Source organism: Streptomyces pyxinae (assembly GCF_024756275.1).
Lineage (GTDB): Bacteria > Actinomycetota > Actinomycetes > Streptomycetales > Streptomycetaceae > Streptomyces > Streptomyces pyxinae.
Genome location: NZ_JANUGQ010000016.1, coordinates 1 through 175,678, shown reverse-complemented (window position 1 = coordinate 175,678; position 175,678 = coordinate 1). Strand labels below are relative to the sequence as shown.

Below are 175,678 nucleotides of genomic sequence, written 5' to 3'. Positions count from 1 at the left end.
AATCGGCAACGGCATCAGCTCCGGCGTCTCGTCCGAGGCATACCCGAACATCAGACCCTGGTCGCCGGCGCCCTGCCGGTCCAGCTCGTCGCCGCCGTCCTCCGGGGAGGCACCCCCGACCCGGCTCTCGTACGCCGTGTCCACACCCTGGGCGATGTCCGGGGACTGCGAGCCGATGGACACCGACACCCCGCAGGAGGCGCCGTCGAAGCCCTTGGCGGAGGAGTCGTAGCCGATCTCCAGGATCTTCTGCCGGACCAGGGCGGCGATGGGCGCGTACGCCTTGGTGGTCACCTCACCGGCCACATGGACCAGGCCGGTGGTGATCAGCGTCTCCACGGCGACCCGGGACGTGGGGTCCGCCCGCAGCAGCGCGTCGAGAATGGTGTCGCTGATCTGGTCGGCGATCTTGTCGGGGTGGCCCTCGGTCACGGACTCCGAGGTGAACAGACGACGGGGCATGTCAGCTCCTGACGGGTGGGTCGGACGGCGGCGGGGTGGCGCGCAGGGCGCGGTCGACCAGGGGGCCGGCGGCGCCGGTGTAGGCGGCCGGGTCCAGCAGGGCGGCGAGCCGGCCGCCGGGGAGGTGCGCGGCGATCTCCGGTACGGCGGCGAGGACTTCGGCGAGCGGGGTCCCGGTACGGTCGGCCGCCCCGGACGCCTCCGTGAGCAGCGCCCGGGCCCGGACCCGGCCCAGCGGCGGGGTGAGCACGGCGGCCAGCCGCTCGGTCACCACCTGGCTGCCGGTCAGGTCCAGATTGGCGCGCATCCGGTCGGGGCGGACGGTCAGCCCGCCGGTCAGTTCGGCGGCGGTGTGCGCGGCGCCGCCGGTGAGCCGGAGGCACTCGCGCAGCAGCGCCCACTCGGCGTGCCAGGCACCGGCCGACCGCTCGTCCTCGCCGGTCAGGCACTGGGTGAGCGCCCCGGCCAGGGCGGGCACCTGGAGGGCGGCGCTGCGGATCAGGGTGGCCAGCACCGGGTTGCGCTTGTGCGGCATGGCGGACGAGGAACCGCGCCCGGCCGCCGCGGGCTCGGCCACCTCACCGACCTCGGTACGGGCGAGCGACTGGACGTCCACGGCCAGTTTGCCGAGCGCTCCGGCGGTGAGGGACAGGGCGGCGGCCAGTCCGGCGAGCGGGGTGCGCAGGGCGTGCCAGGGCAGCAGCGGGCGGGCCAGCCCGGTCTCGGCGGCGAAGGCGGCCACCAGCCGTTCGGCGCAGTCGCCCGGGTCCCCGGTGGCGCCGTCCAGCCGGGCGTACTCCAGATAACCGGCGAGGGTACCGGCCGCGCCACCCAGCGACACCGGTAACCGGGCCTCGACGTAGGCAAGTTGGCCGTCGGCCTCGCGGACCAGCTCGCGCCAGCCGGCCGCCTTGAGCCCGAAGGTGGTGGGCACCGCGTGCAGCCCGAGGGTGCGCCCCGGCATGGGTGTGTCCCGGTGCGTCCCGGCCAGTGCGGCGAGCGCCCGGGCGATGCGGTCCAGATCGGCGCGGATCAGAGCGAGGGCGCGCCGGGCGACCAGCATGGCGCCGGTGTCGAAGATGTCCTGGCTGGTGGAGCCCCGGTGGACGTACTCGGCGGCCCCCGGGTCGGCCGCGGCCACCGCCCGGCCCAGCTCGCGGACCAGGCCCACCACGGGGTTGGCGGTCTCCCGGGCGGCCAGCGCCAGGGCGCGGAGGTCGAACCGGCCGGCCCGGGCGGTCGCGGTGATCGTCGCGGCGGCGCCGGCGGGCAGCGTGCCGAGCCCCGCCTGCGCCCGGGCGAGCGCGGCCTCGGCGTCCAGCATGGCCTGGAGCCACGCCTCGTCGGCGACGGCCGCCTCCACCGGGACGCCCGCCCGCACCGGGGAGAGCAGCCCGCTGTCCAGGGCGGTGGCCGGCTCCGGGCTCACCGGGCCGCCTCCGTCCACCCGTCCCCCGGCCGGGCCGTACCGCCGGCCACGGTCGCGCCGGCCGTATGGTCCGCGCCGGTCGTGCCGGTCCCGCCGGCCGTGCCGCCCGTGACGGTCACACCGGTCACACCGGTCACACCGCCCGTGACAGTCGCGCCGGTCGTGCCCGCCGTGCCGGCCGTGCCGGCCGTGCCGGTCGTATCGTCTTCGTACCGTACCGGCGGGAGGTCGAGCACCGCGCGGGCGATGGCGTCGGAGTCGCCCAGGGTCACGGAGTTGACGCCGGGCCGGATGCCGGCGGCGGTGACCCAGTGGACCGCCTCGGTCGGCACCCCGTAGGCGAACCGCCGGGGATGGGCGCGGCCCTGGGCGTCCACCACCCGGTAGGGCCGCTGGGTCACGGAGACCCCGCCGGTCTCGTAGAAGGTGCCGAAGGAGCCGGCGATGCGGTACGGGGTGATCTGGCCGGTCGCCAGGAGGTGGACGAGCAGGGGGTCGTCGGTGCGGCGGACGTCGGGCTCGGGGAGCCGGGCCTCGACCAGCGCGGTGACCCGGACCGGCTCGCCGCCCACCCGGTCGGAGCCCGCCTCGAAGACCGGTTCGCCGTCCGGTCCGGTGCCGGCGCGGACCTCGATGCCGGGTCCGACCAGGACGACCGTGCCCGCCTCGATCAGCGCCATCAGCTCCTCGATCCGGGAGACCGGCGGCCCGATCGACAGGTAGGCGTTGAGCGGGGTGTACCAGGCCTGGAGGTCGTCCCGGTAGGAGTCGCCGTCCAGCCGGCCGTGGTCCACCACCAGCCGTATCTCGTTGCGCAGATCGCGCAGCACGTCCAGGGCGGCCTTCAGCGGTCCGCTGACGTTCCCGGCGCGGGCCTCGCGCACGTCCTGGGCCAGATGGCCGAGCAGCCAGCGGTTGAAGGCGTCCCGGTCCTCGAACACCCGGGAGCCGTACGGCAGCGAGACCCGCTGCCAGCTCCACCACTCGGTCTCGGGTATCCGGTACTCGTCGAGCAGCCGCCGCTCGCCCTCCGGGCCGGCCGCCAGATAGCGCCGGACCAGCGCGGGGCGCTCGGCGTCGCGGCCGGCGGCGGTGAGCAGGGCGCCGTAGTAGACGCTCTCCACCTCCTTGGCGATCAGCGGCCAGAGATCGGTGCCGAAGTTGACCGGCTCGCCCGCCGCCGCCCGGGCGGTCAGCTCCGCGATCCGCGCGGGCGTGAGCAGGTGGGGCAGGTGCCGGCCGTGCGCGCCCTTCTCGTTCTCGCCGCGCGCGTGGTACGGCACCCCCCGCCGGGACCCGGCGAAGATCCGGGGCTCCCGGCCGGACGGCAGATAGCGCAGCCGGTCGCCGGTCCGCTCGAACCGGCCGCCACGACCGGTGGTGAGCAGCGCCATGTGGTCGAAGAAGTTCAGGCCCAGGCCGCGCAGCAGCACCGGCCGGCCGGGGGTCAGCACGCTCAGGTCCACGTCCGCCGGGTTGGCCGGCGGGATGTGGACCAGCCCGGCCGCCTGGGCCTCCTCGGCGGCCCGCGCCTCGAACGGCGCGGGCCGGGACGGCACATGGCCCAGGGCCAGGACCACCGCGTCCAGCCCGGTCAGCAGGGTGCCGTCGGCCAGCCGCAGGGTCTGGGCGGTGCCGGGGCCGGTGTCGTCCAGCGCGACCGCGCGGGAGGTGTGGACGCGTACGGTGATGTGCTCGGCGGCGCCCGCCACGATCCGGTCGAAGCACTCCTCCAGATAGCGGCCGTAGAGGGCGCGGCTGGGGTAGGTGTCGGGGCCCAGCCGCCGCGCCTCCGCGAGCGGCCCGGCGTCGGCGGCGGGGTGTCCACCGGTGTGCTCGCCGCCGGGGCTCGGGGGTTCCCCGCCGTTCCCGCCGTCCTCGCCGTCAGGGCCGGCGGGCCCGGTGGAGGCGAGCGCGGCGGAGGCGAGCGCGGCGGAGGCGAGCGCGGCGGCCCACTCGTACAGGCTGGGGCCCTCCTCGACCGGTCCCTCCATCTCCACGCTGTGGTCGGTGAAGACGGTCACCTGCGAGGCCACCGTGTTCATCAGCAGATGGCGCGACTGGGCGGTGCGCCACACCTTCCCGGGGCCGGGCCGGTAGGGGTCCACGACATGGATGGTGAGGGCCGAACGGGACGCGGACTTCCGCTCGTTGGCACAGATCCGCTCCAGGACCGAGAGCCCTCGGGGCCCGGCACCGACGACACAGATGGTGAAAGGGCGAGGGCCGCTGTTCATCTGGGGACTCCGATACGGGTGTCGGGGAGGGAGGCGCGCATGGTCACTCCGGGGCGGCGATCAACAGGCTCGTCTCCAGTGCGAGTTCGCGTACGGCTTCCAGCCGCAGCCCGGCCTTGGCGAGCAGCGTCCGGTAGCCGTCCAGGTCGCGTTCGCGGCCGCCCGCCGCCATCAGCAGGTGCAGATCGTAGAGGAGCGGCAGCATCCGTTCCCCGTGATCCGGGACAACCCGTTCGACGATCAGCAGCCGGCCGTCCGGCGGCAGTGCGGCCCGGATCCGGGCGAGCAGTACGGCACAGCGCTCGTCGTCCCAGTCCTGGAGGACCCGGGAGAGGAGGTGGACATCACCGTCGCCGGGCACTTCCTCGAACACATCGGCGGCCCGCACCTCGTGGCGCCCGGGACCGAGAACGGCGTCGAGATGAGCGGCGGCCAGCGGCACCACATGCGGCCGCTCGACCAGGATGCCCCGCAGATGGGGGTGGGCGGCGAGCACGGTGCCGAGCAGGGCGCCGCTGCCGCCCGCGACATCGACCACGGTGTGGCGGTCGGTGAAGTCGAAGGCGTCCGGCACGTCCTGGAAGAAGACATTGCCCGCGCTCATCGCCCGCTGGAACCGGACGCTCTGCTCCGGGTCGCGCAGATGGTCGTGGAGGGTGGTGCCGTGGGCGTGGTGGAAGCCGGTGGTGCCGGTGTCGCGCAGCGCGGGCACGACGGCCCCCCAGGCCCGGTGGAACTCGTCGCCGTAGACCCGTACCAGGTCGGCCATGGGCGGGTCGGCGTCGGCGCGGAGCGACTCGCCCGCCGGGGCGAGCCGGTGGCCGTCCGGCGTCCGCTCCAGTACGCCCATGGCGGTCAGCAGCCGGAGGAGCCGCGCCAGCCCGTCCGGGTCGGCGCCGGTCGCGGCGGCGAGCGCCGCCGTGCCGGTGCGGCCGGCGGCGAGGTGGTCGGCGAGGCCGAACTCGACCGCCGCGTACAGCGCCTGGGCCTGCCAGGTGCCGGTGGCGATGTCGATGATCCGGCGCACCGCCGCGAGATCCGGCCGGCCGGACTGACGTGTCCGGTCGGGCCGTTCGGGCTGACCTGACCGGTCGGGCCGGTCGGGCTGACCTGGCCGGTCGGGCCGGTCGGGCTGACCTGGCCGGTCGGGCCGGTCGCTCGGGCCGGGGTGGTCGGGCATGTTCCGTCCTCTTCCGTGCTCGTTCCGTCCGTGCTGGTCCGTGCCGGTTCCGTGCCGGCCCGTACCGGTTCCGGGCCGGTTCCGGGCCGTTCGCGTCCGGGCCCCGGCCCCGGGCTCGGGGCCCCGGTCCCGGGCGGGCTCCGGACTACTCGCGCGCCTGTTCCGGCCGTGCGGCGCGGGGCGCGGCCGTGGGGCCGGGCGTACCCGAGGCGGCGGGCGCGGCGGGCGTACCGGGAGCCGTGGTCCGCCCGGTGCCCCCGGTGGCCGTCCCGGTGCCCCCGGTGGCCGTCCCGGTGCTCCCGGCGGGCGTCCCGGTGCTCCCGGCGGGCGTCCCGGTGCTCCCGGCGGGCGTCCCGGTGCTCCCGGCGGGCGTCGTGGTGTTCCCGGTCCCGGTGGCGGACGCGCGGGCGGCGGTCGTCGCGGTGGCGGCGTCCGCCGGGCGGCCGAGGAGGTCGCGGTGGCGCTCGCGCAGCACCCGCTTGAGCACCTTGCCGGTGACGCCGACCGGCAGCCCGTCCCGGCCGTCCGCGAGGACCAGCGCGCTCAGCCGGGGCAGTCCGGCCCGGTCGAGCGCGGTGTTGCAGACGGCCAGCAGATCGGCGGGGCTGCGCCGTACCTCGTCGCGGTGGAGCACCACCGCCGCCGGCAGGGACCGGTCCGGCTGCGCCGGGTCGTCCACCGCCACCACGGCCGCGTCCAGCGCCTGGGTGGTGGAGAGCACCACCTCCTCCAGGGGCAGGCTGTAGACGTCCCCGGTGGCGGTGTGGATCACGTCCGGGGTGCGGTCGAGGTGGTACCAGCGCCCCTCCCCGTCCCGGCGCACGACATCACCGGTGAGGAAGTAGCCGCTGAGGATCGAGCTCTTGGTGAGCCCCGGGTCGTCCCAGTAGCCGGGGGTCACACTCGGCCCCCTTACCCCGAGCAGACCGGCCTGCCCGTACGGCAGTTCGCGGCCGGAGGGGTCGAGCACGGCGGCCTGGCGCACCACCCCGACGGGGGTGCCGATGAAGCGGCTGCCGTGGCCGGAGTCGGCGCTGTGCGCGGCCTTGAAGAGGACCATGCCCATCTCGGAGGAACCGAGGCCGTCCAGATAGACCGAGCCCCGGCCGGGGGCGCCGACGGCGGTCAGCGGCGCGATGTGCCGCTCGTGGGAGGCGTCCCCCATGCCGTTCCAGGTGTGGATGCGCCGGGCGGCGGCGGGCTCGATGGCCGTCGGGTCGATCTCCGCGAGGGTCAGCGGGAAGCCGAGCACGAGCGTGGGCCGGAAGGCGTTGATCGCCCGGACCACCCGGTCGCCGTCGGCACCGTCCAGCAGCAGGGTGGGGATGCCGAGCAGCAGGGCGATGGAGAGGTAGCTGATGCCGGCCGAGTGGCTGTGCGGCAGGGCGGTGAGCAGCCGGTCGCTCCGGCGCGAGGGGAAGTTCCAGAGCCGTTCCCGCTTGCCCACGAAGAACGAACGGTGGTGGAAGACCGGGGCCTTGGGGCGGCCGGTGGTCCCCGAGGAGTGGGAGATCATCACCAGGTCGTCGTCGGCGTGGCGGTGCGGGAAGTCCGGCAGCGGCGCCGGCGGGCGCACCGCCTCGTCGTCCACCACCCGGATGTCGTGCGTGGCGGGCGCCGGGCCGCCGGTGGTCTCCCAGGCGGCCCGCAGGTCCTTCAGCAGGGCGGCGTCGCCCACGACCAGGGTGGTGGCGGTCCGGGTGAAGTACTCGGCGGCGGTGGCCGACGCCATCCCGGGGTTGCAGTGGACGGCCGCCGCGCCGAGGCCGGTCACCGCGATGTGGTGGAGCAGCCCGAGCAGCCCGTCCCCGGTGTGCAGACCGACGTGGGAGCCGGCCCGTACCCCCTGCTCGCGGTACCAGTGGGCGTACCGCACCACCGCGATCCGCATGTCGTCGAGCGACATGGCCGGCCACTCGCGCCGCTCCCAGCCGGGCCGGCCGGCGTCCGGGTGGAAGAGCAGCGGCCGGTCCCGGTCCCGGGCGACCCGCCAGGCGTGCCAGAAGAAGTTCCCCGAGCCGAGACCGCGATCGGCGTACAGCCGGGAGCGCTGGGCGACCGACCGGTGCGTGCCGAGAATGTACATGGATTACCTCGCACTCGGATGGAATCGGGCAGCCCCTGAAGGGCTCCGGCGGGCTCTTACCGGTGCTTCCGGCGCTTTCCGGGCTCTTCCGGAGCCTTCCGGGCTCTTCCGGGACGGTGACGGACTCTGACAGGCCCTTACGGGCTCCCGCGGGCTCGGAGCGAGAAACGCCGGGAAGCCCGGTAAGCCCGGGAACCCCGGCTGCGGCGCACCGGACCGCCGTAATGCGAAAGGACCGCGAACGAGTCTCCGTCAGCCGCCTAAAGATCCCCTGGAGAGGAACTCCGCAAGATCTACGGCGGCCGGAAATACCGCATCGGCCAGCGGGTTTTCGCATTTCTCCGCACCGGCCCCGGCCGTGCCCTTGCTCCATCCTTGAGTCGCGCTAGCGAGAATGCCGCGCGTCCGCCGGCCGGGCCGGGGCTTCAGTGGCAGAGAAGGAGGCCGGGATGCCGATGAGCGATCCGTCGAGCCACCCGAAGGGTCCGGACGAACCGGACGAACCGGTCCGGCCGGGCGAGCCGGCCGGGCCCCGGCCGACCGGACGGACCGGGCCTGGGGTGAACGGGCCGGCCGGGCCGACCGGGCCGATAGCGCCCCGGGGGGCCGAACCGGGTGAACGGACCGGGCCCCGGGTGACCGAACCGGCCGAACCGGCCGGGTCCCGGGCGGCGGCCGTTCCGGCCCGGCGGGGTGGTCCGCGGCCGCCGGAGGGTCCCGCCCGGGCGTCGGTGGCCGTGGTGGGCGGCGGCCCGGTGGGACTGCTGCTCGCGCTCTTCCTCGACCGGTACGGGGTCGACTCGGTGGTCTTCGACACCGCCGGCGGCGTCCTGGCCGAGCCGCGCGGCAGCACCCATGGCGCCCGGACGATGGAGCACTACCGGCGGCTCGGGCTCGCCTCGCGGATACGGGCCCTGGGGCTGCCCGGCGGGCACAGCGCGGGCATCTCGTTCTTCACCCGCTACAGCGGCCGGCTGCTCACCCATCTGCCCTGGCCGGGCGCGGACGAGACCCGCGCCCGGGTGGCGGCCGCGGACCGGACCGACCAGGTGCCCGAGCCGATGCACCGGGCCAACCAGATGTTCGTGGAACGGCTGTTGTGGGAGCACGCCCGCACCCGGCCGGGCATCACCCTGCGCTACGGCCACCGGGTGACGGAGCTGCGCGAGACGGACGGCGCGGTACGGCTCACCGCCGAGGGACCGGACGGGCCCGAGCACTGGACGGCCGGGTACGCGGCCGGCTGCGACGGCGGGCAGAGCACGGTCCGCCGCTCGCTGGGCGTCCGGTACGCCGGGGAGGGCGGCATCGACCAGGACGTGCTGGGCCGCCGGGCGACCGCCGCGCATCTGCGGGTGCCCGGCCTGTACGAGCGCTTCCTCGGCCGGTACGCGGCGTGGAGCAACTGGGTCTTCAACGGCGAACTGGCGCTCAACCTCATCGCGCTCGACGGGGCCGACGAGTTCTTCCTGCTCACCAGCTCGGCCGACCCCGACGACCCCTCGGACCGGGCGCTGGTGGAGCTGGTGCGGCGGGCGGCCGGGGCGGACATCGGCGTGCGGGTGGTGAGCCGCCGGGCGTGGACCCCGGGGGCGGCGCTGGTGGCCGAGCGGTTCGGGGCCGGGCGGATCTGGCTGGCCGGGGACGCGGCCCATCTCTTCACGCCCAACGGCGGGTTCGGCATGAACACCGGCGTGGACGACGCGGCCAACCTGGCCTGGAAGCTGGCCGGCGCGGTGCGCGGCTGGGCCGGCCCCGGGCTGCTGGCGTCGTACGAGGCCGAGCGCCGCCCGGTCGCGCTGCGCAACACGGCGGCGGCCCGGGAGCTCAACCTCGCGCTCGGTGCGGTGGAGCGGCCGGCCGGCCTGGAGGAGGAGTCACCGGCCGGCGAGGCGGTCCGGGCCCGGGTGGCGGCCGAACTGGCCCGGTACGGAACGCTCACCATGGACACCCTGGGCGTCCAGCTCGGGGCCCGGTACGACGGTTCGCCCGTCGTGGTGGGGGACGGCACCCCGCCGCCGCCGGACGACTTCTTCTCGTACACGCCGTCCGCGGTACCGGGCGGCCGGGCGCCGCATCTGTGGCTCACCGCCGGCCGGGGCCCGGGCGACTCGCTGCACGACCGGTTCTCCACCGGCTTCACGCTGCTGAGCCTGTGCGGGGTCCCGCAGGACACCGCCGGGTTCGAGAAGGCGGCGGCGGAACGGGGCATCCCGCTGTCCGTGCTGCGGATCGACGACCCGGCCGGACGCGCGCTGTACGGCGCCGATCTCGCCCTGATCCGGCCCGACCACCATGTGGCCTGGCGGGGCAACCGGCCGCCCCGGGACCCGGCCGGGGTGCTGGGCCGGGCCGCCGGGCACTGATCCGGCCGCTGACCGCCCCCGGGCCCGCGCCCGGCCCCGTCACCGCGACCGCCACGGCGGCCGGCCCCGGCCGCTCCGGCGCGCGCCGCCCCGCGCTCCGGAGCGCGCGCCGGTTACCGGCGGGGCCCCGCCCGTTCCGGCGGTGGCCCGCCCGTCCGCGTACCCGCGCTGTTCCTCCCCCGGTCATCCGCCGGCCACCCCCGGCCGGCCCGCGGCGTGCCAAATTCCCGGAATTTATCGCCGGAACGGGAACCATCGGGCGAGTTGCCAAAGTCGGGGCCGGGTTTTTCCGGTGGCCATAACGGTCGTTTACGGTTGCAGCATTACTACCGGACACACCTTGGTGGAGGAGTAATGCGTTTCTCGATCCTGGGCCCCATGTCCGTCACCGAGAACACCGAGAAGGGGGACGACCGCACCCCCAGCGCTCCCAAGCACCGCCAAATGCTCGCCCTGCTCCTGCTGAACGCGAACCGGGTCGTCTCCATGGCGCAGTTCGTGGAGGAGTTGTGGGAGTACAGCCCACCGCCCCGCGCGGTGGCGGCCGTCCACACCTACGTCATGCAGCTGCGCCGCATCCTCCAGGACGGCGGCCCGGCGGCCGGGGCCCCGGTCCGGCTGCTCACCCGCGACCAGGGGTATCTGCTCCGGGTGCGCGACGGCGAACTGGACCTGCACACCTACGAGCACCTGATACGCGCCGGCCGCGCCGCCATCGACGAGGGCTCCCCCGCGTCGGGCGCCCGACAGTTGCGGGCCGCCCACGCCATGTGGAGCGGGTCCAGCGGGGTGGACGCGCCCGCCGGGCCGCTGCTCTCGGCCGCCTTCGCCGCGCTGGAACGGGACCGCGCCGACTCGCTGGTGCAGCGGGTGGGCGCCGAACTCCGGCTGGGCCGGCACCACGAGCTGCTCGCCGAGCTGAGCGCGCTGGTCCATCTGGACCCGACCGACGAGCGGCTCACCGGACAGCTGATGCTGGCGCTGTACCGGTCGGGCAGGCAGGCCGACGCGCTCGACGTCTTCCACCGGCTCCGCCGGGCCCTGCGCGAGGAGCTCGGCACCTCGCCCCACCCCGAGATCCACCGCCTGATCACCGACATCCTGGCCGGCCGGCCCCATCTGGAACCGCCCGCCACCGGCGCGTACCGGCTCTCGCTGGACGCGGCCGGCCTGCCCCCGGCCCGCCCGGCCGCCGCCCCGGCCCGTCCCGGGCGCCCCCGGCACCCGGCCCCGGGCCCCGTGCTGCTGGGCGCCTGATCCGGCCGGGCCCGCGCCGACGGGCGCCCGGCCGCAGCACCCCGGCCCCGGCCCCGTACGCCCGTCCGGCGGCCCGGACCGGCCGCCCCGGGACCCGGACGGCGTACCGCCGTGCAACCCGTCCGCGGAGGCCGGTGTTCTACCCCACGAGAGCGCACACGAGAGCCCGACCGGGGCAGGCCCCACGGCACGGCCGACCGGGGCGAGTCCCCAGCGGGACAGCACCACAGCACCACCCCGAAGAGCACAACGGCACCCCACCCGCCGCGGCGCGGGTGAGGACCTCGACCAGAGAAGGACTCCCATGGATCTGAAGCTCACCGACCGCGTGGCCGTGGTCACCGGCGCCTCCAAGGGCATCGGCCTGGCCGTCACCCGCTCCCTGCTCGACGAGGGCGCCAAGGTCGTGGCGGTCTCCCGGCAGAGCACCGCGGAGCTGGAGAAGCTGGCCGGTCCCAACCTCCTCCACGTGTCGGCCGACCTCACGGACGCCGAGGCCCCGGCACAGGTCGTCGAGCGGGCCGTCGAGCACTTCGGCGGACTCGACATCCTGGTGAACAACGCGGGCGGTCCGCCGCCCGGGATCTCCATGCCGCGCACCGGCTTCTTCGACAGCAGCGACGAGCAGTGGCGCGCGATCTTCGACTTCAACCTGTTCTCGGCCGTCCGCGCCATCCGCGCCGCCATCCCCAAGATGCTGGAGCGCGGCGGCGGCTCGATCATCAACATCTCCACCGGCATGGCCCGCCAGCCCGCACCGGTGAACATCGAGTACGGCGCCGCCAAGGCGGGCCTGTCGAACCTCACCAAGGCGCTCTCCGAGGAGTTCGGCCCGCAGGGCATCCGCGTCAACACCGTCTCCCCGGGCGCCGTGCTGACCGCGTGGTGGACCGAGGAGGGCGGCGCCGCCGACATCATCGCCGGGATGGCGGGGGCCGACCGGGACAGCATCATGCAGTCGGTCGCCCCGCAGATGATGGGCCAGGTCACCGGCCGGCTCATCGACCCGCAGGAGGTGGCGGACGCGGTCCTGCTGCTCGCCTCCCCCCGGTCCGCCTCCACCACGGGCTCGGACTACCCGGTGGACGCCGGCTTCCACAAGAGCTTCTGAGCCGCCGGGGCAGCCGCCCCCGCATCTCGGAGCCACTGAAACCACTGAAACCACTGAAACCACTGAACGCCGTCCGTCCGGGACGGGCTCCCGGGTCGCGCCTTCCCGGTGGGCCCGGCTCCGGACGGCGGTGGCCGGAGTACGGTCCGGGGCGCACGGGCGGGCAGGCCCGCGCCCCGGACCGCCGGCCGGCGGCGGCCCCGGACGCCGGGCCAGGCACCTGGGCGTCCGGGGGCCCCGGACCCGCTCACGCACGGAGCGGGACCGGACCGCCGCAGCAACAGGGCGGGGCCCGCGGTGAACACACCGCGGGCCCCGCCCTCGTCGTACCGGTCCCTTGACGTCAGCGCCCCGGCGCCCCGTCGACACGCAGACCCGTCGGCGCGCCGGGCCGTCAGCGCACTGGCCTGTCAGCGCACCGGGCCGTCCACCGGGCGGAGCTTGGCCGCCACCACGTCGGGCAGCTCCTCCGGCTCGGCCCGCTCCTGCGGCGCCCGGTCCAGGTACTCCTGGTAGCACGCCCGGTAGCCGAGCAGCCGGGCGACCGGAGTGAGGGCCGCGTTGACGATCCGCTGGACCGGCCAGGGACGGTCGGTGAAGCGCAGCACATCGGAGAACTCCCGCATGGTGAGCGCGTGTTGCAGCAGATGGGGACGGCCCTCCGCGTCGGTCTTGCCGTCCTGGGCCAGACCGAACAGCTGCCGCAGGATCAACTGCTCGAAGCGCTCGGCCCGGTTGACCAGCTCCACCACCGCGAAGGAGGTCTCCTTCTCGGTGTTGCCGAACCAGCGGTGCACCGTGCCGGCCGGCACCGTCACGGTCTGGCCGGCCTCGTCCAGGACGATGTCCCGCCCGGCCACGTGCACCCGCAGGCTGCCGCGCACCAGCGTGAAGATCTCCTCGCTGTACGGGTGGATGTGGTACCCGGCGGCGAATCCGCCGGGCTCCACATAGAGGTCCATCACCGCGCGCTCGCCGCCGGTGTGCGCGGCGGGCGTCCTGATGACGATCTTCTCCCGGCACCGGGGGTTGTAGTAGACCTCGCCCGGGTGGACGGCCATGTCTCCTCCAGGGGGCAGCGCCCGGCCGGCTCTCCGGCGAGCTGTTCCGGCCAGCGTCGCCCGTGCCCCGGGGCCGTCACACCCCCGTTTGTTGCTCTTGTTGCCCCCTGGTCGCCCGGCCCCCGCGCCGGCCGGCGGCGTACGCCGTCACCGCCACCGAGAGGCCGGAAAGCACCGCTCCCACCACCAGACAGGCGAGGACACCCCGCCGGTCGGCCACCAGCCCGCCGAGCAGCGAGCCGCTCGCCAGCGACAGCTGCACGGTGGTGACGAAGACGGCCGCCCCGCTCTCGGGCGCCGTCGGCACCGCCCGCGTCAGGGTGGTCTGGAGGCTCAGCGGCACCGCGCCGAACGCGGCGCCCCAGAGGAGTGTCAGCGCCGTCACCGCCACCGGGGAGCCCGCGCAGAGCGGCAGCAGGGCGGTGGACGCCGCCAGCGCCCCGGCGGCCCCCGCGACCGTGGCCGGCACCGAGCGGCCCAGGGTGTGCCCGGCCAGGAAGGTGCCGCCGACCCCGGCGATCCCGTACGCCAGCAGGGTCCAGGCCACGGCGTCGGAGCCGTACTCCGCGTGCCGCTCCAGATACGGGGCGACATAGGTGTACGCGGCGAAGTGGCCCAGGAACACCAGGGCGGTGGCCGCCAGCCCGGTCCTGGCGGCCCGGCCGGTCAGCGCCGCCGCCAGCGCCCGGCCCGCGGGCACCGGTCCGGCGGGCAGCGGCGGCAGGAGGCGGAGCTGGGCGGCGAGCGCGACCAGCGCCATCGCCCCGGCCGCCCAGAACGCGGTACGCCAGCCGGTGCTGCCGCCGGCCAGCGCGGCCAGCGGCAGGCTCGCCACGGTGCCCACCGAGATGCCGCCCATCACCAGGGCGGTGGCGCGGTGGGCCGAGCCGGGCGCCACCAGCCGGGGCGCCACCGCGGCGCCCACCGCCCAGAAGCCGCCCAGCGCCACGCCCAGCAGCACCCGTCCGGCCAGCATCACGGGCAGATTCGGCGCCACCGCGCAGAGCAGATCGGCGAGGGCGGTCAGCCCGGCCAGCGCCCACAGCACCCAGCGCCGGTCGAGCCGGCCGGAGGCGACGGTGAGCACCGGGGCCGCCACCGCCGCCGCCAGGCCGGGGGCGACCACCAGCAGTCCGGTGGAGCCGGTCGAGACGGACAGGTCCCTGCCGATGGCGGTGAGCGCGCCGACCGGCAGCAGCTCGGAGAGGACCAGGACGAAGGAGCCGAGCGCCACCGGGACCACGGCGGCCCAGCCGCCCCGCCGGGAGGCGGGGACGGGCCGGGCGCCGTGGGCCTTGCCGGGTTCCGGACCCGCCGTCATGCGTTCGGCAGCCGGACGGACTGGCTGTGCCGGAAGACGTTCTTCGGGTCGTAGGCGGCCTTCACCCGCTGGAGCCGGGGGTAGTTGTTCTTGTAGTAGAGCGTGTACCAGGGCACGTTCGACTTGTTGTACGCCGGGTCGTGGAGGTCGATGTCCGGGTAGTTGACGTAGCAGCCGTCGGTGACGGCGTCCGGCACCGGCACCCCGCCGGTCCCGGCGTACACCCCGTGGAAGAACTGCCGCAGCCAGGAGAGACAACCGGCCTCGTCCGCCGGGTCGGTCCACCAGATCATCCAGGCCGCCTTGAAGGCCGCGCCCCGGTGCGCCGAGGCGGTGGCGTCCGGGGCCACCGCGTTGACCTTGCCGCCGAAGGAGCTGAGCATCACCGAGGCGGTGGGGTTGTTCAGGTCGGTCCGGGTGAGGTGGCGGTAGAACTCGTCGACATGGGTCTCGGGCATCGCGGTGCGGTAGTACGAGGACTTGAAGTCACCCTTGAGACTGGGGTCGTTGAGGGTCGGGTTGGTGGTGCCGAGGAAGCGCGCGGACTGGAGCCAGGGCATCCGGCGCGGCTCGGCGAACTCCGCCATCGCGGGCAGCTCGCCCATGGGCGCGGTCAGCGGCTCGTGCTTGACGCCCAGCCCGGCCGTCATCGCCGCGAGGAAGTCGGCGAGCAGCTTGTCGGCGCCGGGCACGGTGGCGTCCACCTGGGTCACCAGGCCGATCTGGCCGTTGGAGCGGTGGTTGAGCGACAGCATGCTGACCAGGTTGTCGTTGGGGGTGCCCGGCCTGAGGTTGCGGGCGTGCCACTCGCCGTAGTTGCGGACCAGCCGGCCGAAGCGCTCCCGGGTCATCTCGGCCCACGGCCAGGCGACCGCGCTGACCAGCACCTCGGCGGGCGGCTGCGGCAGCAGGGCGGCGGGGTCGGTGCCGGTCGCGCCGGGCGAGCGGAACCAGAAGCGGGTGATGACACCGAAGTTGCCGCCACCGCCACCGGTGTGGGCCCACCACAGCTCGCGGTGCGGGTCGTTGGCCTCCCGGGTGGCCACGACGGTCCGCACCGTCCCGTCGGCCGCCACGGTCACCACCTCGACGCCGTACAGATGGTCGACCACCAGCCCCAGCTGGCGGCAGAGCAACCCCCAGCCGCCACCGCTGACATGACCGCCCGCGCCGACCTGGAAGCACATCCCGCCCGGGACGACCACGCCCCAGGTGCGGTACATCCGCTCGTACACATTGAGCAGCTGGCTGCCCGCCTCGACCGCGATGGCGTTCATCCGGGGGTCGTAGTAGACCTCGTTCATCTTGGTCATGTCGAGGATGACCCGGACCTCGGGGTTGAAGACCCAGTCCTCCCAGCAGTGGCCGCCGCCGCGCACGGTGAGGCGCTTGCCGGTGCTGACCGCCTTCTGCACCACCTGGGCCACCTGGGCGGTGGTCTCGGCCAGACAGACCATCTCGGGCCTGGCGACCCAGCGCTGGTTCCAGCCGCGCACCAGGTCCGGGTAGCGCTTGTCGGCCGGGGTGACCACGGTGACGGGTTCCGCCCCGGTGGTCTCGTCGGCGGCCCCGGCGACCGCTGCCGCCGCCGGTACGGCCCCGCCCGCCACCAGCGCGGCACCGCCGGCCGCGGCGCTCCCGGCGAGGAAGTTCCGTCGCCGCATACCGTCGCCGTCCTGTCGCATCGTCCCGAACTCCTCGCCTCGGCCCTGCGGGTGACACCGGCGGGTGGCCGGCGCCGTCATCGATCACGCTAGGGACCCGGGCGGCACCGGGGCACTCGGAGAGTTGCGCTCGAAACCGGGAACCGTACGCGCGCGGGCCGGACCGCGCCTCCGCCCGGGAACGGGAACGGGAACGGCGCGCGCCCCGGACCGGGTCGGTCCGGGGCGCGGGACAACGGGATGTGCGGGATGTGCGGGGTATGTGGGACGGACGTACGGGCTCAGGAGCCGGGTTCAGGAACTGGGCTCAGGAGCCGGGCAGTTCCACGGACTGGCGGTGCCGGAAGAAGTTCTTCGGGTCGTACGCCGCCTTCACCTTCTGGAGCCGCGGGTAGCCGCCCTTGAAGTAGAGCGTGGACCAGGGCACCGACGACTTGTTGTACGCCGGGTCGTTGAGGTCGGCGTCCGGGTAGTTGATGTAGCAGCCGTCGGTGACGTTGTTGGGGACCGGGACGCCGCCGGTGTCGGCGTAGGTCTCCGCGTAGCTCTGCCGGGTCCAGGCGATGTACTTGGCGTCGTCCGCCGCGTCGTCCCAGAGGACGGACCAGAGCATCTTGAAGATCGCGCTCCGGTGCGGGGCCGCGGTGTCCGACTCGCCCACCGCCGCCGTCCTGCCACCGTAGGGCGTGAGCTGGATGTTGATCTTCGGGTTGTCGATGTCGGTGCGGGTGAGGTGCTTGTAGAGCGCGGCGGCCTGCGCCACCGGGAAGTTGGCCCGCATGTACGCCGACTTGTACTCGGCCCGCAGCGTCGGGTCGTTGAGCAGCGGGTTGGTGGTGCCCGCGTACCGGGTGGCCTGGAGCCAGGGCAGCCGGCGCGGCGCGGCGAACTGCGGCATCGGGCTGAGGTCGCCCATCCGGTTGGTCAGCGCCGCCTGCGGGGTGGTGATGCCCGAGTTCATGTGGGCCAGGTAGAGGTCCAGCATCTTCTGGGCGTTGGGCGCCCCCGCGTCCACCTGGGTGACCAGGCCGATCTGGCCGTTGGAGCGGTGGTTGAGCAGCAGGAAGCTGGCGAGGTACCGCTCGGGGTCGTCCGGCTTGCTGTTGGCGGCGTGCCAGCTCGCGTAGTTCTGCACCAGGCGGATGAACTCCTCCTTGGTGAGATCGGCCCACGCCCAGGAGACGGCGCTCATCAGCACCTCGCCGGGCGGCTTGGGCAGCAGCTTGCGCGGGTCGGTGCCGGTGGCGCCGGGCGAGCGGAAGAAGTAGCGGGTGACGACGCCGAAGCTGCCCCCGCCGCCGCCGGTGTGGGCCCACCACAGCTCGCGGTGCGGGTCGTTGGCCTCCCGGGTGGCCACAACGGTCTTCACCGACCCGTCGGCCGCCACGGTCACCACCTCCACCGCGTGCAGGTGGTCCACCACCAGCCCCTCGCGGCGGACCAGCATGCCCCAGCCGCCGCCGCAGACGTGACCGCCGATGCCCACCGAGTAGCAGATGCCGCCGGGTATGGTCACGCCCCAGGTGGCGTAGAGCTTCTCGTAGACGTCCAGCAGGTTGGCGCCCGCCTCGATGGCGATGGCGTTGAGCTTGGCGTCGTAGGAGATCGCGTTCATCTGCGAGAGGTCGAGGACGATCTGCGTGGTGGGGTTGTAGACGAAGTCCTCCAGGCAGTGTCCGCCGCTGCGGACGGTGAGCCGCTTGTTGTTCTTCACCGCCTCCGCGACGACCCCGGCCACCTGGCTGGGGTGGTCCACCACCCGGACCGACTCGGGCTTGGCGACGTACCGCGCGTTGAGGGCCCGTACGAGGTCGGGGTACTGCTGGTCGGCCGGGGTGACGATGCTCTGCGAGCCCGTGGTGCGGGTCGCTGCCTCGGTGGCGTCGTCCGCCGGCGCCGCGCCGGCGGAGCCGGGCAGCCCGAGCGCCGCGGCGCCACCGGCACCGGCGGCTCCCACGGCGCGGACGAGGAGGTGGCGGCGGCCCATGCCCGCCGGTTTCTGTGCCATGGTCGTACCTTCTTGTGCCGGCACCTGACCTGAACAGGTGCGTTGAATGGGGCAGTTGCTGATGGACCGCCGGAACCGGCGGCCCCGGGCGGCCGGAGCGGACACGGCCGGAGGCGAGAGGCGGCCGGGGCGGGAACCGGCCGGAGGCGGGAAACGCCGGGGTGAACGGCGTCGGGGCGGACGGCACCGGGGAAGAATCGCGCCGGGGCGGGGCTCCGCCGGGGTGCGTACCGGCGGAGTGCGTGCCGTGGAGCGCGTACCGCCGGGCGGCCGGACAGGACGGGTGCCGGGGTGGACGCGGTCGGTGGCGGCCACCGGAGCGGACGGGGTACACGGGACGTACGGGCGGTGGTAACACGTGTAGACACGGCGCCCGCGCCGCCCGCCGGCGCCCGGTCCCCCGGGCCGGTGCGCGCGAGGGGCGGCGGAGGCGGGACCGTCAGCGCTTGAGCGCGAAGGTCAGCCCGTCCGCGTACGGCACCACGCTGAGGTCCACCCGCTTGTCGTCGCGCACCTTGGCGTTGAAGGCGCGCAGCGCGGTGGTCTCCGAGTCCTGCTGGCTCTCGTCCAGCACCGCGCCGTGCCAGAGCACGTTGTCGACGACGATCAGGCCCCCGGGGCGGAGCAGCTTCAGGCCCGCCTCGTAGTACGCCGCGTAGTTCTCCTTGTCGGCGTCGATGAAGAAGAAGTCGTACGAGCCGGCTTCGCCGTCCTCCGCGAGCAGCGCGTCCAGGGACTGCCGGGCGTCCCCGACCCGCAGGTCGATCCGGTCGGCGACCCCCGCCCGCCCGGCGAACTCACGGGCGATGTCCGTCCACTCCTCGCTGACGTCCAGGGCCACCACCCGGCCGTCCGCGGGCAGGGCCAGCGCGGTGGACAGCAGGCTGTAACCGGTGAAGACGCCGACCTCCACCGCCTTCCGGACCCCGAGCGCCTTCACCAGCAGCGAGAGGAACTGACCCTGCTCGGGAGATATCTGCATGAGCGCCAGCGGGAGCTCCGACGTGCGGTGCCGGAGCTCCTTGAGCACATCCGGCTCACGCAGCGAAATGTCGGCCACATAATCCTGCATGGCCTCGTTCACATCGACCTGAATACGCATGTGCAACCCCCCTGGGCCAGTACGTGGGCCAGTACCCGCGATGTGGGACGGCGGGGAATACCGGACGGCCGGCGCGACGGCCCGCACCTCCGAGACTCCCCCTGTGACCAGCGCGGAACGCCGACCGAACCGCCGAACCCCACGAGAAACCCGTTGGCCGGATAGCGCCCTCGCTGCGAAAAGCTAGGACCCGGAGCCAATATTCGTCAAGCACCCACAGAACCAGTGATTTTCCCCTGTACCAGTCCTTCAGCGGCGACTGGGACAATCACCGTGCGATGCCGTCCGGACGAGCATATGTTCCTTTCCGGAGACTTCCGCGCGCCAATGCGATTTCCTGCCCGATTTTCGCCTGCCTTCTGTCGTCCGTCCGCCGCCCGCCGCCTTTCCCGCACGCGTCCCGCGCGGGTCCGACCGGGCTGCACTCCCGCCGTTCTCCGCCGTTCTCCACTGTTCTCCGCCGTTCTCCGCCGAGGAGGGACTCTCCGTTGACTTCCCCGAGCCGTGAGCAGCGCGCCCTGCGCACCTGTCTGGGCCAGTTCGCCTCCGGAGTGACCGTGGTGACCACCAGCGACGGGGTCTCGGTGCACGGCGCCACGGTCAGCTCGTTCGCCTCGGTCTCGCTGGACCCTCCGCTGGTGCTGGTCTCCCTGGACCGCCGCAGCAGGGTCTGCCAACGGCTCGGCGCCGGAGGCCCGTTCGGGGTGAATGTGCTGGCGGCCGGCCAGCGGGAACTGGCGCTGCACTTCGCGGGCGTCCCGGACGCCCGGCTCGCGGAGGTGCGCTGGGAGGGCGACCCGGAGGCGGCGCGCCTGGCGGGCGCGGTCGCGTACTTCTCCTGCCGGCCCTGGGCCGCGTACCCGGGCGGGGACCATGTGCTGCACCTGGGCGAGGTGGTGCGGTTCGACGCCCCCGGCGGCGATCCGCTGGTCTTCCACTCCGGGGTGCTCAGTCCCCACCGCCGGCCCGCCGACGGCATCGCCTGGACCGGGTCGCTGGACGGCCCGGCGCACGGCTGGGCCCATCACTTCGGCGTCCCGCCCGCCGCGGGCAGCCACGCCTGAACCCCCGTACGGCCGCGCGGCCCCGCATCCGGATCCGGGGCGGGCCCGGCGGGGCCATCGACCGTGGAAGGACGGACGAGGACATGACGACGCGAGAGCACGGCGACCCGGCGGCCGGCGACTCCGGGACGGCGGCGACCCGGCCGCTGACCGGCGACGAGTATCTGGAGAGCCTCCGCGACGACCGGGCGATCTATCTCTACGGCGAGCGGGTCAAGGACGTCACCGCCCACCCCGCTTTCCGCAACTCGGCGCTGATGACGGCGCGGCTCTACAACGCGCTGCACGACCCGGCCAAGCGGGAGGTGCTGACCACGGCCACCGACAGCGGCGGCGGCTTCACCCACTCCTTCTTCCGCACCCCGCACAGCGTCGCCGACCTGGTGGCGGACCGGGAGGCGATCGCGGAGTGGGCGAGGATGACGTACGGCTGGATGGGCCGCAGCCCCGACTACAAGGCCGCGTTCCTCGGCACCCTGGGCGCCAACAGCGACTACTACGCGCCGTTCGAGGACAACGCCCGGCGCTGGTACCGGGAGTCCCAGGAGAAGGTGCTCTTCTGGAACCACGCGATCATCCACCCGCCGGTCGACCGGCATCTGCCGACCGAGCAGGTGCAGGACGTCTTCGTGCACGTGGAGAAGGAGACCGACGCCGGGCTGGTCGTCTCCGGCGCCAAGGTGGTGGCCACCGGCTCGGCCATCACCCACTACAACTTCATCTCGCACTACGGACTCCCGCTCAAGGACAAGAAGTTCGCCCTGGTCGCCACCCTGCCGATGGGGTCGCCGGGGCTGAAGCTCATCTGCCGGCCCTCGTACGCCGCCAACGCGGCCGTGATGGGCAGCCCGTTCGACTATCCGCTCTCCAGCCGGCTGGACGAGAACGACACCATCTTCGTGCTGGACAAGGTGCTCATCCCCTGGGAGAACGTCTTCCTCTACGGGGACGCCGACCGGGTCAACAACTTCGCGCCGCAGTCCGGTTTCATGGAGCGGCTCACCTTCCACGGCGCCATCCGGCTGGCCGTGAAGATCGACTTCATCGCGGGGCTGATGCTCAAGGCGGTGGAGATGACCGGGAGCAAGGACTTCCGGGGCATCCAGTCCCGGATCGGGGAGATCCTGGCCTGGCGGAACATGTTCTGGGCGCTGACCGACGCCGCCGCCCGCAATCCGCAGGAGTGGAAGAACGGCGCCCTGCTGCCGCGGCTCGAATACGGCATGGCCTACCGCTGGTTCATGACTCTCGGCTATCCGCGCATCAAGGAGATCATCATGCAGGACGTGGCCAGCGGCCTGATCTATGTGAACTCCAGTGCCGAGGACTTCGCCAACCCCGAGATCCGCCCCTATCTGGACACCTATGTCCGGGGCTCCAACGGCTACGACTCGGTCAGCCGGGTCAAGCTGATGAAACTGCTGTGGGACGCGGTGGGTTCGGAGTTCGGCGGCCGGCACGAGCTGTACGAGCGCAACTACTCCGGCAACCACGAGCAGGTGCGCACCGACATCTTCCAGGTCCAGCAGGCCACCGGCCAGTTGGACACCTACCGGGGCTTCGCCGAGAAGTGCCTGGAGGAGTACGACCTCGACGGCTGGACCGTGCCGGACCTGGACTCCTTCCCGGCCCTCCGGGAGCGCCGCAAGACCTTCTGGAGCTGAGCCCCCACTGGGCGGGTCCGGCCGGCGCCCCGCGCCCGGGCCCGCTCAGGCGGGGCGCGCGGCCGGGGGGTGGAGGGCCTCGCGGAGCCGGCGGCCGGGGAGTTCCTGGCGGATCAGCTCCTCGTGGCAGACCAGCGGCACCGGGCCCGGCAGCAGCCGTCTGCCGGGTTCCGGGACCTCGGCCCGGGCCACCGCGCGGGCCACCAGCTCCGCGAACCGGGCGTCGCCGGGGCGGAGCGCGGCGCGCGGGAACAGCTCGGCCAGCCGGGCGTACGGGGCGTCGTCCGGCCCGGCCGGCAGCACCGCGCAGACCCCCTTGCCGGCCGCGGCCACCAGGACCGGGCCGAGCCGGCCGGTCGCGGTGGCGGTGCGGATCACCTCGCCCGCGCCACCGGCCCGGAAGGACTGCGGGGTCATCCCGAGAATGGCCGGAGTGGCCGCGTAGAACTGGCCGTTGGAGTTGAAGCCGGCCGCGTACAGCGCGTCCGAGACGGTCCGGGCGCCGGTCAGCCGGGCCCGCACCCGGCGGGCCCGTACGGCGGTCCAGTAGGTGTGCGGGGTGACCCCGGTCAGCGACTTGAAGAGCCGGTGGAAGTGGAAGCGGCTGTAACCGGCGGTGCGGGCCAGGGCGTCCAGGTTGGGCGGCTCCACCGCCGTGTCCATCAGCGCGCAGGCCCGCGCCACGATCTCGGCGTACGTCCGGTCCGGGTCCGGCTCGTCCGGGTGGCAGCGGCGGCACGGCCGGTAGTGCCGGGCGCGCAACTCCTCCAGCGAGGAGTGGAACTCGACGTTCTCCCGCCGGGCCAGCCGCGCCCCGCAGGACGGCCGGCTGTAGATGCCGGTGGTGCGCACCACGTAGTAGAAGGCCCCGTCCGCCGCCTCGTCCCGCCGCTGTACCGCCCGCCACCGCTCGGCGTCCGTGGTGTACCGGCCGGGGGTCACCGGCCCGGGGCCCGGCGCGGGCCCGGCACCCGGGACCGCCGCCACCGGCGCGGCACCCGGGACGCGTACCGCCGCCGTGTCCGGGGCCGGAGTCGTGTCCGGGGCCGCCGCCCCGAAGGTCACCGCCGCCTTCTCCGGGGCCCCCGCCCCGGGGGTCACCGGCACCGGCCCGGGCGGCCGGCCGGGGGCGGCGGCGCCCAGCCGCGCTCGCGCAGCCGGGCCCGGTCCCGGAGCACCTTGCCGCTGGCCGACCGGACGAGTTCGGGCACCACGTGGAAGCGGCGCGGCACCTCCTGGTCGGCCAGGAACCGGCGGCACCAGGCGGAGAGTTCGGCGCCGGTCAGCTCGGCGGGCCCGGTCACATGGGCCTCCACCGGGTCGGGGCCCAGCACCACCGCCTCGGTGACGTGCCGGTGCGCCCGCAGCACCTCCTCGATCTCGCGGAGGTACGCCCCCGAGGCGGTCCGCCCGTCCCGGCCGCGCAGCCAGAGCGCCCCGGTGGCCGGGTCGCGGGCGGCCAGGTCGTGGGTGGTGAGCCAGCCGCCGGGCGGGGCGTCCTGCGGGTCGTACGGATATGGGGACTCCGGCACCCACACCTGGAGCACCCCGCCCCGGATCCGGGTGCGCACCCCGGGCACCGGCGCCCCGACGCAGCCGGGGCCGTACGCCCCGGTGAGGTCGGCGGCGACGAGCCCGGTCTCCGTGGTCCCGTACGCCTGGCCGACCAGCACCCCGTGGCGGCGGGCGAAGGCCCCGGCGGTCGCCTCGGGCAGCGCGTCGCCGCCGGAGACGGCCAGCCGCAGCAGTGGCAGCCGTACCTCCGGGGCGGCCCCGGCGAGCGCGGCGAAGTGGTGCGGGCGGCCCAGCACCACCTGGGCGCGGCCCGCCGCCGCCACCAGCGCCTCCGGGGCCCCGGAGACCGGGAACTCCACCGAGGCGCCGGCCGTGAGGGCGTGCAGCACCCCGCCGATGAGCGCGAAGGAGTGGGCGACCGGCTCCAGCACGGCGACCCGCTCCCCGGCACGGGGCAGCGGCAGCGGGGCGAGCCGGGCCACCTCGGCGAGCAGCGAGGCGCGGGTGCGGCCCACCGCCTTGGGACGGCCGGTGGTACCGGAGGAGAACTGGACCAGGCAGTGCCCGGTACGGGCGGGCCGGCCGCCGGGCCTGCGGCGTACCAGCACCTCGCACTCGCCCACGAAGACCCCGGCGTCCTCGTACCGCTCGCCCAGGGTGATCACGAACTGCGGGGTGCTCAGCGCGAGCAGCGCCGACCGCTCGGCCGCGGAGAGCGACTGCTCCAGCCACACCACCTGGGCGCCGATCGACCAGAGCGCGAGGACGCACCAGAGCTGGGTGAAGCTCGGGACGCCGTGCACGGCCACCGAGGAGCCGGGGCGGATGCCGTACGACCGCAGATCACGGGCGAGCCGGCCGGTCTCCGCGCGGAGCGTGGCGAAGGACACCACGTCCTCGCCGGCCCGCGCCCAGGTGGCACGGGGATCGACGGCCCCCGGCCGCCCCCCGGCCGGCCACCAGTCCCCGCCGCCCCACCGGTTCGGGTCGTCCCGTCGGTTCGGGTCGTCCCACCGGTTCGGGTCGTCCCGTCGGTCCCGGTCGTCCTGTCGCTCCCGGTCGGACATCTCTCCTCCCGTCACGTCGCCCATCGCCCCTCCCGTCACACCTCCGGAGTCCGCGCGCCCCGGGCCGGACGTCCCGGCCCGGGGCGGGCGCCGGGCCGGGGCCGCGCGCGGAGGGACGCGGCACCGGCCCGGCGGCGGCTCACTTCTCCACGCAGAACTCGCCCACCGGCCAGCCGACGTGGCGCTTGTCCGTGGCGACATGGCCGAGGACCTGGTCGCCCTTCTTCAGCTCGGTCACGTTGAGCACGGCGGCGCCCGGCCCGAGGACCCGGACGTGCCAGTCGTCCTGGACGATCAGATTGACCTCGACGCCCTCCGGGGAGACCGCCTTGATGCTCAGCAGCGGCCGGGACTCCAGCTTGATCCGCCCCACCACGATCCGGCGGGTGCGGCCGTCGGCGCCGACGGCGAGGACGGCGGACCCGGCCTTCAGCTCGCTGAGGTAGTTGGTCCGGTTGTCCTGGCCGAAGACATAGCTGTGCAGCGCGCCCGCGTTGATCCGGAACGGGCGGGTCGGCATGTACGGCAGCGGGTGCGTCTCGCTCACGCAGAGGACGAACCCGTGGGCGTACGAGCCGATGAGCATCCCCTCGTCCTTCTCGAAGTGGGTGCAGGTGTCGATGCACACCCGGTCGCCCAGACCGATGTGCTCGGTCGACTCGACGGTGAGGGTGGTCAGTTGAAGGTCGGGGGTCTTCACCCGCAACATCTCGACCAGGGCGAAGACATCGTTGGCGTCACGCGGCGCGAACAGCACGCCCTCCGAGCCCTTCTCCAGCACGTCGACGATGACCTGCGCCTCCTCCAGGTCGTCCGCCTTGCAGATGAGCTGGCCGGGCGAGCGGTCGGCGGCCGCGATCACGATCTCCAGCGGGATCTTGGTCGGGTCCTTGAACCGCACCACCGTGTACGGCAGGGCGATCGCGGTGTCGCAGGCGAGGGTGAGGGTCGGGTCGTCCACCACGTCGACCAGCGCGGCGATCTCCTTGTCCCCAGCGAGATGGCGGGAGCGGAGGAGGTTGAGGTCGTCCTGGCCGGCGACCGTGCGCAGCACGATCAGCCCGTCCTGACCGCCCGGCCCGCCCGGGGCGTCCTGGCCGCCCCCCGGATTCTCCCGGCCCTCCTGCGCGCCCGGGCCGTCCGGGCCGCCCTGAGCCTCCTGGGAGACCGGACTTCCGGGGCCTTCGGGGCTCTCGGGTCCCTCGGGGCCGACGAGGATGCGCTTGACGGTGGCGGGGAGGGTGGCGAGCGTGGCGGGATCGCTGTCCACGATGCCGTCCACCCGGGCGTGGACGGCCGCGTCGATCACGCCCTCGCGGTGCTCGGCGGAGACGGTACGGAGGTCGATCCAGGCGAATTTCACAGGGCACCTGCCAGTTCGGGTGAGGACGACGAGGAGGACGCGTCCGGCGAGGACGCGGAGGAGGCCGACGAGGAGCCGGGGACGCGGCCGGGGCCGTGGACGATCGCGGCCAGCTTCCGCACGGCCTGCCGGGGTTCGGGGTGGGTGAAGACCCGGCGCCCGACGGCGAGTCCCGCGCAGCCGGCCGCCAGCGCCGCCCGGGCGAACGCCTCGACACCGGTGGTGTCCCCGGCGTCCCCGTCCTTCGTGGCGGCACCGACCCCGGCGCCGCCCGCGACGATCACGGGCAGCGGGGAACTCGCCACCACCTCCGCCATCCGCTCGGCGGGCGTGGCGAGCACGGTCTTGACGATGTCGACACCGAGGTCGGCGGCGATGGTGACGGCGTGCGCCACCAGTTCGGGCCGGGTGGGGTCGGCCACCCGTGGTCCGCGCGGGTAGACCATGGCGAGCAGCGGCATGCCCCAGCGCTCGCACTCCGCCGCCACCGTGCCCAGGTCCCCGAGCTGCGCGGCCTCGGTGTCGGAGCCGATGTTCACATGGACGCTCACCGCGTCGGCGCCCAGCCGCACACACTCCTCGACATCGCCGACGAGCACCTTGGCGTCGACGTCCGGCGCGGCGGCGGTACTGGCGCTCAGATGCACCACGAGCCGGGTGCCCCGCAGCAGTTCCGGCGGGATCAGCCGGGCCCGGCCCTTGTGCACCACCACCGCGTCGGCGCCGCCCGCCCCGATGTCGGCCACCAGACCCGGGAATCCGGCCGCGCTGACGATCGGGCCGTCGGAGACGGAGTGGTCGAGCGGGATGAACAGATACCGGCCGTCCCCGGCGCGGGACAGCCGCTCCAGACGCAGCGCTTTCCCGGTCAGCGGCATCGTCGTCATGACTCGCCCCTTCGTTCGCGACGGCTTTGTCTCATGGCTGCACTGTCGCAAGGGCCACTGAAGAATCGGGCCAAATCCTTCCCGCAGGTGGGACGGGGTGAGGCCGGCGGCCGGCCGGTGACCGGCAACCCTCCGGGCCGCTTCGGTGTTACCCGAGTGGCGGCCGTGCGGTGGTCCGCCGCCGGCACCGCGCCGGCCGCCGCACCGGAAGCACGCACACACGGGAACACACCGGAACACACCGAGGGGACGCGGGATGCGGGCGGAAGCCGGGGAGACACCAGGCGCGGGGCACACCGCGGAACACACCGCGAACGCCGAGGACGCCATGGATGCCAGGGATGCCAGAGGCGCCACGGGTGCCGAAGACACCGTGGACACCGAGGTCGCCGTGGTCGGCGGCGGGCCGGTCGGCTCGCTGCTCGCCCGGGAACTGGCGCTCCAGGGCGTCGGGGTGACGGTGCTGGAGAAGCTGCCGGAGCCGACCGGGATCTCCAAGGCCGGCACCCTGCACGCCCGCACGGCCCAGGCACTGGACCGCCGGGGGCTGCTGGAGGCCGTCCAGCCCGGCCGGTACGCCGCGCCCCGGGACCCCGGAGGGCCGGTACGGTTCCACTTCGCCTCCCTCTTCGAGCTGGACCTCTCCCGGGTGGTGGAGGAGGGCCCGGTCATCGTGGGCAGCCCGCAGGCGTACGCGGAGCAGGTCTTCGCGGCGGACGCCGAGCGGCTGGGCGCCCGGGTGCGCCGGGACGCCGAACTGGTCGGTCTGGCCGAGGAGCCGGACCGGGTGCGGCTGACCCTGCGCGCCGCCGACGGCACCGAGAGCGGGCTCACCGCGCGCTGGGTGGTGGGCGCGGACGGGGCGCGTTCGGCGGTGCGCAAGCTGAGCGGCATCCGGTTCGCGGGCCATGAGCCGACCGTCGCCGCGCTGATGGGCGAGGTCCGGCTGCTGGACCCGGCCGGTGCGCCGGCCGGCTGGCAGCGGACCCCGCGCGGCTGGACGCTGCTCTGGATCAACCCGTACGGGCTGAGCCGGGTGTGCACCTACGACTACCGGGGCCCGCACCGGGACCGGCGCTCGCCCGCCGGTGTCGAGGAGCTGCGGGACGAGGTGGCCCGGATCGCCGGGCGGCCGGTGCCGATGGACCGACCCGCCTGGATCTCCCGGTTCAGCGACGCCTCCTTCCTGGCCGAGCGCTTCCGCCGGGGCCGGGTGCTGCTGGCCGGGGACGCCGCCCATGTGCACTTCCCGGCCGGTGGCCAGGGCGTCAACCTGGGGCTCCAGGACGCCCTGAACCTGGGCTGGAAGCTGGCGGCGGAGCTCCGGGGCTGGGCGCCGCCCGGGCTGCTGGACACCTACCACGACGAGCGGCACCCGGTGGCGGCGGCGGTGCTGCACAACGTCCGGGCGCAGGTGGCGCTGATGGACCCGGACCCGCGCACCGACGCGCTGCGCGAGCTGTTCACCGAGCTGATGGGCTTCGACCAGGTGAACGCCTACCTCAGCACCATGATCACCGGCGCCGGGGTGGCGTATCCGGTGGGCGGCCGGGCCGCCGATCCGCTGGCCGGCCGGATGGTGCCCAGCCGTCCGGTGAAGACCGCCGAGGGCCTGACCGGGCTGGCCGAGCTGCTCCACCCGGGCCGTCCGCTGCTGCTGGACCTCACCGGGGACGGCGCCTTCGCGGACGCCGGGCGCCCCTGGGCCGGCCGGGTCCGGGTCGTCCGGGCCACCGCCGCCGACGAGGGCTGGGGCACCGGCGCCCTGCTGGTCCGCCCGGACGGCTACGCCCTCTGGTCGGCCCACGACGACGCCACCGACACCGGAGCCCTGCGCACCGCCCTCACCCGCTGGCTCGGCCGCCCGGCGGAGGGCTGACCGCACCAACAGCCGTGCTTCTCACCGCTGTTCAGCGGTGGGTGACCCAGCCGCCCCGGACTTCCCACGGTGCGCCGTCCGGGGCGGCGCCGCGCAGCCCGTGCAGCACCCCGGGCCCGGCGAGCGCGGGCAGCCGGGAGTCGCTCAGCGCTCCGAAGGCCCAGGTGCGGGCGGGGTCCCAGTCGGTGCTGTGCCGCAGCCGCCGGGCCAGCTGGACGAAGCCGTACGGGGCGGCGGCGATCACCCAGGCGTCCGGCGCCCCGGCGGTGAGCCGGCGGGCCGGGCGCAGCCAGGAGGCGGCGGTCTCGGGCCAGTCGACCACCGCCAGGACCGTGCCGCCGCGCGCCTCCCAGGCGGCGGTGAACGCACCGGCCGCCGCCACCGAGGCGGCGGCCCGGCCGTGTCCGACCGCCACCGCCTCCACCCGGGGCCGGTGGGCCACCAACTGGCGCACGATGGAGTCGAGTTCGGCCCGGGTGTGCGGGACGGGCGCGGGCAGCTCCCCGTACGCCGCCCGCTCCCCCGGATGCACCAGCGGGGACTCCCCGGCCTCCCCGGGCGGACCCCCGTCCGGCCCCCCGCCCGGGTCCTGCGCGGCCGGCCCGGCGGCGGCCTTCCAGCGGGCGTACGCCGCCGGCAGACACACCGCGCAGGGGCGGTAGCCGGCGGCCCGCGCGGTGGCCTCGTCGGCGAAGAAGACCCGCTCGCGGGCGTACCCGCCCCGGCTCAGCGCGCGCAGGGCGGACGGGCAGTCCAGCCTCCCGTACAGCCGCCCGCGCCGGTGTCCGCCGAGGGTACCCGGCACCGGGCTCCGGTACGGCCTCCCGGCGGCGTCCAGCAGGACGTACTCCCGCGCGGCCGGCCCGGGCGGGACCGGTGACCCGGGCCGTTCCGGTGGCGGTCCGGGCGGGACCGTCGCCCCGGGGCCCTCCGGCGGCCCGGGTATCGGGGCTCCCCGGTTCACGAGGCGTCGTGGAAGACCAGGCCCAGCGCGTGCCGGCGCCCGGAGCGGACGGTGCTGACGCCGTGCCGCATCGGTCCGGCCGACCAGCCGCGCTTGCTCTTCACCGGCCGGTCCCGCGTGGTGAAGACGAGGCCGCAGCCCTGCTGGAGCACGACCGAGGTGCCGCGCGACTGGGCCCGGGGCCGCTGCTCGACCAGCAGGAACTCGCCGCCGGTGTAGTCGGCGCCGTACTCGTCGAGCCCGATGACGACCTGGAGCGGGAAGACCAGGTCCCCGAAGAGGTCCCGGTGGAGCGCGTTCCAGTCGCCCGCGCCGTAGCGCAGCAGGATCTGCGCCGACCGGTCCTGGCCGCCCCGGTGGCACATGTCCAGCCACTCGTCCAGCTCGTCCGGCCAGGGCGCGGGCCGGCCGAGCCGCTCCGCCCAGTCGCGGGCGACGGCGAGCAGATGCGGGTAGAACGCCCGGCGCAGGTCCGCGATCGGTTCGGGCAGCTCATGGGTGAAGTACCGGTAGGTGCCGGAGCCGAACCGGTGGCGGTTCATGTCGATGGTGGAGCGGAACAGCTCGTCCCGCTCGAACAGCCCGGCGATCTGCCGGCACTGCGCCGGGCTGAGCAGCCGGGACGTGGTGGCGCAGCCGTACGCGTCCAACTGCTCGGCCAGCTCCGTCCAGTCGGCCGTGTCGATGGCACGGCGGGCGGCGGAGGGCTTGATCTCGGTGGTCGTCATGTGCCTCACCTGGTGGGACGTGCCGGCGGACCGCCGGTGGCGGACGCGCCGGGAGGTGTGGGTCGGACGGGGCCGGATCCGTCGGGGCCGGCCCGTCGGGAAAGCGGGGGACGCCTCCCGCGCGGCAGGAGGGCGGCGCCCGCTACAGGGGCAGGGTGGCGCCCTCCAGCGCCAGCAGCCGCTGCTTGCGCTCGGGCCCGGCCGCGTATCCGGTCAGCGAGCCGTCGGCGCCGATCACCCGGTGGCAGGGGCGGACGACGAGCAGCGGGTTGGCCCCGATCGCCGCGCCCACCCGGCGGGCGGCCCCGGGCGGCTCGCCGATCCGGCCGGTGACGGCGCCGTAGGTGGTGGTGGTGCCGTACGGGATGGTGTCCAGCACCTCCCAGACCCGCCGCTCGAAGGGCGAGCCGGACTCCGCGCAGGCGAGGTCGAAGCGGGTCAGGGTGCCAGCGAAGTAGGCGTCGAGCTGCTCGGCCACGGCGGCGAAGGCGGCGTCGTCCCGGTCCCCGGCGGGCCGGTCCGTGCCGCCCCGGCCGCCCCGCACGGCCAGGGTGGCGAGCACGAGGCCGCCGGGGGCGGAGGCGTCCCGCCGCCCGGTGAGCACCAGCTCCCCGAGCGGGCTGTCGAGAGTGGTGTGGACGGTCGTCATGGTGTGCCCCTTCCGGGGACGGTGTGCGTCATGGGGGCGGAGTGCCCCATGGCTCCACTCTGCCGTCCGGCGGCTCCGGTTTCCGGCGGGTTTCGGACGTCGCTTTCCCGCGACCCGGCGAGCCGCGCCGACCGCCCGGGACCGGCGGCCCCGACCCCGCCGGTGGCCGTCCCGGAAGCCGTTCCGGGGGCCGTTCCAAGGGTCCCGGGGGCCTGGGCCGACCCGCCGGACGCGGTGGCCCCTGCGGTTCCCGGGCCTCCGGTGGCCCCGGTGGGCGCGGGCACGGAGCCGGTCCGCACCGGGACCGGCACGGCGCGCGGCACCCGCGCCCGGACCGGCCGGCGCGCACCGGCCGGGAGGCCCGTACCGTCCGTACCGCCGGCGCCGTCCGGGCCCGCCGTGCCGTCGGCCGCCGGGGCGGCGGTCGTGCTCGTGGTCGCCGTCGCGCGCCAGAAGTACTCCATGGCGTACGACCGCCAGGGCCGCCAGGACTCGTGGCCGGCGGGTGCCACCCCGCAGGCCCGCATCCCGGCCAGCGCGGCCACGTCGGACGGCAGGAACACGTCCGGGTCGGAGAGGCCGCGCATCCGGATGTAGCCGGCCGTCCAGGGCCCGACACCCCGCAGCCGCAGCAGCGCCTCCTCGGCGGCGTCCCGGTCGGCGCCCGCCTCCAGCACCACCGCTCCGTCCACGAGGGCCTCGCAGAGGGTCCGTACGGTGGCCCGGCGGGCGGCCGGCATGCCGATCTCCTCCAGCGCCGCGCCCGCCAGCTCGGCCGCCCGGGGGAAGAGATGGGTCAGCCCGCCGCTCGGCCACTCCAGCGGCTCCCCGTACGCCGCCACCAGCGCCCCGCCGAGCCGCCGGCCGGCCGCCACCGAGACCTGCTGGCCCAGCACGGCCCGGACGGCCAGCTCATGGGCGTCCACCGTGCCCGGTGAGCGCATCCCGGGGCGGCGCAGCACCAGCCGGGCGAGCGGCGAGTCCGGGTCGCCCCGGCCCAGCCGTTCCAGCACCGCCTCCGGGTCGGCGTCCAGGTCGAAGAGGCGGCGCACCCGCTGGCTGGCGGTGGTCAGGTCGCGCAGGTCGCTGAGGTGCAGCCGGCACTCCAGCCAGCCGTCGCCCTTGGCCTCCTGCACCTCGGCGATGCCGCTCCCGTACGGCAGCCGCAGGGTGCGCCGGTAGAGCCGGGTGCCGCGCTCCCCGGTGACCTCCTCGACCCCGGCCAGCGCCCGCCGCTCCAGATGGTCGAAGACCTCGGCCGCCGCGTACGGCCCCCGGTAGGCGAGCCGCCGGGCCACCCCGGCGGAGCCGTCCGGCGGGGCCACCGGTCCGAACCTGGTCGACCCGGCCGGCCGGGCCCGGCGCAGCTCGCCGGGGGTGACGGCGTAGGTGGCGCGGATGGTGTCGTTGAACTGGCGGACGCTGGCGAACCCGGCCGCGAAGGCGATCTCGGCCGCCTGCATGTCGGTGGTCTGGAGCAGGATGCGGGCGGTGTGCGAGCGCTGCGCCCGGGCCAGCGCGATCGGGCCCGCGCCCAGCTCGGCGTTGAGCTGGCGCTGCACCTGCCGGGCGCTGTAGCCGAGCCGGGCGGCGAGACCGCCGACGCCCTCCCGGTCCACGATCCCGTCCCCGATGAGCTGCATGGCCCGGCCCACCATGTCGGCCCGGGCGTTCCACCCGGCCGACCCCGGCACCGCGTCCGGCCGGCAGCGGCGGCAGGCCCGGAACCCGGCCCCCTGGGCCGCCGCCGCGGTCGGGAAGAACCGCACGTTCGCCCGCTTCGGGGTGGTGGCCGGGCAACTGGGGCGGCAGTAGATGCCGGTCGTGGTGACGGCGAAGAAGAACTCGCCGTCGAACCGGGCGTCCCGGCTGCGCACGGCGGCGTAGCGGCTGTCGTCGTTCATCGTCTCAACGGACATGATTCACCCCGGCTCACCCCGGTCACTCCGGCTCTCCCCGCTTCCCGTCGTCCCGGCCGTCCCGGTCCGGCCGGGACGCCCGGGACCCTCCCGGACACTCCGGGGCGTCCCGGACACTCCGGGGCGTCCCGCTCAGCGCGCATTGTGGAAGATCACCCCCAGCACGGCCCGCCGGCCGCTCAGCACCTCACCGGTGCCGTGCCGCACGGTGTGCCGGCGGATTCCGTGCGGGCCGCGCACCGGCCGGTGGCGCACCGGGAAGATCACGCCCTGGCCGAGCCCGGGGCGCACCACCACGGCGCGCGACTGGGCCTGCGGGCGCTGCTCCACGAAGACGCTCTCGCCGCCGGTGAAGTCGGTGTCCGGCGCGGAGAGCAGCACCGCCACCTGGAGCGGGAAGACCAGCTCGCCGTAGACGTCCTGGTGCAGCCCGGCCCAGTCGCCCGGCCCGTACCGCAGCAGCAGCGGGGTCGGCCGGTGCTGGCCGCGCTCGGCGCACTCGGCGAGCAGCGCGTCCAGGGTGGCGGGGTACCGGCGCTCGCCCAGCAGGGCGGCCCACCGGTTGGCCATCCAGGCCATGCCCGGGTAGAGGCCCATTCGCAGGGCCCGGACCGGCTCCGGCGTCGTCGCGTCGGCGTAGTAGGCGTAGCCGCCGCTGCCGAAGCCGTGCCGGGCCATCGTCACCCGGGAGCGGAACAGCTCCGGCCGGTCGCCCGTGGCGGCGAGCGCGGCGCACTCGCCGGGGGTGAGCAGCGGCGGGGTCAGGGCGACGCCCCGGGTGTTCAGCTCCCGGTACAGGGCCTCCCAGTCGAGACCGGCGAGCAGCCCGCCGTGGGCGCGCGGGGCGGGCCCGCCGTCGTCCGGGAGGTCGAAGAGGGCTGGCTCGTCGGGCAGCAGTGCTCGGTCCACCCTTCCATCCTGACCCCGGAACGGGCCGGACGCTGGCGGATTTCGGTCATGGCGCTGACGGCGACCGGCCGCCGCACCGCCGGAGGCGGCCCGAGCCGCCTGCCCGGGAGGTCAGCAGAGGATCCAGCCGGTGGACACGCCCCGGCCGCCGCCGGAGGCCCCGGCGGCGCGGACGCAGCGGTTGAGGGCGTGCACGGTGACCGGGCCGGCCTGGCGGGTGAAGCGGCCGGCGTCCACCGCCGCCCGGCCGCCGCGCGCCTGGATCGAGACGAGCATCGCCCGCGGCTTGCCGGGGGCCTTGGCGACGGTGATCGCGCAGGCGTACTGGCGGTTCCGGTAGAGCCGCAGCTCACCGGTGGCGAAGGGGATCTTCTTGACCAGCCGGCCGGGGCAGGAGGTGGCGGCCTCGGCCCGCTGGACACCGGGTGCGGCGAGCGCCAGCGCGGCCACGGCCAGCAGCACCGCCAGCAGTCTGGCGGTCGTCGGCCGGGGCGGCAGCAGGCGGGCCCGCGAACGGGCGGTATCCCGGGCGGTGGCCCCGGTGGCCCCGTCGAACACGGCGTCCCCCTCTTTCGGCGGCTTGGCGCTGCTTATCGGTTTCTTGCCGGCCTTGTCGGCTGTGTCGGTCTTGACGGCCGTTTCGGTCTTGCCGACGTTTGTGGCGACCGCGGGGCCCGTCCCGGCGTGCGGGCGGCTCCGGTCACCTGTCGGCTTTCCGCCACGGGCGCGCGGATGCGCCCCCTGACGTACAGGCGTACATGCGTACGACGCAGAGCGGCGCCGAACGGTTGCCCCCGTTCCGCACGGGCCCCGCCACCCCGCCCGCTCCGCCGCCCGCTCACGCCCGGGCCGGGGCCTCCTCGCCCAGGAAGGTCCGCCACAGCTCGGCGTACCGGCCGCCCCGGGCCAGCAGCTCGTCGTGGCTGCCGTCCTCGGCGATCCGGCCGTGCTCCATCACCACCACCCGGTCGGCCCGGGCGGCCGTGGTCAGCCGGTGCGCCACCACCAGGGTGGTACGCCGTCCGGCCAGCCGCCGGGCGGCCTCGGTGACCTGCGCCTCGGTGGCCAGGTCCAGGGCGGCCGTCGCCTCGTCCAGCAGCAGCACGTCCGGGTCGACCAGCTCGGCCCGGGCCAGGGCGATCAGCTGGCGCTGGCCCGCCGAGAGGTTGCGGCCCCGCTCGGCCACCGCGTGCAGATAGCCGCCGTCCAGGGTGGCGATCATCTCGTGCGCGCCCACCGCCCGGGCCGCCGCCTCCACCTCGGCGTCGGTGGCGCCGGGGCGGCCGTAGGCGATGGCGTCCCGGACGGTGCCCTCGAAGAGGTACGCCTCCTGGGGCACCACCCCGAGCCGGTGCCGGTACGCCGTGAGGTCCAGCGTCCGCAGATCGGCGCCGTCCACGGTGACCCGGCCCGAGGTCGGGTCGTAGAACCGGGCCACCAGCTTGACCAGCGTCGACTTGCCCGCGCCCGTCTCCCCGACGAAGGCCACCGTCTGTCCGGCCGGGATGCGCAGCTCGATCCCGCTCAGCGCGGTCGGCCCGGCCCCGGTGCCGCCCGGGGCGGGGGCCTCCGGGGCGGCCGGGTCGGCCGGGCCCGGGCCCTGGTCATGCGCGGTGACCGGCGCGGAGTCGTACAGCTTACCCTCGGAGGACGCGACGGCGCGGTAGCCGAAGGAGACGTTCTCGAAGGCGATCTCGCCGCGCAGTGAGAGCACGTCCAGCGGTTCGCGCGGGGCGGCGGTGGAGGTGGGTTCGCGCAGCAGCTCCTGGATGCGGCCGAGCGAGACGGTGGCCTGCTGGTAGCCGTCGAAGACCTGGGAGAGCTGCTGCACCGGTGCGAAGAACAGATCGATGTACAGCAGGTACGCCACCAGCGCGCCGGTCGTCAGGGTGCCCGCCTCCACCCGTCCCGCGCCCACGATCAGCACGGCCGCCGCCGCCACCGAGGACAGCAGCTGGACGAACGGGAAGTACAGCGAGATCAGCCACTGGCCGCGCACCCGGGCCGCCCGGTAGGCGAGGCTGCGCGCGGTGAACCGCTCGGCGCCCGCCGCCTCCCGCCGGAACGCCTGCACGATCCGCAGTCCGGCCACCGACTCCTGGAGGTCGGCGTTGACGGCGCTGATCCGCTCCCGCGCCAGCTCGTACGCCCGGACGCTCGACCGGCGGAAGAAGACCGTGCCGACCACCAGCACCGGCAGGGTCGCGAAGACCACCAGGGCGAGCTGGAGGTCGAGGACCAGCAGCGCCACCATGATCCCGAGGAAGGTGACCAGCGAGACGAAGGCGGTGACCAGACCGGTCTGGAGAAACGTCGACAGGGCGTCCACGTCGGTGGTCATCCGGGTCATGATCCGGCCGGTCAGCTCGCGCTCGTAGTAGTCGAGCCCGAGCCGCTGGAGCTGGGCGAAGATCTTCAGCCGCAGCGCGTAGAGCACCCGTTCACCGGTCCGGCCGGTCTTGCGGATCTCCCCGGTCTGCGCGGCCCACTGGACCAGCACGGTGAGCAGGGCCAGCGCCGAGGCGGCCCAGACCGCGCCGATCGCGGTCCGCTCCACGCCCTGGTCGATGCCGTGCCGGATCAGGATCGGCAGCAGCAGTCCGGCGCCCGCGTCCACCGCGACCAGGCCCAGGCTGATCAGCAGCGCCGCGCCGAAGCCGCGCAGCAGCCTGCGCAGCCCGTACGACGCCTCCGGCGTCACGGCCAGGGCCTCGTCCACCCCGGGCACGTCGTCGGCCGGGGGCAGCGCCGCCACCCGGGCCAGCAGCTCGGGGGTGGCGCCGGGCGCGGTGTCCGGGTCGGTGTCCGGGGCGCCGTCCGGAACCGGGCGTTCGGGGGCGCGCTGCCAGAGCGCCGGGGTGATCCCGCGCTCGGCGTCGAACTCCGCGTCCAGCTCGGCCCGGAGGCCCTGGTCCCCGGCGCGGAGGCCCTGGTCCTCGGTGCGGGTGCCGGCTCCGGTGCCGGTGGCGCCGCCGAGTGTGCCGGGGTCGTGGCCGGGCGAGGCGGCGCCCAGCTCGTCGGGGTCGGTGAGCAGCCGCCGGTAGAGCGCCGAGCGCCGCTGGAGCTCCTCGTGGGTGCCGGTGTCCGCGACCCGGCCCCGGTCCAGCACGGCGATCCGGTCGGCCAGGTTGAGGGTGGAGCGGCGGTGCGCGATCAGCAGCGTGGTGCGGCCCGCCATCACCGAGCGCAGCGCCTCGTGGATCTCGTGCTCCACCCGGGCGTCCACGGCCGAGGTGGCGTCGTCCAGCACCAGCAGCCGGGGATCGGCCAGGATCGCCCGGGCCAGCGCCACCCGCTGGCGCTGGCCGCCGGAGAGGGTGAGCCCCTGCTCGCCGACGGTGGTGTCGTAGCCGTCCGGCAGCTCGCCGATGAAGCCGTCGGCCCGGGCGGCGTGGGCGGCGGCGGTGATCTCCTCGTCGGTGGCGCCGGGGCGGCCGTAGGCGAGGTTGGCGCGGATGGTGTCGGAGAAGAGAAAGCTGTCCTCCGGTACGAGACCGGTGGCGGCCCGCAGCGAGGCGAGCGTCAGCTCCCGGACGTCGTGCCCGCCGACCAGGACGGCGCCCCGGCTCACGTCGTAGAACCGGGGCAGCAGCAGCGAGACCGTGGACTTGCCGCTGCCCGAGGCGCCGACCAGGGCGACGGTCTCGCCCGCCGCGATCTCCAGGGAGAAGCCGTCCAGCACCGGCCGGCCCTCCTCGTAGCCGAAGGTCACGTCGTCGAACTCGACGCTCGCCGGGGCGTCGGCGGGCAGCTCCCGGGTGCCGTCGGTGAGCACCGGCTCGGTGTCGATCAGCTCCACCACCCGCTCCACGCCCGCCCGGGCCTGCTGGCCGACGGTGAGCACCATGGCGAGCATCCGGACCGGCCCGACGAGCTGGGCCAGATAGGTGGAGAAGGCGACGAAGGTGCCGAGGGTGATCCGGTCGTGGGTGGCCAGCCAGCCGCCGAGCGCCAGCATGGCGACCTGTCCCAGCGCGGGCACGGCCTGGAGCGCGGGGGTGTAGCGGGCGTTCAGCCGGATGGTGCGCAACCGCCCGGCGAACAGCTTGCGGCTCGCCGCGCGCAGCTTGCCGGCCTCCTGCTCCTCCTGCCCGAAGCCCTTCACCACCCGTACGCCGCTGACCGCACCGTCCACCACACCCGCGACCTGTCCGGCCTGGGCCTGGGCGTACCAGGTGGCGGGGTGCAGCCGCGCCCGGCTGCGGCGGGCGATCCACCACAGGGCGGGCGCGACGGCGAGCGCGACCAGGGTGAGCGGGAGGCTCAGCCAGGCCATGATCACCAGCGAGATGGCGAAGAGCAGCACGTTCCCGACCGTCATCGGGAGCATGAACAGCAGGCTCTGGATGAGCTGGAGGTCACTGGTGGCCCGCCCGACCACCTGCCCGGTGGACAGCTCGTCCTGCCGCCGCCCGTCGAGCCGGGTGATGGTCGCGTACATCTCGGTGCGCAGATCGTGCTGCACGTCGAGCGCGAGCCGACCGCCGTAGTAGCGGCGCAGATAGGTGAGCCCGTAGACCACGAGCGCGGCGGCGACCAGCAGCCCGGTCCAGGTGGACAGCGACCGGGTGCCGGCGCCGATCACGTCGTCGATGACGACCTTGGTGATGAGCGGGACCACCGCCATGACGGCCATCCCCGCCAGGGACGAGCCGAGCGCGAGCAGCACGTCCGCCCGGTGGCGCCAGGCATACCCCCAGAGCCTTCGTGCCCATCCTTGCTCCGCCGCCGCCACCGCTGCCTCCCGTCGTCCGCCCCGCCCACCGCTCCGGTCGCCGGGTCCGCCGGAAGGCACCAACACGGGCACCTGCGCTTTTCATCCCGCCGACCCCCCGGCCCGCCGAACCCCGTCCCATGGTCGGCCCCACCCCGGGACCTCCGACGGGGCGGGCCGGGACCGGGGTCCCAGGACCCCGGGACCGGGGGTGGGGTCCTTGGACCGGGGGCCGGGGGCCTTGGGCCGAGGGGGGGCGGGGGCCTTGGGCCGGGGAGCCGGGACGGGGGTGAGGGCGGGGCCCCGGGCCGGGTCAGCGGTCAGCGGTCAGCGGTCAGCGGTCAGCGGTCAGCGCAGAACGAGCAGCAGCACATCGTGCGGGTCCGCCCCGGCCCACGGCCGCGCCTCGCCCACCTTCCGATACCCCCATGACCGGTACGCGGCCGACGCCGCCGTGCTGTCCGGATGGACGTTCAGCAGCACCCGCTCGGCCTCGATCCCGTCGAGCAGCGTCTCGTGGAGCCGACGGGCGACGCCCTGCCCCCGCCACCGCTCACGCACGGCGAGTTCCAGGAGGCCGAGGGTGCGCCGGCCGTCCTCGCGCCGTATGTCGTCCGGCACCGGCTCCGTGAGCCGGCCCCACCACCTGGTGTCCGCACTGAGCGGGTGGCCGTAGGCGATGCCGACCGGTTCGTCCCCGGTGTCACGCGCCAGTGCGGCACGGAAGCCGGCTTTGCGGGTCCCTGAGCGGAAGCGCCGGAAGGCAGCCGCGACGTCCTCCTCGTCCTCGTTGTACGGGGACTCGGCGAACACCTCGGCATAGACGAGCCGGAACGCCTCTTCGGCCTGCTCGGCGGCCCGCCCGTCCAGTCCCCCGACCGTGACGGTGTCCCCCCGCGTCATGTGACAGCTCCTCGCAGGGTCTCGCGGATGTGCTCGCCACACGCCCGGGCTGCCGGGCTGTCCACTCTGGCAGCGGCACGCCGAAAGGCTCGGACCTTGTTCAGCAGCCGTGGCGAGGAGATCCTCCCGCAGATGTCCAGCACGGCGCTGATCTCCGCGCACGCCTCGTCGACCTCGCCGGCGTCGAGCAGTACACCCGCGAGCCTCGCCCGGTACGAGGCGCTGTTACGAGCCAGGTTGCCACCGATGCCCCGCACGGCCGCGCGCAGGAACGGCACGGCGCGCTTGGGCTGCTGGGCCCGTACATACATGTCGGCAGTCGCGTAGTCGACCTCGAACGGTCCGACGAATCGCGCCCAGCCGGGGACTTCGGTGTCGGTGTCCGCGCGTCCCTGGTGGCTGACGGCCCGGCTCAGCGCACGGCGTGCCCCTGCCAGGTCCCCCGTGCAGGTCGCCACGTTGGCTGCGCGCAGTGCGATGACGAGGTGCACGGTGTGCCCGGCCGCTGATCGGCCGGCGAGCCGGTAGGCGCTCTCCACCGCGCTCGCTGCCTCCCAGGACCGCTCCGCCTTGATCGCGAGCAGCACAAGGGTCTCCAGCACGGAGACTTGCAGCAGGGGGTTGCCGACGAGCTGCGCCGCGGCAAGCGCCTCCATGCACGCGGCACGGCCCCGACCGATGTGCCCGCTGTCGTAGCCGTACCAGGCACGGTGGCCCTGCAGCTCCGCGAGCATCGTCTGCAACTCCCGCCCGATGCGGCCGGTGTACGACGCGGCGCCGAGACCGACATCCGGTGCCGGGGCAGGTCGAAACCCATCTCGCCGAGCAGCACCCCGAACATCGCTTCCAGCACGATCTGCTGGCTCGGGTGCGGCAGCGGCGGGGGTGCCCCGCGCTCCCATCGACGTAACTGCCGCACCCCCATGGACGCGTCGACGCCTAGGCGTGCGGCTTCCCGGGCAAAGGCTCCGACGAAGGATTCCTGTGTGTACCCGGCTGCTCGCCTCAGCTGCGCCAGTCTGCTCACGGCCCTGCCCGCCATCCTCGCGACTGCGGTTTCCCCCACCGTAGTGCCCGGCCGCCCCGGCCATGCGAAAAGTCCGCCCAGACGTCCGGTTTCCCCGGGCCCGTCGCGCCGAGGAAGACGGTGCACTGGTACAGCACTGCCGCGACACCTGTGCCCGACCGCGGCAGGGGTACGAGTGACGGGCGCCGTATTCCGAGTACTCCGCGTCTCCACGGCACCCGGCTCCCGGCTCCCGGCTCCCGGCACCCGGCGTCCGGGAACCACAGCCGTGTCGCGACCCGGTCGACGGCGTTGGACAGTCCCCGAGCCGCCCGCCGGCACGCCCCGGCCGCTCCTGGGGCTCGGCACCCGAGAAGAGAGACGACATGAAGCGACTGATCGCCTGGATGTGGCGCATCATCCGTGGACCCGCGCAGTGGCGGGTGCTGTGGCTCGCGCACGCGAAGTTCATGGTCGGCGTGACGGGCGTCGTGCGCGACGACGGGGGGCGCGTCCTGCTGTTGCGCCACCGTATGTGGCCCGAGGGGCGGCAATGGGGGCTGCCCACCGGATATGCGCGCAAGGGCGAGGAGTTCGGCGCCACAGTGGTGCGAGAGGTCCGCGAGGAAACGGGGCTGGAGGCCAAGGTCGGTCGGCTGGTCCACCTCAAGAGCGGCTACAAACTGCGGATCGAAGTGGCATACGAGGCGGCCCTGGCCGGCGGTGAACTCAAGATCGACTCATTTGAGATCCTGGAGGCACAGTGGTTCTCCCCGACCGAGCTGCCGGAGGGCGTTCAGGAATCCCACCGGTCCCTGATCCTGGGGCAGACACCCCCCGCCTGACTCTCGCCCCCCGGCTGATCGGCATTCCCCGGTTGCTGGCTCCCCATGAACATTTGTCCGGCGGGGCGGACGCGGTCCCCCTCGCCGCCAGACTGGCCGAGTTGCGCGACAGCACGGCCGGTCTCACCGGCCAGCACCCACAGGTGACGTTCCGTTCTCTCCCCCAGGTGCTGACGGTCTGGCGCACGGCCGGGCTGGAAACCGGCCCGTTCCACGACGGACTCGTGTCGCTCAGGGCCCGGTACGCCTTTCTCGGGCTGGCCCGATTACTGCCGCTCGACCGCGTGATGGTCGGCATCCGCTCCGAGCGGGAAGGCGCGTACGGCGGATTCCACCATCCGAACCAGGGCTACCGGCACCTCCAGATGCGTGCCCTGATCACCGTCTCCGGGCCGCTCACTTCCGGTCTGCCGGAGGACCCGGAGCTGGCCGCGCTCGACCTGCTGCGGGCGTACGCGCACGACTGCCTCCACTACGGCTCGTTCCGCAGCTACCGGCTCAGAGGCGAGGAGATCGTACGGACGCAGTACGGCGTGAACTTCCGGCGCCACGACGGGCGCACCTATTCGGCACCCGACCTCGCCGGCTCACCGACGACCCGCAACCTCGGTGTGATCATGGAGGGTGTGTGTGATCGCGAGGCACGCGCCGTCACCCGGCGGATCGCCCGCCAGTGGGGCATCACGCGCCCGGAGGGCATGGCGGGCTATGTCCACCGGGACGCGACCGGCACTCTCACCGCCGCTGACACCGCTGCTCTCTCCCAACCCGCGCACCGCGCCGCACACGGGCCCACGGAGGCCGCGCGGAGGTTCCTGGAGTCCATGCGGACGTATCAGCGATCCGTGGACGTCCGCTACAGCCGGTTCCTGGCCGACGTGGGCCGGGACGAGGCGGCCGACCTGCACGCCGTCCTGTTGCGGGCGATGCTGTCCGGCTCGCTCGCCGGGCTCTCGGCCTGGCTCGACCGCCGCCACGGTCCCCGCTCGTTCGCCACGCTTTTTCTCGATCCGGGCTATCCGGCCGACCGCCCCGCCCCGCCGGCCGGATCGGCACCCCTGGCGTGAGGGGAACGTGGGGAGAAGGGGGGCGACAGCGACCGGCCGGAACCCGCCCCGGGCCGGGGTCCCAGGGCCCCGGGACCGGGGTGGGGCCGGGGGCCTTGGGCCGGGGGCCGTGGCCGGGCCGGAGCTCGGCCACGGCCGGGGGCCGGGGCTGCCGCAGGGGCCACCGCTACGGCTGGACCTGCGGGGTGGCGGTGATCAGGGTGCGGGCGGGGGCCTCGGGGACGGCCGGGAGGGCCTCCTGCGGGGCGACCGGCGGCTTGACCGTCCGGGAGAGCTTCGCCTTGGGGTTCAGGTCCTTGTGGACGGCGCGGGCGACGGCCTGGATGGTGTTGATGCCGTCGTCCATCGTCTTGTTGCCGTGGGTGAGAACCGTGAGCTGGTAGTCGTGGCCCTTGCCGGTGAACGCGCCGATGGAGTGCACCCGCCAGCCGTAGCTGGCCCGGGAGAGCCAGCCGTTCTTCAGGTGGACGGTGGCGGTGGCGGGGGCGCCCGCCGGGGTGCCCCAGCGCTGGGACGGGACGACCTGGTTCATCAGCTGGAGCGCGTAGGACCGGGAGGCGTCGGTGAGGACGTTGTTCCTGACGGTGAGCAGCGCCAGCAGCTTCTGCTGGTCGCGGGCGGTGATCTGGGTCAGGCCCCAGTAGCCGTCGGCGCCGGGCACGGTCCTGGTCATCCCGGCCGCGGTCAGGAAGCCCTTCACCTTGGCGACGCCGAGCTGCTTCCACAGCGCGCTGGTGGCGTTGTTGTCGGACTGGGTGATCATGGCCGTGGCGCGCGACCTCTCGGTCGCGGTCAGCTGGCGCCCGGTCTTCGCGGCGTCCCAGAGGAGGGTGCCGAGCACGGTGGCCTTGACCACGCTGGCCGAGTCGAACTGCTGGTCCGCACGGAGCGAACAACTGGTCTTGCTGATCCGGTCGTTGACGACCACGGCAACGGTGCCGGAGCGGCCCTTGAGCGCCGCGGTGATGTCCTTGGTCAGCTGGGCGGCGAGGCCGGCCCGCTGGGAGCTGCACGAGACCGCGGGCGCGACGGGGGCGGCGGTCGCCGTGGCAGCGGTCGGCGCCAGGACGCCGATCGTGGCCGCCGAGCAGAGCGCGACGCGCCCGCGGCGGGATATGGAAAGTCGCTTCACGTGGTCAATGACACGACACGGCCCGAAAGGTTGTGCGGGCGGGGCGGGCTGGTGTCGCGTCGCTCCCGGTTGGGGCGAGTTGAGACCGGTTACGTCCGCTTCCCCGCCGGTTGCGGGGGAAGCGTACGTCCGGCGGCCAGGGAGGTCACGGCGGCCTCAGAGGTGGGTCGGGGCGAACATCCGGAGCAGGGCGGGCAGGACGACCACCGAGGGGCCGGGGGCGGAGAGCGCCGCCGCCAGGTCGGCGCGCAGGTTCTCCGGGTCGGTCCGCACCGCCGGGACCCCGAACGACTCCGCCAGCGCCACGAAGTCGGGCCGGGTCAGCTCGGTGCCGGTCGCGGTGCCGAAGGCGTCCGTCATGTACTCGCGCAGGATGCCGTAGCCGCCGTCGTCCACGATGAGCCAGGTGACCGACAGGTCGTACTGGCGGGCCGTGGCCAGTTCGGCGATCGAGTACATGGCGCCGCCGTCGCCGGAGACCGCCAGCACCGGAGTGGTCGGGTCGGCCACCGCCGCGCCGAGCGCCGCCGGGAAGCCGTAGCCGAGGCCGCCCGCGCCCTGGGCCGAGTGCATGGCGTTGGGGCGGCGGGCGTCGAAGGCGGACCAGGCCCAGTAGGCCAGGATCGTCATGTCCCAGAAGCTCGGCGCCCGGTCCGGCAGCGCGGCCCGGACATCCGCCAGCACCCGCCGCTCCAGGCTCAGTTCCTGGGCGTCGAGCCGCTCCCGTACGGCTCCGAGCACCGCCCGTACCCGCTCGGGCGCGCCCGGGTCGGGCCGCTCCCCCACCGTCTCCAGGAGCGCCATCAGGGCGAGCCGGGCGTCCGCGTGGATGCCGATGCCCGGGTGGTTGGACTCCAGCTTCCCGGCGTCCGCCTCGATCTGGATCACCCGCCCGCGCGGGGCGAAGGTGTGGTAGTTCGAGGAGAGTTCACCGAGTCCGGAGCCGACCACCAGGAGCACATCGGCGTCCGCCAGGAAGTCGGTGGTGTGCCGGTCCTCCAGCCAGGACTGGAGCGAGAGCGGATGCCCCCAGGGGAACGCGCCCTTGCCGCCGAAGGTGGTGACCACCGGGGCGTTGAGCCGCTCGGCCAGCGCCCGCAGCTTGGCCGGGGCGTCGGCGCGCACGACTCCGCCGCCCGCGATGATCGCCGGGCGTTCGGCCGTTTCCAGCAAGTGGGCGGCGAGCGCGGTGAGTTCGGGCCGGGGCGGCAGCTCCTCCGGGGTGGCGTCCGGCGCGGTGACGACCGGCAGCACGGTCTCGGCGAGCAGCACGTCCTGCGGGATCTCCACCCAGACCGGGCCGTGCGGGGCGGTCAGCGCGGACCGCCAGGCCGCCGCGACGGCCGACGGGATCTGCGAGGCCGTACGGACCGGGTGCACGGACTTCACGACGTCGCGGAACGACGCCTGCTGGTCGCGGAGTTCATGGAGGTGGCCGTGGCGCCCGCCACCCAGCCCGGCGGCCGGCACCTGGCTGCCGATGGCCAGCACCGGGGCGGACGCGGCGGCGGCCTCCTGGAGCGCGGCGAGCGACAGCAGCGCGCCGGGCCCGGTGGAGAGCAGCAGGGGCGCCGCCTCCCCGGTGATCCGGCCGTAGGCGTCGGCGGCGAACCCGGCGTTGTTCTCCATCCGCAGCCCGACGTACCGCAGCCGGGAGCGGCGCAGCGCGTCGAACATGCCGAGCGCGTGCTGTCCGGGCAGCCCGAAGACGGTGGTGGCCCCCAGCCCGGCCAGCGTCTCCACCACGAGGTCCCCGCCGGTGCGGCCGGGCGGGGGATTCAGCGCCGCCTCGATCTGTGCGGGCGTGGGGCGCAGGACGAGGTCGTGGTCGTGGGACACGTGCCGTCAGCCTCCTGGGTGGGGTGCGGGTGGCCGGTTGTGGTGGTGGGTGGCCGCCGTGGCGGGTGTACCCGGGGGCGCCGTGCTGCCGGGGCGCGGCCGGGGGCCTCCGAGCTGCCGGGGGCCTCCGTGGCGCCGGGTGCGGCCGGGGGCCTCCGTGCTGCCGGGCGGGCCTCCGTGGCACCGGGTGCGGCCGGGGTGCCGGGGCGCGGCCGGACGGGTCCGGGGCCGCCCGGCCGTGGGCGCCCCCGAGTCACCCGGTCGTCAGCGGTGCCGGACCACCCGGTCGCGGCGTCCCGGTCCGGGGCCGGCCACCGGCAGGCCCCGGACCGGCTCAGGCGCCGGACGCCGCCGAGGCGTCGCGGGCGGCGGCGATCTGCCGGGACATGATGGTGGTCAGCTCGTACGCGGTGTGCGAGGCGGCCACCGAGGTGATCTCGGCGTGGTCGTAGGCCGGGGCGACCTCCACCACGTCGGCCGAGACCAGGTTGCAGGAGGACAGCCCGCGCAGGATCTCCAGCAGCTCGCGGGAGGTCATGCCGCCCGCCTCGGGGGTGCCGGTGCCGGGGGCGTGGGCCGGGTCCAGGCAGTCGATGTCGATGGAGATGTAGAGCGGGCGGTCACCGATCCGCTGGCGCAGCTGGTCGGCCACCTCGTCGGCGCCGCGCCGGTAGACGTCGGCGGAGGTGACGATGCCGAAGCCCATCTTCTCGTCGTCGGTGAGGTCCTGCTTGCCGTAGAGCGGGCCGCGGGTACCGACGTGGGAGAGGGCCGAGGTGTCGAGGATGCCCTCCTCGACGGCCCGGCGGAACGGGGTGCCGTGGGTGTACTCGGCGCCGAAGTAGGTGTCCCAGGTGTCCAGGTGCGCGTCGAAGTGCAGCAGGGCGACCGGGCCGTGCTTCTTGGCGACCGAGCGGAGCAGCGGCAGGGCGATGGTGTGGTCGCCGCCGAGGGTCATCAGCCGGGCGCCGGTGGACAGCAGGTCGTCGGCGGCGGCCTCGACGGTCTCCACCGCCTCGTTGATGTTGAACGGGTTGACGGCGATGTCACCGCCGTCCGCGACCTGCGCGAGCGCGAACGGCGAGGCGTCCTGGGCCGGGTTGTACGGGCGCAGCAGCCGGGAGGCCTCACGGATGGCGTTGCCGCCGAAGCGGGCGCCGGGGCGGTAGGAGACCCCGGAGTCGAAGGGCACCCCGACCACGGCGACGTCGGCCCGGCCGACCTCGTCGAGGCGCGGCAGCCGCGCGAACGTCGCCGGGCCCGCGTACCGCGGGACGCGGGACGAGTCGACGGGGCCGCGCGGCGTCTCGTTGCTGCTGCTGGTGGTCATGGTCAACTGCCTTCTTTCCTGCGCTCTTTCCTGAGCTTCTTCGCGTATTCGTACGCTTGGCTACGCTCCGTACGCGTATACGGCATTCGCCCGTACGACTCTATCGCCCGGGGGCCCCGGGCCCGGCGGCCCCGGGCGATCTCCGGGGCGCCCCCGTCGGGGCGTCCGCCCGGACCCCGCGGCCATCGGACGGCACGACATTAAGTGGCCGGGAGCCGGCGCAGAAGTGTACGTTTCCTCCATTCGCCGCCCCCTCAGTGGCGGAACCGCACACTCCCGGGCCCGGAGATCCGGCGCCCCACGGGACCGGAGGGGCCACAGGACCGGAAGGTCCGCACATCCGGGAGGTCGTCCGCCCATGTCCGCACCCGCAGAACCGCCGGTCGCGCCGCCCGCGCCGCCCGTCGCGCTCACCGCCCTGCTGGCCCGCCCCGAGCTGGGACTGCGGCTGCTGGCCGGGCCGGGTGAGGCCGAGGTCCAGTGGGTGCACGCCTCCGAGATGGCCGACCCCTTCCCCTACCTGCTCGGCGGCGAGCTGCTGCTCACGGCGGGCGTCCAGCTCCCGGACCCCGGCCGGTACGTCCGCCGGGTGGCCGAGGCGGGCGCCGCGGCGCTGGGCTTCGGGGTGACGCCGGTGTACGACACGGTGCCGGAGGCGCTGGTGGCCGCCTGCGAGCGGTACGGGCTGCCGCTGGTGGAGGTTCCGCCCGGGACCCCGTTCACGGCGGTGGCCCGCGCGGTCTGGCGGCTGATGGCCCGGGCCCGGACGCGGGAGCTGCGCCGGGTGACCGAGGCCCAGCAGGCCCTGGCCGCGGCCGCCGCCCGCCCGGACCCGGTGCCCGCCGTGCTGGCCGCGCTCGCCTCCCGGCTGGGCGGCCGGGCCGCGCTGCTGGACCCGGACGGCACCGAGCGCGCCGCCGCCGGCCGCCCCGTCCCCCCGGAGGCCGCCGCCGCGCTCGCCCGGCTGGTCCGGGTACTGCGCGGGGAGCGGGGCGGGGGCCCGGCCGCCGCGCCCCCGGGCGGGGCCTCCGGGCCGGTCTCCCCCGCTCCCGCCTCGGCCACCGACACCGTGGCCGGCGTCCACCTCGCCGCGTACCCCCTCGGCGGCCCCGGCCGGACCGGGCAGACCGGCGGCGGCGCCGGGCCGCTCGGCCGGGGCGCACCGCCCGACCCGGCCGGTCCGCCCCGGGAGGCCCCGTACTCCCTCCCCGGCGTCCTCGGCCTGGCCACGCCCGGCCGGGAGCCCGGCGACCACACCGTGGCCGGGGTCGCCGCGGTGCTGCTCTCCCTGCTCACCGCCCCGCACCAGGGCGCCGACGAGGCCACCCGGTCGGCCGCGCTGGTCCGGCTGCTGCTGGGCACCGCCCCGGCCGACGCGGCGCCGCTGCTGGGCGAGGGTCCCTGGACCGTGGTGCACGCGTCGGGCCAGGGCGCATCGGGCCAGGGCGCGCCACCCCCGCCCGGCACCCCGCCACCCGGCGCGCCCCCGCTCGGTACGCCCCTGCTGGACGCCGGTCCCGAGGGTGTACGGGCGCTGCTCCCGGCCGGCACCCCGGTGGCCCCGCACCCCGGCTGGACGCTCGGGGTCAGCGCCCCGGCCGGCCCCGGGGAGCTGCTCGCCGCCGACCGCCAGGCCGCCCGGGCCCTGCGGCGCGCCCTCGCCACCCGCGTCCCGCTGGTCCGCCACACCACCGGCGGCCTGGCCGCGCTGCTGGACCAGGAGGAGGCGGGGGCCTACGCCCGGGCCCTGCTCGCCCCGCTCCCGGAGCCGCTCCGCCACACGCTCCGGACCTGGCTCTCCCTGCACGGCAACTGGGACCGCACGGCCGCCGCCCTGGAGCTCCACCGCAACACCGTCCGCCAGCGCATCACCCGCTGCGCCACCCTCCTCGACCGCGACCTGGACGACCCCGAGACCCGCATGGAACTCTGGTTCGCCCTCCGCCAGGAGCCGTGACCCGCCCGGCCCCCGCGAGCGACCTCCCGCTCCGCGGAGAGCGCTCTCAGCGGCATTGACAGGGCATGCCGCCCCGGCTTCACTTCCCGGAGGAAGAGGTACGGACCAGCCCTCCCCCCACCCCACGGGGCCCCACCCCACCAGGGCCGTCCGGCATCCTCCTCCGCCCCCCCCTTCCCACCTTTCCCCCCCACCGCACCGGAATGAGGCGTCCATGCCGTCACGCATCCGCCAACTGGCCGTCCGGGCAGCCCTGGTGACCACCACTCTGGTGGCCACCGCTCTCGGCACCGCCCCGTCCGCACCGGCCGGTCCGCCGGGGCCGGATGCCGCGGACCGGGCCGCCGCACCCGCCATCTCCCCACGGGCCGTCACCTTCGAGGACACCTTCGACGGGCCCGCCGGCTCCCCGGTCAACGGTGCCAAGTGGCAGATCGAGACGGGCGACAACGTCTCCAACCACGAGCGTCAGTACTACACCGCCGGCAACGCCAACGCCGCTCTCAACGGCCAGGGCCAGCTGGTCATCACCGCCCGCCGGGAGAACCCGGGCAACTACCAGTGCTGGTACGGCCGGTGCGAGTACACCTCCGCCCGGCTCAACACGGCCGGCCGCTTCACCACCACCTACGGCCATGTCGAGGCCCGGATGAAGGTGCCGCGCGGCCAGGGCATGTGGCCGGCGTTCTGGATGCTGGGCAACGACATCGGCCAGGTGGGCTGGCCGGCCAGCGGCGAGATCGACATCATGGAGAACGTCGGCTTCGAGCCGCGTAGCGTCCACGGCACCCTGCACGGCCCCGGCTACTCCGGCGGCGAGGGCATCGGCGCCGGCTACACCCTCCCGAACGGCCAGAACGTCGCGGACGCCTTCCACACCTTCGCCGTCGACTGGTCCCCCGAGGCGATCACCTGGTCCGTCGACGGCGCCGTCTACCAGCGCCGCACCCCCGCTGATCTGGGCGGCCGGCAGTGGGTGTTCAACAAGCCGTTCTTCGTCATCCTGAACCTCGCCGTGGGCGGCTACTGGCCGGGCGACCCCGACGGCTCCACCGTCCTCCCGCAGCAGCTCCTGGTGGACCATGTGCGGGTCACCACCTCCGACGGCCCGGCCCCCGCCGCCGGCACCCTCCGGGGCCTGGCCGGCAAGTGCCTGGACGTGGCGGGCTCCGCGACCGCCAACGGCACCCCGGTCCAGCTCTACGGCTGTAACGGCACGGCCGCGCAACGCTGGACGGTCGGCGCCGACGGCACCGTACGGGCCCTCGGCAAGTGCCTGGACGCCGCCTCCGCCGGCACCGCCGACGGCACCCGGGTCCAGCTCTGGGACTGCAACGGCACCGGCGCCCAGCGCTGGTCCCTCAACACCGCCACCCGCGACCTGGTCAACCTCCCGGCCGACAAGTGCCTGGACGTCCGCGACAACAACCCCGCCGACGCCACCCCCACCCAACTCTGGACCTGCGCCGGCACCCCCAACCAGAAATGGACCCTCACGCCCTGAACCCCATCGCCCCGCCAGGTCCGACCCGGCGCACCGGAGGCCCCCTCCTCCGGCGCACCGGATGCCAGTGACTCAGCGAGGCGCCCCGGCCTTCCGGCAAGGCTTCCCCGGGCCTACAAGGCCGGCTGACCCGACCCGGGGCAGGTCTCCGTGCCCGTACCGTTCCGCTGATGCATGGTCGTGGGCTGCCCCTTCTCCGAGCCGACCCCCGCACCGCAGACGGGACAGCTGCCCTCGCATAACCCCGGTTCGAAACGGCCCCCGGGACGCCTGCTCACGTCGTCCATCAGAGATCTCCTCACGTGTGATACGGACAGGTGGTGCGCCCTCCGGCTCGTTGCCGCCGGAAGGAGTCAGAAGGTGTCGGGCAGCTGGTACGCAGGGCCGCTGATGCCTTGCCCGGCCCGAGCCACGTGGTAGATGACGTTGAATGCTCTGGCTCCATTGTGGAACCGCACCCCGAAGCCCGGGTTGTAGTTTTCCGGCCCGTATGCCGCCACGGAGAGGATCTCCGTGTTGCGACTGTTCGTGAAGGCAGCAGCCAGGTACTCGGCAGCGCGCGCCGGCGACACCTTCCCGTTGTCGAACAAGTCGGGGAGCGGCACTTCGGCGGGGGCTTCGCCGTGAACGACCACGTCATCATCCGGCTTCATGCCGTCAGGATGCGCCCAGGCAGTCCCGAACCAGACTTGCGAGCCGGTCGTGAACGTCACATGCAAGCCACGCGTGTGGTCACCTCGATCCCAGGGCTCTGCCGACTGAACGTCGGGAGCTGCACCAAGCGCGGCAATGGCGACCTCTTGGTATCTATTTGCGTGCATTTCCGACCAATTCCTCTCGAAGGGCCCGGTCAGTCTAGAGGCGCCCCAGGGCAAGCGTGGAGCCTGCGAGCCGACATGGGCATACGCGCCGAAGCCGGCGGCGACTTCGGGGGTGGCCCGGTGGGTGTGCCGCCGGGCCGCCCTCACCGTCCGGGTTTAAGTCCGCCGCCGGGAGCCGGTCGCCCGACGCGCCACCACACTTCTCGCCGACGCCGGGCTGCACGGCCACAAGGACGCCATCGACGCCATGCTCTGCGCCACCGCGCTCGACGCACCGGGGCCCGTCACGGTGCTGACCTCCGACCCGGACGACCTGATCGCGCTGTGCGGCGGGCAGGTCACCGTCGTCGAGCTCTGACCCCGCTCACCGCCGCGAGGACTTCCCGGACCCGGGTCACCGGCGCACGGATTTTCTGACACTCGGACCAATCCGGTCACCGGCACACCCCGAATCACCCGCGTACGCGCAGTTGCGGAACGCGAGAGGCGGGGTGCATGGGACGGCGAGCCGTGGCGGTGGTGGGCGGCGGGGTCGCGGGGCTGACGGCCGCGTATGTGCTGGGCCGGGCCTGCGACGTCACGCTGTACGAGGCCGACGCGCGGCTCGGGGGCCATGCGCACACCCATGAGGTGACCGGGGCGGACGGCCGGACGCTGGCGGTGGACAGCGGGTTCATCGTGCACAACGAGCGGACGTACCCGCACCTGTTGCGGCTCTTCGGGGAACTCGGGATCGCCACCCAGGACTCCGAGATGAGCATGTCGGTGCGGTGCGAGGGCTGCGGGCTGGAGTACGCGGGGGCCCGGGGCACGGCGGGGCTGTTCGGCGGGCCGGGGACGCGGCGGGGTGCGTATCTGCGGATGCTGCTGGAGGTGCCCCGGTTCCACCGGGCGGCCCGGCGGTTGCTGGCGCGTGGCGGGGAAACCCCGTACACGCTCGGGCAGTTCCTCAGCGACGGCGGCTACTCGGCGTACTTCGTCTCGCACTTCATGACGCCGCTGGTGTCGGCGGTCTGGTCCTGTTCGCCGGGTACGGCGCTGCGGTATCCGGCGCGCTATCTGTTCCGGTTCCTCGCCCACCACGGGCTGCTGTCCCTCACCGGGTCGCCCCGGTGGAAGACGGTGACCGGCGGCTCTCGGGAGTACGTGGACCGGGTCGCCAAGCAGATCGCCACGGTGCGTACGGCGTGCCCGGTGCGGACCGTGGCACGGGGGGCCGACCGGGCCCGGGTGGTGACCGGGGACGGCGAGGAGCGGGAGTACGCCGCCGTGGTGCTGGCCGTCCACCCGGACCAGGCGCTGCGGCTCCTGGGGGACGCCACGGAGGAGGAGCGCCGGGTGCTGGGGGCGTTCCGCTACTCCCGCAATCCGACCGTGCTGCACTCCGACGCCTCGGTGCTGCCCCGCACCCCGGGGGCCCGGGCCTCTTGGAACTATCTGCTGCCCTCGTGCGCGGCCGGCGCCGACACGGTGTGCGTCAGCTACGACATGAACCGGCTCCAGCGGCTGGACGCGCCCGCCGACCATGTGGTCACCCTCAACGCCGGGGAGCGGGTGGCCCCGGACCGGGTACTGGCCCGGATGGTGTACGAGCACCCGGTGTACACGCCCGCCTCGGTCGCCGCCCAGCGCCGGCTGCCGGAGCTCAACACGCCGGTGACCGCCTTCGCGGGGGCGTACCACGGCTGGGGGTTCCACGAGGACGGCTGCCGCTCGGGGGTCGAGGCGGCGGTGGCGCTGGGGGTGGTGTGGTGAGCGCGGCTCCCCCACCCGCGCCGGACGGCACCGGGGAGGAACCGGACGGCACCCGGGGGGAGGTCGCGGTGCCCGCGCTGTACGAGTGCGTGGTGGGGCACGCGCGGACCGCGCCGCTGCGCCACGGCTTCCGGACCCGTACCCATCTCTGGCTGGTCGACCTGGACCGGCTGCCCGTGCCGCCCCGGGCGCTGCGTCCGCTGGCGCGGTTCGACCCGCGCGACCACTTCGGTGGCACGGCGCCCTCGATACGCGCCGGTCTGGACGGCTGGCTGGCCGCGCGCGGGATCGACCTGGGCGGCGGCCGGGTGCTGATGCTGGCGCACGCCCGGGTGTTCGGGCACGTCTTCAACCCGCTCTCGCTGTACTGGTGCCATGACACCGCCGGGGCCCTGGTCTGCGTGGTGGCCGAGGTCCACAACACCTACGGCGAGCGCCACTGCTATCTGCTCCGGACCGACGGCGACGGCCGGGCCGAGGTGGCCAAGGACTTCTATGTGTCGCCGTTCTTCCCGGTGGACGGCGCCTACCGGATGCGGCTGCCCGAGCCGGGCCGACGACTGGACCTCACCGTCCAGTTGCGGCGCGGCGAGGAACGGCCGTTCACCGCCACCGTCCGGGGCGTCCACCGGCCGGCCACCCCCGGGCGGCTGCTGGCCATGGCGCTGCGCCGGCCCTGGCCCACGGCGAAGGTCTCGGCCGGCATCCGCCACCACGGCATCCGGCTGTTACTGCGCGGGCTGCCCGTGTGTCCCCGTCCCCCGCACCCGACGCAAGAAGGCATGACGTGACCCTTTCGACGACGACCTCCCCAGTCACCGGCCGCCCGGCGGACCCGGCAGCCGCGTCCGTGGATCCGGCCGTCTGGCCAGGAGTGGCCCGGGTGCCGCGTGTCTCGGGCCTCCGGACGGCCGTGGCCCGGACCCTGCTGCGGCGGGCCCTGGGGCGGCTGCCGCTCCGGGTCCGGTGGGGCGGTGAACCAGCGGTCGGGAAAGGTCCGTTGCTGTGGGTGCGGAAGCCCGACGCGTTCCACCGGCGGATCGGCGCCGGCGGGCTGATCGGGTTCGGTGAGTCGTACATGGCCGGCGAGTGGGAGGCGGACGACCTGGTGGGCGTGCTGACCGTGCTCGCCGCCGGGGTGGACGAACTGGTGCCCGCCCCGCTGCGGCGGCTTCGCGGGCTCTGGGTACGCCGCCGCCCGGAGGACCAGCGGAACACGGTGGCCGGCTCCCGGGAGAACATCCGCCGCCACTACGACCTCTCCAACGAGCTGTTCGCGCTCTTCCTGGACCCGAGCCTGTCCTACTCCTCGGCGGTCTTCGGCCGACTGCCGGGCACCGCCGAGGACTTCGAGGCGGCCCAGCACCGGAAGATCGACCGGCTGCTGGACCTGGCCGGGGTCGGTCCGGGCACCCGGCTGCTGGAGATCGGCACCGGCTGGGGCGAGCTGGCGATACGGGCCGCCCGGCGCGGTGCCGTGGTCCGCTCGGTCACCCTCTCCGCCGAGCAGCGCGAACTGGCCCTGCGCCGGGTGCGGGAGGCCGGGCAGGCGGACCGGGTCACGGTCGAGCTGTGCGACTACCGCCAGGTGACGGGCGCGTACGACGCCGTGGTCAGCGTGGAGATGATCGAGGCGGTCGGCGCCGACTACTGGCCGGTCTACTTCCGTACCCTCCGGGAGCGGCTGGCGCCCGGCGGGCGGGTGGCGCTCCAGGCGATCACCATGCCGCACGACCGGATGCTGGCCACCGCCCGTACCCACACCTGGATCAGCGAGTACATCTTCCCCGGCGGGCTCATCCCCTCCCCCGAGGCCGTCCGCCGGGAGGCCGGGCGGGCCGGGCTGCGGATCACGGCCGACGACGGCTACGGCGCCCACTACGCCGAGACCCTGCGGCTCTGGCGGGAGCGGTTCACCGGCCGGGCGGCCGAGGTGGCAGCGCTCGGCTTCGACGCCGTCTTCCGGCGGATGTGGGAGCTGTATCTCGCCTACTCGGAGGCCGGGTTCCGCGCCCGTTATCTGGACGTACGCCAACTGGCGCTGTCGGCCGCCGACCTCGGTGCCGCGACTGTCCCCCGTGCCCGTGCCGCCGGGGCTGTCCCCGCTGTCCGTGCCGCCGGGGGCAGCGGAAAGGAGAACGCGCGATGACCCACTCACCGATCGCACCGACCACACCGACCGGTGCGCCGGGCTTCTCGCGACCCGTGTCCGTGGCCGAACGGCTGGCCGGGTCGCTGGCCCGGTATCTGCGGGCGCCGCTGCCGGTACGGCTCCGGGCCTGGGACGGCAGTGAGGCGGGACCCGAGGGGGCGCCCGTGGTGGTGCTGCGCTCCCGGCGGGCGCTGCGCCGACTGCTCTGGCAGCCCGGTGAACTCGGGCTGGCGGAGGCGTACATCGCCGGAGAGCTGGACATCGACGGCGACTTGGCCGACGGGCTCCGGGCCGTCTGGGGATGGGCCCGGGAACGGGGACCCGGCGGGCTGCCCCGGCCGCGTCCGGGGGACCTGGCGGAGGCGGCGGCCACCGCGCTGCGGCTCGGGGTGCTCGGGCCCAGGCCGCCCGCCCCGCGCGCCGCCCGCGCCGAGCTGTCGGGGGTCCGGCACAGTTCGGCGCGCGACCGGGCGGCGATCAGCCACCACTACGACCTCTCCAACGACTTCTACGCCCTGCTGCTCGACGACTCGATGGCCTACTCCTGCGGCTACTGGACCCGACCGGACGATCCGGCGTACGGCCTGGCCGGCGCCCAGCGGGACAAGCTGGACCTGATCTGCCGGAAGCTCGGGCTCACCGAGGGCGCCCGGCTGCTGGACGTCGGCTGCGGCTGGGGTTCGCTGAGCCTTTACGCGGCCCGGGAGTTCAGGGCCCGGGTCACCGCCGTCACCCTCTCCGCCCGGCAACGGGACTTCGTGGCCGACCGGATCGCCCGGGAGGGACTGGCCGACCGGGTGGAGGTGGAGCTACGCCACTACCGGGACATCGAGGGCGGCGGCTATGACGCGGTGAGCACCATCGAGATGGGTGAGCACGTGGGCGACGCCGAATACCCGGCGTTCGCGGCCCAGTTGTACGGGCTGCTGCGGCCGAAGGGGAGGCTGCTGGTGCAGCAGATGTCCCGGGGCGCCGACGCGCCCGGCGGTGGCGCGTTCATCGAGACCTACATCGCCCCGGACATGCACATGCGCCCGGTGGGGAACACGGTGGACCTGCTGGAGGGCGCGGGCCTGGAGGTGCGGTCGGTGGAGGCGCTGCGCGAGCACTACCCCCGGACCATCGCCGCCTGGCACCGGCGGCTGGAGGAACGCTGGGACGCCGTCACGGAGTTGGTCGGTGAGCCGACCGCCCGGGTCTGGCGGCTCTACCTGGTGGGCAGCGGGCTGGCGTTCGAGGAGCGGCGGATGGGCGTGGACCAGATCCTGGCCGTGCGGCCCACCCGGTCCGGCGGGACGGGGCTGCCCCCGGTGCCGGTCGACCCGGTACCGGACCGGCCGGTACCGGTACCGGTGCCGTTCCCGGCGCCGGCCCGCCCGGGAGCGGAGGAGCGGCCATGACCGGCGGCTTCCCCTGGGGCGCCTTCGCGGTCGATCTGGCGCCCGCCGCCGGGGCCGCGCTGCTGGTGATGCTGGCCGTCTTCGCGGTGGCGGCCCGGAAGGGCGTCCACCGGCTGGCGGACGTGGCATGGGGGCTCGCCTTCACCGCCGTCGCCGTGGTCGCGTACGCGCTCTCCGCAGGGTACGGGCAGGGCGACGGGCTCCGGCGGCTGCTGGTGGCGGGCGCCACGGCGGTCTGGGGCGTCCGGCTGGCGGTGCACATCGCCCGGCGCGGCCGGGGGCACGGCGAGGACCCGCGCTACGAACGGATGCTCGCCAAGGCGCCCGGGAGCCGGAATCTCTACGCGCTGCGCAAGGTCTATCTGCTCCAGGGGGCGCTGGTCTGGCTGGTCTCGCTGCCCGTCCAGGCGGCCATGTACGTCCCCGCCGGGCCGGACCCACTGCTCGTCGCGGGCCTGCTGCTCTGGGCGCTGGGCCTGGCCTTCGAGGCCGTCGGGGACGCCCAACTGGCGCGGTTCAAGGCCGATCCCGCGCACCGGGGGCAGCTCATGGACCGGGGGCTGTGGAGCTGGACCAGGCACCCGAACTACTTCGGTGACTTCTGCGTCTGGTGGGGGTTGTGGCTGATGGCCTGCGGCGCCTGGGAACCGGCCGTGGTGTCGCTGGTGTCCCCGGTGGTGATGAGCCTGCTGCTGGTCTTCGGCAGCGGGAAGCGGATGCTGGAGGAGCACATGGCCGGGCGGCCGGGCTGGGCCGCGTACACCGCCCGGACCAGCGGCTTCTTCCCACTCCCGCCCCGCCGGAGGGCGAAGCACCGGCCGGAGCGGTAGGAGAGGACGAACGGGAGGAGACCGGGTGACGGAGGTGCTGGACGGCCATCGGGCGCTGCGGCTGCGGGTGATGCCCGAGGCGCCGCGCGGGGCCGTACTGCTGCTGCACGGCGGCCGGGCGGACGGGCTCGGACCGCCGCCGCTGGTCAATCTGCCGGGGTTCCGGATGCGGCCGTTCGGCTCCGCGATCCGGCGCGCCCCGGGCGGGGACGGGGTGCTGCTCGGCTCGGTGCGCTATCGGCTGCGCGGCTGGAACGGCGACCGGGCCGATCCGGTGCGGGACGCGCGGGAGGCGCTGGCGGAGCTGGAGTTCGACGGTCCGGTGGTACTGGTGGGCCACTCCATGGGCGGCCGGACGGCGCTGCGGGCGGCCGCCGACCCTCGTGTCCGGGGTGTGGTGGGACTGGCGCCCTGGTGTCCGCCGCGCGAGCCGGTGGCCCACCTGGCGGGCAAGCGGGTGCTGCTCCTGCACGACGAGGCGGACCGGGTGACCGCCGCCCGGGGCTCCTGGGCCTTTCTGGACCGGGCCGGGCGGGCGGGTGCCCTGGCCCGGGGCGTCGTCATGCCGGCCGGCGGTCACACCATGCTGCGGGGTGCCGCCGACTGGCACCGGCTGGCCGCCGCCCTGACCCTCGCCGCCCTCGGCACGGCCCCGCTCCCGGCCGCCCTGGCCGACGGGGCCGAGCCGGGCGTCCCGGTCCCGGCCGCCCGGGTGCTCACCGGGCCGGGCGGCGGCGGGGGCTGACACCCGGCCCGGCCGGCCGTGTCCGCCTCGGACCGGAGGCGGTTGGGCGGCCGGTGAGGGCTGGCTCGTCCCTTCCGACCTGGCGGAACATCTCGGGCTCCGGGCGCGCCACGAGGTGCCGGAACTGATCGCGGCGGCCGGCCGGCGGGTGGTGGACCGGCTCGACACCCGTCCCCGGCACCGGCGGGCGGCCGATCCCGGGCCCCGCTGCACGCCGCCCGGAGCGCGGAGGTCGCCTCACTGTGGCGGCCGGTCCCGGGCCGTCCGCCCCTGGACACCTCCAGAACCACCGGGTAACTTCGATCCCGTAACCTGAGCAAGCGCTTAGACAGTCCACCGGGACCAGCCCCGGAACACGGACCCGAAGGAGGCGGCTCGTGCGCCGTACGGTATTCAACGAGGACCACGAGGCGTTCCGGGAGACCATCCGCGCCTTCATCGAGGCCGAGGTCGTACCGGTCTACGACGAGTGGTACGCCGCCGGCCAGGTGCCCCGGGACTTCTACTACAAGCTCGGTGAGCTGGGAATCTTCGGCATCGAGGTGCCGGAGGAGTACGGCGGCGCGGGCGAGGAGTCGTTCAAGTACCAGGCCGTCCTCTACGAGGAGACCGCCCGGGCGGGCGTGTCCTTCGGCGGCTCCGGGGTGCATGTGGCGCTCTGCCTGCCGTACCTCCTCGCCTACGGCACCGAGGAGCAGAAGAAGCGCTGGCTGCCGGACTTCGTCTCCGGCGCGGCCATGTACGCCATCGCCATGACCGAGCCGGGCACCGGCTCCGACCTGGCCGGGATGAAGACCACCGCCAAGCGGTCCGAGGACGGCACCCACTACGTCCTCAACGGCGCCAAGACCTTCATCACCGGCGGCGTCCACGCGGACCGGGTCATCGTCTGCGCCCGCACCGCCGCGCCCACCCCCGAGGACCGCCGGCACGGCATCTCCCTCTTCGTGGTGGACACCGCCTCGCCCGGCTACTCGGTCGGCCGCAAGCTCGACAAGCTCGGCCTGAAGACCTCCGACACCGCCGAACTCGCCTTCGTGGACGTCAAGGTGCCGGCCGAGGACCTGCTCGGCGAGGAGCACAAGGGCTTCTCCTACCTGGGCCAGAACCTCCCGCAGGAGCGGCTCGGCATCGCCTTCGGCGCGTACGCCCAGGCCGCGTCGGCCGTCCGGTTCGCCAAGGCCTACGTCCAGGAGCGCACCGTCTTCGGCAAGACGGTCGCCTCGTTCCAGAACACCAAGTTCGAACTGGCCGCCTGCCAGGCCGAGGTGGATGCCGCGCAGGCGGTGGCCGACCGGGCGCTGGAGGCGCACGACCTGGGCGAGCTGACCGCCGCCGAGGCCGCGTCCGCCAAGCTGTTCTGCACCGAGGTGGCCCACCGGGTCATCGACCGCTGCCTCCAACTCCACGGCGGCTACGGGTACATGAACGAGTACCCGATCGCCCGCCTCTACGCCGACAACCGGGTCAACCGGATCTACGGCGGCACCAGCGAGGTCATGAAGTCCATCATCGCCAAGTCGATGGGGCTGTAGGGCCGGTGTCGGACGCGCTCGACGACCTGCTCGATCTGCTCGACCTGGAGCGGATCGAGCGGGACTGCTTCCGGGGCCGCTCCCGGTCGGCCGTCATCCCCCGGGTCTTCGGCGGCCAGGTCGCGGCCCAGGCCCTGGTGGCGGCGGGCCGCACGGTCCCCGACGACCGGTTCGCCCACTCCCTGCACGCCTACTTCCTGCGCCCCGGCGACCCGGCCGCGCCCATCGTCTACACGGTGGACCGCATCCGGGACGGGCGGTCGTTCGCCGCCCGGCGGGTGGTGGCGATCCAGCACGGGCAGCCGATCTTCCATCTGTCGGCGTCCTTCCAGACGTACGAGGAAGGCTTCGAGCACCAGTCGGAGATGCCGCCCGCGCCCGACCCGGAGACCCTGCCGACCACCGCCGAACTGCTCCCCCGGTACGCCGACCGGTTCCTCGGCCCGGGCACCGCCGACCGGCTGATCGAGGCCCGGTCGGCGGTCGACCTCCGGTACGCCGCCGAACCCCCGTACGGCACCGCGGGCACCCCCCGGGAGCCGCGCTCCCAGGTCTGGTTCCGCGCCGACGGCAAGCTGGCCGACGACCCGCTGCTCCATGTCTGCCTGGCCACCTATGTCTCCGACATGACCCTGCTCGACTCGGTGCTGCTCGCGCACGGCCGGGGCGGCTGGGCGGTCGGTGACGTGGTGGGCGCCTCGCTGGACCACGCCATGTGGTTCCACCGCCCGTTCCGGGCCGACGAATGGCTGCTGTACGACCAGGAGTCCCCGTCCTCCTCCAACGGCCGGGGCCTCGGCCAGGCCCGCATCTGGACCCGGGACGGCCGGCTGGCGATCTCGGTCGTCCAGGAGGGCGTCATCCGCGCCCCGCGCGGCCGCGCCTGACGGCGACCGCCCGCTCCCGGGCCGGTCGTACCGGCGAGAACGGTCGTGGCGGCGGTGCGCCCGGTGCGCCGCCGGTACGGCCGGGCGGGCTATGGCGCGGGTACGTGATCCTCCGCCTGCCACCAGGGGTCCCCGGGGTCCCGGCACCATACGTACTGCCGGCCGGGCTCCACGGTCATGCCGAAGTCGTAGAGGTCGGGCTCGCCCGCCGCCGACCACCGGTCCCAGGCCCGTTCGAGCTCATCGGCCAGCCGGCGCGGGCCGCCCTGGTCCGCGACGGTCCGGCCGCCGCCCACGGCCGAGAGGGTCGCCCACGAGGAGTCGCCGTCGTGGAGCCAGGCGTTCATGCCGTCCTCGTCGGCGGCCGTGGTGATCCGCACCTCGGGCAGCGCGACCCGCAGCGCGAACCCGAGGTGGACGGCGGCGTCGCTGTCGGCGCCATCGGCGCTGGTGCCACTGTTGCCGCTGTCGGCGGCCAGCCGCCGCACGTCCCGGGTGAAGGGGCGCTCGTCCTCCGAGGGACCGTCGCCGCGAACCCGCCGCCAGCTCCGGTCGCCGCCGGTGCCCCGGGCCGGCATGAACGCGGCGAGGCCCTGCACCCAGCCCGAGGCGGACCGGCCGTCCCCGGCGACCGTGAGCGCCACATGCCCCAGCCGGCCCCACGGGGTGACGATCCGGCCCCCGGGACGCGTCTGGGCGACCCAGGCCCACGGCACCCGGTCGACCGCGTAGGTCGAGATCACCCGGTCGTACGGCGCGCCGCCCGGCCGGCCGGCCGCGCCGTCACCGACGACGACCGCCACCTCGGCGCCCACCGCCTTCAGGTTCTGCGCCGCCGTCGCCGCCAGGCCCTCGTCCACCTCGACCGTGGTCACCCGGCCGGGCCCCGCGCGGCGGGCCGCGAGTGCGGCGTTGCGCCCGCTGCCCGAGCCCAGCTCCAGCACGGTGTGCCCCGGCTCCAGCAGCAGGGAGTCGAGCATGTCCGCCACGATCGCCTCGCAGCTCAGGCTGGAGCCCGGCACACCGCGCGTGACATACGTGATCGTGGCGTCGTCCGGTCCGGGATACACCAGCTCGGCCCACCGGTCGGGGTCCTCGCCGCGATCGACCGGGGTGTAGGCGCGGCCGTCCCAGCACCAGAGCCGGTCCGGGGCGAACGCCTGCCGGGGCAGTTCAGCGGCGGCCCGCCGGATCCACGGGGCCCGGTCCGGCCAGGCGCCACGCCGCTCCATCTCGGCCGCGAGTCGAGCGCGCCGGTCAGCGAGGTGGGACACGGGCCGGCCCTTCAGTCCTTCTTGTGCTTGCCGTCGGACGGAGGCGGCGGCGGGACCTGGCCGTCGGCATTGCCGGGCGGCGGCTTGCCCTGGCCCGGGTTCGGCTGCGGTTTCTCGTGCTTGCCCATGATGTCCCCTTCGGCCGGTCGGTCCGGGAGGACCATCCTGGCCAACGGCGACAAGGGGCCGGTAGGGGACGACGTTTCCCGCCGGGGGCGCGTGGAAGCATGATGCGGTGGCAGGCGCGCGGGGTGGTGGCGGGAGCCGCACCCGGCGCCGTCGGATACGAGACCGTCGGATACGAGACCGTCAGGTGCGAAGGGTCGGGTACGAGGCCGTCAGGTGCGCGGCCGTCAGGTGCCGGGCCGTCACCTGCGAGGAGGAGCGATGAGCGGCGGATTCCGGACGAACTGGGCACGTGCGGCGCTGGTGGGCGCGGCGAGCGGGCTGCGGAGCCAGGCGGGGCTCGCGGCGGTGGCGCTGACCGCCCGGCCCGGGGACCCGGGGAGCGGGCTGCTGGCCCGGCGATGGGGCCGGGGCGGGGCGCTGCTGGGGGCGGTCGGTGAGGCGGTGGCGGACAAGCTGCCGGCCACGCCCAGCCGGCTGGCCCCGGCGGGCCTGCTGCCCCGGCTGGTGCTGGGTGGACTCACCGGCGGGCTGCTGGCGGCGCGGGACACCGGTCGCGGGGTCGCGGGCGGCCCCCCGGTGCGGGGTGCGCTGGTGGGCGTGGCGACGGCCGCCGGGGCGGCGGTGGCCGGGGCGCGGTGGCGGCGGGCCGCGTGGGAGTGGGGATGGCCGGACTGGCCGGCCGCGCTGGTCGAGGACGCCGTGACGGCCGCCCTGGCGTACGCGGCCGTGCGCGGGCGGAACGACCCGGAGGCGGAGGCCCGGGAGGCGTACGGCCCGGGGGCGTACGACGAGAGCGTCGAGGCGGCCGGCACCTATCGGGCGACGGGGTACGCCGAGGGGCGGCCGGGCGCCGCGCCGGACGGCTCGTAGCGGCCGTGAGTGGTTCGGGGGAGCCGCCGCCGGGGCACCTGGGGTGGCATGGCGGAGGCTGAGGACACCAGGACCAGTAGGGACAGCGGGACCAGCGGGGCCCCCGGGGGCAACAGCGGGAGCAGCGAAGACCCCGGGGGCGGCGGGAACACCGGGCACAGCGGGGGCCCCGGGGACAGCAAGGGCAGCGAGGGCAGCGAGAGCGGCAAGAGCGGCAAGAGCGGCAAGAGCGGCAAGGACACGAACGGCGAGAGCACCTTCACGGTGATCGTCGCGGCCCTGGCCAATCTGGGGATCGCGATCGCCAAGGCGGTGGCCGGGGTGATCAGCGGGTCGAGCGCCATGCTGTCGGAGGCGGCGCACTCGCTGGCCGACACCGTGACCGAGGTCCTGCTGCTCACCGCGCTGAAGCGCAGCGGGAAACCGGCCGACGAGGACCATCCGCTCGGGTACGGCCCCGAGCGGTACGTCTGGGCGCTGCTCGCCTCGGTGGCGACCTTCGTCGGCGGCGCGGTGTTCTCGGTGTACGACGGGGTGCACGCGCTGCTCACCGGCGAGAAGGCGGGCAGCCCGCTCGCCTCGTACCTCGTGCTCGGGATCGCCGTACTGCTGGAGGGCTGGTCGCTGCGGACCGCGATCCGGCAGGCGCGCGGCGAGGCGCGGCGGTGGCGGGCGCCGGTCGGGCGGTATCTGCGCCGGACGCCCGACACCACGGTGAAGGCCGTGGTGATGGAGGACTCGGCCGCGCTGGCCGGTCTGGCGCTGGCGGCGGCCGGGCTGCTGGGCGAGCAGCTGACCGGTTCGGCCGTCTGGGACGGGGTGGCGTCGATCCTGATCGGCGCGGTGCTGGTGTACGTCGCCTGGGTGCTGGGGCGGGCCAACATCGAGCACCTGGTGGGCCGGCCGCTGCCCCGGCAGACCCGGGAGGCGCTGCGGGCGGAGCTGCTCGCGGTGCCGGACCTGATCGCCGTGATGGAGCTGACCACGCTGATCCAGGGGCCGCACGAGGTGCTGGTGGCCGCCAAGGTCGACTTCCGGGACCGGGTGAGCGCCGGCCGGGTGGAGCGGGCCTGCGAGGAGGCCGAGGCGAGGCTGCGGGAGCGGTTCCCGGCGGTACGGCGGGTCTACCTGGACCCGACGCCGCCCCGGAGCCCGGCCGCGTCCAGCAGGTAGTCGGTCATCGGTTCGTAGAAGCGCGGGTCCAGCACATGGTCGTCCAGCGGGACGGCGACCTGGACGGTGCCCTCCGCCTCCCCGATGAACAGGGCCGGGTCGTTGCAGTCGGCGAACCCGATGGCGTCGATGCCCCGCTGCCCGGCGCGCCCGGCCATCCCGTGGTCGGCCATCACCAGGCCGGGCGGGACCTCCAGCCGGTCCAGGATCGCGTTCATCGGCTCGGGCGAGTGGGTGTGCCAGAGGCTGGCGCCCCGTTCGAAGACCGCCACGTCCGCGAACTGGACCACATAGCCCTCGTCCGCGACCAGGCCGCCCGGGATGCGCACGATGTCGCAGCCGGCCGCCCGCAGCGCGGCGGCGGTGCGGCTGTGCACGTCGAGCAGGGCACCGGGGTGGCCGGTGGCGAAGAGCACCCGTTCCCGCCCGGCGGCGGCCTTGCGCAGCCGGGCCGCCATCCGTTCGAGGCCGTCGGCGGTGAGCTGCGGGTCGATGGTGTCCTGGCCGGCCCGGTGCGCCGGGTCGTCGATCACCCCGCACCGCTCGGCCATCACGGCGAGCACGTCCTGCTCGTCCGTCCAGCGGTCGCCCAGCTCCAGGCCGAACCAGTAGTGGCGGTCGCCGTTGGCGAGCCGGCGGTAGTGGAGCAGGTTGTTGTCGCGGGGGGTGGCGACATCACCGGCGATCCGGGTCCGGAGGAGATGCTCGACGAGGGCGGCACGGCTGGGTATCGGCATGGCCCCATTGTGCCGCCGCCCGCCGCCCCCCGTGCGGCCCTCGCCGCCACCCCGCGCATCCCCGTACGGGCGGCGCACCCCGCGCACCCCGTACGGACGGGCGCACCCCGCGCACTCCGTACGGACGGGCGCACCCCGGGCGGCCGCCCCCGCCGTCGGGAGCCCGCTCAGCCCCCCGCGACCTCCCGGGCCGGCCGGGGCTCCCCGTCTTCCGACCGGGGCTCCCCCTCCCCTGACCCGGCCGCCCCGTCCGCCGGGAGCGCGGCGAAGGCGCCGTGGGCGAGGGCGCGGAGGAGGGCTTCGGTGGCGGCGCGGGTGGGAAGGCCGGGGCCGAGGTGCGGGGTGGAGTTGAGCAGGCCGAAGACGGCGTGCACGGCCGCGCGGGCCTCGGCCTCGGCGGGGGCCGGGTGGAGGCGGCGGACGGCGGAGACCCACAGCTCGACGTACTCCCGCTGGAGCCGGCGGACCCGCTTGCGGTCGTCGTCCCGGAGGCGGTCCAGCTCCCGGTCGTGCAGGATGATCAGCGAGCGGTCGTCGAGCGCGAAGTCGATGTGCCCGTCGATGAGCGCCGCGAGCAGCGCCCGGTCGTCCCCGGCCGCCGCTTCCACGCGCAGCCGCCCGCCGTCGAGGAGCCGTTCGCTGATGCCGACCAGCAGTTCGGCCAGCATGGCGTCCTTGCCGGGGAAGTGCCGGTAGAGCCCGGGGCCGCTGATGCCGACGGCCGCTCCTATCTCGTCCACGCCGACGCCGTGGAAGCCGCGCTCGGCGAAGAGGCGGGCGGCCTCCCGGAGGATCTGCTCGCGGCGGGTGGGGGCGTCGGTCCTGGTGCTCATGGGGGAATTCTAGACAAGGCCGTTAGCGGTCGTTAACCTGGACAGCGCGAGTTAACGTTCACTAACAGCCGGCGGCGGTCACCGGACGCCGCCGGAGCGGGTCGTACGGGCAAGGGGGCTCGACACGATGCAGCAGGCACCCGTGCTGGCGAGCGCGGCGGATCCCGCCTCGCCGGCCTGGCGCGCCAATGAGGCGGCACACCAGGAGCTGGCCGACGAGCTGCGGGCGCGGCTCGCCGCCGTCCGGCTCGGCGGCGGCGAGAAGGCCCGGGCGCGGCACACCGCGCGGGGCAAGCTGCTGCCGCGCGACCGGGTGGACACGCTCCTCGACCCGGGCTCGCCGTTCCTGGAGCTGGCCCCGCTGGCGGCGGGCGGGATGTACGGCGACCAGGCCCCGGCGGCCGGAGTGATCGCCGGCATCGGGCGGGTGAGCGGCCGGGAGGTGGTGGTCGTCGCCAACGACGCCACCGTCAAGGGCGGTACGTACTACCCGATGACCGTCAAGAAGCACCTCCGCGCCCAGGAGGTGGCGCTGGAGAACCGGCTGCCGTGCGTCTACCTGGTGGACTCGGGCGGCGCCTTCCTGCCGATGCAGGACGAGGTCTTCCCGGACCGGGAGCACTTCGGGCGGATCTTCTACAACCAGGCCCGGATGTCCGGCGCCGGCATCCCGCAGATCGCGGCGGTGCTCGGCTCCTGCACCGCCGGCGGGGCGTACGTCCCCGCGATGAGCGACGAGGCCGTGATCGTCCGGAACCAGGGCACCATCTTCCTGGGCGGCCCGCCGCTGGTGAAGGCGGCCACCGGGGAGGTGGTCACCGCCGAGGAGCTGGGCGGCGGCGAGGTGCACTCCCGGGTCTCCGGGGTGACCGACCATCTCGCCGAGGACGACGCCCACGCGCTGCGGATCGTGCGGAACATCGTCGCCACCCTGCCCGGACGCGGCCCGCTGCCCTGGTCGGTGGAGCCCGCCGAGGAGCCCAAGGTGGACCCAGCCGGGCTGTACGGGGCGGTGCCGGCCGACCCGCGCACGCCGTACGACGTCCGGGAGGTCGTCGCCCGGATCACCGACGCCTCGCGATTCCAGGAGTTCAAGGCGGAGTTCGGGCAGACCCTGGTCACCGGCTTCGCGCGGATCCACGGCCACCCGGTCGGGATCGTCGCCAACAACGGCATCCTGTTCGCGGAATCCGCCCAGAAGGGCGCCCACTTCATCGAGCTGTGCGACCAGCGCGGCATTCCGCTGGTCTTCCTCCAGAACATCTCCGGCTTCATGGTCGGCAAGGACTACGAGGCCGGCGGCATCGCCAAGCACGGGGCCAAGATGGTCACCGCCGTGGCGTGCGCCCGGGTGCCCAAACTGACCGTGGTGGTGGGCGGTTCGTACGGCGCGGGCAACTACTCCATGTGCGGCCGGGCCTACTCCCCCCGCTTCCTGTGGATGTGGCCCAACGCCAAGATCTCCGTGATGGGCGGCGAACAGGCCGCCTCGGTGCTGGCCACGGTCAAGCGCGACCAGCTCGGGGACGCCTGGAGCGCCGAGGAGGAGGCCGCGTTCAAGGAGCCGATCCGCGCCCAGTACGAGCAGCAGGGCAACGCGTACTACGCCTCCGCCCGGCTCTGGGACGACGGGGTGATCGACCCGCTGGAGACCCGCCAGGTGCTGGGTCTGGCCCTGACCGCCTGCGCCAACGCGCCGCTGGGCGAACCCGGCTACGGCGTCTTCCGGATGTGAGGGGCCGTGACCTGCGACGCGACCTGTGACGGAGCCACGGCCCGTGACCTGCGACCCGTGACCTGCGAGGGGACACCCTGACGATGCTTGCGACGAGTACGGCGTCCGCGACGCCCGCCATGTTCGACACGGTGCTGGTCGCCAACCGGGGCGAGATCGCGGTGCGGGTGATCCGTACGCTCCGCGCCCTCGGGGTGCGTTCGGTCGCCGTCTTCAGCGACGCGGACGCCGACGCCCGGCATGTGCGGGAGGCGGACACCGCCGTCCGGATCGGGCCGCCCGCCGCCACCGAGAGCTATCTGCGCACCGACCGGCTGCTGGCGGCGGCCGGGCGGACCGGCGCCCGAGCGGTGCACCCCGGCTACGGCTTCCTCGCGGAGAACGCCGCCTTCGCGGAGGCGTGCGAGGCCGCCGGGCTGGTCTTCGTCGGGCCGCCCGCCTCCGCCATCGCCCTGATGGGCGACAAGATCCGGGCCAAGGAGACGGTCCGGGCGGCCGGCGTCCCGGTGGTGCCCGGCTCCTCGGGCAGCGGGCTGAGCGACGCCGAACTGGCCGCCGCCGCCCGGGAGATCGGCATGCCGGTGCTGCTGAAGCCCTCGGCGGGCGGCGGCGGCAAGGGCATGCGGCTGGTCCGGTCGGAAGCGGCGCTGGCGGACGAGATCGCCGCCGCCCGGCGGGAGGCCCGTGCCTCCTTCGGGGACGACACACTGCTGGTGGAGCGGTGGATCGACCGCCCCCGGCACATCGAGATCCAGGTGCTGGCCGACGGCCACGGCAATGTCGTGCACCTGGGCGAGCGGGAGTGCTCGCTCCAGCGCCGCCACCAGAAGATCATCGAGGAGGCCCCGTCCGTCCTGCTGGACGAGGCGACCCGGGCGGCGATGGGCGAGGCGGCCGTCCAGGCGGCCCGCTCCTGCGGCTACCGGGGCGCGGGCACGGTCGAGTTCATCGTGCCGGGCGGCGATCCTGCCGCGTACTACTTCATGGAGATGAACACCCGTCTCCAGGTGGAGCACCCGGTCACCGAGCTGATCACCGGGCTCGACCTGGTGGAGTGGCAGCTGCGGGTGGCCGCCGGGGAGCCGCTGCCGTTCGGCCAGGACGACATCACCCTCACCGGACACGCGGTGGAGGCCCGGATCTGCGCCGAGGAACCCGCGCGCGGCTTCCTGCCCTCCGGTGGCGCGGTGCTGGCGCTCCGCGAGCCGGCCGGCGACGGGGTGCGCACCGACTCCGGACTGAGCACCGGCACCGAGGTCTCCAGCCTGTACGACCCGATGCTCGCCAAGGTGATCGCGTACGGCCCCGACCGCCCGGCCGCGCTGCGCCGGCTGCGGGCCGCGCTCGCCGGGACGGTCACCCTCGGCGTACCGACCAACGCGGGTTTCCTGCGGCGGCTGCTGGCCCACCCGGAGGTGGTGTCGGGCGACCTCGACACCGGTCTGGTGGAGCGGGAGGCCGACGCGCTGGTGCCGGACGGGGTGCCGGAGGAGGTGTACGCCGCCGCCGCGGCCGTCCGGGAGGCCGCGCTGGCCCCGGTGCCGGACGCCGGCGGCTGGACCGACCCGTTCTCGGTGCCCGGCGGCTGGCGGCTGGGCGGCCCCGCCGTGCCCCCGGTCCACTGGCTGCGGGTGCCCGGCCGGGAGCCGGTCGCCCGCACGGCCCCGGCCGGCGCCCGGGTGGCCGGGGGCTCGGTGACCGTCACCGTCGATGGGGTGACCCACACCTTCCACCGGGCGGGCGACTGGCTGGGCCGGGACGGCGACAGCTGGCACGTCCGGGACCACGACCCGGTGGCCGCCTCGCTCTCCGGCGCCGCCCGGTCCGGCGCCGACACCCTGGCCGCGCCCATGCCGGGCACGGTGACGGTGGTGAAGGTCGCGGTGGGCGACGAGGTGGCGGCCGGGCAGAGCCTGCTGGTGGTGGAGGCGATGAAGATGGAGCACGTCATCTCCGCCCCGCACGCCGGCACGGTCACCGAGCTGGAGGTCACCCCCGGCACCACCGTCGCCATGGACCAGGTGCTGGCCGTGGTCGTCCCGGCGGAGGAAGCCGCCCAGGGGGCCGGTGAGTCCACCGGCCCCGCGAAGGACCAGGACTCCGGCGGTCCCACGGAAGCCAGTTCCACGGAAGCCGGTTCCGCGGACGCGGGCCCCGTACGGCTGGAGGACGCGCGATGACCATCGACACCGGCGCCGGACTGCCGATGACCGTGCGCGACCCGGCCCTGCCCGCCCGGGTGCGCATCCATGAGGTGGGGCCGCGTGACGGCCTCCAGAACGAGCAGGGCACCGTACCGACCGAGGTGAAGGCCGAGTTCATCGAGCGCCTCGCCGCCGCCGGTCTCTCCACCATCGAGGCGACCAGCTTCGTCCACCCCAAGTGGGTCCCCCAACTGGCCGACGCGGAAGCACTGTTCCCGCTGGTCCGGGGGCTGGCGGGGGTACGGCTGCCGGTGCTGGTGCCCAATGAGCGCGGGCTCGACCGGGCGCTGGCGCTGGGGGCCCGGGAGACGGCCGTCTTCGCCAGCGCCACCGAGTCCTTCGCCAAGGCCAACCTCAACCGCACGGTGGACGAGGCGCTCGCCATGTTCGCCCCGGTCGTCACCCGGGCCGTGGAGCACGGGCTGCGGGTGCGCGGCTACCTCTCCATGTGCTTCGGCGACCCCTGGGAGGGCCCCGTACCGGTCGAACAGGTGGTCCGGGTGGGCCGCCGGCTGATGGACCTCGGCTGCGACGAACTCAGCCTGGGCGACACCATCGGCGTGGCCACCCCCGGCCATGTCCGGCGGCTGCTGACCGCCTGCAACGAGGCGGGCATACCCACCGGCGCCCTCGCCGTCCACTTCCACGACACCTACGGCCAGGCGCTCTCCAACACGCTCGCCGCGCTCCAGCACGGAGTGACCGTGGTGGACGCCTCGGCGGGCGGTCTGGGCGGCTGCCCGTACGCCAAGTCCGCCACCGGCAATCTCGCCACCGAGGACCTGGTGTGGATGCTGCACGGACTCGGCATCGAGACCGGGGTGGACCTCGGCCGGCTCACCGCCACCAGCCTCTGGCTCGCCGGCCGGCTCGGCCGGCCCAGCCCCTCCCGCACCGTCCGCGCCCTGGCCCCGGCCGCCCCCGGCGCGGAACAGGCCCCGGGCCTGCCCGGCGCCTCCGGCTCCCCCGATCCTCTTGATTCCCCTGATTCCGCCGGCTCCGCCGCGACCTCCGAGGAGTGACCGACCATGTCCCTGGACCACCGGCTTTCGCCGGAGCACGAGGAACTCCGCCGCACGGTCGAGGAGTTCGCCCACGATGTCGTCGCGCCCAAGATCGGCGACTTCTACGAGAGCCATGAGTTCCCGTACGAGATCGTCCGCGAGATGGGCCGGATGGGCCTGTTCGGGCTGCCGTTCCCGGAGGAGTACGGCGGCATGGGCGGCGACTACCTGGCCCTGGGCATCGCCCTGGAGGAACTGGCCCGGGTGGACTCCTCGGTGGCCATCACCCTGGAGGCGGGTGTCTCGCTCGGCGCCATGCCGGTGTACCGGTTCGGCACCGAGGAGCAGAAGCGCGAGTGGCTGCCCCGGCTCTGCGCGGGCGAACTGCTGGGCGCCTTCGGACTGACCGAGCCCGAGTGCGGCTCGGACGCGGGCGGCACCCGCACCACCGCCGTCCGGGACGGCGACTCCTGGGTGATCAACGGCTCCAAGTGCTTCATCACCAACTCCGGTACGGACATCACCGGTCTGGTCACGGTCACCGCCGTCACCGGCCGCAAGGAGGACGGCCGGCCGCTGATCTCCTCGATCATCGTGCCCTCCGGGACCCCCGGCTTCACGGTCGCGGCGCCCTACTCCAAGGTCGGCTGGAACGCCTCGGACACCCGGGAGCTGTCCTTCGACGGCGTCCGGGTGCCGCTCGCCAATCTGCTGGGCGAGGAGGGCCGGGGGTACGCCCAGTTCCTCCGGATCCTGGACGAGGGCCGGGTGGCCATCTCGGCGCTCGCCACCGGGCTGGCCCAGGGGTGCGTGGACGAGTCGGTCAGGTATGCCAAGGAGCGGCGGGCCTTCGGGCGGCCGATCGGGGACAACCAGGCCATCCAGTTCAAGATCGCGGACATGGAGATGCGCGCCCACATGGCCCGGATCGGCTGGCGGGACGCGGCCTCCCGGCTGGTGCGGGGCGAGCCGTTCAAGAAGGAGGCGGCGCTCGCCAAGCTGTACTCCTCCACGGTCGCCGTGGACAACGCCCGCGAGGCCACCCAGATCCACGGCGGCTACGGCTTCATGAACGAGTACCCGGTGGCCCGGATGTGGCGGGACTCCAAGATCCTGGAGATCGGCGAGGGCACCAGCGAGGTCCAGCGCATGCTGATCGCCCGCGAACTGGGCCTCTCCGCCTGAGGTCTCGGCCGGGGGTCTCGGCCGGGGGAGCCGAGGCCGGGGGGGGCCGGGGCCGGCCGCGTGGGCTCCCCCGTGGCGGCGGCCCGGCCCCCCGCGCAGTCGTCAGCCGCCCGGGCCCCGGGTAGGTTGCCGGAGATCGACGACGGTGCGGCTCTGGCAGGGGAAGCTCGTGCACGGATCACAGGAGAGGCCGCCCCCACGGGTGGGCCGGCCGCAGCGGCCGATCGACCCCGCCTCCGGGCCGGTCGCGGAACTCGCCTCGGAGCTGCGGGAATTACGGACCCGCGCGGGCTCGCCCGGCTACCGGGCGCTGGCGAAGAAGGCGCACTACTCGGCGAGCACCCTGGCCGACGCGGCCAAGGGCGACCGGCTGCCGACGCTGGAGGTGACGCTCGCCTACGTACAGGCGTGCGGCGGTGACACCGACGCCTGGGAGGCGCGGTGGCGGGCGGCCGCGGAGGTGCTCCGCCAGGACCTGCCCGGCGTGCCCCGGGAGGGGAGCCCCGCCGCTCGACCGCCCTGCCCCTACCCGGGCCTTGCCGCCTACACCGAACGGGACGCGGCGTTCTTCTTCGGGCGCGGGGACCTGGTCAAGCAGATCGTCCGGGCGATCGAGGAGCCCGGCGCCACCTCGCTGACCGCCGTCTTCGGGGCCTCCGGCAGCGGCAAGTCCTCCCTGGTCCACGCCGGGGTACTGCCGGCCCTGCGCCCGCGCCGCCGGCTCTGCCGGCTCACCCCGGGGGCCCGGCCGCTGAGCGAACTGGCCCGGACCGTGATCCGGTTGGCCCGCGAGACCTCCACCGGACCGGCGGGGAGCGTGCCGGGCGGCCACGACGAGCGCGCGTTCCCGGGGAACAGGCCCGGCGACCACGACGAGCGCGGGTCTGCGGCGAACGGGCCGTCCGGCCACGGCGGGCACGCGTCCACGGAACACGGGCCGGGCGTCCACGGCGACCGGGGAACAGTCGGGGGCGGGCCGGGCGACCACGGCGATCGGGGAACGGCCGGGGGCGCTCCGGGCGACCACGGCGAGCACGCGTCCACGGAACACGGGCCCTCCGGCCACAGTGAGCACGCGTCCACGGAACACGGGCCCTCCGGCCACGGCGAACGGGGGCTACCGGCACCACCCGTGCCGTTCTCGCCATCCGCGCCGACCTCACCACCCGTGCCGTTCACACCACCCGGGCCGGCCTCGCCGGACATCGCCGGCGACGAGGCGGCGGCCCGGGCGCTGGCCTCCCGGCTGCGCGCCGATCCGGACGCCCTCCGGGCCGCGCTGGCCGGGGGGCGGGCCGGCCGGCGGACCGGCGACGGCGCACCCGACAGCGGCCTGCTGCTGGCCGTCGACCAGTTCGAGGAGGTGTTCACGCTCTGCCCGGACGAGGCCGAGCGGAACGCCTTCATCGCCGCGGTGGCCGCACTGGGCGAGGCCCGGGACGAGGGGACGCACGTCCTGCTGGCCGTGCGCGCCGACTTCTACGCCCACTGCTGCGCGCACCCCCGGCTCGCGGCCGTCCTGCGGGCCAGCCGGCAGCTGCCGATCGGCCCGCCGTCCGACGCCGAGCTGCGCGAGATCGTCGCCGGTCCCGCCGTACGGCTGGGCACGGCGGTCGATCCGGAGCTGACCGCGACTCTGCTCGCGGCGGCCGACGGCCGGCCCGGCGCGCTGCCGCTGCTCTCCCACGTCCTGCGCGGGACCTGGCTGCGCGGTGGCGGGACGGCGCTGCGGATGGCCGACTACCGGGCCAGCGGGGGGCTGTTCGGCGCGGTGGCACAGACGGCCGAGGCGGTGTACGCCTCGGTGGGCGAGCCCGAACGGGAGATGACACGCGCCCTCTTCCTGCGGCTGACCGCGCTCGGCGAGGGCACCGCCGACACCCGGCGCCGGGTCTCCCGGGCCGAGCTGACCGGCCTCGCGGACGCCGGAACCGTGGACCGGCTGCTCGACACGCTGTCCGCCGCCCGGCTGGTCACCCTGGGCGAGCAGGGCGCGGACAGTGTGGAGGTGTCCCACGAGGCGGTGATCGAGGCGTGGCCCCGGCTGCGCGGCTGGCTCACCGACGACCGCGAGGCCCTGCTCACGCACCGCCGGCTGACCGAAGCGGCCGTCACCTGGGACGAGTTCGGCCGCGACCGGGAGCTGGTCTACCGGGGTGCCCGGCTCGCCGCCGCGGAGAGCTGGGCGGTCCGCCACGGCCACACCATGAACGACCTGGAGCGGGCCTTTCTCGCCGCCGGCACCGCCGCCGGCCGCCGGCGGGTGCGCCGCTCGCGCCAGGTCACCGGCGGCATGGCGGTCCTGCTGGTGCTCGCGCTCGTCGCGGCCGTGGCCGCCGTACAGGTCCAGCGGTCCGCCGGCCGGCAGCGGGACACGGCCCTGTCGGAGAAGGTCGCCGAGGAAGCCACCGATCTGCGCCGGGCCGATCCGGCGCTCGCGGCCCAGCTCGGCCTGGCCGCGTACCGTCTCTCCCCGACGCTCGCCGCCCGGGGCGCGCTGCTGAGCAGTTTCGCCGTGCCGATGTCCACCCGGCTGCGGTACGAGGTGAACACCGTGGCCTTCACCCGTGACGGCACCCGGATGGCCACCGGAGGCGACGACCGCAGGATCCGCGTCTGGGACGTCCGCCGGCCCCATCACCCCAGGGTGATCGCGGTCGTCCCCGGGGACCAGCCGGAGGACGTCGAGTGGCTGGACTACAGCGACGACGGAACCCTCCTGGTGAGCGGGGCGTACGACGGCTCGGTGCGGATCTGGGACACCGGGAGCGGGGTCGTGCCCCGGCTGCTGATCGGGTTCCCGGCGCACCGCGAGGCGGTGTTCCGGGCGGTGCTGAGCCCGGACGCCCGCGTCCTCGCCACGGCGAGCGCCGACGGCACCGTGGGTCTGTGGGACATCTCCCGGCCGCGCTCGCCCCGCCGGCTGGCGCGGCTGACGGGGCACACGGCGACCGTCGAGGCGCTGGCCTTCGCCCCGGACGGCCGGACGCTCGCCACCGGTTCGGACGACGGCGGCGGGGCGCTCTGGGACGTGTCGGTCCCCGGTCGTCCACGCCGGGCGGCCGTGCTGCCGGCCCGGGCGGGCGAGGTGTCCGGGGTCGCCTTCAGCCCCGACGGCCGTACGCTCGCGGCGGCCGGCGCGGACCATCTCGTACGGCTGTGGGACGTCTCCCGGCCGGCCGCCCCGGTCGCGCTGGCCGCGCTGGACGGGCACGCCGCGCCGCTCACCGCCGTGGCCTTCAGCCCCGACGGCCGGACCATGGCGACGGGCGGCTACGACTTCGCCGTACGGCTGTGGGATCTGTCCGAGCGCCGCCGCCCGCGGCCCCTCGGGCAGCTCGCCGTGCACACCAACCTCATCTGGTCCCTCACCTTCTCGCCGGACGGCCGCACCCTGGCCTCGGCGAGCGCGGACCACACCGCCGCCCTGACCGAGGTGCCGGGCGCGGTGCTGGGCGGCCACGGGACGGCGCTGACGGCGGCGGCCGTCAGCCCCGACGGCCGGCTCGCCGTCGTCGGCAGCGAGGACCGCGCCGCAGGGCTGTGGGACATCCGGGGCCCGGCCCGGCGGCCCGTGCCGCTGGCGGCGCCGGCCGGGCACACCGGCCAGGTGAAGGCCGTCGCGTTCAGCCGGGACGGCCGGACCCTGGTGACCGGCGGCATCGACACCACCCTCGGGCTGTGGGACGTCACCGCGCCGGGCCGGCCCGCCCGGGTGGCGACCGTACGGACCGGCGCGGATGTGCGCACGGTCGCGATGCACCCGGACGGAAGCCTGCTCGCGGCGGCCGGGGGCGGTGCTTCCCGGGTGCGGCTGTGGGACGTCCACGATCCCGCCCGGCCACGGGCGGCGGGGGTGCTGGAGGAGGACGCCGGCTCCCTCGCGATGGCGTTCAGCCCGCGCGGCGGCGTACTGGCCGTCGCCATCGTCGACGGGGTCCACCTCTGGGAGGTCCGCGCGCACGCGGAGCCCCGGCGGCTGGGGATGGTGGGCGGCCACAGCGACAGCGTGCAGGCGGTGGCGTTCGGTCCGGACGGCCGCACCCTGGCCACGACCGGGCTCGACGGCACCGTACGGCTCTGGGACGTACGCGATCCGGACCGGCCGCGCGTGCTGGCCACGCTGACCGGGCACATCGGGGGCGTCCAGGGCGTGGCGTTCGCCCCCGACGGCCGGTTGCTCGCCACCGCCGGCCAGGACGGCACCGTACGGCTGTGGAACACCACCGACCCGCGTCACCCGAGCGCCGAGGCCGTGCTCACCGGCCACACCGGCCAGGTGTACGCCGTCGCGTTCACCCCGGACGGCGGGACCCTGCTGAGCTCGGGCGAGGACCGGACGGCGCGGCTCTGGCCCACCCGCCCCGGGGCGGCGGCGGCCCGGATCTGCGCCGGGGCCCGCCCCCGGATCACCCCCACCGAGTGGCACCGCCACTTCCCCGCCGTCGACTACCACCCGCCCTGCCCGGCGGACGGCTGACGCCGTCCTGGTGACGGCCGCGCCGGGTGGGCGGCCGACCGGGTAACGGCTGATCCGGCGGCGGCCGACCGGGTGACCGGGTGACGGCCGGGCGGTGTCGGCCGGCGGCGGCCGGTGTCCGGCAGGCCGTTCGGTGCTGGTGAAACCGCTGGTCGGAAGGGTCGTACGGGCCCGGCCGCCGGCCCGCCCGGACAACCGCCGTTGTCCGATTGTCCGGGTCCGGCCGCTCCCCCTTCCGGACAACTCGGACGGCGTCAAGTCTGGTGTCCGCCGGGCGAACCCGGCTGGGCCGCGCACCCCGCCCGGCCCATGCGCAGGCAGAGGCCCGTGCACACACAGGCAGACAGACAGACCGAGACGACCGAGGAGTCACCATGTCGGCACCCGACCGAGAGACCTACGAGAAGAGCACCGAGGACGCCCGGAACCGGGCCGGACGCCTCAAGCACAAGGGAGCGCGACGGTTCGCCGTCCTGGGCGCCACCGCGGCGGCCCTGGCCGGGACGCTCTCCCTGGCCACCCCGGCGGCGAGCGCCCCGGCCGCGCGCCCCGCGCCGGGGCCGTCGCTGGAGCGGGTGTCCGCCGCCGCCTGCCACGAGGGCTACCTCTGTCTGTACGACGGCTTCAACTACAGCGGCTCGATTTACTCGGCCTACCGCTGCGGCGTGATCCACAACGTCGGCAAGGAGTGGGGCAGCGACAAGACCCGCTCCTACAACAACAACCAGACCGGCCGGGTGACCGCCGTCTTCTACAACTGGGACGGCGCCAACTGGCAGCCCATCGGGCAGTCCCGCGCCAAGGAGGCCAAGGCGGAGGCGCCGGCGATCTTCTACAACTCGCCGGGCGGGGTGGACGGCGTCAAGCCGTGCTGAGTCCGGTCTGAGCCGGCCCCTTCCCACCGGCGCCACGCGTCCACCGCGTGACACCGGACGCCGCCCGCCCACCGCATGACACCACGGACGCCACGCGTCCACCGCGCGACATCGTCTGCCCGGTCCCCACGCGGGGCCGGGCAGCCGGTCGTTCGGGGGCCCTGACGACGAGCACCGCGCGGAGACGCGGCGGGGACCGGGCGCGGCCCGGCGCCGGACCGGGCCCTGCCGGACGCGATCCGGGCCAGGTTTCGCCGGGTGCCGGACCAGGTCCCCGCCGGACGCCGGGCCAGGCTTGGCCGGGCGCCGGGCCAGGTAGGCGCATCCGCGTCGCGGTCGGCGGCCGCGCGGCCCGGGCTCACCCGCCCCTCGGGCCCCATGCCACCGCCACGTAAGGTTAGGCTAACCTGCCCCCCGAAACGTGTTCCCTGGCCGAAAACCGGCTCGTACGAAAGCGACCCGCTTATGCCCAGCACCGCCCGAGCCACCTCCTTCTCCCGCCGCGGCCTGCTCGCCGCGGGCGGCGCCCTCGGGCTCGGCGCCGCGCTCGTCGCCTGCGGCGGCGACAAGGACAAGAAGTCCGGCGGCTCCGCCGAGAGCGGCACGTCCGGCCCGTGGTCCTTCAAGGACGACCGGGGCACCGAGTCGAAGGCGAGCGGCACGCCGAAGAACATCGTGGCCTTCACCGGCACCGCCGCCGCGCTGTACGACTACGGCGTCGAGGTCAAGGGCGTTTTCGGGCCGACCAAAACCAAAGACGGCAAGCCGGACGTCCAGGCCGGCGACCTGGACATCAGCAAGGTCGAGATCATCGGCAATGTCTGGGGCGAGTTCAACCTGGAGAAGTACGCCAAGCTGAGCCCGGACCTGCTGGTCACCGACATGTGGCAGAAGGACGCCCTCTGGTACGTGCCGGACCAGTCCAAGGACAAGATCACCAAGCTGGCCAAGAACACCGTCGCCCTCTGGGCCGCCACGGTCTCCATGCCCAAGGTCCTCCAGCGCCGCGCCGAACTGGCCGAGTCGCTCGGCGCCGACCTCAAGGACAAGAAGACGGTCGACGCCAAGGCACGGTTCGAGAAGGCCGCCGCCCGGCTGCGCGCCGCCGCCAAGTCGAAGCCGGGGATCACGGTCCTGATCGGCTCCGCCAGCGCCGACCTGTTCTATGTCTCGGTGCCCAAGATGTCCGCCGACACGGCCTACTTCGAGGAGCTGGGCGTGAAGTTCGTCCAGCCCAAGGCGGACGCCCAGGGCTTCTTCGAGAACCTCAGCTGGGAGAACGCCGGCAAGTACAAGGCGGACATCATCATGATGGACAACCGCTCCTCGGCGCTCCAGCCCTCCGCGCTGACCTCCAAGCCGACCTGGGCCCAGCTCCCCGCCGTCAAGGCCGGGCAGGTCATTCCGCGCGTCACCGAGCCGATCTACTCGTACGCCAAGTGCGCGCCGATCCTGGAGGACCTCGCCAAGGCGATCGAGAACGCGAAGAAGGTGGCCTGAGCCGTATGACGACCGCCGAGACCGCCCCGTTCGACTTCTTCCGCCTGGAGGTGACCCGGACGCGGCGGCTCGGTCCGTCGCTGGTCCGGGTCACCTTCACCGGCCCGGACCTGGCCCGTTGTCACGCCGGCGGCCGGGACCAGAGCCTGTCGCTGTTCCTGCCGCGCCCCGGCCAGTCCGAGCCGGTGCTGCCGCCGCTGGGCGAGACGGACATGTACGGCACCCTGGGCGCCTGGCGGGCCCTGCCCGAGGACGAACGGGCCGTGATGCGCTCGTACACCGTGCGGGAACAGCGCCGGCGGCCGGACGCCCCGGACGACCCCGGTGAGCTGGACATCGACTTCGCGCTGCACGCCGACGGCGGGCCCGCCTGCCGCTGGGCGGAGCGGGCCTCGGCGGGTGACCGGGTGGTCGTCCTCGGCCCGGCCGTCGCGGAGAACACCTCGGTGCGCTTCCGGCCGCCGGCCGACGCGGACGAGATCCTGATCTGGGGCGACGAGACCGCGCTGCCGGCCGCCGCCGCGATCCTGGAGTGGCTGCCGCCCGGTACCCGCGCCCGGGTGTGGCTGGAGGTGCCGTACGCCGCCGACCGGCTGGAGCCGGCCACCGGGGCCGACGCCACGATCACCTGGCTGGTACGCGAGGAGGGCGCCCCGGCCGCCGTGGACGCGGTCCGGGCGGCCGAACTGACGGGCTCGGCCCCGTACGCCTGGATCGCGGGCGAGTCGGGCTCGGTCAAGGCGCTCCGCCGGCACCTGGTCGACGAGCGCGGCTTCGACCGCCGCCGGGTGACCTTCGTGGGCTACTGGTGCCGGGGCGTGAGCGAGGACGCCCTGCGCGAGGTGCCGGAGGGCGACGCCGCGTAGGACCGGTCCGGCACCCGGCACCCGGCGCCTCGCGCCGACCCTTCGTGCGCCCTCTTCCGCGCGGCCCCTTCCGCACAACCTTTTCCGTACGACCCCTTCCGCACGACGACTTCGTACGGGCTTCGTACGGGATTTCGCACGGGACCTTCCCCCGCCCCACGGGCGTTCGTACGGGCCTCCCGCGGGGCCTTCGTACGGAGCCGGGCTCCGGGGCCCCGCCGGATGCGACGGCCAGGGCTCCGGAGCCCCGCCGCGCGGGCCCCGTTCCGGGCGGCCCCGGAACGGCCGGGGGCCGCCCCCACCCCATGGCCCGAGCGCCCGGGCGCGCCCTTCCGCGCACCCCCGCCTAACTGGTCGGAACACAAGGGTCGTACGGGACACAAGCGACACACGGCCAGGGGAGGGATCTTTGCGAAAGCAGTTAGGTTAGGCTAACCTCACTTCCACTTCGGCCCCCGCGCCCCCACGCCTTCAGATCCTGAGGGCCGATCTCGTCCCCGTCCCCGGGAGGACCCCCGCATGCGCTCGCACCTGCTCAATGACGCGACAGCGGAGCAGTACCGACGGTCCGTCAACGATGGCGTCGAGCGAGTGGCCAGGAGACTGTCCACCACCACCCGGCCGTTCACCGGCGTCACCCCCGACGACCTGGCCCCCGCCGTCGCCGCCGTCGACCTCGACCAGCCGCTCGGCGACGCCTCCGCCGCGCTGGACGAGCTGGAGGGCCTCTACCTCGACGACGCCGTGTACTTCCACCACCCGCGCTATCTGGCCCACCTCAACTGCCCGGTCGTCATCCCGGCCGTGGTCGGCGAGGCGGTGCTCTCCGCCGTCAACTCGTCCCTGGACACCTGGGACCAGAGCGCCGGCGGCACGCTGATCGAGCGGCGCCTGATCGACTGGACCAACGGCCGGATCGGCTTCGGCGAGAGCGCCGACGGCGTCTTCACCAGCGGCGGCAGCCAGTCCAACCTCCAGGCCCTGCTGCTCGCCCGCGAGGAGGCCAAGACGGCCGACCTGGCGAAACTGCGGATCTTCTCCTCGGAGTGCAGCCACTTCAGCGTCCAGAAGTCCGCCAAACTCCTCGGGCTGGGAGCCGACGCGGTCGTCGCCATCCCCAGCGACCGCGACAAGCGGATGCAGACCGTGATCCTCGCCGCCGAGCTGGAGCGCTGCGCCGCCCAGGGTCTGGTCCCGATGGCGGTCGTCGCCACCGCCGGCACCACCGACTTCGGCTCCATCGACCCGCTGCCGCAGATCGCGGAGCTGGCCGCCCGGCACGGTGCCTGGTTCCATGTGGACGCCGCCTACGGCTGCGGACTGCTCGCCTCCCCCACCCGCCGGCACCTGCTCGACGGCATCGAGCGCGCCGACTCGGTGACGGTCGACTACCACAAGTCCTTCTTCCAGCCGGTCAGTTCCTCCGCACTGCTGGTCCGTGACGGGGCCACGCTGCGCCATGCCACCTACCACGCGGACTACCTCAACCCGCGCCGCACGGTGGAGGAGCGGATACCCAACCAGGTCGACAAGTCGCTCCAGACCACCCGCAGGTTCGACGCCCTCAAGCTGTGGATGACCCTGCGGGTGATGGGCGCCCAGGGTGTCGGGGAGCTGTTCGACGAGGTGTGCGACCTGGCCGCCGAGGGCTGGAAGCTGATCGCCGCCGACCCCCGGTACGACGTGGTGGTGGAACCCACCCTCTCCACCCTGGTCTTCCGCTACATACCGGCCTCGGTCACCTCGCCCGCCGCCATCGACCGGGCCAACCTCTATGCCCGCAAGGCGCTGTTCGCCTCCGGTGAGGCGGTCGTCGCCGGCACCAAGGTCGGCAGCCGCCAGTACCTCAAGTTCACCCTGCTCAACCCCGAGACCACCGTGGCCGACATGGCCGCCGTCCTCGATCTGATCGCCGGCCACGCCGAGCAGTACCTGGGAGAGACCCTTGTCCACGCCTCTTGATTTCCTCGGCATCGGCCTGGGCCCGTTCAACCTCGGTCTCGCCTGCCTCACCGAGCCCATCGACGAACTGAACGGACTGTTCCTGGAGTCCAAGCCGGACTTCGAATGGCACTCCGGGATGTTCCTGGAGGGCGCGCACCTCCAGACGCCGTTCCTCTCGGACCTGGTCACCCTGGCCGACCCGACCTCGCCGTACTCCTTCCTCAACTACCTGAAGGAGAGCGGCCGGCTCTACTCGTTCTACATCCGCGAGAACTTCTATCCGCTGCGCACCGAGTACAACGACTACTGCCGCTGGGCCGCCGCCAAGCTGAGCAGTGTGCGCTTCTCCACCACGGTGACCTCGGTGGAGTACGAGGAGGCGCGGGACGGCGCGAGCGAGGGCGTGTACGTCGTCCGCACCGCCGCCGGCGAGAGCTTCCGCGCCCGCCGGCTGGTGCTGGGCACCGGCACCCCGCCGTACATTCCGGAGGCCTGCCAGGGGCTCGGCGGGGACGCCATCCACAACTCCCGCTACCTCCCGGCCAAGGAGGAGCTCCAGAAGAAGAAGTCGATCACCCTGGTGGGCAGCGGCCAGAGCGCCGCCGAGATCTACTACGACCTGCTCTCCGAGATCGACGTCCACGGCTACCGGCTCAACTGGGTCACCCGCTCCCCGCGCTTCTTCCCGCTGGAGTACACCAAGCTCACGCTGGAGATGACCTCGCCGGAGTACATCGACTACTTCCACGCGCTGCCCGAGGCCACCCGCTACCGGCTGGAGACGGAGCAGAAGGGTCTGTTCAAGGGCATCGACAGCGAGCTGATCGACGCCATCTTCGACCTGCTCTACCAGAAGAGCCTCAAGGGCCCGGTGCCCACCCGGCTGCTCACCAACTCCTCGCTGAACAGCGCCTCGTACGAGGACGGCGGCTACACCCTGGGGCTCCGCCAGGAGGAACAGGGCAAGGACTACGAGCTGGTCACCGAGGGCCTGGTGCTGGCCACCGGCTACAAGTACGCCGTCCCGGCCTTCCTGGAGCCGATCCGGGACCGGCTGCGCTGGGACCGCCAGGGGCGCTTCGACATCGCCCGCAACTACGCGGTCGACACCACCGGGCGCGGGGTGTTCCTCCAGAACGCGGGCGTGCACACCCACTCGGTCACCTCGCCCGACCTGGGCATGGGCCCGTACCGCAACGCGTACATCATCGGTGAGCTGCTGGGCCGGGAGTACTACCCGGTCGAGAAGTCCATCGCGTTCCAGGAGTTCACCGTATGACCGGCCCGAACGGCACCCCCGCCACGGACGGCACGGCCCCCGCGAACGGCACCGGCACCGGCACCCCGGACAGCACGGCCGCCGCGCACGGCACCGGCACCGGCACCACGGCCGGCCCGGGTGCCGCCGCTCTCACCACCCCGCTCGGCACCTTCGGCTTCCGCCCCCTGGACCCGGTGGCCGACGGCGAGCTGGTGCACTCCTGGGTGACCCACCCCAAGGCGGCGTTCTGGCTGATGCAGGGCCTCGACCGGGCCGAGGTGGAGCGGGAGTACGCGACCGTCGCGGCCCACCCGCACCACGATGCCTTCGTCGGGCTGCGCGACGGCGCGCCCGCCTTCCTGATGGAGCGCTACGACCCCCGGTACGTGGAGCTGGTCGGGCTGTACGACCCGGAGCCGGGCGACATCGGGATGCACTTCCTGACGCCCCCGACCGACACCCCGGTGCACGGCTTCACCCGGGCGGTGATCACCGCCGTGATGGCGGAGCTGTTCACAGACCCGGCCGTCCGCCGGGTGGTGGTGGAGCCGGACGCGAGCAACACCGCCGTGCACGCGCTCAACGAGGTGGTCGGCTTCGAGCCGGTGGCGAAGATCGTCAAGCCGGAGAAGGAGGCGCTGCTGAGCTTCTGCACCCGCGAGCAGTTCCGCGCCGCCACCGGGATCGCCGTATGACCACCACCGCCGCCACCGCCACGGCCGCGACCGACGGCACCACCGGCACCGCCGGCACGACCACCGACAGCCCCGGGACCACCGGTATCACCGGCACGCCCCCCGAAAAGACCCCCGACACGACGACCGACGCCCCCACGACGAGCGACGTGAGCACCCCTGTGACTTCCACCCACGCCCCCACGACCACGGCCGGCCCGGCGGTGGCCCTCCACTCCCCCGCCGGACCGGCCGACGCGGTCGCCCACCTCACCCCGGAGCGCTGGGCCGAGGCCAACCGGGCGCTGATCCGCAAGGCCCTGGCCGAGTTCACCCATGAGCGGCTGCTGACCCCGGAGCACCTCGTGGGGGACGAGGGCGCGTACCGGGTGCGCGGTGACGACGGCCGGACCGAGTACCGGTTCCGGGCCGAGCGGTACGCCCTGGACCACTGGGACGTCTCGGCGGAGTCGGTCACCCGCCTCCGGGACGGCGAGGAACTGCCGCTGGACGCACTGGAGTTCGTGATCGAACTGCGCGGCTCGCTCGGGCTGAGCGACGCCGTCCTGCCGGTCTACCTGGAGGAGATCTCCTCCACCCTCTCCGGTACGGCGTACAAGGCGGCCAAGCCGCACCTCCCGGCCGCCGCGCTGGCGAAGGCGGACTTCCAGACGGTCGAGACCGGGATGACCGAGGGCCACCCCTGCTTCGTCGCCAACAACGGCCGGCTCGGCTTCGGGATCGGGGAGTTCCACGCGTACGCCCCCGAGGCGGCGCACGGGGTGCGGCTGGTCTGGCTGGCCGCCCGCCGCGACCGGGCCGCCTTCACCGCCGGTGAGGGCATCGACTACGAGAGCTTCGTCCGCGCCGAGCTGGGCGACGCCGCCGTGGACGGCTTCGCCGGGACCCTGGCGGACCAGGGGCTGGACTTCGCGGACTATCTGCTGATCCCGGCGCACCCCTGGCAGTGGTGGAACAAGCTGTCCGTCTCCTTCGCCGCCGAGGTGGCCCAGCGGCGGCTGGTGTACTTGGGAGAGGGCGACGACCGCTATCTGGCGCAGCAGTCGATCCGTACCTTCTTCAACACCTCCGACCCGGCCAAGCACTACGTCAAGACGGCGCTCTCGGTCCTCAACATGGGCTTCATGCGCGGGCTTTCGGCGGCGTACATGGAGGCCACCCCGGCCATCAACGACTGGCTGGCCGGAGTGATCGGGAACGACGGGGTGTTCAAGGCGGCCCGCTTCTCGATCATCCGGGAGCGCGCGGCCGTCGGCTACCGGCACCTGGAGTACGAGGCCGCCACCGACCGCTACTCGCCCTACCGGAAGATGCTCGCCGCGCTCTGGCGGGAGAGCCCCGCGGCCGGTCTGGAGGAGGGCCGCCGGCTCGCCACCATGGCCTCGCTGCTCCATGTCGACCGGGACGGCGGCTCGTTCGCGGGTGCGCTGATCGCGGAGTCCGGGCTGGCCCCCGCCGCGTGGCTGCGCGGCTATCTGGACGCCTACCTGGTGCCGGTGCTGCACGCCTTCTACGCGTACGACCTGGTCTTCATGCCGCACGGCGAGAACGTGATCCTGGTGGTGGCGGACGGCGCCGTCGAGCGCGCGGTCTTCAAGGACATCGCCGAGGAGATCGCGGTGATGGACCCGGACGCGGTGCTGCCGCCGGAGGTGCGGCGGATCCGGGTGGAGGTGCCGGAGGACACCAAGCTGCTGTCCGTCTTCACCGATGTCTTCGACTGCTTCTTCCGCTTCCTCGCGGCCATCCTGGACGGCGAGGGCGTGCTCCCGGAGGACGACTTCTGGCGCACGGTCGCGGAGTGCGTCCACGGCTACCAGGAGTCCGTGCCGGAGCTGGCGGAGAAGTTCGCCCGCTACGACATGTTCACGGACGTCTTCGCGCTGTCCTGCCTCAACCGGCTCCAGCTGCGGAACAACCAGCAGATGGTCGACCTGGCCGACCCGTCCGGCGCGCTCCAGTTCGCGGGCACGCTGGCCAACCCGATCGCGCGGTACGCGAAGCGCTGAGAAGCGCCCCAGAACCGGCCGTGGTTCTGCGGGGAGTACGGTCCCCCGCAGAGCCCCGGCCCCCGGCACCGGCCGGGGTTCTGTGGGGAGTACGGTCCCCCACAGACCCCCGGCCGGTGCCTTCTCCGCCCCCGGGACGGCGCCGTCCCCCGGGCCTGCGCCTTCTCCGTCCCCGCGCCGGTGCCTTCTCCGTCCCGGGGTCGCACCGCGGCCCGCCCCGATCGTCCGGCGATGACAGAATCACGGCATGGCGGAGATCATCCAGCAGGACGGGACCTGGACCTTCGACGGCGACGTCATACGGGTCGTGCCGGGCGGCGACAAGAGCGTGTCGCCGCTGCGCAGGACGCTCGGGGAGGTGGCCGTGCCGCTGCGGGCGGTGGCCGGGATCTCCCTGGAGAGCGGCCGGAAGGCGGCCCGGCTGCGGCTGCGGCTCCGGGAGGGCGCCGATCCGCTGATCCAGGCCACCGGCGGCCGGCTGGAGGAGGCGTCCGACCCGTACCGGCTGACGGTCGCCCGGGACCGGACCGGGGTGGCGGAGTACTTCGTGGACGAGGTGCGGAACGCCCTGCTGCTCGACGAGGTGGAACAGGGGCCGACCGACAGCTATCTGCTGCCGGGCCCCGCGCTGCCGGTCACGGTGGGCGCCGGGGACGGCACGGTCGCCTTCGACGGCGAGCGGATCCGGCTCTCCTGGAACTGGAAGACCGAGGAGTCGAAGGCGTCCGGCGGCGAGCGGACGCTGAGCCTGGCCGAGGTGGACGCCGTGGAGTGGCTCCCGGCGACCGGGCTGGAGAACGGGTTCCTCCGCTTCCGCACCGGAGGGTCCTCGGCCGGCGGGGGCCCGGCCGGCGGGGCCTCGGCCGTGGTGCCCGCGAAGTACGACCCGTACGCCGTGGAGCTGTGGGGGTTCCGCAAGGACCCGCTGATGGCGCTGGTGGCCGCCGCCGTGGTGGCCCGGCTGCCGCATCCGAACGCCCCCCGCCCGGCCGCCCTCCCGTCCGGACCGGCCGCGGGGGCGCCGGGACCCGCCACCGGCCGGGGCGGCGACGATCCGGACGCCCTGCTGCGACGGCTGCGGGAGCTGGGCGAGCTGCACCGCTCGGGGGTGCTCACCGACGAGGAGTTCACCCTGGCCAAGCAGGCCGTCCTGAAACGCCTCTGAGCCGGGCCGGGGGCCTCGTACGCCGCCCCCGCACGCTCTCGTACGCCCCCCGTGTCCCTTCGCCCCCGCTTTACACACCCTCCCGTGCCTCCGATCATGAAGTCCCTGCCCGAATTCGGGCAGGAATCTTGCGCGGAAACGCTTCCGCACCCCAGTATCTACGGGTGCTCGAACGCCGCCCGTCGCATGACGACCTCATCGACCATCTGGTCCGCAGCACCGCGCTCCCGCGCGGTGAGGCCGTCCGGGTGGTGCTGGACGTGCTGGCGTACTTCGACGAGACGACCGAGGAGTTCGTCCGCCGCCGCCACCGGGAGCTCCAGGCGGGCGGCGCGGTGAACGCCACGATCTTCGAGCGCATCGCGGCCGAGCTGCCGTACCGCGCCGTGGCGCCACCGGAGCTCTCGCTCCGGCAACTGCGCCGCATCGTCTACGGCTGACCGGCTCCCGGCCGGATCACGGGTCACCGGGTCACCGGGTCACCGGGTCACCGGGTCACCGGATCACCGGACGGCCGAATCGCCGGATCGCCCGCCCGCCGCTCGTCGCGGAGGCAGAGGCACCGGGCACACCCGCAAACACTCGGAGGGGCAACACCACATGTGCGGAATCGTCGGTTACATCGGGAAGCGCGACGTCGCTCCGCTGCTGCTGGAGGGTCTGCAGCGGCTGGAGTACCGGGGGTACGACTCCGCCGGCGTCGTCATCACCAGCCCGAAGGCCACCGGTCTGAAGATGGTCAAGGCCAAGGGCCGGGTGCGTGACCTGGAGGCCCGCGTCCCCAAGCGCTTCACCGGCACCACCGGCATCGCCCACACCCGCTGGGCCACCCACGGCGCCCCGAGCGACGAGAACGCCCACCCGCACATGTCGGCCGACAACAAGGTCGCCGTGGTGCACAACGGCATCATCGACAACGCCACCGAGCTGCGCGCCAAGCTGGAGGCGGACGGTGTCGTCTTCCTCTCCGAGACCGACACCGAGGTCCTCACCCACCTGGTCGCCCGCTCCGAGGCCCCGACCCTGGAGGAGCGGGTCCGCCAGGCGCTGAAGCTGGTCGAGGGCACCTACGGCATCGCCGTGATGCACGCCGACTTCAACGACCGGATCGTCGTGGCCCGCAACGGCTCCCCGGTGGTCCTGGGCATCGGCGAGAAGGAGATGTTCGTCGCCTCCGACGTGGCCGCGCTGGTCGCCCACACCCGCCAGGTGGTGACCCTGGACGACGGCGAGATGGCCACCCTCAAGGCGGACGACTTCCGTACGTACACCACCGAGGGCTCCCGTACGACCGCCACGCCGACCACCGTCGAGTGGGAGGCCGAGTCGTACGACATGGGCGGCCACGACACGTACATGCACAAGGAGATCTACGAGCAGGTCGACGCCGTCGACCGAGTGCTGCGCGGCCGGATCGACGACCGGTTCTCCACCGTGCACCTGGGCGGTCTGAACCTGGACGCCCGCGCGGCGCGCGGCATCCGCCGGGTCAAGATCCTGGGCTGCGGCACCTCGTACCACGCCGGGCAGATCGGTGCCCAGATGATCGAGGAGCTGGCCCGGATTCCCGCCGACGCCGAGCCGGCCTCGGAGTTCCGCTACCGCGACCCGGTGGTGGACCCGGACACCCTCTACATCGCCGTCTCCCAGTCCGGCGAGACCTACGACGTGCTCGCCGCCGTGCAGGAGCTGAAGCGCAAGGGCGCCCGCGTCCTCGGCGTGGTCAATGTGGTCGGCTCGGCCATCGCCCGTGAGACGGACGGCGGTGTGTACGTGCACGCCGGCCCCGAGGTCTGCGTCGTCTCCACCAAGTGCTTCACCAACACCGTGGTCGCCTTCGGTCTGCTCGCCCTGCACCTCGGCCGCATCCGGGACCTGTCGGTGGCCGACGGCAAGCGGATCATCGAGGGCCTGCGCAAGCTGCCCGGCCAGATCAGCGAGATCCTGGCCGGCGAGGACGAGATCAAGAAGCTGGCCGAGCAGTTCACCGATGCCAAGTCGATGCTCTTCATCGGCCGCGTCCGGGGCTACCCGGTGGCCCGCGAGGCGTCCCTGAAGCTCAAGGAGGTCTCGTACATCCACGCCGAGGCCTACCCGGCCTCCGAGCTCAAGCACGGCCCGCTGGCACTGATCGAGCCCGCCATGCCGACGGTCGCGATCGTCCCGGACGACGACCTGCTGGAGAAGAACCGCGCGGCCCTGGAGGAGATCAAGGCCCGCAGCGGCAAGATCGTCGCCGTGGCCCACCAGGTCCAGGAGAAGGCGGACCACACCATCGTCGTCCCGAAGAACGAGGACGAGCTGGACCCGATCCTGATGGGCATCCCGCTCCAGCTGCTCGCCTACCACACCGCCCTGGCCCTTGGCCGGGACATCGACAAGCCGCGCAACCTGGCGAAGTCCGTCACGGTCGAGTAGGCACTCCCCGTACCTCCCGTACGCATCACCCCGGGTCTCCCGGATTCCCGGACCCCGGCCCCCCGGCCCCCGGCGCGCGCATCCCGCCCGCGCCGGGGGCCGGCGCCGTGGGGAGGGTGGGGCCGTACGGGGGAACGCCGGGGCCCCGCGGAGGGCGGGGGCCCTACGGGACGGCCGGGGCATCGCGGGAACGCGGAGGCTGTACGGGACGGCCGGGGCCTCGCGGAGGGCGGAGGCCGTCGGGAGGGCCGGGGCTTCACGGAACGCGGAGGTCGTACGGGAGGGCCGGGGCGTCGCGGGAACGCAGGAGCCTGCGGAACACCGGCGCCGTACGGACGCGGGGGGACTTACGGAACGCGGGGACTTACCGGAACGCGCGGGGACTCACGGAACGCGGGGCCCTACGGGATGACGACGACCGGCCGCTGGGCGCGGCGGGCCAGACGGCCGGCGACCGAGCCGAAGACCCGGCCGACCAGTCCGTGCGAGGAACCGACCACGATGGCGTCCGCCGAGTACTCCCGGCCGACCTCCTCCAGCTCGTGGCAGATGTCGCCGCCGCGCTCGACCAGGATCCAGGGGACCTCGGCCAGATAGTCGGCGCAGGCCAGTTCCAGGCCGAGCACCTCGGTGCGGTGATCGGGCACGTCCACGAAGACGGGCGGCTCGCAGCCGGCCCAGACGGTGGTGGGCAGCCGGTTGGCCACATGCACGATGATCAGACCGGAGCCGGAGCGGCGGGCCATGCCGATGGCGTAGGCGAGGGCACGCTCGCTGGAGGTCGATCCGTCGAAGCCGACGACGACGCCGTGCTGGAAGGCGGGGTCGCAGGCGTGGCGCGTCTCGTTCGCCGCCAAGGGGTCGACCGCCGAATCGGCGACCTTCCGGCGGTTCGCGGGCTCAGAGTATTCGTGACCGGCCATCGATGTCTCGGCGAAGAAGGTCCTGATGAAACCTGATGAAACCTGATGAGAAAGGACAGGGCGACAACGGTTGACGGCGGAGCTGTGTCCGGGAATCACCTTCCCAACCCCATACCCGCAAGGGTACGGCGCCACTCCCCCGCTGCCCAGTGTCCACCGCCCTGTCACGGTGCTCACCCGGCGTCCCAGGGAGCATGCACGAGCCCGACCCGGAAGGCAATGCCGGGTGGCCCTTACAGGCGTCGACTCGCCAATTCGCGTACTCCCGTGGCGCCTGAGTCCGTCCACCCGTCGCACGGAGTCACCGGCGCCGCCGCAGGAGGGGACCGCGCCCGGCGGCCCCCGCCCGCGGGGAGCCGCCCGGAGCAACCGTCCGGGGGAGCCGGGGGAGGTCCGGGGGCCCGGGGGCGGGACATCCGGAGGGACGGCTTCAGGGCCTGAGGGCAGCTGCCGGAAGGTGCGCCGGAGGCGGATGCCGGGGCGGACGCCAGGGGCGCTCGGAGGCATCCCGGGGCCCCCGGAGGGCGCCGGGGCGCCTTCGAGGGGCGACGGGCCCCGGAACGCGCCCCCGGGCGGCACCGGCCCGTGCCCCGGCACCCCCGGGCCGGCCCCGGTGTGCTCCCGGACCCTCCGGACCGTCCGGGTCGGCCCGGAGGCGGGCGGGACAGCCGCAGGGGCCACCCGGCCCGGCCGGAGCCGGGCAGGTCCTCCGGCCGGGGCGGCCCGGGCCGCCCCGGGGGCGCCGCCCGGGGACCGCCCCGGCCCGCCCGGGCGCCACCGGGGCACCGCCCTGGTCCGCCCGGGTCGTCACCCCGGGCCACTACGGTGCTGCTCGGGGCGTGTCCGGCGGCCCCGCCGGAGGTGGGCCGGGGGCTGCTCGGGAGCGGCCCATACCTCCTCCGGGGGATGAGTTCGCACATCCGCACCCACTGGTTTTCAGCCAACTTCACCTGAGGGGTGCTTCCGCACCGAAATGGCCTGTCAACCCCCTTGCCACCAGGGAAGAAAGGACCAAAGGCGGCACGCGCACCCTACGCGGATGGGCCATGCGCGAGATGCGCCCTTCCCTGAGCGGCTCCGGGGTGAAACCCTTCGTGATCGAATGCTTCGCGCCAAGTTGCCTTGTCGACTTAGTGCCGGTCGCGAGACATGTCACGCCGGCACCACGGGACGCAGTAGATTCGATCATGACTGTCGAAGACTGGGGACTCGTGCAAAACCGAGGGGAAACGTGCAGGAGCGACAGGACCTAGGAGACGCGAAAACCGAGGGGGGCTTAGCGTCATGAGCCAGGACTCCGCCGCACCGGAGGCCGGACGGAAACTGTCCGGACGCCGACGTCGCGAGGTCGTCGCAGTGCTGCTGTTCAGCGGCGGCCCCATCTTCGAGAGCTCCATCCCACTCTCCGTGTTCGGGATTGACCGCCAGGACGCCGGAGTGCCCCGCTACAGGCTGCTGGTCTGTGCGGGGGAGGACGGACCTCTCCGTACCACCGGGGGGCTGGAACTCACCGCCCCCTACGGTCTGGAGGCGATCAGCAGAGCCGGGACGGTCGTGGTGCCGGCCTGGCGGTCGATCACCTCACCACCACCCGCCGAAGCGCTCGACGCGCTGCGCCGGGCGCACGAGGAGGGCGCCCGGATCGTCGGACTGTGCACCGGGGCGTTCGTACTCGCCGCCGCCGGTTTACTGGACGGGCGCCCGGCCACCACGCACTGGATGTACGCCCCGACGCTCGCCAAGCGCTATCCGTCGGTCCATGTGGACCCGAGGGAGCTCTTCGTGGACGACGGCGACGTGCTGACCTCCGCGGGGACGGCGGCCGGGATCGACCTCTGTCTGCACATCGTGCGGACGGACCACGGTGCCGAGGCCGCCGGGGCACTCGCCCGACGGCTGGTCGTACCGCCCCGGCGCAGCGGCGGCCAGGAACGCTACCTGGACCGGTCGCTGCCCGAGGAGATCGGCGCCGACCCGCTCGCCGAGGTGGTCGCCTGGGCACTGGAGCACCTCCACGAGCAGTTCGACGTGGAGACGCTCGCCGCGCGGGCCTACATGAGTCGCCGGACCTTCGACCGGCGGTTCAGGTCGCTCACCGGCAGCGCTCCGCTCCAGTGGCTGATCACCCAGCGGGTGCTCCAGGCCCAGCGGCTGCTGGAGACCTCCGACTACTCGGTGGACGAGGTGGCCGGGCGGTGCGGTTTCCGCTCGCCGGTCGCGCTGCGCGGGCACTTCCGCCGCCAGCTCGGTTCCTCGCCCGCCGCGTACCGGGCGGCGTACCGGGCCCGGCGCCCGGGCAGTGACGCTCCGCCGCCGGAGGCGATGGTGCCGTCCCAGCTGTCGCCCGCCGTCCGCCGCCCGGCCCCGGCCGGCATCGCGGCGGGACCCGGCGACCCGGGCCGGCCGCACGCGGACGCCTTCGGTCCGGGCCGCCCCGCGCTGCCCGGCCAGCGGACCGTGCACTAGGCGGGAGCCGTCGGAAGCAAGGAATCAGTACGAGGAGGGGGCCGCCGTGTGGCGGCCCCCTCCTCGTACGTGCCCTCTAAGGTAGGACGCATGAACGACCGTATGGTGTGGATCGACTGCGAGATGACCGGGCTCTCGCTGACGGAAGACGCACTGATCGAGGTGGCCGCGCTGGTCACCGACTCGGAACTGAACGTGCTGGGCGAGGGCGTGGACATCGTGATCCGTCCGCCGGACGCCGCGCTGGAGACCATGCCGGACGTGGTGCGGCAGATGCACACCGCCTCCGGCCTGCTGGACGAGCTGGCCGCCGGCACCACGCTGGCCGACGCCGAGGAGCGGGTCCTGGCCTATGTGCGTGAGCATGTGAAGGAGCCGGGCAAGGCGCCGCTCTGCGGAAACTCGGTCGGCACCGACCGGGGCTTCCTGCTGCGGGACATGCCGCGCGTCGAGGAGTTCCTGCACTACCGGATCGTGGACGTCTCCTCGGTGAAGGAACTGGCCCGCCGCTGGTACCCGAAGGCGTACTTCAACAGCCCGGAGAAGAGCGGCAACCACCGGGCGCTGGCCGACATCCGCGAGTCCATCGCGGAGCTGCGCTACTACCGGGAGGCGGTCTTCGTGCCGCAGCCGGGCCCGGACTCGGACGCGGCCAGGGCCATCGCCGCCCGCCATGTCCTCCCCGCTCCCCCGCAGCCCCCCACCGCCTGACCCGGCGCCCCGCCCGTACCCCCGCCGCCCCGCCCCGCCCGCCGTCCCCCCGGCGGCCCGGGCGGCGGCCGGGCCCGTCCTCCGGCACCGGCCGGACAGCGCCCCGGAGCGGCGGCGCGAAAGGTGGGCGCGAGCACCCTCCCGGACCCTGTACACTTTTTCTCGGCCGGTCGGAAAGAGACCGGTCGTGGTGGGTATAGCTCAGCTGGTAGAGCACCTGGTTGTGGTCCAGGATGTCGCGGGTTCGAGTCCCGTTACTCACCCTCTCAGGGAGAAGCCCCTGATCCGCGGAGACGCGGATCAGGGGCTTCTTCGTTCCCCGGGCCGGCCGGGACACAACAACCCGCGGCCAGATTCCCCTCGCCGGGCGGGCCACCGGCCAGGACCTGCACCCAGCACATGACGGACTCGCTACCCGGACCGCCCCGGGTCACTCGGACCGGACCGCCCGGGTGCTCCGGTCCAGTGAGCGCCCGCAGATCCTCCTCAAGGATGTGGGTGGTCTCGATCACGCCGGGCCCCACAGGCCCCCGACCGGAGAGCGGCGGCCAGGTCCCGGGCCGTATCGAGGTCGAGAGTCCCCAGGGCGATCTCGGTTTCGGCCCGCACCGGCCGCCGTACGGGTACAGCCCCGTGTCCGTGCAGCCGCCCATCGTCCTCTTCTGGACCGACCCGTGAAGACGCAGAGCTCACCTCCTTCGGTGGCACCAACGTCGCCTTGCACGAAGACGAAGTGGACGTGCTCCTGAGGTTGGACGACGCCTGGTCGGCCCTTGAGAGTGCCGAAAGCATCACCCCAGGCGCCATCGCCGCACTCAGCCGGGAACGTCAGGCCCGGTACCTGGTCACCACGGCACGCGCGAAGGCACTGACACGACGACGGGACGATGCTGTCCGAGACATTCTCACCGCTGAAGAGCTCGCTCCCGAGGAAGTGCGGGGGCCATCAGTTGTCGGATTGGTAGCTGACCTGATGGAACTTGTGCCCTCTCCTGGGCAGCAGTTGACTGGTCTCGCTCGGCGCTGTGGACTTCCCGTATGACCGCCCCCGTGCTCTACCTGATCGCGACCGCCGCCGGGCCCACCCAGTACATCGACACCGGCGTGCGCGCCGCCCAGGCAGACGGTTGGGACACCTGCCTCATTCTCACTCTCACGGCAGCGACCTGGTGGAGGGACCGTCTCACTATGCTGGAAGAGCTGACCGGACACCCGGTGCGGCACCAGTACACCCTCCCTGGGGAATCCGGCGGCCTGCCGAAGGCGGACGCGATGCTCGTTGCCCCGTTGACCACGACCAGTGCGTGCAGGTGGGCCGCAGGGATCAGCGGCACGGTGGCGCTCGGAATCCCGGCGGAGGCCGTGCACCTGGGCGTGCCCGTCGCTGCGATGCCGTTCTGGTCGACCGCACTCGGCGCCCAACCCGCCGTGCCCCGGGCGGTGGACACCCTGAACCGTCAGGGCGTCCGTGTGGTCTTCGGACGAGACGAACCACATGCCCCTAAGCAGGGAGACTCCGAGAACTTCCCCTGGGAGCACGGACTGGCCGCGGTACGAACAGCTACGGCCCGGCGGTGATCTCCTCGGCACGGGCCCGCAGTTTCACGTCCTGCCCGCCCTCGGGGAACACCGGGGTGAAGTGCACCCGGCCCACCGCCATGGAAGCGATTGACGCCCAGGTTCCCGTAGCCGTATTGGGGGCCGAGCCCCCTCAGCCTTCAGTGGCGGACGTCGGACCGTGGCCCGAGGCACCGGCGCCGGCGAGGGTGGCTGACCGGCTGTTCAACCAGGCTCCGGTTCCGCCGGATAGGAAGCGATTGACGCCCAACAGCAGGTGAAGGAAAACAAGGCTGCTTGCTACCATCGCCGCAGCTCAACAAGTGTGGTCCCCGTACGCACGGGGGTGGTCCGGTAGTACTGTCCGATCTCCCCGGATCACTCCGGGTGGTCCCCGTACGCACGGGGGTGGTCCTTCGACATTCGTCGTGAACCCTGGCATGTGTTGGTGGTCCCCGTACGCACGGGGGTGGTCCGTCCTGGGGGCAGGCGCGCGGCATGGCCCGCCGGTGGTCCCCGTACGCACGGGGGTGGTCCGGGCTACTACGCCACCGATCTCTTCGACGCCTGGTGGTCCCCGTACGCACGGGGTGGTCCCTGCTCCGGCAGGGGGCCGCGAGGACAGCGGCGGGGCCCTCGCTGACTGGCGGGGACGACACCTGTCGGCCGGTGGCTCGGGTGGCCGGTCAGTGTGCCAGGAGGTCGATCACGCCCGTCAGGTCCTCCTCGCCGCTGCCCTGGGCCAGGCGGCGGCGCATCAGCTCGAAGTAGGGGGTGAGCAGTTCGGGGCTGACGCCCTGGTGTTCGGCGGTGCTCAGGAGGGTCGGGGTACCGGCCACCTGCATGGCGAGGTTGGAGACGACGCCCTTGGTGTAGTCGCCGCTCCGCAACTGGTCGGCGGTCCGGTGAACCGCCGGGGCCATCGCGACGAGCCAGTCGGCGAGCAACGGGGCGAGTGCCGTGGGGTCGATGTCCTCCTCGCGGATCAGGGCGAAGGCGTGCGCGGCGCCGGCGAACATCCCGTACATGGCGCTGAGCAGGGCCACGTCGTGCAGGGCCGCGAAGCCCGGGTCCTCGCCGACATAGGTGGTGCCGGCCGGGACGCCCAGGGTCTCCCGGTGGCGCTCGAACAGCTCCCGCGAGCCGCTGTGGAAGACGTAGCCGCCGGCCTCCGGGACGCCGATCATCGGCGGGACGGCCATGATCCCGCCGTCCAGGTAGCGGGCGCCGCGCTCGCGGGCCCACTCGGCGCGGGCGCGGGCCTGGGCGGGGGTGCTGGTGGTCAGGTTGACCAGGTCCCGGCCGGCCAGGTCGGTGCCGGCCAGCACCTCGTCGACCGAGGAGTCGTCCAGCAGGCAGAGGACGACGAGGGTGTTCGCCGCGACCGCCTCGGCGGCGGTGTCCGCGACCCTCGCCCCCTTGGCGGCGAGTGGCGTGGTGCGGGCCGGGGTGCGGTTCCAGACGGTGAGCGGATGGCCGGCGGCCAGCCAGGCGCGGGCCAGCGCGGTGCCCATCGCGCCGAGGCCCAGCAGCGTGACGGGCGTCTTCTCAACGGTGTTTGGTGTCATGCCGATTAGGCTGGTCACAGGCCCGGAGTTGATCAAGTACGCACTTGAGGGTGGGTGGTTACCCCGGGGTGAGCGAGCAGGTCGGAGGGGTGGGGCATGACGACGCTGAATCGGCCGGGCACACCGGGCGGACATGTCTGCGGGATCGACTCCGCGATGGAGGTGATCGGCGGCAAGTGGAAGGTGCTGATCCTCTGGGCGCTCCACGAGCGCCCCCGCCGTCGCTTCGGTGAGCTGCGCCGGCTGCTTCCGGGAGTCACCGAGAAGGTACTGGCCTCTCATCTGCGGGAGTTGGAAGCGGACGGTGTCGTGCGCCGTGTCTCCTACGACGAGGTGCCGCCCCGCGTCGAGTACTCGCTGACCGAGGACGGCCTGCGCCTCAACGAGGCACTCCAGCCGCTGGCCGCCTGGGGGCGCGAGCGACCGGTGCGACCCGGTGGGCACCCGCTGCCGGGGTGAGCTCGGGTCGGCCGGAGCCGAAGTCCGGCCAGGTCTTCCGGCCGCTCCTCAGCTTCGGTCCGGTACGTCACGGGCGGCCGGCTCGGCACCGGCGTCGAGGGCGTCGAGGGCGTCGAGCACCGCGGCGCCGTTCGCTCTCGCCCACTCCGTCAGCATGTGGATGGGATCGATCAGCGTCGCCCCGAGCGGGGTGAGTTCGTATTCGACGCGGGGCGGCGCCTCGGCGTAGGCGTGGCGGCGGACGAGTCCGTGCGCCTGGAGCCGCCGGAGCGTCTGCGTGAGCATCTTGCGGGAGATGCCGCCGATCAGCTTGAGCAACTCGCCATGGCGAACCGGGCCCTGGCTGAGGCCGTAGAGCACGACCACCGTCCACTTGTCGGCGATCAACTCGATCGCCAGACGCCCCGGGCAGTCTGCGAGAAAGGGATCACCGGGACCGAAACCGCTCATGGCGCCAGAGGTACCCGCCGGCTTCTCAAGGCACCTGCCGGTGCCCGCCGGTTCCTCGGGCACCTGCCGGTTCCTGCCGGTTCCTGCCGGCTTCTCAGGCACCTGCCGGTTCCTGTCGGAAACCTAGCCTGGAATCTCTCCCTCTTCCCGAGCAAGGAGAGTCATGCGAGTCATCACCCAGCAGACGTACGGCGGTCCCGAGGTACTCACCATCGTGGACGCGCCCGAGCCCCAGCCCCTCCCGACCGAGGTAGTCGTCCGCGTCAGGGCGATCGGGCTGAACCCGCTGGAGGCGCGGCTGCGCGCCGGCGAGTTCCCGCTGATCGGCCCGCCGCCGTTCATCCTCGGCTGGGACATCAGCGGCGTGGTGGAGGAGTCTCCGCTGACGTGGCGGTTCAGGCCCGGCGACAAGGTGTTCGGGATGCCGCTGTTCCCGCGGCCGGCGAGCGCGTACGCGGAATTCGTCTCGGCGCCGGCGCTGCACCTGGCACGGAAGCCGGCCTCGCTCTCCCATGTCGAAGCCGCCGCGCTCCCGGTCGTCGGGCTGACGGCATGGCAGGGGCTCGTCGACCTCGCCGGCGTCGGTGCGGGCGATCGCGTCCTGGTCCACGGCGGTGGCGGCGGGGTCGGCCACGTCGCGATCCAGCTCGCGAAAGCCCTCGGCGCGCACGTGATCACGACCGCCACCGGGAGCAAGCGGGAGTTCGTCGAGGGTTTCGGCCCCGATGAGGTGATCGACTACACGGCGGTCGACTTCACCGACGCGGTCCGCGACATCGACGTCGTGCTCGACACGGTCGGCGGCGACACCGCCGAGCGGTCCCTCGGAGTGCTCCGGCCCGGCGGTCACCTGGTGACGGCGACCGCCGAGGACGACCCGGCGCTCATCGCCAGGTACGAGGCGGCGGGCATGCGCTTCAGCGGTATCGCGGTCGACCCCGACCCGGTCGCCCTGCGCGGTCTCGTCGGCCTCGTCGCACAGGGAAAGCTCCGGGTCCATGTGCAGGAGACGTTCCCCTTCGAGCATGTCACCGACGCGCACCGGCTGCTCGACAGCGGTCACCTCCGGGGCAAGCTCGTCCTCACCCTCTGATCCTCGTGCGACTGGTGTGAGCGCGGAGGCCGGGCCCGGGCGCCTGCCGAAGGCTGCGGCAGGTGCCCGGGCCCGGGTGGTCACCTCATCGGTCCGAAGCCGGCCGGCGGCGGCATCCGGCCCGCCCGGGCGCCGCTCAGTGGAAAGCGACAGACCATGCGTGCGACACCGTACGGACCTGTGTCGGCAGCAGAATGGTGATGAAGTTCTTGCAGGCCACGTCCGAGTACACGTAGGCGATGCTGTCGGTGGCGTTGACGATCACGGCGGGATCGCCGGGCCAATTGCTCGCATGGCAGCCGGTGGGGTTCTCCCAGCGACCGCCGTTGAAAAGCAGGGTTCCGTTCGCGGCCGAGGCCGATGGAGCCAGACCGAGCGTGAGCGCGAGGCTCGAGCCGAGTACTCCGAGTGTGGTGGCAAGACGCCGCATGCGAAGAATCTCCCTTGATCCGAACCGTCGGCCCCGCCCCGCACCAGTCCGGTGGAGGGCGGCACCTGAACGATCCGAGCGTGCCGGGCACCCGGTCCGCTCCGCCACAGGATCCGGGCACTTCGGGACGCTGGAACGCGGAAACACCGTCTGACCAGGACGGACGCGGGCTGCCTGGAACGGGGAGCTGGAACGCCCGGCGCCGTTCCCCCCGTCAGCCGCTGTACCGGTGCTCCCCCGGGCCGAAGTCGTGGGCGCGGGTCCAGTCGGCGGCCCGGTGGCTGAAGGCGCGGGCGGCGGCGCTCTGATAGGTGCTGTCGCGACGGAGAAGGGTGACGGTACGGGAGGGGAGGGCGGGGGTCAGGGGGATCGGCGTCAGGTGCGGGTTGTCGTGGGTGACGGCGTCGGGGAGGACGGTGGCGAGCGGGGCGCGGGCCACGATCTCGGTGAGGGCGCTGACGGAGTCGGCCTCCACCGCGATCCGCGGCTGCGTGTGGTGCTCGGCGAAGTGCCGGTCGATGTGCCGTCGGGTGGCGAAGTCGCCGCTGAGCAGGGCGAGACGGCGGTCGCGGAGGTCGGTCACCGGCAGCGGGCCGGGGTTCTGGCTGTCCGGGTGGCGGGGGCCCACGACGAGGCTGAGGGTCTCGGTGAACAGCGCGGTGGCCTCGATGCCCGGGAGGTGGTCGCCGGCGAAGGCGATGCCGAGGTCGAGCCGGTCGTCCAGGAGGTCGGCCTCGATGCGGTCCTGCGCCAACTCGCGTACGTCCAGGGTGATGCCGGGGTGGCGGGCGCAGAAGTCGGCCACGAGCGGGCCGGTGAGGTAGGCGGTGAAGGTGGGGGTGACGGCGAGGCGGAGGTGCCCGCGGGAGAGGTCCCGCACGTCCAGCACCGCCCGCTCGCCCGCCGCGAGGTCCCGCAGCGCGCGCCGGGCGTAGTGGACGTAGGCACTCCCGGCGTCGGTCAGGCGCACGGTGCGGGCGGTGCGGTCCAGCAGCTGCACCCCGAGGGCCTTCTCCAGCTGCCTGATCTGCTGGGACAGGGTGGGCTGGGAGACGCGCAACTCCTCGGCGGCACGGGTGAAGTTGGCGTGCTCGGCGACCGCGAGCAGATACCGCAGATGACGCAGTTCCGGCTTCATGGGCACAACTATAGATATGGTCGATAGTGATCGGTGGTACTGCGTCTTGGACGCTATAGATGCTGGTCATGCAGAGTGAATGACATCAGCCCCACCGACCACCGATCGAAGGGAGTGAGGGCATGCGCCATCTCGCCCGGGGAATCGACCGCTTTCAGCGCGAGGTCTTCCCCACCAAGGCCGGGGTCTTCGCCCACCTGGCCACCCACCACGCGCCGCACACACTGTTCATCGGCTGTTCCGACGCCCGCGTGGTACCGGAACTGATCACCCAGAGCGATCCGGGCGAGCTGTTCGTCATCCGCACGGCCGGCAACCTCGTGCCCGCCTACGCGCCCCGCACGGACGGCATCGCGGCCAGCGTCGAATACGCGGTCGCCGCGCTGGGTGTGCGGGACATCGTCGTCTGCGGGCACTCCGCCTGCGGCGCGATGACCGCCCTGGCCGAAGGCCATGACCTGGGCACGATGCCGACGACCGCGGACTGGCTGCGCCACGCGGACGCCGCACGGGCCCGCACCACCGCCCCCGGCGTGGACGCCCTCGTACGGAGCAACGTCCGCGCCCAGCTGGCGAACCTGGTCACCCATCCGTCGGTGGCCCGCGCCCTGGAGCAGGGCACGGTCAGGCTGCACGGCTGGTGTTACGACATCGGCAGCGGCGCCGTCGAGGAACTCGACCCCAACGGCCGGACGGCCGGCCTCCCGGTCTGATCCCGGCCTCTTCACACCTGGTCCCCGCCCGCCCTCGCCCGGCGACCGGGGCCACCCCGGAACCCACCGCTCCCCACCACTCACCGGGAGCGGCACACCGAAAGGAAACGCCTCTCATGGTGCACGCCCAGTTCGACACCACCGCCCGCCAGGTCCTGGCCGTCAAGGCCAACGAGGCGAAGATCCGCAAGGACCTGTCCTGGCAGCAGATCGCCGACGCCGCCGGTCTGTCGGTCGCCTTCGTCACCGCCGCCGTCCTCGGCCAGCACCCGCTGCCCCAGGCTTCGGCCGAGGCCGTCGCCGAGCTCCTCGACCTGGACGCCGACGACGCGCTGACGCTGCGGACCATCCCGACCCGCGGTTCGATCCCCGGCGGCATCCCGACCGACCCGACCATCTACCGCTTCTACGAGATGCTCCAGGTCTACGGCACCACGCTGAAGGCCCTGGTACACGAGCAGTTGGGCGACGGCATCATCTCCGCGATCAACTTCAAGCTCGACGTGAAGAAGGTGGACGACCCCGAGGGCGGCGAGCGCGCCGTCATCACCCTGGACGGCAAGTACCTGCCCACCAAGCCCTTCTGAGGCCCGGAGGCGACACCCCCTGGGCGGACCCCGGTCGGCTACGCGTGCCGGCCGGGGTCCGGCCGGGCCGTCGTCAGGGCCTGGTCGCGGAGGAGGATCTTGTCGGGCTTGCCGGTGGGGGTGAGGGGGAGGGTGTCCAGCCAGGTGACGCGGGCGGGTTCGTACATCGGGCCGCGCCGCCGCCGGACCCACGCGCGGATCTCCCGCTCGGTGAGCCCGCCGCCGGGCGCCCGGACGACGGCGGCGTGCACCCGCTCCACCCGGTCCTCGTCCAGGACGCCGAAGACGGCGCTCCGCGACACCCCGGGATGGGAGTTGAGCAGGTCCTCCAGCTCGGTGGTGTACACATGGCCACCCACCACGACGATCATGTCCTTGAGCCGGTCCACGATGGTCAGATAGCCGTCGTCGTCCAGGAAGCCGATGTCGCCGGTGTGCACCCAGCCGTCCCGCAGCACCTCGGCGGTCAGCTCGGGGCGCTTCCAGTAGCCGGTCATCATCTGGGGCGAGCGGACGCAGATCTCGCCGTGCTCGCCGGGCGGCAGATCGTGACCGGCCGGGTCCCGGACGGCGACCTCCACGCCGGGCAGCACCCGGCCCGCCGAGCGCAGCCGGTCCGGGCGCTCCGGGTCGTGGTCCTCGGGCGTGAGCACACTGATGCCGCCCGCCTCGTTCTGCCCGTAGAACTGGACCAGCACCGGCCCGAACCGCCGTACCGCGTCCGCCAGTCGGGCCGGGGACGCCTGGCAGCCGCCGTAGAGGACGGCGCGCAGACCGGAGGTGTCGGTGCGGTCGGCCGCCGGGTGGTCCAGCAACTCGTACAGCATCGGCGGCAGCAGGAAGAGATGGGTGATCCGCTCCCGCTCGACGGCCGCCAGTACCGCCCCGGCGTCGAAGCCCTCCTGGAGCACCACGGTTCCGCCGGAGCCGAGCACGGCGTCGGTGAGCAGCCCCACGGCGTGCGCCAGGGTCGTGCACACCAGGAGCCGGTCGCCGGGGCTCCGGGGGCCGGGCAGGCTCGCGTACCAGAGGCTCAGCTGCGCGAAGGTGGTGCGGATCGCCTTGGGGTGCCCGGTGGTGCCCCCGGTGTGCCGGACGACGCAGATGTCCTCCGGTCCGGCCCGGCCGGTGAACGGCTCGGCGGACTCCCGCGCGGCCGGCTCCAGCAGATCCGGGCCGGCCGCCGAGGAACCGAGGGCGAGAACCTCCAGCCCCGGGACCAGGGCCGTCAGCTCGGCGGCACGGGCCTCCTGGCCCCGGCCGGCGACCAGGAACCGGGTCTCCACGTCCCGGACCAGGGCGGCCTGGGCCTCCGCCGCCAGGCCGCCGTAGAGATGGGTGATCCGGCAGCCGAGCAGATGGGCGGCGTAGCGCACGGCGATGGTCTCCGGCGCGTTGCCGCAGAGCAGGGTGACGCCGTCGCCCCGGCCGGCCCCCCGGCCCTCCAGCGCCCGGGCCAGCCGGTGCACCAGGTCGCGGAACTCACCCGCCGTGAAGCGTCGTTCGCCGTGGACCAGCGCCTCCCGGCCGGGGTCCTCGCCGAGCGCGGCGAGCACCGCCCCGGCATGGCTGACGTGACTGACCCGACCGACCCCGTCGGCACTGGTGGACACCTGGGCACTCCTCGCGTCGGCACACCGGTACGCCGGTTCCGGCTCTGGCTCCCCGGTGATCGCCCCCGGGGTCACCCGGTGATCGTCCCCGGCCGCCGTCCCGGGCGGCAAGGCGATCGGGCGTCGACCCCCCGACCGGATGACCGGTTTCCGGCCACCCGGTCGGTGCGCCGGCGCCCGGCCGTCACACGGTGATCCCGGTGCCGTCCGGGAAGGTGACCCGTACCTCCCCGTCCGCCACCGCGCAGCTCAGCGACGCCCGCAGCGCCGCACAGTCGGCCGGGCCGGCCAGGGCGGCCGGAGCGGTTGGGCCGCCGGCCAGCGCGACCAGGGTGACGTAGAGACCCGTCCCGCCGGGATGGCCGGAGCGGCGCAGGTACGGGGTGGCCGAGTGCGTCCCGTACGCGTTGGCCCCGGTCTCCCCGGAAACCCCGCTCCCGTTCTCGTCCTCGCCCTCGTCCCAGCCGTGCAGGGCGATCACCGTGCTGGTCAGGCCGGACGCCGACCGGGCCAGCGCCCAGCCGGGCCCCTCCCCGGCGTCCGGCGGCACCTCACCGGCGACGGCGTACCCGCCCTCCCGGACCGTGACGCCCTCCGGCGCGGTGACCCGGTGCACCCGCAGCTCCCAGGGGCCGTGCAGCACGCTGGTCGTCTCGATCGGGTACGTCTCGTCGCCGCCGGGCAGCCGGGCGTCGTGGCGGGAGGCGGCGCGGCGCCCTTCGCAGCGCAGCGGCTGGATGCTCACCCGCCGGGAGGGGGTGCCGTCGGGGCCGATCAGCGCCAGGTGGTTGCCGACGTTGCGTGCCCGGGCCTCCGGCGAGGTGTCGGGGGCGGTGGCGGTGGAGTAGCCGAACTTCGCGTAGTGCGGGTCGTCGGTGGCCTCGGTGCCGGGCCAGTTGAGGTCGCTGCCGTGGTTGACCAGCCGGACGATGCCGTCGCGCGCGGTGCCGTGCAGCAGCCAGCCCGGCGCGGGCAGGGCGGTGTACTGGTCCGACTTCTCGACGGGCAGGGGGAGTTCGGGCTCCGTCCAGACCGGGTGGTCCGGCGGCAGCAGCAGGCCCAGGAAGCCCTTGCTGACCCAGTACGGCGACGCCGGACCGGAGTACGGCTGGGTGGCTGGCAGAAACGTCCCGTACCAGCCGAGCGGCATCAGCCCCCGTTCGTCCGGGGCGCCCCGCTCGGCGAAGTGCCGGGCGGCGCCCGAGCCGAGGCGGCGGGTGAGCCCGGGGGCCAGGGGCGTACAGCCGGTGAGCGCGCCCATCCACACCGGCGCGGTCGCGGCGAACCGGTACGTCAGGGACCGGCCCTGGTGGACGGGGGCGCCGTCACCGCCGAAGAAGTGCGGATAAGTGGCCAGAAACAGCCCCAGACGCTCCCGGTAGACCTTGGCCCGGCCGCCGTCCGCGCCGGTACCGGCCGCACGCGTTCCGTCCCCGCCGGTCCCGGCCGCACCGGTTCCTTCCGGGTCGGCCATCCGCGCCCAGAGCAGCGGATAGAAGTGCATCGCCCAGGCGTTGTAGTAGTCGAAGTTGCGCCCGGTGCCGTCGCTGTACCAGCCGTCCCCGACGTACCACTCCTCCAGCCGGTCGAGCCCGTCCTCGATCTCGCCCCGGTTGTGCGGGGCCCCGACGGAGGCCAGGAACTGCTCCGATATCACCTGGAACAGCCGCCAGTTGGTGTCCCAGGTGTGCCGGCCGACGAAGCCGGAGAGCCAGTCCACCACCCGCTCCCGGGCTCGGGTGTCGAGCCGGTCCCAGATCCAGGGCCGGGTCTCGTGCAGGGCGACCGCGACCGAGGCGGCCTCCACCATCTGCTGGGAGCGATCGGTGAGCGCCGGCCAGGCTTCGGGGCCGTCCGGATCGGTGCCGCTGATCAGGCCCTCGGTGTACCGCTCGACCAGCCGGGGATCGACCGGTCCGCCCGCCCGCCCGGCCCCCGCGATCCGGAACGCGGCCAGCAGAAAGCTCCGGGCGTACCCTTCGAGCCCGTCCGACACCTCCCCGGCCCAGCTGGTCCGCCCGGGCAGCCGGTACTGCGCGAACCCCGGTGTGGCGTACGGGACCACGGCGTCCAGCAGCCGGTCGGCCAGCGCCTCCCAGTGGTCCCGGGTCCAGCCGGTCAGCGGGGAGCGCGTCCGGTCTTCGGGCGGCAGGGGCAGGGGCGAAGGGGTCTGCGGTGAGGTCATCCGGGGGCACGCTCCTCGGTCGCGGACGGACCCGGGCCGGAACCGGAGCGCCGCGCGAGCCGGGCGGGACGCACCGGGCGGACGGGACCGGCGGGACCGGCGGGACCCGGGCGGAACGCGGCCAGCATGGAAGCGCTCGCCGTCCGTCCGCAAGGGCCGCCGACCGGATCACGCCGACCCCGGGGCCCCGGGTGGCTCCGGGGCCGGACCGGGGCCGTCGCGAAGGACCCGAGGCCGGTTCGAAGAGCCCGGGGCCGGTCCGAAGAGCCCGGGGCCGTTGCGAAGGGCCGGAGCCGGTCCGAAGGGCCCGGGACTGCTCAGAGGGACCCGGGGCCGCCCCTGAGCCCGGACGGGCCGGTCCTCAGCCCAGCCCGTCCGCCACGTCGAGCGCCATGCCCCAGGGGTACGACCGCTGCTCCCCGGGCTCATGGGGCTCGAAGCCCTCGGGGCCGTACAACACCCGTACGCCGGCGGCCCGCAGGGTCTCCAGGGACGGCCCGAACCGCGGGTGGCGGGCGCAGGCGGTGTTCAGGCAGGGCATCACCGCCGTCGGAGTGCCCCTGCCGACGGCCTCGGCCGCGTACCCGGTGACAAGGGTGTCGGTGAGCCCGAGGGCCCAGCGGTTGACGGTGTTGAGGGTCGCCGGCGCGACGAGCAGCGCGTCCGCCGGCGGCCACACCTCCGGCTCACCGGGCCGTTCGTACGCCCACCGGACCGGGCGGCCGGTCAGCGCGGACAACCCGCCGATGCCGTCCCGCAGCCAGTCGGCGGCCGTGGGCGTGAGCCCCAGGCACACGTCCCACCCCCGCGTCTGGGCCTCCTCGACGACACCGGCCACCTCGAACACGGGCGGGGCGGCGGAACAGAACAGATAGAGCGTCTTTCTCACGGCCCATCACCTTAGGCGCCCGCCCTCCGGCTCCCCCTCCCACCTGGGCGTTTCACGTCGTGGTGGGAACGGGGCGCCCGGATGCCCCCGGGTCGGGCGCACCGACCGGTCACCCATTCGAGGGATAGGGGGTGGAATGTCACCCGGTCGGGGCACCGGGCGGAGACGCTGGCTCCGGCACGGGAGACACGATGAGAAGTGAGGAGTCGCGGCGTGGTGCTGGAGCCGCCGTCCTGCCCCCAGTGCTCCGAGCGGCCGCTGTGGAAGGACACCAGTCGTACGACTCCGGCCCGGCCGGAGCTGTGGCACTGGTACTGCACCGGCTGCCGGAAGCGCTGGCAGCCCAACCACCAGGACAAGTTGAGGTTCACCCACGGAGCGCGGACAGGAGCGGATCGTCCGGGCGGCCCGCCACCGGGGGCAGCCCGCCCGGGTCCCGTTCAGTCGTGGGGGACGGCGACCTCGTAGGCGATCTCCCAGCGGCGGTCGGGGACGGTGAAGTCGGCGGTCTCGACGGGGCGGCCCTCGGTGTCGTAGTAGGTGCGCTCGATGATGGTGACCAGCTCCCCGACGGAGATGCCCAGCAGGTTGGCCTGGGCCTGGGTGGCGCGGGCCGGGCGGGGGACCTCCACGGCTCGGGCGACGGTCACCCCGACGGTCCTCATCCGCTTCACGATGCCGGCGCCGGCGAACGGGCCCATCTCCGGGAGCACCACGGGGGTCTTGTCGGTCAGGGCGAGCGGTTCCCAGGACTCCCCGAGCTGCACGGGACGGCCCTCGAGCAGGTACTCGTAGTGGGTGCAGACCGTCATGTCGCCGGTCTTGATGGCGAGCCGGGCGGCGATGTGCTCGGGCGCGGGCAGCCGGGCGGAGCTGCGGGACTCGTAACTGCCCTTTCTGCCCTTCTCGGCCATGGTGGCGACGAAGGAGCCGCCGACCCGGCTGTGGGCCGAACGGGAGCGGAACATCCGCTGCCGCAACCGGGGTTGGCGCACATAGGTACCGGAGCCCGCGCGGCCCTCCAGCAGCCCTTCGATGATCAGTAACTCCATGGCGCGCTGGGCGACGGACTGGCCGATGTCGTACTCGGCGGCGAGCTGGGCGCGGCTGGGCAGCTTGTCGCCGATGCCCCACTCCCCCTCCTCGATCCGGGCGCGGAGCGCCTCCGCCACCTGGAGATAGGGCGTTTCGCGTGCCATCAGCGCAGCTCCGAGGGGTTGTACACCGGGTTGTTCAGTGCGGTCCGGGACGGTCCGGCGTGGTCCGGCGTCGCTCAAGGGGTCGGTCGGGGGCAGGGCAAGGGGTGATCGGGGCCGGCCGGCGGAGTCCGGCGGTGGACCCGGCGGGTCCGGGGCCGGCGGGGCGGGCCCGGCCGGGCGGTCGGCCATCGACAAGCTAACCCATCAGCTACCGCCCGCACAGCGAGATGCCGGAAAGCCCTCCGAAGGTGGGGGCGGGCTCGCCCCGGGAGCCGCTCGGGACCCAGGAGCGCCTGGGGAAAGGCTCGTTGGCGACTCGGGCGGATATCTGTAGTGAACGATATAGATCTGATAGGTTGATTTTTATAGCGTTCACTTCAGAAAAGAGGCCCCATGCCCGCATACGCACGGACGGTGCGCCGCACGGACGACGGCTCCGCCCCCGGACTGCTGCTCGCCCATGGCGCCGGGGGCGGGGTGTCGGCCAACTACGGCCCGGTGCTCGACCGCCTCGCCGCCGGGCGCCGGTTGGTCGGGGCGGACTACCCCGGTACGGGGGTCACGCCCCGCGCCACCGTGCCGCTCGAACTCGACGAGCTGGCCGAGGGGTTGGTGGCCGCAGCCGACGCGGAGGGGCTGGAACGGTTCGCCGTCGCCGGGTACTCGCTGGGCGGCGCGGTCGCGGTACGGATCGCCGCCCGGCACCCGGAACGGGTCACCGCGCTGGTGCTCACCGCCCCGTTCGCCCGGCCGGACCACCGGCTGCGGCTGACCGCCCAGGTGTGGCGGGACCTCGCGGCGGACGGCCGGCCCGAGGTGCTGGGCCGGTTCATGGTGCCGCTGGCCGCGGCCCCGGAGGCGCTGGCGGGCCTCTCGGCCGAGGAGGTGGAGGAAATCGCCCGGGTCGCCGGGGAGACGGCGCCGCCCGGTTCGCCCGAACACGCCGACCTGGTGGCCCGGCTCGACGCCCGGGGCGACCTGGCGCGTATCACCGCCCCGACCCTGGTGATCAGCACCACGGCGGACCGGCTGGTGGAGCCCGCCCTGCACCGGGCCGTCGCGGCCGGCATCCCGGGCGCCCGGCTCGCCGAACTGCCCACCGGTCACTTGCCGTTCGCGGAAGCCCCGGAGCGGTGGGCGGAGTTGACGGACGGCTTCCTGCGGGAGACCGAGGGGCGCTGACCCGATGAGGGGGGGAGCAGAAGTGCGCCCCGGCCGGGTGGGGGACCGGCCGGGGCGCGTGTGGGGGGAGGGAAATGGTCTGGTCGGCCTCCCGGCCGCCCCGTTCCGGACGGGGGGAGGGGGAGGGCATCGAGGGAGCGGAGGGGGTGAAGGGGGTGGACTGCCGGCGGCCCCGGGGGGGTGAGGGCCGCCGGCAGCCCACGAGAGGGTGGCTAGTGGAAGGCGGCGAACGCCTTGGTGAAGGCCAGCGGCTGCTGGACGATCGAACTGCAGGTGGCATCCGCCCGGTTGGCGGCGCCGCCCGGGCACTGCTTGTCGCGGGTGGCGGACCACATCGACAGCCGGGCGAGGCCCTTGGACTTGGCGAAGGCGGTCAGCTGAGTGGCGTCCTCGACCGTGAAGGTCTCCGTCGTCACATCGTTGACCCCGATCATCGGCGTCACCGCCACCGCCTTCCAGGCGGCCGCCTCCGAGAGCCCGAGCACGCCCTTGATCTGCGCCTGGGTCGCGGTGGCCGCCTGGATGGCGTACTGGCCCATGTCACCGCTGTAGGCGGCTCCGTAGTCCATCGCCATGACATTCACCGCGCCGATCCGGACCCCGTTCCGCTTGGCGTCCGCCAGCAGGTCTACACCCGGCTGGGTCAGCCCCTCCGGCATCACCGGCAGGGTGAAGGACACGTCGAGGCCCGGGTGAGCCTTCTGGAGGCGGGCGATGGCCTGTGCCCGGCGGGAGTTGGCGGCGGTGTCCGGCAGGGCGGCGCCCTCGATGTCGAAGTCGACCTTGGTCAGCTTGTACGCGTCCACGACCGTGCCGTACGCGGCGGCCAGCGCGTCCGCCGTGGTGCAGCTCAGTCCCAGTTCACGGCCGGCGGCCCCGCCGAACGACACCCGGATGTCCCCGCCGCCGGCCCGCAGGGCGCCGATCTGGGCCGCCACCTTGTCGTCCGCCAGCCCGGTGACCCCGCCCCAGAGCGGGGCGCAGGAGCCCCCCGAGGTGACAAAGGCGAGGGTGAACTCCTTCACCCCGGTTCTGGCGGCGGTGTCGGTGAGGTCGTACGCCGGGTGGAGCGAGGTGTCGACGTACGGGGCGAACCGCGCGACCGTCGCCGTGCCGTCGCCCGGCGGCCGGGTGGGGGCCGGATCCGTGGGCTTCGGCGAAGTGGGGGGCTTCGGCGCCGGGGTGGACGGCTTGGACGAGGCGGGCGGCTGGGAGGCCGTGGGCTTCGGCCGGCTCGGCACCGGCTGGTCGGTGGGGTGGCCGGTGGGCTGCGGGGTGGGGCCGCCGCCCGCCGAGCACGCCGCCTTGTCGATCAGGCAGCCGGTGGGGTCGGCCGCCTTTCCCGTGGCGCCGGTGCCACCGGATGCCGCGGTGGTCTTGGTGACGAAGCCGACCGTGACCGAGGCACCGGGCGCCAGGCGCTTGTTCCAGCTCGCGGGCCGCACCGTGACATGGCGGCCGTTCACGGTGTGCTCGCCGTTCCAGAGGGAGTTCACCGTGGTCCCGGCCGGAAGGTCGAACTCCAGCGTCCAGTCCTCCCGCACCGCCTTGGTGTCGTTGGTGACGACGTACTGGCCGGTGTAACCGCCGTCCCAGGAACTGGCCCTGGTGTAGACGGCACCGACACCGGCCGCCTGGGCGGTGCCGGTGAGCACGAAGGCCGCGCCGCCGGCCAGCCCGGTCGCCAGCACGGCGCCGATCGCCTTGGCCGTACGACTCGTCCTGCGCCGGTGGGTGGTTCTGGGGCCCATGATTCGGGTGCCTGCCTCTGTGCCGCGTGGTGCCTTCGGTGGGGTGGTACGAGCAGCACGCTAGCGGCCCCGAAACGGACAAACACCCAGTTCGGGGCGGTCGTTGAGGATCTTAGGGTCCGCTTAAGGAAGCCATCGGCGGGCGTTAATGAAGGGAGGGTGCGAAACCCCTGCGGGCGGCGGGAGAAGTGCCGGCGAGCGGCTCCAGGGGGCGCCACCGGCGCCGGCCGGCTCCACGGTCACGGTCACCACCGGCCGGCTCCACGGTCACGGTCGTCCACGGCCCGGCGCCCGGGCCGATCGAGGCCGCGTGGCCGCCCCGGCCTGGCGCCGAGCGCCTGGACCCGGCCGGTGCTCCGGCCGGCCGGGAACGTACGGGCCCGGCGCCCGGACCTGGCCTCGCCCGCCGGGTCGCCCCCCATCGGGCCCGGCCCCCGGCCGGAGCAGGCGGGCCCGGCGACCGGCGCCCCGGCCCGATCGGGGCTACGTGGCCGCCCCGCCCTGGCCCCACCCGCCGGGTCGCCCCCCATCGGGCCCGGCCCCCGGCGGACCCGGCACGGCGGCTCCCGGTCGGGCCGGCCGGGGCGCGCGGGTCCGGCAGGTTCACCCCCGGGCGCGGCCCCGGCGGACCATCCGGCGGACCCGGCGGACCCGGTGGCCGCGCCGTCCCGGGGCGCCGCGCGGGGAGCGGCCGGGGCCCCGGCCGTCCAGGCTCAGCCAGATCCGCACCTCGGTGCCGCCCAGCACCGAGCGGCCGATCCGGACGTCCCCGCCGGTCGACTCCGCGACCCGGCGGACGATGTCCAGGCCCAGGCCCGTGGAGCCGTCCCGGTCACCGCTGTTGCCCCGCTCCAGCGCGGCTTCCGGGTCCGCGATGCCCGGGCCCGCGTCGGAGACCAGCACGATCACCGCGTCGTCCCCGTTGTGCACGTCCACCGCGAACGGGGTGCCCTCCGGGGTGTGCCGGAAGACATTGCCCAGCAGGGCGTCGAGCGCCGCCACCAGCTCCGGCCGGGCGACCGGGATGCGGACCGGTCGGTCGATGCCCGCCACCCGGACCGTGCGGTCCTCGTCCTCGGCCAGCGCCGACCAGAACGCCATCCGCTCCCGCACCACCGCCGACACGTCGCACCCCGCCCCCGGACCGGCCGCCTGGGTCTGCGGCTTGGCCTCCCGGGCGGTGCGGATGATGGTGTCGACCTCCCGCTCCAGCTGCTCGACCGCCGCCCGGGTCTGCTCGGCGGCCGGACCCTCGCCCAGCGAGGCGGCGTTGAGCCGGAGCACGGTGAGCGGGGTACGGAGCCGGTGCGAGAGGTCGGCGGCCAGCTCCCGCTCGTTGGCCAGGAGTTGGACCACCTGGTCGGCCATGGAGTTGAACGCCGTCGCGGCGGAGGCCAGTTCGGGCGGTCCGTCCTCCGGGACCCGTACCCCGAGCCGTCCCTCGCCCAGGTCGTGGGCGGCCCGGGCGAGCCGCTGGGCGGGCTGGACCATCCGTACACCCAGCCGGTCGGCGACCGCGACCGAGCCGACGATCAGCGCCACGCCAACCCCGGCCAGCACCACCCAGGCGGTGGCCACCCCGTTGGTGACCGCGTCCTGGGGGACGTACACCTCCACGATGGCGATCTGCCCGGTGCCCAGCGCGGTGGGCTGGAGCAGTACGGCTCCGCCCGGCACCTCGGCCACCCCGGCCCGGCCCAGCCGGCGGACCATCGCCAGGTCCTCCTCGCCGGCCCGCCGGGTGCCGATCTCCAGCGGCCGGCCGCCGGTCTCCCGGGAGGCCGGGATGTGCACCGCGAGCCGGCCCGCCGAGCCGTCCTCGGTAGAGGCCACCGCCCGGTCCAGCTCCGCCCGGGCGCTGGTGATGGCGAGCGCCGGGCCGAGCGCGGCGGCCCGGCGCTCGGCGTCCCCGAACGCCCGGTCGCGGGCCATCTCCCGGATCACCAGGCCCAGCGGTACGGCGAAGGCGACGACGACCATCACCGTGACGGCCAGCGCCACCTTGACCAGCGCCCACCTCATCGCCGGGCACCCGCCCGCGCCGCCGGCCCGCCCCCGGTCCCGGTCCCGGCTCCGCAGGACCCCGTACGGGCCGGGCCGGTGACGGTCCCGGCCGTCCCGCCCCCGGTCACCGCGGCGGCTCCAGCTTCACGCCGACCCCGCGCAGGGTGTGCAGGTAGCGCGGGCGGGCGGCCGTCTCTCCCAGCTTCCGGCGCAACCAGGAGAGATGGACGTCGATCGTCTGGTCGTCCCCGTACGACTGCTGCCACACCTCGGCCAGCAGTTCCTTGCGCGCCACCACGACCCCGGGCCGCCCCGCCAGGAAGGCCAGCAGGTCGAACTCACGCCGGGTGAGGTCCAGCCGGGCACCGTCCAGTTCGGCCTGGCGGCGCAGCGGATCGACCGTCAGCCCGCCGACCCTGAGCACCCGGTCGGGCGGCGACTCTCCCGCCCCGGCCCGGGAACGGCGGAGTACGGCCGAGATCCGGGCGGACAGGTGCTCCACCGAGAACGGCTTGATCAGGTAGTCGTCGGCCCCGTCGTTGAGCAACCGGACGATCTCCGCCTCGTCGTCCCGGGCGGTCGCGATGATCACCGGTACATCGGTGATGCCGCGCAGCATCTTCAGGGCCTCCGCGCCGTCCAGATCGGGCAACCCCAGGTCCAGGATGACCACATCGAAGCGGAAATGGGCCACCTCGCGCAGCGCCTCCAGGGCGGTACCGACGCTCCGCACGGTGTGGGGGTCCGTGGGGAGTTCGGTCAGATGCCTGATCAGGGCGGAGCGCACGAACTGGTCGTCCTCGACCACGAGCACACTTGCCATGGGCCGCACCGTACGCCATGTGGGGGAACCGACCGTACGCCGTGTGAGGGAACTGGGGCCGCCGGTGGTGGCGGACGCGGTGATGGGGCACCATGTGCCGGATGCGCAGAGGACTCGTACACGCCGCCGCGTGGTCGCTCGCCACCGGCGCGGCGGTCACCCTCTCCTGGTGGGGCGTGCACACGGTGATGGCCGGGACGGCGTACGACCCGCCGCGTGCCCTGCCGATCGCCGCCGACTCGCCGCCCCCGCAGTCGTCGTCGACCCACCGCCCCCGGCCGCCGGAGTCCCCCGCGCCCACGCGCTCCGCCGCGCCGCCCGCCGCGCGCACGCCGTCCGGGAAGCCCCAGGACCGCTCCCCCGCCGCCCCGCCGAGACCCCGGCCCCGACCGCCGGCCGCGCACGCGGATCCGGCCCCGGACCCGGATCCGCACGACGACGCCGCCCCGGCACCTGGCGGTCCGCCGGCCACGGACACCGGCGAGGTGCGGAGTTACGCGGTGGACGGCGGCCGGGTCGCCTTCGCCCTCGGCACCTCCGCCGCCGAACTGGTCTCCGCCACCCCGGCCTCGGGCTGGCGGATGCAGGTGTGGAAGCAACCCACCTACATCCGGGTCACCTTCAGCCGCGACGGGCGGGAGACCGATGTCTTCAGCACCTGGCACGACCAGTCCCCCACGGTCCTGATCGAACGCCGCTGAGGCCACCCGCGCCCCGCTGCCTCCGGCCGCTCCCGCCCCCGGCCACTCCCGCCCGGGCCGGCCACTCCCGTGCCCGGCTACTGCTCGAAGACCTCAGGGGGCGGGACCGGCGAGGGCTTCGCGGTGGCGTCGGTGACGGGGGCCGCGCCGCCGGTGAAGTCCCGGAGCTCGCGGCCGTGTTCGATGCGGCCGGGGTACGGATCGGTCGCCACCCGCCGGGTCAGCTCCGCGACCGGGAGCGGGGCGTCGGAGCCGAGCAGCACCACATTGCCGAAGCGCCGGCCGCGCAGGACCGCCGGGTCGGCGGCGAGGGCCAGTTCGGGGAAGACGGCCGCGGCCGTGGCGATCTGGCCCCGCACATGGGCCAGCGGGGGCCCGTCGGTGAGGTTGGCCGCGTAGATGCCGCCGGGCCGCAGCACCCGCCGTACCTCGCCGAGGAATTCGGTGCTGGTGAGATGGGCCGGGGTACGGGCGCCGCTGAAGACATCGGCCACCACCAGGTCCGCCCAGCCGTCCGGCAGCTTGCCGAGCCCGGCGCGGGCGTCGGCGGTACGCACCCGGACCCGGGCGGCCGGATCGAGCGGCAGCTCCCGGCGGACGAGGGCGACCAGGGCCGCGTCCACCTCCACGATCTGCTGGGTGGAGCGGGGCCGGGTGGCGGCGAGGTAGCGGGCCAGGGTGAAGGCGCCGCCGCCGAGGTGCACGGCGTGCAGCGGGCGGCCGGGCGGGGCGGCGAGGTCGAGGACATGCCCGAGCCGCCGCTGGTAGCCGAAGGCGAGCCGGGTGGGGTCGTCCAGGTCCACATGGGACTGCGGGGCGCCGTCGACGCGCAGCGTCCAGGCCCGGGGCCGGTCGCGGTCGGGCGCCAGTTCGGCGAGGCCGCCGTCCACCGGAGCCGTCACCGTCTCGGGGACGGCGTCCCGGCCGCCCGTACCCCGCTGTCTCTTTCTCGCCATCCGTCCATTATCCGATTACCGGGCGGCCCCATGCGGCCGATGTGCCGATGTGGCCCTGTAAGGCCCTGTACAGCCCGGTGCGGCCGGACGAGCGGGACGCGGTACGGGTCGCCGGGTCGCCGCCCCGCGCGAAGGCACCCCGGCAGGGACAACGGCCCCGCCGGCGCCCGAAGCCCCGCGCCCGGCAGCTCACCGGGAAGCCGTCGCCCCAGGCCCGGAAGGCCGCCACCCCGGCACCGTCAGCAGCAGTTGTCGGCCACCTCGATCAGCCGTACCGCCTCGCCCAGCGCGTCCCGCAGCACCGCCGGGTCGGTGACCGGGCCGGTGGTGTCCGGGTCCGGGGGCAGCAGCCAGCAGGAGCCGGAGACGGGCGGCTCGGGGGCGGCGGCCGGGTCGGCGTACCGGACGCCCCGGCCCGAGGTGCGGGTGCAGGCACTGCCCGGCACGTCCCAGCCCTCGGCGGTGCCGGGCGGGACCAGAAAGCCGAGGGTGTCGCGGGAGCCGTCGTGCAGCACCGGCCCGATGTCCGGCGCTCCGCCCCTGCGCAGGATGTCGAACGCCTCAAGACCCTGCCGGGCCGGCACGGTGACCACGTCCCAGGCCGCCTCCCCCGCGCCCTCCGGGCGGGCCCGGCCGTCCGGTACGGGCCGGTGGCGTGCGGGGGTGGTCCGGGGTGCGCCACCGGGGCGCGCTGTCGCGTCCATGCCGACCTCCAACAAGGGATTGCCTCCTCGTAGCGTCCCGGGCCCCCGGCCCGGGTCGTGGGTCCCGACTCCGGATGGGCGAGCCCCGGACCGCACCGCCCTCGCGGACGAAACGCTCCTCGGAGACCGCGTCCTTCCGGGTCCTTCCGGGCCACCGGACAACACGTCCCCTCAGACAACACGGCGGGCCTCGCCGCATGGTTCAACGGATCCGCCGCGTCAACAGCAACGGCGGCGCACCGCTACAAAGGATGGCAGTTCATGGCGGATCACGGGTGAGATATCCCGTTTGTAGCCAAACAGTGCGTATCCGCTCCCTCACTGCCGGTAGGTTCGGCTCCGCCGGAGCACCCCCGCCGGGCTCCGGCACCCGGCACCCGGCACCCGGCACCCGGCACCCGGCACCCGGCACCCGGCACCCGGCACCCAGGAGAAGGGCTCGGCCATGGCAACGTCACGGGCAGTTCCCAACCTCGCCTTCCGGGAGCTGCGCGGACGGCTCTCACCGGCGGAGTTCGCGGCGGCGGTCCGACGGGCCGCCCGGGAGATCGGGGAGCAGGTCGCCTGCGACGCCCGCTATGTGGGGCGGGTGGAGGCCGGCGAGATCCGATGCCCCAACTACGCCTATGAACGCGTCTTTCTTCATATGTTCCCCGGCCGGACGCTGACCGATCTGGGATTCGTCGCCCGGGAACGGGTACGTGGACGAAGAGCGCGCCCGCCGGCCGGCCCCGGCGACGCCGCGCCCACCGCCACCCGCGCCTTCCCGCCCGGCGACGGCCCCGGAGCCGTACTCACCACCGGCCTCACGACCGCTCTCGCCCTCGCATTCCCCACCGACTTCCCCGGCGGCACCCCCACCGGCCTCCCCGCTGGCTCCCCCACCGCCTTCCCCACCAACTCCCCCACCGGCTTCAGGAACGATGAGGAGAGCGACGTGCTGCGTCGCGCATTCATGACGGGCGGCACCGCCACGCTGGCGGCCGCCTCGCTCGGCTTCGGCGGCCCCGGCTCGATCCCCGCCCCCCGGGCCGGCGGCCGCGTGGGCGACCCGGAGGTACGGGCGGTCGAGGAGGCGGTACGCCGCATCCGCCTGCTGGACGACCGGTACGGCGCCGACGGCCTCTACCGCCGGGCCGCCGAACCGCTCCGGGCGGCGTACGCGCTGCTCGACTCGGGTGTCACCAGCCGCCGTTCCACCGCCGACCGGCTGCACTCCGGCGCCGGTGAGCTCTCCCTCTCGGTCGGCTGGCTGGCCCATGACTCGGGCCGCCTCGCCGACGCCCGCTCGCACTACGCGGAGGCGCTGGCCACCGCGCGGATGGCGGGCGACGAGGCGCTGGAGGCCCATGCCTTCTCCAACACCTCGTTCCTGGCCCGGGACGCCGGCCGGCACCGGGAGGCGCTCCGGGCGGCGCAGGCCGGCCTGCGGGCGGCCCGGCACCTGGGGTCGCCCCGGCTGCTGTCGCTGCTGACGCTCCGGGAGGCGGGCGGCCGGGCCGGGCTCGGGGACCGGGCGGCCTGCGAGGAGGCACTCGGCCGGGCGCGCACCCTCTTCGGGCTCGGCGCCGCGGAGGCGGACCCGGAGTGGATGTCCTTCTTCGGTGAGCCGGAGCTGGAGGCGCTGGAGGCGCAGTGCTGGTCGGCGCTGGGCGACTGGCCGCGCGCCGTCCGCCACGCCCACCGGGCGACGGCCCTCCAGAGTCCGCACTTCGCCCGGAACCTCGCGCTCTACCGGGCGCAGCTCGCGGGCGACCTGGCGCGCGGCGGCCGGGTGGCGGAGGCGGGGGCGGCCGGACACCAGGTGCTGGACCTGCTGGACGAGGTCCGGTCGACCCGGATCGAGGCCATACTCACGGACACCGCCCGCACGCTGCGTCCCCGGCGCTCCGTCCCCGAGGTGGCCGGTTTCCTGGAGCGGCGCACCGCCCTGGCCGAGGTCTGAGGCCCGGTACGGCTCCGGGGGCGGTACGGCTCCACCCCGGAGCCGTACCGGACACCCCGGCCCGCGACCTCGGGGCCGTACCGCGCACTCGGCCACCGCCCCGGAGCCGTACCGCCGACTCTCCTGCGGGACCGGGCCGGCAGCCGTACGCCGGCCGGCCGGTCACCCGGCGGCGCGGAGCCGCTCCCGGACCTCGGCGCGGACCTCCTCGGTGTGCTCGCCCAGCGCCGGGCAGTGGCGGCGCAGCACGGTCGGGGTGCCGGAGAAGTGGAACGGGCTGCCGATCACCCGGTACGCGCCCTCGTCCGGATGGTCGGCCAGGGCCAGCATGCCGCCCTCGGCCCAGTACGCGTGCTCGCCCGCGTGGTCGAGGTCGAGCACCGGGGCGAACGGAATGCTGGCCCGGGCGCAGAACTCGGCCCACTCGGCGCCGGTCCGCTCCGGGGTGTACTGGGCGATCAGGTCGTACAGCTCCCCGATGTGCTCCCGCATGGCGTCCCGGTCCGCGAACCGCGCGTCCTCGGTGAGGTCCGCCCGGCCGACCTCCTGGAAGAAGTCGTGCACATTGGCGACCGAGTACGGCAGGATGCAGGCGAATCCGTCCTTGGTGGGTACGGCCTCGTGCCGGGGCGCCAGCGAGCGCGGGAACCCGACGTCGCCGTGCGGCGGTTCGAAGGCCCGGCCGCCGATGTGCTCCAGCAGCGTGAAGGCGAACATGGTGTCGGCCATCGGCACCTCCACCCGCTGGCCGCGCCCGGTCCGCACCCGGGCCAGCAGCGCGGCCTGCACCGCCTGCACGATGGCGAGACCGCACACCTTGTCGGCCAGCACGGTCGGGACATAGGCGGGCTTGCCGGTGGCCCGGCGCATCAGATCCACCATGCCGGAGGTGGACTGGATCACCTCGTCGTAGGCGGCCCGGTCGGCGTAGGGGCTGTCCGAACGGAAGCCGGCCGCCTGGCAGTAGACCAGTTCCGGGTTGGCCCCGGCGAGATCCTCGTAGGTGAGTCCCAGCTTCTTCAGCGCGCGCGGCCGCATGTTGGTGATGAGCACATCGGCGGTGGCGATGATGTCCAGGGCGTCCTGGTGACCCTCCGGGGTCTTCAGGTCCAGGACCACCGATCGCTTGTTGCGGTTGAGGTTGAGCATCAGCGCGCCGATGCCGTCCTCCCGGCGCTTGTGCAGCTGGCGCATCACATCGCCGCCGGGCGCCTCGATCTTGATGACATCGGCGCCGAGGTCGCCCAGGATGCGGGCGGCGTACGGCCCCATCACCACGGTGGCCAGATCGACCACCCGAAGCCCCTCCAACGGGGCGGCGGTATCGGTGCCGTTGCCGTTGCCCGTCTCGGCGCCCATACCGGTGTCGCTGCCTGTCATGTCTGCCATGCCTGTCATGTCTGTCATGTAGGTGAAGCCTTTCCTGAGGGCGGGGCGGTGTCCGGGCGAGCCCCGGCCGGCATCCGGCGGCCGGCATCCGGAATCCGGCGGTCGGTCGGGCGGCGACCGCCGGTCGGCGGCCGGACGGACGGACGTGCTCAGACGAAGGCGCTGATGCCGGTGGCGGCGCGGCCGACGATCAGGGCGTTCATGTCCCGGGTGCCCTCGTACGAGTAGAGGGCCTCGGCGTCGGCCCAGAACCGGGCCACCTCGTGGTCGAGCAGAATGCCGTTGCCGCCGAGGATCTCGCGGGCGTGCGCCACCACCTCACGGGTGCGGCTGGTGCTGTACATCTTGGCCAGCGACGCCTGCTGGTCGGTCAGTTGCCCGGCGTCCTGGAGCTGGGCCGCCCGGACGTTCATGGTCTGGCAGGCGGTGATGTCGGCCAGCATCCGGGCCAGTTGGTCCTGGACCAGCTGGAAGGCGGCGATCGGCTTGCCGAACTGCTCGCGCTCCAGGGTGTAGGCGCGGGCCGCCTCGTACGCGCCCATGGCACAGCCGACCGCGTTCCAGGAGACGCCGAGCCGGGTGGAGCGCAGCACCTTGGCGGTGTCCTTGAAGGAGTGCGCCTCGGCCAGCCGGTTCTCCTCCGGCACCCGGACGCCGCGCAGTTCGATCTCGGCGTTCTGCACGCTGCGGAGCGAGACCTTGCCCTCGATCCGGTGCGGCTCGAAGCCGGGCGTGCCGCGCTCCACCACGAACCCCTTCACCTGGTCGTCGGCCTCGTCCTTGGCCCAGACGATCACCAGGTCGGCGAAGGTGGCGTTGCCGATCCACTTCTTGCGGCCGTCCAGGATCCAGGTGTCGCCCTCCCGGCGGGCGGTGGTGGTCAGCCCGCGCGAGGCGCCGGAGCCGACGTCCGGCTCGGTGAGGGCGAAGGCGGCCAGCTTCTCCCAGCGGAGCATCGCCGGTATCCAGCGCTCCTTCTGCTCCTCGGAGCCGCACTGCATGACCGTGGCGATGCCGAGCCCGCTGTGCACCCCGTAGAAGGTGGCGAAGGACGGGTCGACGCGGGACAGCTCCATGCTGGTGAGCCCGGCCACCAGGGCGCCCCGGCCGGGTGCCCCGTAACCGCTGAACTGGAGCCCGGCGATGCCCAGTTCCGGCAGCTGGGCGATCAGCTCGTACGGAAACTCGCCGCGCTCCCAGTAGTCGGCGGCCACCGGGGCGACGTTCTTGCGGGCCCAGTCGCGGACGGCTTCGAGCCGCTCCCGGTCCTCGGGCGCCACCAGGTCCCGGACGTGATAGAAGTCCGCCTCCACGGCGCCGGGATCGGCCTGGTGGACCCGGACCCCGCCGGAGGAGTGGGGCCGGTGTCCGGCGTCGGAGTGCTGGTGCTCGGCATCGGGGCGCTGCTGCTGAGTGGTCATGGCTTCCCCTTCTTCCCTGCCGCTTCCTCGCGGAGCAGGGGTTTTCGGACAAGATCGGGACGGCGGCGGGGGTACGGACACAGCGGGGCGGGCACGGGGCCGGCGGCCCGGGCGGGCATCAGCCGGCGGCCGGCCGGGGGCAGGTGTCCGGCAGCCACTCCGGGCGGCCGGAGCCGCGCGGCACCAGCAGGGACGACGGGCGGTAGGCACCGGGGGTGCCGGACATCTCGATCTGGTCCGTGACGCCCTGGTAGCGGCCGAGCGGGGTGTCCGCGGTGAAGGTCTCCGGGTCGAGGTAGGCGTGCTGTTCCCCGGTGCCCGCGACCTCGTGGGCGTACGCCTTGTCGAAGGTGCCGAGTGACAGGATCCACAGGGCGACCCGGGTCAGCGAGACATGGACCCGGTAGCTGCCGCCCTCGCGGGCCCGGCGGCGGAGCGCGGCGACGATCCCGGCGGTGGCGAGCCAGGGCACCAGATAGTCGTTGACCACCTTGATGTACGGCAGTTTCGGGGCGTCCGGGGTGCCCTCCAGGGTCATCATCCCGGTGACGCAGCCGGCGGTCTGGTCGAAGCCGACCCGCTGGGACCAGGGGCCGTCCTCCCCGTGCAGGGTGACGGTGGTGTGGATGACGCCGGGCCGGATCTCGGCCGCCTCCCGGGCGGTGAGGCCGAACCGGGCGAGGTAGCCGGGGCGGCGGTTGGCGTAGAACACGTCGGAGTCCCGGAGCAGCGCCCGTACCGTCGCCGCGCCCTCGGCGGTGGCCGGCTCCACGGTGGCGGACCGGACACCGGTGTTGGCGGTGACATAGACGACGTCGTGCTCCCACTCGCCGGGCCGCCAGAGGTTGAGGGCGTCCGCGCCGTGCAGGGCGAGCGCCCGGCCGATGCCCGCGCCGGCGATCACATGGCCCATGCCCAGGGCCCGTACGCCCGCCAGCGGGGCCTCGGCACCCTCGGGCAGCGGCTCGGGCTCGCTGTCGCCGATCTTCTCGACCTCGACCAGCGGGAGGCCGGCCAGCACCTCGCGGTACTGCCGCTCCGCGAGGAACTCCTCGGTGGAGCGCAGCATCGGCATGACGACCCCGGCCTCGGCGCCGGCCGCCTCCAGCTCGGCGCCGTTCCAGCGGGCCACCGCCTCCGCCACCGCCGTACGGTCCTCCCAGGTGCGCAGCAGCCGCAGCGTCCGGGCCTTGAGCCCCGGGTACATCTCCAGCGGCATCACCCAGCGGCCGTCCCCGGCGCGGTAGAAGTCCAGCGTCATCGGGTTGTGCGGGTCGGAGGGGCGGCCCGGCGGAAAGCCGTTGAGCAGCTCCCAGCGGCGGTCGTAGAACGGGCAGAGCCGGTGCGGGGCGCGCCGCAGGTCCATGGAGATCGACTGGCCCTCGCCGCCCCGGTCGCGCCAGAGCGCGGCGACCGCCACCGACTTGGCGGTGAGCGCGACGGCGGTGGCGGAGGCGAGCCGCAGGGTGCTCGGCACGATCGGGTCGGCGCCGGTGAACCGAATGGGCCCGCCCGCGTCGGCCGCGCTCAGCCCGACCCCGGCCAGTACCTCGTCGAGCTGCCCGTGGAGGTCGTACGTGTCGTCGGTGGCGGGCGCGCGGACGGCGGCGGTGAGCCGCTCGGTGAGGTCGGTGGAGCGGGTGGGGTGCGTCGAGGCGGAGGGGCGGGTGGCGGTGGTGGGTTGGGCGGCGGTGGTGTCCGTCGTGGCGGTCATGGAGGTGGTTCCTTCCGACGGGGGTTGGTCGGTCGTGCCGGGGCGCGGGAGTGGCCGGAGGCGGTGGCCGGGGCCGGGGTCGGGCCCGAGGTGCGGGGCGCCGGGGTCACTCGGGCTGCCCCGCGGCCACTCGGGCCGTCCCGGGGTCACCCGGGCTGGTCGGCCGCCCCCGGTGACGGCTCTCCGGCCGCCTCGGCGCGGGCCCGGAGCAGGGCGAGCTGGGTGCGGTCGCGCTCGGCGGTCAGCTCGGCGTACGGGTGGGCGCCGAAGCTCTCCTCCGCCTGTTCGAGCAGGAGTCGGCGGGTGGGGGCGTCGAAGCTGGGCGTGCCGAGGTCGGGCCAGCGGCGTTCCATCCCGGGCGCCAGATGGTCCAGGAAGTGGGCGAGTCCGCCGGGGCCGCCACCGAGGTGGAAGCTGCGGAACGGTCCGGCCGCCGCCCAGCGCAGCCCGATGGAGTCCCGTACCACGGCGTCGAGTTCCTCCTCGGTGACGACGCCCTCGGTCACCAGGTGCACGGCCTCCCGGAAGAGCGCCGACTGGAGCCGGTTGCCGACGAAGCCGCTGATCTCCTTGCGCAGTACCTGCGGCCGCCGGCCGAGCGCCCGGTAGAGGGCGACCGCCCGGTCGACGGTGGCCGGCGAGGTCCGCTCGCCGGGCACGATCTCGACCAGCGGCTGGAGGTGCGGCGGGTTGAACGGGTGGGCGACCACCAGGCGTTCGGGCTCGCGCAGATCGCGGGCGATGTCGCTGGGCAACAGCCCGGAGGTGGAGGTGGCCAGCAGGGCCCGGGCGGGTGCGGCGGCCTCGATCCGGGCGAACAACTCCCGCTTGAGCTCCAGCCGTTCGGGGCCGTTCTCCTGGACCAGATCGGCGTCGGCGACGGCCTTCTCCAGGTCCGGTTCAAAGCGCAGCGGCAGCGGCTCGTCCGGGAGCGGGGTGCCGACGGCGGCGAAGCCGGCGGCCAGTTCGCGCAGTTGGGTACGTACGGCCTTCTCGGCGCCCTCGGCCGGGTCGCTCACGGTGACCCGCAGGCCATGGGCGAGGAAGAGGGCGGTCCAGGAGGTGCCGATGACCCCGGCGCCCACGACGGTGACCCGGCGGTGGGCCGCGAGGATGTCACCGTCGCCGCTGCCGCTGCCGCTGCCGCTGCCGCGATGGTCGTCGCGCTCGCCGTTGCTCGTGGTGGTCATGCGAGGGGTGTCCTTCCGTACGACTGTGGAGGGGGAAGGGTGAGGAGGGAGGGGCCCGGTCACTGCCCGGACCGCCCACCGGCCGGGGCGAGGTAGTCGTGCACCACCTGGGGCCGCCCCAGGGTGAGGTCGGTCAGCAGATGCGAGACGGCGACCACTTCCAGCACCGGCAGATCGGCCAGCGGGGCCAGGGCGTGCGCGAAGAGCTGGAGCCGGGCGGGCCCGGTCCAGGCACCCTTCACCGTCACCTCGGTGATCTGGCTGCGGACCAGCTCGCAGATCCGGGGCGAGCCGTCGTAGTGCGGCAGCTTCTTCAACTGGAAGGCGGGTGCGGTCAGCTCCGCGCGCGCCTCGCTCTCGTCCAGCGTCCGGTGCTTGTAGCCCATGGTGGCGGTGGCGACCCGGAGCGAGCCGTAGTCCAGTGTGCCCACGAGCGTGTCGGAGTCGGTGTACAGCCTGGGCCTGCCCGCCTTCTTGGGGAAGGCGCCGGTCTCCCGGCCGGAGGCGATGGCGGGGTGGTTGTCCACATACATCGCCAGTGGGTAGTCGCCGCGCTCACCCTCGTACTCCACCGCGAGCACCTGGCCCGACTCGGTGTAGTCGCCCAGTCCGGTGACATCGGGCATCCGCATCACCTCGAAGCGCACCAGCGGCTCCGCCACCCGCAGCGGCTCCGGCACCACCCGGCGCAGGGCCTCGGGGTCGGTGCGATAGGTGATGTTCAGATACTCCCGGTCGGTGAAGCGATAGGGGCCGGGCGGGAAAGCGGGCGCGTCCAGCGGGGTGGTGGGACCGGCTATGACATCTTCCTGGCGCATGAGCCCTCCTCGGTACCGCGTCGGGTTTCCCGGAGGCCCCTGGTCCGGTGGGTCGCCAGTGGCCCCTTCGGGCTCCCCGGCCGGCGCGGTGCCGCACCGAGGAAACCGATGTATATAGCAACTAATCTGGCCGGGATATTCCCCGGGAAACGTGACCCGCGCACTCTTTTCCGTCCCTTGACCGACCGGACGCCCCGGCCCGCTCCCGGGCCGGAGGACTTCCCGGCCCCGGGAACGGCTCCGGGTACGGCTCCGGCCCGCTCCCGGCGCCCTGAGCGGGGCGGGGGGACGGGCCGGAGCCGTACGGAAAGGGGGCCGGGCGGCGATCAGGCCTCCAGGTGGCCGGTGTCGTTCCAGCGCTCGACGGCCGGGGCGCCGTACGCCCAGCCCAGCCCGGAGAGGCTGGTCGGATCCAGCCGGATGCGGGCCGCGAAGGAGATGTCCTCGCCCAGCCAGCGCGCGGCGATGGAGCGCAGGATGTGGCCGTGCGCGAAGACGAGTACGTCCCGGTCGGCCGAGCGGGCCCACTCCACGACCTGGTCCGCCCGGTCGGAGAGCTGCGCCAGGGTCTCGCCCTCCGGGACGCCGTCGCGCCAGATGAACCAGTCCGGGCGGTCCGCCTTGATCTCGTCCGGGGCCATTCCCTCGTACGCCCCGTAGTCCCACTCCATCAGGGCGTCCCACGGCTCGGCCCGGTCACCGAAGCCCGCCAGCTCGCAGGTCTCCCGGGCCCGTACCAGCGGGCTGGTGCGGATCTCGAACTCCGCCAGGCCGTCCCAGGGCGCGCGGTGCAGCCGCTCCCCCAGGAGTTTGGCACCGGTGCGGCCCTCTTCGAGCAGGGGTATGTCGGTCCTGCCGGTGTGCTTGCCGAGCAGCGACCATTCGGTCTGGCCGTGCCGGGCGAGCAGGATCCGCGGTGCCATGGAGCTCTCCTGAATCTGCCGAATCTGCTGGATCTGCCTGGTTCCTCCGAGGCGGTCGTCGATCGGTGAACGGCGACTGACGACCGACGACCGGTGATCGATGACCGCCGCCGCACACAGGGTGTGCAAAGCGGACACCTCCACCATGTCCATCATGGCTCACCGGCACCCGGCGTCACCAAGGGGGCGTCGAGGGGCGTCGCGTCGGGGAGCGTCGAGACACACCGCCGGGGCGCGGCCCCGGCAGAAGGCCGCCGTCCGGCTGCTCCCGTGCCCGGCGAAGGGGTCACCCCTCTTGCGGAGGGTCACCGTCCGGGTGCTCCCACGCCCGGCGGAGGCCCACGGCCCTGTGGAGGGTCATCGCCCCGGCGGAGGCTCACCATCCCGGCGGAGGCACCGCCCGGTGGAGGGTCGTCGTCCCGGGTGGAGTCCGCGCTGTCAGTGGTGGATGCGAGACTTCGGCGGGTGAGCGCTTCCCCGCACGGCGGACCGCCCCAGCGTCCGCAGACGACCCTCCGGCAGCGGCTCGCCGCGCTGCGCGGACCGGCCGCCCCACCGCACCCGCTGGACGCCCGCGCGCTGGCCGCGCTGGCGGCGAACCCGGGCTGCCGCAGACGCGCCCTGCTGGACGGCGCCGGGATCGACAAGGCGGCGCTGGCCACCGCGCTGGGCGCCCCCTCGGGGTACGGCCAGTCGCAGTTCGCCTTCATGCGGGGCCACGCCTTCGAGGCGAAGGTCAAGAAGGACGGCGGCCTGGAGCTGCTGCGGCTGCTCGGGGTGGCCGACCCGTCCGGGGCCCGGGTGCCGGACCTGGCGGCGCCCGGGCCCGAGGGCCGTACCGCGCGGACGGCGCTGGCGCTGCGCGAGGCGACGGCGGCCGGGGAGTGGACGCTGCTGGACCATCCGCTGCTGGCTCTGGAGGTGGCGGGTTCACCGGTCTTCCTGGAGCCGGACGCGGTGGTGGTCGGGCCGGACGGGCGGTGGACCGTCGTGGAGATCAAGTCGTTCCCGATGATCGACGGCTCGGCGGACGCGGCCAAGGTGGGCGCGGCGGCCCGCCAGGCGGCGGTCTATGTGCTGGCGCTGGAGCGGACGGCGGCGCTGACCGAGGGGGCGGAGGTGGCCCACTCGGTGCTGCTGGTCTGCCCCAGGGACTTCTCCAACCAGCCGACCGCCTCGGTGGTGGACGTGCGCAAGCAGCTCTCGGTCACCCGCCGGCAGCTGGCCCGGACGACCCGGGTGGAGGAGATCGCCGCCGCGCTGCCCGAGGGGGTCACCTTCGATCTGGCGGCGTGCTCCCCGGACCGGCTGGCCGAGGCCGTGGAGGCGGTGCCGCACGCGTACGCCCCCGAGTGCCTGAGCAGCTGCGAGCTGGCCTTCCACTGCCGCTCCCGGGCCCGGGAGGCGGACGCGGTGGAGGCGCTCGGCCGCTCGGTCCGGGGCGAGCTGGGCGGGCTGACCACGGTCGGCGCGGTGCTGGCGGCGGCCCGGGGCGAGGCGGGCGATCCGGCCGACCCGGCGGTGGCCGCCCTGCGCCGGGCCGCCGCGCTGCGGGCCGAGTCCCTGGCGGCGGCGAGCGGCCGGACCGCCGGCGGGGGCGGAATGCCGTTGGCGGAGCCGACCGACGGGACCGGGGCCCAGGAAGCCGACCCGACCGACGGCACCGGAGCCCCGGACACGGACCCGACCGACGGGACCGGGGTGCCGGGCGCCCGGCAATCCGGTGACGGGCCGCCGGGCGCGTCGGCCCCGGGGCGGGCCGCCGGACCGGCGGCCGGACCCGGCGAGCAGCCGTCCGTGGGCGCGCCCCGCCCCGAGGGCAAGGCGGGTGCGGAATGTCTCTGATCGGGACCCTGGCCCGACTGGAGGCGGTCGAGTCCGGCCATGCCCAGCCGCTGGCGACCGTCCGCCACCGCCATCTCTCCGACCGCCCGCTGGTCCTCGTACCGCTCACCACGGCGGGCGAGGCGGGTGCGCCGCTGGGGGCGCTGGTCGGCACCGACCCGGAGCGCCCCCGGCTGCTGGCCGTACCGCAGCCGCGCGACCGCGAGCTGCGGTTCGGTTTCCTGGCGGAGCTGGCCGACGCGGTGCTGCCGTATCTGGAGGGGTACGTCTCCGAGGTCGAGCCGGCCGAGCAGAGCGCGACCGACCCGGAGACCGGCAAGAAGGTGAAGGTGGAGGTCGAGCTGTGCGCCGACGCGCCGCAGCTGATCGTGCCGAGCCGGGCCGGGGCGGAGTACGTACGGCTGCTCGGGCGGTCCATGCGGTTCCGGCGCACCGCCGAGCAGGACCCGGAGACCCCGTTCCCGGCGCCGCCCCGGGTGCCGCTGCTGGGCCGGTGGCTGACCCACTACGGGGAGCGCGGCCGGGTGCCCGGCTCGGCGCTGCTGCTGACCGCCACCGAGCTGCTGGGCCGGCACTGGGCGACCGGCCAGTCCTCGCTGGAGGACCAGCACTTGGGCGCCCTGCTCGCCTGGGTGGACGCGCCGGCCGGCGAGACCGGCGCGGCGGCGGCGCTCCGGGCCGAGCTGGACCGGGACGACGAGGGCCAGTTGCGGTGCCCGCCCGCCGGACCGGCCACCGACCCGGCCTTCGACAACAAGCTGCTGGCCCCGGCGGTGGAGCGGTACGACCGGGCCCGGCAGCTGCTGGCCGAGGCGGCGGACGGCGAGGCGGCCGACCGGCTCCTCGGCGAGCTGCACGGGGCCGAGGAGGCCGTCCGGCGGTTGCTCCTCTCCCAGCTGCGCCCCACCTGGGACGCGGTGTGGCGGACCGTCGGGCTGCTCCGGGAGCTGGCGCCGGGGGCCAGGGTGGCCGAGCGGTGGACCCGGGACCGCTGGTCGTTCACCGGCCACCGGGACCGGGTGGCGGCCGGCGAGCCGCCGCAGCCCCGCCGGGACGACGCGGTGACGGCCGCCCGGAAGCTGGCCGCCCGGGAGTCCGCCCAGGCCCAGCTGGAGGCCCAGGAGGCGCTGGACGATCCGCTGGTGATGGCCGGGCGGCGGCTGGCGGGCGAGGCGTTCGCGGCCCAGGTGGTGGAGGTGACCATGGCCTGGACCGAGTCCAAGCGCCCGTCGCCCCGGCCGCTGCTCACCGTCCGGACCGACGACACCCCGCACCTGGCCGAGCGGGTGAAGGTCTTCCGCTCGCTGGACGGCAAGCCGCAGAGCGCCGAGTTCGTCCGGTACGAGGAGGACGGCTCGGCGGTGCTGCGGCTGCTGGACCGGATGGGCCGGGCCAGGGAGCCGGCCGAGGGCTCGGTGCCGGAGAAGGGCGACCTGATCACCTGGACGCTCTTCGAGCACGAGCAGCGGACCGGTGCCGGGCTGCCGGAGCCCGAGGACACCCCCTGGACCCATGGCGGCCCGCCGCGCACCGACCCCGAGAGCCCCGACCCCGTGACCCCCGAGGATCTGCTGTGACCGTCACCCCGGAGGACCTGCCGTGACCCTGATGTCCGACCCCGGCCGCCGTACCGGGGGTGAGCCGTTCGACCCCGGCGCGGCGGCGGCCCGGGCGACCGGGGCGATCCTCGCCGACACCCTGCGCGGCGAGGCCCGGGGCGTGGTGGTGGACTCCCCGCCGGGGGCCGGCAAGTCCACCCTGGTGGTGCGGGCCGCCTTGGAGCTGGCGGCGGCCGGCCGGTCGCTGATGGTGGTCGCCCAGACCAACGCCCAGGTGGACGACCTGGTGCTGCGGCTCGCGGAGAAGCAGCCGGAGCTTCCGGTGGGCCGGCTGCACAGCAGCGACGCCGACCCCTACGACCCGGCGCTCAACGAGCTGGAGCAGGTGCGGAAGTCGGCCAAGGCCGGTGACCTGGCCGGACTGCCGGTGGTGATCTCCACGGCCGCCAAGTGGGCGCACGTCAGGAACGTGGATCCGTGGGAGCACGCCATCGTGGACGAGGCGTACCAGATGCGCTCGGACGCGCTGCTGGCGGTGGCCGGCCTCTTCGAGCGGGCGCTCTTCGTCGGTGACCCGGGCCAGCTGGACCCGTTCTCGGTGGTCGGCGCCGACCAGTGGGCCGGGCTGTCGTACGACCCCTCGGCGAGCGCCGTCTCCACCCTGCTGGCGCACAATCCGGAGCTGCCGCAGCACCGGCTGCCGGTCTCCTGGCGGCTGCCCGCCTCGGCCGCGCCGCTGGTGTCGGGCGCCTTCTACCCGTACACCCCGTTCCGCAGCGGGACCGGGGCCGGCGACCGGCGGCTCTCCTTCGGGGTGCCCTCCGACGGCTCCGGGCCCGACCGGGTGCTGGACGAGGCGGCCGAGTCGGGCTGGGGCCTGCTGGAGCTGCCCGCCCGCCGCACCCCGCGCACCGACCCCGAGGCGGTACGGGCGGTGGCCCTGGTGGTGCGCCGGCTGCTGGACCGGGGCGGCGCGGCGGTCTCGGAGCGCGAGCCCGGTCCCGTACCGCTGACACCCGGCCGGATCGCCGTCGGCACCGCCCACCGCGACCAGGCCGCCGCCGTGCGCGCCGCACTGGCCGAGCTGGGTGTCTCCGGGGTGACCGTGGACACCGCCAACCGGCTCCAGGGGCGGGAGTACGACGTCACCGTGGTGCTCCACCCCCTCTCCGGCCGCCCGGACGCCACCGCCTTCCACCTGGAGACCGGCCGCCTCTGCGTGCTGGCCTCCCGCCACCGGCACGCCTGCGTCGTGGTCTGCCGGGCGGGTGTCGCCGAGCTGCTGGACGAACACCCCTCCACCGAGCCGGTCCAGCTCGGCGTCACGGTCAAGTTCCCGGACGGCTGGGAGGCCAATCACACCGTCCTCGCCCACCTGGCCGAACACCGCGTGCCCTGGCGGCCCTGACCTACGGAGCCGGATGCCTCCGAAAACGCGATCGCACAGCAGCGCGGTCCACGCCGCCGGTCATGCGGCGGCCAGGCGCCCACGCTCTGTCGGCGCTGGTCGACCGCCATCCCCTCCTGCCTGACGGGCCCGGGCTTATGCGAGTACGTGACTAGCGGCTCGCCTCCCTTGTGGTGGAGGTGTCACCGTCCGTAGCGTGCTGACCACACCAGGACCGGAAGGGGCCCTCAGTGGAAGAGTTACACGCGATCGCCGGCGGACCGTGCGGCAGCGGGGACGACGACAAGTGCCAGAACGGCGACTGTCCGACCGTGTACGAGATGCCGGACCCGGCCATGCTGGCGGTGCAGGGCTACGACGTGGCCCACCGGACACCGGAGGGTGAGTCCGTCGTGATGATCCCCGAAGAGGTCCTGAAGGAGGCGGCCCGTGCCCGTGGATGGCTCTAGCCCCGTACTGCTCGACGGCGACGAGTGGCAGGCGTACTTCCGCGACTTCGAGCGGTCCGCGTTCCGGCTTGAGGTGCACCAGACGTACACCATGCCCGCGGAGGCCGAAACGGTCCGCGACTTCCTCTCGGGAGCCGAGAGGCCGAAGGAGTTCAACGCCTCCTGGCACCAGCTGATCAAGGACCACGCGGCGGCGGGGCGGACGATGACGCGAGCCAAGATCGTGCGCCGACCGCTCACCCCGTACAGCCGTTACCTGTTCGAGTGGTGCATCCCTGGGAACGTCGCAGCCGGGGAGGACTATCACCTAGTTGATGTGACCGACCGGACGAGCCCGGGACTTCCGGAACAGGACTTCTGGATGTTCGACGAGTCGACGGTCGTACACCTCAACTACCGTCCCGACGGGACACAGATCAATCGGGAACTGGTCGAAGACCCGGATATCGGCAAGTATCTCGCATGGCGGGATCTCGCCCTGGAAAGCGCCGTACCATTCAGTGCCTATCGAACCTGAAACGCAAGCGCGGGAACGGAGAGACCTGGCGGAGGCCCTTCGGGGTCTCCGCTGGGTACGCCGTACTGACCGAGTCGGGTGTCTCCGGGGTGACCGTGGACACCGCCAACCGGCTCCAGGGGCAGGAGTACGACGCTCCGCCTTCCACCTGGAGACCGGCCGCCTCTGCGTGCTGGCCTCCCGCCACCGGCACGCCTGCGTCGTGGTCTGCCGGGCGGGTGTCGCCGAGCTGCTGGACGAACACCCCTCCACCGAGCCGGTCCAGCTCGGCGTCACGGTCAAGTTCCCGGACGGCTGGGAGGCCAACCACACCGTCCTCGCCCACCTGGCCGAACACCGCGTGCCCTGGCGGCCCTGACCTGGGTGTGAACGGCCCGCCCATGCCCGGCCGTTGGCAGGCGTCAAGTCCGTTTATGCCGGGTCGGGAATATTCCGGAGTCGGCGTGGACGAGGGGCGACGCGCTCCGTAGCGTCGTCGGTCAGGGGCTCCGACCGGGGCCGGGTGAGAGGGGTGCCATGGCGCGCAGCGAACTGACGCGACTGACGGGCAGCTTCAACGGACCCGAATGCGACGACGACGACTGTCCGAACGTCTACCGCACGGCCAGGGGGTCGATCGCGGTCCAGGGGACCATCTCCCGCGCCTTCCAGCCGCCGGAAGGCGAAGCTCTGGTGGAGATCCCGGAAGCGGTACTCAGGGAGGCCGTACATGCTCTTGGATGGTGACGAATGGCAAAGGACGTTCGACGCGTATGAGCGTACGGCGTGGCGCTTCGAGGCCCAACCCACCTACACCATGCCCAAGGAGGCCGCGAACGTCGCTCGTTTCCTTCGAGGCGAGCCGAAGCCCGTTGACCACAACACCGGGTGGCACGAGCGCGTACACGGTTTCGTGACTTCGGGGCGGACCATCGGCCGCGTACGGGTCGTCCGCCGGCCACTGACGGACTACCAGCGGTACCAGTTCACCTGGGGAATTCCGGGAAATATCGACGCCGGGGAGGAAATCCGCATCCTGGATGTGACGCAGAAAGATTACGGACTCCCACTGTCGAGCACCGACTGGTGGATGTTCGATGAGTCACGAATCGTTCACTTGAATTTTCGACCGGACGGCACACAGATCAATCGGGAGCTGTTCACGGGCGATATCACACCGTACCTGGAGTGGCAGAACATTGCCCTGACCCACTCCGTACCGTTTACCGAGTACGTGAAAGAACCCGGGTGACATTCGAGCCCGAACAGCTGGATCAGTCCAGGCTCAACCTGGCAGAAAAGCTCCGTGAGCTACGCAGGCGAGCCGGCCTCACAGGAGATCGGCTCGCTCAGCGTTGCAGCATGTCTCAAAGCCAGATCAGTAAGTTCGAGACAGGCAAGAAGACGCCGAATCTCGTAGATGTTGAGCGCATCCTTAAAGCGCTGAATGCACCACCTGAAGTAGTCGCGGAGATGACGACCCTCGCAGGTATGGCAAATACCGAGTGGCAGGGCAAGCGCTCATCGTGGCGGCGCGGCGCGGAAAAGCGGCAGACAGAATTGGCGTCGTTGGAATCCGAGGCAAGCGAGCTTCGGTACTTCCTCCCCGCGATGATCACAGGCCTGCTTGCGACCCCAGACTTCATCCGCGCCAGCCTGACTCACACACCGGGCGATCCCTCCAAGACGATCGCCCGAAAACTGGAACGCCAGGCGATTCTCTACGACACGTCCAAGAATTTTACTTTCCTCCTCACCGAACAGGCCGCAAGGTGGGCCGTCATTCCTCCCGCAGCCATGGCCGTACAGATCGACCGCGTCATATCGCTGTCCCGTCTGCCGAACCTCCGCGTCGGCGTCATTCCGGCCGGCACAGTCACGCCCCGTGGCCCCATGAACACATTCACGATCTACGACGAACGCCTTGTCACGGTCGAAAGCTTCACGGGCCGCCTGGCCTTCCGTGATTCCCGCGATATTTCCGAACACTTGTCGATTTTCTCGCTGTTCGAAAGTCAAGCCCGGCTCGACGAAGAGGCAAGGATTCTGCTTCGGAAATGGGCCGAGGGGTATCGATGATCTTCAGTCCGGAACGGGAATAACGCTGGGCGAAACCCTTCGGCTGGTGAATCATGGACGAGTCATGAGCTGGGCAGGGCCTTCCGTCTTCGGCCACGTTCGAGTGGCCATCGTGCACGCACTTCCGGCGCTCGGATCACGGCAAGCGCTCCGGCTGGTCGAGGCGCGGCTCGGCCCTTTGAATTCCCGCCCCTCCATGGGCAGCCGCGGTCGGTCATGGCCGCGACCAAATGAGCAGGAAGGTGCAGTGATGCTGGACGGAAGTGAGCTGTACACACTCGAAATCGACGGGGCGTCGTTCGTGAAGGCGTGCGGCGGCCCCTGCACCGAGGGATGCGTGACCCTGGCCCGGATCGGAGACGATGCCTGGGCCCTCGGTGACAGCAAGCGGCCCGACAAGGAGCCGCTGCGCTTCACCACGGCCGAGCTGGACGCGGCCGGTATCGACCCGGCGCGGTTCGGGCTGTCCGCCTGACCCTCCGCCTCCGGCCGCTCCTCGCCCCCTCCCCAGGCAGGGACCGGCCGGATCCCATTCACCCCGCCCTCCCCCGAAGGGGAACGACAGTTGCACCACCATGGGTATCTGTGGACCGGCCCCAAGCAGCGGTTCGATGACGAGGCCCTGCGGCGGCCTCCCCATCCGGACCCTCCACCGGCCGACGGCAGACCGGAGCTGATCCAGCGGTACAAGGAAGTGAAGGCGGAGTTCCCACTCGTGGACCTTCCTCCGCTGGAAACGGCGTACTGGCTGATCAAGCCCGGGAAGCTGGTACGCGGCACCTGGGAGGAGGCGAAGGAAGCGGCGGAGTGGCTCGGCGAACAGCTCACCGGGCACGCGACACGATTCGCCTCCGAGTCGGACCGTGACAGCACATGGCTGGCCATACTGGTCGAATCCGCCACCGAACGGCTCGGTCGGGGCGGGGACGTGTCACACGGCTTCTACCTGGAACGTCCCTCATTCCTGTCCCTGGCTCTCGTGTGCTGCTCCCCGAACCGGACCACACCGGAACTGGAGTGCCCGTCGCGATAGGCCCCGCCCGCCGATCCCCGCCTCCTTCCGGATCTCACGCAGACGGCCGGCCAGTTCTTCGCGGGCCTTCTGGATGAGTGAGGAGGGGTGCGGGGGCCATGGAGCCCGCTTGCGTCAGATCCCGTACAGGTGGTGCGGGGTCGCTCGTTCCCAGACCGCCTCGAAGGCGGCACCGCACAGCTTCACGGCTTCCGGGTCCGTCGTGATCTCGTCCTCCACCACCGCTCCATCACCGGAGAAGTGGTGCACCCGGAGCAGGGTGCCGTCGAAGAGCCAGAAGTCATTGCCCGGCAGGGCGATACTCGTGGCCCGTCGCCGTGGCAACCACCGCACTTCCTCACCCGCCGTGACATTGGCGCGGGTGACGTAGTGCTCCCATCGGATGTAGTCCGACACGGGCTCGGAGACCACCCGGGCCCGGCGGATCGACACCCCCCGGGTCACGGTGTCCGTGATCAGCTGATCGTAGGGATGCCACCAGGACGCGCGGTCCTCCCAATCGATCCGCTCGCCCCGCTTCCACGCCTCGAACCGGTCCGTCGGGGCATAGGAGTCGCGCAGTTCCAGGTGAACGGCTGACCGCTCGCACCGGCCGAGCAGCTCAGCGAAGCTGGGCACGTTCGACGGCATCACATGCCTCCCTGATCATCGGGACCGGATCCTCACGATGGCTTCACTGTGGGGCGCCGGGCCGTTAGCGGGACCGCTCGCCTCGCGCTCCGCCCGGGTCCGGGCGCTCGGTCTCCATCCCTGCCACAAGAGTTCCTCCCCTGAACCCCGCAGCCATGGCCGCCTCCCTGGTTCAGGTGCTCGCCCGGAACCGGCTTCTCCCCGGAACGCCCCTCCTACCCGTCCGCGGCAGCGGTCGTCTGCTCCCCGAATCGCGCGCACGCTGAACTGAGCCGCCCAGCCGTCCAGCCGAAGCGACGGAGAAGCCCGGCCTTCGCGGCCGAAGCTCGTCTGGTGGGTTGGAGCTGTGTACGGGCGGAGATGAGGTCCGTGCCTCTCGTGCGGGGCGCACCGCCCAGCGCGACGGCGCGGCGTCGGACAGGGACCCCCCGATCCCGTCCGGCGCCGCGCCGTCTTCGTGCTGTTCCCCCGTCGGTCCCCCGTGCCCCCGTCGCCCCCCTTCGGTCCCCCGTTGGCGTCCCCCGTGCTCCCCCGTGTTCTTCCGGGCCCCATCCCCCGCGTCCCCCGCAGGACCCGTTTCCCCGTACCGGCCGTCGCCTCCCCCCGGAACGACGGCCGGCCCCCCGTCCGTCCGCCCGGCCACCGGGTGGCCGGGGGACGCTCGCTTCCCGCCGGCCACCGGGTGGCGGCGGGACACTCCGGGTCCGTCAGGCCACCAGCTGGCCGAAGGACTCCTCCTGGTCGCGGCCGAAGCTCAGCACCTCGTCCTCGCGCAGTCGGCGCAGCGAGCGCCAGATGCTCGACTTCACCGTGCCGACGCTGATGTCCAGGATGTCGGCGATCTCCGGGTCCGTGCGGCCCTCGTAGTAGCGCAGCACCAGCATGGTGCGCTGGAGTTCGGGCAGCCGGGCCAGTGCCTGCCAGAGCACCGCGCGCAGTTCGGTGCCGCGCATCGCGTCGGTGTCGCCCGCCGTCTCCGGCAGCTCCTCCGTCGGGTACTCGTTGAGCTTGCGCCGTCGCCAGGCGCTGATGTGCAGATTGGTCATGGTCCGGCGCAGATAGCCGCCGACCGCCGCCTTGTCGCTGATCCGCTCCCAGGCGCGGTACGTCGAGAACAGTGCGCTCTGGAGCAGGTCCTCGGCCTCGTGCCGGTCACCGGTGAGGTGATAGGCGGTGGCGTACAGGGAGGCGCGGCGCTCCTGGACATAGGCGGTGAAGGCCGCTTCGGCGCTCCCCCGGCCCGTCCCGTCCGGCCGCTCCCCCGAGACCTCCCCGTACGCCTCTCCCCCGTCAGCCACGGCGACCATGTACGGCGCCTTGTGCTGACGTCCGGCGCCGCGAACGCACCCCCGCCCGTTCACGACACCGGACTTCTCGGTGCTCCTGGTGACGTCGCTCCGCGTGACGTCGTGGAGACGCGTGACAACTGCGCTTGAGGTGGTGCTGTGCAGTGCGTTCATCGCGCCCCCCGTTCGGTTGGAGTCCCTGTGCGGTCCGTGTGACAAACAGCCTGCCGGGCCGACTTCATGGCGGTGTCCGCCGTATGTCACAGGGCTGTCACAGGGGTGCGGCGCTCGCAGCCCCGGGAGCGCCGGTCGAACTCCCACCGGGCATGGGACAGAATGACGCCGTGCCTTTCCTGTTGCTGATCGAGGACGACGACGCCATCCGCACGGCCCTCGAACTCTCCCTGTCACGCCAGGGCCACCGTGTGGTGACCGCGGCGACGGGTGAGGACGGCCTGAAACTGCTGCGTGAGCAGCGGCCCGACCTGATCGTGCTCGATGTGATGCTGCCCGGCATCGACGGCTTCGAGGTGTGCCGCCGCATCCGGCGCACCGATCAGCTGCCGATCATCCTGCTGACCGCCCGCAGCGACGACATCGACGTCGTGGTGGGGCTGGAGTCCGGCGCCGACGACTATGTCGTCAAGCCGGTGCAGGGACGGGTGCTGGACGCGCGGATCCGGGCGGTACTGCGGCGGGGCGAGCGGGAGTCGACGGACTCCGCGACGTTCGGCGCGCTGGTGATCGACCGGTCCGCGATGACCGTGACCAAGAACGGCGAGGACCTCCAGCTCACCCCGACCGAGCTGCGGCTGCTGCTGGAGCTGAGCCGCCGGCCCGGTCAGGCGCTGTCCCGGCAGCAGTTGCTGCGGCTGGTCTGGGAGCACGACTACCTGGGCGACTCCCGGCTGGTGGACGCGTGTGTGCAGCGGCTGCGGGCCAAGGTGGAGGACGTGCCGTCGTCCCCGACCCTGATCCGCACGGTCCGGGGCGTCGGTTACCGGCTGGACGTCCCTTCGTGACGGCACGGAACGACGCCCGCGCCACCTCCCGGGGTGCCGCCGGGGCGGGTGCCGGCCGCGGTACGGGCCGGGCGGCGGGAGCCCCGGGCGGCTCCGGCGACCCGGCGGACGACCTGGCCCCGGCGGGCCCGGTGGGGCGTCCGGGCGGCCGGGCCGGGCGGGGCGGACGGGGCGGTCTGCTGGCGGGCATACGGCTCTCCAGCCTGCGGCTGCGGCTGGTCGTGGTCTTCGCCCTGGTGGCACTCACCGCGGCGGTGTCCGCCTCCGGGATCGCGTACTGGCTCAACCGCGAGGCCGTGCTCCAGCGCACCCAGGACGCCTCGCTCAACGACTTCCGGCAGGAGATGCAGACCCGGGCCGCCGCCCTGCCGGTGCGGCCCGACGCGGACGAACTGCGGCGCACCGCCGAGGACATGGCCAACGGCGGCTCCGGCTACCGGGTGCTGCTGGTCGGTGAGGGGGAGCCGGGCAAGCAGACCATCGGCGCCTCGGACGCCGACCGGTTCTCCCTGCGGGACGTGCCGGCCGGGCTGCGTACCCAGGTGGACCAGGAGCGCCAGGTCGACTCCGGCAACGAATTCCCGTACCACCTCTTCTGGGTGCGCATAGAGAAGGGCGGCACGCCGTATCTGGTGGGCGGCACCCGGATCATCGGGGGCGGGCCGACCGGTTACATGCTCAAGTCGCTGGAGCAGGAGCGCCAGGACCTCAGCTCGCTCGGCTGGTCGCTGGGCGTGGCCACGCTGCTCGCGCTGCTGGGCTCCGCCCTGCTGGCGCAGGCGGCGGCGACCACCGTGCTGAAGCCGGTCCACCGGCTCGGTGAGGCGGCCCGCCGGCTGGGCGAGGGCCGGCTGGACACGCGGCTGCGGGTCTCCGGCACGGACGAACTGGCCGAGCTGTCCCGGACGTTCAACAACGCGGCGGAGAACCTCCAGAAGAAGGTCGCGGACATGAGCGCGCGGGAGGAGTCGAGCCGCCGGTTCGTCGCCGACATGTCACACGAACTGCGCACCCCGCTCACCGCGTTGACGGCTGTGACGGAGGTGCTGGAGGAGGAGGGCGAGTCGCTCGACCCGATGATCGCGCCGGCCGTGGCGCTGGTGGTCAGCGAGACCCGGCGGCTCAACACCCTGGTCGAGAACCTGATGGAGGTCACCCGGTTCGACGCCGGTACGGCCCGGCTGGTGCTGGACGACGTGGACGTGGCCGACCAGGTCACCGCCTGCATCGACGCCCGGGCCTGGCTGGACGCGGTCGAACTGGACGCCGAGCGCGGGATCATGGCCCGGCTCGATCCGCGCCGGCTCGACGTCATCCTGGCCAATCTGATCGGCAATGCCCTGAAGCACGGCGGCTCACCGGTGCGGGTGTCCATACGGACGGCCGGCGATGAGCTGCTGATCGAGGTCCGCGACCACGGGCCGGGCATCCCGGAGGACGTGCTGCCGCATGTCTTCGACCGCTTCTACAAGGCGAGCGCCTCCCGTCCGCGCAGCGAGGGTTCGGGGCTCGGTCTGTCGATCGCGATGGAGAACGCGCTGATCCACGGCGGCGACATCACGGCCGCGAACTCGCCGGACGGCGGCGGCGCGGTGTTCCGGCTGCGGCTGCCCCGGGACGCCTCCGCCATAGCGGGCGGCGACGGGGACGGGCCCGGCGCCAGCCAGCCCGACAAGCGGGACAAGCAGCGCGACAAGCACGACCGGCGCGGGAAGAAGGGCGGTACGGATGGCGGCGCGTAAGTCCCGGCCCGGACCGACCCTCGTGGCTGACGGGGCCCGGGCCGCCGGGGAGCCCCTGACCGGCCGGGCGCGGCCCCTCGCCGGCGCCCCGGCCCCGGTGGCCGACCGGCTACCCCTGGCCGCGCAGGCGTGCGCGCCCGGTCCGGCGGACACGCCGGGCACGGTTGCCGGCCGGGCCCCGGCGGCCTACCCGGCCCTCGTGGCTGACCGATCCCGGGCCGCCAGGAAGCCCCTGCCCGACCGGGCGCGGCCCCTCGCCGGCGCCCCGGCCCCGGTGGCCGACCGGGCCCTCGTGGCCGACCGGGCCCTCGTGGCCGACGGGGCCCCGGCGGCCCACCCGACCCCCGCCGACGGGGCGCGTCCGGCGGGCCGGGCGCCGGTGCCGGTCCGGGTCGTGCGGCGGCGGGTCGGGGCGGCGGCCGGGGCCGTGCTGCTGGCCGCCCTCGCCACCGGCTGCGGCATCCGTACCACCTCGGTGCCGGTCGACGCGGGCGCCGCGCCCTCCCGGGCGGCCTGCGCCCTGCCCACCGACCGGTCGGCCCGGCCGACCCCGGGCACCATCACCCTGCGGGTCCAACTGGTCTGCGCCTCCGGGCTGCGGCCGGTCGAGCGCACGGCACCCGAGCCCGCCGCGACCGGTGCCAGCCGGGTGGCCCGGGCCCAGGCGCTGCTGGCCCGGCTGCTGGCCGAGCCCACCGAGGCGGAACGGGTGGCCGGCTTCAGCACGCACCTTGAGCGGCCTCTCACCGTCACGACCGGCCGGCCCGGCGACCCGGGCGGCACCCTGCGGCTGAGCCGCCGGCCCGAGGACCTGGACCCGGCCGGGCTGGCCCAGCTGGTCTGCACCTACGCCGACCACGCGGACACCTCCGTCCGGGGCGCCGTCGTCCTCGGCGGCCCCGACACCGAGCCGCCCCGCCGCTACGCCTGCACCCCCGACCTCCGCGACCGCCCCGAGACCACCTTCCCCAGCCCCGCCGAGTGAGCCCGCCCCGCCCCGGGCGCCTCCGCACCACCCTCCGCCCGTCGCCGGCCGGCCCCACCGGGCGGTAGCCGGTCGCCCAGGGCGCTTGAGGTCGTCGGACCACACGGATCAAAAGGGATCAGAAGAGGGCAGAAGGGAGCGGACATGGCCGTCGCAGCCGACGAGGCCCGCGAGAAGCTCATGTCGCTGATCAGAAAGGTCAACGAGGACTGCGAGGCCGTAGAGATCGTCTCCGCGCACGGCAACGCGGTGTTGCTCCCGGCGGAGGAGTGCGCGGCGCTGCGCGAGGGGGCCTATCTCCTGCGTTCACCCGCGAACGCCCGCCGTCTGTTCGAGGCTTACGGGAACGCCATGCGCGGAGAGGACGTCTCTCGGCACGGGCTGGTGGATCCGGGGTGAAGGGGCCCCGGCTGAGGCATGCCCGGGGACACCGCCGGCGGCCTCTCATAGGGCACCTCCGAGAGCGATGCCCCCGGGCCGTCCTCGCGGAGCGCCGCCGCGCCCGACCGGGCCGGGGGTGGCGGGGACCCGGAGCCGGGGTGGCGTGGGTCTCGGGGCGGGGGCGGAACCGATGGTCGCGATGGCCGCGTCTAGGGGGGCGTGCAGCGTCAAGGTTCGGGCGGCAGTGCCGCCATGCGCGTCCGCGCGGCGGGGGCGGTTCTGCTCCTCGCGCATCTGGTGCTCGTGGGCTGGCTGACCCTTCGGCCGCGGTACGTGCCCTGGGTGACGGCGCCGAATCTGGAACTGCTCGCCGGGATCAAGGCGGATCTGGCGCTCGGACCGGTGGAGGCCGCCCGGCGGATCTGCGCCGGGATGGTGCTGCTGGCGCCGCTGGGGGTGCTGTTGCCGGTGGCGGGCGGGCGGCTGGACGTGTCGCCCTGGGGCTCCCTGACCCGTACCGTCGCGGCGGGCGCCTTCGTCTCGGTCGGCATCGAACTCTTCCAGACCGCCGTGCCCGGCCGGGTGGTCGACGTGGACGCGCTGCTGCTGAACACGGCCGGGGTGGCCCTGGCCCATCTGCTGGTGGTGCCGGCGCTCCGGGCGCGGCTGCGGCGGTGGAGCGCCCTCCGGGCGGGTGCCGGGGACGGCACGGCGCGCGGCGGGGGCCGGCCCTCCTACGGCTCCGCGGACCGGCCCTCCTACGGCTCCGCCCAGGGTCCCACCCGTGGCTCCGCCTATGGGATGACCTCCGGCCGGGGCGGGGCCCTGCGACGGGACGACCCGGCTCAGGGGCCGACCCCGACGATTCCCAGGGTCGGTATCGCCCCGTAGTCCGACGCTTTGTCCGGCCGTCCGGGGGCACGATGGAAGCACATCGGGAGCCCGCCCAGGAGTGGTTCCCACGTCGCTCGCGAAGGAGCCCACCATGGCCGCACTGGTCCGCCCCCGAGATGGACGCATGATCGGCGGAGTGTGCGCGGGGCTGGCCCGGCGCTTCGGGACTTCCGCGATGACGATGCGAGTGATCTTCCTGGTCTCCTGCCTGCTGCCGGGACCGCAGTTCCTGCTCTACCTGGCGCTCTGGATCTTCCTGCCGGCCGAGCGGAAGTCCAGCACCGCCTGGTAGGCGGTCCACGCAAGGAGCGGCGGGGCGGTGTCCGAACGGACGCCGCCCCGCCGTTTGTCTGCCGGAGCCGGGAGACCTGGTCGGTCACGGCCCCGGCGTACGGGTCAGCCGAGGCCGGCCGCCGGGAGGCTGCCGCCGACGGGGAGCCCGCCGAGCAGACCGGTGACGGCCGACGGGGCGACGGGCAGTCCGCCGTCCTCGGTGACGGTGCCGAGGAGCTTGGTGACGTTCTCCAGCGGCAGCGACTTGGCCGCACCGGTCAGGTTGGAGACCGTGTCCAGCGGGGTGCCGATGGGGAGGGGCCCGGCCGCTGCGGCACTGCCGGCGGCGGAGGCGGCGAACGCGGCACCGAGCACGGCGACACCGAGGGCCCTGGCGGACTGCTTCATCGAAAATGTCCTTGGTGAATTCCGGGGAACATGAGGATTCCGCAACCTAGTCAGCCGCCCCCGGGCGCCGCAAACACCCCGGGAGTCCGGGTCTTTGCGGCGCCCGGCCCCGCACCACCGGCGAACGATCAGCCCCGCGAGGATACGGACCCGCTGGTGGGAGCCGTTTCGGTGAACAGCCATTCGGACTTCAGCGCGGCGTAACCGGGCTTGATCACATCATTGATCAGGGCGAGGCGTTCATTGAAAGGGATGAACGCCGACTTCATCGCATTGACGGTGAACCATGCGATGTCGTCGAGCGTGTAACCGAATGCCTCGGTCAGCCGCTCGAATTCCCGGCTCACGCTGGTGCCCGACATCAAGCGGTTGTCGGTGTTGACGGTGACCCGGAACCGCAGCCGGCGCAGCAGGTCGACGGGGTGCTCGGCGTACGAGGCGGCGGCGCCGGTCTGGAGGTTGGAGGTCGGGCAGAGCTCCAGTGGGACGCGCTTGTCGCGGACGTACGAGGCCAGCCGGCCCAGGGTGGCCGTACCGTCCTCGGCGACCGTGATGTCGTCCACGATCCGGACGCCGTGGCCGAGCCGGTCGGCGCCGCACCGCTGGAGCGCCTCCCAGATCGAGGGCAGCCCGAACGCCTCACCCGCGTGGATGGTGAAGTGGTTGTTCTCGTGCCGGAGGTAGTCGAAGGCGTCCAGGTGCCGGGTGGGCGGGTGCCCCGCCTCGGCGCCCGCGATGTCGAACCCGACCACGCCCGAGTCCCGGTGGCGGTTGGCGAGCTGGGCGACCTCCAGCGACCGGGCGGCGTGCCGCATGGCCGTCAGCAGGGTGCCCACCCGAATCCGGTGACCGTTCTCCCGGGCCCGCCGCTCCCCCAGCCGGAAGCCCTCGTTGACGGCCTCGACGACCTCTTCGAGCCCGAGCCCGGCCGCCAGGTGCAGCTCGGGCGCGTATCGCACCTCGGCGTAGACGACCCCGTCCTCCGCGAGGTCCTCCGCGCACTCGGCGGCGACCCGTACCAGCGCCTCGCGGGTCTGCATCACGGCGTTGGTGTGGGTGAAGGTGTCCAGATAGCGCTCCAGCGAACCGGAGTCGGAGGCCTCGCGGAACCAGTGACCGAGCTTGTCCGCCTCGGTCTCGGGCAGGCCCTGATACCCGGTCTCCCCGGCGAGTTCGATGAGCGTGCCGGGGCGCGGCCCGCCGTCGAGATGGTCGTGGAGCAGCACCTTGGGGGCGCGCCGGATCTGGTCCGCGGTCGGGGGCTTCGGGGCGGTGGGAAGCTGGCTCGTCATTTCCGCACTCTAAGCCCTACGCGCGTAGAAGGCGCGGGAGTTGGCGGTTTCCGGACGCCACGACGGCGCGTCGCCGGGGGCCGTCGCCGGACCCGTCCGGGGGCGCCGCCTCCATCGCCGCGACCGCCGCCGGGGGCCGTCCCGGGGGCCGGTCGCGCGGGGCGGGCGGGCAGGGACCTTCGATACGCAACGGTGACCGCACGTACCGGTGGCGTACACGTCTCCTTCTGAGACTGTTCTGCCATGGCACACGCACTCGTAGGGACGGGCGGCGCGCGGGAACCCCGGCTGGGCCGGGCGGTGGGGACGGCGGTCCCGGCGGTGGGCGGGGTGGTGCTGCTGCTGCCGGACGGGGCGCCGGTGTCGGAGCGGCGGCCCTCGCCGCTGGCCCGGGCGGCGGTCCTCCCGCTGGCCCGCAGGCTGGCCCGGGCGGGGCGCGGGGACGGACTGGTGGCCCATGTGGTGCGCTACCGGACGCACGGCTGGAACGGCACCGACGCCCGGCTCGCGGCGGACGCCCGCTGGACGGTGTCCGAGGTGGTACGGCGGTACGGCGACGTACCGGTCTGCCTGGCCGGGCACGGCATGGGCGGCCGGGCGGCGCTGCGGGCGGCCGGGCACACGGCGGTGAGCTGCGTCCTCGCCCTGGCGCCCTGGCTGCCGGAGGACGACATGGCGGCCCAGCCGGAGCCGGTGCGGCAACTGGTCGGGCGCCAGGTGCTGATCGCGCACGGCACCAACGACGCCAGGACCGACCCGGAGCTCTCCTACCGGCTGGCCGAGCGGGTCAAGAAGGCCAACCGGGACACCTGCCGCTTCGAGGTGCACTCGGACGGCCACGCGCTGCGCCAGCACCATGACGAGGTGCTGGCGCTCGCCGCCGACTTCGTGCGGGGCGCGCTCTTCGGCCACCCCTATGCCCGGCCGGTCGCGGACGCGCTGGCCGCCCCGCCCCCGCTGGGCCTGCGGATGCCGCTGGCGGCGGGCTTCGGACGCCCGGCGCGCCGGGCCCGCCGGTAGCCGGAACCGGTAGCCCGGCGCCCGTACCGGCAGCCCGGCCTCCGCACCGACGGCACGACCGGCCGCCACGGGTGCGGGGGCTTCCGGGGCGACCGAGAATGGAGCGATGAGGGAGCCGGCGGAGCGGGCGGCGATCGTGCGCCGAGCCGTCCGGGTGACGGTGGCCGCGAGCGCCGGGTTCTATCCGCTGCGGTACGGCGCCGGGCTGCCGGTGCCCGCCCTGTACGCGTTCTTCGCGCCGATCGCCCTCGGACTGCTGGCCTCCGTCCCCGGTACCGGGCGGCAGCGGGCCCCGGTGATGCTGCGGGCGCTGCCCGCCGGGCTGGCCCTGGCGGCCCTGGGCACGGTGCTGGCGGGGCACACCTGGGCGGCGGTGGCCGGGATGCTGGCGGTCGGCTTCCCACTGGCCTTCGCGGCGGTGGGCGGGCCGCGCCCGGCGGGGGCCGCGCCCGGGCTCCAGCTCTTCTACATCCTGGCGTGTTTCCCCCCGTACGCCCCCGGGGAGCTGGTCCCCCGGCTGGCCGGGCTGGCCGTGGGCGTCCTGCTGCTGGCGGCCTGCGAGGCGCTGCTGCTGCCCGACCCGCCGGTGCCGGGGTACCGGGAGCGGCTGGCGGCGGCGCTCGGTACGGCGGCCGCGCCCGGTGCGGAGGCCGCCGGGCTGCGGGCGGCCGGGCGGGCGCTGCGGCTCTCGGAGCTGCCCCCGGCCGAGCGCCCGGCCGGGGCGGGCCGGACCGACCGGGCGCTGGCCCAGGCGGGTGGCGCGGTACGCCGGCTGCTCGACCAGCTGGCGACGCGGGCCGAGTGGGAGGCGTCAGGGCCAGGGCGCGGGGCGGCGGACGATCCCCTGTCGGCGGGGCTGCTCGGGCGGGTGGCGGAGAGCTGCGCGGCGGGCGCGGCGGCGCTGCGGACGGGGGTACGGCCGGAGCCGGACCGGGGGGCCGGGGCGCTGGAGACGGCGATGCGGGAGTTCCAGGAGCGGCGGACGCGGGGGACGCGACGGACGCGGCCTCCGCGGGCGCCCGGCGAGACGGCGCCCGGTGAGGCGACGCCTGCCGGGGCGGACTCCGCCGGGGCGGACTCCGCCGGGGCGGCGCGGCGGCGGGCGGGGGTGCTGGCGCTCGCCGAGTCGGCGCGGATCGCGGAGACGGCCGTCGGGCTCGCGGTGGACGGCCGGCGCACCACCGCGCCCGAGCCGCGCGAGCTGTTCTGGTACGCCGGTCTGTCCGCGCCCCGGCTCCGGGCGCGCCGGATCATGGGCAATCTGACGCCGCGCTCGGTGTGGTTCCAGAACGCCGTCCGGATCGCGCTGGGGCTGGCGGCGGCGCGGCTGGTGGCCGGTTCGCTGGAGCTGACGCACGGCTTCTGGGTGCTGCTCGCCGTGCTGACGCTGGGCCGTACGACGGCGGGGGCGACCTGGCGGGCGGTGCGCCAGGCCCTGGCGGGCAACCTCGTCGGGGCGGTGGCGGCGGGCGCGCTGCTGGTGGGCCTGGGGCAGCACACCGACGCGTACGCGGCGCTGCTGGCGCCGGGGATGCTGGTGGCGTTCGCGCTGGGGCCGCTGCTGGGCGTGGCGTACGCGCAGGGGCTGTTCACCCTGGTGGTGGCGACCGCCTTCGCCCAGCTGGCGCCGGCCGGCCGGCAGCTGGCCGAGGCGCGGATCCTGGACGTGGTCACAGGCAGCGCGATCGGCCTGCTCTGCGGGCTGCTGGCCTGGCCGGCCGGGGCCCGCCGGGAGGTGCGGCGCACCATGGCCGGGCTGCTCCGGTCCTGTGCCGCGCTGGTACCGGGCACGGTCGACGCCCTGCTCGCCGCACCGGCCGGCTCCCGCCCTGCCCCGCACACCCTGCCGAGCGTCCACCGGCTGCGGCTGGCGGAGGCGGCGTACGCGCAGTTCCGCAGCGAGCCGCCGACCGCGACGGAGCGGCCGGGGGACCCGGGCACCGACTGGCACGCGGTGCTGATCCTCGCCCACCAGATGCTGCTGGGGGCCGAGCGGCTGCCCCGCTTCGACACGCCCCCGGCCACCGTCCCGCCCGCCTCCGCCGCCCGGGCCCGCGCGGCCGCGACCGCCCTGGTGGCCGAGGCGGACCGGGTGGCCGAGCTGTTCACGGCGCGGGACGCTCCTGGCCGCCGTACGCCGCCGGGAGCCCCGGAGCCGGGCGCCGGCCGGGTGCCGGCGGCTCCGCGCCCGCCCGGCACCAGCGCGCCACCGGGCGCCGCGCGGGCCTCGTACGGCGGCGATACGGGCCCCGGCCCGGACCCGCCGCCGGTCCTGGTCGACCTGGAGGTCTGGCTGGCCGGTCTCGGCCGCCAGCTGGACCGCATCGCGGCCTCGGCGGACGTGGACGGCCCCGGGGGCCGGGGACGGGAGGGGCGGCCACCGGGCGTCCGGCCGGAACCGTGACGCGACCGCGCCACGCGCGGGTGGGAGAAGGAGCCGGGCGGACCCGGTGGGACGGCGACCCCGGTGCGGGCCGCCTCGCCGGCGCGCACCCCCGTACGTACGCCAGGAGGGCATCCATGACCAAGCCGCAGGCCGGACCGCCCGGGCCCGCGGGGGAACGAGGTACGGCACCTGGCCCACGCCGGCCAGGAGTGGTTCCGGGCCCGGGGGTGGCCGGCGGGTGAGCGGGAGGCCGACGAGGACATCGCGCTCGGCCGGGGCACCGGCCACGCCGGCGAGAGCGCCTTCCTGTCACATCTCTCGCGCCTCGGCGGCCACCGCCGACCCGTCCCGCGGCTCGGCAGCGGTCAGGGCGGCGACATTGGCGATCATCCGGCGGAGCACCCGGAGGGTGGTCACGTAGTCCTCGTCGCTGACGCCCTCGTGGACGCCGTCCCGCAGGCCGGTGACGAGGCTCTTGATCCGGGCCCGCGCAGCCCGGCCGGCGGCGGTGAGGCCGAGGCGGCCGTCCGGGTCCTCGGTGAGCCAGCCCCGGCGCAGCAACTGATCGAGGGCGCGCGGCACCTCGTGCGGTCCGTCGGCGACAGCGGCGAGGCCGGCCGCCACCACCTGGCGGGTCGGCGGCGGGCCGGGGGCGTCGACGCGGTTGAGGATCCACCACTGGGGCTGGGTGACGTCCTGGCGGGCCATGGCGTCGCGGAGGTGGTTGACGACGGCCCGGTGGGCGACGCCGGTCCAGTAGCCGACCGGCTGGGTGGCCAGCGCGGTGTCGGGCGCGGCCGGGTCGGCGGGAGTGAGGGTGGTCGGGGTGCGGGTCATGGTGGCTCGTCCCTTGGTCGTGGGGAGTCCTGAGGCGCCGCGCGGCGGCGCGCGGCGTCACGGACGTCGTGAGGCGTCACGGACGTCGTGAGGCGTCACGGACGTCGTGAGGCGTCACGAGGAGTCGCGAGGTGTCGCGGGGAGTCGTGAGGTGTCGCGGGGAGTCGCGGGGAGTCGTGAGGAGTCGCGAGGTGTCGCGGGGCGCCCGGACGGCGTCCCGGGGGTGGTGCGTTCACCACGCTGTCACCTCAACCGTGGTCGAGGTCAACGGAGTCGGGGCCGTACGGTTCCTCCTCCCGGGGCGGCGGGGCCGACTTGGGGAGGAGCTGGCCGCGCCGGGAGAGCAGGAACCGCTTGAAGGCGGCGACCGGCGGGGTGTCCGGGTGCCCGTCCAGCCAGGCGACCCCGATCTCGCGGGCCGCCCGGGGCGCCGTGACGGTCAGCTCCACCACGCCCGGGCGGGGCACGGCCGGCGGGGGCAGCAGGGCGACGCCCAGGCCCGCCGCCACCAGGCCCCGCAGGGTCTCGGCCTCCTCGCCCTCGAAGGCCACCCGGGGTGTGAAGCCCGCCCGGGCGCACAGGTCGTCGGTGATGCGGCGCAGCCCGTACCCCGGCTCCAGGGTCACGAACGCCTCGTCCGCCGCCTCGGCCAGCCGCACCCGCTTGCGCCGGGCCAGCCGGTGGTCGTCCGGCACCACCAGGCGCAGCCGCTGCTCGTCCAGCCGCCGGGCGACCAGGTCGGGGGCGTCCGGCACCGGGGAGGTGAGGCAGAGGTCCAGCTCACCGGCGCGGAGCCGCTCGATCATGGCCTCGCCGTAGTTCTGCACCAGGGTGAAGCGCACCCGGGGGTGGTCGGCGCGGAACGCCCGGATCAGCCCGGGTACCGTCTCCGAGCCCATGGTGTGCAGAAAGCCGAAGGCGACCCGGCCGGCCGAGGGGTCGGCGTCGGCGCGTACCGTGTCGGCGGCCTTCTCCACCTCGGCCAGCGCCCGTTCCGCCGCCGCCAGGAAGGCGCGCCCGGCGGTGGTGAGGGCGACCGTGCGGCCCCGGCGGGCGAACAGGGTGACCCCGAGGTCCCGCTCCAGCCGGACCATCGCCCGGGAGAGCGTGGACTGCGGCACCCCGAGCTCCTGGGCGGCGCGGGTCACATGCTCATGGCGGGCGACGGCGGCGAAGTGGGCGAGGCGCGGGGTGAGCAGCAGGCCCATGTCGCCCATGTCTTCTTCGTAACTGTTCAGTGACAGCCGACGCCCTGAGCTGTACTCATGCACCATGGGAACAATTTACGCCGGTCCATGCATTGGACGCATGAAATCCCACCGGCCTACGGTCGTCCCATGCCTCCCGCCGATATCAAGGCGTCCACCGCACCCGTGGACGCCGATACGCGCCTCGCCCCCGGACGACCCGGCCACCGCCGGATGAGCTTCGCCCTCTTCGCCGCCGGAGTGGCCGCCTTCGCCCTCCTCTACTCGACCCAGGCCCTGCTGCCGGCCATCTCCGCCGGTCTCGGCGTGACCGCCTCCGCCGCCAGCTGGACCGTCTCCGGCGCCACCGGCGCGCTCGCCGTCTGCGTACTGCCGCTGAGCGCCCTCTCCGAACGCTTCGGCCGCCGCACCATGATGACCGCCTCGCTCGCGGTCGCCGTCGCGGTCGGACTGCTCGTCCCGTTCGCGCCGAACCTGGAGTGGCTGATCGCGCTGCGCGCCGTGCAGGGCGCCGCGCTCGCCGGGCTGCCCGCCTCCGCGATGGCGTACCTGGCGGAGGAGGTACGGCCGCAGGCGCTGATCGCCACGATCGGACTCTTCGTGGCGGGCAACAGCATCGGCGGGATGAGCGGCCGGATCGTCACCGGCTGGGCGGCCCAGCTCTGGGGCTGGCGCGCGGCGCTGGCCGCCGTGGGGCTGCTCTCGCTGGTCTGCGCGGTGGTCTTCCGGCTGCTGCTGCCGAGGGCCCGGCACTTCACCCCCGGCACGCTCAACCCGCGCGCGCTGGCCCGGACCGTGCGGACGCACCTCGCCGACCCGCTGCTGGGACGGCTGTACGGAATCGGCGCGCTGTTCATGACGGTGTTCGGCGCGGTGTACACGGTGATCGGCTATCGGCTGGTGGAGGAACCTTTCTCCCTGCCGCAGGGACTGATCGGCTCGATCTTCCTGGTCTACCTGGTGGGCACGGTCTCCTCGGCGGCGGCCGGCCGGCTGGTGGGCCGGGTCGGCCGGCGCGGAGCGCTCTATCTGGCGGGCGCCACCACCACCGCCGGGCTGCTGCTCTCGCTGGCGGACACGCTCGGCGCCGTACTGCTGGGCCTGGTGCTGATCACCGCCGGCTTCTTCGCCGGGCACGCGGTCGCCTCGTCCTCGGTGAGCCGCACCGCGAAGACCGGCCGGGCCCAGGCGTCGGCGCTCTACCAGTCGGCGTACTACCTGGGCAGCAGCGCGGGCGGCACGCTCGGCGCGATGGCCTTCCACGCCGCCGGGTGGACCGGGACCGTGCTGCTCGGACTGCTCGCCGTCGCCGGGGTCGCGGGGATCACCCTGTACGGCACCCACAGCGCCCGCACCGCCGAGCGCCGGCTGCTGCTCGCCTCCGCCGCCCGCCACTGACCGGCGGCGAGCGAATACTGGCGGCGAATGCCCGATAAATGATCAACAAGTGATCATTTACGGCCCTGTGTCCCAATCGACAGGTAAAACGACATCCCGAAGTACAACCCCGCCCCCACTCTGTACGTCCTACGGGCTGAGCGGTCGCCTTTCCGTCCGCTCGGCGCTCGCACCGCCCGCGACGGCGGTGATTACGCCGCCATGGCATCGATCTCACAGGGGAGTGGGGAACACATGGGAGGGATCCGCAGGCGTGCCGGGGTCGGCCTCGGCATCGTCGGCATGGTCGTACCGCTGAGTGTCGCCCTGGGCGCGGCACCGGCGCAGGCGGCGTCGTCCTGTACGGCGTCGGCGGGGCCGTACCAGAAGCAGGTGGAGAAGTTCCTCGGCCGGCCGGTGGACGGCAAGCAGTCGACCGCCGACTGCAAGGCGATCCAGGGCTTCCAGAAGACCCATGGCATCACCCCGTCCGCCGGGTACGCCGGGACGCTGACCTGGCAGACGATGAATACGATGATCGCCCAGAAGGCGGCCGGGAAGACCCCCAACAAGGCGGGGAAGTGCCCGGTGAACAAGGGCCGGATCGCCTGTGTCGACCTGACCCGCCAGCTGAGCTGGATCCAGGACGGGTCGAAGCTGGTCTACGGCCCGGTGCCGGTGCGCACCGGGCGGGACGGCTCGGAGACCCGCACCGGTCTGAACAAGGTCTACCACCGGAACATCAAGCACTGGTCCACGCTCTACAAGGTGTGGATGCCGTACGCGCAGTTCTTCGACGGCGGCCAGGCCTTCCACTCGGTCGAGAAGTCCATGTGGAACCCGCCGGGCTCGCGCGGCTGCGTCAATATGCGGCCCGCCGACGCCAAGGCGTACTGGAACAAGCTGAAGAACGGCGACGACGTGTTCGTGTACGGCCGGAAGCCCGGCACCTGAGCCGCCTCCCGGGCCGGGCATCCGGCGGAGCGGCCGGGCCGGTGACGGCCGGGGGCCGGAGTCGAAGGCCGGGGGCCGGGGGCCGGGGCGCCAGTGCGGCGCCCCGGCCCCCGGCCCTTTTCGTCGTACGGGTTCGCCGTACGGGTTCGTCGTACGGGCATGTCCGCCGGGTACGGACATGCCTGCCGCCGGGTCCCGGGTCCCGGGGCTCGCCGCACCCCGGGCCCGGTCCCGGCCCGGTCCGGCCGCCGTCCGGAAACGGTGAACGACGGGCGGGGTGTCAGTGGCCTCGGGTAGCGTCCGAAGGAGAACGTGCGCGACGCGCGCGTCCCACGCGACTGGGGTGGACGTGATGGCCGATGTGGCGGTGCCGGACCTCGATTCCCGGCTGGAGGAGTACCGGACCGAGCTGACCGGCTACTGCTACCGCATGCTGGGCTCGGCGTTCGAGGCGGAGGACGCCGTCCAGGACACCATGGTGCGGGCCTGGCGGAGCCTGGACCGGTTCGAGGGCCGCTCCTCGCTGCGGTCCTGGCTCTACCGGATCGCCACCAATGTCTGTCTGGACGCGCTCAGCGCGGGCAACCGCCGGGCCCGGCCGATGGACCTGTCCGCCCCGACCCCGGTCGCCCAGGCCCAGCTGACCACCCGGCCCGAGGTGACCTGGCTGGAGCCGGTGCCGGACGGGCGGGTGCTGCCCTCGGTGGCCGACCCGGCGGAGACGGCGGTCGCCCGGGAGTCGGTGCGGCTGGCGTTCGTCGCCGCGCTCCAGCATCTGCCGCCCAAGCAGCGGGCGGTGCTCATTCTGCGCGAGGTCCTGGCCTGGCGGGCGAGCGAGGTGGCCGAGCTGCTGGACACCACGGTCGCCTCGGTGAACAGCGCCCTTCAGCGGGCCCGGGCCACCCTGGCCGAGCAGGACCCGGCGAAGACCGACGCGGCCGACCCGCTGGACGAGGAGCAGCGCAAGCTGCTTGAGCGGTATGTGGCCGCGTTCGAGGGGTACGACATGGCGGCGCTCACCGCCCTGCTCCACGAGGACGCCACCCTCTCCATGCCGCCCTACGACCTCTGGCTGCGCGGCCACGAGGACATCGTGGGCTGGCTGCTGGGCGTCGGCTCGGTCTGCCGGGGCTCGCGGCTGGTGGCGACGGTGGCCAACGGCACCCCGGCCTTCGCGCACTACCACCCGGACCCGGCGGGCGGGTTCGCCCCCTGGGCGCTGATGACCATCGAAATCACGGCCGGCAAGGTCTGCGGGATCACGTCGTTCCTGGACGTCAAGCGCTGGTTCCCGCTGTTCGGCCTCCCGGAGCGGCTGGAGGGCTGAGCGGGTCCGGGGGCCGGACGCCCCGCCGCCCCGGCCGCTCCGGCCCCGGCTGTTCCGGCTCAGGCTGCCCCGGCTCCGCGAACCGGTCGGCCAGCCCGGCCAGTGCCAGCAGCGCCCGCAGCTCGGGCCCGGCTCCCCGGACCACCAGCCGGTGCCCGCGCCGCCCGGCGGTGAGCGCGAGCCGGGCCACGGCGTCCACGGCGGCGAGCCCCGGCGCGACCAGGCCGCTCAGGTCGCAGACCACCTCGCCGCCGGCCGCCACCCCGTCGAGCCACCGGCCCAGCCGGGCGCACAGCACGGGCACGTCGGCCGGTCCGAGCCGGCCAACGACGAACGCTTCGGATCCCGGGGCAGCCACCACACGACGACAGACCGACGGGGCGCCCGGAATTCATCGGGTCAAGAGCGCATCGCGATGCATCAGGTGGGAAATTGCCCTGTGTCGATGGTCAGCGAAAAGGGCTCAGGCAGGGTGATCGGGTCGCCGAACTTGCCCGTCTCCAGGACTTGGTAGAGCCCGCCCTTGGGTTGCCCATACAGGGTCACAGTGGGACCGCTCCGGGCGTGAGCGTCGATCAGCAGATACAGCGGCACCCCGGATCGCGCGTAGCCGGACGCTTTCTCAACCCGGTCCTGCTTGGCGTTGGACGGCGATGTGACCTCGACAACCAGTTCAGCGACTGACGCGGGGGCGTAGTCCTCTCCGTCCTCTCCGGCTCCCTCCAGTGCGGCATCCGGGATGACGATCAGATCTGGAATGTAGTAGCCGCCCCGCGCTACCACTGCGATGCCGACCGTCTGGTGAAGATCCCACCCCTCTTTAAGGAGGGGAACAAGGTACCGGTTCATGCAGGCAACGATTCGGGCGTGGTTGTAGGCGGGCGGTGGTGCCACGGTGATGATCCCCTCGATGATCTCCACCTTGCAGCCCTCGGGCCAGTCCGTCTCCTCCCAGAGCCGGACGAGGTCGTCCCACTCCTGGCCGCTGGCCGAGTGATCGACGGTGAGTGCGCTCATGGCGGTCTCCTCTATCGGTACGGCACCGATCCCAGCATGCCGAACGGGACCGGTGGCGGTCCACCGGTCCCGTTCACCCGAAAGAGGGGAGAGGAGCCGCTACAGCGGAAATCCGCAGGTCAGGCGATACGTTCCAGCACCACGGGGCGGGTCTCGGCGGCGGTGCCGGCCGGGGCCACGTCGTAGGCGCCCTCCAGGGACTTCAGGGCGTAGTCGAACTTCTCCGGGGTGTCCGTGTGCAGCGTCAGCAGCGGCTGGCCGGCCGTCACGGTGTCGCCCGGCTTGGCGTGCAGTTCCACACCGGCGCCGGCCTGCACCGGGTCCTCCTTGCGGGCGCGGCCGGCGCCGAGGCGCCAGGCGGCGACGCCGACGCCGTACGCGTCCAGCCGGGTGAGCACGCCCGAGGCGGGCGCGGTGACGACGTGCTGCTCCCGGGCGACCGGCAGCGTGGCGTCCGGGTCACCGCCCTGGGCGGCGATCATCCGGCGCCAGACGTCCATGGCGGAGCCGTCGGCCAGGGCCTTGGCCGGGTCGGCGTCCTTGAGCCCGGCCGCGTCCAGCATCTCGCGGGCCAGCGCCAGGGTCAGCTCGACCACGTCCGCCGGGCCGCCGCCCGCCAGCACCTCGACGGACTCCCGGACCTCCAGGGCGTTGCCCGCGGTGAGGCCCAGCGGGGTGGCCATGTCGGTGAGCAGGGCGACCGTCTTCACGCCGCTGTCGGTGCCGAGTGCCACCATGGTGGAGGCCAGCTCGCGGGCGTCCTCGATGGTCTTCATGAAGGCGCCGGAGCCGACCTTGACGTCCAGCACCAGGGAGCCGGTGCCCTCCGCGATCTTCTTGGACATGATCGAGCTGGCGATCAGCGGGATGGCCTCGACCGTGCCGGTGACGTCCCGGAGGGCGTACAGCTTCTTGTCGGCGGGGGCCAGTCCGTCGCCGGCCGCGCAGATGACGGCGCCGGTGGTGTCGAGGACGTTCAGCATCTCCTCGTTGGAGAGCAGGGCCCGCCAGCCGGGGATGGACTCCAGCTTGTCCAGGGTGCCGCCGGTGTGGCCGAGGCCCCGGCCGGAGAGCTGCGGGACGGCGGCACCGCAGGCGGCGACGAGCGGGGCGAGCGGCAGGGTGATCTTGTCGCCGACGCCACCGGTGGAGTGCTTGTCGGCGGTCGGCCGGGAGAGCGAGGAGAAGTCCATCCGCTCGCCCGAGGCGATCATGGCGGCGGTCCAGCGGGCGATCTCGGTGCGGTTCATGCCGTTGAGCAGGATCGCCATGGCCAGCGCGGACATCTGCTCGTCGGCCACCTCACCGCGGGTGTAGGCGTCGATGATCCAGTCGATCTGCTCGGGGCTCAGCTCGCCCCGGTCCCGCTTGGTGCGGATGACGGAAATCGCGTCCATGGCTCGGTGGTTCCTTCCAGCGGGTGGGACTCGGGTGGGGCTCGGTGGAGCCCCCGGGGGGCTCCGGGGTGGAGCTCGGAGGTCGCGCGTCGCGGGTGCCTCGGTGTGCGCGGACGACACCTGCTGGTACGTCCGGACGACACCCGGTGAGGCACTCACGGCGTCCACGAGGGGACTCTACGCGCATAGAGAGTCGGGGGGAACGGGAGCGTGACGACCCTTCCGCGAGGGGAGCGGAAGGGTCGTCACGCCGCCCGGCCGGGGTCAGCCGCCCGGCCGGGGTCAGCCGCCCGGCCGGGGTCAGGCATCCGGCCGGGGTCGGGCATCCGGCCGGGGTCAGGCGAGGTGCTCGGGACCGAACGCCTGGGGGAACATCTCGGCGAGGGTGATCACACCGGCCGGGGTCTCCAGGAGGAGCCCGTCGCCGCCGAACTCGTACAGCAGTTGCCGGCACCGGCCGCAGGGGACCAGGACCTGGCCCTTGCCGTCCACGCACACGAAGTGGGTGAGCCGGCCGCCGCCGGTGGCCTGGAGCTGGGAGACCAGCCCGCACTCGGCGCAGAGCCCGAGGCCGTACGAGGCGTTCTCGACGTTGCAGCCGGTGACCGTGCGGCCGTCGTCGGCCACGGCTGCCGCGCCGACCGGGTAGCCCGAGTACGGGGCGTACGCGTGGGACATGGCGTCCCGCGCGGCCGACCGGAGGGCCGCCCAGTCGAAGGCGGCGGCGACGGCGGGCGGGGTCACTTGCCCTGGCCCTTCTTGTACGGCAGGCCGTCGGCCTTGGGCATCCGCAGCCGCTGCGCGGAGAGCGCCAGCACCAGCAGGGTGGTGACATACGGCGCGGCGTCCACGAACTGGCTGGGCAGCGCGTCGGTCATGGCGTACCAGACGAAGAGCAGCGCGGCGACGGCGGCGGAGACCACCGCGGCGACGTACCGCTTCTTGTACAGGTGCCAGGCGACCAGCAGCACCAGCAGCAGGGCGACCAGCAGCAGCATGGCGTGGACGTTCTCCGCGCCACCGCGCAGCTTCAGGCCGTCGGTGAAGCCGAAGAGACCGGCGCCGAGCGCCATCCCGCCGGGCATCCAGTTGCCGAAGATCATCGCGGCGAGGCCGATGTAGCCCCGGCCGCCGGTCTGGCCCTCCTGGTAGATGCCGGTGGAGACGATGGCGAGGAAGGCACCGGCGAGACCGGCGAGACCACCGGAGATCACCACGGCGATGTACTTGTACTTGTAGACGTTGACACCCAGCGACTCGGCCGCGACCGGGTTCTCGCCGCAGGAGCGCAGTCGCAGGCCGAAGGCGGTCCGCCAGAGGACCCACCAGGTGCCGGGGACCAGCAGGATCGCCACCACGGTGAGCAGCGACAGGTGGGTGACCAGGCCGCCGAGGACGCCCGCCAGGTCGGAGACGAAGAACCAGTGTCTGGCCTGGAGGTCCGCCAGTCCGCCGGAGAGTCCGGGCACGGTGATGTCGGTGATCTGGTCGATCCGCGGGGACTGCCGGGAGGAGCCGCCCTCCGCCTTGTCGAAGGTGAAGTTCGACAGGTAGCGGGTGACGCCGACGGCCAGGATGTTGATCGCCACACCGGAGACGATGTGGTTCACGTTGAAGGTGACCGTGATGACCGCGTGCAGCAGGCCGCCGAGGGCGCCGCCGATGATGCCCAGCAGCACACCGGCCCACGGGCCCCACTGATAGCCGGCCCAGGCACCGAACCAGGTGCCGAGGATCATCATGCCCTCAAGGCCGATGTTGACCACGCCGGCCCGCTCGGCCCAGAGGCCGCCGAGCCCGGCGAGGCCGATCGGCACGGCGAGCTGGAGGGCGCCGGAGACCTGGCCGACCGAGGTCAGGTCGTTGGCGCCGCTGATCACCCGGACCAGCGAGAACAGCGCCAGGCCGCCCGCGACGATCAGCAGGATGACGGGCAGCGACAGCTTCTGGCGCCCGCCGCCCTTGACGGGGGCGGTACTCGTCATCGAGACGGTGCTCGTGGACTCGCTCATGCCGCCACTTCCTCCTTGTTCTTACGGGCCTGGGCGGCAAGCTCCTCGCCGACCTTCTGCTGCTGCCGGCGGAGCCCGTACTGGCGGACGAGTTCGTACGAGACGACGACGGAGATCACGATCAGGCCCTGCATGATCGTGGCGATCTCCTTCTCGTAGCCGTACTGGTCCAGCGAGGCGGACGTCTTCTCCAGGAAGGAGATCAGCAGGGCGGCGAAGAAGATGCCGACCGGGTTGTTGCGGCCCAGCAGGGCGATGGTGATGCCCGTGAAGCCGACGCCGACCGGGAAGCTGAGGCTGTACGTGTGGGTCTGGCCGAGCAGCAGCGGCATGCCGGAGAGGCCGGCCACCGCGCCGGAGATCAGCATGGCGGTGAGCACCATCCTCTTGGCGTCCACGCCGCTCGCCTGGGCGGCCGACTCGCTCTCGCCGGTGGCGCGCAGGTCGAAGCCGAAGCGGGTGCGGTTGAGCACGAACCAGTAGACGACGCCCAGCGCGAAGGCGATCAGGGTGAAGCCGTAGATGGAGCCGCCCTCGACGTCCAGGCCGGGCATCCAGCCGGACTCGGCGATCTCACCGGTGGTGAGGTCGTTGGAGCCGGCAGGCTGCACACCGAGGTTGGCGGGCAGGATCAGCCAGGCGATCAGGCTGGTCGCGATGGAGTTGAGCATGATCGTGGAGACGACCTCGCTGACGCCGCGGGTCGTCTTCAGGAAGCCGGCGATGCCGGACCAGAGGGCGCCGACCAGCATGGCGACGAGCACGATCAGCAGGATGTGCAGCGGCCCCGGCAGCTCGATCGAGGCGCCGACGACGGCGGCGAGCATCGCCGCGAGGCGGTACTGGCCGTCCACACCGATGTTGAACAGGTTCATCCGGAACCCGATGGCGACGGCGAGCGCGGCGAGGTAGTACGTACCGGTCTGGTTGAGGATCAGTACCTGTACGTCGGTGAACTCGGCGTTCTCGAACATCAGGGTGTACGGCTCCACCGGGTCGCGCCCGGAGAGCAGCAGCACCACCGAGGTGAGCAGGAACGCCACCACCAGCGCGAGCGCCGGGCCGGCCAGGCCCAGCAGGAGCCGGTCCTTGTCGAATTTCTTCATCGGCTCTCACCGTTCTCGGGCCGCGCGGACTGCTCGGGCCGCGCGGAGTGCTCTGTCGGGGCGGACTCGCCGGTACCGGCGGACGCGTCGGACTCTCCGGTCCCGCCGGGCGCGTCGGTCCCGGCGGGCGCCGTGGCCTGCTGGTCCGCGGCGGTCTTGGCGGCGGCCAGCTCCTCGGGGGTGGCCTCCAGGTGGCCGGTGGCGGCGCCGGTCATGGCGGAGCCCAGCTCCTCGGGGGTGATGGTCGCGGGGTCGGCGTCCGCGACCAGCCTGCCCCGGTACATCACCCGCAGGGTGTCGGAGAGGCCGATGAGCTCGTCCAGGTCGGCCGAGATCAGCAGCACGGCCAGGCCCTCGCGGCGGGCCTCCCGGATCTGGTCCCAGATCTGGGCCTGCGCGCCGACGTCCACACCACGGGTCGGGTGGGCGGCGATCAGCAGCTTGGGCGCGTGGCTCATCTCCCGGCCGACGATCAGTTTCTGCTGGTTGCCGCCGGAGAGGGAGGCGGCGGTGACGTCGATGCCCGGGGTGCGCACGTCGTACTCGCGCACGATCCGCTCGGTGTCGCGGCGGGCCGCCTTCGGGTCGAGCAGGCCCTTCTTGCTGTTCGGGGCCTGGGTGACATGGCCGAGGATACGGTTCTCCCAGAGCGGCGCCTCCAGCAGCAGGCCGTGCCGGTGCCGGTCCTCGGGGATGTAGCCGAGGCCGCCCTCGCGGCGCTTGCGGGTGGGCAGGTGCGAGATGTCGGCGCCGTCCAGGCTGATGACACCGCCGTCCGGGTCCCGCATGCCCATCAGGGCCTCGATCAGCTCGGTCTGGCCGTTGCCCTCCACACCGGCGATGCCCATGACCTCACCCTTGTGGATGGTGAAGTCGATGCCCGCCAGCACCTCGCGGACCACGCCGTCCGGATCGACCGCGTTCAGCTGGAGCCCGGCGACCTGGAGCATCGGCACCCCGGTGACGGTCGACTCGCGGGTCTCCGGCGACGGCAGCTCGCTGCCGACCATCAGCTCGGCCAGCTGCTTGGGCGTGGTGGTGCGCGGGTCGGCGGTGCCGACGGTGGTGCCCCGGCGGATGACGGTGATGTCGTCCGCGACCGAGAGCACCTCGCCCAGCTTGTGCGAGATGAAGATGACGGTGAGGCCCTCGGCCTTGAGCTCCCGCAGGTTGTCGAAGAGCGCGTCGACCTCCTGCGGCACCAGCACCGCGGTCGGCTCGTCGAGGATCAGGGTGCGGGCGCCGCGGTAGAGGACCTTGAGGATCTCCACCCGCTGGCGGTCCGCCACACCGAGCTGCTCGACCAGCGCGTCCGGCCGGACTCCGAGGCCGTACGCCTCCGAGATCTCCAGGATGCGCTTGCGGGCGCGGGAGCCGATGCCGTGCAGCTTCTCGCCGCCGAGGACGACGTTCTCCAGCACGGTGAGGTTGTCGGCCAGCATGAAGTGCTGGTGGACCATGCCGATGCCGGTGGCGATGGCGTCGGCCGGGCTGGCGAAGGTGACCTGGGTGCCGTCGACGGTGATGGTGCCCTCGTCCGGCTTCTGCATGCCGTAGAGGATCTTCATCAGGGTCGACTTGCCGGCCCCGTTCTCGCCGACCAGGGCGTGGACGGTGCCCTTGCGGACGGTGATGTCGATGTCGTGGTTGGCGACGACACCGGGGAAGCGCTTGGTGATGCCGCGCAGTTCTACGGCTGCAGCCGGCGGCGTTGACGGACTGGACGCGTTGATGACGCACTCTCCTTGGCGGGAAGGGAGCGGAAGAACCGGGAAGGGCGGGGGACGGGGTGGGGCGGGCCGGGCGGAGGTGACGGAAGGGACGGGAGGGTGAACGGAGCGGGGCAGACGGGTGGTGCGGGCTGTTCGGGCAGGCGGTGGAGCGAAGTTATCGCGTCACGGGAAGCGCTACGCGCGTAGCGCCGGAGAATGCCGAAAACCCTTGGCCAGAGCCCTGCGCCGAGAATACGGGCCAGGGCCCGCACCGGGCCCCGGGCGGTCCGGCCGGCGGCCGGCACGGCCCGTCGGGTCCGTGCCGGGCGGGGCCGGGTCGTCACCCGCGCGGCCGGTCGTTCGCGGTGTTGGTGCGGTACGCGACGCACGCACGCATGCATGCACATGCGCGTACGCGATCGATGCGAGGTACGCGGCGGAGCCGGAGCGGCCGGCCCTGCCGGGGCCACCGGGCGAGCGGCCGGTCCGGGGCCGGACCTGGCGACGGGCTCCCGTGCGGGCCCTCTCGGGGCCCGGGCACGGAAGCCGACGCCGCTGCTCTCGCCCCTCGACACGGCTCACGCTCGGCCGCCCACCGCTCGACCGCTCGACCACTCAGCGATCAGCGATCAGCGATCAGCGATCAGCGATCAGCGATTGAACCGATCGCTCGGGCCGGTCACCGGAGAAACCGGAGGACCGGCCCACCGCCTCACGGGGTGGCCTTGACCTTGATCTTGCCGGCGATGATGTCGGCCTTGGCCTTGTCCACCGCGGTCGTCACGGCGGTCAGCTTGCCGTAGGCCGGGTTCGAGGTGGAGAGGCCCACCCCGTCCTTGTCGAGGCCGTAACGGACCTCACCGGACTGCGGCTTGCCGTCCTTGACCGACTTGATCAGGTTGAAGACGGAGTCGGAGACGTCCTTGGTCACCGAGGTGAGGATGTACTCCTTGTACGGCGCCAGGCCCTTCTGGGCGTACTGGTCGGAGTCGACGCCGATCGCCCACTTCTTCGCCTTGGCGGTGGCCTCGATCGCACCGGTGCCGGCCAGACCGGCGGCGGAGTAGATCACGTCGGCGCCGGCGTCCAGCTGGCCCTGCGCGGCGGCCTTGCCGAGGTCGGGCTTGGAGAAGCCACCGAAGTCCGGCGGCTGGGTCAGGTACTGGACCTTGATGTTGACGTTCTTGTTGGTGTCCTTGACGCCCTGGACGAAGCCCGCCTCGAACTTCTTGATCAGCGGGGTCTCCACACCGCCGATGAAGCCCACGGTGTTGGACTTGGTGACCTTGGCGGCGGCGACACCGGCCAGGTAGGAGCCTTGCTCCTCGTTGAAGACCAGGTTGGCGATGTTCTTGCCGGTCTTCGAGGTGTCGTCGATCAGACCGAAGGTGGTCTTCGGGTACTTGGGCGCGACCTCCGCGATGGCGGAGGCGTAGACGAAACCGACGCCGATCACCGGGTTGTTGCCGGCGCGGGCCAGCTCGGTGAGGCGCTGGACCTTGTCCGGGTCGCCCTCGCCCTCGCTGGGCTCCGCCTCGGCGGGCTTGACGCCCAGGTCCTTCTCGGCCTTCTGGAGACCGGCGAAGGCGGCGTCGTTGAACGACTGGTCACCGCGGCCGCCGACGTCGTAGGCCAGCGCGGCCTTCGGGTTCTTGCTGTCGGACGCGGCGTCCGACGAAGACTTTCCGCCACACGCGGTGACGCTCAGCGCAAGCGCCGCGGACGCGACACCCACGGTGGTGATCCTGGTGATCCGGCGCAAGGGAGGCTCCTTCGACCTGACCGAAGCGCCTCTGTCCGGCGCTGGTTTCGCGGCGATCGTAACGCGCGTAGATGTGAGTTAAAGCCCTGTTCATGAAGCGTTACCGGATCGTCGTCAGAGCCGGTCCGACCGCTCCACGTACGGGGACACTCTACTCAAAGAGGTCATATTGTGGGAGAGGCCTTTACCCAGCCGAGCACCTCGCCACACCACGGTTTTGCGCCATTACGGGCGGTGACGCGAGCGCGCGTCACCGCCCGTAAGGGAAGAGGCGGACACCAGGGATTTCAGAGCCCTCTGCCCCCTGCCCGGCACCTGGCACCCGGGCACTCGATGCCCAGCGCCCGATGCCCGGCTGCCGGCAGCCGGCAGCCGGCAGCCCATGGCTCCGGTGTCAGAGGCGGTCGGAGACCTCCTGGCGGTCCTGGCGAGGGGGCAGGGCGTCGATCAGCGCGGCGGCGGTGAACAGCTCCACACCCACCTGGATCGCGGACTCGTCCACGTCGAAGTCGCCCCGGTGCAGATCGTGCTGGGCCGGGTCGCCGGGGCGGCGGACGCCGAGCCGGGCCATCGCGCCCGGGACGTGCTCCAGGTACCAGGAGAAGTCCTCACCGCCCAGGCTCTGTTCGGTGTCCTCGACGGAGTACACGCCCCGGCGGGCGGCCATCGCGTCCCGGAGCAGGCCGGCGACCGTCCCGTCGTTGACGACCGGCGGCACACCCCGGACGTACTCGATCTGCGTCTTGGCGCCGTGCAGCGCGGCCACCTCGTCGATCGCCGCGTACACCTGGTCGGGGGCGTCCCGCCAGGCGTTGATGTCCAGGCAGCGGACGGTACCGCCCAGCTCGGCGTGCTGGGGGATGACGTTGGGCGCGTGGCCCGCCTCGATCCGGCCCCAGGTGAGCACCAGACCGGAGCGGGCGTCGATCCGCCGGGCCAGCAGCGCGGGGGCGTCGGCCGCCACCCGGGCGACGGCGGTGACCAGGTCGGTGGTGAGATGCGGGCGGGCGGTGTGGCCGCCGGGCCCGTCCAGGCTGACCTCCAGCCGGTCGCAGGCGGAGGTGATCGGCCCGGTGCGCAGCCCGATCCGGCCCGCGTCCACCCGGGGGTCGCAGTGCAAGGCGATGATCTTGCCGACGCCCTCCAGCACTCCGGCCTCTACCGCGTCCACCGCGCCGCCCGGCAGCACCTCCTCGGCGGGCTGGAAGATCAGCCGGACCGCGTGGGGCAGCAGCCCCTCGCGGTCCAGCTCGGCCAGGACCAGACCGGCGCCGAGCGCCACGGTGGTGTGGACGTCGTGGCCGCAGGCGTGCGCCCGGTCGGGCACGGTGGAGCGGTACGGGACCGTCTTGGTGTCCGGGATGGGCAGCGCGTCGATGTCCGCGCGGATCGCCAGCATGGGGCGTACGCCGTCCCAGGTGCCGACGTCGCACATCAGCCCCGTGCCGCCGGGGAGGACACGCGGACAGAGTCCGGCCGCCTCCAGACGGGCCTTGAGCGCGGCGGTGGTGCGGAACTCCTGGTTGCCGAGCTCGGGGTGCATGTGAAGGTCCCGGCGGAACGCGATCAGCTCGGCACGCAAGGGTTCCGAGAGCGTACCGAGGAGGGAACTGTCGCCGGGAACGTCGGTATCTGGGTCGCGGGACATCAACTTGTTCACCCATGACAGGGTAGGCGTGTTCGGGCCCCAACTAACGTGTGATCTACAAAACTTCAGCCCCATAGGGGAAAGAAAACCCTGGACGGCGGGCTTGACGGCCGAACCAGGTGGGTAAGCTCACCCCTTTTCGGCCAGAACTCGACCCTGCTCTTGCCATTTCTGACCATGAGTGTCATCACCCATTGAGCCCCCTCGCCGGAGTCTCCTCGCCGCCCGGTGGGGTGCCGCCGCCGAGCGGGCACCGGGGGTGCCGGGCCCCGTCCCCGGTGCGGGGCCCGGCACCCCCGGGCCGGTCAGACGCCGGTCGTACCGGCTCCGTCGTCGGCGGCATCGGCGGCGCCGGCGGCGGTCCTGGTCACCGGCTCCTGGAACTCGGTGACCCAGCGCGTACGGTCCTCCGGGGTCTCCAGGTACAGCTCACGGGCGAGGCCCACCGAGTGGTAGCCCTCGGCCTCGATCCAGCTCGCCAGCGTCTGCACGGTCGGCAGCATCTCCTCCATCGGGCCCCGGTGCACGATCGTCGCCGCCTGCTCCAGGCCGGGCAGCTCGACGATCTCCAGGCCCGGCACCGTGACCCCCGCCGGGACGGTCATCCCGGCGTGCACCAGGACGGCCCCCTCGCCCTCCGCGGCCGGCGCGGGTTCGTAGTGGGCGAGACCCGGGCCGAACGGGACACCGGCGGCCTCCAGCCGGGCGCACAGCTCCTCGTACAGCGGAGTGATCACCGGGGAGATGTCGGTCGGGGAGAAGCCGGCGGCCACCCCGCTCAGCTGGGCCAGCCGGGCGCCCGGCACGCTCTTGAGCACGACGTCCTGAGTGGACATGTGTCCCTCGCTCTCGATGACACGGAGCCTCGCCGCCACGTGGGCCAGCCGGGCGGACGCCGCCGCGAGCTCGGTCTCCAGCTCGGCCCGGCGCAGCCGCAGCATGCCGCGCAGTTCCTCCGGCCCGAGCCGCTCGTCCAGGATGGTCCGCACCTGGTCGAGCGTGAAGCCGAGTTCCTTGAGCGCGATCACGCGGTTGAGCCGGGCGAGCTGGGCCGCCTCGTAGAAGCGGTAGCCGCTGTACGGGTCGACCCGGGCCGGGCGCAGCAGTCCGATGGCGTCGTAGTGGCGCAGCATCCGGACCGACACACGGCCGTGCCGGGCGAAGTCTCCGATGGTGAACATGACGCCTCCTACGACACGGCCTCACACGGTGTGAGGGTCAAGCGCCCGGGTGGACGGGCAGCGCGGCCGGGCCCCGGGCCCGGCCCCTGACGGGCGGGCCGTCAGACGCCGCTCGCCAGGGAGAGCTTGACGGCGAAGCCCAGGAAGAGCGCGCCGGCCGCCGAGGTCGCCCCGGCCGAGAGCCGCCTGCGGCGCCGGAAGGCGGCGGCCAGCCGGGTGCCCGAGAAGATCAGCAGCGAGAGATAGAGGACGCTGGCCGCCTGGGCGAGGGTGCCGAGCAGCACGAAGGAGAGCGCCGGGTACTGGTAGGCGGGGTCCACGAACTGGACGAAGAAGGCGACGAAGAACAGGATCGCCTTCGGGTTCAGCAGGCTGACCACGAAGGCCCGGCGGAACGGCCGCTCCGTCTCCGGCCCGGACGGCCGCGCGGACCCCGCCGCGGCCCCGGTCCCTGCGGTGGCCCCGGTCCCGGCCATGGAGGCGCCCGTGACGGTGCCCGTGGCTGCGATCCCGGCCGTGGTGGTGTCCGTGGCTGCGGCTGCGGTCCCCTCCGCCGCGTCCGCGCGGTCGCGACGGCTCCGCCACATCACCCACGCCGCCCGCAGCATGCCGAAGGCCAGCCAGGTCAGATAGCCGGCCCCGGCGTACTTCACGATCCCGAAGAGCAGCGCGTTGGCCTGGAGCAGCGAGGCCACCCCGGCGGCCGAGAGGGTCATCAGCACGGTGTCGCCGCACCACACCCCGGAGGCGGCGACATAGCCGGGGCGGACACCGCGCCGCGCGGCGACGGAGAGCACATAGAGGGAGTTGGGCCCCGGCAACAGCACGACCAGGGCCAGTCCGGCGAGATAGGTCGGCAGATCGGTGACACCCAGCATGGGCCGGAGTGTCGCACAGGGGTACGACACCCTGCCGGGCCTTCCACGACCCGGGACGGGGCCGGGACGAGGCCGGGACGGAGCCGGGGACATCGGGGGGTCAGCCGGTGGGGGCCGGGGCGGAGCCGGGGGCATCGGGGCGTCAGCCGGTGGGGCCCGTGCGTGGCCGGAAGGGTTCGGTGAACGGACGGGAACGGTGCGCAACCAAGTGGCGCCGGGAATCATCCAACAGGTACGTACCCGATCCCGAGGGGGGCCTCGATGCGCCGCACGTCCGTACTGAAGGCAGCGGTACCGGTGGCCGCGGCGGTGGCGCTGGCCGCAGGCTGCGCGCCCGGCACGGTACGAGCGGGCGCGCCCTCCGCCCGGGCGCTCCCGGCCCCGGCCTCCGCTCCCCCGGCCCCTTCCGCCCCGGCCGCGCCCTCGCCGTCCGCGACGGCCGCCCCGGCCTTCGTGCCCGTACCGGCGCCGGCCACCAGCTGGTCGCCGCCGCCGGCCCCGAGCGCCCCGGCGAAGGCGTCCGCCACGCCGTCCGACCGGTCCCGGCCGAGCCCGGAGCCCCGGCCGGCCGCGCTGATGGCCGAGGGCTCGGAGAGCGAGCGGGTGCGCGAGCTCCAGGCCCGGCTGCGGCAGCTGGGCCACTTCCACCGCAACCCGACGGCGTTCTACGGCTCGCTGACCGCCGAGGCGGTCTCCGGTTTCCAGCGCGCCCGGGGGCTGGACGCCACCGGCGAGGTGGACCGGGAGACCTGGCGGCGGCTGGTCACGGCCAGCCGGGTGCCGACCGCCGATGAACTGCGGCCGCCCACCACCAACGAGCTGGACCGGCCGGACGCCCGCTGTCTGACCGGCCGGGTGCTCTGCGTCAGCAAGGAGAGCCGCACCCTGGCCTGGATGATCGGCGGCCGGGTGGTCTCGGCGATGGATGTGCGCTTCGGCACCGAGAACACCCCCACCCGGGAGGGCGTCTTCACGGTGGACCGCAAGGAGCGGGAGTGGACCTCGACGCTCTACCACACGCCGATGCCGTACGCGATGTTCTTCAGCGGCGGCCAGGCGGTGCACTACTCGGCGGACTTCGCGGCCCGGGGCTACAGCGGCGGCTCGCACGGCTGTGTCAACGTCCGGGACAAGGAGCGGCTGGCGGCCGTCTTCGCCCAGGTGCGCCCCGGGGACAAGGTGGTCGTCCACTGGTGACCGCGCGTGTCAGGCGGGACGGGATGGGCCGGGGCGGGGCGGGAAGTGAAGGGATGGCGCGGGCGGGACCGGGGGAACGTGTCCCGCCCGCGCCGTTGCGCTGAGCCGTAGGTACGGGGGGAACCCCGGCTCTTTCGCGCTGCCGATGACCAGTCGGCTATTCAGTACTGCGTCGGGCGGTGCGAAAGTGTCACACCCCGCTGAGCGCCGGGCGCACAACCAGCGGCCGGACGGTCGCGGGCGCGGGCACGGTGGCGGAGCCGGGCAGTCCGCCGGTCCAACCACCCGGCAGGCCCCCGGGCAGTCCACCGGGCAGTCCACCGGTCCAGCCGATCCCGCCGGACGTCCCTCCGGGACCGGTCCCGCCGGCCCCGGGCAGGTGGCCGCCGCCCTGGCCGGATCCCGAGCCGCTGCCCGGCAGCGGGCCGGCGCCTCCGCCGCCCTTGCCGGGGGCGTCCGCGCCGGATCCGCCCTTGCCCCCGCCGCCGCCCTTGCCGGGACCGGTCCGGGGGGCGTACTCGCCGCTCAGCAGCTTCTCGCAGAACCGGCCGATGCCGTGCCGGCCGCCCCGCACGCCCTCGGCGTCCTCGGCCGCGGTCTCCAGATGTTTGATGCGGTCCCGGTCCCGCCGGCCGTCCTGGTACTCCCGGCACGCCTTGGTGGTCCGGGCGTACCAGGTGACCGTGCCGGGCCGGCCGGTCGGCCGGCCGCCGGGCCCGCCGTCGGCCAGGGGCGTCTCGGCCGGCACGGGACCGGTACCGGTACCCGCCCCGGCGTCGGTACGGCCGGCGCCCCCCGGTCCGTCGCCGGGGCCGGGCAGTGTCCCGGTGGCGCCGGCGGTGCTCCCGGTTCCGGGCACGGTGCCGCCCGGCTCCCCCGGCCCGGCCGTGGCGGTACCGCCGGACGGGTGAGCCGGGTCGGCCGGGTCCGCGCTCCGCGCCGGTCCCCCGGACGGGCCGGGCACCATCGGCGGGACCGGCGGTTCCGTGTCACCGCTCGGCCCGGCGGCCGACGCCCCGGGGGTGCCGTCCACCGACACCGAGACGGCCGGCAGCGGCTCCCGCCCGGCATCGCCCAGCACCTGGAGCACCCCGCCGCCCGCCGCCGCCATCGCCACGCCGCCCACCGCGAGCCCGGCCACCGAGAAGGCCAGCCCCCAGCGCACCGGCCGGGCCCAGCGACCGGGCCCCCGGGGTCGGGTGAGCCGTACCGCGCTCAGCTCGGCGGCGCCCGGAACCCACCCGGCCACCGCCCGCCCGCCCCGGCTCTCCCGGGCCGCGCGCGCAGCCCGGAAGGCGGCCACCGCCGCTGCCTCCCCGGGCAGCTCCGCGGCCGGTCCTCCGGACACCCCCCTGAACGTCCCCCCGGCAATCTCCCCGGACGGCTGCCCGGACATCTCGTCGGACATCCCCCGGGGGGACGGCCCGGCAAGCGGCTCACCGGACGGGGACATGGGCCGGGCCCGGTCGAGCACCTCTGCCAGCCGCCGGGCCCGGATGACGTCCTGCGCGTCGGCGGGGACGACCGGTTCACCCCGCAGCAGTCGCTCCGCCGCTTCCTGGTCGAGCCACGTATCTCGCTCGTCGGCCATCACATGTCCTTCTGCGTCCGGGCGCGCCAATGCGTCACACCCGTGGGGACGCCATGGCCACCGGGGGCGTGGTGCCGCCGCCGGGAACGGGGCTGCGGCGGTACGGCTCCGAGCCCGCCGGAGACCGGGGCGCCCTCCTGGCCCATCAGCTCGGCCAGCCGCTTGAGGCCCCGGTGGGCGGCGGTCCGGACGGCGCCGGGGCGCTTGCCGAGGGTCCGCGCGGCGGTCTTGGCGTCCAGCCCGACGACCACCCGCAGAATGACCGCCTCCGCCTGGTCCTGCGGGAGCTGGGCTATCAGATGCAGGGTGTGCCCGGTGGCCACCGCCTCCATCGCCTCGTCGGCGGTGTCGGAGGCGGCCGGCTTGTCGGTGAGCTCCGTCTCGTCACCGCCGACGGCGGGGCGGCGGCCGCGCATCCGCAGATGGTCCAGGGCGCGGTTACGGGCGATCCGCGCGGCCCAGCCCCGGAAGCGGTCCGCGTCCCCGCTGAACCGGTCGAGGTCCCGGGCGATCTGCAGCCAGGACTCGGAGGCCACGTCCTCCGCGTCCGCCTCGCCCACCAGTGTCCGTATATAACCGAGCAGCCTCGGGTGCACGGCGCGATACACAGAACGGAAGGCGTTCTCGTCCCCGCTCTGTGCCGCGGTCACCGCGGCGGTCAGCTCCGCGTCGTCCCCCTGCACTACCACAACCTGTTCGTCATCGCGGCTGGTCAACACCGCCACTCCGGGCCAGCGCGCAGCAGCACGCTACGTCCTCGCGCCGCACCGCGTCCATGTCTTGTACAACTTGCAACATTCCGCCGACGGGGGCGGCCGGGCGCCTTCCTGGACCCATTTCACCCTCCCTCACGGATGTCCATCATCGGTGTGACGAAAAAAGGATGCCCGGCGCTGTATGGAGTACGGGGCCGTACCGCGGACCCGCGGATGGCGGCCGGGGCCTCTCCTGTGGGGGGTGGCGGCCCCGGTCGCCCATCCGGTTCCTCCCCGCCCCGACCTGCGCGTATGTCGTGCACAAACCACGCGCCTGTCCAACCGCGTGTCCAACGCCCCGCCCACCACGCGCCCGGCGGGCCGCCCGGTTCCTCGTCCGTCGGCGGCCGTCCCGGCCCGGCGCCGGCCGCACCGCCCCGGCGCGTGGCCCGGCAACCGGCCCCGGGCTTCGGCCGAGAACTCCCCGGGGCCCCGGCTTTCTCCGGTCTCCGCCCGGCCCTGCCGCGCCTCCCCGCCCCCTCGCCCGCACCCCGTCGCCGGGCCCTCGCCTCAGCCGCCCTCCGGCGCCGTCCCACGTTCCCGGCGGGCGACCACCGCGCGCAGCACCCGCCGGCCCTCGGCCGAGACCTCCCGGGCCGGGCGCAGCCCGGCGGGTCCGGCCGCCAGCAGCTCCCGTACGCGTGCCTGCCGGCGCAGCTCGCCTCCGGTCAGCGGTCCGGCGCCTCCGGCCGGGCCGGCCGGCTCCAGGCGGCGGTGCAGCTCCAGCGCGGTACGGGAGCAGAGGCCGGCCCACTCCCGCAGCGGCCCGGGCGCCCAGCCGGCGGGCGCGGCGGCGAGCATCGACCGCACCAGGGCCCCCGGGCCCGCCGGGTCGCCGGCGGCGGCCCGGCCGAGCGCCTCGCCGGCCCCGGTCAGCGCCGCCGCCCAGTCCGCGCCGGCCGCCCCGACGGAGCGCCAGAGAGGCGCCAGCGCGTCCTCGGGTCCTTCGGACTCCGGCTCCAGCAGCGGCAGACAGCGCTCCAGGCAGCCCAGCGCGGCCGCGGCGAGGGTCCGCTCGTCGGCCCCCTCGGGCGGGGTCGTGCCGGAGGGGGCCGGGCTGGTGGGGATGTCGGTCATGTACGTCTCCCGTCACGGACGCGGTACTTGCCCCTTACTGCGTCCGATGGCCGGAATTCGTCACTCTGATGGCCTAAAACACCCACGCTGTGTAGGGAAGGCTTCCCCGCGGGCTCCGCACGAGGGCCCCGCAGGACCCCACACCGGGCCCATCGCAGGACCCGATACCGCGGGGCCCGTCGCCGGACCCGATGCCGGGTCCGGCACCCGGTGCCGGGCCGGCCGGGGCGCGCGGCTCACCCCAGCCGCTGCCCCAGGGCCGAGAACTCGGCCCAGCTCAGCGCGGGCTTCCCCGGCGCCCACAGCTTCTGCGCGGTGGCCTTCAGCGGCATCCGGATGCCGTCGGCCACCTGGGCCTGCGTCTGGCGGTCGGCCAGGTCGCACCAGACGGCGAAGCCGCCGCCGAGGATCTGCTCCGAGTAGCGCGCCGGGACCGCCTGGGAGCCGCGCACCACCAGTGGTGTCCACTCCTCGTAGATCCGGCGCCCGGTCGGGTAGACGAAGTCGTTGGGCTCGCCGAGCACGTAGTAGAGGTACTCGTCGTTGTAGTTGAGCAGCTCACGGCCCTCGCGCAGGTACTCCTCCGGGTCCCGGGCGCCCAGTTCCTTGCCGGTCCAGTAGGCGACCCGCACGTCCTTGTCGGCGCTCACCTTCCCGTCCCGGAAGAAGCCGTCGTTCCAGGCCCGCAGCTGCTTGCCGGCCGGCCGGACGACCGCCGCCCGGTCGTTGAGCCAGCCGGTCGCCAGGTCCTGGATCCGGGCGCCGGAGCCGTACCGCTTCCGGGCCGCCGCCGCGAGGTCCGGGTACGAGCCCTCCGGGTCCCGGACCACCAGCGCCTGGTACTCGTCGGCGCCCAGGTGCCACTGGGAGCCCGGGAACAGCCCGGCGTACTCGCGCAGCAGGTCGTCCACGATCCGCGCCGACTCCGGGTTGGCGATGTCCACGGTGCCCCGGGTCGCCCTGCCCTGGGCGTTCCGCAGCTGGAGCGAGGGATGGGCGGCGATCACCGCGCCCAGGTGTCCGGGCGAGTCGATCTCCGGGACGACCTCGATGTGCAGGCTCCGCGCCAGGTCCACGATCCGCCGCACCTCGGCCTTGGTCAGATGGTCCCCGGAGACCACCTCGGGGTGCGAGTCCGACTCGATCCGGAACGCCTGGTCGTCCGAGAAGTGCAGCCCGAACTCGTTCATCTTCAGGTCGGCCATCTCGCGCAGCCGGGCCTCGATCCAGGCGGCGTCGAAGGGCTTGCGGGCGATGTCCATCATGAAGCCGCGCCTCGGCCGGTCGGGCCGGTCGCGGATGACGCCCTCCGGTACGGCCCCGCCCGAGCGTACGGCCTGCTTGACGGTCCGGGTGCCGTAGAAGACCCCGGCCTCGTCCGGCCCGGATATGCGCACCCGGCCGTTCCGGCTGGTGACGGTGTACGACTCCGCTCCGCCGGCCGCGCCGGTGTCGAGCGCCAGCTCGATGTCACCGGGGCCCGCCGCCCGCTCGCCCCGGTAGCCGGCGCCCAGCTCGCGGGCGAGCAGCCGGCCCTCGTCGGCCAGCGCGCCGCTGCCCTCGGCCACCACCACGCCGCCCGCCCCGCCGGGTTTCCACCCGGGGCCGCGCGCCGGTTCGTGGTCGCGGACGGCCGGGATGGTGCGGGGCGCGGTGGAGAGCGGGTACGACCGGCTGGGCGTGGGCTCGGGCGGCTCCGAGGAGGGGGCCGCACCGCTCGGGGACGCCGACGGGGCCGCGCCCGGTGAGCGGGTGGTGCCGGCCGCTCCGGCGCCGGGCCCGTCTCCCGAGCCGCTGCCGCAGGCCCCGGCCGTGAGGGCCAGGACCGCCGCCGCGACCAGGCCGGTCGTGGGATGCCGCTTCATGCGCGTACCTCCGTATCAGCTGCTCCCCACCGCTGTCCGTGTCTCCCCGCGTGGCCCCGTTGCCCCCGTCGTTCCCGCTGTTCCCGTCGTTCGTTCCCGGTGCCCCGGGATCCCGTCGTGCGGGACGCGCCGCCGGCCGGCCGTACAACTCGTACGAGCGTACGAACATCCCAGGAGGGCCGTACGGCGGGCAGGGCCCCACGCCCACACCCGCCCCACCGACTCGGCGAGCCCCATGGTCCGCATGGGCCCCGCGAGCCCCACAGTCCCCGAGGCCCCCGGCGGACCCACAGGCCCTACTCTCCCTTCCGGGTGAACTTCTCGCATCTCCCGATCGGATCACTCTTACCGGGGGTAGCATGCTCGCCCTCCTCCACCATCCGCCACACCGCCCCCGCGCGCCGCGCGCCCCGGAGGCATGGGGGGCGGCCGGGGGAAGGCCGGAGAGGGGCACGGGCGGGGGCCGACGGAGCGGCGGTCCGGGCCGGGGGACGCCAGGGCCGGGGGTCCCGGAAGGGCCGCGGCGATAGTCCTTCCGTGCCTCTTTGATCACACTGGCGGACCCCGCGCGAGCGAACCGACAAAGCGTCGCTACGATGACCAGGGCCGGTGGACCGTACCCGGCCGGGTCAGACCGACAGTGAAGCCGGCCGACCCTAGTCCCGCTCCCGGAGGGTATTTCCGTGCCGGCTGGAACGCTGTACCGCGGCCGGGAAGGAATGTGGTCGTGGGTGGCTCATCGAGTCACCGGTGTCCTCATCTTCTTCTTCCTGTTCGTCCATGTGCTGGACACCGCACTCGTCCGCGTCTCTCCCGAGGCCTATGACGACGTCGTCGCCACCTATAAGACGCCGATCGTCGCGCTGCTGGAATACGGCCTGGTGGCCGCCATCCTGTTCCACGCGCTCAACGGCCTCCGCGTGATCGCCGTGGACTTCTGGTCCAAGGGCCCGCGCTACCAGAAGCAGATGCTGTGGACCGTCATGGCCATCTGGTTCGTGCTGATGGTGGGCGCCCTGTACCCGGTCCTCGGCCACGCCGTACGCGCACTGTTCGGGAGCTGACGCCAGATGTCCACTGAAACGACTTCCGCCGCCGTCGGCCCCGTCGAGGGCGTGACCCTGTACGACGCCGGCAACCCGGCGCCGCTCATCGAGCCGCCGCGCAAGCGGACCGGCAAGACCCCCCGGTCGACCCGCGGCAACTTCGAGATGGCCGCCTGGCTCTTCATGCGGCTCTCCGGCGTGGTCCTGGTCGTCCTGGTCCTGGGCCACCTGCTGCTCCAGCTGGTGCTGGACGGCGGCGTCTCCAAGATCGGCTTCGCCTTCGTGGCCGGCCGCTGGGCGTCCCCGTTCTGGCAGGTCTGGGACCTGCTGATGCTCTGGCTCGCCATGCTGCACGGCGCCAACGGCCTGCGTACCGTCGTCAACGACTACGCCGAGCGCCCGAACACGCGCCTGTGGCTCAAGGGCCTGCTGTACACCGCGACGGTGTTCACCATCCTGCTGGGCACGCTGGTGATCTTCACCTTCGACCCGAACATCCGCTGAAGCCGGGGCTGACGAACCAATGAAGATCCACAAGTACGACACCGTCATCGTCGGCGCCGGTGGCGCGGGCATGCGCGCGGCCATCGAGGCCACCAAGCGCAGCCGTACCGCCGTGCTGACCAAGCTGTACCCCACCCGCTCCCACACGGGCGCCGCGCAGGGCGGCATGGCCGCCGCGCTGGCCAACGTGGAGGAGGACAACTGGGAGTGGCACACCTTCGACACGGTCAAGGGCGGTGACTACCTGGTCGACCAGGACGCCGCCGAGATCCTGGCGAAGGAGGCCATCGACGCCGTCCTCGACCTGGAGAAGATGGGCCTGCCGTTCAACCGGACCCCGAACGGCACCATCGACCAGCGCCGCTTCGGCGGCCACTCGCGCAACCACGGCGAGGCCCCGGTCCGCCGGTCCTGCTACGCCGCGGACCGCACCGGTCACATGATCCTCCAGACGCTGTACCAGAACTGCGTCAAGGAGGGCGTGGAGTTCTTCAACGAGTTCTACGTCCTGGACCAGCTGATCACCGAGGTCGACGGCGTCAAGAAGTCGGCCGGCGTGGTCGCGTACGAGCTGGCCACCGGCGAGATCCACATCTTCCGGGCGAAGGCCGTGATCTACGCCTCCGGCGGCACCGGCAAGTTCTTCAAGGTGACCTCCAACGCCCACACCCTCACCGGTGACGGCCAGGCCGCCTGCTACCGGCGCGGACTGCCGCTGGAGGACATGGAGTTCTTCCAGTTCCACCCGACGGGCATCTGGCGGATGGGCATCCTGCTGACGGAGGGCGCCCGCGGTGAGGGCGGCATCCTCCGCAACAAGGACGGCGAGCGCTTCATGGAGAAGTACGCGCCCGTCATGAAGGACCTGGCCTCGCGTGACGTCGTCTCGCGCTCCATCTACACGGAGATCCGCGAGGGCCGGGGCTGCGGTCCCGAGGGCGACCACGTCTTCCTGGACCTCACCCACCTGCCGCCGGAGCAGCTGGACGCCAAGCTGCCGGACATCACCGAGTTCGCCCGGACCTACCTCGGGATCGAGCCTTACACGGACCCGATCCCGATCCAGCCGACCGCGCACTACGCCATGGGCGGCATCCCGACCAACGTCCAGGGCGAGGTGCTGGCCGACAACACCACCGTCGTCCCGGGCCTGTACGCCGCCGGCGAGGTCGCCTGCGTCTCGGTGCACGGCGCCAACCGCCTGGGCACCAACTCGCTGCTCGACATCAACGTCTTCGGCCGCCGGTCGGGCATCGCCGCCGCCGAGTACGCCGCCAAGCACGACTTCGTGGAGCTGCCGGAGAACCCGGAGACCCTCGTCGTCGAGCAGGTCGAGCGGCTGCGTGCCGCCACCGGCACCGAGCGGGTGGCCGAGCTGCGCCGCGAGCTCCAGGAGACGATGGACGCCAACGTCATGGTGTTCCGTACCGAGCAGACGATCAAGACGGCGGTCGAGAAGATCGCCGAACTGCGCGCGCGCTACAAGAACGTGTCCGTCCAGGACAAGGGCAAGCGGTTCAACACGGACCTGCTGGAGGCCATCGAGCTGGGCAACCTGCTCGACCTGGCCGAGGTGATGGCCGTGTCGGCGCTGGCCCGCAAGGAGTCCCGCGGCGGTCACTACCGCGAGGACTACCCCAACCGCGACGACGTCAACTTCATGCGCCACACCATGGCGTACCGCGAGGTCGGCGCCGACGGCTCCGAGACCATCCGTCTCGACTACAAGCCGGTCGTCCAGACCCGCTACCAGCCGATGGAGCGTAAGTACTGATGGCTACCCCCGTCATGGAGAAGACCGCGGCGAAGGACAGCGCCCCCTCGCCGTACATCACGGTCACCTTCCGGATCCGCCGCTTCAACCCCGAGGTCTCCGACGAGGCCCAGTGGCAGGACTTCCAGATCGAGATCGACCCCAAGGAGCGGGTGCTCGACGGCCTCCACAAGATCAAGTGGGACGTCGACGGCTCGCTGACCTTCCGGCGCTCCTGCGCGCACGGCATCTGCGGCTCCGACGCGATGCGGATCAACGGCAAGAACAGGCTCGCCTGCAAGACGCTGATCAAGGACATCAACCCGGAGAAGCCGATCACGGTCGAGGCCATCAAGGGCCTGACGGTCCTCAAGGACCTGGTCGTGGACATGGACCCGTTCTTCCAGGCGTACCGGGACGTCATGCCGTTCCTGGTCACCACGGGCAACGAGCCGACCCGTGAGCGGCTCCAGTCCGCCGAGGACCGCGAGCGGTTCGACGACACCACCAAGTGCATCCTGTGCGCCGCGTGCACCTCGTCCTGCCCGGTCTTCTGGAACGACGGCCAGTACTTCGGCCCGGCGGCCATCGTCAACGCGCACCGGTTCATCTTCGACTCGCGCGACGAGGCCGGCGAGCAGCGCCTGGAGATCCTCAACGACAAGGACGGCGTGTGGCGTTGCCGCACCACGTTCAACTGCACGGACGCCTGCCCGCGCGGTATCGAGGTCACCAAGGCGATCCAGGAGGTCAAGCGCGCCCTGATCACGCGCCGCTTCTGATTTCCGGTCAGGTACGCCCCGAAGGGCCCGTTCCCGTACGCTCGCCGTACCGGGACGGGCCCTTCGCCGTACCTCATCGGCGGCCGGCCGGGAGGCCCATGGCGCCGGGCCACCGCGCGGCACGGAACCCGCGCCGGAACCACACGGGGAGAGACCAGACATGACCGAACCCAATCCGTACGCCGGCGACGACCCGGCCGCTCCCGGGACGCCCGGAACGCGCGGGAACCCGGAAGCTTCCGGCGGCCCCGGCGCCTTCGACAAGTCCGGCGGCCACCCGCACGGTGGCCAGGGCCCGCACGCGGCTCCGGGCGGCCGGGGCCCGCAGGCTCCGGGGGCGGGCCCGCAGGGTCACCCGGCCCCGCAGCCCACGCAGCCCGGACACCCGGCCCCGCAGCCCACGCGGCCCGGACACCCGGTCCCGGAGCCGACGCAGCCCGGACACCCGGCCCCGCAGCCGACGCGGCCCGGACAGTTCCCGTACGGCGGACAGCCCCCGCAGCCCTCGTACGGTCACCAGGGCGGCCCGCAGAGCCCGCCCGGCCCGCGGCCCCAGCCGGGCCCGCACGACCAGCAGCCCTCGCCCGGCCCGCACGGCGTGCCCGGGTACGCCACGGGCGAGCCGGAGTACCAGTGGGGCCCCACCCAGCCACCGGGCGCCGCCCCGGCCTACGGCTACCCGCAGCCGCCCGGCTACGGCTACCCCCAGGCGCCCGGGACCGGCCACCCGGGCGGCGCGCCGGGCTGGGGCCCGCAGCAGCCGGGCGCGTACCCCGCCGCCTACCCGGCCGGCGCCCACCCCGCCGCTCCGCACTCCCCCGCACCGTACGGCGGCGCGGGCACCCCGCTGGTCTCGCTCGGCGACATCACGGTGCTCTCCGACTCCATCGTCACGCCCTCCGGCACCCTGCCGCTCAAGGGCGCGGTGTGGAACGCCACCGACATGTCCCGTACCGAGGAGAAGATCCCGCCCCAGGCGGTCGTGCTCGCCGTGGTCTTCTTCCTGGTCTGCTTCCTCGGCCTGCTCTTCCTCCTCTGGAAGGAGAAGACGACCACCGGGTTCATCCAGGTCACCGTCACCAGCGGCGGCCGGCACCACTCGACCATGATCCCGGCGACCGGCCCGAACACCTTCGCCATGGTGATGGGCCAGCTCAACTACGCCCGCTCGCTGAGCGCTTAGGGAGCGGGGCGGGGGCGGGCGGGAGCACGGAGGGGCACGGGGCCGGGGTTTTCACCCGCCCCGCCCCCCCCCCCCCCCCCCGCCCCCCCCGCCCCCCCCCCCCCCCCCACCCCCCCCGGCGCTTTGGCCCGGATACGCGGAAACCCAT

Annotated in this window: 142 protein-coding genes, 1 tRNA gene, 4 pseudogenes and 1 CRISPR repeat array; of the genes and pseudogenes, 76 read left to right on the top strand and 71 right to left on the bottom strand. The window is 73.9% G+C overall.

The window, feature by feature from the left end:
• The 5 genes from NX801_RS19590 to NX801_RS19565 form a co-directional block, all read right to left on the bottom strand.
• A partial coding sequence (locus NX801_RS19590) for an S-adenosylmethionine synthetase N-terminal domain-containing protein (protein WP_309505863.1) occupies window positions 1-462 on the bottom strand: 462 nt, incomplete at its 3' end.
• 1 nt (window position 463) lies between these two features.
• Window positions 464-1,891, bottom strand: coding sequence for a nitrosuccinate lyase (locus NX801_RS19585; protein WP_258789071.1), 1,428 nt, complete (start codon window positions 1,889-1,891; stop codon window positions 464-466).
• Window positions 1,888-4,128, bottom strand: a complete 2,241-nt coding sequence (locus NX801_RS19580; RefSeq protein WP_258789070.1) for an FAD/NAD(P)-binding protein — start codon at window positions 4,126-4,128, stop codon at window positions 1,888-1,890. Before NX801_RS19580 ends, NX801_RS19585 begins: the two co-directional genes overlap by 4 nt.
• Before the next feature lie 43 nt (window positions 4,129-4,171).
• Window positions 4,172-5,308 carry a methyltransferase gene (locus tag NX801_RS19575; RefSeq protein WP_258789069.1) on the bottom strand — a complete coding sequence of 379 codons (1,137 nt, stop codon included), beginning with the start codon at window positions 5,306-5,308 and terminating at the stop codon, window positions 4,172-4,174.
• Window positions 5,309-5,453: 145 nt separating this feature from the next.
• The gene (locus tag NX801_RS19565) at window positions 5,454-7,394 is read right to left on the bottom strand and encodes a class I adenylate-forming enzyme family protein (protein ID WP_309505862.1); all 1,941 of its coding nucleotides are present in this window, start codon (window positions 7,392-7,394) and stop codon (window positions 5,454-5,456) included.
• A gap of 731 nt (window positions 7,395-8,125) precedes the next feature.
• Here NX801_RS19565 and NX801_RS19560 point away from each other — a divergent pair.
• From NX801_RS19560 to NX801_RS19550, 3 genes are all read left to right on the top strand, one after another.
• Window positions 8,126-9,760 (top strand): FAD-dependent monooxygenase, encoded by a 1,635-nt coding sequence (locus tag NX801_RS19560; protein ID WP_258789068.1) that lies wholly within the window; start codon window positions 8,126-8,128, stop codon window positions 9,758-9,760.
• Window positions 9,761-10,114: 354 nt separating this feature from the next.
• Complete coding sequence (locus NX801_RS19555; protein WP_258789067.1) at window positions 10,115-11,017, top strand: AfsR/SARP family transcriptional regulator; 903 nt, start codon at window positions 10,115-10,117, stop codon at window positions 11,015-11,017.
• 304 nt (window positions 11,018-11,321) lie between these two features.
• Window positions 11,322-12,128: an SDR family NAD(P)-dependent oxidoreductase gene (locus NX801_RS19550; protein WP_258789066.1), complete on the top strand. Its 807-nt coding sequence runs from the start codon at window positions 11,322-11,324 to the stop codon at window positions 12,126-12,128.
• Between the two features lie 410 nt (window positions 12,129-12,538).
• Here NX801_RS19550 and NX801_RS19545 read toward each other — a convergent pair whose 3' ends face one another.
• The 5 genes from NX801_RS19545 to NX801_RS19525 form a co-directional block, all read right to left on the bottom strand.
• Complete coding sequence (locus NX801_RS19545; RefSeq protein ID WP_258789065.1) at window positions 12,539-13,189, bottom strand: cupin domain-containing protein; 651 nt, start codon at window positions 13,187-13,189, stop codon at window positions 12,539-12,541.
• 76 nt (window positions 13,190-13,265) lie between these two features.
• Window positions 13,266-14,510, bottom strand: coding sequence for an MFS transporter (locus tag NX801_RS19540; protein ID WP_258789064.1), 1,245 nt, complete (start codon window positions 14,508-14,510; stop codon window positions 13,266-13,268).
• Window positions 14,507-16,195 carry an FAD-binding oxidoreductase gene (locus tag NX801_RS19535; protein ID WP_258789063.1) on the bottom strand — a complete coding sequence of 563 codons (1,689 nt, stop codon included), beginning with the start codon at window positions 16,193-16,195 and terminating at the stop codon, window positions 14,507-14,509. The genes NX801_RS19540 and NX801_RS19535 overlap by 4 nt, the downstream gene beginning before the upstream one ends.
• Before the next feature lie 286 nt (window positions 16,196-16,481).
• A complete protein-coding gene (locus NX801_RS19530; protein WP_258789062.1) occupies window positions 16,482-18,182 on the bottom strand; it encodes an FAD-binding oxidoreductase in 1,701 nt (566 codons plus the stop codon).
• A 439-nt stretch (window positions 18,183-18,621) separates the two neighbouring features.
• The gene (locus NX801_RS19525) at window positions 18,622-19,284 is read right to left on the bottom strand and encodes a class I SAM-dependent methyltransferase (protein WP_258789061.1); all 663 of its coding nucleotides are present in this window, start codon (window positions 19,282-19,284) and stop codon (window positions 18,622-18,624) included.
• 488 nt (window positions 19,285-19,772) lie between these two features.
• On the opposite strand from NX801_RS19525, the gene NX801_RS19520 reads away from it, so the two are divergent.
• Complete coding sequence (locus NX801_RS19520; RefSeq protein ID WP_258789060.1) at window positions 19,773-20,348, top strand: flavin reductase family protein; 576 nt, start codon at window positions 19,773-19,775, stop codon at window positions 20,346-20,348.
• Between the two features lie 83 nt (window positions 20,349-20,431).
• Window positions 20,432-22,012 carry a 4-hydroxyphenylacetate 3-hydroxylase family protein gene (locus NX801_RS19515; protein WP_258789059.1) on the top strand — a complete coding sequence of 527 codons (1,581 nt, stop codon included), beginning with the start codon at window positions 20,432-20,434 and terminating at the stop codon, window positions 22,010-22,012.
• Window positions 22,013-22,057: 45 nt separating this feature from the next.
• On the opposite strand, the gene NX801_RS19510 is transcribed toward NX801_RS19515, so the two are convergent.
• The 4 genes from NX801_RS19510 to NX801_RS19495 form a co-directional block, all read right to left on the bottom strand.
• Window positions 22,058-23,077: a bifunctional transcriptional activator/DNA repair enzyme AdaA gene (locus tag NX801_RS19510; protein ID WP_258789058.1), complete on the bottom strand. Its 1,020-nt coding sequence runs from the start codon at window positions 23,075-23,077 to the stop codon at window positions 22,058-22,060.
• 32 nt (window positions 23,078-23,109) lie between these two features.
• Window positions 23,110-24,618 carry a class I adenylate-forming enzyme family protein gene (locus NX801_RS19505; protein WP_258789057.1) on the bottom strand — a complete coding sequence of 503 codons (1,509 nt, stop codon included), beginning with the start codon at window positions 24,616-24,618 and terminating at the stop codon, window positions 23,110-23,112.
• Window positions 24,619-24,733: 115 nt separating this feature from the next.
• Window positions 24,734-25,957 (bottom strand): 3-dehydroquinate synthase II family protein, encoded by a 1,224-nt coding sequence (locus NX801_RS19500; protein ID WP_258789056.1) that lies wholly within the window; start codon window positions 25,955-25,957, stop codon window positions 24,734-24,736.
• Entirely contained in the window at window positions 25,954-26,835 is an 882-nt protein-coding gene (locus NX801_RS19495) for a 2-amino-3,7-dideoxy-D-threo-hept-6-ulosonate synthase (protein WP_258789090.1), read from the bottom strand. Before NX801_RS19495 ends, NX801_RS19500 begins: the two co-directional genes overlap by 4 nt.
• A gap of 337 nt (window positions 26,836-27,172) precedes the next feature.
• Between NX801_RS19495 and NX801_RS19490 the strand changes: the two genes are divergently transcribed.
• Window positions 27,173-28,723, top strand: coding sequence for an FAD-dependent monooxygenase (locus NX801_RS19490; RefSeq protein WP_258789055.1), 1,551 nt, complete (start codon window positions 27,173-27,175; stop codon window positions 28,721-28,723).
• 31 nt (window positions 28,724-28,754) lie between these two features.
• Here the strand turns inward: NX801_RS19490 and NX801_RS19485 are convergent, their stop codons facing one another.
• The 9 genes from NX801_RS19485 to NX801_RS19445 all read right to left on the bottom strand — a co-directional run bounded on the left by NX801_RS19485 (window position 28,755) and on the right by NX801_RS19445 (window position 40,243).
• On the bottom strand, window positions 28,755-29,528 hold the full coding sequence (locus NX801_RS19485; RefSeq protein WP_258789054.1) for an Ada metal-binding domain-containing protein: 774 nt from the start codon (window positions 29,526-29,528) through the stop codon (window positions 28,755-28,757).
• 155 nt (window positions 29,529-29,683) lie between these two features.
• On the bottom strand, window positions 29,684-30,415 hold the full coding sequence (locus tag NX801_RS19480) for a 2OG-Fe(II) oxygenase (protein WP_258789053.1): 732 nt from the start codon (window positions 30,413-30,415) through the stop codon (window positions 29,684-29,686).
• A gap of 142 nt (window positions 30,416-30,557) precedes the next feature.
• Window positions 30,558-31,064, bottom strand: a complete 507-nt coding sequence (locus tag NX801_RS19475) for a methylated-DNA--[protein]-cysteine S-methyltransferase (RefSeq protein WP_258789052.1) — start codon at window positions 31,062-31,064, stop codon at window positions 30,558-30,560.
• Window positions 31,061-32,968, bottom strand: coding sequence for an AlkA N-terminal domain-containing protein (locus NX801_RS19470; RefSeq protein WP_258789089.1), 1,908 nt, complete (start codon window positions 32,966-32,968; stop codon window positions 31,061-31,063). Before NX801_RS19470 ends, NX801_RS19475 begins: the two co-directional genes overlap by 4 nt.
• Window positions 32,969-33,115: 147 nt before the next feature.
• On the bottom strand, window positions 33,116-33,892 hold the full coding sequence (locus NX801_RS19465) for a 2OG-Fe(II) oxygenase (protein ID WP_258789051.1): 777 nt from the start codon (window positions 33,890-33,892) through the stop codon (window positions 33,116-33,118).
• 111 nt (window positions 33,893-34,003) lie between these two features.
• Entirely contained in the window at window positions 34,004-34,450 is a 447-nt protein-coding gene (locus tag NX801_RS19460) for a hypothetical protein (protein ID WP_428986182.1), read from the bottom strand.
• A 280-nt stretch (window positions 34,451-34,730) separates the two neighbouring features.
• Window positions 34,731-38,627: an ABC transporter ATP-binding protein gene (locus NX801_RS19455; protein ID WP_258789050.1), complete on the bottom strand. Its 3,897-nt coding sequence runs from the start codon at window positions 38,625-38,627 to the stop codon at window positions 34,731-34,733.
• A 327-nt stretch (window positions 38,628-38,954) separates the two neighbouring features.
• Window positions 38,955-39,509: a GNAT family N-acetyltransferase gene (locus tag NX801_RS19450; protein WP_258789049.1), complete on the bottom strand. Its 555-nt coding sequence runs from the start codon at window positions 39,507-39,509 to the stop codon at window positions 38,955-38,957.
• The gene (locus tag NX801_RS19445; protein ID WP_487403420.1) at window positions 39,506-40,243 is read right to left on the bottom strand and encodes an NsdA family TPR-like regulatory protein; all 738 of its coding nucleotides are present in this window, start codon (window positions 40,241-40,243) and stop codon (window positions 39,506-39,508) included. The genes NX801_RS19450 and NX801_RS19445 overlap by 4 nt, the downstream gene beginning before the upstream one ends.
• Window positions 40,244-40,901: 658 nt before the next feature.
• On the opposite strand from NX801_RS19445, the gene NX801_RS19440 reads away from it, so the two are divergent.
• Together NX801_RS19440 and NX801_RS19435 are read left to right on the top strand one after the other, a co-directional pair.
• Window positions 40,902-41,360 (top strand): NUDIX domain-containing protein, encoded by a 459-nt coding sequence (locus NX801_RS19440; protein WP_258789047.1) that lies wholly within the window; start codon window positions 40,902-40,904, stop codon window positions 41,358-41,360.
• Between the two features lie 101 nt (window positions 41,361-41,461).
• Entirely contained in the window at window positions 41,462-42,427 is a 966-nt protein-coding gene (locus NX801_RS19435) for a hypothetical protein (protein ID WP_258789046.1), read from the top strand.
• 166 nt (window positions 42,428-42,593) lie between these two features.
• Here the strand turns inward: NX801_RS19435 and NX801_RS19430 are convergent, their stop codons facing one another.
• The 3 genes from NX801_RS19430 to speB form a co-directional block, all read right to left on the bottom strand.
• The gene (locus NX801_RS19430) at window positions 42,594-43,502 is read right to left on the bottom strand and encodes a serine hydrolase (protein ID WP_258789087.1); all 909 of its coding nucleotides are present in this window, start codon (window positions 43,500-43,502) and stop codon (window positions 42,594-42,596) included.
• Between the two features lie 213 nt (window positions 43,503-43,715).
• On the bottom strand, window positions 43,716-45,398 hold the full coding sequence (locus NX801_RS19425; protein ID WP_258789045.1) for a thiamine pyrophosphate-binding protein: 1,683 nt from the start codon (window positions 45,396-45,398) through the stop codon (window positions 43,716-43,718).
• Window positions 45,399-45,732: 334 nt separating this feature from the next.
• Window positions 45,733-46,728, bottom strand: coding sequence for an agmatinase (gene speB, locus NX801_RS19420; RefSeq protein WP_258789044.1), 996 nt, complete (start codon window positions 46,726-46,728; stop codon window positions 45,733-45,735).
• A 358-nt stretch (window positions 46,729-47,086) separates the two neighbouring features.
• Here speB and NX801_RS19415 point away from each other — a divergent pair, with 358 nt between their 5' ends.
• Both NX801_RS19415 and NX801_RS19410 read left to right on the top strand, forming a co-directional pair.
• On the top strand, window positions 47,087-48,685 hold the full coding sequence (locus NX801_RS19415) for a PucR family transcriptional regulator (RefSeq protein ID WP_258789043.1): 1,599 nt from the start codon (window positions 47,087-47,089) through the stop codon (window positions 48,683-48,685).
• A gap of 214 nt (window positions 48,686-48,899) precedes the next feature.
• Complete coding sequence (locus NX801_RS19410) at window positions 48,900-50,189, top strand: ricin-type beta-trefoil lectin domain protein (protein ID WP_258789042.1); 1,290 nt, start codon at window positions 48,900-48,902, stop codon at window positions 50,187-50,189.
• A 353-nt stretch (window positions 50,190-50,542) separates the two neighbouring features.
• Here the strand turns inward: NX801_RS19410 and NX801_RS19405 are convergent, their stop codons facing one another.
• Window positions 50,543-51,010, bottom strand: coding sequence for a hypothetical protein (locus NX801_RS19405; RefSeq protein ID WP_258789041.1), 468 nt, complete (start codon window positions 51,008-51,010; stop codon window positions 50,543-50,545).
• Window positions 51,011-51,182: 172 nt separating this feature from the next.
• Between NX801_RS19405 and NX801_RS19400 the strand changes: the two are divergent.
• From NX801_RS19400 to tesB, 10 genes and pseudogenes are all read left to right on the top strand, one after another.
• Window positions 51,183-51,368, top strand: a pseudogene (locus NX801_RS19400) (DNA-binding protein); the annotation flags it as partial.
• A 137-nt stretch (window positions 51,369-51,505) separates the two neighbouring features.
• Window positions 51,506-52,765: an NAD(P)/FAD-dependent oxidoreductase gene (locus tag NX801_RS19395; RefSeq protein ID WP_258789040.1), complete on the top strand. Its 1,260-nt coding sequence runs from the start codon at window positions 51,506-51,508 to the stop codon at window positions 52,763-52,765.
• 68 nt (window positions 52,766-52,833) lie between these two features.
• On the top strand, window positions 52,834-53,556 hold the full coding sequence (locus NX801_RS19390; RefSeq protein ID WP_258789086.1) for a DUF1365 domain-containing protein: 723 nt from the start codon (window positions 52,834-52,836) through the stop codon (window positions 53,554-53,556).
• Window positions 53,553-54,914, top strand: coding sequence for a class I SAM-dependent methyltransferase (locus NX801_RS19385; RefSeq protein WP_428986181.1), 1,362 nt, complete (start codon window positions 53,553-53,555; stop codon window positions 54,912-54,914). The genes NX801_RS19390 and NX801_RS19385 overlap by 4 nt, the downstream gene beginning before the upstream one ends.
• Entirely contained in the window at window positions 54,911-56,317 is a 1,407-nt protein-coding gene (locus tag NX801_RS19380; protein WP_258789039.1) for an SAM-dependent methyltransferase, read from the top strand. Before NX801_RS19385 ends, NX801_RS19380 begins: the two co-directional genes overlap by 4 nt.
• The gene (locus NX801_RS19375) at window positions 56,314-57,147 is read left to right on the top strand and encodes a DUF1295 domain-containing protein (RefSeq protein WP_258789038.1); all 834 of its coding nucleotides are present in this window, start codon (window positions 56,314-56,316) and stop codon (window positions 57,145-57,147) included. Before NX801_RS19380 ends, NX801_RS19375 begins: the two co-directional genes overlap by 4 nt.
• A gap of 25 nt (window positions 57,148-57,172) precedes the next feature.
• Window positions 57,173-57,892, top strand: coding sequence for an alpha/beta hydrolase (locus tag NX801_RS19370; protein ID WP_309505861.1), 720 nt, complete (start codon window positions 57,173-57,175; stop codon window positions 57,890-57,892).
• A gap of 52 nt (window positions 57,893-57,944) precedes the next feature.
• Window positions 57,945-58,189, top strand: a pseudogene (locus NX801_RS19365) (methyltransferase); the annotation flags it as partial.
• 80 nt (window positions 58,190-58,269) lie between these two features.
• A complete protein-coding gene (locus NX801_RS19360) occupies window positions 58,270-59,427 on the top strand; it encodes an acyl-CoA dehydrogenase family protein (RefSeq protein WP_258789037.1) in 1,158 nt (385 codons plus the stop codon).
• Between the two features lie 5 nt (window positions 59,428-59,432).
• Window positions 59,433-60,314, top strand: coding sequence for an acyl-CoA thioesterase II (gene tesB, locus NX801_RS19355; protein ID WP_258789036.1), 882 nt, complete (start codon window positions 59,433-59,435; stop codon window positions 60,312-60,314).
• An 89-nt stretch (window positions 60,315-60,403) separates the two neighbouring features.
• Here the strand turns inward: tesB and NX801_RS19350 are convergent, their stop codons facing one another.
• Entirely contained in the window at window positions 60,404-61,588 is a 1,185-nt protein-coding gene (locus tag NX801_RS19350) for a methyltransferase domain-containing protein (RefSeq protein WP_258789034.1), read from the bottom strand.
• Window positions 61,589-61,975: 387 nt separating this feature from the next.
• Between NX801_RS19350 and NX801_RS19345 the strand changes: the two genes are divergently transcribed.
• Together NX801_RS19345 and NX801_RS19340 are read left to right on the top strand one after the other, a co-directional pair.
• On the top strand, window positions 61,976-62,587 hold the full coding sequence (locus NX801_RS19345) for a hypothetical protein (RefSeq protein ID WP_258789033.1): 612 nt from the start codon (window positions 61,976-61,978) through the stop codon (window positions 62,585-62,587).
• Between the two features lie 48 nt (window positions 62,588-62,635).
• Entirely contained in the window at window positions 62,636-63,760 is a 1,125-nt protein-coding gene (locus tag NX801_RS19340; RefSeq protein ID WP_258789032.1) for a cation diffusion facilitator family transporter, read from the top strand.
• On the opposite strand, the gene NX801_RS19335 is transcribed toward NX801_RS19340, so the two are convergent.
• Both NX801_RS19335 and NX801_RS19330 read right to left on the bottom strand, forming a co-directional pair.
• Window positions 63,712-64,497, bottom strand: a complete 786-nt coding sequence (locus NX801_RS19335; protein WP_258789031.1) for a phosphatase — start codon at window positions 64,495-64,497, stop codon at window positions 63,712-63,714. The genes NX801_RS19340 and NX801_RS19335 overlap by 49 nt on opposite strands.
• Window positions 64,498-64,664: 167 nt before the next feature.
• A complete protein-coding gene (locus NX801_RS19330) occupies window positions 64,665-65,330 on the bottom strand; it encodes an SACE_7040 family transcriptional regulator (RefSeq protein ID WP_258789029.1) in 666 nt (221 codons plus the stop codon).
• 127 nt (window positions 65,331-65,457) lie between these two features.
• Here NX801_RS19330 and NX801_RS19325 point away from each other — a divergent pair, with 127 nt between their 5' ends.
• The 15 genes from NX801_RS19325 (at window position 65,458) to glmS (ending at window position 88,671) form a co-directional block, all read left to right on the top strand.
• A complete protein-coding gene (locus tag NX801_RS19325; protein ID WP_258789027.1) occupies window positions 65,458-67,065 on the top strand; it encodes a carboxyl transferase domain-containing protein in 1,608 nt (535 codons plus the stop codon).
• 119 nt (window positions 67,066-67,184) lie between these two features.
• Window positions 67,185-69,245: an acetyl-CoA carboxylase biotin carboxylase subunit gene (locus NX801_RS19320; RefSeq protein WP_258789083.1), complete on the top strand. Its 2,061-nt coding sequence runs from the start codon at window positions 67,185-67,187 to the stop codon at window positions 69,243-69,245.
• Window positions 69,242-70,291 carry a hydroxymethylglutaryl-CoA lyase gene (locus NX801_RS19315; RefSeq protein ID WP_258789025.1) on the top strand — a complete coding sequence of 350 codons (1,050 nt, stop codon included), beginning with the start codon at window positions 69,242-69,244 and terminating at the stop codon, window positions 70,289-70,291. The genes NX801_RS19320 and NX801_RS19315 overlap by 4 nt, the downstream gene beginning before the upstream one ends.
• Before the next feature lie 6 nt (window positions 70,292-70,297).
• Entirely contained in the window at window positions 70,298-71,458 is a 1,161-nt protein-coding gene (locus NX801_RS19310; protein ID WP_258789023.1) for an acyl-CoA dehydrogenase family protein, read from the top strand.
• A gap of 169 nt (window positions 71,459-71,627) precedes the next feature.
• Complete coding sequence (locus tag NX801_RS19305; protein ID WP_258789021.1) at window positions 71,628-75,938, top strand: nSTAND1 domain-containing NTPase; 4,311 nt, start codon at window positions 71,628-71,630, stop codon at window positions 75,936-75,938.
• A gap of 374 nt (window positions 75,939-76,312) precedes the next feature.
• On the top strand, window positions 76,313-76,813 hold the full coding sequence (locus NX801_RS19300; protein WP_258789020.1) for a peptidase inhibitor family I36 protein: 501 nt from the start codon (window positions 76,313-76,315) through the stop codon (window positions 76,811-76,813).
• A gap of 465 nt (window positions 76,814-77,278) precedes the next feature.
• A complete protein-coding gene (locus NX801_RS19290; protein ID WP_258789019.1) occupies window positions 77,279-78,313 on the top strand; it encodes an ABC transporter substrate-binding protein in 1,035 nt (344 codons plus the stop codon).
• Between the two features lie 5 nt (window positions 78,314-78,318).
• Window positions 78,319-79,179, top strand: coding sequence for a siderophore-interacting protein (locus NX801_RS19285; RefSeq protein WP_258789018.1), 861 nt, complete (start codon window positions 78,319-78,321; stop codon window positions 79,177-79,179).
• A 519-nt stretch (window positions 79,180-79,698) separates the two neighbouring features.
• On the top strand, window positions 79,699-81,141 hold the full coding sequence (locus NX801_RS19280; protein WP_258789017.1) for a pyridoxal phosphate-dependent decarboxylase family protein: 1,443 nt from the start codon (window positions 79,699-79,701) through the stop codon (window positions 81,139-81,141).
• The gene (locus tag NX801_RS19275; RefSeq protein ID WP_258789016.1) at window positions 81,125-82,402 is read left to right on the top strand and encodes a lysine N(6)-hydroxylase/L-ornithine N(5)-oxygenase family protein; all 1,278 of its coding nucleotides are present in this window, start codon (window positions 81,125-81,127) and stop codon (window positions 82,400-82,402) included. The genes NX801_RS19280 and NX801_RS19275 overlap by 17 nt, the downstream gene beginning before the upstream one ends.
• The gene (locus tag NX801_RS19270; RefSeq protein WP_309505860.1) at window positions 82,399-83,079 is read left to right on the top strand and encodes a GNAT family N-acetyltransferase; all 681 of its coding nucleotides are present in this window, start codon (window positions 82,399-82,401) and stop codon (window positions 83,077-83,079) included. Before NX801_RS19275 ends, NX801_RS19270 begins: the two co-directional genes overlap by 4 nt.
• On the top strand, window positions 83,076-85,088 hold the full coding sequence (locus NX801_RS19265; RefSeq protein ID WP_309505859.1) for an IucA/IucC family protein: 2,013 nt from the start codon (window positions 83,076-83,078) through the stop codon (window positions 85,086-85,088). The genes NX801_RS19270 and NX801_RS19265 overlap by 4 nt, the downstream gene beginning before the upstream one ends.
• Before the next feature lie 247 nt (window positions 85,089-85,335).
• A complete protein-coding gene (locus NX801_RS19260; RefSeq protein ID WP_258789015.1) occupies window positions 85,336-86,253 on the top strand; it encodes a DUF4429 domain-containing protein in 918 nt (305 codons plus the stop codon).
• Window positions 86,254-86,417: 164 nt separating this feature from the next.
• Window positions 86,418-86,693, top strand: a complete 276-nt coding sequence (locus NX801_RS19255) for a hypothetical protein (RefSeq protein WP_258789014.1) — start codon at window positions 86,418-86,420, stop codon at window positions 86,691-86,693.
• 160 nt (window positions 86,694-86,853) lie between these two features.
• Window positions 86,854-88,671 (top strand): glutamine--fructose-6-phosphate transaminase (isomerizing), encoded by a 1,818-nt coding sequence (glmS, locus tag NX801_RS19250; protein ID WP_258789013.1) that lies wholly within the window; start codon window positions 86,854-86,856, stop codon window positions 88,669-88,671.
• Between the two features lie 401 nt (window positions 88,672-89,072).
• Here the strand turns inward: glmS and NX801_RS19245 are convergent, their stop codons facing one another.
• Complete coding sequence (locus tag NX801_RS19245; RefSeq protein WP_258789012.1) at window positions 89,073-89,594, bottom strand: universal stress protein; 522 nt, start codon at window positions 89,592-89,594, stop codon at window positions 89,073-89,075.
• Window positions 89,595-90,878: 1,284 nt separating this feature from the next.
• Here NX801_RS19245 and NX801_RS19240 point away from each other — a divergent pair.
• The 4 genes from NX801_RS19240 (at window position 90,879) to NX801_RS19225 (ending at window position 94,349) form a co-directional block, all read left to right on the top strand.
• Window positions 90,879-92,060 carry a helix-turn-helix domain-containing protein gene (locus NX801_RS19240; protein WP_258789011.1) on the top strand — a complete coding sequence of 394 codons (1,182 nt, stop codon included), beginning with the start codon at window positions 90,879-90,881 and terminating at the stop codon, window positions 92,058-92,060.
• Between the two features lie 90 nt (window positions 92,061-92,150).
• Window positions 92,151-92,771: an oligoribonuclease gene (gene orn, locus NX801_RS19235; protein WP_258789010.1), complete on the top strand. Its 621-nt coding sequence runs from the start codon at window positions 92,151-92,153 to the stop codon at window positions 92,769-92,771.
• A gap of 190 nt (window positions 92,772-92,961) precedes the next feature.
• A tRNA-His gene (locus NX801_RS19230) sits at window positions 92,962-93,034 on the top strand.
• 775 nt (window positions 93,035-93,809) lie between these two features.
• Window positions 93,810-94,349, top strand: a complete 540-nt coding sequence (locus tag NX801_RS19225) for a flavoprotein (protein WP_258789009.1) — start codon at window positions 93,810-93,812, stop codon at window positions 94,347-94,349.
• A 304-nt stretch (window positions 94,350-94,653) separates the two neighbouring features.
• Window positions 94,654-94,926: direct repeats of the CRISPR family, unit length 28 nt; unit sequence GTGGTCCCCGTACGCACGGGGGTGGTCC.
• Window positions 94,927-95,014: 88 nt separating this feature from the next.
• Here the strand turns inward: NX801_RS19225 and NX801_RS19220 are convergent.
• Window positions 95,015-95,896, bottom strand: coding sequence for an NAD(P)-dependent oxidoreductase (locus tag NX801_RS19220; RefSeq protein ID WP_258789008.1), 882 nt, complete (start codon window positions 95,894-95,896; stop codon window positions 95,015-95,017).
• A gap of 96 nt (window positions 95,897-95,992) precedes the next feature.
• On the opposite strand from NX801_RS19220, the gene NX801_RS19215 reads away from it, so the two are divergent.
• A complete protein-coding gene (locus NX801_RS19215) occupies window positions 95,993-96,355 on the top strand; it encodes a winged helix-turn-helix transcriptional regulator (protein WP_258789007.1) in 363 nt (120 codons plus the stop codon).
• Window positions 96,356-96,403: 48 nt separating this feature from the next.
• Here the strand turns inward: NX801_RS19215 and NX801_RS19210 are convergent, their stop codons facing one another.
• The gene (locus NX801_RS19210; protein WP_258789080.1) at window positions 96,404-96,805 is read right to left on the bottom strand and encodes a winged helix-turn-helix transcriptional regulator; all 402 of its coding nucleotides are present in this window, start codon (window positions 96,803-96,805) and stop codon (window positions 96,404-96,406) included.
• A gap of 163 nt (window positions 96,806-96,968) precedes the next feature.
• Between NX801_RS19210 and NX801_RS19205 the strand changes: the two genes are divergently transcribed.
• Window positions 96,969-97,898, top strand: a complete 930-nt coding sequence (locus NX801_RS19205) for an NADP-dependent oxidoreductase (RefSeq protein WP_258789006.1) — start codon at window positions 96,969-96,971, stop codon at window positions 97,896-97,898.
• A 136-nt stretch (window positions 97,899-98,034) separates the two neighbouring features.
• On the opposite strand, the gene NX801_RS19200 is transcribed toward NX801_RS19205, so the two are convergent.
• A complete protein-coding gene (locus NX801_RS19200; RefSeq protein WP_258789005.1) occupies window positions 98,035-98,328 on the bottom strand; it encodes a hypothetical protein in 294 nt (97 codons plus the stop codon).
• 214 nt (window positions 98,329-98,542) lie between these two features.
• Window positions 98,543-99,466, bottom strand: a complete 924-nt coding sequence (gene cynR, locus NX801_RS19195) for a transcriptional regulator CynR (protein WP_258789004.1) — start codon at window positions 99,464-99,466, stop codon at window positions 98,543-98,545.
• 122 nt (window positions 99,467-99,588) lie between these two features.
• On the opposite strand from cynR, the gene NX801_RS19190 reads away from it, so the two are divergent.
• Window positions 99,589-100,179: a carbonic anhydrase gene (locus tag NX801_RS19190; protein WP_258789003.1), complete on the top strand. Its 591-nt coding sequence runs from the start codon at window positions 99,589-99,591 to the stop codon at window positions 100,177-100,179.
• Between the two features lie 116 nt (window positions 100,180-100,295).
• Window positions 100,296-100,766 (top strand): cyanase, encoded by a 471-nt coding sequence (gene cynS, locus NX801_RS19185; RefSeq protein WP_258789002.1) that lies wholly within the window; start codon window positions 100,296-100,298, stop codon window positions 100,764-100,766.
• 38 nt (window positions 100,767-100,804) lie between these two features.
• On the opposite strand, the gene NX801_RS19180 is transcribed toward cynS, so the two are convergent.
• The 4 genes from NX801_RS19180 to NX801_RS19165 form a co-directional block, all read right to left on the bottom strand.
• Entirely contained in the window at window positions 100,805-102,379 is a 1,575-nt protein-coding gene (locus tag NX801_RS19180) for an AMP-binding protein (RefSeq protein WP_258789001.1), read from the bottom strand.
• Between the two features lie 184 nt (window positions 102,380-102,563).
• A complete protein-coding gene (locus NX801_RS19175) occupies window positions 102,564-104,564 on the bottom strand; it encodes a DUF2264 domain-containing protein (protein WP_258789000.1) in 2,001 nt (666 codons plus the stop codon).
• A 361-nt stretch (window positions 104,565-104,925) separates the two neighbouring features.
• A complete protein-coding gene (locus NX801_RS19170) occupies window positions 104,926-105,453 on the bottom strand; it encodes a flavoprotein (RefSeq protein ID WP_258788999.1) in 528 nt (175 codons plus the stop codon).
• 440 nt (window positions 105,454-105,893) lie between these two features.
• On the bottom strand, window positions 105,894-106,652 hold the full coding sequence (locus NX801_RS19165) for a GntR family transcriptional regulator (RefSeq protein WP_258788998.1): 759 nt from the start codon (window positions 106,650-106,652) through the stop codon (window positions 105,894-105,896).
• A gap of 393 nt (window positions 106,653-107,045) precedes the next feature.
• On the opposite strand from NX801_RS19165, the gene NX801_RS19160 reads away from it, so the two are divergent.
• Entirely contained in the window at window positions 107,046-107,834 is a 789-nt protein-coding gene (locus NX801_RS19160) for an alpha/beta fold hydrolase (RefSeq protein ID WP_258788997.1), read from the top strand.
• A gap of 212 nt (window positions 107,835-108,046) precedes the next feature.
• On the opposite strand, the gene NX801_RS19155 is transcribed toward NX801_RS19160, so the two are convergent.
• The 3 genes from NX801_RS19155 to NX801_RS19145 all read right to left on the bottom strand — a co-directional run bounded on the left by NX801_RS19155 (window position 108,047) and on the right by NX801_RS19145 (window position 112,412).
• On the bottom strand, window positions 108,047-109,585 hold the full coding sequence (locus NX801_RS19155) for a glycoside hydrolase family 18 protein (RefSeq protein WP_258788996.1): 1,539 nt from the start codon (window positions 109,583-109,585) through the stop codon (window positions 108,047-108,049).
• A gap of 603 nt (window positions 109,586-110,188) precedes the next feature.
• Window positions 110,189-111,607 carry a HAMP domain-containing sensor histidine kinase gene (locus NX801_RS19150; protein WP_258788995.1) on the bottom strand — a complete coding sequence of 473 codons (1,419 nt, stop codon included), beginning with the start codon at window positions 111,605-111,607 and terminating at the stop codon, window positions 110,189-110,191.
• A 106-nt stretch (window positions 111,608-111,713) separates the two neighbouring features.
• On the bottom strand, window positions 111,714-112,412 hold the full coding sequence (locus tag NX801_RS19145; RefSeq protein WP_258788994.1) for a response regulator transcription factor: 699 nt from the start codon (window positions 112,410-112,412) through the stop codon (window positions 111,714-111,716).
• 92 nt (window positions 112,413-112,504) lie between these two features.
• Between NX801_RS19145 and NX801_RS19140 the strand changes: the two genes are divergently transcribed.
• Window positions 112,505-113,113, top strand: a complete 609-nt coding sequence (locus NX801_RS19140; RefSeq protein WP_258788993.1) for a hypothetical protein — start codon at window positions 112,505-112,507, stop codon at window positions 113,111-113,113.
• A 77-nt stretch (window positions 113,114-113,190) separates the two neighbouring features.
• Here the strand turns inward: NX801_RS19140 and NX801_RS19135 are convergent, their stop codons facing one another.
• Both NX801_RS19135 and NX801_RS19130 read right to left on the bottom strand, forming a co-directional pair.
• Window positions 113,191-114,069 carry a spermidine synthase gene (locus NX801_RS19135; protein ID WP_258788992.1) on the bottom strand — a complete coding sequence of 293 codons (879 nt, stop codon included), beginning with the start codon at window positions 114,067-114,069 and terminating at the stop codon, window positions 113,191-113,193.
• Window positions 114,070-114,308: 239 nt separating this feature from the next.
• On the bottom strand, window positions 114,309-114,773 hold the full coding sequence (locus tag NX801_RS19130) for a hypothetical protein (protein ID WP_258788991.1): 465 nt from the start codon (window positions 114,771-114,773) through the stop codon (window positions 114,309-114,311).
• Between the two features lie 445 nt (window positions 114,774-115,218).
• Here NX801_RS19130 and NX801_RS19125 point away from each other — a divergent pair, with 445 nt between their 5' ends.
• Complete coding sequence (locus NX801_RS19125; protein WP_258788990.1) at window positions 115,219-116,718, top strand: PT domain-containing protein; 1,500 nt, start codon at window positions 115,219-115,221, stop codon at window positions 116,716-116,718.
• 162 nt (window positions 116,719-116,880) lie between these two features.
• Here the strand turns inward: NX801_RS19125 and NX801_RS19120 are convergent, their stop codons facing one another.
• The 6 genes from NX801_RS19120 to NX801_RS19095 all read right to left on the bottom strand — a co-directional run bounded on the left by NX801_RS19120 (window position 116,881) and on the right by NX801_RS19095 (window position 124,173).
• Complete coding sequence (locus NX801_RS19120; protein WP_309505858.1) at window positions 116,881-118,107, bottom strand: CaiB/BaiF CoA transferase family protein; 1,227 nt, start codon at window positions 118,105-118,107, stop codon at window positions 116,881-116,883.
• Window positions 118,108-118,256: 149 nt separating this feature from the next.
• Window positions 118,257-119,528, bottom strand: coding sequence for an acyl-CoA dehydrogenase family protein (locus NX801_RS19115; RefSeq protein WP_258788989.1), 1,272 nt, complete (start codon window positions 119,526-119,528; stop codon window positions 118,257-118,259).
• A gap of 118 nt (window positions 119,529-119,646) precedes the next feature.
• Window positions 119,647-121,242 carry a CoA transferase gene (locus NX801_RS19110; RefSeq protein WP_258788988.1) on the bottom strand — a complete coding sequence of 532 codons (1,596 nt, stop codon included), beginning with the start codon at window positions 121,240-121,242 and terminating at the stop codon, window positions 119,647-119,649.
• A gap of 146 nt (window positions 121,243-121,388) precedes the next feature.
• A complete protein-coding gene (locus tag NX801_RS19105; RefSeq protein WP_258788987.1) occupies window positions 121,389-122,432 on the bottom strand; it encodes a 3-hydroxyacyl-CoA dehydrogenase NAD-binding domain-containing protein in 1,044 nt (347 codons plus the stop codon).
• Between the two features lie 59 nt (window positions 122,433-122,491).
• Window positions 122,492-123,250 (bottom strand): acetoacetate decarboxylase, encoded by a 759-nt coding sequence (locus NX801_RS19100; RefSeq protein ID WP_258788986.1) that lies wholly within the window; start codon window positions 123,248-123,250, stop codon window positions 122,492-122,494.
• 326 nt (window positions 123,251-123,576) lie between these two features.
• On the bottom strand, window positions 123,577-124,173 hold the full coding sequence (locus NX801_RS19095) for a histidine phosphatase family protein (protein WP_258788985.1): 597 nt from the start codon (window positions 124,171-124,173) through the stop codon (window positions 123,577-123,579).
• 465 nt (window positions 124,174-124,638) lie between these two features.
• Here NX801_RS19095 and NX801_RS19090 point away from each other — a divergent pair.
• The 11 genes and pseudogenes from NX801_RS19090 to NX801_RS19040 all read left to right on the top strand — a co-directional run.
• Window positions 124,639-125,763, top strand: a pseudogene (locus NX801_RS19090) (hypothetical protein); the annotation flags it as partial.
• Between the two features lie 245 nt (window positions 125,764-126,008).
• The gene (locus NX801_RS19085; RefSeq protein WP_258788983.1) at window positions 126,009-127,595 is read left to right on the top strand and encodes a hypothetical protein; all 1,587 of its coding nucleotides are present in this window, start codon (window positions 126,009-126,011) and stop codon (window positions 127,593-127,595) included.
• Between the two features lie 31 nt (window positions 127,596-127,626).
• Window positions 127,627-128,985, top strand: coding sequence for an AAA domain-containing protein (locus NX801_RS19080; RefSeq protein ID WP_258789078.1), 1,359 nt, complete (start codon window positions 127,627-127,629; stop codon window positions 128,983-128,985).
• A 230-nt stretch (window positions 128,986-129,215) separates the two neighbouring features.
• On the top strand, window positions 129,216-129,434 hold the full coding sequence (locus tag NX801_RS19075; protein ID WP_258788982.1) for a hypothetical protein: 219 nt from the start codon (window positions 129,216-129,218) through the stop codon (window positions 129,432-129,434).
• Window positions 129,415-129,951: a DUF6879 family protein gene (locus tag NX801_RS19070; protein WP_258788981.1), complete on the top strand. Its 537-nt coding sequence runs from the start codon at window positions 129,415-129,417 to the stop codon at window positions 129,949-129,951. Before NX801_RS19075 ends, NX801_RS19070 begins: the two co-directional genes overlap by 20 nt.
• A 59-nt stretch (window positions 129,952-130,010) precedes the next feature.
• Window positions 130,011-130,309, top strand: a pseudogene (locus NX801_RS19065) (helicase); the annotation flags it as partial.
• A 158-nt stretch (window positions 130,310-130,467) separates the two neighbouring features.
• A complete protein-coding gene (locus tag NX801_RS19060; RefSeq protein ID WP_258788980.1) occupies window positions 130,468-130,677 on the top strand; it encodes a hypothetical protein in 210 nt (69 codons plus the stop codon).
• Window positions 130,661-131,182: a DUF6879 family protein gene (locus tag NX801_RS19055; protein WP_258788979.1), complete on the top strand. Its 522-nt coding sequence runs from the start codon at window positions 130,661-130,663 to the stop codon at window positions 131,180-131,182. Before NX801_RS19060 ends, NX801_RS19055 begins: the two co-directional genes overlap by 17 nt.
• On the top strand, window positions 131,179-132,009 hold the full coding sequence (locus tag NX801_RS19050) for a helix-turn-helix domain-containing protein (RefSeq protein ID WP_258788978.1): 831 nt from the start codon (window positions 131,179-131,181) through the stop codon (window positions 132,007-132,009). Before NX801_RS19055 ends, NX801_RS19050 begins: the two co-directional genes overlap by 4 nt.
• A gap of 250 nt (window positions 132,010-132,259) precedes the next feature.
• Window positions 132,260-132,484, top strand: coding sequence for a DUF397 domain-containing protein (locus NX801_RS19045; protein ID WP_258788977.1), 225 nt, complete (start codon window positions 132,260-132,262; stop codon window positions 132,482-132,484).
• Window positions 132,485-132,574: 90 nt separating this feature from the next.
• On the top strand, window positions 132,575-133,042 hold the full coding sequence (locus tag NX801_RS19040) for a hypothetical protein (protein WP_258788976.1): 468 nt from the start codon (window positions 132,575-132,577) through the stop codon (window positions 133,040-133,042).
• A gap of 114 nt (window positions 133,043-133,156) precedes the next feature.
• Here the strand turns inward: NX801_RS19040 and NX801_RS19035 are convergent, their stop codons facing one another.
• Both NX801_RS19035 and NX801_RS19030 read right to left on the bottom strand, forming a co-directional pair.
• The gene (locus NX801_RS19035; protein ID WP_258788975.1) at window positions 133,157-133,672 is read right to left on the bottom strand and encodes a DUF6879 family protein; all 516 of its coding nucleotides are present in this window, start codon (window positions 133,670-133,672) and stop codon (window positions 133,157-133,159) included.
• A gap of 707 nt (window positions 133,673-134,379) precedes the next feature.
• The gene (locus NX801_RS19030) at window positions 134,380-135,132 is read right to left on the bottom strand and encodes a SigE family RNA polymerase sigma factor (protein ID WP_258788974.1); all 753 of its coding nucleotides are present in this window, start codon (window positions 135,130-135,132) and stop codon (window positions 134,380-134,382) included.
• 170 nt (window positions 135,133-135,302) lie between these two features.
• Between NX801_RS19030 and afsQ1 the strand changes: the two genes are divergently transcribed.
• From afsQ1 to NX801_RS19000, 6 genes are all read left to right on the top strand, one after another.
• Entirely contained in the window at window positions 135,303-135,980 is a 678-nt protein-coding gene (afsQ1, locus tag NX801_RS19025; protein ID WP_258788973.1) for a two-component system response regulator AfsQ1, read from the top strand.
• Entirely contained in the window at window positions 135,878-137,722 is a 1,845-nt protein-coding gene (locus NX801_RS19020) for an ATP-binding protein (protein ID WP_428986180.1), read from the top strand. Before afsQ1 ends, NX801_RS19020 begins: the two co-directional genes overlap by 103 nt.
• Window positions 137,723-137,921: 199 nt before the next feature.
• A complete protein-coding gene (locus NX801_RS19015; RefSeq protein WP_258788972.1) occupies window positions 137,922-138,707 on the top strand; it encodes a hypothetical protein in 786 nt (261 codons plus the stop codon).
• A 144-nt stretch (window positions 138,708-138,851) separates the two neighbouring features.
• Window positions 138,852-139,106: a type II toxin-antitoxin system Phd/YefM family antitoxin gene (locus tag NX801_RS19010; RefSeq protein ID WP_258788970.1), complete on the top strand. Its 255-nt coding sequence runs from the start codon at window positions 138,852-138,854 to the stop codon at window positions 139,104-139,106.
• Window positions 139,107-139,340: 234 nt separating this feature from the next.
• Window positions 139,341-139,979, top strand: coding sequence for a VanZ family protein (locus tag NX801_RS19005; protein ID WP_258788969.1), 639 nt, complete (start codon window positions 139,341-139,343; stop codon window positions 139,977-139,979).
• 94 nt (window positions 139,980-140,073) lie between these two features.
• Window positions 140,074-140,274, top strand: a complete 201-nt coding sequence (locus NX801_RS19000; protein ID WP_258788968.1) for a PspC domain-containing protein — start codon at window positions 140,074-140,076, stop codon at window positions 140,272-140,274.
• A gap of 104 nt (window positions 140,275-140,378) precedes the next feature.
• Here NX801_RS19000 and NX801_RS18995 read toward each other — a convergent pair whose 3' ends face one another.
• Window positions 140,379-140,663: a hypothetical protein gene (locus NX801_RS18995; RefSeq protein ID WP_258788967.1), complete on the bottom strand. Its 285-nt coding sequence runs from the start codon at window positions 140,661-140,663 to the stop codon at window positions 140,379-140,381.
• A gap of 128 nt (window positions 140,664-140,791) precedes the next feature.
• Entirely contained in the window at window positions 140,792-141,955 is a 1,164-nt protein-coding gene (locus NX801_RS18990; protein WP_258788966.1) for an adenosine deaminase, read from the bottom strand.
• Window positions 141,956-142,198: 243 nt separating this feature from the next.
• Between NX801_RS18990 and NX801_RS18985 the strand changes: the two genes are divergently transcribed.
• On the top strand, window positions 142,199-142,975 hold the full coding sequence (locus NX801_RS18985) for an alpha/beta hydrolase (RefSeq protein ID WP_258788965.1): 777 nt from the start codon (window positions 142,199-142,201) through the stop codon (window positions 142,973-142,975).
• Between the two features lie 106 nt (window positions 142,976-143,081).
• Window positions 143,082-145,379: an FUSC family protein gene (locus NX801_RS18980; RefSeq protein WP_258788964.1), complete on the top strand. Its 2,298-nt coding sequence runs from the start codon at window positions 143,082-143,084 to the stop codon at window positions 145,377-145,379.
• Window positions 145,380-145,670: 291 nt separating this feature from the next.
• On the opposite strand, the gene NX801_RS18975 is transcribed toward NX801_RS18980, so the two are convergent.
• Together NX801_RS18975 and NX801_RS18970 are read right to left on the bottom strand one after the other, a co-directional pair.
• Window positions 145,671-146,198, bottom strand: a complete 528-nt coding sequence (locus NX801_RS18975; RefSeq protein WP_258788963.1) for a MarR family transcriptional regulator — start codon at window positions 146,196-146,198, stop codon at window positions 145,671-145,673.
• A 248-nt stretch (window positions 146,199-146,446) separates the two neighbouring features.
• Entirely contained in the window at window positions 146,447-147,472 is a 1,026-nt protein-coding gene (locus NX801_RS18970; protein ID WP_258788962.1) for a LysR family transcriptional regulator, read from the bottom strand.
• Window positions 147,473-147,535: 63 nt separating this feature from the next.
• Here NX801_RS18970 and NX801_RS18965 point away from each other — a divergent pair, with 63 nt between their 5' ends.
• From NX801_RS18965 to NX801_RS18955, 3 genes are all read left to right on the top strand, one after another.
• Window positions 147,536-148,804, top strand: coding sequence for an MFS transporter (locus tag NX801_RS18965; protein WP_258788961.1), 1,269 nt, complete (start codon window positions 147,536-147,538; stop codon window positions 148,802-148,804).
• A gap of 282 nt (window positions 148,805-149,086) precedes the next feature.
• The gene (locus NX801_RS18960; protein WP_258789076.1) at window positions 149,087-149,737 is read left to right on the top strand and encodes a L,D-transpeptidase family protein; all 651 of its coding nucleotides are present in this window, start codon (window positions 149,087-149,089) and stop codon (window positions 149,735-149,737) included.
• A 352-nt stretch (window positions 149,738-150,089) separates the two neighbouring features.
• The gene (locus tag NX801_RS18955) at window positions 150,090-151,064 is read left to right on the top strand and encodes a sigma-70 family RNA polymerase sigma factor (RefSeq protein ID WP_258788960.1); all 975 of its coding nucleotides are present in this window, start codon (window positions 150,090-150,092) and stop codon (window positions 151,062-151,064) included.
• Here the strand turns inward: NX801_RS18955 and NX801_RS18950 are convergent.
• The 11 genes from NX801_RS18950 to leuE form a co-directional block, all read right to left on the bottom strand.
• Window positions 151,015-151,422, bottom strand: coding sequence for an STAS domain-containing protein (locus tag NX801_RS18950; RefSeq protein ID WP_258788959.1), 408 nt, complete (start codon window positions 151,420-151,422; stop codon window positions 151,015-151,017). The genes NX801_RS18955 and NX801_RS18950 overlap by 50 nt on opposite strands.
• Window positions 151,423-151,484: 62 nt before the next feature.
• Window positions 151,485-152,081 (bottom strand): Uma2 family endonuclease, encoded by a 597-nt coding sequence (locus tag NX801_RS18945; RefSeq protein ID WP_258788958.1) that lies wholly within the window; start codon window positions 152,079-152,081, stop codon window positions 151,485-151,487.
• A gap of 119 nt (window positions 152,082-152,200) precedes the next feature.
• Window positions 152,201-153,478, bottom strand: a complete 1,278-nt coding sequence (locus NX801_RS18940) for a thymidine phosphorylase (protein ID WP_258788957.1) — start codon at window positions 153,476-153,478, stop codon at window positions 152,201-152,203.
• 336 nt (window positions 153,479-153,814) lie between these two features.
• Window positions 153,815-154,222 carry a cytidine deaminase gene (locus NX801_RS18935; protein WP_258788956.1) on the bottom strand — a complete coding sequence of 136 codons (408 nt, stop codon included), beginning with the start codon at window positions 154,220-154,222 and terminating at the stop codon, window positions 153,815-153,817.
• Window positions 154,219-155,490 carry an ABC transporter permease gene (locus NX801_RS18930; protein WP_258788955.1) on the bottom strand — a complete coding sequence of 424 codons (1,272 nt, stop codon included), beginning with the start codon at window positions 155,488-155,490 and terminating at the stop codon, window positions 154,219-154,221. Before NX801_RS18930 ends, NX801_RS18935 begins: the two co-directional genes overlap by 4 nt.
• A complete protein-coding gene (locus tag NX801_RS18925) occupies window positions 155,487-156,596 on the bottom strand; it encodes an ABC transporter permease (RefSeq protein ID WP_258788954.1) in 1,110 nt (369 codons plus the stop codon). Before NX801_RS18925 ends, NX801_RS18930 begins: the two co-directional genes overlap by 4 nt.
• Window positions 156,593-158,329, bottom strand: a complete 1,737-nt coding sequence (locus NX801_RS18920) for an ABC transporter ATP-binding protein (protein ID WP_258789075.1) — start codon at window positions 158,327-158,329, stop codon at window positions 156,593-156,595. Before NX801_RS18920 ends, NX801_RS18925 begins: the two co-directional genes overlap by 4 nt.
• A 691-nt stretch (window positions 158,330-159,020) precedes the next feature.
• Window positions 159,021-160,070 (bottom strand): BMP family lipoprotein, encoded by a 1,050-nt coding sequence (locus tag NX801_RS18915; RefSeq protein ID WP_258788953.1) that lies wholly within the window; start codon window positions 160,068-160,070, stop codon window positions 159,021-159,023.
• Between the two features lie 394 nt (window positions 160,071-160,464).
• Window positions 160,465-161,718, bottom strand: a complete 1,254-nt coding sequence (locus tag NX801_RS18910) for an amidohydrolase (RefSeq protein WP_258789074.1) — start codon at window positions 161,716-161,718, stop codon at window positions 160,465-160,467.
• A gap of 305 nt (window positions 161,719-162,023) precedes the next feature.
• Complete coding sequence (locus tag NX801_RS18905) at window positions 162,024-162,899, bottom strand: MerR family transcriptional regulator (protein ID WP_258788952.1); 876 nt, start codon at window positions 162,897-162,899, stop codon at window positions 162,024-162,026.
• A gap of 101 nt (window positions 162,900-163,000) precedes the next feature.
• The gene (gene leuE / locus NX801_RS18900; protein ID WP_258788951.1) at window positions 163,001-163,777 is read right to left on the bottom strand and encodes a leucine efflux protein LeuE; all 777 of its coding nucleotides are present in this window, start codon (window positions 163,775-163,777) and stop codon (window positions 163,001-163,003) included.
• Between the two features lie 261 nt (window positions 163,778-164,038).
• Here leuE and NX801_RS18895 point away from each other — a divergent pair, with 261 nt between their 5' ends.
• Window positions 164,039-164,974, top strand: a complete 936-nt coding sequence (locus tag NX801_RS18895) for a L,D-transpeptidase family protein (protein WP_258788950.1) — start codon at window positions 164,039-164,041, stop codon at window positions 164,972-164,974.
• Between the two features lie 190 nt (window positions 164,975-165,164).
• Here NX801_RS18895 and NX801_RS18890 read toward each other — a convergent pair whose 3' ends face one another.
• From NX801_RS18890 to NX801_RS18875, 4 genes are all read right to left on the bottom strand, one after another.
• Window positions 165,165-166,565, bottom strand: a complete 1,401-nt coding sequence (locus tag NX801_RS18890; protein WP_258788949.1) for a hypothetical protein — start codon at window positions 166,563-166,565, stop codon at window positions 165,165-165,167.
• On the bottom strand, window positions 166,565-167,248 hold the full coding sequence (locus NX801_RS18885) for an RNA polymerase sigma factor (protein ID WP_258789073.1): 684 nt from the start codon (window positions 167,246-167,248) through the stop codon (window positions 166,565-166,567). The genes NX801_RS18890 and NX801_RS18885 overlap by 1 nt, the downstream gene beginning before the upstream one ends.
• Window positions 167,249-167,830: 582 nt before the next feature.
• Window positions 167,831-168,397: a hypothetical protein gene (locus NX801_RS18880; protein WP_258788948.1), complete on the bottom strand. Its 567-nt coding sequence runs from the start codon at window positions 168,395-168,397 to the stop codon at window positions 167,831-167,833.
• A gap of 236 nt (window positions 168,398-168,633) precedes the next feature.
• Window positions 168,634-170,262: a beta-N-acetylhexosaminidase gene (locus tag NX801_RS18875; RefSeq protein ID WP_258788947.1), complete on the bottom strand. Its 1,629-nt coding sequence runs from the start codon at window positions 170,260-170,262 to the stop codon at window positions 168,634-168,636.
• Between the two features lie 683 nt (window positions 170,263-170,945).
• On the opposite strand from NX801_RS18875, the gene sdhC reads away from it, so the two are divergent.
• From sdhC to NX801_RS18850, 5 genes are all read left to right on the top strand, one after another.
• Complete coding sequence (gene sdhC, locus NX801_RS18870) at window positions 170,946-171,326, top strand: succinate dehydrogenase, cytochrome b556 subunit (protein ID WP_258788946.1); 381 nt, start codon at window positions 170,946-170,948, stop codon at window positions 171,324-171,326.
• A gap of 6 nt (window positions 171,327-171,332) precedes the next feature.
• Window positions 171,333-171,812 (top strand): succinate dehydrogenase hydrophobic membrane anchor subunit, encoded by a 480-nt coding sequence (locus tag NX801_RS18865; RefSeq protein ID WP_258788945.1) that lies wholly within the window; start codon window positions 171,333-171,335, stop codon window positions 171,810-171,812.
• Between the two features lie 19 nt (window positions 171,813-171,831).
• Entirely contained in the window at window positions 171,832-173,586 is a 1,755-nt protein-coding gene (sdhA, locus tag NX801_RS18860) for a succinate dehydrogenase flavoprotein subunit (RefSeq protein ID WP_258788944.1), read from the top strand.
• Complete coding sequence (locus NX801_RS18855) at window positions 173,586-174,347, top strand: succinate dehydrogenase iron-sulfur subunit (RefSeq protein WP_258788943.1); 762 nt, start codon at window positions 173,586-173,588, stop codon at window positions 174,345-174,347. Before sdhA ends, NX801_RS18855 begins: the two co-directional genes overlap by 1 nt.
• A 598-nt stretch (window positions 174,348-174,945) precedes the next feature.
• A complete protein-coding gene (locus NX801_RS18850) occupies window positions 174,946-175,530 on the top strand; it encodes a hypothetical protein (protein ID WP_258789072.1) in 585 nt (194 codons plus the stop codon).
• The last annotated feature ends 148 nt before the right edge of the window (window positions 175,531-175,678 follow it).

Coding starts and splice junctions, on each gene's coding strand:
- NX801_RS19580 (WP_258789070.1), bottom strand. CDS start 4,128: ATGAACAGCGGCCCTCGCCCTTTCACCATCTGTGTCGTCGGTGCCGGG.
- NX801_RS19575 (WP_258789069.1), bottom strand. CDS start 5,308: ATGCCCGACCACCCCGGCCCGAGCGACCGGCCCGACCGGCCAGGTCAG.
- NX801_RS19565 (WP_309505862.1), bottom strand. CDS start 7,394: ATGTACATTCTCGGCACGCACCGGTCGGTCGCCCAGCGCTCCCGGCTG.
- NX801_RS19555 (WP_258789067.1), top strand. CDS start 10,115: ATGCGTTTCTCGATCCTGGGCCCCATGTCCGTCACCGAGAACACCGAG.
- NX801_RS19550 (WP_258789066.1), top strand. CDS start 11,322: ATGGATCTGAAGCTCACCGACCGCGTGGCCGTGGTCACCGGCGCCTCC.
- NX801_RS19545 (WP_258789065.1), bottom strand. CDS start 13,189: ATGGCCGTCCACCCGGGCGAGGTCTACTACAACCCCCGGTGCCGGGAG.
- NX801_RS19540 (WP_258789064.1), bottom strand. CDS start 14,510: ATGACGGCGGGTCCGGAACCCGGCAAGGCCCACGGCGCCCGGCCCGTC.
- NX801_RS19535 (WP_258789063.1), bottom strand. CDS start 16,195: ATGCGACAGGACGGCGACGGTATGCGGCGACGGAACTTCCTCGCCGGG.
- NX801_RS19530 (WP_258789062.1), bottom strand. CDS start 18,182: ATGGCACAGAAACCGGCGGGCATGGGCCGCCGCCACCTCCTCGTCCGC.
- NX801_RS19525 (WP_258789061.1), bottom strand. CDS start 19,284: ATGCGTATTCAGGTCGATGTGAACGAGGCCATGCAGGATTATGTGGCC.
- NX801_RS19515 (WP_258789059.1), top strand. CDS start 20,432: ATGACGACGCGAGAGCACGGCGACCCGGCGGCCGGCGACTCCGGGACG.
- NX801_RS19505 (WP_258789057.1), bottom strand. CDS start 24,618: ATGGGCGACGTGACGGGAGGAGAGATGTCCGACCGGGAGCGACAGGAC.
- NX801_RS19495 (WP_258789090.1), bottom strand. CDS start 26,835: ATGCCGCTGACCGGGAAAGCGCTGCGTCTGGAGCGGCTGTCCCGCGCC.
- NX801_RS19490 (WP_258789055.1), top strand. CDS start 27,173: ATGGATGCCAGGGATGCCAGAGGCGCCACGGGTGCCGAAGACACCGTG.
- NX801_RS19480 (WP_258789053.1), bottom strand. CDS start 30,415: ATGACGACCACCGAGATCAAGCCCTCCGCCGCCCGCCGTGCCATCGAC.
- NX801_RS19475 (WP_258789052.1), bottom strand. CDS start 31,064: ATGACGACCGTCCACACCACTCTCGACAGCCCGCTCGGGGAGCTGGTG.
- NX801_RS19470 (WP_258789089.1), bottom strand. CDS start 32,968: ATGAACGACGACAGCCGCTACGCCGCCGTGCGCAGCCGGGACGCCCGG.
- NX801_RS19450 (WP_258789049.1), bottom strand. CDS start 39,509: ATGACGCGGGGGGACACCGTCACGGTCGGGGGACTGGACGGGCGGGCC.
- NX801_RS19445 (WP_487403420.1), bottom strand. CDS start 40,243: ATGCTCGCGGAGCTGCAGGGCCACCGTGCCTGGTACGGCTACGACAGC.
- NX801_RS19440 (WP_258789047.1), top strand. CDS start 40,902: ATGAAGCGACTGATCGCCTGGATGTGGCGCATCATCCGTGGACCCGCG.
- speB (WP_258789044.1), bottom strand. CDS start 46,728: ATGACCACCAGCAGCAGCAACGAGACGCCGCGCGGCCCCGTCGACTCG.
- NX801_RS19415 (WP_258789043.1), top strand. CDS start 47,087: ATGTCCGCACCCGCAGAACCGCCGGTCGCGCCGCCCGCGCCGCCCGTC.
- NX801_RS19410 (WP_258789042.1), top strand. CDS start 48,900: ATGCCGTCACGCATCCGCCAACTGGCCGTCCGGGCAGCCCTGGTGACC.
- NX801_RS19405 (WP_258789041.1), bottom strand. CDS start 51,010: ATGCACGCAAATAGATACCAAGAGGTCGCCATTGCCGCGCTTGGTGCA.
- NX801_RS19395 (WP_258789040.1), top strand. CDS start 51,506: ATGGGACGGCGAGCCGTGGCGGTGGTGGGCGGCGGGGTCGCGGGGCTG.
- NX801_RS19380 (WP_258789039.1), top strand. CDS start 54,911: ATGACCCACTCACCGATCGCACCGACCACACCGACCGGTGCGCCGGGC.
- NX801_RS19375 (WP_258789038.1), top strand. CDS start 56,314: ATGACCGGCGGCTTCCCCTGGGGCGCCTTCGCGGTCGATCTGGCGCCC.
- NX801_RS19345 (WP_258789033.1), top strand. CDS start 61,976: ATGAGCGGCGGATTCCGGACGAACTGGGCACGTGCGGCGCTGGTGGGC.
- NX801_RS19340 (WP_258789032.1), top strand. CDS start 62,636: ATGGCGGAGGCTGAGGACACCAGGACCAGTAGGGACAGCGGGACCAGC.
- NX801_RS19335 (WP_258789031.1), bottom strand. CDS start 64,497: ATGCCGATACCCAGCCGTGCCGCCCTCGTCGAGCATCTCCTCCGGACC.
- NX801_RS19330 (WP_258789029.1), bottom strand. CDS start 65,330: ATGAGCACCAGGACCGACGCCCCCACCCGCCGCGAGCAGATCCTCCGG.
- NX801_RS19325 (WP_258789027.1), top strand. CDS start 65,458: ATGCAGCAGGCACCCGTGCTGGCGAGCGCGGCGGATCCCGCCTCGCCG.
- NX801_RS19320 (WP_258789083.1), top strand. CDS start 67,185: ATGTTCGACACGGTGCTGGTCGCCAACCGGGGCGAGATCGCGGTGCGG.
- NX801_RS19315 (WP_258789025.1), top strand. CDS start 69,242: ATGACCATCGACACCGGCGCCGGACTGCCGATGACCGTGCGCGACCCG.
- NX801_RS19310 (WP_258789023.1), top strand. CDS start 70,298: ATGTCCCTGGACCACCGGCTTTCGCCGGAGCACGAGGAACTCCGCCGC.
- NX801_RS19300 (WP_258789020.1), top strand. CDS start 76,313: ATGTCGGCACCCGACCGAGAGACCTACGAGAAGAGCACCGAGGACGCC.
- NX801_RS19290 (WP_258789019.1), top strand. CDS start 77,279: ATGCCCAGCACCGCCCGAGCCACCTCCTTCTCCCGCCGCGGCCTGCTC.
- NX801_RS19285 (WP_258789018.1), top strand. CDS start 78,319: ATGACGACCGCCGAGACCGCCCCGTTCGACTTCTTCCGCCTGGAGGTG.
- NX801_RS19280 (WP_258789017.1), top strand. CDS start 79,699: ATGCGCTCGCACCTGCTCAATGACGCGACAGCGGAGCAGTACCGACGG.
- NX801_RS19270 (WP_309505860.1), top strand. CDS start 82,399: ATGACCGGCCCGAACGGCACCCCCGCCACGGACGGCACGGCCCCCGCG.
- NX801_RS19265 (WP_309505859.1), top strand. CDS start 83,076: ATGACCACCACCGCCGCCACCGCCACGGCCGCGACCGACGGCACCACC.
- NX801_RS19260 (WP_258789015.1), top strand. CDS start 85,336: ATGGCGGAGATCATCCAGCAGGACGGGACCTGGACCTTCGACGGCGAC.
- glmS (WP_258789013.1), top strand. CDS start 86,854: ATGTGCGGAATCGTCGGTTACATCGGGAAGCGCGACGTCGCTCCGCTG.
- NX801_RS19245 (WP_258789012.1), bottom strand. CDS start 89,594: ATGGCCGGTCACGAATACTCTGAGCCCGCGAACCGCCGGAAGGTCGCC.
- NX801_RS19240 (WP_258789011.1), top strand. CDS start 90,879: ATGAGCCAGGACTCCGCCGCACCGGAGGCCGGACGGAAACTGTCCGGA.
- orn (WP_258789010.1), top strand. CDS start 92,151: ATGAACGACCGTATGGTGTGGATCGACTGCGAGATGACCGGGCTCTCG.
- NX801_RS19225 (WP_258789009.1), top strand. CDS start 93,810: ATGACCGCCCCCGTGCTCTACCTGATCGCGACCGCCGCCGGGCCCACC.
- NX801_RS19220 (WP_258789008.1), bottom strand. CDS start 95,896: ATGACACCAAACACCGTTGAGAAGACGCCCGTCACGCTGCTGGGCCTC.
- NX801_RS19215 (WP_258789007.1), top strand. CDS start 95,993: ATGACGACGCTGAATCGGCCGGGCACACCGGGCGGACATGTCTGCGGG.
- NX801_RS19210 (WP_258789080.1), bottom strand. CDS start 96,805: ATGAGCGGTTTCGGTCCCGGTGATCCCTTTCTCGCAGACTGCCCGGGG.
- NX801_RS19205 (WP_258789006.1), top strand. CDS start 96,969: ATGCGAGTCATCACCCAGCAGACGTACGGCGGTCCCGAGGTACTCACC.
- NX801_RS19200 (WP_258789005.1), bottom strand. CDS start 98,328: ATGCGGCGTCTTGCCACCACACTCGGAGTACTCGGCTCGAGCCTCGCG.
- cynR (WP_258789004.1), bottom strand. CDS start 99,466: ATGAAGCCGGAACTGCGTCATCTGCGGTATCTGCTCGCGGTCGCCGAG.
- NX801_RS19190 (WP_258789003.1), top strand. CDS start 99,589: ATGCGCCATCTCGCCCGGGGAATCGACCGCTTTCAGCGCGAGGTCTTC.
- cynS (WP_258789002.1), top strand. CDS start 100,296: ATGGTGCACGCCCAGTTCGACACCACCGCCCGCCAGGTCCTGGCCGTC.
- NX801_RS19175 (WP_258789000.1), bottom strand. CDS start 104,564: ATGACCTCACCGCAGACCCCTTCGCCCCTGCCCCTGCCGCCCGAAGAC.
- NX801_RS19165 (WP_258788998.1), bottom strand. CDS start 106,652: ATGGCACGCGAAACGCCCTATCTCCAGGTGGCGGAGGCGCTCCGCGCC.
- NX801_RS19160 (WP_258788997.1), top strand. CDS start 107,046: ATGCCCGCATACGCACGGACGGTGCGCCGCACGGACGACGGCTCCGCC.
- NX801_RS19155 (WP_258788996.1), bottom strand. CDS start 109,585: ATGGGCCCCAGAACCACCCACCGGCGCAGGACGAGTCGTACGGCCAAG.
- NX801_RS19150 (WP_258788995.1), bottom strand. CDS start 111,607: ATGAGGTGGGCGCTGGTCAAGGTGGCGCTGGCCGTCACGGTGATGGTC.
- NX801_RS19145 (WP_258788994.1), bottom strand. CDS start 112,412: ATGGCAAGTGTGCTCGTGGTCGAGGACGACCAGTTCGTGCGCTCCGCC.
- NX801_RS19140 (WP_258788993.1), top strand. CDS start 112,505: ATGTGCCGGATGCGCAGAGGACTCGTACACGCCGCCGCGTGGTCGCTC.
- NX801_RS19135 (WP_258788992.1), bottom strand. CDS start 114,069: ATGGCGAGAAAGAGACAGCGGGGTACGGGCGGCCGGGACGCCGTCCCC.
- NX801_RS19130 (WP_258788991.1), bottom strand. CDS start 114,773: ATGGACGCGACAGCGCGCCCCGGTGGCGCACCCCGGACCACCCCCGCA.
- NX801_RS19125 (WP_258788990.1), top strand. CDS start 115,219: ATGGCAACGTCACGGGCAGTTCCCAACCTCGCCTTCCGGGAGCTGCGC.
- NX801_RS19120 (WP_309505858.1), bottom strand. CDS start 118,107: ATGGCAGACATGACAGGCAGCGACACCGGTATGGGCGCCGAGACGGGC.
- NX801_RS19115 (WP_258788989.1), bottom strand. CDS start 119,528: ATGACCACTCAGCAGCAGCGCCCCGATGCCGAGCACCAGCACTCCGAC.
- NX801_RS19110 (WP_258788988.1), bottom strand. CDS start 121,242: ATGACCGCCACGACGGACACCACCGCCGCCCAACCCACCACCGCCACC.
- NX801_RS19105 (WP_258788987.1), bottom strand. CDS start 122,432: ATGACCACCACGAGCAACGGCGAGCGCGACGACCATCGCGGCAGCGGC.
- NX801_RS19100 (WP_258788986.1), bottom strand. CDS start 123,250: ATGCGCCAGGAAGATGTCATAGCCGGTCCCACCACCCCGCTGGACGCG.
- NX801_RS19095 (WP_258788985.1), bottom strand. CDS start 124,173: ATGGCACCGCGGATCCTGCTCGCCCGGCACGGCCAGACCGAATGGTCG.
- NX801_RS19085 (WP_258788983.1), top strand. CDS start 126,009: ATGTCTCTGATCGGGACCCTGGCCCGACTGGAGGCGGTCGAGTCCGGC.
- NX801_RS19080 (WP_258789078.1), top strand. CDS start 127,627: ATGTCCGACCCCGGCCGCCGTACCGGGGGTGAGCCGTTCGACCCCGGC.
- NX801_RS19060 (WP_258788980.1), top strand. CDS start 130,468: ATGGCGCGCAGCGAACTGACGCGACTGACGGGCAGCTTCAACGGACCC.
- NX801_RS19055 (WP_258788979.1), top strand. CDS start 130,661: ATGCTCTTGGATGGTGACGAATGGCAAAGGACGTTCGACGCGTATGAG.
- NX801_RS19045 (WP_258788977.1), top strand. CDS start 132,260: ATGCTGGACGGAAGTGAGCTGTACACACTCGAAATCGACGGGGCGTCG.
- NX801_RS19035 (WP_258788975.1), bottom strand. CDS start 133,672: ATGCCGTCGAACGTGCCCAGCTTCGCTGAGCTGCTCGGCCGGTGCGAG.
- NX801_RS19030 (WP_258788974.1), bottom strand. CDS start 135,132: ATGAACGCACTGCACAGCACCACCTCAAGCGCAGTTGTCACGCGTCTC.
- NX801_RS19010 (WP_258788970.1), top strand. CDS start 138,852: ATGGCCGTCGCAGCCGACGAGGCCCGCGAGAAGCTCATGTCGCTGATC.
- NX801_RS19005 (WP_258788969.1), top strand. CDS start 139,341: ATGCGCGTCCGCGCGGCGGGGGCGGTTCTGCTCCTCGCGCATCTGGTG.
- NX801_RS19000 (WP_258788968.1), top strand. CDS start 140,074: ATGGCCGCACTGGTCCGCCCCCGAGATGGACGCATGATCGGCGGAGTG.
- NX801_RS18995 (WP_258788967.1), bottom strand. CDS start 140,663: ATGAAGCAGTCCGCCAGGGCCCTCGGTGTCGCCGTGCTCGGTGCCGCG.
- NX801_RS18990 (WP_258788966.1), bottom strand. CDS start 141,955: ATGACGAGCCAGCTTCCCACCGCCCCGAAGCCCCCGACCGCGGACCAG.
- NX801_RS18985 (WP_258788965.1), top strand. CDS start 142,199: ATGGCACACGCACTCGTAGGGACGGGCGGCGCGCGGGAACCCCGGCTG.
- NX801_RS18980 (WP_258788964.1), top strand. CDS start 143,082: ATGAGGGAGCCGGCGGAGCGGGCGGCGATCGTGCGCCGAGCCGTCCGG.
- NX801_RS18975 (WP_258788963.1), bottom strand. CDS start 146,198: ATGACCCGCACCCCGACCACCCTCACTCCCGCCGACCCGGCCGCGCCC.
- NX801_RS18970 (WP_258788962.1), bottom strand. CDS start 147,472: ATGGTGCATGAGTACAGCTCAGGGCGTCGGCTGTCACTGAACAGTTAC.
- NX801_RS18965 (WP_258788961.1), top strand. CDS start 147,536: ATGCCTCCCGCCGATATCAAGGCGTCCACCGCACCCGTGGACGCCGAT.
- NX801_RS18960 (WP_258789076.1), top strand. CDS start 149,087: ATGGTCGTACCGCTGAGTGTCGCCCTGGGCGCGGCACCGGCGCAGGCG.
- NX801_RS18955 (WP_258788960.1), top strand. CDS start 150,090: ATGGCCGATGTGGCGGTGCCGGACCTCGATTCCCGGCTGGAGGAGTAC.
- NX801_RS18945 (WP_258788958.1), bottom strand. CDS start 152,081: ATGAGCGCACTCACCGTCGATCACTCGGCCAGCGGCCAGGAGTGGGAC.
- NX801_RS18940 (WP_258788957.1), bottom strand. CDS start 153,478: ATGGACGCGATTTCCGTCATCCGCACCAAGCGGGACCGGGGCGAGCTG.
- NX801_RS18930 (WP_258788955.1), bottom strand. CDS start 155,490: ATGAGCGAGTCCACGAGCACCGTCTCGATGACGAGTACCGCCCCCGTC.
- NX801_RS18925 (WP_258788954.1), bottom strand. CDS start 156,596: ATGAAGAAATTCGACAAGGACCGGCTCCTGCTGGGCCTGGCCGGCCCG.
- NX801_RS18910 (WP_258789074.1), bottom strand. CDS start 161,718: ATGTCCCGCGACCCAGATACCGACGTTCCCGGCGACAGTTCCCTCCTC.
- NX801_RS18905 (WP_258788952.1), bottom strand. CDS start 162,899: ATGTTCACCATCGGAGACTTCGCCCGGCACGGCCGTGTGTCGGTCCGG.
- leuE (WP_258788951.1), bottom strand. CDS start 163,777: ATGCTGGGTGTCACCGATCTGCCGACCTATCTCGCCGGACTGGCCCTG.
- NX801_RS18895 (WP_258788950.1), top strand. CDS start 164,039: ATGCGCCGCACGTCCGTACTGAAGGCAGCGGTACCGGTGGCCGCGGCG.
- NX801_RS18890 (WP_258788949.1), bottom strand. CDS start 166,565: ATGGCCGACGAGCGAGATACGTGGCTCGACCAGGAAGCGGCGGAGCGA.
- NX801_RS18880 (WP_258788948.1), bottom strand. CDS start 168,397: ATGACCGACATCCCCACCAGCCCGGCCCCCTCCGGCACGACCCCGCCC.
- NX801_RS18875 (WP_258788947.1), bottom strand. CDS start 170,262: ATGAAGCGGCATCCCACGACCGGCCTGGTCGCGGCGGCGGTCCTGGCC.
- NX801_RS18865 (WP_258788945.1), top strand. CDS start 171,333: ATGTCCACTGAAACGACTTCCGCCGCCGTCGGCCCCGTCGAGGGCGTG.
- sdhA (WP_258788944.1), top strand. CDS start 171,832: ATGAAGATCCACAAGTACGACACCGTCATCGTCGGCGCCGGTGGCGCG.
- NX801_RS18855 (WP_258788943.1), top strand. CDS start 173,586: ATGGCTACCCCCGTCATGGAGAAGACCGCGGCGAAGGACAGCGCCCCC.